Genomic DNA, 227,309 nt, shown 5'->3' with positions numbered 1-227,309 from the left:
GCGGAGATGGATCGAAGCGTTTCGCCACGGCTAGTCAGGTGGTCGTAGGTCGCAAGGTTAAGCAAATACTTAAATGTCGCGCAGCGGTCGTGCAGATCTTCAAGGGAAAACCACGTCAGTCCCTTCCTCGGTTTCAGATCGCTTGCATGTGCAGCTAGTGCTCCAACCCAAGATATGTTGGAGTATGCCTTGTTTTTTTCTTCTACTAGGTTTCTAAGGTGCTCTATGTTCTCAGGATTCCTAGGGTCCTCATTCGATAAGCCGTACAGTCTAGAGAGTGACGTTTCAAAGGTTATCTTTCGTAGTGTTCCAACGGAGCCGAAGGAACTCGCCCGAAGGTTTCCGATCGTTTGGCCGTCTACGTTGATGCCGGATCGGGCGATGGAGCCGAGCTTGCCGGCGACTTCCAGCAAGTTGGGGCTCGTCTCTTCCCAGATGAAATGGAACATGGCCTTGCGCACGTCCTGTAGTGCGTAATGCTCCCGTTGCATCATGGAGATGGGAAGGTTGAGCGTGAACAAGGATCTCAAGCAGGCGTCAGGGGTCTCTTTCAGATACCGAGCCAGGGACAAGGCAAAGCAGTGAAGAATGATGGCCTTGGCCGCATCGCTGGAAACGCCGAAGCGGACAAGCGATGTGGGGTTGTCTTGCTCCACCAGCCACCTGAACGTCATGCGAAGGGTATCGTCCAACTTGGCCTGTGCAAGCCGTTCAGGCTGGATGCCTGCGGTACGGAGACGTGCCTCGAAGACCGAGAAGATGCCACGATAGCCGGTGTTCGAGGCGGAGCTTCCAAGGGCGCGTAGGTAGCCAACGAGCAGGCGCAAGTGTTCGCTAGACATGAGTTTGAAGAAGGGGTGCTCTGATTTGCTTTCGCTCTCCAGCAGCTGCTCGCGGATTTTATTGCTGGCCCAAGGCAAAAGTGGCTCGCCTTTGTTATCGCCCAGCTGGGGCTGGCGCTCGCCTAACCGGGGCTGGCTCTCGCTCAAGGGTATGACCTTCACGTTATCGGGATCCTCGATCTGAAGGATCTCACTGAGGGAGAGCATGGGGATGCGGTTTTGCGGCGGCACGATCTTGAGCAGGTATTGCTCTTCAAGCTCCAGAACCGCCTCGGATAGCCCGGTCGTTGTCTTTCCGATCACGCTGGGGTCGTGCTTCAAAACGGCTTCGCCGAACGTATCATAGATGTTTCGGCGAACCAGTCGGCCGTAAAGCTCCAAGTCGCCGGATATCAATAGGATGATCTGTGGCGATGTAAGGTATTTTCGGATGGTTTCGAGAATAGTGTAGCCATGCTGGAAGTTGGTATCGACATCATCAAAGGCGAGAACAAAAGCGTCCTTCTTCAGGATTGTCAGTGCTTCGTTGATGAATTTGCTCAACTTGATCTCGAACGATCTCCCCTTGCGGGCTTTGCGCAATCCTCGGCTCATGATCCATTCTGGATCTTCCCACTCCTCTCCGTGGGCAGATGATTTGCCAATGCGATCAAGGAGCCCTAGCCCCTCCGCCATCTCCTCGCGAGCCTTGTCCACCTCTCTCATGTCCGGGTCTGGATTTGCTTGGTGGTTATCCAGGGCCTTGTCGATCAACGAAATGATGACAATTATGATGTGCTCCTTGGTCTCGATCAGTGTTGGATCGATCAGGGGAAGCACATGAAATGTCCCGGAAATATCTTTCGCCCAGTCCTGCTTTGGCTCTTGGATCTCACCCAAGGCATTCAGCAAGAACGTCGTTTTTCCGCTCCCTCGACCTCCTTCTATCAATATGCCGTTGTGTCTGCGGGGGTAGCTTAAATTATCCTCTTTGGGGAAGTGTTTCAGGTAGTCGTCGCGATAAGGCTTTTGTTCTTTAATAGCTTTCCCCAATTGGGTGAAAGCCTCGTTCTGAAGCACTTTGTTCGCATCCTCGAAGCGCTCCGCCCCGCTTCGATTGAGATCGATGATGCGCATGCCGTCCCCCCAAGAAGAAATCCGAATACTTGACTGGATCAAGACCTGCCCGATCTGTGAGACAGGTGGGGGTGCAAATCAAGTGGTTGCGACCATAAATTGAGCGGGAGCCCGCCTGTTCGGCTCTGCTATTCAGCGAATGGCTAACCGTCCCTAAACCAGCGTCCGGCCGCCGTTGACCGCGAATTTCTGGCCGGTGATGAAGTCGGCTTTGTCCGAGGCCAGGAACACGACCATGTGGGCGACGTCTTCCGGCTTGCCCAGGTGGCCGAGCGGCGTGCGATCGGCGTAACCGTCGATCGCCTCCTGTTGCACGCCGGCGTGGCGTTCGACGGGGATCCAGCCCGGCGCCACGAGGTTGACGGTGATGCCCTCCGGGCCCAGTTCGTTGGCCCAGGAACGGGTCATCGACAGCATCGCCCCCTTGGCGGCGGCATAGTTGCCGAACAGGGGATTGCCGAGTTCGGCGATTTCCGAACCGATGTTGATGACGCGGCCGGATTTCCGGGCGCGCCAGTCGGGCAGCACCGCCTGAAGCAGTTCGAGCGGCGCCTTCACGAAAAACTCCAACTGGTCGAGATAGGTCCGCCAGGATTGCTCCATCAGCGGCATTTCAGGCTGCGGGCCGGTGGCGTTGTTGACGATGAGGTCGACGGGGCCGAGGGCCTCGGCGATCTCGTCAAGGCCGGCCCGGATCTGGGCTTGATCGATGACGCTGAACCTGACGGCGGCGGCCTTGCCGCCGGCTGCCCGAATGTCGGCGGCCACGGCTTCGGCCCCGTGCGTGTCGTTGGCGTAGTTGACGGCGACGGCCCAACCGGCGCGCGCCAGTTCCCTGGCCATCACGGCGCCAAGACCGCGCGAGGCGCCGGTCACCAGTGCTACCTTCATCTTGTTTCCTTTGCAGAATGCGCCATGGTCGGTACGACGTGTTTGCTACTTAGGGGCGGTGGTGCGGCCGTTCAACCGGCGCTGGGCGGGCTTGGAGGAAGCCGGTCTCGTCGCGACAAAAGAAGCGTTGGGAGGATTTGACATGGCGGTTCGTTTCGGCCTCGTCGGCTGTGGTATCATGGGGGCCGATCACGCCCGCATCCTGCGGAGCGATATTGCCGGCGCGGAGCTGGTGGCGGTTCACGACAAGGATCGGGGCAGGGCGGAACGGGTGGCGGCCGATGGCTGCAAGATCCACGCCGACCCCGGCCAGCTGATTGCCGATCCGGCCGTCGACGCCGTCATCATCGCTTCGCCCGATGCGACGCATGCGCCGTTGACGCGGGCCGCCATCGCGCTTGGCAAGCCGGTCCTGTGCGAAAAGCCGATGGCGACCAGCCTCGACGAGGCCAGGGGCATCGTCGATGCCGAGGTGGCCGGCGGACGGCAACTGGTGCAGGTCGGTTTCATGCGCCGCTTCGACCCCGGCTATCGGGCGATGCGCGCCGCCGTGACGGCCGGCACGCTCGGCAACCCGCTGTTTCTCCATTGCATCCACCGCAACGCCGTCGGGCCGGACTATGTGACGTCCGATCTGGTGCTGGCCAACTCCTGCGTCCACGAGATCGACATTTCCCGCTTCGTGCTCGGCGAGGACCATGCGCGCGTCCGGGTGGTGCGGGCGCGCCCGTCGCGCAAGGCGCCGAACCGCCAGCCGCTGATGATGATCCTGGAGACGGCAAGCGGGGTGGTGGTATCGGTGGAGGCCTTCCTCGACGCCCAGTATGGCTACGACGTGCAGGGCGAGCTGGTGTGCGAGGAGGGCACGCTCAGCCTCGATCCTCACCCGCCGACACGGCGACGGCTGACCGGCCTTGATGGCCATGCGGTGGAGGGCGACTGGGTCGGCCGCTTCGCCGAGGCCTATCGCTGCCAGCTGCGCGACTTCGTGGTGGCGTTGAACGGCGGGCGCTTCCAGGGCTCCTCGGCCTGGGACGGCTATGTCGCCTCGCTGACCGCCGAAGCGGCGCTGAAGGCGCTGAAGAGCGGCGACACGGTGCCCGTCACCCCCGGCGACCGCCCCGCCTTCTACGACGCAGCTGGCTGAGGACATGAGGGAGCTGGAAGGCATCCGTTCCATGGTAGGATGTGTTCATGAAACGGTCCGCCGCCAAACCATCCTCCCGCATCGCCAGCAGCACAATCGTGCTGGGTCGGTCGGCGTTCAACAAGATCAGCGCGGTCGAGGGGATCAAACTTAGCCCCAGTTCCGAACGCATGTTCGCCGACTTCGATCAACAGGGGCTGACAGCCGAGCAAAGGCGTCTTGCCCTCTTGAAGAAGCACGCCAAGAAGGCCTGAGGAAAGCCTGCCTCCGCCCCCTCAATGCCCGCCGCCGCCACCGCCTTGCGCGGCGGGCTTCTTGACCATGGGCAGGGCGATCAGCAGCACGACGAACAGCACCGTCAGGATCAGGAAGATGTCGTTGAAGGCCATCACCGTGGACTGCTGTTGAGCGAGGCCGGTGAGGCGGGAGATGGCGGCGGTGTGGGCGTTGCTGCCCAGTTCCGACAGGCTGCGTTCCATGCCGGCAATCGTCGCCATGGCGGTGGAGCTGGTGATGTTCACCGCCTCGCGCAGCCGGTCGAAGTGCAGGTCGGTGCGGTTGGTCATGATCTGGTTGATCAGGGCCAGGCCGACGGCGCCGCCAAGGTTGCGGGTGAGGTTGAACAGGCCCGAGGCGTTCTTCATCTCGGCCGGCGGCAGGGTGCCGAGCGCGATGTTGTTGATGGGGATCATGCAGATCATCATGAACACGCCGCGGAACACCTGCGGCCAGAACAGCTCCCAGAAGTCCCAGTCGGCGGTGAAGCCGGTCGAGAGCCAGGTGGCGACGGCGATGCCGGCAAAGCCGATGCCCATCATGACGCGCGGGTCGAGCTTGGTGGAGAGACGGCCGGCGAAGGGGGCGGTCAAGAGCATGGCGACGCCGGAGACGAACATGGTCTCGCCGATCTGCAAGGCCGAGAAGCCGCGAATGCGCGCGAGGTACACCGGATAGAGGTAGGTGAGGCCATAAAGGCCGATGCCGAGGCAGAAGGAGAAGGCGCTGCCGAAGGCGAAGTTGCGGTTGGCGAAGGCCTTGAGGTCGACGATCGGGTTGGCGCGCGTCAGTGCGCGGAAGAAGAACACGATGCCGCCGATCACCATGACGCCGGTGAGGATGGCGATGCGCTCGTCGGCCAGCCAGTCCTTGCTGGGGCCTTCCTCCAGCACGTATTCCATCGAGCCGAGGAAGGCCGCCATGGCGGCAAGGCCCCACCAGTCGAACACCTTGAACAGGCTGAAGTCCGGCTCGTCGAAGTCGATCAGGAAGTAGCTGGTCACGGTGACGAAGACGCCGGGGATGATGTTGACCAGGAACAGCCAGTGCCAGGAGAAGATCTCGGTAAGGTAGCCGCCGGCCGTGGGCCCGATGGTCGGCGCCAGCGTGGCGACGAGACCGATGATCGGCGTCACCAGCCCCATCTTGCTGCGCGGGAAGATGGTGTAGGCCGAGGCGAACACGGTGGGGATCATGCCGCCGCCGATGAAGCCCTGCACGGCGCGCCACAGGATCATCTCGTTGATCGAGGAGGCGAAGGCGCACATCATCGAGGCGAAGGTGAAGCCGCCGGCGGCGATGACGAACATCCAGCGCGTCGAGATCATGCGCGACAGGTAGCCCGACAGCGGGATCATGATCACTTCGGCGATCAGATAGGAGGTCTGGACCCAGGAGATCTCGTCATTGGCGGCGCCAAGGCCGGCCTGGATCTCCGATAGCGACGCCGAGACGATCTGGATGTCCAGGATCGCCATGAACATGCCGAACACCATGCAGATGAAGGTGAACAGGCGGCGCGTCGTGAAGGTGGGGCCGGCATCGGCCGTGGCAATGGCGGACATGGACGTGACCGGTTAGGAGCAACTCCAGCAAAAGTGGATACCGGTTTTGCGTCCGGAGTTGCGTGAGAGCAGAAACGAGAGCAACTCCAGCAAAAGTGGATACCGGTTTTGCGTCTGGAGTTGCGTGAGAGCAGAAACGAGAGCAACTCCAGCAAAAGTGGATACCGGTTTTGCGTCCGGAGTTGCGTGAGACCGAAAGCTCTATCGGCCGAGGGCGCGGCGGGAAGCACCCGCGCGCAAGTCGGTCGGATCAGGGCGAGAGCGCGACCGATCCCCGGAGGACCGGTCGCGCGGGATATTAGTTGGCCGGAGCGACGGCGGCCGTCTGGGTGTCCGTCGGCGCGGTGCGCGGATCGGCGGCGACCACCACGGAGAGGCCGGGGCGGAGCTTGCCGCTCAGCGCCACGTCGTCGGGCACCGAGATGCGCACCGGCAGGCGCTGCACCACCTTGGTGAAGTTGCCGGTGGCGTTGTTGGCCGGCAGCAGGCTGAACACCGAGCCGGTGGCCGGCGACAGGCTCTCGACCTTGCCGAGGATGGTCTCCTCCTCGCCGAGGGCGTCGACGGTGATGCGCACGGTCTCGCCGGGAACCAGCTCGGCCAGCTGGGTTTCCTTGTAGTTGGCTTCGATGTGGGCGCTGCCGGTGGCGACCAGCGAGGCCAGCTGCTGGCCGGGCGTCACGTAGGTGCCGACCTCGAAGGCCTTGTTGCCGATGACGCCGTCGACGGGCGCGCGGATCTCGGTGAAGGACAGGTCGCGGTTGGCCTTGTCGAGGGCGGTCTGAAGGCTCTTGCCGGTGGCTTCCGCCTCGACCTTCTGGGCCTTCAGCACTTCGATGTTGGCCTCAGCGACGGCGACGGCTGCCTCGGCCGAGGCCAGCGAGGCGCGGGCGGCATCGCGGGCGGTGCGGGCGTCGTCGAGCTGCGACTGGGCCGACACCTTGTTGTTCACCAGCGTCGACTGGCGGGTGAAGTCGATGTCCTTGGATTCCAGCGTGGCTTCGGCGGAGGCGACGCCCGCCTTGGCCTGAGCGACCTGGGCCTCGCCGGCGGCGATCTGCTTGTCGATGCGGGCTATGGTGGCGCGGTTGCCGACGAGCGCGTTCTGGGCCTGGGCGACGGCCAGCGCGTAGTCGCCGCTGTCGACGCGGGCGAGAACGTCGCCCTTCTTCACCAGCTGATTGTCGGCCACCATCACCTCGGTCACGTAGCCGGAGGCCTTGGCGGCCAGGGTGGTGATGTCGGCGGCGACATAGGCGTCGTCGGTGGAAACCAGGAAGCGGCCATCGATCCACCAGGCATAGCCGGCCTTGCCGCCGAACCAGGCGGCGGCGCCGAGGAGGGCGACGAGGACGAGTCGGCCCGTCACGTTGCTCTTCTTCTTCGGCTCCGCGGTCTTCGGGGGCTGCGTCGCGGCGGCGTGGTGAGGCGCCTCGCCAACGGGCTTGTGCGCAGCCTCCGCGGCCGGGCGGATCTGAGTGACAGTGGCTTCCGAGCCGTCGCTCTCGTGAGCGGCGTTCGCTTCGCGCTTGGCCATTGAAATCTCCATCTGTCCGTTGTGCGGACGGCGCAGGATCAAAGTATCCTGCGACTAAAGTCTTAGGTGTTGTTCCTATACGTCGAAAGTGTTATCTCATGACCGAACCGTTCGGTCAATCGCAGTATTGGCGCTTGGTTGACGATTTGTCCCTTTCATGGGCAGTCTCAGCAAAATGTGATCGTGGCGCCGGATTTCCGTGAACGGCGATCGCCAAAAGGCAGGCTGGCCCTCGGGCGGCAAATGCCGACAATGAACAGCGCGGGCGGAATCAGCGCCGCGAGGGCAGGGGTGGATGAGCAAGGTAGCGGCGCAACCCGGCGGCTCGGTAGCCGGCGCGGAAGGGCACGACAGCGAGAAGCGGCGGCAGATCCTCGACGGGGCCCGCGAGGTGTTCCGCGCCAAGGGTTACGAGGGCGCCTCGATGGACGCCATCGCCAAGGCGGCCGGCGTGTCCAAGGGCACGCTCTACGTCTACTTCACCAACAAGGACGAGCTGTTCGAGCAGCTGATCGCCGACGAGAAGCAGGAACTGGCCGCCGCGCTCGACGCCTTCCAGCCGACGGCCGAAAGCTTCCGCGACAACCTCCGGGCCTTCGCCATCAGCTTCAACGAGCTGCTCACCGGCGAGACCCACATGTCGACCATCCGCATGGTGGTGGGCGCGGTGGAGAAGTTCCCCGCCGTCGGCGCCCTGTTCTTCCGGGCCGGCGCCGAGCGCGGCACGACGCGGCTGACCGAGGTGTTCGGCGAAGCCGTGGCCGATGGTCGCCTGAGGCCCTGCGACCCCACCGTCGCCGCCCATCACTTCATCGCCCTCTGCACCGCGGAGGTCATGAAGAAGTCGCTGTTCGGCGCGGAGCTCAGGCCGTCGCCCGAGGAGGCCATCCGCATCGTCGACAACGGGCTCGAGGTGTTCCTGAGCTACTACCTGGCCAAGGACTGAGCGCGCGGTTCTCGTTCCTGTCCGTTCCGGATCAGGCGCTTTCGTCGGCCTTTTCCAGCGGAAAGCCGGCGGCCCGCACCGCCGCTTCTCGCGAGCGGCTGACGGGCAGGCGGGTGCCGTCGTCGAGCTCCACCAGCAATGACCGGCTTTCGCTGCGCATGAGGCACCTGACGGCGCCGTTCGCCACCCAGTGCGAGCGGTGGATCTGAAGGCCATCGCCGCCTTCGAGCTCGGCGAGGGCGTCGGAAAAGCGGATCAGGATCAACTCGTGGCCGCGCCGGGTGTGCGCCTCGACATAGTGATCGTAGACGGAAACGCGGGTCAGATCGGTTCCCAGCCGGGGCGGCAGACGGCGCAGGAAGGCGCAGGTCTTCGCCGGTTCGGCGGCGGGCGTCTCCGTTGGTTGGCGTCTGTCGCCACGCGCCGCGAGGCCGGCCACGGTGGCGATCGCCGCGACGCTGACCAGCACGGTTATCGCGACGCGGCCGACATAGGTCGCGGTCGGGTCGGCCTGACGCAGTAACACCTCGATTGCGAGAACCACGATCAGCACCGCCGGCGAGGCGGCGATGCCGGCGAGCGCGTAGCGTGGACCGGTGTGGGCGATGAAGCTGAGGCGCGGCTCGACCAGCAGGATGAGAAGGGTCGCCAGCGCCGCGCTGGAGAAGGCTTCGACGCCGTTGATCGCCAGCGCGCCGAGCGTGTCGCGCCAGCTGTCGCCGCTGGAGATGCCGCTCGCCGTGGTGATCGCCGTGGCCGCGAGCACGATGGCCCGAAACATGGCGGATCCGACGATGGCGCGCCATCGGCGAAGCGCGAGTTGCACGTTGCTGCCGTCCACGAAGCCCCCGTCTCCGTTTGCGCAGGACCGCTGGCATCCCTGCCCGGGACGGCGGAAGACGCTTGTGCCGATCGGGTTGGCCGACGGCGTCTTCCTCAAGATGCGAAGGTCCTCAGATGACGATTTCTAGCATGGCGTCGGTGGTGATTGGAACGCCGGCATGGGTTTGGCTGCTGCTGGCCTTTCTCGTTTACCGGGGTGTTCTCGCGTCGCGGCCTCGCCGCGTCGGCTTGTGGAAGCCGGCGTTGCTGCCGGCCATCCTGATGGTGCTGTCGGTCGGCAGCGGATCGGTCGAAACCTCGCCGATCGTTGAGGCGGCCTGGCTGCCGGCGCTGGCGGTCGGACTCGGCGTTGGCGCCCTCATTGCCGCGCGCCGGCCCATTTCCGTCGAAGCCGGCCCGCCGGCCACTATCCTGCTGCTGGGCGGCTGGTCCTCGCTCGGCCTGATCCTGGCGATCTTCAGCGTCCGCTATGTCGAGGGCGTGATGACGGCGATCGATCCGGCGACGGCGGCGGCCATCGGAACGAAAGTGGTCTTCGCCCTTCTGCGCGGCCTGTTCTCGGGCATCTTCCTCGGGCAGGGGCTGATGCTGGTGGCGCGGGGCTGGTCGAAGCTGTGCGACCGGGAAGGGACGTCCGCAGAGACCGACAGCCGCGATCGGCGCCGGATCGCCGCTCGGTCCGACTGATGGGGATCGGCCGGCCGGATGCCTTGCAAGATGCCCTGCCGATGATGCAGAAGACAACCGCCGGGGGAGAATCGCAACCTCTCCTTGGCGTTGTCCGGCCCGTGCGGGGCGATTCCCGAGCGACAGCTTCGGAAAAGGTCGTTCTGAGAGATCGGGAGCCATCGGTCCGCGACGCGGAGACGGGCTCTCCGAGCGGGCCGATGCAAGGCAGGGCGGGTGCTCCAGGGCAGGCCGTGCTGTCGCCCCATTGACGAAGCGAAGCCGACGGTTCCCGCGCAGGGGCGTTCACGGGGCCAAGACCAAACCGTGCGGCATGTGCCCGGCCAGAGGTTCGGCGGGGCGCCCATTGGAGAAAGCAATGAGACTGATTTCCGCCTTTCTGATCGCCGTCAGCCTGTCTGGCCCCGCCTTCGCCGCCAGCGCCGAGCTCAAGGACCTGATCTGGTCGGGCGAAAACGACAAGGCCATCGCGGAGATGAAGCAGGACCCTGCCTCGATCAACGCCGTTCTCGAAGGCTTCACGCCGCTGCATCTGGTCTCGATGGTCGGCAATCTCGAACTCGCCAAGTTCCTTGTCGACAACGGCGCCGACGTCAACGCCCTGGACTTCGAGGGCTACTCGCCGCTGGTGCGCGCCAAGGCAAACCGCAACGAAGACATCGCCAAGCTGCTGATCTCCCACGGCGGCAAGGAGCTGCGGCCCTGATCGCGGGCGTCAAGTGAAAGCGCAGGCGGGCCGGGCGTGCGTCCGGCCCGCCACGGGGCGACGGGAGAGGATGGGGCTTGCCGTCCCGTTCGAAAAGCGGTCTATACACATAACTACACCGTCCGCTTGATTCCAACGCGGTGTGTGTATAAATACAGCGCGAGACAGGGGCGCATAATGGGCCGTAGCGAGCACAGCAATCGGCGCAGAGATGTCGAAAGGCGCCTCGCTCAGGATGGCTGGGTCGTTGTTCGCAAAGGCCCTGGCGATCATGTCCAGTACAAGCATCCGGCTCGACCTGGACGAGTGACGATCGACACCGGCACGCGGGACATACCGACCGGCACGCTGAAGTCGATCTACTCGCAAGCCGGCTGGGAATGGTGAGCTCACCCGTGAGGCAAGGAGCCTGATATGACCCATGTCGTTGCGCTCATTCATGAGGAAGACGGCGTTTTCGGCATTTCCTTTCCCGATTTCCCTGGCTGCGTTTCCACGGCGGACAGCCTTGACGACGCGATTGCGCGCGGCGCCATGGCGCTGGCCTTCCATGTCGAAGGCATGGTCGAGGATGGCGAGGCGCTTCCCGTGCTTCGTTCGGCCGAAGCCATCCGCCGGACGGAGGATGTCGACGGCGCGCTCCTCGCGGCTGTGCCGGTCGACCTGCCCGGACGATCGGTCAGGGTGCAAATCACCATGGACGAGCACCTGCTGGCCGCCCTCGATCGCTCGGTGAGGGCAAGCGGCGCTACCCGGTCGGGCAAGATCGCCGAGGCGGTGCGCGCCAGCCTCAGGGCCTGAGTTGACGATCTACGGGATTGGCATCCCACCTATCTCCCATGCTCATCGCGCAAGGGCTGACGAGATGAAATCGGCAAGCGTCACCTTGCCACGGCGGGGCGCTGCTTGTCGGTCGAAGTTGCCGTCCAGGATCGCTGCCGTCATTCTGGCGTAGCTGCGAGCTGCCTCGTCGGAGAAGCCGAAGCCCTTGAAGGCCGCTTCCCATTGGCCGTTTTCCGTCACGTCGAGCCCGATCTCCCGGCCGAGAGCGGCGCTGAAGGCATCGGCCACGTCCTGCGGCGTGTAGAGCTGCGGCCCTTCGACATAGACGACGCCAACGTCATCGAGAGGGCTGACCAGCCGGTCGGCGGCCGCCTCGCCAAGGTCGCGCGGCGACACCGTGGGGATGGGCGTGTCGGCCGGATACATGCTCGGCAGCCGGCCGGATTGGCGGACGATTTCGGCGAGGCCGGTCCAGTTGGTCATGTAGTAGCCGCCCCGGTTGATCGCCGCTGGAATGGACTGTCGGCGCAAGCCTTCCTCCAGCTCCCACAGCGTCGACAGGTCGCCGATGCCCTCGCCGGACTGGGCGCCATAGGTCGAGGCAGCGACGACCTTTTCCAGCCCCGAACCTTCGAGCGCCGCCAAAACGTTGGCGATCGTCCGGCGTTCCATGCGGTCGGTGTCTCCGGAGGGCGCGGCCGGCGGATTGAGCAGAAAGGCCCGCTTGCCGCTGGCAAAGGCTGCCTTCAGCGAGGCGGGGTCCTCGGCGTCCGCCTTGACGATCCGGGCGCCCCTGTCGCGCCAGATGGCTGCCCGCTCGGGCGCGCGGACCAACACGGTCACCGCCTCTCCCCTGGCCAGCAGCGCGTCGGCGACCGCGCCGCCAACATTCCCGGTTGCGCCCATGACGATATACATTTGCCTGTCTCCTGAAATTGCAGGAGAGGCGATAAACCTACATGCTGCCGAAATTTGGCAGTATTATTTCATTGGTGTCTGTTCCGAGCATGCGGTGACTGTGACCAGTTCTCCCATTTTATGGCCACTTTACCTGAGAAAGGTTCTCGGTCAGGCAGACGGCCCTGGGGTCTTTATTGTCATATGTGCTGTCATATGGAGGCATCAGCTTGGCGGGCCGTTCGCACAGTCTCGCGCGGCACTTCCCGTTTGTACTCGTTCCCTGCCTGTCGCAAAGCTGCTACGATTTTGACATGGCGAAAGGCGTTCTCAGGTTTTTCTTCGATTACGGCGCGGGGGGGGGGGGGGCTTTGGGCAGGTGACGCTGCCACGCGTGATCGGCTCGGCGTAGGGCCTGTCGATGCAGTGTGTCTTGATCTTGAAGGGCGAGTGAGCAGGCCTGGCGGCGTCGTGCTGTCCGAGAGGGCGCAGGATTTGCGCGATCAACTGGATTTCGAGCACTCTGGCTATCTCAACCCCCTGTATCCGCTCGATCCAAGCCTTTGGACACAGGCCCTCTGCGATCGGTTCAATGCGAGTATCGACAGGTTGCTAGCGCTTTTGCGCCGGGAGATTGGCGCGGATTACGACATCCTGGACGAGCAAGTTCGCTATGGGGAAGATGTTCGACTTGATGAGTATCTGGCGGCCCATCCCGGGCTTGCCAGAGTGAACGAAGTCCAGGTTTCGACCGTCCGCCAAGGCTGATGTTGCCGATCGCGAACCATCATCTTGTGCGCCAGAGGCGTCTCAAGAGGCTTATCCAGATCTGAGCGGGCTCTCGGCGCTGTCTTGTTCCTAAGGGCGGCTTGCCCAGTATTGGCAGGGCTTGACATATATCCATTGAAGATATAACTACAATGAATATTACAGGAGTTCGCCATGACCGCCCGCCCGCTCACCGACTATCCCCAGCCCGCCCTGGCGGTGGATCTTGCGATCCTTACCGTGGACGAGGGCGTGGTGAAGGTGCTTCTGGTGCGGCGGCCCGACGCGGCCGAGGTGGGCGGCGAGTGGGCGCTGCCGGGCGGCTTCGTCCATATCGACCAGACGCTTGAGGCCACCGTCGCCCGCGTGCTGCGCGACAAGGCCAGCGTCGAGAAGGCCCATTTCGAACAGCTCGCCACCTTCGGCGCCCTCGATCGCGATCCGCGCGGCCGGGTGGTCAGCGTCACCTATCTGGCGCTGGTGCCGGCAAAAGCCCTCGCCGCCCTGGCGCCTGCCCCCGAACGGCTGCTGGCGCGGGTGGAGATGCCGTCCGCCGGCGGTCCGCTCACCGTGTCGGGGCCGGACGGCGCCCTGTCGCTCGCGTTCGATCACGCCATCATCCTTGGCGAGGTGATCAAGCGGCTGCGCGGCAAGCTCGATTACACCGCCATCGGCTACGCGCTGCTGCCGGAGCGTTTCACCCTGCGCGAGGTGCAGGAAGTGCACGAGGCCATCCTCGGATGCCACCTCGCCAAGCCGGCTTTCCGCCGCAAGATTCTCGACCGGGGGCTGATCCGGCCCACCGGCCTTCACGAAACGGGCGGCGCCTTTCGCCCGGCCGAACTTTACGAACGCATTGCCGAACAGGAGTAATCGTCATGGCGCAGATCAAGAGCTACCCGATGGTCCGTCACCTCAGGGCCGACGCTTCGGCGCATATCCAGTATTTCAAGCGCGGCCAGCGCCACCTTTCCGGGCGCGGTCTTGCCTTCTGGTTCGCCCCCGATGGCGCTTCGATCACCGAGATCCCCATGGACGACCGCACCATGAACTTCATGGTGAAGGGCCAGTCCTCCGACTATCAGGACCTTGCGGTGCAGGGCACCATCAGCTGGCGCGTCAAGGAGCCGGAAAAGCTGGGCGAACGCGTCGATTTCACCATCGACCTGAAGACCGGGGCACTGCTGGCCAAGCCGGTGGACTCCATCGTCGGCTTCATCACCGGGCTGGCGCGCGAATATGCCGACGGCTACCTGAAGGCGTCCGGCGTGCGGGAGCTGCTGGAAAAGGGCCTGGCGCCGCTGCAGGCGGCGATCACCGCCGGCTTTGCCGCCGACCAGACCCTGCCGGAGATGGGGCTGTCCATCGTCTCGGTTCGCGTGGCGGCCCTGACGCCGTCGTCCGAGCTGGCCCGGGCGCTGCAGGTTCCCACCTTCGAAAGCCTGCAGCAGAAGGCCGACGAGGCCACCTTCGCCCGCCGCGCCCTGGCGGTGGAGAAGGAACGCGCCATCGCCGAGAACGAGCTGGCCAACAAGGTGGAGCTGGCGGCCCGCCGTCAGGAGCTGATCGCCCGCGAGGATGCCAACGCCCGCGCCGAAGCCGAGGCGAGGGCGGCGGCCGAGCGCATCGCCGCCACCAGCGCCGCCGAAGCGGTCCGTCTGGCCGCCGAGGCCGAGGCCGGCCGCATCCGCCTTGTCGAACAGGCGGCGGCGGAAATGGAGCGGATGCGCATGGGCGCCTACGCCGGGCTGTCCCCCGAGGTGCTGCTGGCGCTGGCCGCGCAGGAGTTCGCCGGCAAGCTCGACCACATCGACACGCTGAACGTGACGCCGGACATGCTGGCCAGCCTCACCCAGCAACTGCGTGGCTTGATGGGGCCGCGCGAGGTCCGGTCATGACCACCCTGGCGCCCCGCGTCGTGCTGGTCACCCGGCAAAGCGAGTATGAGGCGTTGCTGGCCGCCCACGCGACGCGCGGGCAGGCGGAGTTCTTCCTCTCCACCCGTGGCCAGCGGATCGTGGAGGTGGAGGCGCGGCACGTCCAGCAGGTGCGCGCCATCGCCGAGGCCAAGCGCAAGGTGCCGGCCGACTGGTCGCTTGCCGAGGTCCAGCGCGAGGATCTCGACCGGTTCCTGTTCACCGCCAACGACATCGTCGTGGCGCTGGGCCAGGACGGGCTGGTGGCCAACCTCGCCAAGTATCTCGCCGGGCAGCCGGTGATCGGCGTCGCGCTCGATCCGGCCCGCAGCGAGGGCATCCTGACCCGCCACACCCTCGACGGGCTCGACCGGCTGCTGGCGTCGGTCGAGGGCAACGATGCCCCCACCGAGGCGCGCACCATGGTCGAGGCGAAAAGCTCGGAGGGCACCCGCCTCACGGCGCTGAACGAGTTGTTTCTCGGCCATCGCTCGCACCAATCGGCCCGCTACGTTCTCGAGCATGGCGGCGAGGAGGAGTTCCAGTCGTCGTCGGGGGTCATCGTCTCCACCGGCACCGGGCTGTCGGGCTGGGCGCGCTCGATCCTGACGGCCACCGGCAGCGCGGCCACCATCGGCGCCACGGATCCGCGCGCCGTCTTCCTGTCGCGCGAGCCGTGGCCGAGCCGCACATCCGGCTGCAAGCTGCGCCAGGGCGAGATTGCCAGTGGCGCCGAGCTGAGGATCGTCTCGCGCATCGACACGGGCGGGGTGATCTTCGCCGATGGCATCGAGCAGGACTTTCTGGCCTTCGACTGGGGCGTGCGGGTGGACGTGCGGATCGCCGACCGGACGCTCAACATGGTTCTCGATCGGCCCAGGGGGCGGCGCTGAAAGCCCCCCTGATGGGAGCATGGGGGTGTGCCCCCATGCTCGCCGTGTCCTACCGCATCATGTGCGCGGCCAGATCGAGGCAGCGGCAGGAGTAGCCCCACTCGTTGTCGTACCAGGCGATCAGCTTGGTCAGGCCCTCGGAGGTCTGCATGCCGGCCTTGGCGTCGAAGATGGACGAGTGGGCGTTGCCCCTGAGGTCGGTGGAGACGACCGGTTCGTCGCAATACTCGAGGATGCCGCGATAGGCGCCGGCCGAGGCGCTGCGGATCGCTTCGCAGATCTCGGCGTAGGAGACCTTGGTGCCGAGGCGGCAGGTGAGGTCGACCATCGACACGTCGGCCACCGGCACGCGCACGGCCATGCCGTTGATCCGGCCGTTCAGCTTGGGAATGACCTTGCCGACCATGCGCGCCGCGCCGGTGGTGGCGGGGATGATGTTGTTGAGGATGCCGCGCCCGAAGCGCCAGTCCTTGCGGGCCACGCCGTCGACGGGGTTCTGACTGGCGGTGACCGCGTGGACAGTCAGCATCAGCGCTTCTTCGAGGCCGTAGAGGTCGTCCATCAGCTTGGCCAGCGGCGCCACGCAGTTGGTGGTGCAGGAGGCGTTGGAGACGATGGTCTCGCCGGCATAGGCGTCGGCGTTGACGCCCAGGACGAACACCGGCGTGTTGTCGGTGGGCGGGCCCGATATCACCACCTTCTTCGCGCCCGCCTTGAGGTGCCCCTCGGTGCTGTCGAGGGTGAGAAAGCGCCCGGTCGACTCGATCACCAGATCGACGCCGGCATCGGCCCAGGCGATGGCGGCGGGGTCCTTCTCCTCGAAGGCGGTGATCTCTCGGCCGTCAACCACGAGGGCGCCGGCCGCCGTCTCCACCTTGCCGGGGAAGGCGCCGTGCACGCTGTCGTATTTCAGGAGATAGGCGAGGTGGTCGATGGGCAAGAGGTCGTTGACGGCGACCACTTCCAGATCGCTCCGCTCCCTGGCAGCGCGGAAAACCATGCGGCCGATACGGCCGAAACCATTGATGCCAATTCTGATTTTGTCAGCCATTGTTGCTCTCCATTTTTCCTCTCACATTTTCATACTAGGTCGCATAAAATGGAGCGTCGATTAATTTTTTGCGAAGTGGTACAAAATGACAGCCAAACCCGCCCGTGGGCGTCCCCGCGCCTATGATCCCGAGGAAGCGCTGACGGCGGCGCTCGGCGAGTTCCAGCGGCGCGGCTACACCGCCACCTCGCTGGACCATCTGTCGGACGCCACGAAGATGGCGCGGCCGAGCCTCTACGCCGCCTTCGGCAACAAGCTGGAGATCTATCGCAAGGCGGTTCGCCAGTATGCCGACGAGTCGGCCGAGCGGCGGCGGCGCGCCCTGTTCGAGGAGCCGTCGCTCGACAAGGGTCTCGAAGCCTATTTCGAGGAGATCGTCGCCGCCTATGTGTCGAAGGAGGGCGAACCGCTCGGTTGCCCGGTGCTGAGCGTCATTTCCGGCGAGGCGGCCGCCGATCCGGAAATCGGGGCGGAGCTTTCGGCCGCCGTGGGCCGGACCGACGCCCAGTTCCTCAAGCGGATGACCATGGCGGCCGAGGCCGGCGAGATCGCCCCCGGCGCCGACGTCCGGGGCCTCGCGGCCATGCTGGCGGCGCTCCAGCACAGCCTTGCGCTGAGGGCGCGGGCCGGCACGCCCCGGCCGGAGCTCCAGGCCATCGCCCGCGCGCATGTGGCGCTGGTGCTGAGGGCGGCGGGGCGTTGGGGAAGGGAGACGGCAACCGAGAAGACAGCAGGGGATGCTTCGCAGTAATAAGTGATAACGCGTCTCATGTTAAGATTTCGTTTACCATCTTTTGCGACCGTCAGCCGTCTCGGGCCGATGCTTGGCGCACCGTGATCGGCCCGTGGCCCTCGGCTCGCGAGGGAGCCTTCATCGAATGGTTCCTCGTGCCGGACGCCTTCCCCTCGGGGGACACTCCCTTTCGTCGCAGCATCCGAGCCAGGAGGCTCATATGGCCTACGCCGTCGCGCTCATTCACGAAGAAGACAACCGCAGTTTTGGCGTGTCCTTCCCGGACTTTCCCGATTGCCATTCGGCGGCCACCAACCTCAACGATGCGATCGCCCGGGCTGCCGTGGCGCTGGCCGCCCATGTGAAGAACCTCGACGAGCACAAGATGCCGATCCTGCGCACGCTGGACGACATCCGCCGCACGCAGGAGCTTCACGAGGCGATCATCGCCGCCGTGCCGGTGGAGATGCCCGGCAAGCCGGTGCCGGTGCAGATCACGCTCAACGAGCATCTGCTCGCCGCGCTCGACCGCGCCGCAAGGGCGGCCGGCGTCACCCGTTCCGAGAAGATCGCCGAGGCTATCCGCGCCAGCTTGAAGGTCTGAGCGCCTTTCCCGTCATCGACGACCATTGAGGAGGCCACGACCATGCCACGCGACATGTCGCTGCATCCCGGGATCGCCCTCCGGGACGAGTTTCTCAAGCCGATGGGGCTCTCCATCCCCGCGCTGGCCGAGGCGATCGGCGTTTCCAGCAGTCTGATGGCCAAGATCTGCAATGGTCGGCAGGCCATGTCGGCCAGCATCGCGCTGAGGCTCGGCCGCTACCTTGCCTTCGATCCGCAGTGGTTCATGACCATGCAGTCGAAATACGATCTTTCGGCCGCCGCCGAGGACATGGCCGAGGCGCTCGACCGCATCCGGCCGTGCGAGGCGGCCTGATCAACCGGTCGCCGGCCCGCCCCGCGCCGGGGCAGGGACGGTTGCCAAATCATGGGCGGATGCGTTAGCGCATCCGCGACGGGCGCGGGGAAAAGCCCGCCCTCAGGAAAGGCTTGTTCGGTGAATTTGCGTTCGGTCGCGTTTGTTCTTCTCACCACGGCGGCCCTTTCGGGCTGCGCGCTGTTCGGCGACGACCTCAAGCGGTCGGAGCGGCCGATCCCTGGCAAGCTGGTGTCGGAGATGAACGCCAAGGGGCTGGGCGCCGCCTCGCCCATCCTGATCCGCGTGTTCAAGCAGGAGAGCGAGCTCGAACTGTGGAAGATGGATCGCACCGGCCGCTATGCGCTCCTGAAGACCTATCCCATCTGTCGCTGGTCGGGAAAGCTGGGGCCGAAGAAGGTGGAAGGCGATCGCCAGACGCCGGAAGGCTTCTACACCATCGCCCGGCGCCAGATGAACCCGGACAGCCGCTATTACCTCTCCTTCAACCTCGGCTTCCCCAACCGCCTCGAGGCGGCGCTCGGCTATGAGGGGAACTATCTGATGATCCACGGCGCCTGTTCGTCGCGCGGCTGCTACGCGATGACCGACGAGGCGGCCTTCGAGATCTACGCCGTGGCGCGCGAGGCCTTCCGGGGCGGCCAGCCGGCCTTCCAGGTGGAGGCTCTGCCTTTCCGCATGACGCCGGCCAATCTGGCGCTGCACCGCGACAACCCCAACATGCCCTTCTGGCGCAACCTCAAGGAAGGCAGCGACGTCTTCGAACTGACGCGCAAGGCGCCGCGCGTCGGCTATTGCGGCGGTCGCTACGTGTTCAACGCGGACAACGTCGACGCCTCGACCGATCCGCTCCTGCCCTGTCCGCCGCTTCAGGTGGACGCGGAGCTTGCGGCCGCCGTCGCCGCCAAGGCCGCCAAGGACGATGCCGCCGCCGCGGCCATCGCCGCCGCCAACCCGGCCATGCCGGCCATGAGCTATGTCGACGGCGGCATGCACCCGGCCTTCCGCGCCATCCTGCAGGACAAGGGCGCCAAGAAGCTCTCCAAGATGACCTCGGAAAAGACGCCGGTCAGCCAGCCCGACGCGGCGCTCGCCGACCCCTACACGCCGGACCTGCCGGCGCGACTGACGGTCGTTGGCGCCAGCGGACCGTCGTCCTGATCCTCATGAAAAAAGGGTCTTGCTCCTATAGTCGCTAGAGGTTGTAGCACTTCGATCATGAGAGTCGGAGTGAAGTCATGACCGAGGCAACCCAGCAGGACCGGTACCGCGTTGGCGGCATGGATTGCGCCTCCTGCGCGCAGAAGATCGACACGGCGGTGCGCCGCCTGCCGGGCGTCGCCGACGTTTCGGTGTCCGTCACCGCCGGCACGATGACCGTGCACCACAACGGCGACGAAGCGCTGGCGCCGGCCATCGCCAAGCGCGTCACCAGCCTCGGCTACCAGATCGCGCCACTGACGGCTGCCGCCAAGCCCGAGCCGGAAGAGAAGGCCTGCGGCTGCTGCCACCACGATGATGATCACGATCATGCCCACGATCACGGGGGGCACGAGCACCACAATCATCACGGCCATGATCATGCCCACCATGACCACGCCCACCATGACCACGGGGCGCACGACCACGGGAGCCATGCCCACGACGCCGCCGATGCGGTTCCCGGCCTGCACGGTCACGACCATGGCCCGATGACCGGGCCGTGGTGGAAATCGGCCAAGGGGCGGCTCACCATCATGGCAGGCCTCGCGCTGGCCGTCGCCTGGGGGCTCGGGCACCTGTTCCCGGTCTATGAGGAATGGATCTTCGCGGTGGCGATGCTGGTGGGGCTGGTGCCGATCGCCCGCCGCGCCATCATGGCGGCGCTGGTCGGCACGCCCTTTTCCATCGAGATGCTGATGACCATCGCCGCCGTCGGCGCGGTGATCATCGGCGCCGGCGAGGAGGCGGCGACGGTCGTCTTCCTGTTCCTGATCGGCGAACTCCTGGAAGGCGTCGCGGCCGGCAGAGCCAGGGCCAGCATCCAGTCGCTTTCCAGTCTGGTGCCGAAGACGGCGCTCATCGAAGAGGGCGGCAAGACCACCGAGGTGCCGGCCGAGAGCCTTGCCGTCGGCGCCGTCATCCTGGTTCGCCCCGGCGACCGCGTTCCCGCCGACGGCGAGATCGTCTCGGGCGAGAGCTCGATCGACGAGGCGCCGGTGACCGGCGAAAGCACGCCTGTGGTGAAGGGCATGGGCGCCAGCGTCTACGCCGGCACGGTCAACGGCGAGGCGGCGCTGCGCGTCAAGGTGACGGCGGCGGCGGCCGACAACACCATCGCCCGGGTGATCAAGCTGGTGGAAGAAGCGCAGGAATCCAAGGCGCCGACCGAACGCTTCATCGATCGCTTCTCGCGCTACTACACGCCCGGCGTCGTCGCCGTCGGCGCGCTGGTGGCCATCGTGCCGCCGCTGCTCATGGGCGGCGCCTGGGGCGAATGGATCTACAAGGGCCTCGCCATCCTGCTGATCGGCTGCCCCTGCGCGCTGGTCATCTCGACGCCGGCCGCCATCGCCGCCTCGCTGTCGTCGGGCGCCCGTCGCGGCCTGCTCTTGAAGGGCGGCGCCGTGCTGGAAGGCTTCGGCAAGGTGACCGCCGTCGCGCTCGACAAGACGGGCACGCTGACCGAAGGCAAGCCGGTGGTGACCGACGTCGTCGCCTATGGCCGGCCGGAGGCCGAGGTGATCCGTCTTGCCGCCGCGCTGGAGACCGGCTCCAGCCATCCGCTCGCCAAGGCGATCCTCGACCGCGCCGCCAAGGATGGCACGGATGTGCCGCCGGCCGACGGCGCCAAGGCGCTGGGCGGCAAGGGCGTGACCGGCATTGTCGACGGCGCGGAGATCCTGCTGGCCTCGGCCAAGGCGGCCGGCGAGCGGGTTGCACTCGACGACGAACAGTCGCAGCGCATCGCCGCCTTCAACGACGACGGCAAGACCGTGTCGGTGCTGGTGGCGGGCGGCGCGGTGGCCGGCATCCTCGCCATGCGCGACGAGCCGCGCGCCGACGCGGCGGCCGGCCTGAAGGCGCTGACCGACAACGGCATCCGCACGGTGATGCTGACCGGCGACAACCGCCGCACCGCCGAGGCCATCGGCCGGCAGCTGGGCATCGAGGTTCGGGCCGAACTGATGCCCGAGGACAAGCAGCGTATCGTCGGCGAACTGAAGGCGCAGGGCCTCAAGGTGGCCAAGGTGGGCGACGGCATCAACGACGCCCCGGCGCTGGCCGCCGCCGACGTCGGCATCGCCATGGGCGGCGGCACCGACGTGGCGCTGGAAACCGCCGACGCCGCCAGCCTGCACGGCCGCGTCGCCGACATCGCCGCCATGATCGCCCTTTCGAAGCGCACCATGGCCAACATCGGCCAGAACATCACCATCGCCATCGGCCTCAAGGCGGTGTTCCTTGTCACCACCATCGTCGGCATCACCGGCCTCTGGCCCGCCATCCTGGCCGACACCGGCGCGACGGTTCTGGTGACCATGAACGCGCTGAGGCTGCTCGCGCCGAGCAAGGGGTGAAGGCTGACTGGCCGGTCGCTGCGGCGGCCGGCCGAAAGCCCGTCAGCGCGCCGCCTTCTTGCGACGCCAGGGGGCGTCGGCGCTGTAGTCCCCGGCCATGATGGAGCCGTAGGGGATCACCTCGTCGACCACCTCGGCCAGACCAAAGCGCTCGATCTGGGCGCGGACGGCGTCGGCGTTCTTGTAGGCGCTCGGCAACTCGGAAATGTCCGGGGTGCCGCTGAAGAAGCGGATGTCGAGCCCGGCGGTCTCCTCGGCCATGATCTCGGCGGTGGTCCGCGCGCCCTGCATGCGCTTGTGCTGGGTGCGCGAGAAGTTGCGCCCGGCCCCATGCGGCGAGAAGCCGAGGCCATGGGCGGCATTGTTGCCGCGCACGATCAGCACCGGTTCCGCCATGTTGAGCGGGATCAGCGTCAGGTCGGTGGCATCGCCGGCAAAGCCCGAGAAGGCGGGCGTCGCGCCCTTGGCGTGGTAGAACAGGCCGTCGGACTTGCGGAAGACGAAGTTGTGTTCGTTCCAGAAACGGTCGGCGACCTTGGCCGCCAGGCGCTGCGCCGCCAGATCGTGGATGGCGAAGTGGTTGGCCTTCGTCCAGGCGCGGATCAGCTGCAACGCATCCCAGTAGGCGTCGCCCTCCGCCGTATCGGCCGGAATCCAGGCGCTCTGCGGCTGGGTTTCCGGCGACAGGGCCTCGCGCGTCCTCTCGGCGATCTTCATGCCCTTTCCGTAGAGCTTGGCCCCCGGCGCGCGCGACCCGTGATGGGTGACGAGCGCCGTCTCGCCAGTCGACTTCATCTGGCCGACGAAGGCGAAGTGGTTGCCGTCGCCCTGGGTGGCGAAATGCTCGATCGCCATGCTCTTCAGGTCGGTCAGCAGCGGATGGGCGTCGATGGCGGCCATCAGGTCGGCCGGCGGGCGAACTTGCGCTCCGCGCGCCCGGCCGCCGGGGCCGAAATGGGTCACGGCATAGACGGCATCGAGCAGATCCTTCGGCGCGACGTCGGCAAACACCGAGATCGCCATGGAGCAGCAGATATCGGCCGAGTGCATGCCCGGATGAATGGCCTCCGACGCTACCACGCCACCGACCGGGATGGTCCCCGGCGGTCCGGCGGGGCAGGCGTCGGGCATCACCGCGCCGGCCTTGACCACGGGGGTGCGCATCAACAGGGCCATGCTGTGTTCGACGGCGGCGACGTTGATTTCCTCATCGGCGCCGTCCGCCTCGATGTTCGTGAAAAAGGGCAGTTCTCCCGCCGGACGCAACGGCAAGATCGGCGGTGGCCGGTGAACAAGCGCGGCGGCCAGCGCTTCGGCTTCCGTTCCGCCGGCGTCCAGCACCCGGTTGGCATCGTCCAGCGCCGGGCGGAACCAGCGCCCCTGCGGCAGGCCGGCGTCGATCAGGTCCTGGCCACTCATTACGCGCGTCATGGTGTCCTCGTTTCGGGTCATCGCCCGTTTCTCGTCTTGGTCCCGGCGACGAGAGTGGCGAGACGGTGTTGCTGAGCTACCAAAGCCCTCGACAGGCTTCGGGGATGACTTGAACATCCGGCCTTCCGGCATCGCTGCCGGACGCTCTACCTGTAGTCCCGCCGGCATTCGCCAGGCATTTCAAAAAAGGGCTCCGGCGACGAAGGTGGATGAAACTCGGGATCCCCCGCTCGTGCCAGAGAGCGCCGCTAAGGCAGGGAGTCGAACCCATGCAGGGATGCCCTTGGGATGGCAGCTGTAGTTCCATCCGGCATTCGCCGGAGTTGTCGTCAGATATGGCCCCCGGCGACGAGGGTGGATGAAACCCGGGATCCCCGCTCGTGCCAGAGAGCGCCGTCAAGGCAGGGAGTCGAACCCTGCAGGATTTTCCGTCGGTGGAGACTGTAGTTCCATCCGGCATTCGCCGGGGGTGTCGCTTTCGGTCGCGGCGACGAGGGTAGAGTGAAACGGTCATGAAGTAGGTTGGAACATGTAGTTTCACCCGGCATTCGCCGCGTTGGTTGGTGTGTCTTGGGCCCGCCGGGCGGGGTCACAAGGCGACGAAGTTCGACGAAACGCCTGCTCTACCAGCTGAGCTACGGGCACATGGAGGACCCGGCGGGGCTCGAACCCGCGACCCGGAGATTACAAGTCTGTAGTTTCGTCTGCATTCGCCTTGTGGCCGCGCCCGGCCGGAACGTCCGGCAGTTGCCCGCCGGACATTTTCTCAGAGGTCGACCGCCTCGATCCGCTTGACGAACCGATCCGGTCCCGCGCCGCTGACGAACTCGGCGATCACCTCGAACACCCGGTCGGAGAACCCACCGATGTTCAGGATGTCCGCCCCGTCCGTCACCTGGCTGGTGCGGTAGGGCTGGATGTCGATGGCAACGAGCTTGGCCGACGGGTTGCGTCGCTTCAGCATCTGCCATTCCGCCATCATCGCCGTTCCCCGCGTGGCGCTCTGATCCACCCACGACTCGTTGTCCGAGACGAAGATGACCAGATCGACCGCCGCCTTCTCGCCGTTGAGCCGGGCGAGCGGCGCCGAGCAGTTGGTTCCGCCGCCGCCGATCGCCGCCAGCTTCGCCGCGTTGGTCAGCACCGTGTCGCGCGGGTTGAGCGCCACGTTGACGACAGTCTGCTCGAAGGGCAGCACCCGGGCACGCTGGTTCTTCCTCAGAACCGCCGCCGCCACCAGCGCCGCCACGTCGATGCAGCGCACCTTGGTGGTGGCGCCCTGACGGTAGCCCGTCACGGGCGAGGCCATCGATCCCGAGACGTCCGGGCAGACCACGACCCTCCCGGCGAAATCCGGCACGTTGCGAAGCGCGATCTCCATCGCGTCCTGCAACGCCTCGCGGATCTCGGCGGGCACTCCCTTGGCGAGCGCCGAGTAGGTCGCCATGATCTGGTAGGGGAAGACACGCGCCTTGCGGACAGCCTCTTCATCCCTGAGCCTGGACGCCAGCCACGTGGTGAACCCCTCGTCCGCGAAGAGGCGCTGCCTCTCGAAGGTGTTGAGGTTCTGCCGCAGCATCTGCCAACCGGACTGCCGCGCGATCTCCATCTGCTGGCGCGGCGACAGATCCAGCGAGGTCAGCATCTGGAACGGCACGTTGGGCACCGATCCGGACGGATCCCGCTTGAACGCCTCGAACTCGGCCGCCACCGCCGGCAAGGCCGCTACGTCGTAGGGCTTGCCGATGAGGTAGGCGTAGAGCGCGCGGCGGCTCTCGGTCGCCGGCTTCGGATGGACCATCCGGATCACGTCGGCGAGCGAGGGATCGTTGCCGACGCTCGACCGCATGATCGAGACGTCCGAAGCCGTCTCCAGCCAGGCTTCCACCAGGCGCTTCGGGCGCGAGCCCAGCGACTTGCGGCCGATGGCGCCGGAGCGCATCACCTGCACGAAGGTGCGCAGCATCTTGCCGTTCTTCACGATGGCCGGGAAGGCGCGGGAAAACGCGTCGCCCGGAAGCGTGGAGAGCAAGGCCAGCAAGGTGGCCGGCATGTCCTTCATGTAGCCGGACTCGGCGGCGTAAACCGCAACCTTGGCCAGATACTCCGGCTCGACCTCGGCGGCGAGCGCCAACACGTCGGTGAGCTGGGTCCGGGCATCGGCATAGAAGGTGCCGTTGAAGGTTCCCGTCACCGCCAACTGGGCCAGCGCCGCCTTGGGCGTCAGCTCATAGGCCGGCGCTCCCTCGTGGTTCCGGGCGTTGGTCGCCGGGACCAGCTTGCCGACGATGCTTGCAAACAGCGACTTGTTTGCCATGGGGGTGATCCTTCTTCTGCGTTACGTCTCTCCTATTTCAATCGGCGTGCCAAGTTGTCGAAACGCGGGCAAGGGATGCTCATATTTCTTATAATCATTTGATTTTGTTTGGTAAAATAATTGAACTGGCGGCGGGTTCTCGGTCGGGCCTCTCAATGAGGCTCGACGCGGAATGCCGCCTCGTGATAGACATGTATAAGATCTTATATGATAGGATAAGTCATGCGTCGGCGTATTGCCATCGGCTTTCTGGGAACGACGCTCGATATCGGCAAGAGGGAAGATCGTTGGCGGCGGTGGCGGCCGACCGTGGCGCTCTGCCAGCAGCCGGATCTGTTCATCGACCGGCTGGAGCTCATTCACGACCAGAGATCGCGATCGCTCGCCGAGCGGATTGCCGGCGACATCGGTCAGGTCTCGCCGGCCACCGAGGTACGGCACAACCTGATCGAGCTGCGCGACCCCTGGGACTTCGCCGAGGTCTATTCGGCGTTGCGCGACTTTGCCGACGGCTACGCCTTCGACCCCGACCACGAGGACTATCTGGTCAACATCACCACCGGCACGCACGTTGCCCAGATCTGCTGGTTCCTGCTGGCCGAGGCGCATTACGTGCCGGGCCGCCTGCTGCAACTGTCGCCGCCCAAGCGAGGGGGCGGGGATGAGGGCCATATCGGCTCGCACTCGATCATCGATCTCGATCTGTCGCGCTATGACGCCATTGCCACCCGCTTCGCCGCCGAGAAGGTGTCGGCGACGTCGTTCCTGAAGTCGGGCATCGCCACGCGCAACGCTGCCTTCAACCGCATGATCGACGAGATCGAGCAGGTGGCGATCCGCTCCACGGCGCCGGTTCTGCTCACCGGGCCGACCGGCGCCGGCAAGTCGCAGCTGGCGCGCCGCATCTTCGAGTTGAAGAAGGCGCAGCGGCAGGTGTCAGGCAGCTTCGTCGAGGTCAACTGCGCCACGCTGCGCGGCGATCAGGCCATGTCGACCCTGTTCGGCCACGTGCGCGGCGCGTTCACCGGCGCCCAGTCCGACCGGGCCGGGCTGATGAAGGCGGCCGACAAGGGCGTGCTGTTTCTCGACGAGATCGGCGAACTCGGGCTTGACGAGCAGGCGATGTGCCTGCGGGCCATCGAGGAAAAGCGCTTCCTGCCCGTCGGCTCGGATCGCGACGCCACGTCCGACTTCCAGTTGATCGCCGGCACCAATCGCGATCTTCAGCGCGAGGCGCGCAAGGGCCGGTTCCGCGAGGACCTTCTGGCCCGCCTCAACCTGTGGACCTTCGAGCTGCCGCCGCTCAGTGCCCGGCGCGAGGACATCGAACCCAACGTCGACTACGAACTCGCCCGGTTCGGCGAGCGCGAGGGCAACAAGGCCACCTTCAACGCCGAGGCGAGGGCGTCGTTTCTCGCCTTTGCGCTGTCGGAGGAGGCGACCTGGGCGGCCAACTTCCGCGACCTCTCGGCATCGGTCACGCGCATGGCGACGCTGGCGCCCAAGGCCCGCATCACCCAGGAGACCGTTGCCACCGAGGTGGGCAGGCTGCGGCAGCGATGGCAGACCGAGGCCGAGCCGGTGGACCGGCGATCGCTGTCCGACGCGGTGTTGGGCGATCGGGCCGGGGATTACGATCTGTTCGATCGCGAGCAGCTCGCCATTGTCATCGAGGTTTGTCGCCGCAGCGCATCGCTGAGCGCCGCCGGTCGTGCGCTGTTTGCCATCTCCCGCGAGAAGAAGGCCAGCAGCAACGATGCCGACCGTCTCAGGAAATACCTCGCCCGCTTCGAGCTGACGTTCGAAGATGTCAGGGCGTAGAGCAACTCCAGCAAAAGTGGATACCGGTTTTGCGTCCGGATCTGCGTGAAAGCAAAAAGATGGAGCATGTTGGCGAACCAGAGTTCGCCGGACGTGCTCTAAGCGTCGCCGACGGCCAGCTCGAAGCCTTCGTCGATCCAGCCGGTGAGGCCGCCGGCCATGATCTTGACGGGGCGGCCGAGGTCGGCGAGGCGGAGGGCGCCGCGGGCGGCGCCGTTGCAATGCGGGCCGGCGCAATAGGTGACGAACAGCGTCTCCTCCGGCCACTCGGTGAGCTTGGAGCGGATGATCTTGCCGTGCGGCAGGTTGATGGCGCCGGGCACGTGCCCCTTGGCGTAAAGGGCGGGGCCGCGCACGTCCAAGAGCACGAAGTCGGCGCCCTTCGACAGCGCCTCATGCACGTCATAGCAGTCCGTCTCGAAGGTGAATTCGGCGGCGAAATGCTCGCGGGCGAGGTCGCTGGGCGCGGCGGGAATGGCGGTGACGGCTGAAGGCATGGTCTCTCCATGGGGTTGGCAGGGAGAACGTGCCGCCGAAGCACCGGGCTTGCAATTGGCGCGGATGACATTGTACGTAAAGATCATGCCAAACGACATGTCCCGCCCGGCAACTCAAGGACCGCTCGCCGTCGCCTTGCTCTACGACGGGCTCTGCACCTTCGAGTTCGGCATCGTCGCCGAGGTGTTCGGCCTCTATCGGCCCGAGATGGGGCCGGGCTGGTATCGCTTCCGGAGCGCGGCCATCGAACCCGGCCCGCTCAGGGCGCACGGCGGCTTCACCATCGCGCCCGACGAGGGGCCGGAGGCGATCGATGCGGCCGACATCATCGTCGTGCCCGGCTGGAAGGGCGCGGACGTGCCGGTGCCGGAGGCGCTGTGCGCCCGGCTCAGGGCGGCGCATGGGCGCGGCGCGCGGCTCGTCTCCATCTGCTCGGGCGCCTTCGTGCTGGCGGCGACGGGGCTTCTCGACGGCGCCACCCTATCCACCCACTGGCGCTATGCCGAGGCGCTGCGGCGGCGCTTTCCGGCCGTGACCGTGGATGCCGCCTCGCTCTATCGCGAGCATGACGGCGTGTTCACCTCGGCCGGCAGCGCGGCGGGCATCGATCTCCTGATCGAGATCGTGCGGCGGGATTTCGGGGCGGAGGCCGCCAACTCGGTGGCGCGGCGGCTGGTGGTGCCGGCCCATCGCTCCGGCGGGCAGGCGCAGTTTCTGGAACGGCCGGTGCCCCAGCGCCCCACCGGTGACGTCGCGCCGCTGCTCGACCGCATGCGCGAGACCATCGCTGGCGACTGGACGACGGAGGCGATGGCGCGCCACTGCCGCATGAGTCTCCGCACCTTCCTGCGCCGCTTCCAGGACGCCACCGGCATGAGCCCCGGCGACTGGCTGGTCTCCGAGCGCGTCGAGGCGGCGAAAAACCTGCTGTCGTCGGGCGATCTCGCCATCGAGGCGGTGGCCGCCGCCGTCGGCTTCGGCAGCGCCCACGCGCTCCGCCATCACTTCCGCACCAAGATCGGCCTTACGCCCACCGAGTACCGCTCGCGGTTCGTGCGGGTGGAACGGCTCGTCTAGCCTAGTCTCAGGCGCGCCGCCTGGCCGAGACTTGGCGGGGGTTCGGCTTCCGATGTCACCGGCGCGGCGCCCGGAACTTCCGCGCCGAGGCGCAGCGCCACCAGTTCCTGAAGGCGCCAGAGGTTGCGGTCGTGGATGCCGAGTTGTTCGAGGTGGGCGACGGTGTTGTAGAGATACTCGGCGCCGGAGCCCACGTGGCCGCAGGCGCGCGACAGCGTGTCGGCCACCTGTTCCAGCGATTGCTTCTCGCCGACATAGCGCCCGGTCGGGCCGACCCAGAAGCACAGCGTCCGGACCTTCCGGCCGTGGATCACGCAGGTGATCCAGCGGGCGAAACGCAGGTTTTCAGGGGTGTTGACCTCGCGCCGCAGCAGTTCGGTCAGTGCGCTCAGCCGTTCCTCCTGCCGGATGCGGAAGGCGACGCCCTTGCAGTTGCCGCCGCGCTGCACGGCCATCATCAGGCCCGGTTGCGACGGGGTTCCGCGCCATCGCCGCAGCGGCATGCAGAAGGAGCGATGCCAGCCATGGGCTACGGCGAGCCGGGTCTCCTCGGGCTCGAAAACCGGCTTCCAGATCAGCGAGCCGTAGGCGAAGATCCAGAGTTCGTCGCCGGCTTCGGCGTTGAACCGCTCGGCTTCGGTGACGAACTCATCGTCGCCGAGAAGCACCTCGTCGGCGTCCGGTCCAGGGTCGACCTCGGGTCTCAGGGTTTTGGCGACCAGGTCCTCCGTGAGCATCATCTGGCGGGCAGGCGGCATGCGGCTTCCTTGTTGCGCGACGGGCCGGTGGCGGCGCCGTCGCTCAGCGCAGGGGGATCGATGTCCGCCGATCAGACCCGTTTGCGCGCCCGAGTGCAACGATGGATTTGCCTTTCGCCGCGGAAGGCGGCGGTGAGCGCCGCCTTTCGGGCTTTCCCTCCTCGTTGACTCGCTTAGCTGGCCGGATAGCCGGCGGCGGTGAGGGCGGCGCGCAGGGCGGCCTCGCTGGCCGGGCTTTCGACGCTGACCCGGTGGACGGCGGGATCGGTCTCGATCTTCGCGTCGGCATCGACGCCCTGAAGCGCCTTGGTGACCGAGCGGGCGCAGCCGCCGCAGGCCATGTTGGGAATGGTGAACTGGTACATCGTGGGGCCTCCTTGGGGTTGAATGATCGTGAGATAGGGCTTCCAAGCGTTGGAAGGTCAAGGGGCGCGGCTTGCCGTTGGCTTTTATCGGCCCCATGTGAAAAGGGGCTTGACCTTCCCATGGTTGGAAGCCCCATCTTCCGGGGATGAACAGTCAGGAACAGAAGGAAGCGGCCATGAATGCCCCCGCTCGCACCGCCTCGCCGTCGTCCAACCAGATATCGCTGCCCATCGAGGGCATGACCTGCGCCTCCTGCGTCGGCCGCGTCGAGCGCGTGCTCAAGGCGGTGCCGGGCGTCGAGACGGTGGCGGTCAACCTTGCGACGGAACGGGCGAGCATAACCACCAACGGCGCGGTCGAACGCGCCAAGCTGGTCGATGCCGTGGAGATGGCCGGCTACGGCGTGCCGGCGGCGCCCGTGGGGGAGGGGCGCGTCGAACTGGCCGTCGAGGGCATGACGTGCGCCTCTTGCGTCGGCCGGGTCGAGCGGGCGCTCAAGGCCGTGCCGGGGGTCGACGAGGCCGTCGTCAACCTGGCGACCGAGCGCGCCACCATTCGCGGTTCCGCCGAGGCGGCGGCGCTGATCGACGCCGTGGAGACGGCCGGCTACGACGCCCGGCTGATCGCGGCGGCGAGCGGCGCCGACAGCCTTGCCGAGGATGCCGAGCGGGCCGACCGGAAGGACGCCGAGCGGCGGGAGCTGGCGCGCGACCTGATCGTCGCGGCGGTGCTGACGGCGCCGGTGTTCGTCATGGAAATGGGCTCGCACCTATTCTCGGGCATGCACATGCTGATCGCCGACACCCTGGGCATGCAGGGCAGCTGGTATCTGCAGTTCGTGCTGACGACGCTGGTGATGTTCGGCCCCGGCCGGCGCTTCTACGCCAAGGGGCTGCCGGCGCTCTGGCGTCTGGCGCCCGACATGAACTCGCTGGTGGCGGTGGGTTCGCTCGCCGCCTACGGCTATTCGCTGGTGGCGACCTTCGCCCCCGGCCTGCTGCCGGCCGGCACGCTCAACGTCTACTATGAGGCGGCGGCGGTCATCGTCACGCTGATCCTGCTCGGCCGCCTGCTGGAGGCACGCGCCAAGGGCCGCACCTCCGAGGCGATCCGCCGCCTCGTCGGCCTTCAGGTGAAGACGGCGCACGTGCGCCGCGACGGCAAGGTGACCGATCTCCCCATCGCTTCGGTGGCGGCCGGTGACGTCGTCGAGGTGCGGCCGGGCGAAAGGGTGCCGGTGGACGGCGAGGTGATCGAAGGCGACAGCTTCGTCGACGAGTCGATGATCACCGGCGAGCCGATCCCGGTGGCCAAGACGGCCGGCGGCAAGGTGGTGGGCGGCACCGTCAACCAGACGGGCGCCTTCGCCTTCCGCGCCACGGCGGTGGGCGGCGACACCGTGCTGTCGCAGATCATCCGCATGGTCGAGGAAGCGCAGGGCTCCAAGCTGCCGATCCAGGCCATGGTCGACCGCATCACCATGTGGTTCGTGCCGGCGGTGTTCGCCGTGGCGGCGCTGACCTTCGCGGTCTGGCTGATGCTGGCGCCGTCGTCGCCCTTGACCTTCGCGCTGATCAACGCGGTGGCGGTGCTGATCATCGCCTGCCCCTGCGCCATGGGGCTGGCGACGCCGACGTCGATCATGGTCGGTACCGGCCGGGGCGCCGAACTCGGCGTGCTGTTCCGCCGGGGTGAGGCCTTGCAGCTTCTGAGGGACGCCAAGGTGGTGGCCGTCGACAAGACCGGCACGCTGACCGAGGGCAAGCCGGCGCTGACCGACCTGGAACTGGCCGAGGGCTTCGATCGCCCGGCGGTGCTGGCGCTGGTGGCGGCGGCCGAGAGCAAGTCCGAGCACCCGATCGCCCGCGCCATCGTCGCGGCGGCCGAGGCCGAGGGGCTGGAGCTGCCGGCGGTGAGCGAGTTCGGCTCGGTGACCGGGCTGGGCGTGACGGCGGTGGCCGGCGGCCAGCGGGTCGAACTGGGCGCCGACCGCTACATGGTTCAGTTGGGCTTGGACGTGTCGGGCTTTGCCGGCGTGGCCAAGCGGCTGGCCGGCGAGGGCAAGTCGCCGCTTTATGCCGCCGTCGACGGCAAGCTGGCGGCCATCGTCGCCGTGGCCGACCCGGTCAAGGCGTCGACCCCGGCCGCCATCGCCGCGCTGCACGAGCTTGGCCTCAAGGTGGCGATGATCACCGGCGACAACGCGCTGACGGCCAAGGCCATCGCCGCCCACCTCGGCATCGACGAGGTGGTGGCCGAGGTGCTGCCGGACGGCAAGGTGGAGGCGGTGCGCCGGCTCAAGGCCGCGCACGGCACGCTGGCCTTCGTCGGCGACGGCATCAACGACGCGCCGGCGCTGGCCGAGGCCGATGTCGGCCTTGCCATCGGCACGGGCACCGATGTCGCCATCGAGGCGGCCGACGTGGTGCTGATGTCGGGCAGCCTGCAAGGCGTGCCCAACGCCATCGCGCTCTCCAAGGCGACCATCGGCAACATCCGCCAGAACCTGTTCTGGGCCTTCGCCTACAACACGGCGCTGATCCCGCTGGCGGCCGGCGCGCTCTATCCCGCCTTCGGCATCCTGTTGTCGCCGGTGTTCGCGGCCGGCGCCATGGCGCTCTCCAGCGTGTTCGTGCTGGGCAACGCCTTGAGGCTTCGCCGCTTCGCCGTTTGAGAGCTGACAGGAGAGGGCAGATGAATATCGGACAGGCGGCCAAGGCCTCCGGCGTGTCGGCCAAGATGATCCGCTACTACGAGCAGACCGGGCTGATCCCCAAGGCCGACCGGCGGGAGTCGGGCTACCGCGACTATTCGGACACCGACGTACACATGCTGCGCTTTATCCGCCGGTCGCGCGACCTGGGCTTCTCCGTCGCCGAGATTGCCGAGCTGCTCGACCTCTGGCGCGACGAGGGGCGGGCCAGCGCCGAGGTGAAGCGGCTGGCCCAGAACCACATCGACGATCTCAAAAAGCGGATCGCCGCCTTGCAGGACATGACCCAAACGCTGTCCAAGCTGGTCTGCGCCTGCCACGGCGACGACCGGCCCAACTGCCCGATCCTCGATGGGTTGAGCGCCGACAGCGCCGACGAGGACCTGTCGATCCAGCCGCGCAGAGGGGCGGTGGCGGGGTAGTCCCTGGCAGGAAAAGGCCCCCGCCATGGCGGAGGGCGGGCTCCGTCATCAGGGCGCCAGTTCCTCCATGCGGACGCCCTCGGTCGCGTAGCGGGCGAGCAGGAAGTCGCGGATGTCCGCGACCTGCCCGTCTCGGAAGGTGAGGGCGACGAAATAGGCGGGTTGGTCGAGGGAGACGTCGCGGTCGTAGACCAGCATGGCCGGGCGTCCCTCGACGAGGCCGGGGGCGAAGGCCCACTGCCGGCTCTCGGCGTATCGGCCGTAGTAGTCCCCGACCTGGGACTTGCCGGTCCGGCTCAGCCTCGACACGAGGTCGAGCCGCACGTCCTCGGCCAGCATGGCGCGCACCGCATCGAAGTCGCCGGCTCGGAAGCCATCGACATAGGCGACGAGGCGCCGCCGGGTCTCGGCCGTCAGCGCGGGCGCCTCGGCATCCTCGGGCTCGTCGAGAAAGGCGCGCAGACTGGCGCGTCCGCGTTGCAGGGCCGATTTCGCGGCCGGCGGGCTGATGCCGTTGATCTCGGCGATCTCTTCGAGCGAGTGGCCGATCACGTCCTTCATGACGACCGCGCTGCGCTGGAGCGGCGGCAGGCGCAGAAAGGTTCGTATCGATGCGATGGCGGCGCCGGGATCGGGCGTCGGCGCGACGGCGCTCGTTTCCAGAACCTCCGGATCCTCCGCCATCGGCAGGCGCCTGCGGCGGCGCAGGAAATCGAGGGCGGTGTTGTGGGCGATGCGGAACAGCCAGCCGTCGGGGTTGGCGAGGTCCGCGCCGTCCCATGCCGCCACCGCCTTCAGGCAGGCGTCCTGCACGATGTCCTCGGCGTCGACGGTCGAGCCCACCATGCGCGCGCAATAGCGGTGAAGCTGGGGCCGCAGGACCGCCAGTCGTGTCTCGAGGTCCTGCGGGATCATTCGGCGTCCTCGCTAGAGCATGTCAGGCGGCGCGCTGGTAGGCGATGGCGCCCACGGTCGCGTCGAAGCGAGCCAGCGCTGCCAGCTTGGGGAAGTAGGCGACCATGCGCTCGTTGGTCTGCATCGCCTTGACGGCGGCGGCATCGCGCCATTGCGAGACGATGACCACCCGCGATCCGTCTGTGGCGGACACAAGGTTGGTGGCGATCCAGCCGTCCAGCGTCGAGATCACCGTCTCGATGTTATCGCGCAGGAGGGCCAGCAGCGCCTCCTGGTCGGTCGGCTCGCAGGTCAGGACGTTGACCAGCGTGGTGGCGTCGGGCTTCAGGGCGATGTCGTTCATCTCGGACACTCTCTTCGACGCCGGGGATCGGCGTCCTGCCCAATCCAGACGTTCGGCCCGAGCCAAACGGATCGCGGCCGCGAAAAGAATCTTTCCGTGTCGATGTGGGGGCGCCGGCCCGGCAGGGTCGGCCGCCCTTTTCTGGTTATTCGGCCTTGATTACTCGGCCGCGTCGAACAGCGGCACCTGGGTCATTTCCGGCACCAGCACCATGCCTTTGTCGGTGATGCGGATCTCCGGGATGACCGACAGCGGGATCAGGTTGAAGCCCATGTAGGGCAGGGTGCAGCCGGCCTTCTCCCACTCCACCTTCAGCGCCTCGACCTCGCCGGCGACGAGATGGACGCGCTTGTCGGACATCAAGCCGGCGACCGGCAGCGGCACCATGGCCGTCACCACGCCGTCGCGCACCACGCAGATGCCGCCGCGCTCGGCCTCGATGGCCTTGAGCGCCACGGCCATGTCGGCCTCGTTGGTGCCGGCGATGATGATGTTGTGGCTGTCGTGGCCGACCGAGGAGGCGACGGCGCCCTGTTTCAGGCCGAAGTTCTGCAGAAGGCCGCGCGCCACGTTGCCGTCCGACTTGCCGTGCCGCTCGACGACGGTGACGAAGGCGAGGTCGTGGCGGTCGAACAGCGTCTGCCAGTCGTTGGCCGGCTCGAGCGCGATCTTGACGTGCTTCAGCACGATGCCCGGCAGCTCGGCGCGGATGACGTTGGCCGTCACCGGCGCGGTCGGCAGCTCCGGCGTCAGCTTCAGCTCCTTGGGCAGGTGGATGGTGGCGTAGGCAGCGTCCGGGTAGCGGTAGCGCGTTTCCAGCGTCGATTCCAGCGTCGGAGTGATGGCGCGGCGGTCGACCATCAGCTCGCCGCCGTACCAGGTCGACTGCGGCACCAGATCGTCGTCGAGCAGCACCAGGTCGGCGCGCCGGCCGCCGCCGAGGCCGCCGATCTCGCCGTCCATGGCATAGCGGGTGGCGCCGGAAATCGAGCCCATCGCCCAGGCGGTGGTGCGCGGAATGCCGATGCGGTAGGCCTGCCGCACCACCCAGTCGAGGCCGAAGGCCAGGAGGTCCTCGGCGTCGCGGTCATCGGTGCAGACGGCGACGCGGCGCGGCGAGGCGCCGAGCTCGGTGATCGTCTTGATCGCTTCGGGCAGCGAGTGCCAGGGCGTGGTCGGCGGGCCGCCGCGCAGGAAGATCCAGACGCCGGCTTCGAGAAGGTCGTCGGCGATGTCGCGGTCGGTGGCCTCGTGGGTGTCGGTGACGCCGGCGGCGGCATAGGCGGCGACGAACTCGCGGCCGTAGACGTGGCCGGAGACGGGGCGGCCGCGCGACAGGGCTTCGGCGATGATGGCGTGGCTGCGCTCGTCGCCCATGGTCACCGGCACGAAGTCCATCTTTTCGCCCAGCGCCACGGCCTCGGGCCACTTGTCGAACAGCGCGCCGATCTTCTCCGGCGTCAGGTCGCCGCCGGCCGTTTCCAGCTCGGGCGAGGTGGCGGGCACGGTGGAGGCCAGCGTGTGGAAGATGGAGAGCGGCGCCTCGCGAGCGTCCTCCATCATCGCCTCGATGCCGGCGACGTCCATCACGTTGCCGATCTCGTGGCTGTCGCAGAAGATGGTGGTGGTGCCGTTGAGCAGCGCGGCCTCGGCATAGGCGCAGGCCGTCACCATCGAGCTTTCGATGTGGATGTGCGGGTCGACGAGGCCGGGCCCGATGATGCCGCCCTGGGCGTCATAGAGGGCGGCCGAGCCGCCGCGATAGCTGCCCGCTTCCTTGACGGCGGCGATGCGCCCGCCGGAAATCCAGATCTCGCGGTCGTTGAGGATGCGCTCGGAATAGGTGGAGAGGGCGCGGGCGCCGGTGATCACCAGGTCGGGATCGGCGCGGCCGGATGCGACGTCGGCAAGGTGGCGGGTCAGAAGGTGCAGGGGCTTGACGGAAAAACGCGTCGGCTTGGGGGTACTGGACATCCGGACCTCGGGCTCGATTCAACAAAGCCCCGTCGGTCGGCCCGAACGGGGCCAAGCCATGGTAAACGCCGGATGAGGCGATTCAAAGCCGAAAGTCGAGGGGGCAACTGTGTTGTTGTCATAGCCGGATAGGCTGATTGTGCCGGATCATCGCGTTGAGGATGACGAGCAGTTGGCGTCCCGCTGCGATGAGGATTGTCTTTGGTGCTTTACCTGCGGCTTTCATTCGTTGGCGCAGGGCGGTTAGGGCCGGGATGCGGCGCGTGGCGGTGAGAGCGGCGATTAAATAGATGTCAGTAAGAACTCAAACATCCACAGTTTGTTTCTAGAGTTTGAACTCCTCCTCTAAGTATCTTGCAGCCACGTGACCGAACCCTGGGAGCTGACCGTTAATGGGCGTTCGAGTTCTCGCGTGTTCGCTTGATGCTGAAATGCCCTTGGCTAGTGCTGCTTCTATTTCTTCAATAATTACTGATCTTTCATAATCTAGTGCCCTGTCGTTAAGGTTTAATTGTTTAATCATATTTAGAGCGGCTTTGTCGTCTGGGTTGCTGGGTTTAACTGCTCCTGTCTGGCCATAGACAAACCTTCTTTCACATCCAGGATCTGAGGGAAGAATGCTGTTATGTATGTCATACCAATCGCCTTTTGCTTCACCGCAGGTCGACGGTCTTCCTGTCGGGACGCCCCGTTGCCCTCTTGGTCCGCAGCTACGAAAGAAGTTATTATAGTCAAGCCTTCGGTCGTCGGCAGTAGTCCCGTTGAAGCGAGATTGAGGCCAAAAGTGATCGATGTGACCTTCACTGCCGTCCAGTGGCAGTCGGCGGCCGCAATAGCAGCATACGTAACCCTGCTCTTCCAATAGACTCTGCTGGACCGCCTGCATGGGAGGACCAGAAAGCTGACTATAGGTCGGCTTCCAGTCGTTATTTTCTTGCTCGAGCCAATCAACAAAAGCTTTGGGAGCAGGTCTTTTTGCGCTAAATTTCATCTCTCAGACGTCTTTATCCGGCGGGCTAATCTGGCCTCGGCAATATCGACTTGTGGGTCGCTACCTTCTACCTCAGAGCGGAGTTTGTATATTTCACGCTTTGCGTCTTCCAGACGATCTTCACTTATTGCTGAGTCAATGCTTTCTATGCGCCTCTTAACCATTGAAGCGCGCTCATCGGCTCCAAATGCCGCTGTGAGCAAGTAATTGCTATCACGTCCATAGGAGGCTTTTATCCGAGTAAGCCCAATATTGCCTTTATGAGAGGTTAAAACTCTAATGCTGTCGGCTCTGACATCTCCCAGGACCTGTGGAGAGTGTGTTGTTAAAATAAACTGACAGTTCTCAAAAGTAGAAGATAGCCACGTGACAATTTTCCTCTGCCACTCAGGGTGAAGATGAAGTTCGATTTCATCGATTAAGACTATCGCGCCCCCTTGCAATGGGTTTTTGAGGTTCTGATTTATTATTGCTAGGCGCCTAGAAAGGTCTGCGGCAAGGGCCATGTATATCTTCTCGCCCGTTGATAATTGACTTGCGTGAAGTTCAGTTTTCCCCTTGTGAAATGTGAGCCCTCTAGGGCTTTCGATTCGATAGAATGGGTCTCGCAAGCCTGTTGAGCTTGTTATAGCGGCTCTAACCGCGTTTAGTTGCATGTCCTTGTAGGATGCATCTCTGCGCTGTAAACGCAACTCTTCTGTTTCTCGTTCCTGAAACCAATAAGTCAGCTTTCTGAAATCAATTTTACCTTGGATTAGGCTTTCTGCGAATGCGTCGGATACGCTATGACTTACGTTTCCTCGCTTTCTTTGTGGAATATCAATTATAGATCTGCGCTGATCGTAGTATATGATTGGCGTCTCTCCAAGGAGATAACGGGTATCATCCAACTGCCGCTCGGCTATGCTCCTAACAAAGTCAGCTAGTGCCCGATAGTCGCCTGCTCTTGGTCTTAGCACTCGTTCTCGTTGGCCCTGCTTCACGACAGACCAACTGATTTTCGTGTCGCCATCCGTCGCTGCGACCTGAATTCTTGCTTCGGGAGCGCCAATTTTTACGTCGTCTTGGGATATGCGACGCGCGCTTCCGGCTGATTTCGTGAGGCGGGCGACGTAGTGGGAGAGGCCAATCGCTAGGGCATCTAGCAGCGACGTCTTGCCTGCTCCATTTTCGCCCACAAGTATGGTGAGGCGGGGGTGAAGGTCGAGCGATAGGTGGCTAATGCCTCTGAAATTGGAGAGTTCTAGGCGCTCTAGCTGCATCGTTTAATCCGCAAATGCATCACCATCCCATACAGTCCCAGTGTTTCCACCATTGCTCCCCTCCTCCGGAGGTCGCAACCGAAACGACACGGAGCGAAACGAGACGACTTCGCTCAACGCAAGCCTAACAGAGGCAAACCGTAAATGCGATAGAGGAGGCTTTGTCGGTAGAGGTGGTATGAGTTGTGAAACGCGAGATTGGTATTTTCACATCTGATCAAAGACTTAGGTGGTATTAGTAAATGGTAGCTGAAGTCAAAGAGTTGGCCATGTCAACATACCTACCGGAGGTGGCAGTTCAAGCCGGGCGGGGACGGTGTGATTGCGGATGACTGTTCGTGTTGGCAATGGAGGGGGCGGCGTTTCTGGTTTCGGACGACGACCTTCTTCGCCTTTGCCCTACGAGCCCAGGCCCCAGCCGCCACCCTTGACGACATAGGCGTCGCGATTGGCCGCCTCGGGAGGGACTTCGAGGCTCAGGGCTCCCAGCAGGGTTTTCGTGTTGGCGGCGATGAGGTCGGCCAGTTTCTTCAGGTTTGCCTTGTCGAGCGCCCCGAGGTGGCTGGCGAGTTGCCTTGCGATGTCCGGGACATGCGTGTCGCGCAGTCGCCTACGGGCGGCTCCCGTTGCGATGCCGAGTTGTTTCAGGAAGTCGTCGAACTCACCGGGGCCGATGTCCCCGATCCTGCTCGCGTTCCCGATCCTGTAGGCCAGTTCGTCGGTCAGGTTGGCGTCGAGGCGGGTCGGCATGACATCGTAGCGTGGGGACAGGCGGCTCGCGCCTCTCTGCCCGTAAAGGATGGCGAAGTTCTTGGCGTGGCCGTCCACGTTGCCGACCAGAAGGTCGAAGATGGTGGCCCTGATGAAGAACAGCCGCTCCTCGGCCGGGCTGGACGTCGAGTTCAGAACGCGCGCGATGCCCTCGACATCGAAGCGGCGCTCCGGTGCTCCTCGGCGTTCGTATTTCAGCGAGGAGGGCAGCCCGAGCGCCTGGGCGAAGTCTTCCTGATGGACGCGAAGGACACGGCCGTCTTCGTCCAGGGAGCGGTCGTAACGCGTCACCAGCAAGGCCTCGATGCTGGAGAAGGGGACGACCTCGATATCGGCTGTTGGAAACCTCATCGCCCGCGACAGGCGCATGGTCGTGGCTTCGTGGAGGGCGTCGTTGGGGTGGTCCGGGTCGGGCACCTTGAGGATGTGCGTCGTCGGGGCGCCTGAGCCTTGCATGGGTTCGGCAAAGCGCCCATCGGGGAGCATGGTCAGGGCGATCTTCGACTGCATTCCGGCCAGTGGGGAAGGGTCCTCCATGTCGCTGGGCAGCGTCCGACGGCGATGCAGGGACTCGACGATTTCCTCCATGCGGGCCTCGGAGAGGGGCGTGTAGTCGGTGTCGTAGTTGCCCGGCACCTTCACGGGAGGCGCGCCCTCGGGCAGCACCGAGAGTGCGCCGGCGCAATCCTTGCCCATGTGGAAGAGGAGCCCGACGATGTCGTCGCGGGAGATCTCGTAGCGCCCCATGATCGAGGTGAGCGCCTGGTCTCTTTCCTGAAGCAGGTTGTCGAAAAACGCCCTCGCCTGAACGTCCCCGTAAGGCTCATCCGTCAAAGGCAAGGCGAGAGACAGGGGGATGGCGTCGGGATTGCGCAGATAGTCGGGCGCGTAGGCGAAGTTGATGGCGCCGGATGACCGGCGTGAGAGCTTGCCGATGGGGTCAGTGAAACCATCGAGCCGTACGTCAAGGATAGTCATGATCTCAGGCCTTCCTTGCCGTGAGGATCAGACCGATGGACCGGGCGACCTCCAGGGCCTTGTCCATCTCTATGGTTGCTTTGCCGGTTTCGAGGTTGGAGACGAAACGGCGGCCAACACCTGCGAGGTCGGCAAACTCCTGTTGGGACAGCCCTTTGGATTTTCGGGCCTCGCGGACCAGCGCGCCGAGTTCCGCGGCCCGTCCGATCACCGTGCTTTCTCTGGAAGGTGAATGCGGCGTGTTGGCCTGGGGGGAGGACGGAAGCGTTCTCTCTCCATCATTGGTCTGGGGGCCGTTCGTCGCCAGCTTTGCCATCTCTGCCTCGATGCTGTTCCCGTACGGGAGCATACGCCGTTCCTCGGGATGGTTCAACGACACCTGTTCCCGTACGGGAGCATTCTTCGTCCATCTGCCTTGGCGGCTGGCACCTGTTCCCGAACGGGAGCGGGCTGAGCGACTTCTTTTCGGGGCAGGTTGCCGGCGGAGCAGAGCTCTGAAGCGACGGCGGCAGGTCTCACTCGGGCCAAAGCCCGTCAATCACGCCGATGTGAATGACGCGTGAGAAATGTTTGAGAGTAGCCTTGGAAAACGACATGCCCCGCTCCATCCGGCTGGGATGAAACGGGGCACGCGTATTTCCTCGATCCGACAATCGCGCCCCACTTCTTAGCAAGTGGGTGAGATTGCCAGTTTTCGTGCGACAAACAAGGTGCCGTCGCAACGAACTGTTAGGCAATTGTTCAGAACTGGAGGTCGCTCAAGGAAGCTATTGTCCAGCGAAGTCTTGCCTCGATCGAGGATCGATTGCTTAAGTTCACCGGTCACCTCCTTTCGTTTGTTGCGGACAAGGTGGAGCATGAACCCGATTTCCTAAGGCCGCAAGTCAAAAAACAAAGCTGACTACCGATATCCGTATTTGATCAGAGGTAGTTGGTCGTTGTTGGCAGATCACGCCGGAGAACCGACCGGTCAGTTTCGCTTTGCAGGCCGGCGGCGGCGAACGGCGGATAAACTGACGGTTTCGCAAGGTTTTAGCCAAAAAGTCATACCAATCAGGTGGCGAGACATGCCGCCGGTAACGACTGGTGAACGATACGGACCGGCTTGCATTGACGCGGATCGGACACAATTCTATGGGAGCGAACGTTCGTTCGCACCCTTTTGCGATCAAGAGGGGCGACTTTTGGATGAAGGCGCGGCGGGTGTCGCGCAGGGGCAGGGGAGCCTTCATGAACTTCAACGCGCCGCAGACCCTATCCGCGCAGCAGGACGAGCGGCGGTCGCACATTCTCGATGCGGCGCGCACCTGCTTCTCGCGCGCCGGCTTCCATCGCACCTCGATGCAGGAGATCTGCGCCGAGGCGAAGATGAGCCCCGGCGGGCTCTACCGCTATTTTGCCTCCAAGGACGCCATCATCGAGGCGATCGCCCAGGAGGAGCAGTGCGCCGGCCGGCGCATTCTGGAGCTGATGCTTCAGCCGGGCTCGCTGCACGACCGGTTGCTGCGCTGCGGCCTCGCCTACATCGACACCATGCGCGACCGGCGCTCGGTGCAGATGATGCTGGAGGTCTATGTCGAGAGCATGCGCAACTCGGCGGTGGCCGAGTTCTTCGCCAAGTGCGAGGCGGCGAACCGTGCGCTGATGTTCGAGGTATTCGACAGCGCCAAGGCGGCCGGCGAGATCGCCGCCGACGCCGACGTCGAGACGATCATGATGACGCTGGTCGCCTTCGCCGACGGCGTGATCCTGCGCATGGGGCTCAACCCCGACTACGACGTCGAACGGGCCGAAGAGATCCTGTCGCGGGTTGTCACGGCCGTCCTGGAAAGTGAGGCGCCCAAGGCGGCTCCCCCCTTGGAAAGCGCGGGGTGAGGCTCCATGTGTTCGCAGATTAACTTTTGTTCATGTTTCAAGGCCGGCAAGAACCGGCGGTGGGGAAATTTCGCAATGAAGTTCTGGGTCATGCCACTGGTGGGCGCGCTGCTGGCCAACACAGTCGTAACGTTGCCGGCGCTGGCGCAGGACAATGCGGCGGCGCCCGCCGCCGCGACGCAGGACGTCGTGCCGACGGTCAGCGTCGTCAAGGTCGGGCGGCAAACGCTCAGCCAGAAGGTGATCGTGACCGGCACGCTGGTGGCGCGCGAACAGGTGCTGGTGACGCCGGGCGTCGAAGGCCTGAAGATCGAGAGCATTTCCTACGACGCCGGCGACCGGGTCGAGGAAGGCGCCGTGCTGGCCCGTCTCGCCGTCGACACCATCGACGTTCTGCTCGCCCAGAACACCTCGCAGCTCGCCTCCACCGACGCGCAGATCGCCCAGGCTCGGGCCCAGGTCTCCTCGGCCGAGGCGCTGGCGACCCAGACGGCCCAGGCGCTGGAACGCGGGCGGGCGCTGGTGGGCAACAGTTCGATGTCGAAAGACGCTTTCGACCAGCGGCAGCTGGCCGCCGATCAGGCCAAGGCCCAGCTTCAGGTTGCCAAGGAAGCGCTCAGCGCCGCCGAGGCGCAACGCAAGCTGGTCGAGGCGCAACGGGCGGAAACCGAACTGCGCCGCTCCAAGACCGAGATCCGCGCGCCGCGCGCCGGCCTCATCCTCAGCCGCAACGCGGTGGTGGGGCAGGTGGCCTCGGCCAGCGGCAATCCGCTGTTCGTCATTGCCGAGGACGGCGACATCGAGCTCGATGCCGACGTGACCGAGACGCTGCTGCCGGAGCTGAAGGTCGGCCAGAAGGTGGCCGTTCGGCCGTCCGGCGTCGGCGAGGCGGTGGCCGGCGTGGTGCGCCTGGTGCTGCCGGAGATCAACGCCACCACCCGGCTCGGCAAGGCGCGCATCGCCCTGCCGGACGGAAAGGATCTGCGCGTCGGCGCCTTTGCGCGCGGCACCGTCGAGGTGGCCCGCAGCGAGGGGCTGGTGCTGCCGGTGACGGCGATCGCCGACGGCAGCGACGGCTCCATCGTGCAGGTGGTGAAGGATGGCGTGGTCGACACGCGCACGGTCAAGACCGGCCTCACCGATGCCGGCTTCGTCGAAGTGACGGAGGGCCTTGCGGGCGGCGAACTCGTGGTCTCGAAGGCCGGGACGTTTCTGAGGGATGGCGACAAGGTCAAGCCGCAAGTGGCGGAAAGCGCGGGGGTCAAGGGATGAACTGGAACTTCTCAGCCTGGGCGATCCGCAATCCGGTTCCCCCCATCCTGCTGTTCGTCTGCCTGATCGCGCTGGGGCTCTACTCGTTCTCCCGGCTGCCGATCACCATGATGCCGAACATCGACCTGCCGCTGATCTCGGTGACCATCACCGATGGCGGCTCGGCGCCCTCGGAGCTGGAAACGCAGGTGACCAAGCCGGTCGAGGATGCGGTGGCCGGCATTTCCGGCGTGCGCCACATCTATTCGACGGTGACCGACGGCGTGTCCTCCACCGTGGTCGAGTTCAACCTCGACGTCGCCACCGACCGGGCGCTCAACGACGTCAAGGACGCCGTGGCCGAGATCCGTGGCGACCTGCCCGGCACCATCGACGAGCCGGTGGCCCGGCGTATCGATATCGAGGGGCAGGCGATCATCACCTACGCGGCGGCCTCGCCGGCCATGACGCCGGAAGAGCTCAGCTGGTTCGTCGACGACAAGGTGATCCGCGACCTGCAGACGGTGAGCGGCGTCGGCCGCGTTGAGCGCATGGGCGGCGTCAAGCGCGAGATCCAGGTGCAGATCGACCCCGACCGCCTGATGGCGCTCGGCATCACCGCCGCCCAGGTCAACGCGGCCCTGCGGTCGGTCAACGCCGACCTTTCGGGCGGCAAGGGCGAGGTGGGCGGCCAGACGCAGGCCGTGCGCACGCTGGCCAGCGCCCACTCCATCGAAGATCTCGCGGCGACGCGGTTGCCGCTCGGCGACGGTCGCAACATCCGCCTGTCGGACGTCGGCAAGGTGGTGGACCACTGGGCCGAACCGAAGTCCTTCGCCCGGCTCGATGGCCGCCCGGCCGTGGCCTTCGCCATCTATCGCGCCAAGGGCGCCAGCGACGCCTCGGTGTCGGAGGGCGTCGGCAAGGTGGTGGATCGCCTCGCCAAGGAATATCCGGGCGTGTCGATGAAGCGCATCGACGATTCCACGGTGCAGACCTACAACAGCTTCGAAAACTCGATGAAGACGCTGATCGAGGGCGCGCTGCTCGCCGTCGTCGTCGTCCTCCTGTTCCTGCGCGACTTCCGGGCGACGATCATCTCGGCCATCGCGCTGCCGCTGTCGGCCATTCCCACCTTCTTCGCGTTGGACATGCTGGGCTTCTCGCTCAACATGGTCAGCCTCCTGGGCATCACGCTGGTCACCGGCATCCTGGTCGACGACGCCATCGTCGAGATCGAGAACATCGTCCGCCACATCCGCACCGGCAAGAAACCCTATCGCGCGGCGGTGGAGGCGGCCGACGAGATCGGCCTCGCGGTGATCGCCATCTCGACGACCATCATCGCCATCTTCTCGCCGGTCAGCTTCATGAGCGGCATTTCCGGCCAGTATTTCCGGCAGTTCGGCCTGACGGTGGCTCTCGCGGTGTTCTTCTCGCTGCTCACCGCCCGCCTGATCACGCCGATGCTGGCCGCCTATTTCATGAAGACGCCGTACACCGGCGACGGCGAGGACGGCCGGCCCATCTATCGCGGCTTCGTGCGCACGGCGCTGCGCCGCATCGTCTGGTTCGTTCCGCTGGGCGTGCTGGCCTACTTCGGCGTCAACTGGCTGAAGGACGTCGGGCCGCTGGGCGACAGGTCCGGCATCTTCGATGGCGTCGATGTCGCGGTGAACTTCCTCACCCGCTCCGGCGGCGAGATGACGGCGCTGTGGATGGCGGTGGGCGTGGTGTTCCTTGCGCTGTTCACGGCCTGGCTCACCCGGCCGCACCCCGAAGAGCACGAGGGCGGGCCCTTCGTGCGCGCCTACGCCGCCTTCCTGAAGGTGACGCTGTGGTCGCCGAAGGTTCGGGTGCGCGGCCATGTGCTGAGCGTGCCGGTGATGCCGGTGGTGACCATCATCGCCTGCCTTTCCACCTTCCTGTTCGCCATGAGTGAGGCCGCCAAGCTGCCGACCGAGCTGTTCGCCCCGGGCGATCAGGCGCGCATCGTCACCTCCATCGAACTGCCGCCGGGCTCGACGCTCGACGACACGCGAGATGTGACCGACACCATCTCCGACCGTCTGCATGCCTACAAGGAGGTGAAGAGCGTGTTCGTGATGGGCGGCACCTCGCCGACCGGCACGCTGGAGACGCGCCGCGCCGCCCTGATCGTCAATCTGGTGCCGCGCACCGAGCGCGTGCGGACGCAAAAACAGATGGAGTATCTGGTTCAGGACGTGATGCGCTCGGTGCCCGACATCCGCTTCTTCTTCGTCAACGAGCGTGGCGACCGCGAAGCGACCGTCGGCGTGCTCGGCAAGGACGGCGAGGCCGTGGCCAAGGCGGCGGCGGCGCTTGAAGAGGACATGCGCGGCAACCCGATGTTCTCCAACCCGTCGGCGCTGTCGTCCTTCGCCCGGCCGGAGATCCGCGTGACGCCGCGCCGCGACATCGCCTCCGACCTCGGCGTGTCGACGGATGCGCTGTCGCAGACGCTGCGCGTCGCCACCGTCGGCGACGTCGACGCCAACCTTGCCAAGTTCAACGACGGCGACCGGCAGATCCCGGTGCGCGTGCAGCTCGACACCGCCGCCCGCGGCAACATCGAGACGCTCGCCGCGCTGAGGATCCCCACCGCCTCGGGCACGGCGGTGCCGCTGTCGGTCGTCGCCGACATCGGCTTCGGGCAGGGGCCGTCGACCATCGACCGCTATGACCGGGCGCGCCTGGTCAAGGTGGGGACCGACATGATGCCGGGCTTCACCTCGGGCCAGGGGCTCGACGAGATCAACGCCCTGCCGGCGGTGAAGGCCTTCCCGGCCGGCGTCACCATCCAGAACACCGGTGACGCCGAGATCCAGGCCGAGATCTTCGAGGCCTTCGCGGTGGCGATGATCGCCGGCCTGACCATCGTGTTCATCGTGCTGATCCTGCTGTTCAACAGCGTGTTCCAGCCGATCACCATCCTGGGCTCCATTCCGCTGTCCATCGGCGGCGTGGTGGTGGCGCTGCTCGTCACCGGCTACGCGGTGTCGATGCCGGTGATCATCGGCATCCTCATGCTGATGGGCATCGTCACCAAGAACGCCATCATGCTGGTGGACTTCGCGGTGGAGCGGCAGAAGCACGGGCTCAGCGAGGCCGAGGCGATCATCGACGCCGGCCGCAAGCGCGCCCGCCCGATCGTCATGACGACCATCGCCATGGTGGCCGGCATGTACCCGGCGGCGCATGGCGGCGGCCAGGGCGCCGAGTTCATGGCGCCGATGGCCATCGCGGTGATCGGCGGCCTTCTGGTCTCCACGGTGCTGTCGCTGGTGTTCATCCCCTCGTTCTACCTGATGATCAACCGGCTCAACCGGGCCATCGGCTGGGTGTTCGGCAAGCTCGCCGATCCCAACGAGTCCGACGAGACGGAGAACGAGGCCGAGACCGGAGCCCCCCCGCCGGCGGCTCATTCACAGGTACCGGCCCGCCCGCATCTGGTCTCGACCACGCCGGCCGGGCCGAGGCCAACGCTCCTGGGGCCGGACGGCGCACCGCTCGCCGCCGAGTGAAGGCGGACAAGAGATGACAAAGCCGCGCTCTTCGCCATGCGAGGGGCGCGGCTTTCGTTTGGGCGGTCAGGCTCGGGTTGGGGTCACGCCGCGTCGGGGGCGATGTCGGCGATGCGGACCTGCGACATGGCCTGCCCGATCACTTCTCTGAGTGTGCCGTTGTCGGCATCCAGCCAGAAGGCGACGGCGGCGTGGATGGCGGCGACCACCGTTGCCGCCGCGAGGCGGGGTGCAAGGCACGTCGTGCCGTCGACGCCGGTTCGCCGGCCGATTTCCAGGGCGACGGCCTGTTCGATGGCGACATCCGCCTTGGCGGCTTCGGCGAACAGTGACGGCTCGGCGCGGATCAGCCTTGCACGGCTGATCCAGTCGCGGTCGGGTTCGTCCTCGAACAGCGTCATCAGGGCGGCGGTGAGCGCGTCGTGCAGCGATGTCCCGGCGGGTTGGGCGGCAAGGAGTTCGCACAGTCGTTCGGCCCGCATGGTGGCGCTGTCGATGATGGCCGCTTCCTTGCTCGGAAAGTAGTTGTTGAAGGTGCGCGGGGAGACGTCGGCCTCGGCCGCGATCTCTTCGATGCGCACCTGCGAGACGCCACGCTCCTGCGCATGGCGAAGGGCGATGGCGCTGAGGTTGGCGCGCACGGCGCGCTTCTTCCGTTCGCGCAGTCCGAGGGGGGAGCTATCCATGGTCATGCGGCCGATCTTACCTTCATTGGCGAAAAAGAACACTCGGTCAGGGGTTTGGGCGCGGGTTGAATTTGATGGGCGACGGGATGGCGGCGAGCGGCATGGGGTACTGCCCTCTTAATAATGCCTGTCGTGCAAAAATGCTTATACAGAAATATTGCGTGATACGCAAATTTATGCGACGGTCGGCTGGTGGAGACGTCAAGCGCCGAGGCCCGGCGACACGGTGGCGCGACCGGGCACACCCGGGTCTCTACGAATGGATGCCCACCTGCCAAAAGGAGCAGAGACGATGACCATCGAGTTCAGCCACTGGCCCGAGAACTACGGAAAGTCCTTCCAGGTGACCAAGATCCTGGGGGTCGCCTCCCTCGGCTTCGCCGACGTCACCGAGATCTTCGAGGCTTGCAAGCGGATCGACCCCAACGTCGACGAGACGTGGGTGAGGGAATGGCTGGCGACGGCCGAGGCCGTGGAGCGGCACGGCCGGCAGGCCGAGGCGCTGGGCAACTGGTACGCGGCGCGAGACGCCTATTCGCGTGCCTGCAACTACACCCGGACCGCCGAGTTCATGGTGAAGGACGACGAGGCCGAGAAGGTTCGGCTCATCCACAAGTCGATCGAGCTGTTCGAGCGGGCCGGGCAATATTTCGACGTCCGCCCCGAGAAGGTGCAGGTGCCCTATGAGGACGTCCTGCTGGACGGTTACTTCTTTTCGCCGCGCTGGGTCGACGGCCCGAGACCGACCCTCTTCGCACTCAACGGCGGCGAGGAGCACTCGACCGAGAACTATTTCAACCTCGGCCCGGCCTTCATCGAGAGTGGCTACAACTTCTTCGTCTACGATCAACCGGGCACCAGCCTGTCGCTCTACGAAAAGGGCAAGACGCGCCGCGCCGACAGCGAGGCGTTCCACTCCCGGGCGATCGACTTCCTCCTCACGCGGCCGGAAGTCGATCCGAACAAGATCATCGTGTTCGGCGAGAGCTTTGCCGGTTACGACTCCCTGCGCTTTGCCGCCTTCGACCAGCGCATCGCCGCGGTGATCTCCGACGGCGGCACGCACAAGTTCGACTGGGCGGCCATGCTCAAGTGGATGCCCCCCAGCCTCGCCGCGCACGGCCTGCGCATCCTCGGCGCCAAGACCCTCGACGAGTTCGCCAACGACCCGAAGTTCGCCTACGATCTCGAAGGCATCCTGCATCAGATCGAGTGCCCGCTGCTGATCGTCCATGGCGCCGAAGAGGCGCTGGTCCAGCCCAATCCGCTCTGGCAGGCGCTGACCAACTACGAGCAGGCCGGATCCAAATCCAAGACGTTCCTGCCGCTCGAGGAACGCCGCCTCGGCGGGCTGGAGCACTGCCAGGTCGACAACAAGCACGTGACGCGCGAGGTGGTGCTGAACTGGCTCTGCTCGATCGGCCTCGGCCCGTCAGCGCCGCGCTACGCCTGACGGGTTCGCGCCGGCTGCGGCCGGCGTGACGGCCCTCTTCTCCGCCGGTCAGGTCCTCTGGCCGGGGGAGGTCAGTCGAGGGGCGCTCCGCTCAGCATTCGCAGCCGACAGGATTCCGTCTTTTGCCGGGGGAGCGCCTTAACCCTGGCGGGCCTTCCAGCGCGCGGCGAGCAGCGGGTCCCACATGGCCGCGGTGGCCGACATGACGAGATCGGCGCCCATGGCGAGGCGGTGGTCGATGTCGCCTTCCGTCATCACGCCGCCGACGCTGACGACGGCGAAGGTCGCCTTCAGGCGATCGCGGATGGCGATGAGGCGGGCGGTCATCTCGCTGGCGACGCCGGCGATGGCGGCGCCGCAGACGCCGCTCTTCAGGCGGCCGTTGCCGGGAAGGGCCTGATGGCCGGCGGCATCGACGATGGACAGCGGCACGGTGTTGATGGCCGCGACGCCGTCGATGAAGGGCAGGCAGGCCTCGATCACGGCGGCGAGGTGGTCTTCCGGCAGCGCGCCGATCTTGATGATCAGCGGCGTGTCGCCGATCCGCTCCTTGATCTTCCGGACGATTGACGCGGAGGTGCGCGCGTCGCGGAACAGCTCGCCCTCGGCGCTGGCGACGTTGGGGCAGGAGAAGTTGGCCTCGATGACGCGGGCGCCCGCCGCCTTGGCCAGCGCCGCCGTGTGGGCGAAGTCGTCCTCAAGGCCGCGCCCGTCGGCGCCGGGCGTGCCGACGATGCTGACGATCATGAGCTGGCCGGGCCGCATCGCCTCGGCGGCGCGGCCAACGTCGGCCTGCCAATCGGCTGGCGCCATGCTGGGCATGCCGAAGGAGTTGGTGATTGTCAGGCCGTCGACCGACTGCGGCGCGGGGGCGACGGTGCGGGTGGTGTGGGCGTCGGCTTCCGCCAGCATGTCGGTGGCGATGAACAGGCAGTTGGGCACGGGGTGCGAGGCGCGGGCGATGCTGCGCACCGTCTTGTAGACGGGCACGTCCCAGCCGAGCCGGGCGTAAAGCTCCACATAGGCGGCGTTGAGCAGCGGGCCGGCCGGCACGCCGATCGGGGAGGAGAGCTTGAAGCCCAGGAAGGGCCAGGTCTTCCCGGTGGTCGGCATGGCGGGGATGACGCCGGCGTAGACCGGGCCGGCGCTGAGGTTCTCCTCGTAGGATTTGCCGATGTCGTAGGTCGGAGGAAGAAGCGTCATCGCGAGGAGTTCCTGGGTTGCCGTTGCCATGAGGCCGATACCACACCGGACGCGCCGATGAAACGATCGCGGCGCCGATGAGCCATGCGTTGTTTTCTTTTTGTTCACATCCGCAAGGCTACGGTTGCGCCCAAGGGTTGGATCGCATTCAATCCACACTTGGTTTCTCGTGCGGGTGGTTTTGTCATGACGCTGCGGTCTGTCTGGAACTGGCTCCTGCTCCCGGTTGTGCTTCTGGGGCTTCTCGGCTTTGGCTCTCTTGCGGAAGCCCGTGACGGCAAGTCGGGGCCAAAACTCTACGGTGAGAGTAGTGATTGGCGCGTGTACCTGGACGAGGAGCGAGCGTCTTGTTCACTTGCTCTGAGGTTTGAGGCGGTCTACTTCCTTTTCAATTCCGTTACTGTTGGTGGGATAACGAAATATCACGTTTCCTTTGGAAGTAATGATTTTAGTCCCGAGGATGTGCTCTATAGATATGAGATCAAGAACGAGAATTCGACTTTAATGTCCATGCAGGGGCGCGGGTTCAGGGCTCCTGCGGGCATTGGGTACGTCATGGTCGGACCGTTTGATGCGGATGTGCTCGGGGCGTTTGCCAACAGCAAGACTCTCCATGTGAAGACCGACGGTATCGGCGGCGGCGATTACCGGTTGGGTAGGTTCCGCAAGGGTTTTGCTCTGCTCTACGATTGCCTGAAGGATTTGAAAGGCGGGAAGCCCTCCGCGCCCGAGGCACGCCGGATGAACTGAGCGGCCGGGCGGCGTTCTTCCGGTGATGATGTTTTCTTCTTGTTCGCATCCGCAGGGCTACGGTTGCGCCCAAGGGTTGGATCGCATTCAACTCACACTTGGCTTCGGGATGGGGCGTTCTGATCATGCCAGCGGTGCTTCTTCGTCTGCGACTTGTCGTTTTTGTTTTGTTGTATCTGCCGTTCCACGGCCTGTCGTATGGCTACAGTGCGTTGAACGGAGACTATTACGTTCCCGACAAGGATTACGACGACAAGCCCGGTTGGTCCGTCGGTGTGAACATGCCGAGAAAATCGTGTTTGACCTTCACGTTCTTCGAGGGTGACGCGATGCTCATGTTGGGTGGCGATCACAGCCGGGGCGACCTGAACTTCTTCGCGATGATGTCGGGCAAGACCTGGAAGTATGTCGGCGACAAGAAGTACGCCGTCGAAGTCTACTATGACGGCGATCTGTCGTGGGAGGGGAAAGGGTTCGGCGTCGAGGTTTCAAGCTACAAGGGCGTAACGATCGAGAATCTGACGGCGGCCGATGTCGGACGTTTCGCCCGCGGGAACGGTCTGTCGCTTGTCGTCAATGGAAAGACGCAGGCGCGCTTTTCCCTGGATGGCTCGCAAGACGCCGTTCATCGCATGCTCGCCTGCGCCTTGGAGGTCGAGGCGGGACGAGTGCCGCTTGATCCGACCCCGTCCATCATTCCCTCGCTGGATGCGCGGAACCATCCGGAAACCGCCGTCGCGCAGGCGAGCAAGCCGCCAAAGCCGGACGCCGCGCCCACCAGGCCGGAGCCGAAGCGCGAGCCGGCGCCGCAAAGGCCCGAGGAAGGGCGCGACGCGTCGTCTCAGGCGGCACGTTACGATGAGGGCGACAGCTGGACTGTGGATATCAACAAGGGCGACCGCGTTTGCGTGATTGATGTTTCTCTCGGAGAGCAAAGTCTGCTTATTCACTTCTTCGCGTCATTACCCGGCGGTCCGACATATAGTGCGACTTTTGTGGACAAGTTTCCGTCTGAGAAAGAAAAGTATTTCTATGAAATAGGTGGACGTTGGGTTTTTTCCTCGGGTGAGGCGACGGCGTTCAACTACAAGGGGAAGGGTTACTATAGAATCGATGGTCTGGCTGCCAGCTTTGTAAAGGACGTCGCTCAGACCGACGACCTGTTGGTCAGATTTGACGCTACAAGGTATGGTGAGTTCGAGGTTAAGGGCTTTCGCCGGGGACTAGGCCGGTTCAGCGACTGCGTGCGAGAATTAGGCGTCGCCTCTGCGGAGGTCCGTGAGGAGCCCGACAGCTTCTATGATGGCGGGGACGATTGGACGGTAGCTGCCGACAGAGCAAAAAGAACGTGCTCCGTCGCCCTCGATTACGGTTCAAAAGGGATAATTCTGCTTTCAAGGCCACCCAGCACCAAAGCGACCTATTACATGGCGTTTGTTCGGGAACACTGGAGTCCGGCGAAAGATGAGTATGAGCTCGAAGTCGTAAACGAGACGCAGACCACCTTTCGGGTGACGGCCAAGACCTTCAAGGACAGCAAATCCGGATATGCCGTTCTTCATCAGTTGAACCAGGACTTCGTTGACTTCCTCACGCACAGCAAGATGCTGCGGACAAAGGCAAAAGGCATCCCGCCCGAGCGCTATGATCTGAGTGGCTTCGGCCATGCGTTCGAGCGATTTTCCGACTGCCTGAAAGAGGTGAGAGGCGAGGCGCCTCGTCCCAAGGTGCGCCGGATGAACTGACCGGACGGTGCGCCGCGCATCCTGTTAGGCCGTATACCCCTATAAGGTCACGTCTTTTACCCTGAGAACCGGGCGCTAAGGTCTCCGCATCACAACAGCGGAGACTTTGCGATGCGCGTATTTCTGACGGGTGCGACCGGCTTCATCGGCTCGCATGTCGTGCCGGAGCTTCTGGCGGCCGGGCACGAGGTTCTGGGCATGACGCGGTCCGACCGGGGTGCCGAGGCGCTGAGGGCGGCGGGCGCCGCCGTCCACCATGGCGAGCTCGAGGACCTTGCCAGCATTCGGGCCGGCGCGGCCGGGGCCGACGCGGTGATCCACACCGCCTTCGACCACGACTTCAGCCGGTTCGTCGAGAACTGCGAGAAGGATCGGCGGGTGATCGGGGCGCTCGGCGAGGTGCTCAAGGGCTCCGATCGGCCCCTGATCATCACCTCCGGCGTCGGCATGGGCGAACCGGGCGGCGGCAAGCCGGCCATCGAGACGGTGTTCAACCCCGCGCATGCCAACCCGCGTATCGCCTCCGAGGAGGCCGGCAACGCGGCGCTTCAGGCCGGCGTCGACGTGCGCGTCGTGCGGTTGCCGCAGGTGCACGATGCGGTGAAGCAGGGGCTCGTCAGTCCCTATATCGTCCAGTGCCGAGAGAAGGGCGTCGCCGGCTATGTCGGGGAGGGCGCCAACCGCTGGTCGGCCTGCCATGTCGGCGACGTCGCCCGGCTTTACGGGCTGGCGCTCGACAAGGGACGGAGCGGCGAACGCTACCACGCGGTGGCGGAGGAGGGCGTCAGCGCCCGCGAGATCGCCGAGACGGTCGCCGCCGGTCTCGGCCTGCCGGCCCGCTCGATCGCCGCCGAGGAGGCCGAGGCGCATTTCGGCTGGTTCGCCCTGTTCGCAAGCTTCGATCTCAGCGCCTCCAGTCAACTGACGCGCCAGCGCCTCGGCTGGACGCCGGTCGGCCCCGGCCTGATCGAAGATCTGAAGCGGATGGACTATTCGGCGAAGGCCTGATCCGCCCCGCACGATAACTGCCGCTCCGGTACGAAGCCGGGGCGGTTCATCCGGCGGTCGGATGTACTGCGAGACACGCTCTGTCGAAAGTGCTTAGGCATTTTGTATATTTCGACCGCTTCACTAGTGAAAATTATCAATGCCACATATATCTGTTTAAGTATCAAAGATCATTTGGTTGAAGTCTTCGTGTTTTGCTATTTTCCGGGGGAAATTTAGGTTGTCGGTAACCGGAGTCATGGGAATGATAACTAGTAATTTTTGGAGGGTCCCATGACGATTGGCCGATATGTTGCGCTTGGTCTTCTGATGTGCTCCACGCTGGGGGTAAACCAGGCCCTGGCGGAGGACGAATACATGATGGCTGCCCGCGCCTATGTGGAGCAGCATGTCATGCCGTTCCTGTCCGAGGCGGTGGTGGTTGACGCGGTCAACGCCCAGAACGCCAAGTTTGCCGGATTGCAGCAGGCTGATATCGACGCGCTCGATCAGAAGTGGCGGGCCGAGGTCGAAGCCAGCGACAAGCCGATGATCGACGAGGCGCTGTCGTCGCCGCTCTCGAAGTTCCTGGTGGAACAGCGGGAAGCGTCGGAAGGCGTGATCACCGAGCTGTTCGTCACCGACGACAAGGGGCTCAACGTCGGCCAGAGCGACCCGACGTCCGATTACTGGCAGGGCGACGAAGCCAAGTGGCAGAAGTCGTTCCAGGCCGGTCCGGGCGCGGTCTTCGTGGACGAGATCGAGAAGGACGAGTCGACGCAGCAGCTGCAGACGCAGGTGAGCGCCACCATCGTCGATCCGAAGACCGGCGCGGCCATCGGCGCCGTCACGGTCGGCATCAACGTCGACGGCCTCTGAGAGGTCCCACTGGATTCCGCTGGGGCGCAAGACCGGTTGCGACTTGCGTCCCGCCCCAGAGCATTCGCTGGAGCAGCCGCTTTTCGATCAGGTTGATTCAACCTGATCGGCGGGTGCTCTGGCGGGTTTCCCATCAAGCACCGACGGGCGGCTCCCTTTCAGTGTCCGCCCAGCCGAGGCTCGACTGCGAGAGTGGCCGTGCCCGATGGCGTGCCTCGTTTCAGATGCCCAAGCCCCCGTTCCCTGCCGCGGAGATGACCATGACGCAAGCGCTTCTCAACCTTTCTCTCAAGGCCAAGATCGCCGCCATTCTCACCGCCGTGATCCTTTTGGTGGTCGCCGTCACTGCAATGGTTTCGCTACGCAGCACGTCGACGATCGTCGGCGAGGAATACTCCGATGCCCGCGTGCAGATGACGCGCCTGATCGCGGCGGCGGCTGAAGGCGGCGTCAAGTGGAAGAAGAAGGACGTGGTCGCCGAGGCCTATGCCGAGTTCGTCAACGAGCCGACGCCACCCATTCTCAGGATGCGCGTGTTCGCCGCCGACGGCACGCTGATTTCCGACTTCGCGGCGGATAACGCCGATATCGCCTATTTCGACGCCCAGGCGGACGAGATGCTGGCGGCCAGCCCCGCCGCCGGAGTGTCGCGCTCGGTCGACGGCGCGGTGCTGATCGCGACGCCGGTTGGCGCGGACAAGGCGGGCAAGCCCCTTGGACATCTCGCCGTCGCCTGGCGGACCGACACCCTGTCGCACTACATCAATGCGCTGACCGGCCAGATTTTGGCGTCCCTCCTAGGCGGCGCCGTCGCCATGATCGTCATCGTCCTGATCTTCATCGGGCGGATCGTCACGCGGCCCCTGGGCTTGCTCAAGCAGTCCATCGCCGAGCTTGCGGATGGCCGCACCGATATCGACGTTCCCTATCGCGGCCGCGCCGACGAGATCGGCCAGATCGCCTCGGCGGTGGAGGTGCTGCGCGTCGGCGTCGAGGAACGGCTTCGCCTGGAAGACGAGCAACGCCAGAGCTACGAGCAGCAACGCAGCCGCGAACAGCGCCTCCGCGACCTGTCCGATGCCTTCCGAGATGCCGCCACGCGCATGCAGGGAACCGTCGACGAGCAGATGACCGCCCTCAAGGCGACGGCGGAGGGCTTGTCGACGACCTCCAGCGATACCCGGCGCCGGGCCGAGGCCATGCGCGACAAGTCGAACTCGGCGTCGTCGAACGTGCGGTCGGTCGCCGCGGCGGCGGAGGAGCTGTCCAGCTCGATCCAGGAGATCGGCGAGCAGATCCGCAAGTCGACCGAGGCCATCGCCGAAGTGGATGCCGATGCGGCGTCCTCGTCGGGGCAGATCGGTGCGCTGAGCGATGCCGCCGACCGTATCGGCGCAGTGGTCGACCTCATCAGGGGCATCGCCGCTCAGACCAACCTTCTGGCGCTGAACGCCACCATCGAGGCGGCGCGGGCCGGCGAGGCGGGCAAGGGCTTCGCGGTCGTGGCGTCGGAGGTGAAGGATCTCGCCGGGCAGACCGCCAAGGCGACCGACGACATCGCCTCGCAGGTGGAGCAGATCCAGGCCAGCACGCGAACGGCTGTCGATGCGATCCAGGGCATCACCCACAAGATCGCCTCGGTGAGGGCGCTTTCGGACGCCATCGACGCTGCGGTGACGCAGCAGTCGCAAGCCACCGACGAGATCAGCCGGAGCATTGCGACGGCGGCCGAGGGTACGACGATGGTGGCGGGCGAGGTCGAGACCGTGGAAGCGGCTTCGGCGGAAACCGTGACCGTCGCCAACGAGGTCAACGCCACGGCCCAGACGGTGGAACGGGGCATCCGGGACTTCGGCGACATCGTCGAGGAGTATCTGGCCAACTCCGCCGCCGCCTGATCACTCTAGCTGGCGGTTTGGGGCGCCTTGCGCACCACCGCCTCGGCCCAGGCGAAAACCTGGGCCTCGTCCGGCGGCAGGTCGGCCCCGAGGCCACCGTGGAAGGCCGCCCATGCGGCGGCGTGTTCGACACGCACGCCGGCAAGAAGCGGCGTATCGGCCAGCATCGCCCGGCCGAACAGCGATCGGAAGCCGCCGCCCTCGAGCTCGCGGATGCCGAAGCGGCTGAGAATGACGAGGTCGAGGCCGGCGTCGATCTGGCGTTCGAGGCTGCCGGTGATCTCCGCCATGACCGAGGTGTCGAGCTTGCACGAGGTGGAGAGCGGGCCGAGGTTCTGCGAGATCGGCCGGATGGCGCCGCTGGCGAGGTCGGTCAGCGCCAGGCCCCTGCCACCCTCCGCCTTTCCCTGAACCACCCCGCCGACCTTGCCGCCCGCGGCCGCCACCTTGCGGGCGATGCTGGCGAGCAGTCCGTCGATATCGGTTTCCGGCGGGTAGAGGATGGCGGCGAGGATGGCCATGTCGGTGTCTTTCTCGGTGTGGAAGCGCCTTTTGCGGCAGCGTAGATCGTCCCCTCCCGCCCTGTCAAAACCCGTTCCCGGTGACGCACGGCGCGTGTCTTCCGGAGAGAGGCTTGCTGGATTGGGTCAAAAGGTTAAGCGTGGGCGGTGGCAAGTTCAGGGATTATAAACCACTCGTATAGATAGTGTCCGGAGTTATGGATTCTTGGCTGTGGCGCTTCTTTGCTCCGGAGGACGGAATGACGGCTTGGGACGATTTCAGCGGGCATACGAAAGCCTACGCCATCGATGAAACGGCCTGCGGCGACATTCGCGCCTCATGGAAGATCCTCGATCCGCACATGGAGGACATCTTCGCCGCCTTTTACAGCCGCTGGGGGCAGGAGCCGAAGCTGGCCGCCCTGGTGCGCGGGCGGATCGACCATCTCAAGTCGGCGCAGTACGACCATTGGAAGCGGCTGTTCTCGGCGCGCTTCGATCAGGAGTATTTCGACAGCGTACGGCGCGTCGGCCTCGCCCACGTGCGCATCGGGCTGGAGCCTCACTGGTACATCGCCGGCTACAACAACGTGCTGCAGCAGGTGTCGATGATCATGGGCCGTCAGGCCCGCTTCTCCGGCGCCAGGGCGGCGCGCATGATCGCCGCCGTGACCAAGGCCGCTCTGCTCGACATGGACATCGCCGTCTCCGTCTATGGCGAGACGCTGATCCACCAGATTTCCGAGCGGGAAGAGCGCGTGCGCGTGGCCATCGGCGAGTTCGACGATACGATCAACTGCATGCTCGGCAAGCTCGACCGGATGACCGCCGACCTCGGCGTCAGTTCGGGTGAGCTCGAAACGCAGGCGGCTTCGGTGACCGCGCGTTGCGACCGCATTCGCAGCTCTCAGGAAAAGGCTGGCGCCGGGGTTGCCACCACGGCCGCCGCGACCGAGGAGCTCCATGCTTCGATCGGCGAGATCGGCCGGCAGGCAGAAGCCTCGCTTACCGTTTCGTCGAAGGCGGTGGATGGGGCGCGCCAGACCGCCGCCTCGGTCAAGGGGTTGTCGGACGCCGTCGACAAGATCGGCTCGGTGGTGGAGCTGATTTCCTCCATCGCCGCCCAGACCAACCTCCTGGCCCTGAACGCCACCATCGAGGCGGCGCGGGCGGGCGAGGCCGGCAAGGGCTTCGCCGTCGTGGCGCAGGAAGTGAAGTCGCTCGCTTCGCAGACCGCGAAGGCCACCGAGGAGATCACCGGCCAGATCTCCGCCATCCAGCAGGCGACGCAGCAGTCGGTGACCGATATCGCCGGCATCACCGAGACCATCGAGGAGGTGGCGCGCATCGGCACGGCCATCGCCGCCGCCGTCGAGGAACAATCGGCGGCGACCGCCGACATCGCCAGCTCGGCCATGGGCGTGTCGCACTCGTCCGAGGAAATCGCCATCGCCATCGGCGACGTTGTGGAGGAGGGGCGGAAGACCTCCGGCTCGGCCGGACGCGTCTCGTCGATCTCCGGCGAGCTGGTCGAGCAGGCCGGCGTCCTCAAGCAGTCCGTCGCCACGTTCACGGCGAAGGTGGCGCAGAAGTAGCGCCCATGTCGTAAGGTGGTCGGCTCTCAGGCAGTGAGGCGACCATTGGATACCGTTCGTTGACGTTACCGGGCGCTCGCATATTTACGTGCTGCCGGAGGATGGCGTATCAGCGGTTGCGGGCGGCGGCGAGTGTCGGTTGCCGTCCGCCTGCCCCAGGCGTCTGATCGCTTTCTCGACTGTCGGTTTGTTTTCTGCCGCCCTGATGTCTGGCGGCAACCACGCATTCGTCGGTGCTTTCGGGGATCGTCACTCGGACTGGCCTGCCAGACTTATGTGTGGGAAACAAATGAAGCTTTTTGGTTTTGTCGTCGCGGCGATCGCGACGTTTCTTCTCGGCGCGGCTCCCTCGCTGGCCGGCGCGCGCCTCAACGCGTTTCGCGACGCCAAGACTCTGGTCTTGCAGACGCCCAGCAACTATCTCAACCCGGAGGGATGGACCAGCTTCGCCAGGGAGCGTCTGATCTCGTCCATTGACGGAACCTGGATCGAGCTGCGGGATCTCGACCTCGACGGTGACGTCGACCTTGCCAAGGCTTGTCAGGAAAAGCCCATCCGCATGCGGAAGATCGACGACTACTCCTTCTCCATGGTGATCGACTACCAGTCGCCCAAAGGGAAAATGGATTACCGCGCCGAGTACATCAATCGTCGGGGTGCCTCATACGCCATCCGAAACGACTTCCGCGCCAGATCCAAGATGCTGGGCCCCGATGCGCCCGCGGCTCAGAAGGAAATCATGGAAGCGTCGGCGGCGATGTACGCCAATCAGGACGCCATCCTTCTGCCTCTCGGGCCGGATGTCCTGCTGGAGTTTCGCGGGCAAGACGGCTTTCCCGAACTCTACGGGCGCTGCGAGTAGACGCTGTCGTCCGGCGTCGCACCCCGCAAGGTGGGGTGAGTTGGCTGGCGGCCGGTCTTGAGCGCATTGTGTTCACGCAACTCCGGACGCCAGACCGGTTCCCACTTTTGCAGGAGCTACTATAGAGCGCTGTTCGATCTGATTGAATCAGATCGGCGCCCTAAACTCTTGTTTGCAAAGCATCATCTTGTCGGTCCTCGTTTCACTCCGGTCGGATGATGCTCCAGAGCACCCGCCGATCAGGTTGAATCAACCTGATCGAAAAGCGGCTGCTCCAGCAAATGAATCTGGAGCACTCGCTGGACGACCAAATGTTTCAATTTGGTCGGCGAATGCTCTAGATCTCGTAGCCGTACTTCTTGAGGATGTCGGCGACCGCGTCCTTGTTCACGAAGCCTCTGCGGATTTCTTCAAAGACGTCCTTCACACCGCTTTCCGTGCTCTTCATCTCGCTGTAACGCGCGTCGTCCGGCGTCAGCATGATGTAGGCGTTGTCGGTGTGGCTGTAGACGAGCTTGATGTCGTCGCCATATTGCGCCTTGAGCTTGCGCTCGGCATCGACCGTGTTCATCAGCCTTTCAAGGCGAAGACGGGCGTCGGCGTCCGCTTCGTCGGTGCCGGGCGTCTTGATGTCCTTGATCGGGTCGCCGTTGCTCCAGCCGCCTGCGATGTAGAAGAAGTCGTCGCTCATGTAGGCGGAATATGCCCCGTCCTTTCGTGGCCCCAAGGCGGTCACCGACGTTTCGGTCATGCCGACATCTGTGTCTTGCAACTGCGCCTCATATCCCGATCCGGGAATGACGGAGGCCTTGTCGCCTGACATGTCCTTGAGGCTCGCGATCTGATCGGAAAGGCTGTTTATCGTGTCTGTAGATTCGGTGTTGTAGGCCGTTCTGAGCAGAGACTGGCCTTCCTGTTCGTCGAGGCTATGGCCGGATGTGATGACCGAGAGGCCGTTGATGGACGTTCTTCCGCTCCCTGCTGTCGTCGAGCTGGACTGTTCTTGCAGTCCCGCCAGGGAAGCCTGCATCAGGTCCGAAAGAAGAGAACTGGGGCGGGAAACGTTGTTGTTCGCGCCTTTCAGGTCGCCGATTGCATTCGCCTTGGTGATCTCCTCGGCGATTCCATGGGCGCGTGATGAGGACGCGCCGGTGGCAAACAGGGAGGTCAGGAGCGGCTTGGCTGCCAAGGAGGAGATTTGCATCGTCCGGTTCGCCTTTCCTGATAGGGGTCTGCGTTCGTTCAAGCAGTAAGTGTGCCAGTGACTTGTCCGGGGCTTGCGCCGTTGGCTGGCGGGCAGGACGGCGGTGTCGCCTCTTGGTGGGGGGGTAGAATCTGCCTGGTGAGGGGCAAAGATTGCCGTGTCGGACGGGGCGGGCCTGGGGTCTATGGGTGGGCCCCAGGCGGCCACTTCGACTTAACCTGCTGATCTGTTTGACATATCCCGTCGCTCCGGAGGCGTGTCCGTGTCCGCCTAGACCGAGTAGCCGTACTTGTTCATGACTTCGTTGGCCACGTCCCTGTCCATGTAGCCCTTGCGGACATCGCTGATCACGTCCTGTATTCCGCTTTCGACACTCTGCATCTCATTGTATTTTGCATCGTCTGGCGTCAGCATGATGTAGGAATTATCGACTTGGCTGTAGACGAGCTTGACGTCGTCACCATATTTCGACTGGAGTTCCTTCTCGGCGCTGACCGAATTCATCAGTCTTTCAAGGCGTAAACGCTGGTCGGCCTCGATCGCGTCGTCCGAGTTGCTTTTCTTCATCGGGTCTCCGGTGCTCCAGTCGCCCTCGATGCGGAACCAGTCGTCGGTCGTGTAGGCAGAAGTTGCCCCGAACCCCAGTGCGCTGTTCGCCTTGGCCGACGTCTCCTTCATGCCTCCCTCGATCTGGATTTCGATCACCTCGATGCCGTCACCCGCCTTGGCCAGCGTCTGGTCGTTGTCGGCGTCGGTCTCCTTGGGCACGAAGGAGGTGAGGTTGTTGCGAAGCTGATCCATATCCGAGCTGGAGACCGTTCGCAGCAACGATACGCCTTGCCGCTGATCTATGCTGTGGCCGGATGTGATGACCGAAAGTCCATTGATGACAACCGTTTCCTTTTCGTTGTCCTTTTGACTTTCCTTTTCCTGCATCTCGACCATGGATGCCTGCATTTCATCTGCGATCAGCGACGTCGGGCTCGAGACTATGTTGTCGTTTGCGCTTTCCGTGCTTGGCGCGGTCTTTGCGGCAAAGCGGGTGGAGGTGTCATCGGCCTGCGACGCCGCGCTGCCGGTTGCCGGGATGGAGGTTACGGTCGGGATGGTACCCAGAACGGGGAGTTGCATCGAACTGTTCGCCTTTCCGGTTGGAGTTGTGGGACGGTTCCCGCAACAATTGTGCCAGCTGCGCTTGAGGCGGCTGCTCAGGGAGGGCGTGGTCTGGCGTGAGGGTCATCAGGAGAGCTTGATCGCACCCATATAGTACGCTATGCGTATCGTCATGACGGATCGCGCGAAAAGAGAAGCGGCCGCGCTGATCAAAGCGGTGCTGGCCTTCGGGCGCAGGCTGCGGGCGGAGCGCGCGTCCGGGCGCGTGACGTCATCGGCGTCGAGCATGCTGAACACGCTGCACGTGCATGGACCGATGTCGGCGAAACAGCTGGCGCGGGAAGAACGGCTTCAGCCCCAGTCGCTGACCAGGATCGTCAAGCGGCTGGAGGAGGATGGGCTGATCGCCCGGACACGAAGCGACGAGGATCAGCGCGAACTGATCATCGCGCTGACATCGCAAGGCGTCGGCGCGCTGGATGCCGATTTGCTGGAGCGCGGGCAGTGGCTGGTGCAGGTGGTCTCGGAGGCCCTGGGCGACCAGGACCGGGCCCTGCTGGCCGACGTGTCGCGCATACTGCTCAAGCTCGCCTTTCACAATGTGGAGTCACTCACGCAGGGAGCGCACATGCCGGATTGGGTTCAATACGCCATCTTCTGGCACATCTATCCGCTGGGGTTTGTCGGCGCTCCGAAAGCCGCCGATCCCTCGGGGCCGGTGGAGCACCGGCTGGGCAAGATCACGGATTGGCTCGACTACGCCGTGGAGCTTGGCGTCTCGGCGATTTTGTTGGGACCGATCTTCGCCTCGTCGACGCATGGCTATGACACGGTCGACCATTTCCGCATCGATCCGCGTCTTGGCGACGAGGCCGATTTCGACCGCCTGATCGCCGCCGCCAGCAGGCGCGGCCTGCGCGTCGTGCTCGACGGCGTGTTCAATCATGTGGGGCGCGCCTTCTCCCGGTTTGTCGAGGCCGAGGCGAACGGCCCCGGCTCCGAGGCGGCGCGCTGGTTCCGTCCGCTCGGCGATGGCGGCGACTACGCCACGTTCGAGGGGCACCGGAGGCTGGTCACGCTCAACCACGACAACGACGCCGTCGCCGATTACGTTGTCGACGTGATGGGGCACTGGATGGATCGCGGCGTGGCGGGCTGGCGGCTCGACGCGGCCTACGCCACCCCGCGCGCCTTCTGGACGAAGGTGCTGCCGCGCGTGCGCCACGCCCATCCCGACGCCTATGTCTTCGGCGAGGTGATCCACGGCGACTACGCGGGCTTCGTGCGGGAAACCGGCATGGACTCGGTGACGCAATACGAACTGTGGAAGGCCGTGTGGAGCGCCCTCAACGACGCCAACTTCTTCGAGCTCACCTGGGCGCTCGACCGCAACAACGGCTTCATGGACGCCTTCGTGCCGCTGACCTTCGTCGGTAATCATGACGTGACGCGGATCGCCAGCCAGCTGGCCGATGCGCGCCATCTGCCTCACGCGCTGGTGCTGCTGTTCATGGGCGGCGGCGTGCCTTGCGTCTACTACGGCGACGAGCAGGCCTTCCGGGCGGTCAAGGGCAGCGGGGCGGGCGGTGACGATGCTCTTCGTCCGGCCTTCCCGGAGGCGCCGGCCATGCTTTCGTCCGAGGGATTGCCGGTCTACCGGCTCCATCAGGACCTGATCGGATTGCGCCGCCGCAATCCCTGGCTGGTCCGGGCCAGAAGCGAAACCTTGCATCTCGACAACAAGCACATCGTGATCAAGGTGCATGCCGACGGCAATCGCCTGATCCTGGCGCTGAACGTGTCCGACGAAGCCGTTCGCCTGCCCGCCGGTGGCGCCGACAGCCTGCTTCTGGGCAATGGCGTGCTGGAGAGGAGCCCGGAGGCCGGCGTGATCGCCTTGCCGGGGCACGGCTGGGCCGTGCTGTCGGGGTGATGGGCTGACCAGGGGGCAGCGGCAGTAATCTTCACGCGGCAAGCGGGAGGGTTTGGGCGCAATGTCAAACCCACCCGCGAGTGCGGATGCTCTGGGGCAATCCAGCCTTGCGAGGGCGACCGAGGCGTAGAGCGCTATTCGATCTGATTGAATCAGATCGGCGCTCTATGCTCTTGTTTGCGAAGCATCATCCTTTCGATCCTCGTTTCGCTCCGGTCGGATGATGCGCTAGTTGCCGTTGAAGCGATAGGTGAGGCCGAGCATCAGCGAAAAGGTGCTCAAATCGGCCTTGCTGTACATGTCGCTGACGGTTGTTGGATGTGACGCGTGCGTCACATGCGTTTTTGTGCCGACGCTGCCGAAATCGCTGTACAGAAACTGCATGTCGAACGACCAGTTCTGATCGAGTGCGTACTCGACGCCCACGCCGGCCGCTATCCCGAGTTTGGTCTTGCTGGTCGTGCTTCGGCCATGTCCCCCTAAGGTGTCGTAGTCGTCGTCGTAGGTGGTCGTGACATTCATCTCGGTCAACGCCGGCCCGATGGTCGCGTAGACCTGCCATCTGTCCTGGGCCCAGCCCAACCGGGGCCGCAGGCTTGCCATCCAGTCCGCGTCGACTTCATGCCGAATCGAGGATGTGACCGCCGCGTTGCTTTGGACCGCGAAGCTGGCGGTTTTGTCGGGGTTCAGGAATAGCGCATCGGCGTTTGCATCGAGGCCAAGCACGATGTTGCCGAACTGTTGACTGAATCCGCCTTGCAGACGGATCGCGCTGCCCCAATCGGAAATATCAACCGAACCATCCCGGGGAAACTGCGCGAAATCAGTGCTGCCGAAATAGTTGGGGGTCACCGAGCTGACGGGAGCATTCGACGTTCCGAGCGCAGCACCGATCGATCCGCCGATATGAAAACCCGACCAGTCGATGGCAGGTGCTGATTGCGCCTGTGCGGTTCCAATGCTGGCCAGACACGCCGTCAGGCCCAAAATGCAGCGCCACATCTGCCGTTTTCCCCACCCCGAAGACTTGATCTTTTAGCTCGTTAACATCTTCAAAGGGGTGTCACAAGAGTGCGGCAAACGTTTTGGTTGCATATCCACGTCTCCTCCCGCCTGGGGCTCCCGACGGTGGCTCGTGACCAAGGCGCCCCAACGCCGGCGTCTGAACGGGCGGGCTGGGCGTGGCAGATCAACCGCGCTTGCACCTGTGTCGATGCCATGCGCCAAGGCGCTCACAGCAGATCACCTCACGGCAACAGCGGCTGAGCGCGATTTTCGGGGGGGGGAGGCAGCGCCATGCTGGCGAGTATCCTGGCAAGAAGGAAGGTGCACCGACTGTCTGCTCGCCAGCGCTGGGGCTTTCCGGGAGGATGGCGGTTTGCGCTCGGCCTCCCCGGAAAGTCTCTTGCCTTGGGCCGGTTACCCGGCCTTGCGGGCCTTGCGGGCGGCGTAGCGCCGGTCGCGTTCGGCCTTGCGGGCCGCTTCGTCTTCAAAGACGCGGGCGATGCGGGCCTTGTTGGCGGCTTCGCGCTCTTCGACTTCGGCGCGGGCGGCTGCCTCGATGGCGGCTTCACGCTCGGCGGCTTCGGCGGCGATGCGATTCTGTTCTTCCAGCTTCACCCGCTCGCGTTCGGCGCGACGTGCTTCGCGGGCCTCGGCGATGGCGATGCGTTCGGCCTGCCGGGCCTCGCGGTCGGGAGCCGCAGCCGCGAGGGCGGCGCGATAGGCTTGAAGCTGGGCTGCCTTGGCCTCGTTGGCGTTGCCACGGCGGTCGTTCAGGTCTTTGTTCTTGATAGTTTTCAAATGTCTGTTCCTGTGGGGCTGTTATCTGCCGGGCCGCTTATGCACCGGCTTTGCGGCCAAGGCGAGGCTATCCTCGGCCTCCTTGGCAAGGCGGGCCTCGCGCAGTCGCGCGGTCTTCTCGTTGCGGGCGGTGGTGATCGCGTCGAGTTCCTCTAGGGCCTGTCCGCGCGCGAAGAACTGCGATTGGGTCTTGCCGAAGGCGATTTCGGCCTGTTGGCGCGACTTGCTATGTTGCTCGGACATGGGAAACCTCGTGGCCGCAATAAAAAAGGCCAGGCAACATGCCTGACCTCGTTTGGTGTCTACTCTCGCAATGCCGGTACATCCGTGGTCAAGGGAGAGCAGATGTCCGATCAGGCAGCCTGGAGGTTGCCGGCCGACTGCTTGCCGGTGCGCTTGTCGGTTTCCAGGTCGTAGCTGAGCTTCTGGCCCTCGGCGAGATCGCGCATGCCGGCGCGCTCGACGGCGGAGATGTGGACGAAGGCGTCCGGACCGCCGTTGTCAGGCTGAATGAAACCGAAACCCTTGGTGGAGTTGAACCATTTTACAGTGCCAGTGTTCATGATGAACCCTTTCGCAGCATGATTGAAAATCGCGGCGCAAAAGCGTCGCGGAAGGTGATAACGATGCTTTAAAGGGAGGGTTCGTTCAAAACGCACTGCAAAGTACGTCGTAACCAAAGCTCGGCAAGAAAAGATCGATGGGCCATCGGATAAGGATTTCCGCTGAGATAGTCAACCTTTATTTTTGTGGTCGATGTTTTTCTCGTGATAACGGCCTTTTTACGATGGCCAAAACTTGCTTCTTTTCGGGATGATCGTCCTCTTTTCACGCGAATTCACGTTGGCTGGACTATGCCGCCGCCGTCCGCATTTTTGCTTTCCCTTCGGTGGGCGGATGCTCTAGAACACCGGCCAAACGCAAACCCGCCCACCGGAAGGTCGATACGCCATGGCGCGCGAGTTCATCTATTACATGCACGGCACCACCAAGTCTTACGGTGGTGGCAAGAAGGTTCTCGATAACATTCACTTGCAGTTCTACCCGGATGCCAAGATCGGCGTTCTCGGTCCCAACGGCTCGGGCAAGTCGACGCTTCTGAAGATCATGGCCGGGCTCGACAAGGAATTCACCGGCGAAGCCTGGCTCGCCAAGGGCGCCACCGTCGGTTACCTGTCGCAGGAGCCGCAGCTCGACCCGAGCCTCGACGTGTTCGGCAACGTCATGCTGGGCGTCGCCAAGGACAAGGCGCTGATCGACGAATACAATGCGCTGATGATGGACTACTCGGACGAGAATGCCGAGAAGGCCACCAAGATCCAGGACATCATCGACGCCAAGAACCTGTGGGATCTCGACAGCAAGGTCGAGATGGCCATGGACGCGCTGCGCTGCCCGCCGGGCGATGCCGACGTCACCACGCTGTCGGGCGGCGAGCGGCGCCGCGTGGCTCTCGCCAAGCTCCTGCTTGAGAACCACGACCTGCTGCTCCTTGATGAGCCGACCAACCATCTCGACGCCGAGTCGGTCGCCTGGCTGGAAAAGCATCTGCGCGAGTTCCCCGGCGCCGTCCTGATCGTCACCCACGATCGCTACTTCCTCGACAACGTCACCGGCTGGATTCTCGAGCTCGATCGCGGTCGCGGCATCCCCTACGAGGGCAACTATTCGGCCTATCTCACCGCCAAGGCCAAGCGCCTGGAGCAGGAGGGCCGCGAGGCCGCCGCCCAGCAGCGCGCGCTGGAGCGCGAGCGCGAGTGGATCGGCGCCAGCCCCAAGGCCCGCCAGGCCAAGTCGAAGGCGCGTATCAAGTCCTATGACGAGCTGCTGCGCCGCAACGAGGAGCGGCAGACGGTCACCAACGCCCAGATCGTCATTCCGCCCGGCCCGCGCCTCGGCGACAACGTCATCAAGGTCGAAGGCCTTTCCAAGGGCTATGGCGATCGCCTCCTGATCGAGGACCTGTCGTTCTCGCTGCCGCCGGGCGGCATCGTCGGCATCATCGGTCCCAACGGCGCCGGCAAGACGACGCTGTTCCGCATGATCACCGGCCAGGAGACTCCCGATACCGGTTCGATCACCGTCGGCGAGACGGTGAAGCTCGGCTATGTCGACCAGAGCCGCGACGCGCTCGACCCCAACAAGACCGTCTGGGAGGAAATCTCCGGCGGCGCCGACGTGATCTACCTCGGCAAGAAGGAAGTGAACTCGCGCGCCTACTGCTCGTCGTTCAACTTCAAGGGCGGCGACCAGCAGCAGAAGGTGGGCTCGCTCTCCGGCGGTCAGCGCAACCGCGTGCACATGGCCAAGATGATCAAGTCGGGCTCCAACGTGCTGCTGCTCGACGAACCGACCAACGATCTCGACACCGAAACCCTGGCCGCCCTTGAGGATGCGCTGGAGGATTTCGCCGGTTGCGCCGTCATCATCTCGCATGATCGCATGTTCCTCGACCGCCTCGCCACGCACATCCTGGCCTTCGAGGGCGACAGCCACGTGGAATGGTTCGAGGGCAACTTCGAGTCCTACGAGGAAGACAAGAAGCGCCGCCTCGGCGCCGACGCGGTCAACCCTCACCGTGTCAAGTACAAGCCGCTGACGCGGTGATGCGATCACGGGCCGCCGGCGATGTCGGCGGCCTGTTTTTCTAGGGACGGTTAGCCATGACCGACATTCTGCCCCCGGTGCATCTCGGCGAGATCCTTCGCGAGGAGTTCCTCGTGCCACTCAAGATGAGCGCGGGTGCCCTGGCAAAGAGGCTTGGTGTTCCCCGCACCCGCATCGAGCGGCTGGCCTGCGAGCAGACCGGCGTTACCCCCGACACGGCGCTGCGCCTCGGGAAGTTCTTCGACACGACGCCTGAGTTCTGGATGACCTTGCAGGCGAGCTATGACCTCAAGGTTCACGCCGCCTCACTCGTGACAGATCTTGCCGCTATCCGCAGGTATGAAGCGGCTTGACTGCGTTCGTGCTTGCGCTCGATCCGAGCAAGGAAGTTGCTCCCATGGCCGACTGGTCGCCTGAAACCTACCTGAAGTTCGAGGACGAGAGGACGCGGCCGGCGCGCGATCTCGTCAACGCCGTTCCACTCGCCAATCCGTCCTTCGTGGTCGACATCGGCTGCGGGCCGGGCAACTCCACCGAACTCCTGGTCGAATGCTTTCCGGCGGCGCGGCATCTTGGCATCGACACCTCGCCGGCCATGCTCGACAAGGCGCGGGCGCGCCTGCCGAACGTCGAGTTCAGGCTGGCCGACGCCGCCACCTTCAAGCCGGATGCGCCGCCCGATCTCATCTTTGCCAATGCCGTGTTCCAGTGGCTGCCCGGCCATCTCGGCCTGTTCGTCCATCTGATGGACGAGCTGGCGCCCGGCGGCGTGCTCGCGGTGCAGATGCCCGACAACATCGCCGAGCCCTCGCATGCGCTGATGCGCGAGGTGGCCGCTTCCGGTCGCTGGGCCGACAAGCTCAGGGACGCGGCCCGCGCGCCGCTGCCGCCGGTCCGGGCCTATTACGAGGCCTTGAGGCCGCACTGCCGCCGGCTCGACATCTGGCACAGCATCTACAACCACCCGCTGGCCGACGCGGCGGCGGTGGTGGAGTGGGTGCGCTCGACCGGCCTCAAGCCCTTCCTCGATCCGCTCGACGAGGGCGAGCGGGCCGATTTCCTCGCCGCCTACACCGAGAAGGTGGCCGAGGCCTATCCGCCGCTGAAGGATGGCGGCGTGCTTCTGAGATTTCCAAGACTGTTCATCGTTGCGACGAGGTAGACCATGGCCGACACCGTTACCCTCACCATCAGCCGGGACGAGGCCATCGTGCTGCACGAGTGGCTGGCCCGCGTCGTCGACGACGAGAATGCCGAGGGCATCCAGGAGACGCTGGAGGACGACGCCGAGGTGTGGTCGCTCGACGCCGTGCTGATCCTCCTGGAGCAGGCGCTCGACGAGCCGCTCAGCGAGAACTTCGAGAAAATCCTGAAGGGCGCCCGCAAGCGCCTGAAGGACGCCAACGGGCCGTGGCCGTGGGATGCGGGCGGCGAAGAACAGGCGCCGTAAGGAGCCGATGCTCAGGGCCAGGGGTAGCCGGCGGTGGCGATCCCCTGCTTGGCGAGCGAGGCGGAGAGGTCGCGGCGCAGGGCGACGATGTCCTCCACCGGAACGGCGCGCAGCCGGTCGACCTCCGCTTCGTCGAGGGGGCGGTAGTCGTCGGGCAGCGACGGCCCGCCGAAGGTCGTCATCACGTAGTTCATGACCTCGGCGATCTCGGCGTTGGTCAGGCTGGCGTTCACCACGCCGGGCACGTGCATCACATAGGTCCGGCCCGCTTCGTCGCGACTGAACGCCCCCACGTAGTTGCGGAAGTCCGGGATGCCGCCCTTCTCGCTGCCGGCCCCGTCCATGCCGTGACAGCCGACGCAGCGCAGGATGAAGTTGGTTCGCGGCTTGCGGTGCGGCGTCTCGGCGATGGCGACGGTGGCGGCGACGAGGCCGGCCACCAGCGCGACGCCGAGAAGGGGCAAAGCGGCGCGGGCGGTCATGGCGTTGCTCCCTTGCGCAGGGCGATCAGCGCCTTGTGTCCGAGCGGCGCGGCGCGGGCGGCGGCGATCATGTCGGGCGTGACGACGAGCTTGGAGCCGGCGAGATCCTGGAGCACGTGGTTGGCGGCTGCCAGCAGTTCCTCGTCGGACAGGTACTCCTGGCTCGGCATGGCGAGGCCATAGTAGCCCTGCCCGCCGGCGGTGATGGTGCCGCTGAGGCCGCCGATCATGACGTTCGCAACGTAATCCGGAGCCTTGTCGCCGAGCCGTTGCCACAGCGCCGGGTCGACCAGCGGCGGCGCCAGGCCGGGCGTTCCCGTGCCGCCGGACTGGTGGCAGGCCGCGCAGACGCTTTCGAACACCTCCGTCCCGTCGGCGGCCAGGGCAGGAGCTGCCACCGCGACAAACGCGGTGGCGATCAACGCGGAAGCGAGGCGCATCCTTGTCCTCATTCGGCCAGCCCCACCAGCACGGCGACGGTGCAGTGATAGCCCACCGACGCATTGGCCATGCACCAGTTGATGTCGTTGTGCAGGCCCATGCGGTAGCCCGGGCGCTCACCCTGGTTGGTGTTGCAGAAGGGCGCATTGTCGCATTCGGTGCGGCCGCAGCAGTCGTTGTAGGAGACGAGATAATCCTTGCCGTCGGCCGGGTTCTTGCAGGTGCCGACCCAGGACACCTTGGAGGCCTCAGACCCCGGCGGACACTGCGTCAGCGTGCCGCCGCAAGAGTTGCACAGGTTGCCGTCGAGGGCGCAGTAGCGCCAGTATTCGCAGGAGAACTCGTCCGCTTCGGCGGCGTTGGCCGGCACTATGCCGAAGGTGCGGTCGAAGGGCAGTACGGGTAGCATGGCGCCGCCGACGATCACGGCGCCCGTTCGGGCCAGAAAGGAGCGGCGACCGGTGCTGAGCGCCATTCGGCGGGCGCTGCCCTCGGTCATCTTGTCCATCCAGCCGGTCAGTTTGTCGATAAGGTTGAACACTTCGAGGCTCCTTTCGGGGTCATCCGCGAGCGGCGGCGGGCTGGTCGAGGTAGGACTGGATCGAGGACACGCCGAGCTCATGTGCGTTGAACAGGCTTTCCAGCTGTTCGCGGCTGTTGATCAGGCCCTTGGAGCGGATCACGCCGTCGGGGCCGATCAGGACGGCGAACGGCAGGCGGGATACGCGATAGGCGAGACCGAGTTCGGTGGAGTTGACGAAGGCGAAGTCCTTGAGGTCGGCGCTGTAGATGAAGCGGCGCAGCTTGGCTTCCTCGCTGTCGGAGGCCAGCACCACGTCGATGGTGGTTTCCGACTGGCGCACCGACTTGAGCATCGGCAGCAGCTTCTTGCAGATCGGGCAGGTCGACGACAGGAAGAAGACCAGCGTGGCCTTGCCCTGGCGCGGGCCGATGGACACCTGACCGCCGTTGAGGCTGGGTAGCTGGAACAGCGGCGAGGCCTGGCCGACCTGCGGGCCGGAGTCGTTGACGAGCGCGCCCATCGGGGCGATGCGTTCGAACAGGACGCCGACCTGACGGGCGAGGGCGAAGAGCGCGACGATCAGGGCGACGACAACCACCCAGAGAAGCGCGACGGCGAAAATGAGAGCGTTCATGCTGCTTCGTGTCCTTGTCAGTACTGGGGCCACTATCGGGATCAGTGCCGGGCCTTGAGGTAGGAAGCGTTGGCGATCATCTGCTCGGCCAGCAGGAAGCCGATGAACAGCGTGGCGCCGCCGGCAATCGCCGTGAAGGCTTCCGCCACGCCCAGTCCCTCGCCGGGGCCGACGAGGCCGAGAAGCGCCATCGCCGCGAGCGCCCCGTTGCGCATCAGGGTTGCCCCGTTGATGGGCTGAACCGGGCCGCCGCAGCCGCATTCCACGTAGGTGCGGCCACGACGGATGTTGATCGCCATGGCGCCGGCATAGAGCGCCAAGAGCGCGGCGCCGGCCAGAAGCCCGAAGGGGCGGGTGATCGGTGCGACCAGCGAGGCGGCAATGGCGGTTTCGACGAGTGCCAGCGCCAGGGCGATCGCCTTGGACCAGGCGCGAGGGGCAAGCTGGTAGTCCTCGACGAAGCCCGAGAAGGCCGTGAGATCGAACAGCTTGTGTACGCTGGCGCGGGCGTAGAGGATCGCCGTGAAGGCCGTGGCCATGCCAGCCACGAGGGAGGGCCAGGAGCTTTCCATCATTCCACCAGATCGAGGGTGAGGGGGAACCCGGTCAGGGCGGCTTCGCCGGCGGGCTTCAGGGCGTAGCCCGCGGCCGGATCGGTCTCGAAGCGGAGAAGCTTGCCCACTTCGGTGGAGCCGAAGACCACCGGTTTGTCGGATTTCGAGGCGACCAGCGAGGCGACGTCCTCGACCTCGGTGCGGGACAGCACCTTCTTGGCCTTGAGGTCGTAGGCCCAGATCTCCTTGGCCACGGACTTGTGGCTGCCGTCCTTGGCGTCCGGATGCATCTGGATGAACAGCACGCCGGCCTTGGGGGCGACGCTCATCAGCTGATAGCCGCCCGGCGCCCAGCCGCCTTCCACACCGGCGGTCAGGTCCGTCGTGTCGAGCTTGGCGACCGTGTCTCCGCTCGGGTCGAGCTTGTAGAGCATGCCTTTGTAGGAGACGAAGTAGAGGGCGCCGTCGTAGGTTTCGTCCTCGACGAAGATGGGGTCGGCGTCGGGGTCGAAGATCGGCTCCGAGGCTGCGGCCGAGGCGTTCTTGCCGTCATCGGAGATCGTCACGGTGGAGAAGGTGCCGTCGCCGCAGATGGTGGCGAAGCCGCTTTTGGCCGGCAGCGGATAGATCCCCCAGCAGCCCGGCGTCGGAACCTCCTGCAAGGTGGCGCCGGTGGCCGCGTCGGCGACCGTGACGGAGGAGGCCGGCGTGGCGTTCTGGACGAAGACCAGTTTGCCGTCGCTCGAAAGGCGCAGCAGGACCGAGTAGCCGAGGGCCATGGCCGCCTTGGGCGGCAGGATGGCCTCGCCCTTGATGGTCAGCGTGTCGACGTCGAAGGTTTGCAGCGCCTGCTCGTTCGGGCCGTAGACGATGCGCTTGAGATAGGATGATTGCGCCCAGGCCGTCTTGCCGTCGGGGGCGAGCAGCATCTGCCCCATGGAGCCGGTCGGCATCAGGCCCTTCAGCTTGAGGCTGTCCTGGGCGAAGACGGCGATCGACCCGGCCCCCTTCCATTCCCCCTGGTAGACGAAGACATTCGGGCCGGGGTCGATCGCCTCCTTCACGGTCACCTGTTCCGGCTTGAAGGCGTCTTCCGCGAAGGCGGCTGGCGTGGCGGCGAGGAGTGCGCCAAGAGTGACATGCGTCAGTTTCAACACGGCAGGTCTCCATAGTGGGTTTACCTGACCGTAAAACTGACTAGGCCGCGCAAGCTATCCAGTTTCGAAACAGCAACTGCCCAGAAAATGAACATGCCTTCCGATCGTTCACATGGCAGCTTTGGCCGTGTCCTTTCGCGGGGGGCAACATGGCAGGCGGGCGCCACGAACTCATCCAACGACAGTTTTCCGATGGCTCCGAACAGGAGGGCGCCCTCGACGGCTGGACGCAGCGCTATGCGCAGATGGGACCCGGCCGCTATCACGGCGAGGTCCGCCGGCTGAGCATCGGCAACGTCAAGGTGACACGCGAGACCATCAGCGTGGCGGTGGAGCAGCGCACCACGCCCCCGGCCGGGCGCTCCGTGTTCGTCCAGTCGCTGAGGCAGTCGGACGCGTGGCGAATGAACGCCGAGGCGATCACGCCGGAAAGCTCCTGCTTCCTCGCCGGCGGCGAGGAGTTTCACGCCGCCATGCCGGCCGGCTGCGACATCATCTTCGTCGAGTACGACGAGCCGCTGGGCGAGGCTGAGGGTTCGGGCGTCCGGCCAGCCAGCCAGATCTCGACGGGCCTTGAGACCTATGCCATCGCCAGCTGGCTTCTGTCGCTTCTGATGACGTTTCCCGAGGCCGGCGCCGGCATGAGCGAGATGGCGTCCTTCCTGCCGGCCATGATCACCGATCGGCTTTCCTACCTGCGCGGTCTCCGGCCGGGACGGCGGCAGGGCGCCTCTCCCTCGCAGACCGACTGGGCGGTGTTTCGTCTGGTCAGGGATCATTTCGACGCCGCGGGGCGCGATCCGTTGTCGGTGGCCGAGGTCTGCCGCCGGATCGACCTGCCCGAGCAGGTGGTTCGCCAGGCCTTCATCAACACGGTGGGGCGTGGGCCCGGCAGCTGGATGCGCGACCAGCGGCTCAACGGAGCACGACGCGACCTCCTCGATCGCGACAACCGGGCCTCGGTGTCCGAAGTCGCCGTGCGCTGGGGGTTCTGGCACCTCGGTCGCTTCTCGCACTACTACAACGACCTGTTCGGCGAGTTGCCGTCGCAGACCGCGATGCGCCTTGCTCCCGAGCGCATGCGGCGGCCCGGCATCGATGTTTAGCCGCGCGGCTCCGGTTCTCGTTCGCCTCACTCCAGCGCGTTCTCGGGCGAGTTTCTAAACCGCAGGTGGCGAAGGAGCGTTGCCGGGAATCCTCAGCCTCCGTTTCTCCACTATCGTAAAGCCCCGATAAGTCTTTCCACTCATGTGCGCGCTTTGACGGCTAGCCATAGTGCCGCCGCCCCGATCCGGCTGCGTTCCGGTCGTGGCCGCGCGGCGGAAACCCGGCCTTGGGGGGCTAGGACCTTTCGTCGGCTGGGTCTGGCTTGTTGCGTGGAGGGCACCATGACACCGACGGTCCTGATTACGGGGGCAAGCCGAGGCGTCGGCCTGGAGCTCGTCCGCCAGTATCTCCAGCGCGGGGCGCGCGTGCTCGCCATCCACCGGCCCGGCCCGGTTCCGGAGGCGCTGGCGTCGCTCTACGCCGACCATGCCGACCACATGCGGCTGATCTCCCTCGACGTTCGCGCGGCCAGCGCCGTGGTCAATCTGGCGGCGCGGCTGTCGGAGCGGATCGACATCCTCATCAACAACACCGGCATGCTGCTGGGAACGGGTGTCTCGCCCTCCGGCAACCTCGTCGGCGGTACATTTCGCGCCTCCTTGCAGGTCAACGCCACCGGGCCTCTGTTCGTGGCGCAGGCGGCGCTGTCCAACATGACGCGCGGTGGCAAGATCGCCACCATCCTGCCGATCGGCGACGTTCGCAGTCTCGACCTGCTCGACGCGGATGCCCGGCAGGCGGCCAAGGCGGCGGTGGTCAAGGTGATGCAGTCGCTCGCCCACGACCTCAAGCCGGCCGGCGTCTCGGTGGCGCTGATCCATCCCGGCGCGGTCGGCACGGGGCCGGACGGCGAGGAGGCCCAGGTCAGCCTTGCCGAAAGCGCGCGCGGCATCGTCGGCGTGATCGACGCGTTGACGCTGGAAACGACCGGCCAGTTCTTCGGTTTCGACGGCGGTTCGGCCGAGGACTGAGCGGTTTTTCGGCCCATCGCATTTCCGTAAAATTCTAGACATTTCGTGAAAGCGATATCCATTTGTAGGCGGTAGCTTGCACCACATGCTTTCTGTTGGTGGTGCCGGAATGCTCGAAACGAATTTGGTCGACTTCAAGAGTCTCGCGCTCGATCCATCTCCGGATCGCAAGAACGAATTGCTCAAGGGTGTCTCGTCGCTGTTCGCCTTTACGTCCGAACGCTGCACGCTCGAGCAGATCGAAATCTACGACGACGTCATTACCCGCCTGTCGGAAATGGTGGAGATCGAGGCGCGCATCTTCGCCGCCGAGAAGATCGCCCCGTTGCGCCGGGCGCCGGAACGAGCCGTCCGCACCTTTGCCAGGGACGACGAGGCCGCCGTGGCCTCGCCGGTTCTGAAGCAGTCGCCGGTGCTCAACGATCACGATCTCGTCGCCATCGCCGAGGAGAAGGGCCCCGATCACCTGAAGGCGATCGCCCAGCGCTCGGTCCTTAGCGAGCGGGTGGCCGACATCGTCGTCAGCCGTGGCGACGTCGAAGTCCGCCGCCTCGTTGCCGGCAACTATGGCGCCCGCCTCAGCGAAATCGCCCTTGCCTGCATCGTGCAGCAGGCGCTCTCCGACCCCCGCACCGCCGAAATCCTCGGGCGTCGCCCCGACACGCCGGACGCCATCATCTCGCAGGTGATCGGCAAGGCGGTCGATCAGGTGCGCTCGACGGTGATGGGCGAGCGCAACGACGACCTCGAAGCCAACCTTGCCGAAGCCGCGCGTCTTGCCGAGGCGCGGCTGTCCAACTCCTACTGGCTCGGCCTTTACGATTTCGAATCGGCCTGGGAGCGCATCCGCCAGCAGGGCGGCGAGCGCATCGTCTCCGAGGAGCTGCTCTGCCAGTATGCCGTCGAAGACCGCTTCGCCGACGTGGTCGCCACCTTCGCGCTGCTCACCGATCTCGACATCGAGGAAGCCAAGCACTGGCTGGTGCGCGTCGACACCGAACCCTTCGTGGTCATGGCGCGCGCCCTCGGCCTGCGCTTCGGCACCGTGCAGGAAATGCTGAAGTGCGGCCCGTGGAAGCACCGGCTCGACAACTGGCAGCGCAACGACGCGCTCACCCAGTTCCAGCAGATCGACCCACGCGTCGCCCGCGCGCGCATCACCGCCTCGCGCGGTATCCGCAGCATCGGCTGAGCCCGACACCGACACCCCAGCAGTTAGCCATCGCGGCGGTCCACCGGAAAACCGGTTGGGCCGCCGCTCTGTTTTAGGGCTCTGTTCGATCTGGCTTTTCCAGCTCAGGCGGGTTTCGACCTGACCGGACGACGTCCGGTCGGGCGCTTCCGCTCGGATGATGCTCCGGCCTTGCGCGGCGTCTTCGCGGGGCAGTATCCTTTCCGCTTTATTTCGATGGTTGTAGGAAGTGCCGTCGAAGTTGTACTGAAGTAACTTCGTATACATTACTGCCAACGTGGTCAATGCATGAAATGCACGTTAACTTTTGTTCTGTAGTGTCTTTACCAAGATAAGTTGAACTGCGACTGCGTGTGCTGGTTTTACACATGCTGTCTACTAAACGGGAAGGTGTTTTCGCATGTGGCCGTTTTCCGATCGTTCTTCTGCGGTTCTCGATTCGCTTGGGCGGTCCCAGGCGGTCATCGAGTTTGAGCCGAGCGGCAAGATCATCACCGCCAACGCTCACTTCCTGAAGGCGCTGGGTTACGATCTCGCCGAGATCGTCGGCCGGCATCATTCGATGTTCGTCGATCCCGCCGAGGCGAGGACGGATGCCTACGCGGCCTTCTGGAAGAGCCTCGCAGAGGGCCAGTATCGATCGGCCGAGTTCAAGCGGATCGCCAAGGGCGGGCGTGAAATCTGGATCCAGGCGACCTACAACCCGGTGCTCGACCGGTCGGGCAAGGTCGTGCGCGTCGTCAAGTTCGCCACCGACGTGACCGAGCGCAAGCTCGCCGACGCCGACGTGCACGGCCAGATCGCCGCCATCAACCGCGCCCAGGCGGTCATCTCCTTCGAGCCGGATGGAGCGGTGATCGATGCCAACGACAACTTCCTGAACACCCTCGGCTATCGGCGGGAAGAGATCGTCGGTCGGCACCACTCCATGTTCGTACCGGCCGAGGAGCGCGACACTCCCGCCTATCGGGCCTTCTGGGACGATCTCCGGGCCGGAAAGTTCAAGTCCGACGAGTTCCGCCGCATCGGCAAGAACGGCGAGGACGTCTACATCCAGGCGACCTACAATCCGATCTTCGATCAGGCCGGTCGCCTCATCAAGGTGACCAAGTTCGCCACCGACATCACCGAGGCGGTCAAGCGCCGAAAGGCCCGCCAGGCGGCGCAGGTCGACATCACCCGCGATCTCGACGAAGTGGCCGGCATGGTTGCGCGCTCCAACGTCGCGGCCGAAACCGCCAACGGCATCGCCGAAACCACCGCCTCCAACGTGCAGGCGGTCGCCGCCGGCGCCGAGGAACTGGCGGCGTCCGTCTCCGAGATCAGCCGGCAGCTGGGCGTCGCCCTGTCGGTGTCGGAAGAAGCGGTGAAGCAGGCGGAAACCGCCACCAAGGTGGTGTCCGGCCTAGCGTCGGCCGCCCAGAAGATCGACCAGGTGGTGGAGCTGATCAACACCATCGCCGGGCAGACCAACCTCCTGGCGCTGAACGCCACCATCGAGGCGGCGCGGGCCGGCGAAATGGGCAAGGGGTTCGCCGTCGTCGCCTCCGAGGTGAAGCAGCTCGCCGCCCAGACGTCGAAGGCCACCGACGAGATCGCGGCGGAGATCGCCGGCGTTCAGTCGATCACCTCGGAAGCGGTGTCGACCATCGCCGGGATATCCGCGACCATCACCCGCATCAACGGCGTGTCCTCGTCGATCGCCACGGCCGTCGAGCAGCAGGCCGCCGTCACGCAGGACATGTCGGGCAACATGCAGACGGCGGCGCGCGGCGTCGAAAGCATCGCCTCTTCGCTCGGCGAGATCTCCGGCTCGGTGCGGACGATCAACACCGCCACCGAAAACCTCCAGCGGGCGGCCCTGGCCATCGCCTGACGAGGGGGTATCTATCCGTCCTGTGAGATCAGGACGTCGGCCGGCACGCTGCCGCTCAGAACCGTGTCGGCGTTGGGAAGGTCGTTGGTCTCCGTCCTTGCAATGGCGTCTTTCGGCTGGAAACCGTGATCGAGCCACCGCGCGATCAGGCGCTCGCGCAGTGTTTCCTTGTTCGCGACGAGCATGATGGTGAGGTCGAAGAAGGGGCGGAGCCGCGACCAGGGCGGAGCGTCGAGCAGGAGATAGTTGCCCTCGACGATCAGGAACCGCGTATTCGAGACGATCAGCCGCGCCGACGCTCGTGAGAGTTCAAGTGCGCGGTCGAAAACCGGGATCGCGATGGCATCCTCAGTGTTCGATTGCAACCGCTCCATGAGGTTGGCCAGGCCGCCCACGTCGAAGGTGGCCGGCGAGCCCTTACGTGGCAGCAGGCCGCGAGCTGCCAGCACCTCGTTGTCGAAGTGAAAGCCATCCATGGGCACCACCGCCGCGCCGCCATGCCCTTCGAGGGCATCGGCGAGGCGCGTGGCCAGGGTCGACTTGCCCACGCCGGGAGGACCGGCGAGGGCGATGATGACACGCTTGCCTGGAAGCGCATTGGCACGAGCCACCATGTCGGCGACCCACGATTGACTTGAGGTCATGGACATCTCGCGGATCAATTGTCGGCATGCAGGAGGCTGTGTCCCGCCGCGGCGTCGAAGATGTGCATGGCCTCGGCCTCATAGGCGAACGACACCTTGTCGCCTTCTTTCGGGCGGTGGCGCGCCGGCAGAAAGGCGCTGATCCGCTCGGCTCCAAGTGGAAAGCTGACCAGCACCTGGTCGCCATGGAACTCGACCATATCGACCGTGCCCGAGAGTGCATGCGCCGTCGCGGCGTCGCTTGTCCGGCTGAGGTCGGCCGGTCGCAGGCCGAAGACGACCTTCTGCCCCTCGGCGAGCCGATAGCGGCCGGGCGTGACGGGCAGGCTGAAGCCCTGTCCATCGAGCCGGGTGCCGTTCTCCCCAACGGTGGCGGGCAGGAGGTTCATGGCCGGCGTGCCGATGAAGCCGGCGACGAACAGACTGGCGGGACGGGCGTAGATCTCTTCCGGCGTACCGACTTGCTCGATCCGTCCCGCGTTGAGAAGGACGATCCGGTCGGCGAGCGTCATCGCTTCCATCTGATCATGCGTCACGTAGACGGTGGTGGTCTTGAGATTCTTGTGCAGCCGGGCGATCTCCAGGCGCATCTGCGCCCTGAGCTTCGCATCTAGGTTGCTGAGCGGCTCGTCGAACAGGAAGACTTCCGGTGTCTTGATCATCGCGCGGGCGATGGCCACGCGCTGCTGCTGACCACCGGAAAGCTCCGACGGCTTGTTGCCGATCACCGGCTTCAGGCCGAGCATGTCCACCACTTCGCCGACGCGGCGGTCAATCTCCACGGCGGAGACGCCGAGCCGCCTGAGGCCGAAGGCGATGTTGTCGTAGATGGTCATGTGCGGGTAAAGCGCATAGTTCTGGAAGACCATGGCGATGCCGCGATCGCGCGGTTCAAGGTCGTTGACGATCTTGCCATTGATCGAGACCTCCCCGCCGGTGATCGCCTCGAGACCGGCAATCATCCTGAGGATCGTCGACTTTCCGCAGCCCGACGGGCCGAGGAAGACGATGAACTCGTGTTCGGCGACGCGAAGGTCGAAGTTCGGTATGACTTCGTGCGCGCCATACTTCTTGTTGACGCCGTGACAGACGATTTCAGCCATTGCTGTCTCCCTGGGCGACGACGATCTGCAGCTTGATGTCGGCTGGCAGCGCCTTGGCGGCCCGCTCGAAGGCGGCGACGCCTTCGCTGAAGGGGAAGGTGGCGGAGATGAGCGGCTTGAGGTCTACCTTGCCGGATGCGATTTGCGCCAGGGCGCGATCGTAGACGTTGGCGTAGCGAAACACCGTCTCGATCCGGACTTCGCGGGCGATGGCGTTGTTGACGTTGAAGGGTACGACGTCGGCGGGCAGGCCGACCAGCACGATGGCGCCGCCGGGGCGGACCACGCGCAGGATGTCGTCGTAGACGCGGGCATTGCCGCTCGCCTCGAAGACGACGTCGGCGCCCCAGTTGCCGGTGGCCTCGTTGACGGCGTCGGCGAGCGGCGTCTTGCTGACATCCACTGGGACGATGCCGGGATATTGCGCGGCGATCTTCAACTTCTCGCTGCTGATGTCGGACACCAGGACCTTGCTGCAGCCGCCGGCCAGGGCGGCCAGCGCGATCATGATGCCGATGGTGCCGCAGCCGGTAACGACGGCGACGTCGCCCGGCACGATGCCGGCGCGTTTGGCCGCCTGCATGCCGATGGCGAAGGGTTCCACCAGCGCCCCTTCGGCGAAGCTGACGTTGTCGGGCATGCGGTAGGTGAAGGCGGCGGGGTGGACGATGAGCGGCGTCAGGATGCCGTGCACCGGCGGCGTCGCCCAGAACACCACGGCGGGATCGACGTTGTAGATGCCGAGCTTGGAGGCGCGCGAGGTCAGGTCGGGTACGCCGGGCTCCATGCAGACGCGGTCGCCAACCTTGAGGTTGGTCACGGCGCTGCCGACCTCGACGACGGTGCCGGATCCTTCGTGGCCGAGCACCATCGGCTCACGGACGACGTAGTCGCCGATGCCGCCGTGGACGTAGTAGTGAACGTCGCTGCCGCAAACGCCGACGGTGTGGACGGCGATCTTGACGTCGTCGGGGCCGACGGTGAGAGGCAGGTCGATGTCGCGAAGGGCCAGCTTCCTTGTGTGCTCCAGAACGAGAGCCTGCATTTTCTTCTCCTAGCGATTTGGGTTTTTCGAGAACAGTGCGTTCAGGAAGCTGCTCAGAAGTCCCAGAAGCAGGACCGGCGGCAGCGACAGCAGGATCACCGCGGCGTTCAGGATGCCCCAGGGCACGTTCATGCCGAGCTGCGACATCTCCGAGGCGACGATAGGCATCGTCTTTGCCTCGCTCGTGGTCAGCATCAGAGCGATCAGGAACTCGTTCCAGATCAGCACGAAGCTGAAGGCAAGCGCGCCGATGAGGGCTCGTGAGGCCACCGGCAACGCGACGCGGAAGAACACCGCGTAGGCGCCGTAGCCATCCACCCGAGCCGCTTCCTCGATCTCCTTGGGCACGCGCTGGAACCCAGGAATGGCGAGCCAGATGGTGATGGAGATCGTCATCAGCGAGTAGGTGATGATGAGCGACAGCCGGCTGTCATAGAGGCCGAGGTTGAGCCAGATCACCATCAGCGGAATGGCGGTCGCCACCGGCGGCAGGAAGCGGAGGGACAGGACGAAGAACTGAATCTCCTCGGTCCAGCGGCTCGGATAGCGGGCGACGGCATAGGCCGCCGGCAGGCCGAGCACCAGTCCGATCACGACGGAGGCGCAGCTTACCACCACCGAGTTGATCAGCGCCTGCAGCACGCTCTGGCGGCTCAGGACGTAGATGATGTTGTCGAGCGTTGGGGCGAAGAACAGCCGCGGCACGGGGGTCAGCAGATCGACCGTCTGCTTGAAGGCGCCAAGTACCGTCCACAACAGCGGAAAGAGAACGAGCGCGGCCATCAGCCAGAGGACTGTCTTGGCGAGGATGCGGGAGAGCGTCATGACTTGAGCCTCTTCCAGACGACTGTGAAGATCACGACGGTCGCCACCATCATGATGACGGCCATGCTCGATGCGTAGGAAATCTTGCCAGCTTCAATGAAGCCTTGCGAGAAGGCGTACATGTCGAGCGTCTCGGTGCTGGTCCCCGGACCGCCACGGGTCATGACGTAGATGAGATCGAACGAGCGTAGAGACTCGATCATCTTGACGAACATCAGGCTGACGAGCGGCACGCGCAGCATCGGCAGCGTGATGTAGACGTGGATCTGCCAGGGCTTGGCGTAGTCTAGGCGGGCGGCCTCGAGCGGCTGCTGCGGCAGGATCTCGATCAGTTTCAGCACGATGACGGCGAAGAAGAAGCCCCACTGCCACAGGTCGACGAAGGCGACCGCGAACAGCGCCTGGGTTGGGCTCGACAGCATGTCGAGCGGCTGGCCGGTGATCAGCCGGTAGGGGTAGGTGATGATGCCGTAGAGCGGGTGGAAGGCGAACTTCCAGACGAAGGCGGCACAGACGCGCGGCAGCAGCACGGGGATCAGGAAAATCAGCGACAGCGCGTTCCTGAGCTTGGGGCCGGCCGCTTCGAACATCAGGACGCCGAGGCCGATCGCCGCGATCATCGTGGCGCTGACGGTGATCAGCTCCCACTTCACCGAGACCCACAGCGCGTTGACGAAGCGCGAGTCGCCAAACAGCAACAGGTAGTTCTTCAGGCCGACGAAGTGACTGTCGGGCGAACTCAGCGTCCGGTTTTCCAGTGAGACGCCAATGGCATAGAACATCGGAACGAAGGCGAGCACGACGAGGATCGCCATCGTCGGTACCAGGAAGACGTAGGGCAACGACTGCCTTTGTTGCATCTTGGTCTCCGAAAGGTTGTCGGAAGGGTGATCGCAACCCCGAGGGCGGGGCTGCGACCGTTCAGGCGGATGGCTTCGAGAGACGTCAGTCGCTGGCGAACTGCTTGGCGAACTCGTCGAGCTCGTCGAGGGCGCCCTTGACGTCGGTGCGCTGACCGGTGATCAGCTCCTCCAGAAGGATGCCCCACTTGTTTCCGAGCTCGGGCCAGTGCGCGTTCTGCCAGAAGTTGACCGCCGTCTTGGGGGCGGTGGCGGCCAGGGCCTCCGGCAGCGCCGTGCCGTACTTCTCGGAGAACAGCGCGCTCTCGACGATGCTCTTGCGGTTGACCTCGCCGACGTCGCCCGCCTCGAGGCGCTTCATCTCGACCTCCTTGGAGGTCGCCCAGGCCACGAACAGGCCGGCGCAGTCCCGCGCTTCCTTGTCGGGGTTGCCCTTGGCGCCGATGGCGAAGCCGTGGGCGAAGCCGCCGCCGGGCATCGGGGACGGAGGCGGCAGGAAGGCCACCTTGTCGGTCACGCTCGACTTGGCGGGGTCGATGGTTATCGCCGCGAGGGGCGCCGACTCGATGATGATGGCGACCTGCCCGGACAGGAAGGCGCCAGTGGCTTCGTCCCAGCTGCCGGTCTGCGTACCGGGCGAGGAATACTTGAACAGGTCGAGGTAGATGTTGGTGGCGTCGACGGCGGCCTGGCTGTCGAAGGCGGGCTTGCCGTTGTCGAACCACTGGCCGCCTTCGGCCTTGAAATAGGGCATCCAGCGCCAGACGTTGTCGCCGGAACCGCGCTTGCCGCGCAGCGCGATGCCGTAGACGCCCTTGGCCGGGTCGGTGAGCTTGGGCACGGCGGCGCGCAGTTCGTCGAGCGTCGTCGGCGGCTTGATGCCGGCCGCTTCGAGCAGATCCTTGCGGTAGACCATGATGTCGCCACCGCCCTGGATCGGCGCGAACCAGATCTTCCCGTCGTAGGTCGCCGTGGTCTTGCGGCCGTCGTCGAAGTCGTCGAAGTCGAATTCGGCCGGATAGTGGTCGAGCAGGGGAACGAGCCAGCCCGACGAGGCGAACAGCGCCAGATTGGCTTCGTCGACATAGTATACGTTGTAGCGGCCGGTGGTCGACGCGTCGGCTTGCGACTTGGCGCGACGGTCGCCTTCGTTGAGATAGTCGATCTCGAAATCGACGCCGGACAGGGTCTTGAAGTCGGCCTTCTGCTCTTCGAGCATCGTTAGCGCGTCGCGCGGCTGGGCCAGAATTCGAACGTCGGACTTGCAGACCGGGCCGGCGGTCGCGACGCTCGCCGACAGTGCGCCGAAGACGGTCGCCAGCGCGATCGTCCTGATACAGTTGTAGCTCATACCAAGCTCCTCCCTAACCACTGCACCGGGACCTCTTTCCCCCGGGGCATGGTGAAATCTGCCACCTTTCCAATGTGGCAACTAGGCGCCGGCATGCGCGTGATCTATACTATTTTGCGATGGGCCCGAGTGTAGGTGGGCGGAAATCCGCCATTAGTCGGATTGCCGAATCGGAGGCGCAATGACGACGCCGCAAGATAGTGCATACTTCGAGCATATTCAGATTTCGGAGGAACAAAGCTTCCTGTGGCGGCTGGACGATTATCCATGGCAACGCTGCGTGTGGAACTATCACCCGCAGGCGGAAATCCACCTGATCCGCTACTCATCCGGCCTGTGCTTCGTCGGTGACCATATTGGCGACTTCAATGCCGGACAACTGGTGCTGGTCGGCGGAAACTTGCCGCACAACTGGGTGTCGCCGGCGATCGGCGACCGCAAGCTGGTCGGCCGCGACATCGTCATCCAGTTCGATCACGCGCGGTTCGAAGGGGCGGCGGCGGTGCTGCCGGAGCTGAAAGAGGTGAGCGGGTTGTTCAAGCGCGCCGCCTACGGCGTGGAGTTTTTCGGCGAAACCGCAAGGCGCGGCGAGGCGCTAATCGAGGACATGGCGGATCTGTCGGCCGTCGGGCGACTCGGCATCTTCATCGAGCTTCTGTCGCTGATGGCCGAGTCGACCGAGTATCGCACCCTGGCGACGCCGGAGTTCCTCGGCCTGTTCCGCCCGGGCTCTATCGTCGAAATCGAGACGCTGGAGAAGGCGCTCGCTTTCATTCACGAGACCTATCTCGAGCGGTCGTCTCTGTCGGATGTCGCCGCGCTGGTCGGAATGTCCGACAGCGCGTTCTCCCGCTTCTTCAAGAAGCACACCGGCAACACCTATTCCAACCACGTCATTTCCCTGCGCCTTCTTATGGCGCGCAAGCTTCTGACGGAAACGGAGCGACCTATCACCGATATCTGCTACGAGACTGGGTTCAGCAACATATCCAACTTCAACAGGGCGTTTCTCCAGCGGATCGGCATGACGCCGTCGCGCTATCGCCGGGCGTCCCGGTCGCGAAGCCTCAAGGGGCACACGGGCGGGAGCTCGGCCGGCGCTCGCCTGGAAGAACGCGCGCCGTAGTTCTCTCTCATCACCAGATCCGGCCGCGCGCGACGACTTGCGCCGCGCGGGGCGTCGGCTCCTCGGCCGAATAGAGGTAGACCTCGTCGACCATGTTGGTCACCACGCAGGCGTGGTTGGGGACGATGCGCAGGCGGTCGCCGACCTTGAGGCCGGTCGGACCGGTGCTGACCATGCGGCCGTGCTCCTCCGACAGTTGGTCGATGGCGAGGTCGTCGCGGCCGAGCACGTGACCGTAGCCGGTGAGGCCGAACAGATCCGAGGTGAGCGTCTTCGAGCCGGCGTCGATGATGGCGCGGTCGTCGGCGGGCACCGAGACCACCGTGGCGAGCACGGTGAGGGCGCAGTCGTCCCAGCCGCAGGCGCCGCGCATGACCAGCGAGCGATCGTTATAGACATAGGTGCCGGGGCGATACTCGGTGACGACGGGCGCCTCGGCCGCGCGCATCATGGTCGGCGTGCCGCCGGAGGTGATCACCGGCACGGTGAGGCCGTCAGCCTCGATCAGCGCCTTGGCTTCGCTCATGAAAGCTTGCACGGCGGCTTCGCCGCCGGCTGGCGGGTAGGTCATCAGGCCACCGAAGACGAGGCCGGGCGCCGCCGCGATCTTCCTTGCCAGCGCCGCCGCGTCCTCTGGCGCGCCGACGCCGCAGCGGTTGGCGCCGGTGTCGCATTCGACGAGCGTCGCGAGCGGCGATGCCTCGCCCGCGAAGGCGGCCGACAGGCCATCCACCACATCGGCGCTGTCGGCGACGACCGACAGCCGAACCTTCCGGGCCAGCGCCACGAGGCGGGCGAGCTTCTTCGCACCGACGATGTTGTAGGTGATCAGCACGTCGGTGACGGCGGGGCTTCCGGCCACCATCGCTTCGGCCTCGGACACCTTCTGGCAGGTGATGCCGATGGCGCCGGCCGCGAGCTGCATGTCGGTGACGAGCGGCAGCTTGTGGGTCTTGATATGCGGCCGGACCTTGAAGCCGCTCGCGTCGGCATAGGCCTGGAAGCGCCGGATGTTGGCGCGGACGAGATCCATGTCGATCACGACGCTGGGCGTGTCGAGGCTTTCGGCAAAGGTTTCCATCTGGGGCGTTCCGATCCTGGCCGGGTGCGAGTTCGCTCAATGCGCTCCGGCCAGCTTACACGCAAGAGCCGGCGTGAAAACCCGCCAAGGCAGGCCTTCGTGCGCCGGCTCCCGCTCGGTTACGACCGGTAGATAACCTCGACCATGGCGACGCCGGTCACCTCCGGCACGGTGAAGCAGACGCGTCCATAGGCCTCCGTGAAGGGGAGGGGCGCGCCGTCGGGGACGAGGCGCACCGCTTCGACGGGGGCGTCGACCTTCAGCGACACGGCGATGTCCTTTAGCGTCACGAGATCCTGGATCGGCTGGATGTTGCTGTCCCAGAGATAGCCGCGCAGGGCCGGCGTCGCGTGCATGAGATAGATGACGTCGCGGTGGCGTTTGGGTTGCCGGCGCACGGTCGCCCGGCCGGCCCTTGGCAGACCGGTGGTGATCATCCGCTCGCCGCCGAGGGCGTCGACGATGGCGCGCTCGACCATTTCCAGCAGGCGCACGGCGCCGACCTCGGTGTAGACGCGGAACACCGGGTGGGCGAGGTAGGTGACGGCGCCCTTGCGGCTGCCGCCATCGTAGCCGCTGGGGTCGGGCCGGCGCGGCACGTTGATGTGGCCGGAGAAGTGCTTCGGCGTCCTGTCGAAATAGGGCTCGTAGACAGCGCCGAGCGATTCCCCATCGGTGACCTTGATGCGCTCGGACGGGGCGTACATGAAGTTCGGCTCGTCGATGCCGTCGGGCCGCCATTCGGGACTCGGCAGCAGGTAGTCGCCGCCGGCCATGGGCGAGGTGCCCTCCCAGCTGGCGCCGACGTCGAGCACGAAGCCTGTCGCGCCGAGACCGCTTCGCCCGGTGAGCAGCAGGCGGCCGCCGCCGGCGACATAACGCTCCAGCTTCGCCTTGAGGGTGGGGCCGACCGGCACGGCGTCCGGCAGGATGATCAGGCGATAGGGCGCGAGATCGCTTTCGAGATCGAGCACGTCGAAGGTGAGGCCCGCTTCCAAGAGGATGCGCGTCGCGCCGTCGTCGCTGGCGTGCTTCTGGGCCGGCGCCTCGATGCTGGTGGCGTCGAGCGTCGCCGCTTCCAGCGATATGAGGCCGATCTCGGCGCGGTTGACGCTGCCCTCGGCCCACGCTTCCCGCTTCTCCACCCAGTCGTAGGCGGCGCCGATGATCGACATGGTCGAGGGATCGACGAGGCCAGTCGGGTGCAGGTGGTCGCCGATCGAGCAGCGGGCGCCATGGGCCAGCATGGCCCCGCATTCGTAGACCAGCGCCTCCGGCCGCTTGTAGCCGCCGATCTCGCCCCAGGTGAAATGGAACTTGCCGGTCATGCCCAGGAAGGGGATGCCGAGCGGGTCGACATAGCGGGCGCTGACGGGGAAGTGGTCGTAGCCCCAACCGGCCGTCGGCAGCGATTCCAGTTCGAGGTGGCTGTAATACTTGGCGATGTGCTCGCGGTTGCCGCGCCGGATGTGGCCGGAGTTGAAGAACAGCGGCATGCCCGGCGCGCGGGCGCGCACGGTGTCCTTGACCTTGCGATAGAAGCCGTCGAGCGCCTCGGCGCCGAAGATGGTGCGGTCGCCGACCGACGTCCAGTCGAGGCCGCGCGCCTCCATCGCCGCCTTGGCGTAGGGCGAGATCGACGGCAGCTGGCTGCAGATGTCGATGAAGATGCCGTCGCCGTCGGGATAGTGCTCCAGCACCTCGTCGATCTGCGCGGCGAGATAGTCGAGATAGGGCGAGGCGAAGTCGAGGTAGGCCCAGCCGGTGGGATCGTTGCGCGATTGCGGCAGGTGGCCGTCGGGCGTGACGATGCGCCAGTCGGCGTGGGTGAAGGCGGCGTGCTCGTCCCAGGCGGCCGAGAGATAGATCGGGGCTGCGATGCCCTCGCCGTGCAGTGCGTCGAGCTCAGCGCGCAACAGGTCGAAGCCGAGGCCGGGGTGCATCCGGCCCACCTTGGTCGGGTGGTAGGACAGGCCGTGATGGCACTTGGAGAAGATCGTCACGGAATCGACGTGGGCCGCCTTGAAGGCGCGGGCGAAGTCGCGCGCGTCGAAGCGGGAGCCGATGCCCTCGATCAGGCCGGAGGTGTGGAAGTCGAGATGAACTTGGCGAAAGCGCATGATGGGGGCAGTCACTTGTGATGGATGGGGGAGGCGTCGTGCAGCGTGGCGCCGTCGGCGGCGAAGACCACGAAGGCCGAACGGTTGGCCCTCAGTTCGATGTGCTGGCCGAGCCGCTTGTCGGACTGGCTCGGAACGAGCTGGGCGAAGTAGCCGTCGAGGGACTCGGAGTCGGTGGTGCGCAGGGTGTGGGCGTCGGAATAGACCAGGGTCTCGCGGCCCAGCGCCTCGACCACGGTGACGTCGGCGTCGGCGATGTGAACTTCGCCCTCGTCGCCGAGCGCTTCCGGTCGGATGCCCAGGGTCACCGCGTCGCCGAGGCGCGGCAGCGTCTCGCCGGGCGCGAATTCCAGGTCGAGCGGCGGCCTTCCCTCGCCCAGCGTGAAGCCCACCGAGCGACCGGCCAGCCGGGCGACATGGGCGGTGATGAAGTTCATGCGCGGCGAGCCGATGAAGCCGGCCACGAAGCGCGTCGCCGGCCGGTTGTAGAGGTCGAGCGGCGAGCCGATCTGCTCGATGTTGCCGCCGTTCATGACGATGATCCGGTCGGCCATGGTCATGGCCTCGGTCTGGTCGTGGGTGACGTAGAGCATGGTGGCGCCGAGCTCGCGGTGCAGGCGGGAAAGCTCGATGCGCATCTGCGAGCGCAGGGCGGCGTCGAGGTTGGAAAGCGGCTCGTCGAACAGGAACACTTCCGGCGCGCGGGTGATGGCCCGGCCGATGGCGACGCGCTGCTTCTGGCCGCCCGACAGCGCCTTCGGATACTTGCCGAGGTGGTCGGTGATGCGCAGGATCTCGGCGGCGCGGGTGACGGCGGTTTCGATCTCGGCTTTCGGGCGGCGCGCCACCTTGAGGGCGAAGCCCATGTTCTGGGCCACCGTCATGTGCGGATAGAGCGCGTAGTTCTGGAACACCATGGCGACGCCGCGATCGGACGGCTCGGCGGTGGTGATGTCGCGGCCGGCGATGGAGACCGAGCCCGAGGAGATCTCCTCCAGCCCGGCGATGGAGCGCAGCAGCGTCGACTTGCCGCAGCCCGACGGGCCGACCATGACGACGAACTCGCCCTTCTCGGCGGAGAATGACACGCCCGACAGCACGGTCACCTTGCCGTAGCGTTTGACGACGTCGCGAACTTCGAGATGAGGCATGGCGGTATCTCTATTTGCCGAGGCCGGCGAGGCTGCGCACGAAATGGCGCTGGGCCAGCAGGAAGATGACGATGAGCGGAACGGTGGCGATGGCGAGGCCGGCCATCAGGGCGGGCCAGTCGGCGCTGTATTGGCCGGTCAGCCCGTAGATGCCGACGGGCAGGGTGCGCACGTCCGATTTGGTGAGCATCAGGAGGGCGAGGATGAACTCGTTCCAGTTGAACACCGCCTGGAAGATGGCGCCGCTGGCGATCGCCGGTCCGGAAAGCGGCAGCACGATGCGGAAGAACACCTCCAGGCGACCGCAGCCGTCGAGCCTTGCGGCCTCCTCCAGCTCGCGCGGGAACTCCAGGAAGAAGGTGTAGAACAGCATCGTCGTGAAGGGGATGCCGTAGGCGGCGTAGGGCAGGGCGATGGCAAGGCGCGAGTTGAGGAGGCCGGCGCTGGAGACCAGTTGGTAGAGCGGCACCATGACGCTTTGCAGCGGCACCGCGAAGCCGGCGACGATGGCGACGTAGACCCAGCGCATCACCGGCCGCTCGGAGCGGGCGAGGATGTAGGCGGCAAGGCTCGACGCGAAGATGATGATGAAGACCGACAGCGCGGTGACCAGGATCGAGTTGACGAGAAAGCCGCTGATGCCGATGCCCCAGGCCCGCTCGAAGGCGGCGAAGCTGAAGTGCTTGGGCAGGGCGAGCGGCCGGGTGAACAGCTCGGCCTGGCTCTTGAAGGCCGAGATGACCATCACGAACACGGGCAGCAGCACGAACAGCGTCCACAGCGAGACGACGGCGTGCAGGCCGATGGCGACGGTGCGGGATCGAAGCGTCATGTTCCTTGGCTCCCTAACCGCGCCGCGACAGGCGGACCTGCAGCCAGCCGAGCAGCGCCGCCGTGACCAGCAGCACGACGGCCATGGCGTTGGCGTAGCCCATGTTTCCGAAGGAGAAGGCCTGGGTGTAGGTGTAGGTGCCCAGAACCTGCGTGGCGTTGGCCGGCCCGCCGCCGGTGGTGACGAAGACGAGGTCGAACACCTTGAAACCGCCGATGACGGTGATCAGCGTCGCCAGCACCAGGACGTTGCGGATGCCGGGAAGCGTGATGTACCAGAAGGCCTTGAGGCCGCGCGCGCCGTCGAGCGAGGCCGCCTCGTAGTGCTCCTTGGGGATGGCCTGCAGGCCGGCGAGGATCAGCATCATCTGGAAGCCGACGTTCTGCCAGGCGGCGATGAGCAGCAGCATCCACAGCGAGATCGACGGATCGCCCAGCCAGCCGAGCTTGGGCGTCGGCAGGCCCAGCGCCTTGACCACCGCGTTGAGCGGCCCGACGTTGGGATCAAGGATCAGCATCCAGACGAAGGCGACGGCGATCGAGGAGATCACCACCGGCATGAAGATGATGGTGCGGTAGAAGACGCCGCCGCGCCGGATGCCCCGGTCGAGGATGGCGGCGAGGATGGCGCCGCCGCCGACCTGCGAGATCACCGATCCCACGACGATGAAGATGTTGTTGGAGATCGCCAGCCAGAACAGCGGATCGGTGGCCGCCCGGCGGTAGTTGGCGCCGCCGACATAGGTCCAGTTGGCGGACGTCATCGAGAAGTCGAAGAAGGAGCCGATCACGGCGACGATGGCCGGGATCAGGATGAAGACGCCGACGAGGATCAGCGCCGGGGCCATCATGGCCGTGGCGGAGACGGCGCCGGCCTTCATTGCCGGCCGTCTGCCGGCGGGCTTGGATGTCGGTGGAAAGGGCATGCTGCTACCTGGCGGCCGTCGCCGCCGGAGGGCGGCGGGAGGAGGGCAAGGAGGGAGAAGGACCGGGGAGACGCATCGCGTCCGCCCCGGTCGGGTGGCGCCGGTCCCGGGGGGAGGGACAGGCGCCGGAACGGCCTTGGCCGCTTACTTCTTGGCCTGCACGGCCAGCGCCGCCTCGCGCACCTTGCCGACGGCCGCTTCCGGCGTCAGCGTGCGGTTCAGCACCTCGACGGTGGCGTTCATGTAGGCGTCGGCCACGGTGGCCTCGAGCAGCGCGTCGAGCACGTTGACGCCCTCCTTGACGGTGGCGACTTCGCTCGCGATGTCCTTGAAGCTCTGGGGCACGCCCTCGGCCTTGTCGATGAGCCGGGTGTTGGAGGGCAGGAACTGCACCTTCTCGGCGAACTTCAGGGCCTGCTCGTCGGAGACGAGGAAGCTCAGCCACTCAACAGCCTCCTGGGGATGGGCGGTCTTGGCGGAGACCTGATAGCCCTCGGGGACCAGGAAGTTGGCGTCGGGGTTGCCCTTGCCGCCTTCCATCACCGGCAGGCGGAAGAAGCCGTAGTCGGTGAAGCCGGCCTGATCGAGCGCCGAGGTGCACCAGCTGCCGCAGTACTCCATCGGCGAGGCGCGGGTGATGAACATCGAGTCGGCGATGGCGTACTCGGTGGCGTTCGGCGCGTCCTCGAAGCAGCCTGCGTCCTGCAGGTCCACGAGCGCCTGGAAGGCCTTGGCATAGCCGGGGTCGGTGTAGAGCTGGTCGGCCGGCCGCGACAGGTCGTAGTCGGCGGCGGTGGCCGCGACGCCCATGGCGCGCTCGTTGAGCATGGTCATCCAGTGGATGGCCTTCCAGCGCGTCTTGTTGCCGAGCGGCATCGGAATGGTGTCGGGGTCGATCTGGCGGATCGCCTTGCAGAGGCCGCCGAGTTCGCCGAGCGTCTTGGGGATTTCGAGCTTGTGTTCGGCGAAATAGGCCTTGTCGTAGAAGACGTATTTGGTCACCGCGTCGGTGGCGACGCCGTAGAGGCGGCCGTCGTAGCGGAAGGAATCCAGAAGGCCCTGCGGCAGCACCTTGGCAAAACCGCCGGGCACGTCGCCGTAATCGGTGATGTCGAGCGCCAGCTTGTCCTTGACGAGCTGCGTGGCGCGATCGCCGGCCCAGTTGAAGAACACGTCCGGCCCGTCGGAGCCGACCAGCGCCACCTTCAGCGCCGTCTTGTATGGGTCGCCCGGAAAGATCTGATGCTCGATGCTGACGTTCGGGTGTGTCGCCTTGAAGCTCTCGGCGGCCTCTGAAATGAATTCCTTGTAGCCGTTATTGTCGAGCGTCCACATCTTGATGACGATGTCTTCGGCCAACGCCGGGGTGGTGAGAATTGTGGCGCCCAGAAGCGCGCTGGCAATGAAACGAACCTCTCCATTCAACCGGAATCGCATGGTAAACTCCCTGACCCTCTAGGATGAAACGGCGAACGAACTCCGTCTTGGTGCGGATGCTCATAGCGGCATTGATATCGAACCGTTTCGATAGGATCGTATAGTCGGTTTTTTGGCTTGACAAGTATCGAACTATCATCGAACAGCGATATGTGGACGAGTTGAACCTGCCTCCCCGCGATGCGGGTGTGGTTTCTCACCCGATCCGGTGTCGGTGCGCGCAAGCCGACGAGGTGATCATGAAAACGGTTCGATAGGCCGAAACAGGCGGAAAAGGGCGAGGCGATGGCGACGATCAGGGATGTGGCCCGTCACGCGGGCGTCTCGATTTCCACGGTGTCGCTGGCCCTCAACGGCACGGGGCCGGTGAGCGAGGAGACGCGGGCGCGCATCGACGCGGCGGTGGCCGCCGTGCGCTACACGCCGAACCTGATGGCGCAGAACCTCAAGCGCGGCCAGTCCAAGCTGATCGGCATGGTGCTGGGCGACGCCGCCAACCCGTTCTTCGGCCGGCTGTTCGGCACCATCGACAAGCACATCTCCGGCCACGAGCACATGCTGATCGTCGCCAACCTCGCCTCCGATCCGGGCCGCGAGCTGCGCACGCTGACCCTTCTCAAGCGGCACCGGGTGGCGGGCATCATCATGACGCCGCTGAGGAACGATCCCGAGTTCGCCGCCCATCTCAACGAGCTCGACGTGCCCGTGGTGCTGGTCGACCAGGACGTCGATGGCACCGCGCTCGACTTCGTCACCTCCGACCACCGGCGCGGCGCCGAGATGCTGACCGCGTATCTGGCGCGGCTCGGCCATCGCCGCATCGCCTATGTCGGCGGCCAGCGGAACATGTGGGCGGCGGAGCGCCGCCTGGAGGGGTTTCGCTCGGCCATGGCCGAGGGCGGACTGGCGGTGGAGCCGGAGTTCGAGATCGTCGCCGACTACAGCGCCGACCTCGCCTACGACAACGTCATCCGCCTGATGTCGTCGCCGTCGCGACCGACCGCCATCCTGGCCGCCAACAACTACATGGCCATCGGCGCCTTGCAGGCTGTCACCGACCTCGGCTTCCGCTGCCCCGACGACGTGTCGATCGCCGGCATCGACGTGGTGGCCTGGAGCAGCATCGTCATGCCCCGCATCACCACGGTGGAGCAGCCGATCGACGAACTCGCCCGCGTCGCCTCGCTGTGGATGATGGAGCACGTGCGCGGCGAGGCCGGAAGGGGTGGCGAGCGGCGTTGTCACGTCGCCGAGCCCAGGCTGGTCATCGGCCATTCCTGCGCGCCGCTGCCCAAATAGGCGAGGGCCGGGGAATGCCCCCGGCCGAGCGCCGTTTCGTCAGAGCGCGAAGCCGCCGTCGATGGTCAGGCTGGCGCCGGTGACGTAGCCGGCTTCGTCGCGGGCGATGTAGGAGACGAGGCCGGCGATTTCCTCCGGCTCGGCCATGCGCTTCAGCGGCACCATGCCCATCACCATGTCGATCCCCTCGTTGCCGAGCGCGCCGATCATGTCGGTCTTGGTCGGGCCGGGCTGGACGTTGTTGATGGTGATGCCGCGCGGCGCCAGATCGAGGGCGAGACCCTTGACCATGCCGGCCACCGCCGCCTTGGTCGTCTGGTAGACGCTGGCGCCGGGGAAGCCGCTGCGCTGGGCGATGTTGCTGCCGATGGTGACGATGCGTCCGCCGTCCTTCATGTGCGGCAGGGCCGCCTGGATGGCGAGGAACACGCCACGCACGTTGACGTCGAGCTGCAGGTCGAGATCCTCGACCGGCACCGTGTCGACGAGGCCCATGCGGGCGACGCCGGCATTGACCACCACCACGTCCAGCCGCCCGAAGCGGTCGATGGTGGCGCCGACGGCGGCGACGAGATCGTTCTTCTTGGCGCTGTCGGCCTTGATCGCCAGCGCCGTGCCGCCGGCCGCCCCGACCTTGCCGACCAGATCGTTGGCCGCGGTCTCGTTCGAAACATAGGTGAAGGGCACGGTGTAGCCATCGTCCGCCAGCCGCGACACGATGGCGGCGCCGATGCCGCGCGATCCGCCGAAGACCAGGGCAACTTTCCTGTTGTCGTCACTCATCGTCATTCTCCGTTTTTGACTGATCAGTCCATAATTGGACAAGCGAAGGGCGCTCTCCCGGCGTCTTGTTGTTATCTGGCTCTGAAACGCTCCACCGCGAAGGCGGCGAGGGCGTGAAGTTCCTGGGCTCCGGCGCCACCTCTGGCGGCAAGCTGGAGGCCGCTCATGGTGATTTCGATGAAGGACGCCGCCTGTTCGATGTCGATCTCCGGATCGATCTGGCCCAGCCGCTGTCCTTCCCTCAACCGTTCGATGACCTTCGCCCGGAAGCCGGCGATCATCCTCTCCCGCATCTCCATGAGTTCGGGGTCGGTGATACCGAACTCGCCGACCGAGCCGTTGCCCAGGCAGCCCCGGCAGCGCAACGCGTCGTCGTCGGGAATGAGCCCGACCAGCAGGTCGCGCAGGCCGTCGAGCGGCGAGGTCGGCGTGGTCAGGCGGCCGATGTGACAGCTCGTCGCGTTGCGCTGGTAGGCTTCCAGCGCTTCGAGATAGAGCCGGCGCTTGTCGCCGAAGGCGTTGTAGAAACTCTGGCGGCCAATACCCATCGCCTGGACAAGGTCTTCCGTCGACGTCGCCGCGAAGCCCTTGGACCAGAACACGTCGGTGGCCGCCTTCAGCGCGGCATCCCTGTCGAACTCCCGTGGTCTTGCCATGGGGAAGGGGTAACGGTTCTGGACTGATCGGTCAAGAATGGAGCGATCACGTTCGCGTGGGGGGCGACGGCGGGAAGATCGGGGAGGGTGATGGATGTCGCCTCAAGCAGGGCCATCGACCGCGAGGTGGCCGCCGGTCCTGCACATGATGCGCTGAAGGCCGTTGTTCCCACGCGATTGTCTTGGCAAGATGGAACAAGGCATCATGGCCTGGGATTGCCGCCCGGAGTCGCCCTTGAAAGCCATCGCCACGCCGCACTGGCGCCTGGAGCTGTTGCCCGCCTCGCCCTACTGCGTGAGCTACGTGGTGGCCGAGAACGAGATCGGCTTTGCCTATGATTGCCAGACCGGCGAGCATTCGATCGGCACCGACCGGCGATCGTCGTTCAAGGTGCGCGCCAACAGTCTGGCGGTGCGGGCCAAGGGCTGGGATGTCTATTCCAGCTCCCGCCGGGGCGGCGAGTATCTCAGACTCATCTGCACGGACTTCGAGGTCCGTCGCGGATGCCACGACGTCGTGGACGAGATGGCGGCTGGCATTGCCCGTCGTCTCAGGAGCCTGCTGATCACCCATGCCGACATGCTCGATTGCGAAACCCTGGTGCTGGCGCTCCGGGACCGTGTCGATGGTCTCCCGGAGACCGGCGCGGAGCCGAGTGCGGACTGGATCACGCCCCGGCGGCTGCGCCTTGTCGACGACCTGATCGACGCCAGGCTTTCGGAGACCCTTCTGGTCACCGACCTGTCGGCGGCGCTCGGCTTGTCGACGCGCTATTTCGCCCGCGCCTTTCACAGGGCGACGGGGCGATCGCCGCGCGAGTACATCATCGAATGCCGGCTGCGCCGGGCCCGTGCGCTGATCGAGACGACCGACCGTTCGCTGGCGGACATTGCGCTGGACTGCGGCTTTTCCTCGCACGCGCACATGACATCGCAGTTTGTGAGGAGGGTTGGTGTCGCACCGAGCGCCTTGAGGTCGGCGTAGCAACCGCTCGTCGGTTCATGTTCGCTTTTTGAAAGCCGGTGGTGGAGGCCTTCGCTAGCTTCGCGGCGAAGGAGCCTCACATGCAGTTCACCGAAGATGACATTGAAGACGCACTGAAAATCGTGCGCAAGGTCGTTCCGCCGACGCCCGCCTATGCCTGGCCGCTGCTGGCAAGGGAGAGCGGGGTCGAGGTGGTGGTCAAGCACGAGAACCACACGCCGACCGGCTCGTTCAAGGCGCGCGGTGGGCTGGTGTTCGTCGATGCGCTCAAGCGCGAAGGGCTGCCCAAGGGCATCATCACCGCCACGCGGGGCAACCACGGCCAGTCCATCGCCATCGGCGCCCGGCAGGCAGGCATACCCTCGGTGATCGTGGTGCCCGAGGGAAACTCGCGCGAGAAGAACGCGGCCATGGAAGCGTTCGGCGGCGAGCTGTTGATCGCCGGCCAGGATTTCGACGAGGCGCGTCGGGTCGCGGCCAGCGAAGCGACCAAGCGAGGGTTCCTCAGCGTTTCGTCGTTCAGTCGCCACATCGTTCGCGGCGTGGCGACCTACGGCTGGGAGCTGTTCTCGCAGCACCCCGATCTCGACGCGGTGTTCGTGCCGATCGGCATGGGCTCGGGCATCTGTTCGCTGATCGCCATGCGCAATCTCTTGAACAGGAAAACCGCCATCATCGGCGTTTGCGCCGAGCGGGCGCCGGCCTATGCGCAAACGTTCCAAGGCAAGCGCCGCGTGATCGGTACGGAGGCTGCGACCTTCGCCGACGGCATGGCCTGCAGGGAGCCGCCGGAAGAGGCGGTGGACATCGTGCTCTCCGGGGCGGCCGACGTGGTGACCGTCAGCGAGGACGAGATCGCCGAGGCGATCCGCTCGCTCTACAGCGCCACCCACAATGTCGCGGAAGGCGCCGGCGCGGCGGGCTATGCCGCCCTGATGCGGCACGGCCACAGGTTCCGGAACAAGAAGGTCGCCGTGATCCTGACCGGCGGCAACATCGACCGCGAGCTTATGGCCACGGTCCTCTCCGGGCACACGCCGCCGGCCTGATGCATCGGGTCTCGCGCGGCGGAAGGACGTGGCCGATGGCGAGCGAAGAACGTGTCGGCCCCCGGTTCCCGCCGGGAGTGTGGGCGGGAACCGGGGGCGCGATCAAGCCGCGGGCCTCGGGGGGACGAGGTCGGGGAGGCGGCTTGGAGCATCATCCGACCGGAGTGAAACGAGGGTCGACAAGATGATGTGTCAGGAAGAACCGAGAGCGCCGATCTGATTCATTCAGATCGAACGGCGCTCTTGGAGGACCAATCGCATCGTGACGCGAGTGGCTCGCCCGGCGGTGTGAGGGCGCCGGGCAAGTCGTGGGGGCGATTACGCCAGGACGCTACGCACCGCCTTGACGACGCCGTCGGTGGTGATGCCGAAGAACTCGTAGACCTCGGGCGCCGGACCGCACTCGCCGAAGCGGTCGATACCGACCACCGCGCCTTCGAGGCCGACATACTTGCGCCAGTAGTCGGTGACGCCGGCCTCGACAGCAACGCGGGGGATGCCGCGCGGCAGAACGTCGTTCTTGTAGGCGGCGTCCTGCTGCTCGAACACGAAGTGCGAGGGCAGCGAGACGACGCGGGTTGCCACGCCCTCGGTGGCGAGCTTCTGCTGCGCGTCCATGGCGAGGCCGACTTCCGAGCCGGTGGCGATGATCACCGCGTCGGGCTTGCCGGCGCAGTCGCTGAGCACGTAGCCGCCGCGCTTGATGGCCTCGATCCGGGCTGCGTCGCGGCTCTGGTGCGGCACGCGCTGGCGCGTCAGGACGAGGGCGGTCGGACAATCGCTGTGTTCGATGGCCGTCTGCCAGGCGACGAAGGTTTCCACGCTGTCGCAAGGGCGCCAGACGTCGAGGTTGGGCACGAGGCGCAGGGTGGCCGTCTGCTCGACCGCCTGATGGGTCGGGCCGTCCTCGCCCATGCCGATGGAGTCGTGGGTGAGCACGAACAGCGAGCGCACCTTCATCAGCGCCGCCATGCGGATGGCGTTGCGGGCATATTCGGAGAACACCAGGAAGGTGGCGCCGATGGGCAGGAAGCCGCCGTGCAGCGCCAGCCCGTTGACGATCGCCATCATGCCGAACTCGCGGATACCGTAGTCGAGGACGTTGCCGCCTTCCTCAAGGGCGTTGGCGCGCAGATGCTTGCAGCCGTTCCACTCGGTCATGGTGCAGGCGTGCAGGTCGGCCGAACCGGACAGGACCTCCGGCAGCAGCGGCGCCAGGGCGTTGAGAGCCCGCTGCGAGCCGTGGCGGGTGGCGACGCTCTTCGCCTCGGCGTCGATGGTCGCCAGGAGCTTGGCGGCTTCAGCGGCGAAGTTCTCCGGTAGGCGGCCGTTGATGCGGCGCTCGAACTCGGCGGCCTCCTTGGGGAAGGCGGCGCGGTAGGCGTCGAACAGGGCCTGCCACTTCTGCTGCCGCTGGATGCCGGCGTCGCGGCCGTTCCAGGCGGCGCGGACGTCGTCGGCGATCTCGAAGGGGCCGGAGGTGATGCCCAGCGCGGCGCGGGTGGCGGCGATCTCGGCCACGCTCAGCGGGTTGCCGTGGACGCCTGGGGTGTCCTGACAGTTGGGCGAGCCCTTGCCGATGATGGTGCGGCAGCAGATCAGGGTCGGCTTGTCGGTCTGGGCCTTGGCCTCTTGGATCGCCTTGTCCACCGCCTCGACGTCATGGCCGTCGACGCCGGTGATCACGTGCCAGCCATAGGCCTCGAAGCGCTTGGGCGTGTTGTCGCTGAACCAGTCGGAGACGCGGCCGTCGATGGAAATGCCGTTGTCGTCCCAGAAGGCGATCAGCTTGTTCAGCTTCCAGGTGCCGGCCAGCGAGCAGGCCTCGTGCGAGATGCCTTCCATGAGGCAGCCGTCACCCATGAAGGCGTAGGTGTAGTGGTCGACGATGGGGAAGCCGGGACGGTTGAACTCGATGCCCAGGAGCTTTTCGGCCAGCGCGAAGCCGACGGCGTTGGCAATGCCCTGGCCGATCGGGCCGGTGGTGGTCTCGACGCCGGGCGTGTGACCGTATTCGGGGTGGCCGGGCAGGCGACCGCCAAGCTTGCGGAAGTTCTTGATGTCGTCGAGCGACACGTCGTAGCCGGTCAGATGCAGCATCGAATAGATCAGCATCGACGCATGGCCGTTGGACAGGACGAAGCGGTCGCGGTTGACCCACTTGGGGTCGGCCGGGTTGTGGCTGAGGTGGCGGGTCCAAAGGGCGGTGCCCATTTCCGCCATGCCCATGGGGGCGCCCGGATGGCCGCAGCCGGCGGCATTGACCGCGTCGATGGTCAGGATGCGAATCGCATTGGCCAGCGCGGTTGTTGATGGAAATGGTGACAGCATGTGGTCTCTCCTCGCGTTCCCCCGGCCATTCCCCTCGCTCTTGGCGTAATGACCGAAAATTGCCCTAACATGCTATAGTTCGGTATAAAAAAAGTCAAAATAAATAACTGATCGGTCGTAAAAATACGCTTATGGCCGTCTATTGAGCATATGTTGGCGAAAATAGCGTGATTTTCGTTGAAATTCACTCGGTTCCGAAGGGGCTGCGCGTTCGTTCGTTTACCGCGTGACGGCGATCGGATATCATCTGCAACCGACCGGTATCATCGACCGGTCCGCCGGTTTCCTGGTCGGGACGAGAAGCGCCAAAAGCACGCCCGGCGGACCTTGGTTCGTCGAGACGCTCCATCAGTTTGCACGCACGTGATTCCGGACGCAAAAGCGGTTCCGACTTTTGCCGGACTTGCTCGAGAGCATTGAAAAAGGGATACGCCGTGGTGAGTGCGAGGGACGTTATCACTGATACGAGTGGTACCCATCTTTCCTTGGAAAGCCGGGATCTTTTCTCGCTGATCGCCAGGAACGGCGCCGTTTCGCGGTCCGAACTGGAAAAGCTGTCCGGAAGCTCGCGCACCACCGTCGTCCAGCGGCTGGGCGTGCTGTTCAACGCCAACCTGGTCCGCGAGACAGAGAAGGTGCTGCCGACCGGTGGGCGCCCCTCCAAGCTGCTCAGCCTCAACGAGGAGTTCGCGCTGATCGCCGCCGTCGACGTCGGCGAGAGCCAGACGCGGGTGGCGCTGACCGACCTGACGCCGAAGATCCTGGTCGAGGAGGTTTTCGCGACCGACCTCGATGACGAACCGACGGCGATTCTGGAGCAGATCGCCGCCTGCCTCGAACGCCTGCTGCCACGCGTCGGCCGTCCGATCGACGATGTGATTGGCGTCGGGCTCTGCCTTCCCTCGCGCATCGACTACAAGAACGCGCGGGTGTTCGGCCCGTCGGTCATGCACGGCTGGTACGACTTCGATATTCGCGGCTGGTTCCGGGATCGTTACGAGATCCAGGTTTTCGCCGACAACGACGTCAACCTGATGGCGCTGGCCGAGTACAAGACCTACTGGCCCGACGAAGACTGCTTCTTCTTCATCAAGGCCGGCACCGGCATCGGCGGCGGCTTCATCAGCTGCGGCGAAGTCTATCGCGGCGGGCGCGGGGCGGCGGCCGACATCGGCCACATTCAGCTCGACCTGCCCAACCCGCCGCTCTGCCGCTGCGGCAAGCTCGGCTGCCTCGAAGCCTATTCCGGCGGCTGGGCGATCGCGCGCGACCTGCGCGCCATGGGGATCGAGGCCCGGGATGCGCGCGACGTCATCACCATCGTCAAGCGCAGCGTGCCCGAGGCGATCCAGCTGATCCGCGCCGCCGGCAAGGGCTTCGGCGAGGTGACGGCCAATGTCGTCAGCGTCCTCAACCCGAACCTGGTGGTGGTCGGCGGCACCCTCGCGGAAGCCGGCGAGCACCTGATGGCCGGCATCCGCGAACTGGTCAACCAGCGCTGCCTGCCGCTGGCGACGCAGAGCCTGCAAATCGTCAAGGCGAAGAGCGGCGACCGCGCCGGCATCCTGGGCGCCGCCCATCTGGTGTTCGAGGAGCAACTGGTCGGCGTCGGAAGCCACTCCCGCGAGAGGGGCCACATGGCGCGGTGAGCGGCGCGGGGCGATCGATGGAATCGGTCTCTCGCTGACGGATGGCGGCTGCTCATGCCAGCTATCCTCTGTTCCGGGACAGAGGGCGCGGCCGGATCAACCGTGCGAAGAACGCATCCTCTCGTGGTTATCTGTCCTCCAACGAAAAAAGCCCGGGACGTGAAGTCCCGGGCGCCGGTCAGGATTGCGACTTGCCGAGGGGGCTCAGCGGGCCGCGTTCCAGCCCTTGTACTCGTTGACGTTGTCGCGGGTCACCAGCTTGGAGGGAAGCAGGGTCACCTGCTGCGCGGGCTTCTTGCCGTTGAGCAGATCGACGCCGATTTCCATGGCGAGCTGGGCCATGGCGTAGGGGTCCTGGCTGGCGGAGGCCTGAACCATCGGGCTGTCCGGGTCCTTGAGGACAGCTTCGATGTCAGGGGCGCCGTCGACCGAGGTGAAGATGATGTTGTCGCGGCCGGCCTGCTTGGCGGCGAGGTTCGAGCCGATCACCTGCGGGTCGTTGATGGCGAAGACCGCGTCGATCTTCTCGAAGCGGGTCAGCATGGCCTGCATGACGTTGAGGCCGCCGTCGCGCGAGCCGAGGGCGTTCTGGTCGTCCGAGAGCACGTTGATGCCGGGGTTGGCGTCGAACACCTTCTTGCAGCCGACGACGCGGTCGATGACGGCCGACACCTGGTTGCTGTTCTGGATGATGACGTCACCCTTTCCGTTCAGCTTGTCGACGATGTACTGGCAGGCGATCTCGCCGGCCTGGACGTTGTCGGTGGTCACGGTGGCATCGGCGCCGACGGCGGCGGTGTCGACGGCGACCATCGGGATGCCGGCGGCCTGGGCGCGGGCGATGGCGGGCGCAACGGCCTCGGAGTCGGCGGGCGTGAACAGGATCAGGTCGACGCCGGCGGCGATGAAGTTGTCGATCTGGGTGAACTGCTTGTTGAGGTCGTAGTCGTAGCCGAGGGCGATCACGTCGACATCGGGGTTGATCTCCTTGGCCTTCGCGGCCGCGCCGTTTGCGAGCGCCACGTAGAACGGATTGCCCATCGAACCGATGGAGATGCCGATCCTGTTGAGATCCTTGGCGGTGGCCGTGCCGACGAGGGCGAGGGCGACGGATGCGAAAAGCACGGAACGAAGCAACATGGTCTTACTCCTCCAGAGGATGCCGCTCCCCTTGTTTTGCCGGGGCGGCGGCGGCAATCCGGCGCGAAACCTCCTCGCGACGGCTTTTCCGAGAGCGCGTTTCTCCGTTCGCCGCCGGAATGGCGGCTGCGTGGCGCTCGGGAACTTGGTGAAGGCGAACGTGCCGGGAGTGTCGTGGGCGGCTGTGTCGTCCACGACGGTTCCGCCGGTTGTCAGGTCCTGGCGCCACCCTTGCTGCGCAGGCGGTCGAGCGCCACGGCGATGATGATGACGAGGCCCTTGATGATGTACTGCCAGATGTCGGAGACGCCGATCAGCACGAGGCCGTTGGACAGCACGGCGATGATCAGCGCGCCGATCAGCGTGCCCCAGATGGAGCCGACGCCGCCGGTGAACGACGTGCCGCCGAGGATGACCGCCGCGATGGCGTCGAGTTCGTAGGACTGGCCGAGCTGGGTGCCGTTGGCGGCGAACAGGCGGGCCGCGCTCATCACGCCGCCGAGGCCGGCCATCAGGCCCGAGAAGCCGTAGACGAACAGCAGGACGGCCCAGACCTTGATGCCCGAGAGGCGGGCGGCGCTCTCGTTGCCGCCGGTGGCGTAGATATGCACGCCGAGCACCGTGCGCCGCAGGATGGCCCAGGTGACGACCACCGACAGGAAGGCGATGATCACCAGCCAGGGGATGCCGAACAGATAGCCGTTGCCGATGAAGGCGAAGGGCAGGTGCGAGTTGAAGACGGTGGTGTCGTTGCCGAGCAGTCGGGCGACGCCGCGCACGGCGGTGAGAGAGCCGAGGGTCGAGATGAACGGCGGCAGACCGATGAAGGCGACCAGCGAGCCGTTGATGAGGCCGAACACCAGGCCGGCGAACAGCGCCAGCGGAATGCCGATCATGCCCATGTCGGGAATGAGCGAGCCAATCACCGCCACCATGGCCGACGCGGCGAGGATGGAGCCGACCGAGAGGTCGATGCCGCCAGTCAGGATCACCGCCGTCATGCCGCAGGCGAGCACGGTGTTGATCGACGCCTGCTGCATGACGATGGAGAGGTTCTGCGGTGAGATGAACCGGCCGGACATCAGCTGGAAGGCGATGCCGAGCAGGATCAGGATCGGCAGCATGCCGACCGTGCGGATGATCTGCTGGATGAGGAACTGCCGATTGGCGGCAGCCTTATCGCTGGTGAACGTTGCAGCCGACGTTTCCTGGGACATGGCGGTTCTCTTGTCTTGCTGGAACCTGTCGGGCGACAACCGGGCTCGCCGAACACGCTCCATCTTCTTGTTTAAGATGCCTTTCCGGATGCAAAGGCGGGCTCTGCCCCTGCCGGAACTGCCCTGGACAGGGCGTCAGGCGGCGGCGCTCGGTTGAGCGAGGCCGGCGGCCAGGGCGATGATGTTTTCCTGCGTGACCTCGACACCGGTGGTGCCGCCGACCTCGCCGACGATGTGACCCTCGCGCATCACCAGCACGCGATCGGCGATGCCGACCACTTCCGGCATCTCCGAGGAGATGACCAGCACGCCGACGCCTGCCTGCACGAGGTCGTCGATGATGCGGTAGATCTCGGACTTGGCGCCGATGTCGACGCCGCGTGTCGGCTCGTCGAGAATGAGCACGCGGGGCCGCGTCTCCAGGAGGCGGGAGAGCAGAACCTTCTGCTGGTTGCCGCCCGACAGCGATCCCACCTCGACGATCGGGCCGGCGACGCGGATCGACAGCGCCTTGATGGCGTTGACGGCCCTCTGCTTTGCCTTGCCGAGATCGAGAAGGCCGCCCTTGCCGGCGTCGCGCCCGACGACCTGCAGGTTGATGTTCTCCTGCACCGTCATGTCGAGGAACAGGCCCTGTCCCTTGCGATCCTCGGTGAGGTAGACGATGCCGGCATTGACGGCCTGGATCGGCCTGACGATGTCGAGCGGCTTGCCGTCAAGCTCGACGCTGCCGGCGATCCGCGCGTCGGCGCCGTAGATCAGGCGGGCAAGCTCGGTGCGGCCCGAACCGACAAGGCCGGCCAGCGCCAGCACTTCCCCCTGATGCAGATCGAAGGAACAATCGTTGACGCGCCGGCCGCCGTCGCTCATGCCGCGAACCTTGAGGATGACCTCGCCGCGGCTGCCCTTGGCGTCGTGATCCTTCTTGTAGAACTTGGAGAGGTCGCGACCGACCATCATCTTGACCAGCGCTTCGGCCTTGAGTTCGTCGCGCATCAGCGTGCCGACGTAGCTGCCGTCGCGCAGCACCGAGCAGCGGTCGGCCAGCTCGTAGACTTCGGCCATGCGGTGCGAGATGTAGATGATGGCGAGCCCGTCGGCGCGCAGCGTACGGATGAGGTCGAACAGCTTGTCCGTCTCGCGCGACGACAGGGCGGTGGTCGGCTCGTCCATGACGAGGATGCGGGCATTGGCGTGGATGGCGCGGGCGATCTCCACCATCTGCCGCTCGGCGATCGACAGCGTCGAGACGATGGTTGACGGACCGAAGGTGGCGCCGAGGCGGTCGAGCACGCCCTGGCAGTCGGCCAGCATGCGGGCCCGATCGACCTGGCCGCCCGATGACAGCTCGCGACCGAGGTAGATATTCTCGGCCACCGTCAGGTTCGGCGACAGGCTGAGCTCCTGGTAGATGACGGCGATGCCGAGCGTCTTGGCGCTGAGCGGACCGTCGATATGCACGGGCTGGCCTTCGATGCGGATCTCGCCGCCGGGATCGGCACGATAGGCGCCGGAGAGGATCTTCATCAGCGTCGACTTGCCGGCGCCGTTCTCACCCATCAGCGCATGCACTTCGCCGGGGTAGACGGCGAGATTGACGCCCGACAGTGCCTTGACGCCGGGGAAGGTCTTGGAAATGCCTGCCATTTCCAGAAGGGGCAGCCCGGTCTCGGCGCCCGCCTGTGGCGACGCAGTCGCATTCATCGCTTCCTCCCTCTCTTCCACTCTTGAGGCGAGCGTGTGTTCCGGTTCGCCATGGACGCGTCCGCCACGCGCCACGGGGCGCGGACCTGTCGATCCGGCCAAGGCGATAGAACCGCCGCCCTTTCCTCCTGATCCGGCACGCTTGCTCACGATTCCTCTAAACCCCGAGCAAAAGCCTTATCTGCTACAAAATTGCCGCACTATATGTGTGTTGTCAATCTTAAGTATCGAATCTTAGCGCAAAAATTTTACAGAATTACCTTGGTTATCGACGGTTGTTCACATTAGCCCGCATGCAATGCAGGGTTCATTCCGTCTGGCCGGTGGCGCGGCGCGTGGCGGCGTGGGGGGCTGGCCTTTGGCGGATGAAAGCCGCTGGGCGCGGGGGGGCGTTGTAAGGCCGGACCATGCTGGGGGAGGGCGAACGGAAAGCCATCTTCCAGCGTTGCCGCCCACCATGCCTCTTGCATCGTCTGGCCGCTCGACATAAAGATATCTTTATGTCTATCGTTCGTCTGACCGAAATGCCGGCGGCTTCCTTCGATGATGTGGTGTCGGTGCTCAGGAGCGCCGGCGAGCCGACGCGGCTGCGCCTTCTGGCGCTGTTGTCGCTTGGCGAGGCGACGGTGAAGGACCTCACCGAGGTGCTGGCGCAGAGCCAGCCGCGCGTGTCGCGCCACCTCAAGCTCCTCACCGAGGCCGGGCTGGTCGAGCGGCTGCCGGAAGGCGCCTGGGCCTACTACCGTCTCGTCGATGAGGGACCGGCCGCCGAACTGACGCGCACGCTCGTCGCCGCCATCGATCCGGCGGATCAGGCCGTCGAATCCGACCGTCGCCGTCTCGACGCCATCAAGGCGGCCCATGCCGACGAGGCCCAGCGCTATTTCGCCAAGAATGCCGCGAGCTGGGATCGCCTCAGGACGCTGCATGTCGCCGAGCACGACGTGGAGGCGGCGATCCGCGCCGCCGTCGGCGACCGGCCGGTGCAGAACATGCTCGATATCGGCACCGGTACCGGCCGCATGCTGACGCTGCTCGCCGACCGCTACGGCCGCGCCATCGGCATCGACATGAGCCACGACATGCTCTCCGTCGCCCGCGCCAATCTGGCCGCTGCCGGCATCGACAACGCCCATGTCCGCCAGGGCGACGTGACGGCGCTGTCGGTCGGGGCGGGTTTCGACCTGGTGGTCATCCACCAGGTGCTGCACTATCTCGACGATCCCGCGCGGGCGTTGCGCGAGGCGGCGGCGGCGCTGGCCCCCGGCGGGCGGCTGTTGATCGTCGACTTCGCGCCGCATGACCACGAGTTCCTGCGCTCGGGTCACGCCCACCGCCGGCTCGGCTTCAGCCACGAGCAGATGCGCGGCTGGATCGAGGCGGCCGGCCTTGCCTTCGACCGAGTCCACGACCTGCCGCCGGAGACGGCGGACGGCCTCACGGTGTCATTGTTCCTCGCCGCCGACCGGCGGATCGAGATGGCCGACCATTTGCAGCGCTTCGCCTGATACGACACGACTTTTCGGGAATATCACCATGCGGTTCAGTCACAATCTCGGCGCCCTCGACCTCGGCGTCTCCTTCGAGTTCTTCCCGCCCAAGACGGAGAAGATGGAAGAGACGCTGTGGGCGTCGATCACCCGTCTGGCACCGCTCGGGCCGCGCTTCGTGTCGGTGACCTATGGCGCCGGCGGCTCGACGCGCGAGCGGACGCACGCCACCGTTGCCCGCATCGTCCGCGAGACCAACCTGAAGCCGGCCGCCCATCTCACCTGCGTCGGCGCCAGCCGCGCCGAGATCGACGACGTGGTGCGCGGCTATCGCGACGTCGGCGTCCGCCACATCGTGGCGCTCCGGGGCGATCCCGTCGGCGGCGTCGGCACGCGCTACCAGCCTCACCCCGAGGGCTACGCCTCGACCACCGATCTCATCGCCGGCATCCGGGCGATCGGCGATTTCGAGATCTCCGTATCGGCCTATCCCGAGCAGCATCCCGAGAGCCCCGACATCGCCACCGACATCGCCATCCTCAAGCGCAAGGTGGAGGCCGGGGCGACCCGCGCCATCAGCCAGTTCTTCTTCGACAACGACAAGTTCGAGCGCTACGTCGACCGGGTGCGCGCCGCCGGCATCGACGTGCCGATCGTGCCGGGCATCGTGCCGGTGGTGAACTTCGAGCAGTCGGCCGCCTTCGCCAAGAAGGCCGGGGCGTCGGTGCCTGCCTGGCTCGCCCATCGCTTCGAGGGGCTGGAAAATGACCCCGCGACACGCCAACTGGTGGCCGCTGCGGTCTGCGCCGAGCAGGTGATGGACCTGATCGATCGCGGCTTCCGCAACTTCCACTTCTACACCATGAACCGCGCCGACCTCGTTTACGCGATCTGTCACATGATGGGATTGCGCGCCAAGACCGAGCCCGCCGTCGCCGTTCCCGCCTGACCGATCACCAAGGAGAAAACCGATGACCGAGATATCTCCGACCGAACGCCGCCTGCGCGAGCTGGCCGCCAAACGCATTCTGGTGATCGACGGCGCCATGGGCACCATGATCCAGCGCTTCAAGCTGACCGAGGCCGACTTTCGCGGCGAGCGCTTCAAGGACTGGCCGAAGGACCTGAAGGGCAACAACGACCTGTTGTCGATCACTCGACCCGACGTGATCTTCGACATTCATAGCCAGTATCTCGAAGCCGGCGCCGACATCCTGGAGACCAACACCTTCTCCTCGACCTTCGTCGCCCAGGCCGACTACGGCATGGAGGAACTGGCCTACGAGCTGAACCTCGAATCCGCCCGCATCGCCCGCCGGGCCGCTGACGTCTACACCGAGAAGACGCCGGACAAGCCGCGCTTTGTGGCCGGGGCGCTGGGGCCGACCAACCGCACGGCGTCGATCTCGCCCGACGTCAACAATCCCGGCTTCCGGGCCATCACCTTCGACGAACTGCGCCGCGCCTATGCCGAGGCTGTGCGCGGCCAGATCGACGGCGGCGCCGACATCATCATGATCGAGACGGTGTTCGACACGCTGAACGCCAAGGCGGCGCTGTTCGCCACCGAGGAGGTGTTCGAGGAGCGCGGCATCCGGCTGCCGATCTCGGTCTCCGGCACCATCACCGACCTCTCGGGGCGCACGCTGTCCGGCCAGACGGCAGAGGCCTTCTGGTATTCGGTGCGCCACGCCGGCCTCCTCTCCATCGGCCTCAACTGTGCGCTCGGCGCCCGCGAGATGCGCGCCCACATCGCCGACCTGTCGCGCGTGTCCGACACGCTGATCTGCGCCTATCCCAACGCCGGCCTGCCCAACGAGTTCGGCGAGTATGACGAGAGCCCCGAGGCGATGGCGCGTCTGGTCGGCGAGTTCGCCACCTCCGGCCTCGTCAACATCGTCGGCGGTTGCTGCGGCACCACGCCGCCGCACATCAAGGCGATCGCCGAGGCGGTTGAGGGCGTGTCGCCGCGCGTGCCGCCGACGATCGACCCGCGCATGCGCCTCTCCGGCCTGGAGCCCACTGTGATCGGGGCTTGATGGGGTTGTGTGGGGTTATTTAAGGGGTATATAGTGGGTATCGTTTCCTAAGGCGGAGGGTTGTGCCATGGCCCAGGTTCAAGTTCGCGATTTCGCTCTTTGGATCAAGCATATCCATGGTGATGAAGTCTTGGCTGCCAAGCTGGATCGGCTTCGCCCCGATGAAGTCGTGCGTCTCAAGGTGGATGGGCGGATTGGTACATGGCGCAAGATGAGTGCCTATAAATCGTCCGGTCGGCCCACGCCCGGTCTGGCGCCTCTTGGGGAGATGCGCGCCTATTGGAAGGAGCTCTTCAAGCAATCCAAAGGCGATGCTGTTGCCACGGTTGAGCTTGTTGCCGACGAAGCGGTGGCTGTTGCCGGTATCGATGCCGTGCCTGCCATTGAGTGGCCGGACGAAGCTAACCGCATAGCGGCACTTGCCGCGCTGAGAGACTTCAGGAACGCAGGGTACAAGTCGGACGGAGCGTCGTATGGCAAGCGTGATGACTGGTACACAGAGGACGGCAGATGAGCGTCACGCTTGATACGACCACGCTGATCTACGCTTTCGATTTTCGATATAAGGAAAAGAGAGAAAGCGCTTCTCGTATATTCGATCGTCTTGCGTCGATGCAGGCGCCCGTTGGTTTGCAGGTCTGTGGAGAGTTCTATCGCGTCGCTACCCACAAGCTGAAAGTGTCTTCTTGGGATGCCGCACAGCAATCGAGAAACCTGATATCTTCTTTCCCGATCTTTGCGGCGACACCCGCGACGACCTTGCGAGCGCTGGCCGAAGCTGCTGCCGGACGTTTGTCCTTCTGGGATGCAAATTTGCTCGCTGCCGCAGAAGCTGTTGGTTGCACACATATTCTATCCGAAGACATGGGAGACGGTTTCCGCCTCGGTCGTCTCGAAGTCGTCAATCCTTTTTCCGGCGAGGATATCAGCCCTCGTGCCTGCGCCCTTCTCGATCTCTGAAAAGGTCATTCGATGTCAGCCACAGCCTCATCCGCCAGCTTCGTCATGGTTGGCGAACGGACCAACGTCACGGGGTCGGCGCGCTTTCGCAAGCTGATCCGCGAGGGCGATTACGCGGCGGCGCTGGCCGTGGCGCGCGACCAGGTGGAAGGCGGGGCGACGGTCATCGACGTCAACATGGACGAGGGCCTCTTGGACAGCGAAGCGGCCATGGTCAACTTCCTGAACCTGATGGCGGCCGAGCCGGACATCGCCCGCGTGCCGGTGATGGTGGACTCGTCGAAGTGGACGGTGATCGAGGCCGGCCTCAAGTGCTTGCAGGGCAAGGGCATCGTCAACTCGATTTCGCTGAAGGAAGGCGAGGACGCCTTCATCCACCACGCCAAGCTGGTGCGCCGCTATGGCGCGGCCATGGTGGTGATGGCCTTCGACGAGACGGGGCAGGCCGACACCTATCAGCGCAAGATCGACATCTGCGCCCGCAGCTACAAGATCCTGACCGAGAAGGTCGGCGTGCTGCCCGAGGACATCATCTTCGATCCCAACATCTTCGCGGTGGCGACGGGCATCGACGAGCACAACAACTACGGCGTCGACTTCATCGAGGCGACGCGCTGGATTCGCCAGAATCTGAAGGGCGCCCACGTGTCGGGCGGCGTTTCCAACCTCAGCTTCTCGTTCCGGGGCAACGAGCCGGTGCGCGAGGCGATGCACACCGTGTTCCTCTATCACGCGATCGCCGCCGGCATGGACTTCGGCATCGTCAACGCCGGCCAGCTCGGCGTCTACGACCAGCTCGATCCGGAGCTGCGCGACCTTTGCGAGGACGTGGTGCTCAACCGCCGGCCGGACGCCACCGAGCGGCTGGTCGACGCAGCGCCGCGCTATGCCGGCACCGGCGCCAAGGAGCGGGTGGTCGATCTCGCCTGGCGCGAGCTGCCGGTCGAGAAGCGGCTGGAGCATGCGCTGGTCCATGGCATCACCGAGTTCATCGAAGTGGATACCGAGGAGGCGCGACTGTCCGTCGCCCGGCCGCTGCACGTCATCGAAGGGCCGCTGATGGCCGGCATGAACGTGGTCGGCGACCTGTTCGGCGCCGGCAAGATGTTCCTTCCGCAGGTGGTGAAGTCGGCCCGCGTCATGAAGCAGGCGGTGGCCTGGCTGATGCCCTTCATGGAGAAGGAAAAGGAAGAGCTGGGGATCACCGAGGATTCCTCGGCCGGCACCGTGCTGATGGCGACGGTGAAGGGCGACGTGCACGACATCGGCAAGAACATCGTCGGCGTCGTGCTCGCCTGCAACAACTTCAAGGTCGTCGATCTCGGCGTGATGGTGCCGGCGCAGAAAATCCTCGACGCGGCGCGCGAAGTGAAAGCCGACATCATCGGCCTCTCCGGCCTGATCACCCCGTCGCTCGACGAGATGTGCCACGTGGCCGCCGAGATGGAGCGGCAGGGCTTCGAGGTGCCGCTGATGATCGGTGGCGCAACGACGAGCCGCGTCCACACCGCCGTCAAGATCCATCCCAACTATGCGCGCGGGCAGGCGGTCTACGTCACCGACGCCAGCCGTGCCGTCGGCGTGGCGTCGTCGCTCTTGTCGGACCGCAAGGTGGTCTACATCGACGATATCAAGGCCGAATACGCCCGCATCGCCGAGGAGCATGCGCGCGGCCGCGAGGAGAAGCGGCGGCTCTCCATCGCTGATGCCCGCGCCAACCGCTTCGCGCCGGCGTGGGAGGGTTATACGCCGCCCAAGCCGAGCTTCCTCGGCACCAAGGTGTTCGAGAGCTACGATCTCGCCGATCTCGTGCCCTATATCGACTGGACGCCGTTCTTCTCTACCTGGGAGATGCGCGGTCGCTACCCGCAGATCCTCGACGACGCCACCTATGGCAAGGCGGCGCGGCCGCTCTTCGAAGACGCCCAGGCCATGCTGAAGCAGATGGTCGAGGAGAAGTGGCTGACGGCCCGCGCCGTCATCGGCTTCTGGCCGGCCAATTCCGTCGGCGACGACATCGAGCTCTATACTGACGACAGCCGCAGCGAGCGCCTTGCCGTCTTCCACGGTCTCCGCCAGCAGATGGCGCGCGGCACCGCGCGGGCCAACTTCTCGATCACCGATTTCGTGGCGCCGAAAGAGACCGGCCTTGCCGACTATGTCGGCGGCTTCGCCGTCAGCACCGGCTTCGGCGAGGAGGCGGTGGCCGAGCGCTTCGCCCGCGCCAACGACGACTATTCCAAGATCCTGTCGCAGTCGCTGGCCGACCGCCTCGCCGAGGCCTTCGCCGAGCGCATGCACGCCCTGGTGCGCCGCGATTTCTGGGGCTACGCGCCCGACGAGGCGCTGACGCCGGACGAAATCATCGCCGAGAAATACCGCGGCATCCGCCCGGCCCCCGGCTATCCCGCCCAGCCCGACCACACCGAAAAGGGCACGCTGTTCCGGCTGCTCGACGCCACCGAGAAGGCGGGGATACAGCTCACCGAGAGCTACGCCATGTGGCCCGGCGCCGCCGTCTCCGGCCTCTACTTCAGCCACCCCGACAGCCAGTATTTCGGCGTCGGCAAGATCGACGCCGACCAGGTCGCCGACTACGCCACCCGCAAGGGCTGGGACATCAAAACCGCCGAGAAGTGGCTGGCGCCGATCCTCAACTACGAGCCGAAGCGCGCGGCGGGGTGACCCGCCCTGTCCAGATCGGCGGCGAGATTTTTCGATGCGATCCCGTTATCCGGCTGCGATGTGATACTACGCGGCTTCGGCCGCTTCGAGCGTAATCGCGCTTGTCCAGGTTCTGGCGGCCGAAGGATGGAAACGGCGACAGCCAGGAAGACAAACATGCCCGTCTACGAGAGCCAGCTGACCGAGGGAAATCTCAAGAACTCCCACATCTACATCACGGCCGTTCTCGGGCGCCTGACCGAGCCGGTGGAAGGCGTGCCGGCCAAGCCGCCGCGGGCGATCCGCCTTGACTACAAGGGCCTGAAGGTCACAGCCGAGATCCCGAAATCGCAGCACGGCCGCCCGCGCAAGTTCATTCGCGAACGGGATTTCGTGAAAGCCTTCTTCGAGAGCACCGCCGCTGCCGTCGGCGACACGGTTCTGTTCGACGAGGTCGGTCCGGGGCATTTCCGCCTGGACCTCAGGAAAGCCGTCGCCGCGTAACCGGCGGCGCTCCAACCCTCACGCGAAGATCGCCGGCATTTCCGCGGCGAGTTCGTGGATGGTCTTCAGGACTTCCTTGAGGTGGTGGCGCATGGCGGCTTCGGCGCGGTCGGGGTCCTGGGTTTCGATGGCCTTGAAGATTTCGGCGTGCTGTTCGGTGAGCAGCAGCATGTGCGCCTTGTTGGGCAGGCTCAGGAAGCGGACGCGGTCCATCTGGCCCTTGACGCTCTGGATGAGACGCCAGGAGCGGGGCATGCCGGTGCCCTCGCTGATCGCCCGATGGAAGGCCTCGTCGAGCGGCATGTAGTCTTCCGGCCGGCCGGCGTTGGCGGCGTGGTGCTGGTCGTCGATCAGGCGGGAGAGGTCGCGGATCAGGGCGGCCGGGGGCTGTTCGGCGGCGCGGCGGGTGACGGCCGCTTCCAGCGCCTCGCGCAGGAACTGCGCCTCCATCACTTCGGCGACGCGAATGGGAGAGACGACGGTGCCGCGCTGGGGGAAGACGTCGACCAGCGTTTCGTCGGCAAGGCGGATCAAGGCCTCGCGCACCGGCGTGCGGCTGACGCCGAGGCGCAGGGCCAGTTCCTTCTCGCTCAAGGCCTCGTTGGGCTTGAAGACGAGGCCGATGATCATCCGCTTCAGAAGGCCGTAGACCTGAGCGCCGATGGGCAGCTTGGGGTCCAGCTCATAACCGGCGGCGGCAGTTGGCGGCACGTTCGTTTCTCCAGGTGAGATACTACCATGGCATATCCCCGCGCCGGCTGTCTAGCGATTTTCCGGTGAACACCGGCTGGCCTGGGTCGTTCTATCTCCTTGTTTTCGCGAAAGTCTTTTTGCAACGTTGCCATAGCCCGCCGCCGGTGGCGATTGTCGGTTGCAGGCGACGCTCGCGGGGCACCGGATGCCCGCGAGCGGCCCGGTCGCGCGGTGACCGACGGCGGTCGGTCAGCGGGAGGCGATGAAGCGGTCCAGCTTGCCCAGCGTCTGCAATCCGAGCTCGACGGCGCCGAAGCCCTTGGCCTCCTGGAACTCGGCGGGGGTGCTGAAGACCATGCCGAGCGTCACCTGCGTTCCACCGTTCATGTCCTCGAAGGCGGCCCAGGCGTCGGCATGCTTGGGGCCGTTCTCGCCCCAGAGCAGCGTGTAGCCGAAGCGCTCCTCGGGGCGGACGTCGTGATAGAGGTGGTGGTTGGGATAGACCGTGCCGTCCGGCCCGATCATGTCGAACACCCACTCGCCGCCCGAGCGGAGGTCGATCCGCTTGGTCCGGCAGGAGAAGCCGTCCGGCCCCCACCACTGCGGCAGCGCCTCCACGTTCATCCAGGCGCCCCAGACGACGCTGCGCGGCGCCATGATCTTGCGCTGAAGCACCATGGTGCGCTGGGCGACGCCGGTCAGATTGTCGAGACCGGCGCCGAAGCCCTGCCGGTAGCCCGCCTCCATGTCCTCGGCCAGCGAGGAGAGCTGCACGGTGACCCGCAGACGGCTGCTTTCGCTGGTGCCGGAGATGTTGGCCGTCACCAGCGCCGCCGACTGCGTCACGCCCTCGGACGAGATCACCTCGTAGTTGACGCTCCGCTCCGCCGGTTTCAGCTCCAGCCAGCCCGCCTCGCAGCGAATGTCCGGCTGGTCCGCCACCTTGCAGAGCGATATCTCGCGGCCGCCCACCCGTGTATCGGCCTCCAGGAACTCCACCGTCACGGTTGGCGTCGGGGCGGCCCAGACGGCCCGCGCCGCCGGGGCCGTCCAGGCCTGCCAGAGGGTGGATGGTGGGGCCGCCACCTCCCGCTCGAAGGTCAGCGTGGCAAAGCGGTCCGCGCCGTTGGGATCGATGCTCTTCGTCATTCTCCGCGCTCCTTCATCACGGTCATCACATAGGCGTTGAGCCGGTCGAGGCGGCCTTCCCAGATGGCACGCTGCTCGTCCATCCAGGTTCGCGCCGGCTCCATGGCCTCGGGCACGATGGCGCAGGTGCGGATGCGCCCGTCCTTGGACGTGGTGATCAGCCCGGCTTCCTCCAGCACGGCGAGGTGGCGCATCACCGTCGGCAGTCGGAGGCCGGTGGGCTCGGCGAGATCGGTGACGCGCGCCGGCGTTTCGGCGAGGCGGGTCAGGATCGACCGGCGGGTGGCGTCGGCCAGCGCATGGAAGAGCAGCGAGAGATCGGGATCATGCTTAGTCATGTTGCTAAGTATTGCCGAGTGTCGATGCTCGGGCAAGGGGAAACTTAGTCGATATGCTAAGTTTTTATCGCCGACGAGAAAGGGGCGGATGCCGGCGACGTCGCCGGGCATCCGCCCCATGATCGGCAAGGCTTGACGGAAGAGGGCCGCGTCAGGAGACGCGGCCGCTCCGGAAGGCTTCGATGGTCTTGATGGCGCCGCGCAGCTCGGCGAGGCCTTTCAGGCGACCGACGAAGGAATAGCCGGGGTTGGATTTCTGGCCGATGTCGTCGCCCATCAGGTGGCCATGGTCGGGCCGGAAGGGGATTTCGGCATCCGCCCGGCCGATGGACCGGCGGCGCTCCTCCTCGGTCAGGATGGCGGCGGCCACGCCGATCAGGTCGGTATCGCCGCCGAGATGGTCGGCCTCGTAGAACGAGCCGTCCGCTTCGTGAGCGACGTTGCGGAGGTGGACGAAGTGGATGCGTGGGCCGAACTCCCTGGCCATGGCCACGAGATCGTTCTTCGTGTTCGAGCCGAAGGAGCCGGTGCAAAGCGTCAGGCCGCAAGCTTCCTGAGGCACCGCCGCGAACATCTTGCGGACGTCGTCGGCCGTCGACATGACGCGCGGCAGGCCGAAGATCGGGAAGGAGGGGTCGTCGGCGTGGATGCAGAGGCGCGCGCCTTCCTCCTCGGCCACCGGCGTGATCTCATTGAGGAACTCGACGAGGTTGGCGCGCAGGTCGTCGGGGCTGATCTCCGAATAGAGCTGCAGCATGTCGCGGAAGCTGTCGCGGGTGTAGGCGAAGTCGCGGGCCGGCAGCCAGTCGATCAGGTTGCGCTCGAGCTCGGCAAGGTCTTCGGCGCTCTTGGCGGCAAGGCGCGCCTTGGCGGCGGCGATCTCGGCCTCGGTGTAGTCGGCATCCGCCCCCTTGCGCTTCAGGACGAACAGGTCGTAGGCGGCGAAATCAACCTTGTCGTAGCGCAGCGCGTATCCGCCGTTGGGCAGGCGGAACATCAGGTTGGTACGGCTCCAGTCGGTGATGACCATGAAGTTGTAGCAGATGGTCTTGACGCCGGAGCGGGCGACGTTGCGGATCGACTGCTTGTAGTTGTCGATCTTTTCCCGAAAGTTGCCGGTGCGGGTCTTGATCTCCTCGCCGACGCCGATGCTCTCGACCACCGACCAGGTGAGGCCGGCGGATTCGATCTCCGCCTTGCGCTTCTCGACCTCGTCCACCGTCCAGACCTGGCCCTGATTCATGTGGTGGAGGGCGGTGACGATGCCGGTGGCGCCGGCCTGCCGGGCCTTCTGAAGGCTGACGGGGTCATCGGGGCCAAACCAGCGCCAGGTCTCTTGCATGGTGGGATACTCCAGGGAATCGGTGAGCCGAAATCATCGGAACAGGAAGGCGGTGAGCGTGACGGCAAGGCCGCGGTCGAAGAGGCTCCTGAGGTGCTGGATCGTCGCCTTGCGGAACGGCGCGTCGCCGGAAATGGCGGGCGGGAAGATCTCGCCGATGGCGAACAGCGCATCGGCCAGCGCCTCCGGGTTGTTCTTGTGCTCCCTGGCGATGGCCGTCAGGCGGGCGGCCATCGGGTCGGCCACGAGCCAGGCGCGGCCTTGGTCGTCGCCCTGACGCAGGAAGGCCATCCAGGCGGCCACCGTCAGCGGCACCACCCTCGGCGCGTTCTTCACGGCGATGCGCTCGGCGGCGGGCGCAAGCAGGCGCGGGCCGAGCTTCTGCGAACCGTCGGAGGAGATTTGCAGGGTGAGATGGCGAATGCCCGGATTGCGGAAGCGCTCTTCGAGGTCGCGGGTGTAGGCGGCGACGTCGGTGCCCGGTACCGGCGGTATGGTGGGAATGATGTCGTCGTCCCAGAGCTGGCGGATCACCTTGGGCAGCAGCGGATCGGCCATGGCGTCGGCCACCGTCTCGATGCCGGCGAGCACCGAGAGATAGGCGAGCGTCGAATGGGCGCCGTTGAGGCAGCGGAGCTTCATCGTCTCGAAGGGGTGGACGTCATCGGTCAGGATGGCGCCGGCCGCCTCCCAGGCCGGTCGGCCGGTCGGAAAGCGATCCTCGATCACCCATTGGCGGAACGGTTCGGCCACCACCGGCCAGGCGTCTTCGAGGCCGAGGCCGGCATTGACGGTGGCCCGGTCGGCATCCTTGGTGGCCGGCGTGATGCGGTCGACCATGGACGAGGGGAAGGCGACGCCGTCGGCGACGTAGTGGCCGAGGTCGGCATCGCGAAGCTGGGCGAAGCGCGTGACCACGGCCCGCGTGATCCTGCCATTCTGTGGCAGGTTGTCGCAGGAAAGAACGGCGAAGGGCGGCACGCCGGCATCCCGTCGCAGGCGCAGCGCCTCGACGATCAGGCCCGGCAGGCTGCGGGGATGCATGGGGTCGGCAAGGTCGGCCGTCACCATCGGGTGCGCCTCGTTGAGGCGGCCGGTGGCGGGATCGTGGCAGTAGCCCTTTTCGGTGACGGTGATGGTGACGACGCGGATCTCGGGCCTCGCCATCGCCTCGAGCACGGCGTCGAGCTCGGTGGCGGCGTTCAGCACGTCGAGGAAGGAGCCGACCACCCGGAGCCTGTCGTCGCCGTTCTCGCGGCAGAGCAGGGTGTAGAGCCCGTCCTGCGGCTTGAGGGCGTCGACGACGTCGGGCGAGCGGACGTTGACGCCGATGATGCCCCAGTCATGGCTGCCGGCGGCCAGCACGTCGTCGGTGTAGACGCCGAGATGGGACCGGCTGAAGGCGCCGAGCCCCAGGTGGACGATGCCGGGCGTCACCTTGGCGCGGTCGTAGTCGGGGCGGGCGACGGCGGCGGGCAGCCTGGAGAGGCGTGCGGGGCCGAGGCGCTTGGCGGGTGTCGGGTCGGACATGTCGCTCATCTCCCCGGCTAGAGCCGATAGGCCTTTTTGGCGAGGCGATAGGCGAGGTCGTGCGCCACCTCATGGGCATCGTCGAGGCCGAGCCGATGCTCGGCGACGAGACGGGCGAGGAAGCCGCAGTCGACGCGGCGGGCGACATCGTGGCGGGCCGGGATCGACAGGAAGGCGCGGGTGTCGTCGTTGAAGCCGACGGTGTTGTAGAAGCCGGCCGTCTCCGTCATCTGCTCGCGGTAGCGGCGCATGCCCTCGGGGCTGTCGTGGAACCACCAGGCCGGGCCGAGCTTCAGCGCGGGGTAGTGGCCGGCGAGCGGCGCCAGTTCGCGCGAATAGACCGTCTCGTCGAGCGTGAACAGGATGATGGTGAGGTCGGCCCGGTTGCCGAAGCGGGCGAGCAGCGGCCTCAGCTCCTCGACATAGCCGGTGGGGCCGGGGATGTCTGCGCCCTTGTCCTTGCCGAAGGTGCGGAAGACCTCGGGGTTGTGGTCGCGACGGGCGCCGGGGTGGATCTGCATGACGAGGCCGTCGACGGTGGACATCTGGGCCATCTCGGTCAGCATCTGCGCCCGGAACAGCTCGGCGTCCTCGGCCGACGCGCCGCCGGTGCGAACGCGGGCATAGAGGGCGGCGGCATCCTCGGCCCTGAGGTCGGCGGTGCGGGCGGTCGGGTGGCCGTGGTCGGTCGAGGTGGCGCCGCCCACTTCGATGAAGTAGCGACGGCGGTCGGCGAGGGCGGCGAGATAGCCCTGGTAGGTCGCGGTGTCGTGGCCGGTGAGTCGACCGAGCACCTCGAGGTTGTCGGCAAAGCCGGGGAAGGCGGGGTCGACGACGGCGTCGGGCCGGAAGGCGGTGACGACGCGCCCTTTCCAGCCGCTTTCGCGGATCTTGCGATGGTGGCGCAGGTCGTCGAGCGGGCTCTCTGTGGTGGCGATCACCTCGATGTTGAAGCGCTCGAAGAGGGCGCGCGGCCGGAACTCCGGCTTTTTCAGCGCGGCGTCGATGGTGTCGTAGAGCCGGTCGGCGTTGTCCTTCGACGGCACTTCTGTGATGCCGAACACGGTCTCGAAGGCGTGGGTCAGCCAGATGAAGGAGGGCGTGCCGCGATAGAGGTGGAAGTTCTCGGCGAGGACGCGCCAGATCTTGCGCTTGTCGGTCTCAACCGGGCCGCCGTCGAGGCGGGGCACGCCCACTTGCTCGGGTCGGATACCCTGCGAATAGAGCATGCGGTGGACGTAGTGATCGGGGATGACGAACAGGCTGGCCGGATCGGCGAAGGGTTGGTCGTCGGCGAACCAGGTGGGGTCGGTGTGGCCGTGCGGGCTGATGATCGGCAGCTTGGCGATGCCGGCGTAGAGATCGCGGGCGATGGCGCGCGTCGTCGCATCGGCCGGAAACAGTCGGTCGGGGTGAAGGGTGAAATGGCCTGATGCCCTGAACATGTGTCGTCTCCCGTTCCGCCGCCGCCCGATTCAGGCGAGGCAGGCGCTTTCCTCTCCGGCAACAAATACGGTTTTGCCCGCGCCGCCCATTAACAAATGGACCGGTCGCGCGCTCCCTGCGCCGGACAGCGCTTCGGGATAGTCTCCCTCGCAGCCATTGTCCCTCCCTCGCCAGCCTTTTCCTCACCGTGTCGTCAGGGGCCGGCTGTCTGCCGGGGCGATCGTTCGAACGACGCACCAGCAGTTTTTGATTGCCGATGCCATTCTAGACGTCTACCATACTACTCGTCAACGAGCCGCGTGGAGGAGTGACGCGCTCGTCTTCTTGGGAGGAAGACATGGGATTTCTGTCTCGGGCCGCACTGACGGCTGCCTGCGGGGTGGCGCTGGCCATCTCGTCGCTCGGCGTTGCTTCGGCCGCCGACTATACGCTCAACATCAACACGGCGCTCACCACGACCGATCCGCTCTACAAGGGCCTTGAGGACCTCAAGAAAAACGTCGAGGCCCGTTCGGAAGGCAAGCTCGCCGTCCGCCTGTTCCCCGGTTCGCAGCTCGGCAAGGACGAGGACGTGCTGGAACAGGCGCGCGCCGGCGCCGGCAACGCGGTGGTGGTCGACGGTGGCCGTCTTGCGGTGTTCGTCAAGGACTTCGGCGTTCTCTCCGGCCCCTATCTCGCCTCCGGCTACGACGGCATCCGCAAGGTGGTGACCTCGCCGCTGCTCGACGGCATGGCCAAGGAGCTGCACGACAGCGCCCAGTTGCAGGTGTTGTCGTTCAACTGGTGGCAGGGGGAACGGCATCTGCTCACCAACAAGCCGATCAAGGTGCCGGCTGATCTTCAGGGCATCCGCATGCGCACGCCCGGCGCGCCCGTCTGGACCGAGACCGTCAAGGCGATGGGCGCCACCCCGGCGCCGATGGCCTGGGCCGACGTCTACTCGGCTCTGCAGACGCAGGTGATCGACGCCGTCGAGGCGCAGGATCCCGCCGCCTACGGCTCGCGCCTCTACGAGGTGACCAAGTATCTGACCAAGACCGGCCACTTCAATCTGATCACCGGTCTCGTCACGTCGGCCGCCTGGTTCGATGCGCTGCCGGCCGATCTGCAGACCATCCTCAAGGAAGAGTCGCTGAAGGCCGGCGACGTGGCCTCGCACGGCACCGAGGCGGCGCTGGTCGACCTGGAGGCCAAGATGGCCGCCGCCGGCATGACCATCAACGAGATCGACGTGACGCCGTTCAAGGAAGCGACGGCGGGCGTCTACGAGAAGCTCGGCTACACCGACCTGAAGAAGAAGGTCGACGCCATTCTCGCCGAGTAATGCCAGGATCGCCGCGTGTCCCGACGGAGCGCGGCGATCCCTTGTCTTGTTGCCGCATCGGACTTCCCAAAGCTCGTTTCAGGTCCGATGCCTGACCTTTCCGGAGCCTGCGTCATGTCCTCTCAGATCATGCGCGTGGAGTCCGTCGTGGCGCGAGTTCTGCTCGCCGTCATGGTCGGACTCGTCTTCATGGCCGGCGTCATGCGCTGGTTCGGATATCCGCTCGTATGGTCGATGGACGTGGCGCAGCTGCTCTTCGTCTGGGCGTCCTTCATCGGCGCCGACATGGCGATGCGAAAGCGCGGCCTGATCGCCGTCGACCTGTTCGTGCGCTGGATGCCGCCCCGCTACCGGGTCTATCTCGACATCGTCACGGGGGTGGTGATTCTCGTCTTCCTGCTGTCGCTCAGCTACCTCGGCTACAAGCTGGTGATGCTGAACCTGGAGCGGCAGTTCGGCGACAGCGGCATCAGCTATGCCTATGTCACCGCCGCCGTTCCCATCGGCTGCCTGCTGCTCGCCATCACGCTTGCCGGCCAGCTTGTCGAGGCGATTCGGACCGCCACCGGTCGACCCATTCTCGTGTTCACGCCCACCCGAACCAAGGAAGAGGCGCTGGCCGCCGCCGGGGAGAGCGAACTATGACCGGCGAAATGCTGCTTCTGGTCGGCCTGTTCTTCGGGCTTCTGATCGTCGGCGCGCCCGTGGCCTTCGCCATCGGCATCTCCGGCTTCTCCTTCTTCGCCATCTCCCAGGTGATGCCGGCGTCGATCGGCGTCCAGCAGGTGGCCTCCGCCTCGCAGAGCTTTCCGCTCTTGGCCGTGCCCTTCTTCGTGCTGGCCGGCCACATGATGAACAAGACCGGCATCACCTCGCGGCTGATCCGATGTTCGGAGGTGCTGGTGTCCTGGATGTCGGGCGGCATGGCGCAGGTGTGCATCGTGCTGTCGACGCTGATGGGCGGCGTCTCCGGCTCGGCCGTCGCCGATGCCGCCATGGAGGCGCGCATCCTCGGGCCGGATCTGGTGCGCAACGGTTACTCCAAGGGCTTCACCGCCGCCACCATCGCCGTTGGCTCGCTGATCACCGCCACCATCCCGCCGAGCCTCGGGCTGATCCTCTACGGCTTCGTCGGCAACGTCTCCATCGGCCGGCTGTTCCTCGCCGGTATCATTCCCGGCCTGATGATGATGACCGGCCTGATGCTGACGGTGTGGTTCGTCTCGCGCCGCCGGGGCTATAGGTCGGCGACCGTCAATCGCCCGAGCTGGAAGGCCGTCGGCAGCGCGGTTTGGCATGCCAAGTGGGCGCTCTTGTTCCCGGTGGCGCTACTCGTCTCCATCCGCAGCGGCGTGTTCACCCCGTCCGAGGTCGGCGCCTTCGCCGTGGTCTACGCGGTGGTGGTCGGCGTGCTCCTCCACCGCGAGCTCACCTGGCAGGGCGCCATGGAGGCGCTGCTGCACGGGGTGATCGACAACGGCCTCATCGTGCTGATCATCATGTTCTCGGGCATGGTGGGCTACGCGATCATCTTCGACCAGGCGCCGCAGGCCATCGCCCAGGGCATGCTGAGCCTGACGCAGAACCCGACGGTGATCCTGCTGCTGATCGTCATGTTCCTGCTGATCGCCGGCTGCTTCATCGAAGCGACGGTGCTGGTGCTGCTGCTCACGCCGATCTTCCTGCCGATCGTGCTGCAGCTCGGCGTCGACCCGGTGCATTTCGGCATCGTCATGATGACCATGGTCACCTTCGGCGGCATGACGCCGCCGGTCGGCGTCGCCATGTTCACCGTCTGCGGCCTGCTCGATTGCTCGATCGACGAGTATCTCGTCGAGGCGCTGCCGCACATCGCGACGATCCTGTTCCTCGTCGCGCTGTTGATCCTGTTCCCGCAGATCTCGTTGTTTCTTCCTAACTTATTGATGTAATTCGTCTAAATTAGCAGCGCGCAAGCCGGTTGGCGTCACCGCCAGCCGGCTTTGCGTATGATCAGGCGAAGAACAGCCAGGTCATCAGCAGGAACAGCGGCGCCAGGATGCCGAAGGACCAGGCGAGATAGCCGAAGAAGGAGGGCATGCGGACGCCCGCGCCCTCGGCGATCGACTTGACCATGAAGTTGGGCGCGTTGCCGATGTAGCTGTTGGCGCCCATGAACACGGCGCCGGCCGAGATCGCCACCAGCGTCGTCGACATCTCGCCCATCAGGTGCTGCGGGTCGCCGCCGGCCAGGTTGAAGAAGACGAGATAGGTCGGCGCGTTGTCGAGGAAGGACGACAGCAGGCCCGTCGCCCAGAAATACATGGCGTTGACCGGTGAGCCGTCGGCGGCGGTGACGAGGTTGACCAGCGGCGCAAAGGCGCCGTCGCGGGCGGCGCGCAGCATGGCCAGCACCGGAATGATCGTCACGAAGATACCGGCGAACAGCTTGGCGACCTCCAGGATCGGCCCCCACTCGAAGCCGTTGCGGACGCGCAGCGCCTTCGGCGTCAGCCAGAGCGAGGCGACGGCGGCGGCGATCAGGATCAGGTCGCGGGAGAGGTTCTGCAGCTCGACCTCGACGCCGAACACGTGGAAGCCGACGCCCGGCTTCCACGAGCCCGACAGGAGCACCGCCCCGACCACCACCGCGAGAAGCGCGATGTTGAGCCGGCCTTGGACGCCGACGCGGCCGGTGTCGGGCGTCGGGTCGAACTTGCCGCGGAAGTCGTCGTCGTTGTGGTAGAGGCGGTAGTCGATGGCGAAGAACAGCCCGAGCAGGATGACGGCGGCGAAGATGGTCTCCTTCAGCATGTGCAGCGTCGTCCAGAAGAAGCCGACGCCCCTGAGGTAGCCGAGGAACAGCGGCGGATCGCCCAGCGGGGTGAGCGAGCCGCCGATGTTGGACACCAGGAAAATGAAGAAGATGACGACGTGGACGTTGTGCCGGCGGCCGTCGTTGGCGCGCAAGAGCGGCCGGATCATCACCATGGAAGCGCCGGTGGTGCCGACCACCGAGGCGAGCAGCGTGCCGATGGCGAGCAGCGACAGGTTGGTCTTCGGCGAGCCGTGCAGGTTGCCGGTGACCAAGATGCCGCCGGCGATGGTGAACAGCGCCCCGAGCAGGATGACGAAGGGCAAATAGTCGAGCAGCACCGTCTCGGCCAGCGGCTCGATGACGGCTTCGCCGTGGAGAAGCGTGAAGGGGGCGATGAAGGCCAGCGCCCAGGCGGCGGCGATCTTGCCGAAATGGTGGTGCCAGACATGCGGCGCGAGCAGCGGGAACAGGGCGATCGACAGCAGGATGCCGATGAAGGGCACCGCCCAGATCACGCCGAGCGCTGCGCCGTCAAGGCCGTGGCCGCCGGTGGAGGCGAAAGCGGGGGAGGCGAGGGCGAGAGAGGCAAGGGCGAGGGAGATCGGCGCCAGAGCCGGGCGGAAGGCATTACCAAAACGACGCAACATCACGATCCAACTTCTCACGGCAGCGAAAAACATCCGGAAGTCCGCCGGAGAGTCGCCAACACATTTTCATCTGTTTTATGCGGCGTGGAACAAACCACGTCCCGGCGTCACAGGCAACGCCGAGCTGATCGGCAATCACACGAAAGCGGAGAGGGCGCCAAAGGCGCATGGCCATGACGAAGGATTTGGATCCTCTAGGAACCAGTTCCCCACATTTGGGTCCATTCATACCAGAACGAAGCCACGGTTATCAGAGCGCCGAATAGGAGAACCATGGTTCGCCAGACGAAGAACAGTATTTTCAACGGCAGGTTCGACGGCTCGATGAAATAGCCAGGCAGATTCCAAAACAGTTCAGGCAAGTCAGGGACTTTCATGGGACACCCATGCCGAATGATCTCTCATGGCATGTAGGGAGCCATCCCACTGGGGAACAGGCCTAATCGTCTGGGCATGAACCAAGCATCGGGAGGCTATCTAGGCTGGGCTACGGTGATCTCTCCTGCACGGCCGGTTTGTGTGCATCAAAATTTTTAATGTTGCACACTTGCGCTTGTGTGCAACAAAATTATAATTGATGCACACAGGGGCGCCAATGGCCATCATCTCTCATTCCCGAACCGCCCAAGTCGCTTACCAGGACTTGCTCAGGCTTCATCTCGACGAGTTCGCTTCGGAGTTGATCGGTAGCATCGAAGAGCGATCGCGCAACGGGCGGGTCTATCTTTACGACAAGTTCCGGATCGGCACAGAGATCAAGAGCCGCTATCTCGGGGAGGGGACGCCCGAGCTGCGTGCGCGCCTGAGCCGTGCCGTCGAGCTGAAGAGTGAGCGTGAGGAGCGCCGCAAGACAATGGCGCGGCTGGCCCGCGTGTTGCGCGCCGAAGGGTTCATGGCCACCGACCGTGACACCGGTTCCCTGCTTCTGGCTTTTGCCCGTGCCGGGGTCTTCCGGCTGGGCGGTACGCTCGTGGGCACCGCCGCCTATGCCCTCCTGCAAGGTGACCTGGGGGTTCGCTTCGATTCCGAAGAGCTGGCACAGACCGGCGATATCGACTTTGCAAGTTTCGAGCGGCTATCGGTGGCGCTGGGCGATCAGGTCGAAGAGAACCCGGGCGACATCTTGCAGGCGTTGAAGTTCGATCCGGTGCCGGGGGTGGTGGATCGGCAGGTGTGGAAATGGCGACAAAGTCGCGGCGCGGCGATGGTCGAGTTTCTGACGCCGGCCTTTGGTGACGAGAGGGTCAAGCCGCTGCCGGCTCTGGGCGTGAGCGCCCAGGCGCTCAACTATCTGAACTTTCTGATCGCCAAGCCCATCCCCGCGGTCGCGCTCTATCGATCGGGTGTGCTGGTGCAGATCCCGCGGCCCGAGCGCTTTGCGATCCACAAACTGATCGTCGCCGACCGACGCCAGGGCAGCCCCGATCAAGCCAAGTCCCGCAAGGACCGTGGTCAGGCGGCGTTCCTGATCGACGTGCTGGCTGAAGACAGGCCCGACGACCTGCGCGAAGCCTATGAAGATGCGCTTTCGCGTGGGGCCCGTTGGCGGGAACGGCTGGAGGCAAGCCTTGCTCGCATGCCGAGGGCGGCCGAGATCCTTCGCGCGCTGGGGTGACGCGGACTGTCGAAAACGTCCCGCAAATCCCTCGGGGGTGGCGATGGGCTGCCGCTCAGTCTTCCCCGTCCACTGGCTCGAGCGTCTTTGGGTCGAGCTTGACGCGGCGCTTCTCGCCCGTCTCGGTCCGGACCTTCACCTTGTAGCAGCCGTCGTCGGAGCGGACCGACAGGACGGTCCAGCCCCTCTCCTGAAGCGCGGCCTCGACGGCGGCGCGCGGCTGCCAGTCGCCGAGCGGCACGTCGCAGCGCGCGGGATGGTCGTCGTCGGCCCGCGCTATGCCGCCGGCAAGGGCGATGAGCAGGCTGCCCGCAAGTGTCGCGGCGAGACCAAGGCGGTGGAGCATCGACCAGTTTCCTCGTTCAATGGCAGGATTTACTTTTTCCGTCCTAGAGCGAGTCTGGCGAACTTTGGTTCGCCAACGTGCTCTATCTCTTTATTCTTGCGCAACTCCGGACGCAAAACCGGTTCCCACTTTTGCTGGAGTTGCTCTAGACTATCCCATGTTCATCTGACGGCAACCTGAACGGCGCGACGGCGCCCCATTCGTTTGGCGCCCGTGCGACAGGAAAGGTGGCGATGCGGATTTTGCTCGTTGAGGATGACGCCGTGCTTGGCATGGCGGTGCGCGACCAGATCATCGCCGACGGACACTCGGTCGACTGGGCGCAGCGCATCGCCGAGGCGGGGGACGCGGTGCTGGCTGCCGCCTACGAGCTGATCCTGCTCGACCTGATGCTGCCGGATGGGCGCGGCCTCGATTTCCTGAAGGCGCGCCGGGTGGCCGGCGACGTGACGCCGGTGATCATCCTGACGGCGCGCGACCAGATTTCCGACCGCATTGCCGGGCTCAACGCCGGCGCCGACGATTACCTCGTCAAGCCGTTCGACCTGTTCGAGCTGTCCGCCCGCATTCGCGCCGTCGGCCGGCGCTACGGCGGCAACCCCAACCCGCTGGTCCGGATCGGCGATCTCGACGTCGACCTTGCCGCCCGCACGCTGCGTCGCGCCGGCAAGCCGGTGCGGCTTACCGCCCGCGAATGGGCGCTGTTCGAGGCCTTCGTGCAGCGGCCGAACATGCTGCTCTCCAAGGCGCAGATCGAGGAGCATCTCTACTCCTTCTCGGACGAGATCGAGAGCAACACCATCGAGGTCTATGTCGGCCGGCTGCGCAAGAAGCTGGGGCCCGACGTCATCGAAACGGTGCGCGGCCTCGGCTATCGGCTGGGCGTGCCGGCGGGGGCGAACTGATGGGCAAGCGCATTCTGCCGAAGAGCCTAAGGGCGCGGCTTGCCATCGTCCTGTCCGTCAGCCTGACGCTTCTGTGGATCGGCGCGTCCTTCTTTGCCGGCCACGTGTTCCGCCACGAGACCGACGAGGTGTTCGACAGCACCTTGCGCGAGGTGGCCGAACGGGTCCTTCCGCTCGCCTACGAGCAGATGCTGGCCGACGAGGATGGCGGCGACGGCGGGCTGCGGCTGCCGCCGGTCGGCGGGCACGAGTTCATCTCCTATGTGGTGCGCGACGGCGAGGGCCGCGAGCTGCTGCGCTCGAGTGCCGCCGACGGCATGCACATTCCCTCGGGACTCGCGCCCGGCTTCCACACCACGGAGACGCTGCGCACCTACACCGAGACGGCGGTGCAGGGCACCATCGTGGTCACTACCGCCGAGTATCTCGATCACCGCCGTCACGTGTTCCGGGGCGCCCTGTGGGCGTTCATCTGGCCGATTGCCGCTCTGCCGCTGCTCACCGCGCTGGTGGTGTGGCTGGCCATTCTCCTGTCCTTCCGGCCGGTCATCGCCTTTCGCGACGCCATCGAGCAGCGCGGGCGCGGCAATCTGACGCCGGTGGACGGGGGCGGGCTGCCGAGCGAGCTGTCGCCGGTGGCTGCCTCGGTCAACGCGCTGCTCGCCCGTCTGCGCAATGCGCTGGAAGCCGAGCGCAGCTTCACCGCCAACAGTGCCCATGAGCTGCGGACGCCGATCGCCGCCGCCCTGGCCCAGACGCAACGCCTTATCGCCGAGATGCCGGATGCGAACCGTGAGCGCGCCCGCTCCATCGAAAGCGCGCTGCGCCGGCTGACGCGCCTTTCGGAAAAGCTGCTGCAACTCGCCAAGGCGGAGGGCGGCGGCCTTCTGGCCGAGCGGCCGTCCGACCTCTCGGCCGTGCTGGCGCTGGTGGTGGACGAGATCGCCCGGTCGAGCGAGGCGGACGACCGCATCGACCTGACGGTTCCCGACGACGGCGTGTCGTCCGACGTCGATCCCGACGCTTTCGCCGTGCTCGCCCGCAACCTGATCGAGAACGCCCTCAAGCATGGCGCGCCGAGCGACGCGGTGGAGGTGCTTCTGGATGCCGACAGCCTTACCGTCCGCAATCACGGGCCGGTGGTTGCGGCGAGCGAGGTGGACCGGCTGATGCGGCCCTTCGAGCGCGGCGCCAGCCGGTCGGACGGATCCGGCCTCGGCTTGGCGATCGTCGCCGCCGTCTGCCGGGGCGCGGGGCTGGAGTTCGGCATCGCCTCGCCGGTGGCGGGTTGGGCTGATGGGGTGTCGGCGCGCGTCACCGGGCTGGCGGGGAGCAACTGAAAGCCATTGCAACAACGCAGATGAAAACGTGTGTTTCGGAGGGGCGTCCGGGCCTGCGAGGCGTGGGCGTTTGAGCGTTCTCTGATATGTCTTGACGGAACTGGCGGCATCGAAATCATGGCCGCTTCCTGGATGGTGATCGAGGAGTCTGGGTGTTGGATCTGACCAGCCTGAGCCGAGTTGTCTCGCACGCGCTTCGCCATGAACCCTGGCTATACGAGCTGGAGCTGGACGAGGCCGGCTGGGTCCCCGTCGAGGCGCTGATTGCCGCTTTACGGACAGAATCCGACGCGTGGTCATCCGTGGAGCGCGCCGACCTCGCCGAGATGATCGACCGGTCGGAAAAGAAGCGTCACGAGTTGGACGGTGATCGCATCCGGGCGCTGTATGGCCATTCCACTCCGCACAGACTTCTCAAGGAGTCAGCGCCGCCACCCGCCGTGCTTTATCATGGCACTTCGCCTGAGGCGGCCGCTCTCATTCGAGAGCACGGCCTGATGCCCATGGGTCGGCAGTATGTCCATCTGTCGGTCGACACGAGGATGGCGGATCAGGTTGGCCGGCGGAAGACCAGGGCGCCGGTGATCTTGCGGATCAAAGCCGGCGAGGCTCATGCTGGCGGCGTGGTATTTTATCGCGGCAATGACATGGTATGGCTGGCCGACACAATCGCGCCGACGTTCATAGAGTAGGCGCTGTCCCAAGGTCGATCCCACCGCCTTCGCCGCGCTTGCCCGCAATCTGATCGAGAAAGCGCATCACCGGTCTTGCCGGGGCGAAGGCCACTTAACGAAGCTGACGGCAAGCTGAACAGCTTTCCGCATGGTTGTCAGGTGGCTGTCAGGTGGCCCAGCCATTGATCTCCTGTCGCAACAGTACAGGAGCTCGCCATGAAACCCTATTACGCCCTGCCGCTCGGGCTCGCCGCCGCCGTCGCGCTGCCGGCGCTGGCCATCGCCAAGCCCGTCACCGTCACGGCGCAGTTCGCCGACTACGGCGGCTACGGCGCCTATGCGGCGGTCTACGTCACCGATGCCCAGGGCAAGGTGGTGCAGACGCTGCATGTGGCGGGCAAGAAGGCGAAATACTACCGCCACCTCTCGGGCTGGGCGCGCGGCGCCAGCGGCTCGGTCGACGGCCTGACCGGCGCCAGCATCGGTTCGGGCGGCACGCTGACGGTGACCGCCGATATCGCCGACGCCATGCTCGACGCCGGCTATCAGGTGCGCGTCGACACCGCCGTCGAGGACGGCAACGACTATGTGGCCGATGGCGCCGTTCCGCTGGCCGCCGGGTCGGTCGGCAAGCCGGCGCCCGGCAACGGCTATCTCCAGTCGCTCACCGTTTCCTACTAAAATCGGGGCCTTCATCATGTTGCGCCGCTTCCACTCGCTGCCCGGTGTCGTCCTTGCCCTTTTCCTGATGGTGATCGCCGTGACCGGCGCCGTCCTGTCGGTCAATCCGGCGCTCGATCGGCTGGCCAATCCGGCCGTCACCTCCGGCGTCAGCGTCGCCGCCCTGGCCGAGGCGGTCGGCGCCCGCCATCAGGAGATCGACAAGATCGCCGTGCGGCCGAGCGGCGCGGTGACCGTGTCCTACGTGGACAATGGCGCGAGTGGCACCGAGCAGGTCGATCCGGCAACCGGAGCTTCGCTTGGCACGCAGCAAGGGCCGTCGGCCCTGGTGCGCTGGATGACCGAACTGCACCGCTCGCTGTTCCTGGGCGATGCCGGCAAGATCGGAACGGGCGTTGCCGCCTTGGCCATGCTGGCGCTCAGCCTGTCCGGCATCGTCCTGCTGATGCGCTCGCTGGGCGGCTGGCGCGGCTGTTTCGCGCCGGTGCGCGGCGACCTGCTGACACGCCTGCATGGCGAGGTCAGCCGTTTCGCCGTCGTCGGCCTGATGCTGTCGTCGCTCACCGGGCTTTACATGTCGGCCGACACCTTCGGCCTGTTGCCCGATCCGTCCGCCGATGCGATGCCGGCCATGGTGTCGGGCAGCGGTGGTCCGGTTGCGCCGGTCGGCAGCCTGTTCGGACTTCAGTCGGTCCCGGTCGCCGATCTGCGCGAGTTGACCTTCCCGGCCAAGGACGATCCGACGGACGTCTACACGGTGGTCACGACGCAGGGCGAATCCAGCGTCGACGCGTCGTCGGGCGCCGAACTGGCCTTCACACCAGCCAGCACATGGGACCGCCTGCGCGAAACCGTCATCATGCTGCACACCGGGCGCGGCGCCTGGGCGCTTGGCCTGCTGCTCGGCGCGGCGTCCGGTTCGGTGCCGCTTCTCGGCGTCACGGGCGTCCTGATGTGGTGGCGTCGGCGCTCCAGCCGCCCGGCGATCGCCGCCAACGTCGCCGCTCGCCTGGCCGACACCGTGATCCTGGTCGGCAGCGAGGGCAACACCACCTGGGGCTTTGCCGGCACGCTGCACGAGGCGCTGACCGCCTCGGGCCATCGCGTCCACACGGCGCCGATGAACGCGCTCTCGGCCGCCCATCTTTCCACCGAACGGATGCTGATCCTGACGGCGACCTACGGCGACGGCGGAGCGCCGGCCTCGGCCAACGCCTTCCTGTCGAAGCTTGACGCCCTCGACGGCTCGATGCCGGTGGCCGTGCTCGGCTTCGGCGACCGCAGCTTCCCGCAGTTCTGCCGCTTCGCGCAGGATGTGTCGGAGGCGGTCGAGGCCAAGGGCTGGCCCGTCATGATGGGCCTCAAGCGCGTCGACCGCCAGTCGGCGCAGGAGTTCGCCGCCTGGGGCCGCGATCTCGGCGATGTGCTGGGCCACGAGCTGACGCTCGCCCACCGCGCCCGCCTGCCCAAGACCGAGCCGCTGGCGCTGGTCGCGAGCGAGCTCTACGGCGAGGCGGTCGGCGCGCCGGTGGCGATCATGCGCTTTGCCCCGCAAGGGAAGCCGACCGAGTTCGAGGCCGGTGACATTCTCGGCGTACTGCCGCCGGGCGAGACCATGCCGCGCTTTTATTCGCTGGCCTCCTCGGCGCGTGACGGCTTCCTGGAAATCTGTGTGCGGCTCAGGGAGGGCGGCGTCTGTTCGTCCTACCTGCACGGGCTGACGCCGGGCGACACCATCGCCGCCTTCGTCCGCACCAATCCGCGCTTCCGTCCGGTCGAAGGGAAGGCGCCGCTGATCCTGATCGGCGCGGGCGCCGGCATCGGGCCGCTGACCGGCTTCGTGCGCGCCAACGACGGGCTTCGTCCGGTGCATCTCTACTGGGGCGGCCGCAGCCCGTCGTCGGACTTCCTCTACGAGCACGAGTTGGCCGAGCATCTGGCCGAAAAGCGCCTGACCTCGCTGACCACGGCCTTCTCGCGCAGTCCCGACGGCGGCTACATCCAGGACCGCCTCGCCGCCGACGCGCCCAAGCTGCGCGAGCTGATCCGCCACGGCGCGCAGGTGCTGGTGTGCGGCGGCCGCGACATGGCCGAGGCCGTCACCTCGGCGCTCGGCGGCGTCGTGCGACCGCTCGGGCTCGATCTCGCCACTCTCAAGTCGGACGGACGCTATGTCGAAGATGTCTACTGAAGCTCCGGTGAAAGTCGCCCTCAGCGGCCCGACCATGGGCGCGCGCTGGTCGGCGGTGTTCCACGGCGATCCGCTCGGCTGGCACGATGATCTCAGGCTCGCCCTGCAAACGGCGGTCGACGAGGTCGACCGGCAGATGTCGACCTACCGGCGAGACTCCGACCTCAGCCGCCTCAACGCGGCGCCTGTCGACACCTGGGTCGACCTGCCGGCCGAGACCGTGGCGGTGATCGAGGCGGCCCTGGCCATCGGCGAGGCGTCGGACGGCGCCTTCGACGTCGGCGTCGGCGAACTGGTGGCCGCCTGGGGGTTCGGCGCCGATGCGCGCGATGGCGCCGATGGCCGCGCGACGGCGCACAGCGTCGCTCTCAAAACCCTCGATCTCGACGTCGCCGGTCGGCGCGCCCGCAAGCGGACGCCGCTTCGGCTCGACCTATCCGGCATCGCCAAGGGCTACGGCGTCGATCGCCTCGGCGAGACCATGGACCGGTTCGGCATCGCCTCCTGGCTGGTCGGCATCGACGGCGAGATGCGCGCGCGCGGCCGCAAGCCGGACGGAACCGCCTGGGCCGTCGGTCACGAGCGGCCCGTCGTCGGCCGGCGCGACCTGATGGGCGTCCTGGAACTGGAAGACGTTGCGGTGGCGACCTCCGGCGGCTACCGGCACTGCCACGAGGTGGCCGGCCGCCTGGTATCGCACACCATGGACCCGCGCACCGGCGCGCCGCTCGACAACGGTCTTGCCGCCGTCACCGTGCTGGCGGAAAGCTGCATGGCGGCCGACGCCTGGGCGACGGCGCTGTTGGTGCGCGGTCTCGACGAAGGTGTGGCGCTGGCCCGGCGGTTGGGCATGTCGGCGCTGTTCGTCGACGGTCAGGACCGGGTGATCTCGACTCTTGCCGCGTGAATGGGGGCGGACCAAGGTGGCCAACGCCGGTGAACATCGCCGACGAGTGGAGTGACGAGTTGCCGAGTGCTGGAGTTATCTTCTGAATACCGTCAAATATACGTCTTTCTAGCTAGATGAATATAGTCTAGAGGCACGTTTCCTACACAAGGTTTTAGAGCTTTATATATACATTGCGAACTAAGTTGGCCCGGTAACAAACTGGGTCGGACTCCCATGTTCGGGCTGCTTAAGATCCGCATCGTCATCCTGGCCGCGGTTTTCGTCGGTCTCGTTCCCTTCGTGGCGAGCGAGATCGTGCGGACGCGCGCCGACATGGCGCAGCAGCTCGGGGAGATCAACCAGAGCATTTTGACCTCGCTGAGGCGCAATCAGAAGGCATTCATCGAGGTGCGGCTCGAGGTCGAGAGGCTGTCCGAGACCATCGCCCTGTCCAGGAATCTCCGAAGCATTTCGCCGGAGGAGTGCAACGAGAGCGTGGCGCACCTTCTTGCAATCCAGCAAAAGGTCGAGCGCATCTCCCTGTTGAGACCGGATGGTGTGGCCTTCTGCTCGACCGACCCCAGGGCCATCGGCGTCTACTTCGGCGACAGGGGCTACTTCTCCGCCGCCCTCGCATCGACGCAGGTCGTGTGGAGCGATTTCATCCTGAGCCGGATCACCGGCAAGAGAATCCTGCAATCGGCCAAGGCGATCCGCAGCGGCGACCGGGTCGACTTCGTGCTGACGATCGCTCTCAACTCGACCTATCTGCGGCAGCTGTCGATCGAGCAGTTCACGCTGCCGCTCACCTACGGCATGCTTCTCGACATCGACGGCAACGTGCTCGATGGCGGTGCGATGCCGGGTGTGGAAGACCGCCTGTCGGAAGAGACGACAAAGCGGATGGCCGAGATCGGCACAGGGCTGATCCTGCCGGGCACTTATGGGGCCGGCGACGAGGTGTTCGGCGTGGCGAGGCTGCCGGGCTCGGCCAACCTGATCGGCTACGGCGTGACGACCGAGGCGGTGCGGTCCGCCGCGACCCACGCGATGATCGAGCGGCTGGCCCTGGTCGGCCTGGTTGCGCTGGGTCTGGTGGCCGTGGTTCTCGGCCTCCTGGAGTGGCTGGTTCTGCGTGGGCTCAGGCAGGTGGTGCATGTGGCCGAGCGGGTCGCGGCCGGCGACTGGACGTCGCGCATCACCCAGACGCCGCTGTTGCCCGACCTCGCCCTGGTGGGCCGCTCCGTCAACATGATGCTCGACAGCCTGGAGGCCTCCGTCAACACCGATGCGCTGACGGGGCTTGCCAACCGGCGGGCCCTCGACCGGTTTCTGCTGGCGAGCCTCAACAGGCTGAAACGCCACAATATCGGCTTCACCGTCGTCATGATCGACATCGATGCCTTCAAGGCATTCAACGATCAGTATGGACACGGCACGGGTGACGACGTGTTGCAGGTCGTCGGGGCGACCATCCAGCGCTTTGCCCGACGGACCGATGAAATCGCTGCGCGCTATGGCGGCGAGGAGTTCACCCTGATCCTGACCGAAACCGATCCGGAGAAACTGAGGCAGCACCTGGAGGCGCTGCGGAGGGCCGTCGAGGCGGTCGCCATTCCGCATTACCATTCGCCGCACGCCGTCTGCACCGTCAGCATCGGCTATGCCGCCGCGGAGCCCGACGACAGCCCGCTCGCGGCGATCTCGCGCGCCGACGGCTGCATGTATCTGGCCAAGAACAAGGGACGCAACCGGGTCGAAGGCCTGCCCGAAGGGCGCCAGGATCGGGAGCTGTTCTCCCGCTTCATGACCGAAGTGGCGTGAGCCGGGTTTTGAACTTCGGCCCCGGTTGGACTAATGATCGGCGCATCCTCGGGCGCACGCCGCCCGTGCCCTCTGTTCCGGACAATCGACATGACAAGTGACGCCACCGGCGCCCATCAGCTCGGCAAGGCCAGCGTGACGCCCGCCTCGCCGGACGAGGCGGTGCTCGACCGTGTGCCCAACCCGCACCCGGACATCGACTACCTCGCCCGCTTCACCGCGCCCGAGTTCACCTCGCTCTGCCCGGTCACCGGCCAGCCGGACTTCGCGCACCTCGTCATCGACTATGTGCCCGCTGAGTGGCTGGTCGAATCCAAGTCGCTGAAGCTGTTCCTGACGTCCTTCCGCAATCACGGCTCGTTTCACGAGGACTGCACCATCACGATCGCCCGCCGGCTGGTGGATCGCCTCGCGCCGCGTTGGCTCAGGATCGGTGGCTACTGGTATCCGCGCGGGGGCATTCCCATCGACGTCTTCTGGCAGACTGGCGCGCCGCCCAAGGACCTCTGGCTGCCCGACCAGGGCGTGGCAAGCTATCGTGGGCGGGGATAGAGCGGCCCCTATTGCGGCGGGGTCCACACGGCCGGTTGGCGCGGGCCGTCCGGCTCGGCGCGGATCATCTCCATGCGCGTGCTGTCGAGGCCGCGATTCTGGGCGCGGGCGAGGCGGAAGTTGTGGCCGATGCGCTCGGCGGTGGCGATGACGCCGTTGGCGTCCTTCTCGTCGAACACCTGCCGCGCCGTCTCGGCGAACAGCGCCAGCCAACGCTCGAAATGCCTGTCCTCGATGTCGGCGATCATCATGTGCGGCCGCATCGGCCGGCCCTCGTAGCGGCCCGAGCGCAAGAGCACCGACGACCAGAAGGCGCACATCTTGTCGAGGTGGGCGGGCCACTGGTGCTTCTCGATCTCGCGGCCGAAGATGGCGGCGAGGTCCGGGTCGTCCATCACCTTGCCGTAAAAGCCGTGGACCAGCGCGTGGATGCTGTCCTCGTCGATCGATCCCATGGGAATGCCGCGTCGCGGCGCGTCGGTTGCGGTCATGGTCTCTCCGGCTGCCGAAGGCGGTGAAAGGTCTGTGAAGGCGCCGCAGATGTAGTCCTTTGCAGACGGTCAGACAACGGACGCCGCCTCGTCACGGTCTCCCGTAGATCTTCATGAAGGCGGCGACGGCGGTTTCGACCGCTTCGGCCTTGTCCCTGACACCGTCGAGACCGTAGAGGAGCGGCTCGGCGATGCCGGCTTCGAGGAGGCTCTTGAGGTAGAGGGCGCCAAGCTCGGGCGAGGGGAGGTCGATCTCTCCCTTTGCCGCCCGCTCGGCGAGAAAGTGGGTAATGGCGTCGATGCCGCGCTGCGGGCCGAGCTTGTAGACTTCGCGGCCAAGGGCGGTGTTCTGGCTCTCGCTGAGCACGGTGCGCTGGATCGCCAGAATTTCCTGTCGGGTGACGAGATCGAGGTAGAGGCGGCCGAAGCGGGTGAGGGCCGTGGCGATATCGTCGTCCGAGGCGAGCGAGGCCAGCATTTCCTCGCCAGTCTCATCCAGCGCCGATGTCACGACGGTGGCGAACAGTTGCTCCTTGGAGTGGAAGTAGCCGTAGAGCGTCGCCTTGGAGCCGCCGAGCCGCGACGAGATCATCGCCATGCTGGCGCCCCTGTAGCCCACCTCCTCGAACACGGCCGTTGCGGCGGCGATGATGGCGTTGCGCTTCTCGTCGGTCTTCGCGCGCATCAAGGTCTCCTATTTGTGATCGGCAGGGTAGGTTTCCGGCTTGACCGCCGCAAGTAGCTTTTATAACTAAACCGTACCGTACGGTTATAAAGGTGCCGCATGCGTTCCAGGCTCGTCAAAACAGGCTATTCCGCCAGCTTTCTTCTATTCATATCAGCGCTTTATGGCGGATGCGCCATGCTGCCCGAGAATGCCCCCCTGTCGTCGGTCAAGCCGATGGACGCCTATGCGTCCGACAGGAGCCTCGCGCCTGCCAAGGACGCGGCCTGGCCGGCGGACGACTGGTGGACGGCCTATGGCGATCCGCAGTTGGCAGCCCTGATCGGCGAGGGACTGACCGGCGCCTCCGACATGAGGATCGCCGAGGCGCGGGTTGCGCTGGCCCGGGCCGGCGTCGGCGCGTCGCAGGCCTCGCTGCTGCCGAGCGTCGGCGCCTCGGCCAAGGCCGACAGCGAGAAGCAGTCCTACAACTACCTGATCGGCAAGGACTTCGTACCCAAGAGCTGGAACGACGCCGGCATGGGCACGCTGTCGCTCGACTGGGAGATCGACTTCTGGGGCAAGAACCGGGCGAAACTGGCCGCCGCCAAGGGCAAGGTCGTCGCCGCCGAGGCGGAGGCTGCCGCCACGCGCCTCGCCTTGTCCACCGGCATTGCCGAGGCCTACGGCCGCCTCGCCGCGTTGCACGCGGACCGAAACAGCGTGGTCAGCGCCATCGGCGTGCGCAAGCAAACGCTGTCGCTGATGAGCGACCGCTACGGCAAGGGCCTCGAAAACGAAGGGGCGCTTGAGCGGTCCCGCGCGGCGGAGGCGGCGGCCGAGGCCGAACTGGCCCAGGTCGACGAGCAGATCGGACTCATCAAGAACCAGCTCGCCGCCCTCGTCGGCGCCGGACCGGATCGCGGCCTTGCCATCACCCGCCCCAAGGTGAAGGGCGGCCGCTTCACCGGCGTTCCCAAGAGCCTGCCGGCTGACCTTCTCGGTCGGCGCCCGGACATCGTGGCCGCCCGCGCCACCGCCGAAGCCGGGCTCAAGGACATCGACGCCGCCAAGGCCGCCTACTATCCCAACGTCAACCTCGCCGCGATGATCGGCAAGCAGGCGCTCGGCCTCAACATGCTCACCGACCCCGGCTCGACGCTCGGTTCGATCGGTCCGGCCATTTCGTTGCCGATCTTCGACGGTGGTCGCCTTCGCGCCGGCGAACGCAGCGCCGTGTCGCAATATGAAATCGCCGTCGCCAGCTACGACAGGACGCTGACGGAGGCCTTGCGCCAGGTGGCGGACGCCGTGGTGAGCAAGCGCCAGCTTGCCAGCCAGCTCTCCAACACCCGGCGCTCCGCTGCCGCCGCCGAGAAGGCGTGGCGCGTGGTCAGCGACCGCTACAACGGCGGCCTCGCCACCTATCTCGAAGTGCTGACGGCCGAAGACGCGCTGATCAGCGCCCGCCGCGCCACGGCCGCCCTGCAGGCCCGCGCCTTTACCCTGGATATCGCGATGGTCCGCGCCCTCGGCGGCGGGTTCCGCAGCACGGAGAAGCAGTCGTGAACGACATGAGCAAGATCGACGCCGACGTCGAAGACACCGCCCGCGCCGCCAAGGCCGCCGTCAACCCCGCCAAGCGCGGCCCGCTGTTTCTCGGCCTCCTCCTGGCCGTGGCAGCCTGCGGTGGCGGCTACTATGCCTATGACACGCTCTATGCGTCGAAACACGCCATCACCGACAACGCCTATGTCGGCGCCGACGTGGCCCAGATCACGCCGCTGGTGGCGGCGCCGGTGACCGAAGTACTGGTCAGCGACACGCAGGCGGTGAAGAAGGGCGACGTGCTCGTTCGCCTCGACGACACCGATGCCAAGCTGGCGCTCGCCATGGCCGAGGCGACCTATCAGAACGCCATCCGCCGGGTGACGGCGCTGGTCGCCAACGACAAGGCGCTGGCGGCCCAGATCGTCGGGCGCGAAGCCGATCAGGCGCAGGCCGCCGCCCAGCTTGCCTCCGCCGAGGCGGGATACGCCAAGGCGAAGATCGATCTCGACCGTCGCAAGACGCTGGCCGACAATGGCTCGGTGTCGGGGGACGAGATCACCGCCGTCGAGACCTTGCTGAAAACCGCCGAGGCCAATCTCTCGTCCGCCCGGGCGGGCGCGGCTGGCGCCGCTGCCGCCCATGACGCCGCCGTGGCCGCCAAGGAGGCCAACGCCGCCATGATCTCCGGCGTCGGCATCGACGACAATCCCGAGGTGCTGGCCGCCCGCTCGGCGCGCGATCAGGCCCAGGTCAACCTCGAACGCACCGTGATGCGGGCGCCGGTCGACGGCGTCATCTCCCGCCGCCAGGTTCAGGTGGGCCAGCGCGTCCAGCCGGGCATGACGCTGATGGTGGTGGTGCCGCTTCAGGCCGCCTACGTCGACGCCAATTACAAGGAAGTGCAGCTCGCCCACGTCAAGGCCGGCCAGAAGGTGACGCTGGTCTCCGACCTCTACGGCAGCGACGTGGAGTTCACCGGCACGGTGGTCGGCTTCTCCGGCGGCACCGGCGCCGCCTTCTCGGTGGTGCCGGCCCAGAACGCCACCGGCAACTGGATCAAGGTGGTGCAGCGCCTGCCGGTGCGCATCGCGCTCGATCCGGCGGAACTCGCCGCTCATCCGTTGCAGGTTGGCCTGTCGATGACCGCCGACATCGCGATCGCCGAGTGACGCCATGACCGCGCCCGCCCTGCAAACCGCCGCCCCGTTGACGGGCGTCCGGCTGATGGTCGCTGCCCTGGCCATCGGCACCGGCAACTTCCTGGTGGTGCTCGACAGCACCATCGCCAACGTGTCGGTGCCGACGATCGCCGGCTCGGTCGGCGTCTCCGTGTCGCAGGGCTCGTGGGTGATCACCTCCTACGCGGTGGCCGAGGCGATCACCGTGCCGCTCACCGGCTGGCTCAGCCGGCGCTTCGGGGCGATGCGCGTCTTCCTGACCTGCTACTTCGCCTTCGCCGCGATATCGCTTCTGTGCGGCCTGTCGCAGTCGCTCGGCATGCTGATCGGCGGGCGCGTGCTGCTCGGCCTGTTCGGCGGGCCGATCATGCCGCTGTCGCAGATGCTGCTGATGCGGATCTTCCCGCCAAAGCAGGCCACCATCGCCTCGGTGATCTGGGCGATGACCACGCTGATCGGCCCGATCGCCGGCCCCGTCCTCGGCGGCATCATCTGCGACGGCATCGGCTGGCAATGGATCTTCTTCATGAAGGTGCCGATCGCCATCGTCGGCGGCATCGTCGTGTTCTTCGCCACCATGGGGCAGCCCGATCCGACCGGCAAGGCGCGCATCGACGCCATCGGCCTCGCGCTTCTCGTGCTTTGGGTCGCCGCGCTTCAGGTCGTGCTCGACGAGGGGCGCAATCACGACTGGTTCGCCTCAACCGAAATCCGGGTGCTTGCCGCGGTCGCTGTGGTCGGCTTTCTCGCCTTCGTCATCTACGAGCTTACCGAGGCGCATCCGATCGTCGATCTCAGGATCTTCCGCCATCGCGGCTTCACGGCGGCGGCGGTCACCTTCGCCGGGGGATTCGCGGCCTTCTTCGCTTCGGTCGTCATCCTGCCGCTGTGGCTGCAGCAGAACATGGGCTACACGGCCACCTGGGCGGGCTATGCCACCGGCATCATGGGCCTTCTGGCCTTCGTGTCGGCGCCGATCGTCGGCAAGGCGACGGAGAGGTTCGATCCCCGCGCCATCCTGTCGATCGGCATCCTGGGGCTCGGGGCCATGACGGCCTGGCGCATGACCTTCAACTCGGACGTGACCTTCCTGCAGATGGCCTGGCCGACGCTGCTCACCGGGCCGTTCATGGTGATGTTCTTCGTGCCCGTCACAGGCCTTGCCATCGCCAGCGTCACGCCGGAGGAGCAGGCCAACGCCGCCGGCCTCTCCAACTTCATGCGCACGCTGGCCGGCGCCTTCGCCACATCGCTGGTGCAGACCGGTTGGGCGAACTCGGCGCGCGTCAACCAGACCGAGCTGGTCAGCGCCATGCAGAATGGCGAGCGGGTGGTCGCCGGCATGGTGGAGGGTGGCGCCTCGCACGAGGTCGCGGTCGCCAACCTCAGCCGTATCGTCGAGCAGCAGAGCGTGTTACTTGCCACGCTGGACATGTTCGCGGTCATCACCGTGGTCTTCGTCTTCGCCGCCATGCTGCCCTGGCTGGCGCCCAAGCCGAAGGGTCCGATCGACACCAGTGGAGCGCATTGATGGGACGGCTCACCAACGAGCGAAAATACCGCTACAAGCTGCATCTTACCGCCGAGCAGACCGACGTCGCGCGACCGAGCATTCTCATCAATCGTCTGAAACTCCTGGAGGCCGACTCGGCCACCTCGCCGGAGATCGCCGCGCTCGCCGATTTCTCCCGCGATCATGCGCAATTGAGCGAGAAGGATCGCTACGTCCTTGCCTTTGCCCTGGTAACGGCGCGCCAGCTTCTCGGTGGGGCCTCCAACGTGTCGCCGAGATTCGACGAACTCAGGGCTTGTCTCGACAGGATCGACCAGAAGGTGCTGGCCTGAGCCTTTCGCCGTGTCTTGGCGGTGAGATGATCCGATTGTCCGGCTCGTGCGTAAGCAGAGGTGGACAACGGAGGTCGTCATGCAAGCCATTGCCATTTACGCAGCCGGACTGATCAGCTTTCTCGTTCTCGACGCCATCTGGCTCGGCACCATGGTGCCGCGCCTCTACAAGCCGGCGATGGGCGATCTTGTCGCCGATCCCTTCCAGCCGCTGCCGGCGGCGATCTTCTACCTGATCTATGCCGGTGGCCTCGCCTATTTCGCCATCCAGCCGGCGTTGGCGTCGGGCAAGTGGCAGGCGGCGCTGGTCGCCGGGGCGGCGCTCGGCTTCATCGCCTATTCCACCTATGACCTGACCAATCAGGCGACGCTGCGGGGCTGGCCGATGGCTGTCACCGTCGTCGACATCGCCTGGGGCACCATCGCCAGCGGTCTTGCCGCCACCATCAGCTACCTGGCGCTGTCGCGCTGGCTGACGTCCTGATCGGACTTCGGCGGCCGGGGAAAGAAGGCGGAGACGCGTCTCTGATAGGCGCGAAACGCCTCGCCCCGGCTTTCCAGCATGTGCTTCTCCAGCGGCGGGATGCCGGAGACGTGGACGAGCAGCCAGTACATGGCCAATGGTGCGACGAGCGTCAGTGCGGTTTGCCCGTTGAAGCCGGAGAGGCCGAGCACGGCGATGCCCACCCAGAACAGCCACTCGAAGAAATAGTTGGGGTGGCGCGACCACCCCCAGAGGCTGCGATCGCAGACCTTTCCCGCGCTGTCGCGCCGGAAGGCGGCGAGCTGACGGTCGGACCACCATTCGCCGACCAGCGCTGCGACGACAATGGCAAGGGCAAGCCCATCCTGCCAGTCGAATGGGCCGGGGCGCGAGGCGGCAGCTCCAGCCGACAAGGCCAGCAGCCAGCCGGCGATCGCCTGCATTTGCAGGAACACGAAAAGCTGGCGCGGCGCGGCCTCGCCCCACTCGCGGCGAAGGGCGGCGTAGCGCGGGTCGTCGGCGCCGCCACCCTTGAGTGTGCGACCGACGAGATGACGGCCGAGCCGGACCGCCCAGACCGCGACCAGAACGGCGACCATCAGCGGCCGCTCGACGGGGGCGGAGAGGGTGAGGATGAGGGCCAGCGCGGCAGCGCCGGTCGACAGCGCCCAGATGCCGTCGATGAGGCCCGAGCGGCGTGTCCGCTCGGCGATCACCGCCGCCGCGCCCATCGCCACCACCAGGATCGCCAGGGAGAGAAGCGCGCCGGTCAACATGGCTACAGTCCTATCAGCGGGCTGACGAGGCGGCCGATCAGGCCGTGCGGCCGGAGCCGACCCTCGATGGAGGCGAGGCAGATGCAGGTTTCCTCGCCCGTGACGATGGGCGTGTGATGCGTGTCGTCGTCCTCCTCGGCGAGATCGCCGGCGCCGCAGCGCCCGTGCTCGTCCTCGAAGGCGCCCTGGAGCACCAGCGTCAGTTCCTCGCCGGAATGGCCGTGGGTGGGCATGCGCTTGCCCGCGCCGATCTTCAGAAGGACGAGGTTGGTCTTGGGATCTTCCGGAACGTCGAGGCGGGCGAAGGCCATGCCCGGTCCCATCCAGCGCCAGCCGGATGTCGCCCGTTCGGCAATCGGAGCGGGCAGGCGGATGCCGAGGTCGCGCGGTCGCCGGCGGGCCGGCGTCGGTTTGGCGGCGGCGGGGCGCTTCTCGTCGAGGCGGGCCAGCGTCCGCTCGAACAGGCCGGCGTCGAGTTCGGACGGCGACAGGCGTTCGAGGAGCGCGCCGGCCAGCGCCAGCGTTTCGCGATGGGCGGCCGAGCAGGCGTCGCAGAGCGCGAGGTGGCTTTCCACCACCAGCGCGGCGGCCGGCGACAGCGAGCCGGCGGCATAGCGGGCCAGAAGTTCGGAGCTTGGGTGGCGGTTCACGGTCATGACGGCTCGTCGAGGAGATGGCGCAGACGGTTCATGGCGAGGCGGACGCGCGACTTGACGGTGCCAAGCGGTATGCCGAGCGCTCTCGCGATTTCGGTCTGCGGCGATTGGGAGAAAAACGACAGGGTGATGACCTCGGCCTGTTCGGCCGGCAGGTGATCGAGGGCGCGGCGCACCCGCGTCTCCTCCTCGCGGGTGATGATCTCGCCCTCGGCCGACGGGCTGGGGTCGATGTCGCTGACCGGTTCGGCCTCGACGAGGCGCCGGGCCAGCCGGCGGCGGCGGTCGATGCCGAGATTGCGGCAGATGGTGAAGATCCAGGTGGAGACGGCGCCGGCCTCCGCGTCGAACCGTTCGGCCTTGCGCCAAACGGCGAGCATGGTGTCCTGGATCAGGTCGTCGCAGTCGCTGGCGCTGAAGCCCTGCCGGATCAGGAAGGTTCTGAGGCGGGGGGCATAGAAGGCGAACAGGCGCGCGAAAGCCTGTCGGTCGCCCTCGCGGGCGATGGCCGCGACAAGGCGCGCCGCCTCGGCGCCGTCGAACGGCTGCACCGCCGCGTCGGCCGGTCTCATGGAACTGACCGCCGGCTCGGACGTTGCCGCCAATGGGAAAGGGTTGGCCCGTTCACGTCTCATGCCTCTTCTACGTTTGTCACGGAACGGCGGATCACCGGCGGAGTGCTACGACCAAATTTGCATTCCCGCACAGTGATCCTTCGCGCCGGGACCATCGTAGAATGGAACGTACAGCAGTTTGGCCGGCAAGCGGAGGTCACATGAGCGAGGCGCGAAAGGATACCGACAGGCGGCAGGAGATCGCGGTGATCGGGTCGGGCATCTCCGGCCTGTCGGCGGCATGGTTGCTTTCGAGCCGCCATGACGTGACGCTCTACGAGATCGACCGGCGGCTCGGCGGCCACAGCAACACGGTGCTGGCGCCGACTGACGGCGCGTCGATCCCGGTCGATACCGGCTTCATCGTCTATAACGAGGTCACCTATCCGAACCTCACGGCCCTGTTCGCCCACCTCGGCGTTGAGACAGAGGCGACGGAGATGTCGTTCGCCGTGTCGATGGACGGTGGCCGCCTCGAATACGCCGGCTCCAACCTCGCCGGTCTGCTCGCCCAGCCGCTCAATCTCGTCCGCCCGCGCTTCTACGCCATGATGGCCGACCTCCTGCGCTTCTATCGGCGGGCGCCGGCCGATCTTGGCCGGCTCGACGGGGTGACGCTCGCCGACTATCTCGACACCAACGGCTACGGCCGCGCCTTCCGCGAGGATCATCTCTACCCGATGGCGGCGGCGATCTGGTCGACCCCGGCCACCGAGGTCGGCGCCTATCCGGCCGAGGCCTTCATCCGCTTCTGCGACAACCACGGCCTTCTGAAGCTCAGCGGCCGGCCGCAATGGCGCACCGTGACGGGTGGTAGCCGCGCCTATGTCGCCAAGCTGGCCGAGCCGCTCAACGGGCGGACGATGATCGGTCGCGACGTGAAGATCGTCGAGCGGTCGGCGGCCGGCGTGGTGATCGAGGATGGCGCGCGCCAGCGCCGCTTCGACAAGGTGCTGGTCGCCTGCCACGCCGATCAGGCGCTCGGCGTCATCAAGACGCCGAGCGATGCCGAGCGGCAGATCCTCGGCGCCTTCCGCTACAGCCAGAACTCCGCGGTGCTGCATGGCGACGAGCGGCTGATGCCGCGCCGGCGGGCGGCCTGGGCGGCCTGGAACTATCTGGCGACGAGCGACCGCTCCGCCGGTCCGTCGGTCACCTACTGGATGAACCGCCTTCAGCATATCGATCCGTCGGTGCCGCTGTTCGTGACGCTCAACCCGCTCGTCGAACCGCGTCTCGACCGCGTTTACAACCAGTTCACCTACGAGCATCCGCTGTTCGATCAGGCGGCCATCGAGGCCCAACGGCAGTTGTGGAGCCTTCAGGGCGCCGGAAACGTCTGGTTCGCCGGCGCCTATTTCGGCGCGGGATTCCACGAGGATGGCCTGCAGGCCGGGCTCGCCGCCGCCGAGGCGATGGGCGGACTGCGGCGGCCGTGGCTGGTCGAGAACGAGTCCGGCCGCATTCATCTCGGGCCCGACGTCTGGGGCGAGGCGGCGGCATGACCCCTTCGCTCTATGTCGGCGAGGTGATGCACCGTCGCCTCCGGCCCGCGTCGCACAGCCTGAAATACGGCGTCTACATGCTGCATGCCGATCTCGACCGGCTCGACGAACTCGACCGGACAAGCCGATTCCTGTCGGTGAACCGCTGGAACATCCTGTCGTTCCGCGAGACCGACCATGGGCCGGCGGGAGACGGGACGCTGGCTTCGCGCCTCCGGCGGCTGGCGGCGGAACGCGGCCTTGGCTGGGATGGCGCGCGGGTGACGCTGATCGCCATGCCGCGCCTCTTCGGTTTCGTCTTCAACCCGCTCAGCGTCTACTTCTGCCATGACGCCGACGGGCGTCTTTCCGCCATCGTGTACGAAGTGCGCAACACCTTCGGCGGCATGCACCACTATGCCGCCGACGTCGCACCGGAGACCTCCGGCACCATCCATCAGGCGGCGGAGAAAGGCTTCTACGTCTCGCCCTTCCTGCCGATGGAGATGCGCTACCGCTTCCACGTCAAGCCGCCGGCCGAGCGCTTCACCATCGCCATCGAAGACCACGACAGCGAGGGGCTGATGCTGACGGCGTCGATGTCGCTGGCGCGCGAGGCGCTCGGCGACCGCGCCGTTCTCCGCCTTCTCGGCCGATTCCCGCTGATGACGCTGAAGGTCATCGCGGCCATCCACTGGGAGGCGCTGAAGCTGTGGCTGAAGCGCGTTCCCTTCCATGCCCGCCCCGGCGGTGGGGCCAAGGGTTTCAATCCAACGGAAAGGTCTTCCGGATGACGTCATTGTCGAGCTCCATGATCATCCCCTCGATCGTCGGTTGGGCCTTGCCGATCCGGCTGCGCGTCGATCTGGTCCGCCGGTTGCTGAACCATGTCGAGCGGGGGCGGCTTTCCGTGACGCTGCCCGACGGCACGCAGTTGTCCGCCATGGGGCACGAGCCCGGCGCGGTGGCCGAACTCCGGATCCAGCGCTGGCGGGCGGTCAACCGGCTGCTGAGCGGCGGCGATGTCGGTTTTGCCGAGGCCTATGTCGACGGCGACTGGGACACGCCCGATCTCGTGGCCTTCCTGACCTTCTGCGCCGACAACCTCGACAGCCTGACCGAGGTGGCCAAGGCGTCGGTGCCGGTGCGGCTCATGCAGCGCCTGCTGATGCTGCTTCGCCGCAACTCCAGGGCCGGCAGCCGGCGCAACATCATGGCCCACTACGACCTCGGCAACGCCTTCTTCGCCGAGTGGCTGGACCGCGAGATGATCTACTCCTCGGCGCTCTACGAGGAGGGCGACGACCTTGAGGCCGCCCAGCGGCGCAAGGTCCAGCGCATCGCCGACATGCTCGGCCTCGACGGCGACCAATCGGTGCTGGAGATCGGCTGCGGCTGGGGCGGGCTCGCCGCCTATCTTGCCGATGCCGGGGCGCGGTCGGTGCGGGGCATCACCCTGTCGCCGGCCCAGCTTGCCGTGGGCCAGAAGAAGATACAGGCGAGGGGGCTCGACGGGCAGGTGTCGCTGGAGCTCCGCGACTATCGCGACGTCGAGGGGCAATATGATCGCGTCGTGTCGATCGAGATGTTCGAAGCGGTGGGCGAGGCCTACTGGCGCGGCTATTTCGACAAGGTGCGGCAGGCGCTGAAGCCCGGGGGACGGGCGGTGCTGCAGGTGATCACCATCGCCGACGACCGTTTCGAGCACTACCGCGCCCACCCCGACATGATCCAGACGCTGGTGTTCCCCGGCGGCATGCTGCCGAGCAAGGCCGTCTTCGCCAAGGTGGCCAAAGAGGCGGGCTTCGCGCTGACCGAAAGCCTCGACTTCGGCCTCTCCTACGCCAAGACCCTGGAAGACTGGCGGCAGCGCTTCGAAGCGGCCTGGCCCAGAATCTCCGACCTCGGCTACTCCGCCGCCTTCAAGCGCCTGTGGACCTACTACCTCGCCTATTGCGAGGCCGGCTTCCGCGCCGGGCGTATCGACGTCAGCCTCTACGCGCTGGAGCCCCGGTGAGGAGCTCCTAAACTTGTTGTACCGATGGCCGTATAGTGGACGCCCATGTAGAGGAGGGCGGACCAGTGCCGATCCATCGCGACGACGACCAGTCAATCCTCAAGCCGGTCAAGCGCAAGGATCTTCTGGAGGTTCTCGCCGAGCTTCAACCGCTCGCCGAGGAAGACCAGTTCCCGGAGATCGACGACATGCTCTTGCCGGAGAGACAAGGCCGTCAGCCAACTTTCCCAGTAGACACCAACAGATAGAGCGAGCCAACGTAGGCCGGCTGTTGGCGGAGAGCGCCGTATTTCTCGTCCCAGGCGCCGGACTTTAGGTCGGCGGCGAGGCGGGCCACGGCGGCATTGGCTTCGTCGGGCGTGATGAAGCTCCAGGCCGAGCAGGAGAGACGGGCCGCCGGTTCCAGCAGCATTTCCGGCCGGCCGAAATAGGCCTCGTTGAAGCCGTCGCGGCAGTCGAAGGGGATGGGGACGGCGATGCGGTCGATGGGCGTGCCGAGGCCTTCGGCCACCCGCTCGAACGACGGGTAGCGCTTGGCCTCGGTGGACAGCACCTTCGGCGCGTAGTCGCCGAGCCAGAAGGCCTCGACCTCCCGGGGATCGCAGGTGAGGATGACCACCGGCCCGCGCGTGACGCGGCGCACCTCCCGGAGGCCGGCTTCGAGATCGCCCCACTGGTGGATGGTGAAGCTCGCCATGGCCGCGTCGAAGCTGTCGTCGGCAAAGGGCAGGTGTTCGGCGGTGGCGTCGATGGCTGGGGCCAGATGCGAGGGACGCTGCGCCCGCATCGAGGCCGACGGCTCGACGGCGGTGACCTTGCGGTCGAGAGGCTCGTAGGAGCCGGCGCCCGCGCCGACGTTGAGCACCGTTTCGGCCGTTCCGAGCGCCTCGACGATCATGGCGGCAATGCGGGGATCGGGCTGGCGATAGCTGCTGTAGGATTGTCCGATCCGGCCGTAATCGGCATCGCCGGCACTACCGTCTTCGTGGCGCATGGCTTTCCCTCCTTGTCGTGTCGAGAACCACTCTACGACAAGCTGAGGTCAACGTTCAGGAAAAATGCAATCGAAGAGAGAAGTGGTAGCAGCGGGCGGAATCGAACCGCCGACCTACGGGTTATGAGTCCGTCGCTCTAACCAACTGAGCTACACTGCCACGACCCACCGGCTGGCCGGCGGAAAGTGCGCCGATATAAGGGCGGGGGAGGGGGGCTGTCAAGCGCCATTGGCCCCCGTAGTGACCCTTTGCCGGCAGGGTTCGGCAGGCCCCGAAAAGCCGGGCTCGCCGGGTGGCGTTCGTCAGGCTTGACCCCGGGTCGCCGGCACGATTCCATCCGGGGATGAAACGAATCGCACTCCTTCTCGCCGGTACGCTGGCTTTTGCCCCGAGCAGCGTCATGGCGGCCGACGCCGCCTTTTCCCACTGGCTGGACGGAAAGGTATGGCCGGCGGCCAAGGCCTCCGGCGTCAGTCGCGCCACCTTCCAGGCGGCGGTGGCCGGCCTCGAACCCGATCTCAGTCTGCCCGATCTCAAGCCGACCGGCGGCGACGACGCCTTTCAGGCCGAGTTCCGCAGTCCGGCGACCTACCTCGCCGACAGCAAGCTGGACGCGCTGGCCGCCGGGGCGCGCAAGCGATATGCCGCCAACCGAGCGGTTCTCGACAAGGTGGCGCGGGCGACCGGCGTGCCGGCGGGAATCGTGCTCGCCGTCTGGGGCAAGGAATCGGCCTTCGGCTCTGCCAGGATCGAGAAGGATGCCGTGCGCACGCTGGCGACGCAGGCCTACATGGGCTCGCGCCGCGCCCAGTTCTTCCCCGAACTGGTGGCCGCGCTGGTCATTCTCGAGCAGGAGCATATTTCGCGCGCGGCGATGAAAAGCTCGTGGGCCGGCGCGCTGGGCCAGCCGCAGTTCATGCCGTCGAAGTTCCTGTCCGACGCCGTCGACGGCAACGGCGATGGTCGCCGCGACATCTGGAACTCGACGCCCGACGTTCTCGCCTCCATCGGTCATTACCTGAAGTCGCGCGGCTGGAAGGCGGGGCGCCCCTGGGGCGTGGAGGTACGACTGCCGGCCTCCGTGCCGTGCAGCCTGGAGGGGCCGGATCAGGGGCAGCCGCTCGCCAACTGGATGCGGGCCGGCGTGACGCGCGTCGACGGGCGTCCGCTCGCCCTGGACGACGTCGGGCCGGACGGACACCTTCTGATGCCGGCCGGGCGGATGGGGCCTTCCTTCCTGGTGTCGGACAACTTCTATGTGCTTAAGGCCTATAACGAATCCGACGTCTACGCCCTGACCATCGGCATGGTGGGCGACCGGCTGAGCGGGCGACAATCGATCCGGGGCGACTGGGGAAGCGTGGCCGGCTTCAGCCGGGGCGACGTCAGGGCCGTTCAGAAGCGGCTTGAGAGCATGGGGCACGACGTGGGGACGGCCGACGGGCTCGTCGGCTTCCGGACCCGCGTCGCCATCGGCCGCTGGCAGGCCAAGAATGGGCTCCCCGTGACCTGCTATCCGGACAGGGCGGTCATCTCCGCCTTGAAATGACAGGGGGCGCCGAAGCGCCCCCCAACACTGGTGCCCGGAGCACCCGCCGTTCAGTGCAGGGCGGCCGGGCGGATGTCGATCCGCTTGGTCGTCTTGGGCTGGTCCGGCGAGCGCGGCACCGTCACCTTCAGCACGCCCTTGTCGAACTCGGCCGTGATCTTGTCGCGGTCAGGGGTGAAGGGCAGGGCGAAGGAGCGCATGTAGGTGCCGCTCGACCGCTCCGTCAGGCGATAGTGGCGCTTGTCGTCCTTCTCCTCGCGGTCGACCTTGCGCTCGGCCTTGAGGGTGAGCACGTCGTCATCGACTTCCAGGTCGATGTCTTTGGGATCGATGCCGGGAAGTTCGGCGGTCATCTCAAGGCCGGTTTCCGTTTCGGCGATATCGACGCGCGGGCTCAGGAAGCTCTCGCCATCACTGGCGAGCGTTGGTAGGCCCCAGCCGCGGGTGAAGCTGTCGAACAACTGGTCCATCTCGTGGCGCAGCGACAGGAACGGATCCTCGTGTGAGCGAGAGGGAGCCGAACCGCGCCCGAAGGGCATCAGGGATTTCTTGTCCATGGCTAACTCCTCGTGTCTCGCGGAGTCCTGCCGGACGAACGCCTCTTCGGTGTCCGCCAGAGGACCCCTTAACGTGGCCCTTTTTATATGGGGAGTCAGGGGCGCCAGTTGAAGCCCCGATGCGGTTCGAATGTAGTCCCATTGATCTCGGACAGTCTCCCGATCAACCGCTTCGAGTCGCCGATCATATTGGCTCTTTCCGCAGATTGTCGCGCTGTATGTCGTGGTCAATCGCGATGATCATTTCGTCGGCATATCTATCCAAAAAATCCCCATAACACGGGGGATATTGGCCTGATCGAGCGTTGATGTGCCTGCCTCTCGCTGCAGGATTATCCGGTCTTCCGGGGTTATTATCCAATACTGGCGCTTGCAGGGTTCCAATTTTCGCCACAATGTGCTACTTGGAGCAATATGACAGCTAAACTTAAAGTTGAAAGCGTATTCAAACTATTCAATGATGCGCGAAAAGAGGGGATGGCGCTGCTGAGAAAAGGCGCCACCAAGGATGAGATATTTCGCACCACGGGCGTGACCGTCGGCATCAACGACGTCAGCTTCGAGGTCAACGAAGGCGAGATCTTCGTCATCATGGGGCTCTCGGGTTCGGGCAAGTCGACCCTTGTCAGAACGCTGAATGGGCTCATCCGGCCATCGTCGGGCAAGATCTTCATCGCAGGGGAAGACGTCGCCAGTTGCGACATGAAGCGTCTGCGCGCCATACGCCGCCGGGAGATCACCATGGTCTTCCAGCATTTCGCACTGTTCCCGCACAAGACGGTGGGCGAGAACGTCGCCTATGGCCTGAAGGTGAAGGGGGTCGGCCCGGCCGAACGACGCAAGGTGGCGATCGAGGCTTTGGCGAAGGTTGGTCTCGAGGCCTATGCCGACAGCTTCCCGGGGCAGCTTTCCGGCGGCATGCAGCAACGCGTGGGTCTTGCCCGCGGCCTTGCCACGGATCCGGCGATCCTGTTGATGGACGAGCCGTTCGGCGCTCTCGATCCGCTGATCCGCCGCGAGATGCAGGACGAGCTGATCGCGCTGCAGAAGGAACTGAAGAAGACCATCATCTTCATCACTCACGATCTCAACGAGGCGCTGCTTCTTGGCAACCGCATCGCCATCATGAAGGATGGCGCCTTCGTGCAGGTCGGTACGGCGCAGGACATCGTCTCCAACCCGGCCGACGACTATGTGCGCGCCTTCGTGGCCGACATCGACCGGTCGCGCGTCTTCACCGCTTCCGACATCGCGCAGGATGCCGATCACATTCCGCTCAAGGAAAGCGTTCTCGGCGCGCTCGTCGTCATGGACAAGGCCGGCGTCGACGTGGCGCACGTGGTCGATCAGGATGGCGTATTGGCGGGCATGGTGACACGCGAAGCCCTGACGGCCGTGAAGCCGAACACGCCGGTGGCGCAGGTCATGGAGCCCGACGCGCCCAGCGTGGCGAGCGAATCCTACATCAACGAAATGTACGCCACGGCCCAGAACGGCGTTCTCATGGCCGTCACCGACAGCGACGGCAAGCTTGTTGGCGCCGTGGAGCCGACGGCGATCTTCGGGCATTTGACCCCAGACACCGACACCGAAAATGCGACCGACGTCGAGGACGACGGCAGGGAAGGCGCAGGCCCGCCATCCGATGAAACGGAGACCAAGCCCGCCGACATTGCCGATGCTCAGAAGGGGAACAACCTGTGAGCCCGTCCGATCTTCTCGTCATTCCCTTCGAAGGCTGGGTCAACGCGTTCGTTCGCGGATTCCTGGTTCCGAACTTCCGCCCTTTCTTTCGCGCCGTTCAGGTGCCGGTCAATCATGTCCTGCAGACGTTTGACGGGTTCCTCGCCTGGGTGCCGATGCTCGTGATCACCCTCGTCTTCGCGCTCGTCGCGTGGCGGGTCGTCGGGCGGACCATGGCGATCATCACGGTCGTCGGCTTCGTCTTCATCGACATGATCCAGCTTTGGCCCGAGACCATGACGACGCTGGCGATGATCCTGACATCGGTGCTGTTCTGCACCATCATCGGCATTCCCGCCGGCATTCTGGTGGCCAGTTCCAACTGGGCCTGGAAGATCGTCCGGCCGATCCTCGACATCATGCAGACGGTTCCGAGCTTCGTGTATCTGGTGCCGATCGTCATGCTGTTCGGCGTCGGCATGGCGCCAGGCATCATCGCGACGATCATCTTCGCGCTGCCGCCGATCATCCGCATGACCAATCTCGGCATTCGCAATGTCCGAGAGGATCTGATCGAAGCGTCGGAAGCCTTCGGCGCCACCTGGTCCCAGACGTTGATCGAGGTGCAGTTGCCGCTGGCCATGCGCACCATCATGGCCGGCCTGAACCAGACGCTGATGCTGGCCATGTCCATGGTGGTCATCGCCGCCCTGATCGGGGCCGGTGGACTGGGGCTGATCGTCAACACCGGCCTTGGCCGCCTCAACGTCGGACAGGCGACGGCCGGCGGTGTCGGCATCGTCATCCTGGCGATCGTGCTCGACCGGATCACGCAAGGTCTCGCCGAGCCCGGATCGGGCAGCAAGACGTCGCTGCTTGGCTCGTTCAAGTCGCTGTTCCGCAGCCAGGACATCGATGCCGCGGCATCGGACAAGACGGTCTGAGGACATCTAGGGCATGCCGGGCGAAGCCTGCTTCGCCAGCATGTTCTATCCCATTGTTTTTACGCAACTCCGGGCGCGAAACCGGCGCCCACTTCTGCTGGAGTTGCTTTGGTTGCCGCGCGCTCATGCGCCGGTTTGAACGGGGTGGTCGCGCTTGATTGCGCGGCCCCGAGAGACCCACCTTTAATCTGGAGATCAGAAATGACGAATGCATTCCGCAGTACGATGACCGCAGTGGCGCTCATCGCCGGCGCCGTCGGCCTTTCGGCAGGTTCTGTCAATGCCGAGGACATGCCGGGCAAGGGCACCACCATCAAGATGGCCCAGGCCACATGGGATACCGGCTGGTTCCAGGCCGCCATCTACAAGCAGATGTTCGAAGCGCTGGGCTACGCGGTCGAAGGCCCGACCACGCTCGACGCGCCGATCTTCTATCAGTCCGTGGCGCAGGGCGACGTCGATCTCTGGGTCAACGGCTGGTTCCCGCTGCACGATACCTACAAGGAGACGTTCGATGGCTCGGCCTCGATCGTCGGAGCCGTCGCCAAGGGTGGCGCCCTTCAGGGCTACCTGGTGGACAAGGCCGCCGTCGAGGAGTTCGGCATCAAGACGCTGGACGACTTCAAGCGTCCGGAGGTCATGAAGGCCTTCGATCGCAATGGCGACGGCAAGGCCGATCTGGTCGCCTGTCCGCCGGGCTGGGGCTGCGAGGTCACCATCACCGAGCACATGAAGAACTATGATCTCGGCGACGCCATCAACCCGATCAAGGCCGGCTACTCCGCCTCCATGGCCGATGCGATCGCCGCCTACAAGGGTGGCGAGCACATCCTGTTCTACACCTGGACGCCGAACTGGACCGTCAACGAGCTGAAGCTCGGCGAAGACGTGATGTGGATCGAGGTTCCCGAGAAGGACGGCGTCGAGACGCCCGCCGCCGCCGAGGGCATCAAGGCCTGCGTCGAGGATCCCTGCCGCATGGGCTTTGTCGCCAACGACATCGTGCCCGTCGTCAACAACGCCTTCCTCGAAAAGAATCCCGCCGTGGCGACCCTGCTCAAGGACGTGAAGATCCCGCTCGCCGACATCTTCGCTCAGAACGCGGCCATGAACGCCGGTGACGACAAGGTCGACGCGCAGGCTGCCGAATGGGTCAAGAAGAACCAGGCAGCTGTTGACGGCTGGCTGGCCGCCGCGCGCGCCGCGGCCAAGTAAAGCCCGGTTCGCCACCGCCTCGCCCTGGGGAGTTGGACCCAGGCGAGGCCGTTGAAAAAGCTTGGGGCGCCGATCCGGTTTGGTCCGGATCGGCGCCCCAACTGTTATGTCCGGACGATGCCGCTATTCGGCCTGATGTTGCCGGCCGATGGATGTTACTCCGCGCTTGCCGCCACGGCCGGGTGATAGTGCGGCTGGAACAGGCGGCCGCGCTCGGTCCAGAAGACGATGAGCAGCGTCAGGGCCGACAGGCCGAAGTAGCCGGCCGTCAGCGGCATGATGGTGCCGTCGAAGGCCTGTCCGATCAGCGCGCCGCCGACCGCGCCGATTAGCGTGGTGAAGGCGCCGATCAGCGAGGAGGCGGTGCCGGCCACTTCGCCCAGGGGGTCGAGGGCGAGCGCGTTGTAGTTGGACATGGCGATCGAGAAGAAGAACTGCATCGCCACCATCATGGCGATGAACACCCAGAGCGGCGGCAGTCCGTCCCACGCGTAGGCGGTGGCAAGGAAGATGGCCGCCAGTGCGAGGTGGATGACGTGGCCGCCGTGCGACAGGCGGCGCATGCCCCAGCTGCGCACAAGGCGGCTGTTGACGAAGGCGGCGATGCCGCCGGTGACCGCCACAGACGCGAAGGCCGCCGGGAACAGCGCACCGAGACGATAGCCGTCGGAACCGAGGATCTGCTCGGCGGAGCCGATGAAGCCCATCAGCGTGGCAAAGAGCAGGCCGATGGCCAGCGAGTAGCCGACCGCCTCGCGATTGGTGACGCAGATGCGCGCGGCCTCGACGATCGACCGCACCGACAGAGCGCGACGGAACTCGGGATGCAGCGTCTCGGGCATGCGGATGTAGAACCACAGGCCGACGGCGACCGACAGGGCGGCCATGGTGGCGAAGATGGAGCGCCAGCCGGCCAGCGCCAGCAGCAGGCCGCCGAAGGTGGGCGCCAGCACCGGGATGATCATGAACACCATCATGGTGAAGCTCATGACGCGGGCCATTTCGCGGCCCTCGTAGCGGTCGCGGACGATGGACACGGCGATGACGCGGGCGGAGGCTGCGCCGATGCCTTGCAGCACGCGGGCGACCAACAGGCCGGCGAAGCCCGTGGCCAGCGCCGATATGATGGCGCCGACGATCAGGATGACGAGGCCGGCGATGACCAGCGGACGACGTCCCCAGACGTCGGACAACGGCCCGTAGACGATCTGGGCGATGCCGAAACCGACCATGTAGGAGAAGACGACGAGCTGCAGCTCGTTGGCCTCGACAAGGCCGAAGCTGTCGCCGATCGCCGGCAACGCCGGCAGCATGGTGTCGATGGCAAGGGCCGTGAGGCCCATCAGGGCGGCGATGAGGGCGACGGTCTCGGCAAAGCCGGGACCCTGGCGAGCCGGCAAGCCGGTCGTGGTGGTCATGACGAAACCTAAAATGCTGGAAGCAGGGCCCGGAGAATGCCGGGACGCGCAAACAAAAAACCGTTGCGGCCTGCCTGGGTGTGTCTTGTAGCGTTTCAGAGACGATTTTTCCAGCCCGGACGGCGCGAGTCAGTAAAATGTGATCGGGGAAGTGCTTAGGGCGAGGGGATGCGCGACGGGTCCCCGGCGGTTGCGACCGAAGCGAAGCCGCCGCACCGATCAGTCGGCCAGCTTTGGGTAGAGTGGAGCGAACGTCTCATGGCTGGCATGATAGGCGGCCATCACGCTTGTTCGCGGCTTGCCGCCCTGAGGTTTCGCCACCAGATCTTCCAGCGCCTCGCGGACGAGTGCCCCAAGCCCGCGACCTTCGCGACTTGCAATCTCGCGGAGAGACTGCAAGGTCGTGGCATCGATCTGAACAGTCAGCTTCTCAGGGGAGGCCACGATGCGTCTCCATTCGTCGTAGAACTGTAGCGTGACGCAGGACGATGTTTCAAGGATCGGGAGGTTCGCGGTGTCTGTCACGGTTTCGGCGTCAGAGGTGGAGAGAAACTTCGAGCGCTATCATGATCGCGCCCTGTCCGAACCCATTCGGGTAACGAAGGACGGCAGGGAGACGGTCTACATCATCTCGGCGAGGGTCTACCGCGAAATGAAATGTGCGCAACGCGACTCTCTGGCATCGGCCGATCTGACTGACGACGAACTATTTTTAATCGACACGGCCGAGATACCCGCCGCACATCGCCACGAATGAATCTCGCTCAGTCGTCCGAGTAGGGGCCCGGGATTGAGCCGGTGATGTCGGTCGACGAGTAGCCCTGGAGGGGCTGGGCGCCGACGTTCCAGCCGATGTTGCCCGCGCCTGCCGGTGGCGGCACGTAGGTGCCCTGGCCCACCGGCGTGCAGATGTAGCCGGGCGGGCAGCCGGGCGGCTGGGCGGCGGGCACGTCCGCATAGACGGGCTGCGGCTGCTGATAGGCCGGTTGCGGCTGTTGATAGGAGGGCTGCTGATAGGTGGGTTGCTGGGCCACCGGATAGGCGCCGTTGCCGATCGGGGCCGGCGGCAGTGGCGCGTCGAAGGCGGAGTTGCCGGCCGTATAGGTCGGGTTGGCGGGCGTCGGCTGCGGCGCGGCGGGCCAGACCGGATCGGCCGGCAGGTTGCTCGCCATCGGCATGTTCGGGTCGGGTGTGAACATCGGCGCGCCGCGCGGCGGCACTTTCGGCTGCGGCTTGCAGTAGCGATAGGTGCCGGCGTTGTTGTGGTGGGCGAGGTCGAGGTGCAGGTGGTCGTCGTGCGACCGGTCGGCGCCCGGGCCGAGCACGGTGGTGAAGGCGCCGCAGGCGCCGCGCGTCACCTCGCGCAGGAAGGCGCGGTCGGTGGCGTTGCCGTACCAGCCCTTCTTGACGGTGACGGAGTAGCCGTTGGACAGCACGACGCCGGCAAAATCGAAGGCGTTGGCGAAGGCGTGCTCGGAGAGGCGGGCGCCGGCGATGTTGTTGCGCGAGCGGCAGTTGTAGGTGCCGAAGTTCTTGATCTCGACCACCGGCAGGCCGTAGCGGGCGAGCGCGGCCGGCATGACGACCTCGGCGACCCAGCGTTCGAGCGCCGCCGTCATCGGGCAGGAGAGCACCAGCGAGCGGGAACCGAGGCTGACGGTGCCGTCTTCCAGCGCCTTGACCTTCAGGGGGCGGTCAATGCCGCAAATGCCTCTGCCCTGGATCGCGCTGGCCCGCTGGATCAGCGGCGAAAGCTTGACCATGTTGCGGGCGTAGCACGCCGCTTCCGCCTGGGCGCGCCATGGCGCGCGCTCCTCGGATTCGAAGAAGCCGCAGCCCGCCAGGGCGGCGGACACGAACAGCGAGAGCAGACCGGACGCAATACGAGAGGGTCTCATGCGCACAGTTTAGAACCGATGCCTTAAGGGGCGGTTTACGTTAATCGGGGGAAAACCGGCCGGCATCGGCCCGAGCGGCCCCCGCGGCAAGGAGGAAAGCGTGGTTCAGGGGATCAGTCACATCACCTTCATCGTCGCCGATCTCGATCGGATGGAGGCGGTGCTCGTCGGCATCCTGGGCGCCCGCAAGGTCTACGACAGCGGCGACCGCACGTTCTCGCTCTCCAAGGAGCGGTTCTTCCTGATCGGCGACGAGCCGAACGCCATCTGGATCGCCACCATGGAAGGGGACGCTCTGCCAACGCGGACCTACAACCACGTGGCGTTCAAGATCGACGACGCCGATTACGAGGCTTGCCTCGGACGCATCCGGGACATGGGGCTCGACGTGCGCGAGGGGCGCTCACGCGTCTCCGGCGAGGGTCGGTCGATCTACTTCCACGACCACGACAACCACCTGTTCGAGCTGCACACCGGCACGCTGGGCGAGCGTCTGGCGCGCTACGCCGAGGAGGGATGAGGCCGCCGTGCGGGTGAGTTGGAGCTAGAGCTGACTTACCGTCTTCAGGCGGACCTTGGGGTGAACCTCGGCCTGGCTCATGACCGTGGTGTGGGCGCGGAAGCGTTCGACGATGGAGCGGACGAAGGGGCGGTTCATCGGGCTGGTCATCAACACCGGCAGTTCGCCCTTCTTGGCGGCTTCCTCGAACTGGTCGCGAACGGCGCCGACGAACTCCTGCAGCTTGCTCGGCGCCATGGCGAGGCGCCGGTCGTCGCCTTCGCCGACGATGCTCTCGATGAAGGCCTGCTCCCAGGCGGGCGACAGGCTGATCAGCGGCAGGTAGCCGCCCGGCGCCATGTTGGAGGCGCAGATCTGGCGGGCGAGGCGGGCGCGCACGTGCTCGGTGATGGTCTGCGTGGCGTGCGAGATGGACAGGCCCTCGGCGATGCCTTCCAGGATGGTGCCGAGGTCGCGGATCGAAACGCGCTCGGCGAGCAACAGTTGCAGAATGCGCTGAATGCCGGAGACGGTGATCTGGCTCGGCACGATCTCGTCGATCAGCTTGGCCTGGTCGGACGACACCTCGGACAGGAGCTTCTTGACGTCGGCGTAGGAGAGCAGTTCCGAGACGTTGGTCTTCAGCGTCTCGGAGAGATGGGTGGAGAGCACGGTGGCCGGGTCGACCACGGTGTAACCGCGGATCGCCGCCTCTTCGCGCAGGCGTCCGTCCACCCAGGTGGCCGGCAGGCCGAAGGTGGGTTCGGTGGTCTGGGTGCCGGGAATGGTCACCTTGCCGCCCATCGGGTCCATGACCATGTACTGGCCGGGGAACAGCGTGCCCTTGCCGGCGTCCACTTCCTTGATCTTGATGACATATTCGTTGGCGCCGAGCTGCACGTTGTCCAGGAGGCGCACCGGCGGCATGATGTAGCCGAGGTCGGATGCGATCTGCCGGCGCAGCGCCTTGATCTGGTCGGACAGCTTCTCGCCGCCCTTTCCGTTGTCGTTGATCAGTGGCAGGAGGCCGTAGCCGAGCTCGACGCGCAGATCGTCCATCTTGAGCGCGGTGGAGATCGGTTCCTCGGCCGGCGGCGGCGGGGGCGCCTCGGCCTGCGCCTGGGCAACGATGGCTTCGAGGTCGCGTCTGGCGTTCTGGCGTTTGGCCCAGAGGGCGAGACCGCCAGCGCCGGCGCCGAGGGTGGCAAACGGCAGGAACGGCAGGCCGGGCAAGAGCGCCAGCAGGCCCATGACGACGCCGGAGATGCCAAGGGCGGCCGGATAGCCGGTGAGCTGGCCGGAGAGCGCCTTGTCGGCCGAGCCGGACACGCCCGCCTTCGACACCAGCAGGCCGGCGGCGGTGGAGACGATCAGCGCCGGGATCTGGCTGACGAGGCCGTCGCCGACGGTGAGGATGGTGTAGGAGTGGCCGGCTTCCGACAGCGTGATGCCCATCTGCATCGTGCCGATGATGATGCCGCCGATGACGTTGATGAAGGTGATCAGAAGGCCGGCGATGGCGTCGCCGCGCACGAACTTCGAGGCACCGTCCATGGCGCCGAAGAAGGAGCTTTCCGCTTCCAGATCCTTGCGGCGCTTGCGCGCCTCGTCTTCCTTGATCAGGCCCGACGACAGGTCGGCGTCGATGGCCATCTGCTTGCCGGGCATGGCGTCGAGGGTGAAGCGGGCGGCCACTTCCGCGATGCGGCCCGAACCCTTGGTGATGACCACGAAGTTGACGATGATCAGGATGGCGAAGACGATGATGCCGATGACGAAGTTGCCACCCATCACGAAGCCGCCGAAGGCCTGGATGACGTGGCCGGCGGCGTCGGTTCCCTCGTGACCGTGGCTGAGGATGAGGCGCGTCGACGCAAGGTTGAGCGACAGGCGCAGCATCGTGGAAATCAGCAGAATCGTCGGAAAGGACGTGAATTCCAGCGGCGTCTGGATGAACAACGCCGTCATCATGATCAGAACGGCGAAGATGATCGACACCGCCAGCATCAGGTCGAGCAGCACCGCCGGCATCGGCAGGATCAGGATGACCATGATCAGCATGATGCCGACGGCAAGGCCGATGTCGCCGCGCAGGATCGTCGAGCGCAGATCCGAGCCCGTGGGCACGCTGAGACCGAAGGGAATCCTGGAAGGTGCCGTCTCTGGGGCTGTGGTGAGGTCGCTCAAGTCGATCGTTTCCGAATTGCCGGCTGCGACGCACACCGCGCCACCCGGCAGAATTTGCCGAGTGCATGGTTAACGGGTGGTTAACGGCGACGGCTGCATCCCCGACTGTTTGTCGTGGAGGGGAGTCGAGGCATCTCGAATGTGTCGGCGAAGTGGCGAATGGTTGGCGAAATTTTGAAGAAGAGCGAGCGATTAATATTTGAATCAATCAATGATTTTGAACTCAGACTCAACAATTTTTGATTGTTCATCCAGAAAAGCGGTCTATTTCCGAATGGGTTGGAGGCCTGACTAAACCGGAGTTCGTGGCGCAAGATAAAAAGGACTAACAGTGACCCGTTGCGATTAAAATATCGCCTGAATCAGTCTATTATTTTCATGAAGGCCATTTATGTGTGTTTAAATCGTATCAAAGTGCCGAACAAATCAATTTTACTTTGATGGATATACGTATTTTTGGAAGTAAATTTGCGGTTGCCTTGGGTGTACTTGACTATATACTGCCGGCGCGTGCTCGGTAGTGGCGAGCACGTCGACGGATGACTGAACGCCCAGTTCCGAAGGCATGGCGCCCCGCTATTTGGAGGTCCGGGGTCGTGGGCTGTCTCACCATTCGCAACGACCGAAACGCGAAGCCCGGAGACCAAGATGAAACAGCTTCTCGCGACCACGTTTTTCGTAGCGGCGTCGGCTTCCCTCGTTCCGGCGCTCGCGGCGGACAGTACCTGCGGACGCGTCACGATTGCGAACATGAACTGGCAGTCCGCCGAACTCATCGCCTGGGTCGACAAGGCCATCCTCGAAAACGGCTATGGCTGCGAGGTCGATCTCGTACCCGGCGACACCCAACCGACCTTTGCCTCCATGACCGAGAAGGGCGAGCCTGACATCGCGCCCGAGGGCTGGATCAACGCCATGCGCGAACCGCTCGACAAGGCGGTTGCCGAGGGCAAGCTGGTCTACGCGGTCGAGGCCCTGGGCGAGGGCGGCGTCGAGGGATGGTGGATCCCCGACTACATCGCCGAGGCCCATCCCGACATCAAGACGATCGACGATGCGCTCAACCATCCCGATCTGTTCCCCGACCCGGAGGATCCCTCACGGGGCGCCGTTTATAGCTGCCCGTCGGGCTGGAACTGCCAGGTAACCACCGGCAACTTCTTCAAGGCCTATGATGCGGAAAAGCGCGGCTTCAACCTGATCGACCCCGGTTCGGCAGCCGGCCTCGACGGATCGATCGCCAAGGCCTTCGAGCGCAAGCAGCCCTGGCTCGGCTACTACTGGGCGCCGACCTCCATTCTCGGCAAGTATCATCTGGTTCAGCTCGGCTTCGACGTCCCCTATGACGAGGCCGAATGGAAGTCCTGCACCACCGTGCCCGACTGCGACAAGCCCAAGAAGAACGCCTGGTCCAAGTCGGAAGTGTTCACCGTGGTGACCAAGTCCTTCGCCGACAACGCCGGCCCTGCCTACGACTACATCAAGACCCGCTCGTTCCCCACCAATGGTCCGGTGAACGAGATGCTGGCGTGGATGAGCGACAACCAGGCTACCGGCGAGGAGGCTGCGCGCTACTTCCTCAAGGAAAAGGCCGACATCTGGACCAAGTGGGTTCCGGCCGAGGTCGCCGAGAAGGTCAAGGCGGCGCTCTGACCCTTGCGAGTTGACTGTCGGCGTGCCCTGGGCGCGCCGGCACGAGCAGGCGGTGGCCGGCGGTCCGGCCCCGTTTCCCCCCTCAGGATAGTGCGAATCCCGGTGAGGGTATTGGCGTGGCTGTCGCCTCCGTGGCGACAGCGCCCATGCGCGCCGCCCCGTCCGTCTCCGGGGCGGCGCCACCTCGCCGAACATGGAGACCTTTGACGCATGATCTCACTTGACGGTTTTCCGGTGATGGATGCCGACACGCTCACAGCCCTCAAGAAAGCCATCGACGGTGGCTTCCGCGCTTTCACGCGCGAGTTTGGCGCCACCGTCGAGGACTTTTTCCTGCCGCTGCGGACGTTTCTGATCTTCGTCGAGCGCCTGTTGGTCACCACGCCCTGGCCACTGGTGCTCCTGGTGATCGGCGGTCTCGTCTATCTTGCCAGCCGCAGTTGGCGCCTCGTTGCGGGCGCTGTCGCAGCCCTTCTGATCATCGGCTACTTCGGCATGTGGGAAGACACCATGCGCACGCTCGCCATGATCGTGGTGGCGACGCTGCTGTCGGTGGCGGTGGGCATTCCGCTCGGCATCCTGATGGCCTGGTCCGGACGGGCGCGCGCCGTGATGCTGCCGGTGCTCGACGTGATGCAGACCATGCCGAGCTTCGTCTATCTCATTCCCGTGGTGATGCTGCTGGGCATCGGCAAGGTGCCCGGCCTGATCGCCGTGGTGATCTATGCCGCGCCGCCGATCATTCGCCTGACCAACCTCGGCATCCGCCTCGTCGACGCCGACGTGCTGGAAGCGGCCGACGCCTTCGGCGCTTCCACCTGGCAGAAGCTGCGCAAGGTGCAGCTGCCGCTGGCCCTTCCCAACATCATGGCCGGCATCAACCAGACGATCATGGCCGCCTTGTCCATGGTGGTGGTTGCCTCGATGATCGGCGTGCAGGGGCTCGGTCAGCCGGTGCTGAAGGCCATCGCCAACCAGTATTTCACGCTCGGCGTGTTCAACGGCTTCGCCATCGTCGGCATCGCCATCATCTTCGACCGCACCAGCCAGGCGTTCGGCCGCCGGCTCCAGAAGCATCGCGAGGCCGAACATGCTTGAGTCAAGCACCTCGATCGAGATCCGCAACGTCTACAAGATCTTCGGCCCGCATCCCGAGCGATACATCGAGGCGGTCCGCGACGGCGGCATGTGCAAGGCCGACCTTCTCGAAAAGCACAATCACGTGCTGGGGCTCAGCAACGTGTCGCTCGACATCGAGGCCGGGTACATACAGGTGATCATGGGCCTGTCCGGTTCGGGCAAGTCCACGCTGATCCGCCACATCAACCGGCTGATCGAGCCCACCGCCGGCGAGGTGATCGTCGAGGGCACCGACGTGCGGGCGCTGAAGCCCAAGGCGCTGCGCAACTTCCGCCGCGCCTCCACGGCCATGGTGTTCCAGAAGTTCGCCCTGCTGCCCCACCGCACGGTGCTCGGAAACGTGGTGTTCGGCCTGGAGATCCGTGGCGTTTCCCGCGCCGAGCAACTGGAAGAGGCCCATCACTGGATCAGTCGCGTCGGTCTTTGCGGCTTCGAGGACAAATATCCGAGCCAGCTCTCTGGCGGCATGCAGCAGCGGGTCGGGCTCGCCCGGGCGCTCTCGAACGACGCGCCGATCCTCCTGATGGACGAGGCCTTCTCGGCGCTCGATCCGCTGATCCGCGTCGACATGCAGACCATCCTGCTCGACCTGCAGGACGAGGTGAGGAAGACCATCGTCTTCATCACCCACGATCTCGACGAAGCGCTCCGGATCGGCGACCGCGTCGCCATCATGCAGGACGGCGAGCTGGTGCAGCAGGGCAGGCCCGAGGACATCGTGCTGTCGCCGGCCACGCCTTACGTCGAGGATTTCGTGCGGCAGGTCAATCGCGGCCGGGTCGTCAAGGTTGGTGCGCTGGCAAAATCCGTATCGGGGCCACCGGCCGCCCTTCGGGTCTCGGGATCGCTGTCGCTCGCCGACGCGGCGCTGCGCCTCGTCGAGGCAAGGCTGTCGTTTGCCGACGTTACCGACTCCAACGGCGCCGTCGTTGGGCGGGTCGGCCTCGAAGACGTGGTGAGAACGCTGGCCCGTTCGGCCGGCGAAACGGCCGCTCTCGAAGGCATGGCGAGCGAGGAACTGCCCGCCAGATTGGCCGGCTGAAGGCTCTCGTTTTGACAGAGGCGGCCGGCAGGCGTATTTTCCGGCCGTTTCACGGGACACGCTCCGCGCCACGGGTTCGCCGGGTGTGTTTCATTCTTTCGCTTTGACGCAACCGCCGGACCGAAGCCGCGACGCGCCTTCGTCCGAGTTGCCTCAAGGAGGCTGTATGCCCCGGTAAGGCGGGGAGGCCGATGGTCCTCCCCTCGCAAGTCCTGTCCACCTGATGCCGCCCGGCGGATGCTGCGGGCGCGTGGAGACTTGCGCTTTTCCCATTTGGACAGTGTTGCGCCGGGGCGGCTTGCCCACGGCCGATCAACTTGGAAAGCCTACCGCAATGGCACGGGACTATTCCCGCTTCATGCCGTCCCTCACGGGCGGTTCCCGCATACATGCGCCAACCGGCCAAGAGCACCCGTCGATCGGGTTGAATCAACCTGATCGAAAAGCGGCTGCTCCGGCAAAAGAATCTGGAGCATTCGCTTGGTCGGCGAATGCTCTGGGTCGGCTCGGCTGGAGCACTTTCTTCGCCCAGCAGGTGAGCATCGAGGACCTCGCGCGGACGCCGCCCGTCCGCGTCACCTCGGTGGAGCGGAGCGGCCTCGGCGTCGAGGGCGATGGCGTCAGGACGGCGTTGCCGCCGCGTGCCGACGCCACCGTCGGCGACTGGCTGCTGCACGACGCCGCTCGCCCCGGCGCCAGCCGGCTTCTCGCCCGCAAGAGCCTGTTTCGGCGGCGGGCGGCCGGCACCGGTCGCGAGGTGCAACTGATCGCCGCCAATGTCGACACGGTGTTCGTCGTCACCTCCTGCAACCGCGACTTCAACGTCGCGCGCCTCGAGCGCTATGTCGCCCTGGCCTTCGAGGCGGGTGTCGAACCGGTGATCGTGGCGACCAAGGCTGACCTCACCGACGATCCCCAGGGCTTCGCGGCGGCGGCGGCCGAGGTATCGGCGGCGACGCCGGTGCCCGTAGCCGTGGTGGTGCTCGACGCGCTCGGTTCCGAGCCGAAGGAGAAGCTCGCCCCGTGGTGCAAGGCGGGGCGCACCGTCGCCTTCCTCGGTTCGTCCGGCGTCGGCAAGTCGACGCTGGTCAACGCCCTGTCGGGGCAGGCGATGGTGGCGACCGGTGGTATCCGCGAGGACGACGACCGGGGGCGGCATACCACCACCGGCCGGCATCTCTACGTGCTGCCGGAAGGCTATGCCGTGCTCGACACGCCGGGCATGCGCGAGTTGCAGCTGACCGACGCCTCCGAGGGCATCGCCGAGGTGTTCGCCGACCTCGCCGACCTCTCGGCGCGCTGCCGCTTCAGCGACTGCCGCCACGAGGACGAGCCCGGCTGCGCCGTGCAGGCGGCGATCGCCTCGGGCGAGATCGACGAGGCGCGGCTCAGGCGTTGGCTGAAGCTCCAGCGCGAGGAAGCCTTCAACTCGGCCAGTCTCGCCGAACGGCGCGAACGCGACCGCGCCTTCGGAAGGATGGTTCGTTCGATCGTGAAGGAGAAGCCGTCCAAGCGATGACGGAGACCGTTCGCCTCGGCCGCAAGGCCGGGGCGGACTATTGGGCTGCCGCTCTTCGTCGCCGGAAGGCGATCGGCAGGGCCACGATGGCCCCTGCCGTCAAGACGATGCCCAGATAGACGATGGAGTAGGGCGCCAGCAGCCAGGCGTAGGTGGCGAACGGTATCATCACGAGGGCTATGGCGGTTCGCGCCAGGAGACTGACGATGGCGCGGATCGTCAGGCGGCGCGCCCTTCCGAAGGCATCCCGGATGACTGTCAGCAGGAGAAGGCAGAAGGCCGTCCACCACACCAGCGCGAAGGCGGTGGTCATCCAGGACGATGCAAGGCCGGCGGCTTCGAACTTGACGATTTCGGAGAGGGTTGCCTGCCTTGCGTCAAAGCCGTAGTCCGAGACGATATCCTCGGGGGAGCGCTGGGGTTCGCCGTCCTGTTCGACGAGGCCTTCGGCATGCCACTTGTCCGCTGCCGGCTCGTAGATCCTGAATGCGAGTTCGTCATAGACGAGGCAGCGATGCCGCTGGTGGTCGCATGAGAGCTGCAAGGCGGGGGACTGCGGCGAGGCCGCCAGCAACTCGCCATCCTGCCCGACGACGACCGCCCGGATGGGGTCGGCGAACAGCACGCCGTCGCCATGAAGGAGCTTGAGTTGGGCGTCGGGATATCCCTCGGCGGAGATGGGCTCGGGCTGGGTGAAGTAGGCACGGTTCGCGGCGGCCGGTCCGCAGAAGGCTCCGGCCAACACGATGGCGCCGATGAGTGTCTCCAACCGGGGTATGTCCATGGCGTTCCGGGCAGCCTCCACAACCGGAGCGATCTTGCTGCACGCTAACATGCATATGACGTCCGACCAACGCTCTTTTGCTTGGAGTTCCAAAGGTATGGCCCCAAGACCGCGCGGAGCGGCATGGGCGGATGACGTTTCTTTGAACGGCATTGGGGGAGAGCCGCGGATAAGGTTGCCGCCGGGGCGCTGGAAAGTGAACGAGGCCCGATTTGCAGATGTTTCGCCGCGCCCTTGTCGTGATCTGCCTGCTGCTGTCGGCCGGGCCGGCGCTGGCGGTGCCGAAGTGGCAGCGCGCACCGGCGCCGCCGCCCATGCCGCCGGCCGACGAAAGCGGCTTTGCCGAGGTCAATGGCATCAGCATGTTCTATTCGCTCTACGGCAAGGGCAATGGATCGCCGATCCTGTTGATCCATGGCGGCCTGTCGAGCGGCGAGGTCTGGAGCTTCGAGGTGCCGGCTCTTTCCTGGGATCACGAGGTGATCGTTGCCGACAGCCGGGGGCAGGGGCGCTCGACGCATGGTCTCGCGCGCCTCACCTATCACCGGATGGCCGAGGACTATGTGGCGCTGCTCGCCCGGCTGCAGGTCGACAAGGTGACGCTGGTCGGCTGGAGCGATGGCGCCATCATCGGCCTCGACATCGCCATCCATCATCCCGGGTTGCTCGCCCGCCTGTTCGCCCAGGCGCCCAACGCCACGCCCGACGGCCTGACGTCGATCCCGGAGATCGATCCGCCGCCGCTGTCCGACAGCCTGTCGCCTGACGGCGACGCGCCGGACCCGGAGGAGAAGGCGAAGCTCAAGGAGCGGGCGCGCGAGCGGGTTTTCCGGCGCCTCTGGGCAACGGAGCCCAACTTCTCCGATGCCGATCTCGCCAGGATCCGCGTGCCGACCGAGATCGTCATCGGCGACCACGACCCGGTGATCCGGCCCGAGCATGCCGCCCATATCGCCGCCGTCATTCCCGGCGCCAGGCTGGTGGTGCTGAAGGACGTCGGCCATCCCGCCCACTCGCAGGACCCCCAGCAGTATCTGAGGGCCATCGAGGATTTCATGGGCGGATAGCCGCCGTCAGTGCCCGGTCTCGTGTTCGGGCGCGCCCTGCACGAGCTGCACCTCCGGTGACCTCACCAGATGAAGGTAGCGCTCGAACTGCACCAGGATGTCGGCGATCAGCTGATCGCGCGACATGTTGGTGACGTTGTAGCCGCTGCCGCCGCTGGAGAAGTAGGTGCGCGCCTCGTATCGATACTCCGGCTTGCCGGTGTCGAGCGGCGAGAAGCTGGCCAGGCGCTTGGCGTGGAGGCTGACGCCATAGACGAAGTCGCGAACGCCATCGGCCGGCGAGCGCAAGGCGATGGCGCCGTTCTCCTCGTCGACCACCACCGTTTCGCGCCCTCGCTCCGACAGCTCATGGGCCACCTGGGTCAGCGCCTGCCTGACGTCGCTGGCCATGAAGCGGCGGACCTCCGTTTCGGTCGGCGCGTGCAGGATGAGGCCGAGGCGACGTTGCCAGGTGACGCCCGCAGCTGGCTGGGCGGTGGGGAAGGACACGCGGTGCGCCTGCTGGGCGAGATCGGCGCGCATGCCGACGAACAGCGACCAGACCAGCGCCAGCATGACGAAGGTGAACGGCAGGGCGCTGGCCACGGTGGCCGATTGCAGCGCGCCGAGTCCGCCCGCCATGAGCAGACTGGCGGCGACGATGCCTTCCATGGCGCACCAGAAGATGCGCTGGCCGATGGTGGTCTGCGTCTCGCCGCCGGCGGCGATCGAATCCACGACCAGCGAACCGGAGTCGGAGGAGGTGACGAAGAACACCGCGACGAGGAGGATGGCGAGCGTCGAGGTCAGGCCCGAGAACGGCAGATACTCGAAGAAGTGGAAGAGGCCGACCGAAACGTCGGCGGCGATCGCCCGGCCGAGATCGCCGGCGGCGACGCCGGTGTCGATGAAGATGCCGGTGTTGCCGAACACCGTCATCCAGAAGAAGGTGAAGCCGGCGGGGATGAACAGCACGGCGGTAACGAACTCGCGCACGGTGCGGCCGCGCGAGATGCGGGCGATGAACATGCCGACGAAGGGCGACCAGGAAATCCACCATGCCCAGTAGAACAGCGTCCAGGCATCGATCCAGGGTGTCGGCTCGTAGGCGTAGATGTTGAAGGTGCGCAGGACCAGCGTGTCGAGGTAGAGCCCGAGATTCTGCACGAAGTCGCGGAAGATCAGGTTGGTCGGCCCGACCGCCAGCACGAAGACCATCAAGAGCAGGGCGAGGACGAGGTTGGTCTCGGACAGGATGCGCACGCCCCTGTCGAGGCCGCTGACGACCGACAGCGTCGCCAGACCGGTGATGACGACGATCAGCGGCAGCTGGACGGCGAGGCCCACCTCGATGCCGAGCAGATAGTTGAGGCCGGCGTTGATCTGCGACACGCCGAGGCCGAGCGAGGTGGCGATGCCGAAGACGGTGCCGACGATGGCGAAGATGTCGACGGCGTGGCCGATCGGCCCGTTGATGCGCTCCTTCAAGAGCGGATAGAGGCCGGAGCGGATGGTCAGCGGCAGATTGTAGCGGTAGCCGAAGTAGGCCAGCGACAGCCCGACCACGGCGTAGATCGCCCAGGCATGGATGCCCCAGTGAAAGAAGGTGACGCTCATCGCCTCGCGCATGGCGGCGATGGAGCGCGGTTCGGCCGTCGGCGGCGCCATGAAATGCGTCATCGGCTCGCCGACGGCATAGAACATCAGGCCGATGCCCATGCCGGCGGCGAACAGCATGGCGATCCAGGAGACGAAGCGGAAGTCGGGCGTCGAGTTGTCGGGCCCGAGCTTCAGTCGCCCGTAGCGCCCCAGGCAGAGCAGCAGGACGGCGATCAGGAAGATGCCGACCGACAGCAGGTAGAGCCAGCCGAAGGCGCCGAGAATGCTCGCTTGCAGGCTGCTGAAGATCGCTCCCGAGCGGTTGGGAAAGATGACGCCGATCCCCAGAAATATGGCGATGATGATGACCGAGCCAAAGAAGACCGGTGGATTGATGATGAAGCGCTTGAACATTTCCGGCCCCGGTTTTTTTGTTTTGTCATCACGGACATGATGATTGCCCCATCGATCATTGTCCTAAAAAACCGGTGTGCATGGCAACCCGTCCGTTGGGCCGGGGCCTTGCTTGGGGAAAACCTGGGGCGTGCGCCGGGCGAGGCGCGGATCAACGCGCCTCGAGCTTGCGCAGATAGCGGTTGCGGTAGGTGTCGAGCACCACGGCCAGCACGATGACCGTGCCGATGACGATCGGCTTGACGTTGTCCTCGGCGCCGAGCAACTGCAGGCCGGTGGCCAGCACCTGAAGGATGCAGGCGCCGACCAGCGTGCCGATGATCGAGCCCTTGCCGCCCGACAGGGAGGTGCCGCCGATGATCACCGCCGCGATGGCGTTGAGCTCGTAGCCGATGCCGGCGATCGGGCTGCCGACGTTGAGGCGCAGGAGGAACACCATGGCGGCGATGCCGGCGGTCAGCCCACTGATGGTGAACACGGCGATCTTGAAGATGCGCGGATTGTGGCCCGACAGGCGCACCGCTTCCTCGTTGGTGCCGATGGCGAAGACGAAGCGGCCGAACACCGTGAAGCGAAGGATGAACCAGCCGATCAGGATGACGATGATGGCGATCAGGAAGATCGACGGCAGGACGCCGAAGTAGATCTGGTTGCCGAAATCGACGAAGGGCTGGGGCAGGCCGGTGATGGTGGAGTTGTCGGACACCACGCGGGCGAGACCGCTGGCGACGTTCAGCATGCCGAGCGTCACGATGAACGAGGGCAGCTTCCACTTCTCGCAAACCCAGCCGTTGATGGCCCCGCAGGCGGCGCCGGTGGCCATGCAGGCCAGAAGCGCCAGCGGGATCGACATCCACGGCGACAGGTCCTCGCGCACCATGATGGTGGCGCCGACCACGGTGCAGAGAGCCAGGACCGAGCCGACCGACAGGTCGATGCCGCCGGTCAGGATGACGAAGGTCATGCCGGCGGCCAGCACCGTGTTGATGGCGATCTGCACGAAGATCTTCAGGAAGTTCTCGGGCGTCGCGAAATAGGGCGCCGTCGCCGAGAAGAACAGCACGATGATCACCAGCGCGATGGCGACGCCTGCCTCGCGCATCGAGATGCGCAGGAAGTTGTCCCACACGGTTGCCGTCTTGCGCTCGCCGGCGCTTTCAGTTCCCTCGGGCACGTCCATACTCCTCATAGGCAAGCGAGAGAATGCGGTTCTGGTCGAACTCGGCGCGCGGCACTTCGCCGGCAAGGCGCCCGTTGGAGAAGACCAGGATGCGGTGGCAGATGGACATCAGTTCGGGCAGATCGGAGGACACCACGAGGATGCCCTTTCCCTCGGCCGCGAGCTGGCCCATCAGTTCGTAGATCTCCACCTTGGCGCCGACGTCGATGCCGCGCGTCGGCTCGTCGCAGATCAGCACGCTCGAACCGCGGTAAAGCCATTTGGCGATCACCACCTTCTGCTGGTTGCCGCCGGAGAAGGTGCCGACCTTCTGGAAGATGCTCGGCGTCTTGACGCGCAGACCGGCGACCAGCCGCTCCGACGCGGCGTTCTCCAGGGCGCGGTTGAGCAATCCCTTGCGCGACAGCCGCTTCAGGTCGGTGATGGTGATGTTCTCCGCGCAGCTCATTTCGAGCAGCAGGCCTTGCTGCTTGCGGTCCTCGGTCATCAGGCAGATGCCGGCGGCCACGGCCTCCTTTGGCGAGGTGATGCTGACGGGCTTGCCGTTCACACGGATGGTGCCGGCGGCCTTGGGATCGGCGCCGAAGATGGCGCGCACCGCCTCGGTGCGCCCGCTGCCGACCAGGCCGGCGATGCCGACGATCTCGCCGTTTTGCACAGAGAAGCTGATCGGCGGGCTCGTCGCGGTCAGGCGCAGGTCCTCGACGGCGAGCGCTTCGCCGGTGGGCTGGACATCCTCGCGGAACACGCCCTGATCGGCAACGGTGCGGCCAACCATCAGGCGCACGATGTCGGGAATGCCGAGACCCTGCAGGGGGCGCGTCGTCACATGCTGGCCGTCGCGCAGCACGGTGACGCGGTCGCCAACCTCGTAGATCTCCTGCAGGCGGTGCGAGATGTAGAGCGTGGTGACCTTGCGCTCCTTGAGGCGATGCAGGATCTCGAACAGGCGGTCGACCTCCTTGGAGGTCAGCGTCGCCGTCGGCTCGTCGAGCACCAGCAGCTTGCTTTCGTGGGCGAGCGCCTTGGCGATCTCGATCAGCTGCATCTGCGCGACGCCGAGCCGGCTCACCACGGTCGAGGGTGAAATGTCCAGGCCGACTTCGGCGAGGAGTTCGGCGGCGCGACGGTTCATCTCGCGGTAGTTCACGAGGCCGCGCCGGCTCGGCAGATGCTCGAACAGCAGGTTCTCGGCCACCGTCAGGTTGGAGAGGAGGTTGAGCTCCTGGTGGACGACGCGGATACCCTTGGAAAAGGCTTCCAGCGGCGACGCCGGCCTGTAAGGGGCGCCGTTGAACCAGATGCTTCCCTCGTCGGGCGAAAACAGACCGCCGAGCAGGTTGATCAGCGTCGACTTGCCGGCGCCGTTCTCGCCGAGCAGCACGTGTCCCTCGCCGCGCATGATGTCGAAACTGACGTTGCGCAGGGCGATGACGCCCGGGAAGCGCTTGCCGACGCCCTGAAGCTTCAGGATCGGGTCGGCGGAACTGTCGAGCCGCGCGGCGGCATCGGCTTCGAGGACCGGTGCCGCGTCCTTGATGTCTGTGGTCATGACGGGAACTACCCTGAATGCTTCGGCGCGGCAGGGAAGGGATCCGGCGCGGGTTGCCCCGTGCCGGATCGTGTCTTGGCTCGACCGATCAGAGATCGGCGGCGGTGATCAGCTTGATGTCGGTCTTGACCCAGCCGGTGAAGGTCTCGCCGGCCATCTGGCGCAGGCCGTACTCGATGCCCATGGCGGCCATCTGGGCGCCGTACTGCTCGACGGTCGCCAGCATCTTGCCGTCCTTGATCAGCGGTTGCACGGCCGGGATGTTGTCGAAGCCGACCACCTTGATCTTGCCCGAGAGACCAGCGCTGTCGAGCGCCTTGACGACGCCGAGGGCCATGGAGTCGTTGGCGGCCATGACGCCCTGGATGTCGTTGTACTTGGTGAGGAAGTTGGTCATCAGCGTGTTGGCTTCCTCGGTCTCCCAGTGGGCCGTCTTGCTGTCGAGCAACTGCAGCTTGCCGGCGGCGACGGCGTCGTCGAAGCCCTTCTTGCGCTGCTGGGCGTTGTCGGCCTCCGGATTGCCTTCCAGGATGACCACCTTGCCGCCTTCGCCGAGCTCCTTGGCCAGCGCATTGCCGGCGAGAAGAGCGCCTTCGCGGTTGTCCGGGCCGAAGAAGGCGAGGTCGATGCCGGCCTTCTTCTTGGCTTCCTGATCGAGCTCGACGTCGATGTTGATGACGGCGACGCCAGCCTTTACGGCCTTGGCGAGCGGGGTGACCATGGCCTTGGAGTCGGCCGGGGCGACGACGATGATGTCGTATTTCTGGGTGACGAAGTTCTCGACGGCGTCAACCTGGGCGGCGAAGTCGCGCTCGTCCTTCATGCCGACGGCCTTGAAGTCGAACTTGTCCTTGTTCTCTTCCGCGTATTTCTCGGCGCCAGCCTGCATCTGCTTGAAGAACTCGTTGGCGAGCGACTTCATGACCAGCCCGACCTTGGGCTTCTTGCCGGCGGCGAACACCGGGGCGATGCCGGACACCAGAACCAGCGAGCCAGCAGCGCCGGCGAGCAGCAACCGACGACGGCTTACGCCAGACAGACTCCGCCCGTCCGAAGAAAATGAAGTCATTTTACCCTCCCAAGCGAACGTTTTCTTTGAGCCGGACCCAATGTACCGGCCCGATGAAACGTTTCCAAATGACGCTACCAGTATAGGGCAACCGCATCAAGACGAGACAGGGCACTCCGACCAAAGTTGAGTGCTGGAAGAAAGCTTCGTATTTACAATGAAATACGCTGGGGTGCGCAGTGAGGTGAAGTGACGGCCGGTTTTAGCGCGGCGGAGCACAGGTTTCGCGCAGGGCCATCTCGCAAGGGAAGATGTGAGTCGTGGCGGCGTCGAGCGGCTCGCCACCGATCAGGAGGTCGATGGCGCAGTTGGCGATCGAGGAGACCGGCTGGACGGCCGTCGTCACGCGCGGAACCACCAGATCGGACACCAGGATGCCGTCGAAGCCGACGACCGAGAGATCGTCGGGAATGGCGATGCGGCGGTCGAAGGCGGCGCGCAATACGCCGATCGCCTGCTGGTCCGAGCAGGCGAACACCGCCGTCGGCGTCACGCCGTCCTCGGCGAGCAGCGCCTTGGCCGCCTCGCGCCCACCCTCGTAGTTGAACGGCGCCGAGACGATCCAGGCGGTGGGGTCGAGGCCGTCTTCGGCAAGGCGGGGCGCCATCACATCCATGAAGCCGGCGAGCCGCTCGCGGGCGACGAAGGAGTTCTCGGGGCCGGAGATGCAGGCGATGCGTCGGTGGCCGAGCGACACCAGGTATTCGGCCGCCATGCGCGCTCCGGCGCGATGATCGGCGGCGACGAAAGGATGGCCGGCAATATGGCGGTCGACGACGACAAGGCGCACGCCATCGGGATTGGCGATCGATCTGGCGCGGTTGCTGGGCACCACAACCACGCCCTCGACCTTGCTGCGGGCGAGGCTGGCGATCAGGTCGGCCTCGCTGTCCACCTGCTCGTCGGAGCTGGCGAAGAGCACGCTGTAACCGCGCTCCTTGGCGCGCAGCTCGATGTGCTGCATCAGATCGGCGAAGAAGGGGTTGCGCAGGTCGGGAATGACGACGCCGAGCGTGCGGTTGGTGCCGCGCCTCAGACTCTGCGCGGCAGCATCCGGCTGGAAGCCCAGCTCGGCGATGACCTCGTTGACGATGCGCTTCTTGGCCTCGGTGACCGACGGATGGCCGTTGACGACCCGTGACACCGTGCCGACGGACACGCCGGCCTTCCTGGCAACGTCACGGATGGTCGTGCGCGGTTTCACATCGGTCTCGGGGTTCGGTTTCGCCGCCTATGCATAACCGGACCGTGGTTGATTTCAACGTCGTTCTTGCGGATGCCAGCTCGCAGCCCGGGTGACTGCGCCTTCCCCGGCGGCCATCGGCCATCGGTAGATCACTTGGGTTGTGTTGTCGACCCAAAGCGGTAGTTTGACAATTCTGGGTAGAGGTGCGCGATGGATGGTTTAGCTTACAGGCTTCTGACGGCCGATGCGTTCGAGTTCGCCGCGATTTCCATCGTGGCCATGGTCGTGTTCGCGGGCGTTGCCGTGGGGCTCTACAGGCCGGCGTGGACCATGCCCCGCTCGGCCTATTTCTCGGCCTTGTGCGTTTGCGTGGCCGCCGGCCAACTGAGCTATCTGCTTCAGTATCTGTTTCTCGACGCCTTGAAGCAGCAGCAGGTCGGGCAACTTGCCTTTGCCTATGTTCTCATCTGGCTTGGCATCGGCGCCATAACCGGCGTCATTTCTGCCGGCCGGTCGCGGGACGCGTTCGGGACGATGTGGTGGTGGCCGTTGGCCTTCGTGCCGTTCGCCAACCTGACCTTGATATTCTATCCGTCACGGCAGGCTCGATCCAAAGGGACGGGCCGGCGGATCGCCAACATCGTGCTGGTGGTCTGCGGACTTGCTCTGGTGGGGCTGACCGCGAGCCTCCCCGCGCCCGGTCAGGACTACATCGATAGCGTCAGCGCCAGGGTTGAGACGGACACCGATCTTCGCGACAACGCCATGGTCTATGCCGTCGAGCACGACGGTCTGGAAGCGACGCTGAAGCGCATGATGGAAGGCGTGCCATTGTTCGACAACGAGCTTTCCAGAATGCTCAGCATCGAAGTTCATGGCGACGTCATCGTTGCCACGAGCGAAGTCAAGGACGAGACCTTCGATTTCGACGACGTGTGGCGAGACCAGAGTACCGAGAGGCTGTGTCTTTCCAAAAATCAGGCGATGCTCTTGAAGATGGGGGCCACGTTGCGAAACGTCTACCAGTCTTCGAGCGGAGAGACGCTGTCGGAACTGATCATCAACACCGAGACCTGCGACGCCTGGCGCGCAAGGAGGGAAAAGGCGTTCGTTGACGACATTCTGTCGATGAAACTGCCCAAGAAGGTCAGCGAGACGGTGGCCATCGTCGGCGCGACCTACGAGGACAGGACGATGACCCTTCGTTACGAGCTGACTGAGGTTCCTCCAGGTGACGCCTGGATGGCGAAGATCAAGGACAACATGTGCACCGAGGACAACTTCGGGGTCATGGTGCAGCTGGGCATGACGATCAGATCCCAGTTCGCGGAAGCCAAGGCGAATGGCAGCGTCCCGATTGGTGAGATCGTGGTGGATGCCAAGTCCTGCCCGGCCGATCTGCCTTGATGCGCTGATGCCCGGCGGCCACCAGATTCAAACACGGCGCCGCCGGCCTGCATTCACTTCCAACGAGCCTATCGGCTGGCCCTTCCTCAGGCCGTCGCGATGCGGCTCGTCCCCGGATCGGGCACGTCGATGCCCTCGGCCTCGTATTCGTTGAGCTTGTTCCTGAGCGTGCGGATGGAGATGCCGAGGATCTTGGCGGCGTGGGTGCGGTTGCCGAGGCAGTGGTCGAGCGTGTCGAGGATGAGGTCGCGCTCCACTTCGGCGACGGTGCGGCCGACCAGCGCCCGCGTCACCGCTTCCGCCGTCTGGGCGGCGCGAGCCGCCGGGTCGGCCGAACGCGGCACGCTCACCGCGCCTTCCATGCGGGCGCCGTCGGGCGAGCGGATGGCCTCGACGCCGATCTCGACGCCGCTGGCGAGCAGCACGGCCCGGTGGATGGTGTTCTCGAGCTCGCGGACGTTGCCCGGCCAGCGGGCGGCGATCAGCTCGCGCTTGGCGTCGGCGGCCAGAGGCCGCTCCGGCATGCCGTTGATCTCGGCATACTTGCGGCCGAAGTGCTCGGCCAGCGCCAGGATGTCGGCGGGGCGGTCGCGCAGCGCGGGGATCTTCAGGTTGACGACGTTGAGGCGGTAGAGAAGGTCCTCGCGGAAGCGGCCTTCCTTGACGGCGTCGGAAAGGTTTCGGTTGCTCGTGGCGATGATGCGGATGTCCACCGGCACAGGCTTGCCGCCGCCGACGCGGTCGATGACACGCTCCTGGATGGCGCGCAGGAGCTTGGCCTGCAAGCGGACGTCCATCTCGGAGATTTCGTCAAGCAGCAGCGTGCCGCCGGAGGCTTCCTCGAACTTGCCGACGCGCCGGGCGACGGCGCCGGTAAACGCGCCCTTCTCGTGGCCGAAGAGTTCCGATTCCAGCAGGTTCTCGGGAATGGCGGCGCAGTTGACGGACACGAATGGCTTGTCGACGCGGGTCGACTTGCGGTGGACGTAACGGGCCAGCACTTCCTTGCCGGTGCCGCTTTCGCCGGTGATCAGGATCGACGCCTCGCTGCCGGCCACCTGATCGGCGAGCTTCAGCACCGCCTGCATCGCCTCGTCGCGCACCACGAGGTCGCGGCTGTCGGCGGTGACGGCGGACAGCACGGCGGCGATCAGCTCGGCGTCGGGCGGCAGGGGGATGTATTCCTTGGCGCCGGCCCGGATGGCGGCGACGGCCGCCTTGGCGTCGGTGGCGATGCCGCAGGCGACCACGGGAACGTGGATGCGTTCTTCTTCCAGCGAGGTGATCAGCCGCTGGATGGGCAGGGACACGTCGATCATCACCAGATCGGCGCCGCGCCCCGAGCGCAGCGTCCGAAGCGCGGTGTCGATGGTGTCGGCCTGCAGCACCGAGGCACCCTTGTCCATGGCGATGCGGGTGGCGGCGGTGAGCTGCCCGTTGAGTGAGCCGACGATAAGAAGGCGCATGAGACTGTCTCCGATCAGCGGTCGGACTTGACGATTTCGGTCATCGTCACGCCGAGCTTGTCTTCGACCAGCACCACTTCGCCACGGGCGACAAGGCGGTCGTTGACGTAAATATCGATAGCTTCGCCCACCTTGCGGTCGAGTTCCAGCACGGAGCCGGGGGCGAGTTGCAAAAGGTCGCTGATGCCGAGGCGGGCGCGACCGAGAATGGCCGAAACGCGCACGGGGACGTCGAACACCGCCTCCAGCTCGGCGGCGGAGCGGGTGATCGCCTGATCGTCGGCGTCGTCACCCTGTCGGCGCTCGGCGACGTGAGATTCGAGGTCGATGCCCGAAGGTTCGTCGGCGGGGGTCATGTGGCGTCTCCGCTCGTGGAAGTGTGGTCGGCCGGCCCCTCGACCGGCAGGTGGCGGGCGATCGCCGCCTCGATGTCGGCGACGATGGCGGCGTGGTCGAGCACGATGCCGCCGTCAGCCCATTCGATACGGCAGTCGCCGCGCGCCATGCCGGGCTCGCCCATCACCACGAGGCGGCCTTCGAAGCCGCGATCGGAGACGAGGCGCTTCAGCTCGTTCTGGATCGGTTCGGCGTCGACGTCGGACAGGCGGATGACCAGGTGCGGCGCGGCCCGCAGCGGGGCGAAGCACTCTTCGAGCAGGGCGAGGATGCGCTCGCGCGGCTGCCGCTCGACGAGCGATCCGGCGATCTTGATCGCCACGGTCTCGGCGAGGCGCATGGCGTCGGCTTCGATGCGCACCCGCTCGGTGTCGAGCACGGCGAGGATGGACTGGGCGGCGCTGGCGAGGCGCTGCGCCTCGTCGGACAGGCGCGTGGCCTCGCGGGCGGTGCGATCGGCCGCCTGCGCCTCGGCGGTCTCCCGGCCGGCGGAAAGACCGCGTTCGTAGGCGGCGGCCTCCGCCTCGGCGAGCCGCTGAAGATGCTCCGGCTCGGGAATCATCACGGTCGCCGGCACGGCCTCGGCGCGCCCGGAGGGGGCCGAGAAGTCGTTGTCGAACAGGAAGCGGGCCGGTGCCGCCATAGGCGTAAACTCCTGAGCGCGAGACGAGGGTCACATGACCAGTTCGTCTTCGCCCTTGTTCTTGGAAATCATGATCTCGCCCTTGGCGGCGAGATCCTTGGCGAGATTGATGAGGGCTGCCTGGGCGTCGTCGACGTCGCGCAGACGCACGGCGCCCATGGCATCCATGTCTTCCTTCAGCATGGCGGAGGCGCGGGCCGACATGTTGGCGAAGAAGAAGTCGCGCACGCCCTCCTTGGCGCCCTTCAGCGCCATGGCGAGCTTGTCCTTCTCCACCTGGCGGAGCAGCGTCTGGATGGCGCCGGCGTCGAGCTTGCCGAGGTCGTCGAAGGTGAACATCAGCGCCTTGATGCGGTCGGCGGCGTCGCGGTTGTGCTCCTCGAGGGCGGCGATGAACTTCGCCTCGGTGTTGCGGTCGAAGGAGTTGAAGATCTCGGCCATCAGCTCGTGGGCGTCGCGGCGCTGGGTGTTGGTCAGGTTGGACATGAACTCGACGCGCAGCGTCTGCTCGACCTTTTCGAGGATGTCCTTCTGCACCGACTCCATCTTCAGCATGCGGTCGACGACTTCGAGGGCGAACTCGTCGGGCAGCTTGGCCAAGACGCGCGCCGCGTGATCGGAGTTGATCTTGGAGAGGACGACGGCGACGGTCTGCGGATACTCGTTCTTCAGATAGTTGGCGAGCACGTTCTCCTGAACGTTGGAGAGCTTCTCCCACATGTTGCGGCCGGCAGGGCCGCGGATCTCGTCCATGATGGCGTTGACCTTGTCCTGCGGCAGCACCGCGAGCAGCAGGCGCTCGGTGGTGTCGTAGTTGCCGAGAAGGGCGCCGGAGGACGAGACGCGGGTGACGAACTCGATCATCAGGTCGTCGAGCATGCTTGGGGTGATCGGCCCGAGCTTGGACATGGCGACGGACAGCTGCTTGATCTCGATCTCGTCGAGTAGCTTCCAGATGGGGCCGCCGTAGCGATCGCCGAGGGCCAGCATCATGACGGCGGCCTTTTCGGCGCCGTTCATCGCGCGGTGTTCGCCCTCGGAAGAGATGGTGAGCGTGTTGCCTTTGGCAACGAGCGCGGTCGGGGACAGAGCCATTTACGCGGGAACCTCCGACAGCCAGTTGCGAATGATGATCGCCGCCTCGTTGGGATTGTCGGCGACGAGATCGCCCACCTTGCGCACCTGATCGAGCTGCTGGGCGCCCTGCGCCTTGGCATCCTCGATGCGGGTGTCGGAGGGCGGGGCGGGTAGCTCGGCCGTTTCGGCGGGGGTCTCGAGCCCATCGGGGCCGAGAACCACCGGCTTGCCGTCCGGGTTGAGCACCACCGTCACCGCGCCGCGGCCGGCGGCGGCGGCTTCGCTCAGGGCCGAGGTGATGGCCGGCAGCGTTTCGGCGTCGATGTCCGAGCCGAGGATGCGGCGGATCAGCGGACGGACGGCGAAGAGAAGCACCAGGAGCGTCACCAGGATCAGCACGCCCATCTCGGCGAAGCGCATGATGTCTTCGCGCGAGAAGTCGAACATCGAGGCGGGCGTCGTGGCGAAGTCGGCCGGGGTGGGCGGGCTGTCGGCGAACTGCAAGTTGACCACCTGCAACTGGTCGCCGCGCTTGTCGTCGAAGCCCATGGCGGTGCGCACCAGCGCGGTGATCTGGTCGAGCTCGGGCTGCGCACGCGGCGCGTAGACCATGACGCCGTTGGCGTCGGGCGTGTAGCGACCGTCCACCAGCACGGCGACGGACAGGCGTTTGACGCCGCCGACTTCGGTCACCTGGGTCCGCGTGACCTTGGAAATCTCGTAGTTGACCGTCTCTTCGGTGGTCTGGGCATTGTCGGAGGTCTGCGAGGTGCCCTGGGCGTTCTGGCCCTGGTTGGCATTGGGAATCTGGTTGCCGGCCGTGACGGGCGGGTTGCCCTGATTGTCCTGGCTCAGCGACTTTTCCTCGCGCGTCTGGGTGGAGCGGACGACCTGACCGTTGGGGTCGTAGGTGTCCTGCGTTTCCTGGATGCGGTTGAAGTCGAGCTCGGCGGCGACGCGGACGCGGGCGCGGCCGGCGCCGACCACGCTCTCGACGATGTCGCGGACGCGATTTTCCACCTGGGTCTGGTAGGCGGCGGTGCGCTCGTCGGCGCTGGTGGCAAGGAAGGCGGCACTGCCCTCGTCGCCGCTGCCCTGGGCCAGCAGGCGACCGGTCTCGTCGACCACCGAAATGCGCGAGGGGTCGAGGCCGGGAACGGCGGAACCGACGAGGTGCTGGATGGCGCGGATCTGGCCGGGGTCGAGTGTGCCGCGCGTCTTTAGGACGATGGAGGCCGTGGGCTTCTGCTCGTCCTTCTTGAACAGCTGCTTTTCCGGCAGCACGAGATGGACGCGGGCCTGATCGACCTGCCGGATGGTGCGGATGGTGCGCGACAGCTCGCCCTCGAGAGCGCGCAGCGCGTTGACCGACTGCACGAAGGAGGTGGTGCCGAGCGCATCGGTCTTGTCGAAGATCTCGTAGCCCACGCTGTCGCCGGCCGGCAGGCCCTGCTGGGCGAGCGTCATGCGCGTCTCGTCGAGCTTGGTTTCGTCGACCAGGATGGTGGTGCCGTTGTCCTTCATCGTGAAGGCGGTGCCGGCCGAGGTGAGCTGCTGGGCGATGGCCGCCGAGTCGCCCATGCTGAGGCCGGTGTAGAGCGGCACCTGCTGGATGGCCGAGAAGCGGAGCACGATGAAGACGAAGAAGCCGATGAGGCCGAGCGCGACGGCACCCATCGCCGCCAGCCGGCTTGGCCCCAAGGTCTTCAAGAATTCTCCAAATCCACCCACACCGATTCCCCATTGTTCGACACGGCATGAATCGTCATCGCCGCCGTGGACCAACGCGGCAATTATTTCCACACGCTTATGGTAAACAAGTTATTAACGCTCGGCGGGCGATCTGGCGGGATTGGCGGAAATCCGCCGGAACCGGTTTATGAAGATTTGCATTATTCACGGCATTTTTTGCCGGGTGTGGTCAAAAAGTGTCGCAAAAGGCAAGGGCGGCCGATCCGTCCGGACCGGCCGCCCCTCGAAAGTGACGTTCTGAAGTCCCGCTCAGGGACGATATTGCTGAACGCGCGTGGCCCTGAGGCCGGCGAGCCCATGCTTGTCGATGGACTGCTGCCAGGACAGGAATTCCTCGACGGTTAGGGTATAGCGCTTGCAGGCTTCTTCCAGCGATAGGAGTCCACCGCGAACGGCGGCGACGACCTCTGCCTTTCGGCGGATCACCCAACGCTGAGTACCCTCAGGCGGCAAATCGGCAATCGTCAACGGACTCCCATCGGGGCCTATGACGTATTTTACGCGCGGACGCATCTGCTCGGTCATTCTACTCTCACACAAATCTGACCTTCAGGAGAGCATCCTAAATCAAGCCGTTTAAAAAACGCCTAATTCAATCGCAAGAATTCAGTAAGATTTTGAACGACTTGGAGAAAGCCCGATGTTTCCTGCGCTTTAGGAATTGGGCCGTTCGGTGGCGGAAAAGACCTGCGTTGCCCGTCGAATGATTAACGGACGCATCTTCTTTGCCATGTTCGCCGTATTTCCGCCCGAGGGGCGGTGGCATCATGCAACGAAGTCTGCTGACTGGGAAAACCACTTACTCGGCATGGCGGCGGACCTGGATCGTGGGTGGAGTGTTTCAGTCGCGGGGGACCCATGGACAACTGGTCGGTGCACTGGCTCGAAGCGTCGGGCGATCTGGAGCGCCATCGCGCGGCCATCCTGGATGGCTTCGAGGCGGCCTACCGGTCCCTCGCCGGCTTCGTCGCCCCTCCACGCCTCGACATTCTCGTTGAGCGGCTGGCGGGTGGGACGATCCCCGAATTGGGCATGGTGGGCCATGCCTATCGCGACACCCTGTTCGCGATGACCCTCGATCCCGACAATCCCAACTTCGAGCGCAGCCTTCGTGATGGAGCGCTTCGGCGCCAGATCCTTCACGAGGTCCAACACTGCATGCGCATGGCGGGGCCAGGGTACGGCTGGACGCTGGGTGAAGCCCTGGTCAGCGAAGGGCTGGCTGGACGGTTTGTCGTCAGGCTGCTCGGTAGCGATCCGGAGCCCTGGGAACGGGCGGTGTCGGGAGACGACTTGCGCAGCGCTCCCGTCGCATCGAGCCGGCTGGAGGAGGACGACTACGACCACGCCGCCTGGTTCCATGGACGGGGACCTTACCCGCGCTGGCTCGGCTACAGCCTGGGCTACGACATGGTCGGCGCATGGCTGGCCGAGGTCGGCGACGCCGATGCCGCGACATGGATCGACGTTCCTGCCTCCACCGTCATCGAGGCGGCTCGACGAAGCGGTCTGGTCTCATGAGTTGCGTCGCGGCGAGAGACAACGAAGCCGCCGTCGACGTCGATCGCCCACGGCGGCTTCTAAGGGATCGGAGTGCGTCCTGGATCACTCGCTCACTTCGGTCAGAGCCGACAGCGGGAGCAGGCGACCGTTGACCTTGATGTAGGGCTGGGCCGAGGAGGTGTCGACCGCCTGCACCTTGCCGGTGACCTCGGTGGTGATGCTGATCTTCTTGCCACTGTCGTCGACGCCGGAGACGGAAATCGAGAAGGGGCTGGTCGAGGCGCTGTAGTCGCCGGAGGGCGTGCCCTTGCCATCCCAGGTAAAAGTGTTCTGGCCAATCTCAAGATCGGTGGTGCCCTGGTAGACGACGGCGCCGTTCTCGTCGGTGATGGTGACGTTGGCTTCCTTGGCGGCGGCCGAGGAGTTGATGGTCCAGTTGGCCTCGCCACCGTTCATCTTGGTCGTGTCGGAATAGGCGGTCACCGACTTGCCGACGTAGTTGACGAGCTGGAGCGCGGCGCTGGAGGTCAGCGTGTCCATCATCGCCTGAAGGTTGGCGTTGGTCTGCATCTGCTGCTCGACCGCCGAATACTGGACGAGCTGCTGGGTGAAGTTGTTGACGTCCATCGGGGACAGCGGGCTCTGCGTCTTGAGCTGCGTGGTGAGCAGCGTCAGGAACGTGGTGTAGTTGGACGTCAGCGAGTTGGTCGCCGCCGAGGCGCTACTGCCGCTACCAGAGGAGGAACTGACACCAGAAACGCTCATGATGGTCTCCTGATACTCGATACTCAGACGCGGATATCAATGCGGCCGTCGCCCTGCGGGCGGTAGGCGCCGGGAACGATCGTCGCCCTGGCGTCGTCCTCGGCCCTGGTCCGGGCCTGGTTGTCCGCCTGGGCCTGACGGGCCTGCTGCTGTTGTTGCTGCTGCTGTTGCTGGTCCTGGCGCGCGAAGGCGGCGCGGTCCTGCTGGTTGCCGTCCTGGCGCATCGACAGGGACACCGAACCGTCCTTTACCTCGAAGCCGGCATCGCGCAGCGTCTGCTCGATGTGGCGCGTGTCGCGATGCAGCGCCTCGAAGGTGTCGCGGCGCTCGACGACGAGATGGGCCTTGGCGCTGCCATCGGCGGAGAAGTCGACCTTCACGTCGACCTTGCCCAGCTCGGCCGGGTCGAGGCGGACGGAGAAGCTGGTCTCGCCGGCCTTGACGTGGCGAACGATGGTCGTTCCGACGTCGTGGAGCTTGACCGCGGCTGCCGTGGCCGTCGCGGCGGCGGTGTGGGTCGTGGCGGCGACGGTGCTCGTCTGGGCGGCCGGCAGCGTGGCGGTCTGGGTGGTGCTGTCGGATTGGGTGGCGCCGGAGCTGACGTCGCGCATGCGATCGGCAAAGGCGCGGGCCGCGTTGGAGACGCCGCCCACCGTCTTGGCCTTGGCCAACCCGTTGTCGGCAGCCTGATTGGGGGCTGCTCCCTTGTCGCTGGCCGTGGTGCGCTCGCCGGAGGTTTCCGTCGGCTCGGTCTGCTTGTCGGCACCGGTGCTGGCGGCCGTGGGCTTGACCCCGGCGGCTGCGACGACATTGGCCGTGGCGGCGACTTCATCAATGGCGACATCGGCAGTCGCAGCGCCGGTGGCGGCGCTGGCCGCGACGGTCGGGGCATTTGACGGCAGCGTCGTCGGGGCGCGCGTCGTCGGGGTCTGCTGGACGCCATCATCGGCGGGAGCGGCATCGACATCGGCGCTGGCGGCCTGGGGCGCCGCGGGCTTGTCGGCGACTGCGGTCGGCTTGGCGGCGGCGGGCGCGTCGGTGCGCGGCGCGGCATCGACGACCGACGGCTTGGAGGTGTCGGCGACGTCGCCATCGACCGGCTGCGGTGCGGGAGCAGCCTTCGGCGCCTCGACGACCGGAGCGGCGGTCTTGGTCGCGGACGGCTGCGGGGCGGTGTCGACGGCGGGCGACGCCTTGGCGGTCTCGGTCGCCGGCTTCTGCGTCGATGTCATGTCGACGGTCGGCTTGGGCTGGTCGGTCGCCGGCTTTGCCGCGTCGGCATCGGCGGCCTGGGGCGGTACCGGCGCCGACTGTTCGGGCATCTTGGCCGTGGTCGTCACCACGGGTGCGTCGGCGACGGTCGTGATCGCGTCGTCGGCGGCGATGACGGCCGGACCGGTTGCGGCCGGTGCGACAGGGGCGGGTGCCGTAACGGCTGGGGCCGTGGCGGTCTGCGGCGCCGTGGCGGCGGCCGTTGCCTTGTCCATGGCGGCGGCCATGGCCTTGGCGGCTTCGCTCATCGGCTTGGCGGGCGTGTCGGCCTTGGTGGCGGAGGGAACGGCGTCGGAAGCGGCCGCTTTCGCGTCCGTCTTGTCACCGTCTTCCTTGGGCGCCGTGTTCGGCAGTTCCACCGTTTCCGTCTCGCTCGTGGCGTCCTTGATGGCGTCGGCGAGGGCCTGCTTGAACTCTTCGCCGGCGGTTGAGGCGGCGGGCGCTTCACTGGCCGGCTTGGCGGCGGCGGTCGCCGAGGCGATGGCGGCAGCGGCTTCGCCTTCGGCCTGCGGAGCGGCGTCGTCCGAGAAGAAGGTGGGCGCTTCGACCGGCACGGCGGTCGGCACGGCCTGCGCGACAGCGGCAGTCGTATCGGTCGCGGTGTCCTTGCTCTGGTCGGTGTCGACATCCTTGCTGGCGGTATTGGTTGTCTTGCGGACGGGCGCGGCGGCTTCACCACGATTGGCGCGCCGACCGGGCGCGGCGTCGGTTCGCTGCTCTGAGGAATTGTTCTTGCGATCCGCACGGTCGTCGCGATCGCTTCGGCGACTGGGCGTCGTGTCGGCGCGACGGCTCCCTTCGGTGCGATCGGTACGCTCTGCCCGGTCCGTGCGCTCGATCCGCTCGGGCCGTTGCGACGCGCTGGTGTCGCGGGCGGGCGGGGTCGAGGGTTCGCGGTCGGTCGCCTCGGCCACCATGTCGCGGAAGTCGTTGTCGACGCCCCGCGTGACGGCTGTGGCCGCCGTGGTCGACGGCGCCGGCGGGGCGGGCTGGGGAAGCGTCTGGACGGGAGCGACAGTGGCCATGGATGGATCCGTTACACGCAAGACAACTCGATCTGCCGTTATGTGTGCAAGCGGAGGGCCAAGTAGCCTGACGGCGAGGCGAGCCGTAACCTGTTGTAATAAAGCATATTTCTTCGCTATCCGCATATGGGCTCGCTGGGGGTGGAGTCCGTTTGGTCGGCAAGCTTTGCCGCTACTCGGCAGAATTGACCCAGCCATGCCGGCGCACCTCTGGAGCTTCACGAGCAAAGCGGCTATTAGGAACGAGTTGTGAGCGGAGCGGGCCGGAAGCGCCGGACCCAGCCATTCCGCCGGAAAGACGCCATGCTGAACTCTCTCGATCTCGAAGGCCGCCCTGAGGACACCCGTGTCGTCGTCGCCATGTCCGGCGGCGTCGATTCATCCGTCGTTGCCGGTGTTCTGAAACGCGAGGGCTACGACGTCGTCGGCGTGACGCTGCAACTCTACGATCATGGCGAGGCGATCCACCGCAAGGGCGCCTGCTGCGCCGGCCAGGACATTCACGACGCCCGCGACGTGGCGGCGCGGCTCGGCATTCCTCATTATGTGCTCGACTACGAGAGCCGGTTCCGCGAGGCGGTGATCGATCGCTTCGCCGAGAGCTATATCGCCGGCGAGACGCCGGTGCCCTGCGTCGCCTGCAACCAGACGGTCAAGTTCTCCGACCTCCTGGATACGGCGCGCAATCTCGGCGCCCAGGCGCTGGCCACCGGCCACTACGTGCGCTCGCGCCTCGTGGACGGGCATCGCGCCATGTATCGGCCGGTCGACCTCGATCGCGACCAGAGCTACTTCCTGTTCGCCACCACGCAGGAGCAGCTCGACTTCCTGCGCTTCCCGCTCGGCGGCCTGACCAAGCCCGAGACGCGGGCGATCGCGCGCGAGCTCGGCCTGGAGATCGCCGACAAGCACGACAGCCAGGACATCTGCTTCGTGCCGCAGGGGCGGTACGCCGACGTGATCGAGAAGCTGAAGCCGGAAGCGGCGGCGGCCGGCGATATCGTGCATGTGGACGGTCGGGTGCTCGGCCAGCACGCCGGCATCATTCATTTCACCGTCGGCCAGAGGAAGGGCCTGGGCGTCGCCACCGGCGAGCCGCTGTTCGTCATCCGCCTCGATGCCGCCAGTCGGCGGGTTGTGGTGGGCCCGCGCGAGGCGCTGATCACCCATCGCCTGACGCTGCGCGATCTCAACTGGATCGGCGGCACATCGCTCGATGCCGAGGCCGACAGCGGCCGCACGGTGTTCGCCAAGGTTCGCTCGTCGCGGCCGCCGCAGGCGGCGATGCTGGTCCGCCAGGATGGCCGGGTCGGCGTGGAACTGCTGGATGGCGAGCAGGGCATAGCCCCTGGCCAGGCCTGCGTCCTCTACGATGCCCCTGGCGACGAAGCGCGTGTTCTTGGCGGCGGCTTCATCGAGGCCACCGCGTCGCTGCACAGGTCGCTCGCGGCGGAGTAGGGGAGGGGCTCTGCAGCCCCATCCCCTTGTCAGGCGGTCTTGCGAACGCTGTCGATGAAGCCGGCCACGGTTGCCCTGAGATCCTGGGTGTGATCGGACAGGCTGACGGCCACCTGCTGCACCTTGCGGGCGGTTCCGCCGGTCGCCGTCGCCGAGCTGGCGACTCCCGAGACGTTCTGCGACACTTCGCGCGTACCGGCCGACGCCTCGTGGATGTTGGTGGCGATCTCGCGCGTCGCGCTGCCTTGCTGCTCGACCGAGGTCTGGATGCTGCGCGAGATGCGGTTCATTTCCTGAATGGTGGTGGAGATCGCCTGGATCGCTTCGACCGTGGAGGCGGTCACCGACTGCACCGACTGGATCTGGACGGCGATCTCGCCGGTGGCCCGGGCGGTCTGGTCGGCGAGCTGCTTCACCTCGGCGGCGACGACCGCGAAGCCCTTGCCCGCCTCGCCGGCGCGCGCAGCCTCGATGGTGGCGTTGAGGGCCAGGAGATTGGTCTGCTCGGCGATGGCATTGATCAGCTGGACCACCTCGCTGATGCGCTGGGCGGCGCCCGCGAGGGCGTCGACGCGGCTGTTGGCGTCGGTTGCCTGACCAACGGCCTGCGAGGCGATCTCGGCCGACTGCATGATCTGGCGGCCGATCTCGTCGACCGAGGTGTTCAGCTCTTCGGCGGCCGAGGCGACGGCGCCGACATTGGCCGAGGCCTGCTCTGAGGCGGAAGCCACCGCCGCGCTCTTCATGCTGGTGTCGTCGGCGCCCTGGGTCAGCACGTCGGAGGCCTTGTTCAGCTCTTCCACGAGGCCGAGGACGCGGTCGGTCAGGCTGGTCACGTCGAGATCGAAGCGCTGGGAGGCGCTGCGAATGGTTTCTGCGCGTTCGATCTGTTCGCGTTGCAGGACGGCCTGCTGTTCGGCCAGCGTCTCGGCTTGCTGCGCCTTGTCCCGGAACACTTCGAGGGCCTTGTTGATGGCGCCGATCTCGTCGTTGCGGTTGGTGTCGGGGATGGCGACGTCATAGCGACGCTCGATCAGCGCGTTGACGCTGCCCAGCGTCTGGACGAGCGGACGCCTCACCACATAGCGTGTCGAGAACAGGATCGCCGCCATCGCCGCGGCCAGCACCAGCACGCCGCTGAGCATGGTTTCGAACACGCTGGCGTAGACCGGATCGACGAACACGGCGCGCGGCACCTCGACAACGGCGGCCCAGGTGGTGTTCATGCCCGGCGCGGAGAAGGGATAGACGATGCGTGTGGACCCGTCGTCGAAGCCGGATATGGTGTGCATCTTGCCGTCGGCTAGCGCGGCCTTGATGTCGGCCTCGCCGATTCCGGCGTAAGGCTTCATCAGGGAATCGGCGTCCGGCGGAACCAGCCAGTTGCCGGCGTTGGAGATGAGCATCACCCGCCCCCCTTCGAAGGGACGCATGGCGCTGAGGCTCGAGGCGAGATTGTCGAGCTTGATGTCGACGCCGGCCAGCGCAACGATCTTGCCGTCGAGACGCATCGGAACGGTGATCGAGGTGATCAGGTCCTTCTGCTCGGACTGATAGGGCTCGGAGATCAGACTCTTGCCGGCGGCGAGCGGGGCGGCGTACCAGCCGGCCTTCGGATCGACCGTGAAGGTCGTGAACGACAGCTCGCCAGAGGCCGACTTGGTCCAGTAGGGCGTGAAGAGGCCGGCGTCGTTGGCGCCATCGGTTCCCTTGAAGAGCTCGCCCGCCGGACGGTCGGCGAGATCGCACATCCAGGCGCCGAAGACGTTGGGGAAGGCCGCCGGCACCGCCTTGATCATTTCGATGACGTCGGCGCTCTGGGTATTGCGCTTGACGGCGAGGCCGGACAGCGAAGCCGTCAGGGTCGCACCCGCCGAAACGGCCTCGGTGATCTGGTTTTCCGCGCTGCGGGCGATGCTGGCCGCCTTCTCCGTGGCCAGCATCATGATGTCGGCCTCGGTCCGGTGCGCCGCGTTCCAGGCCGTCACTGCGACGGATAGCACGATGCTAAGGCCGACCGTGGCTCCCGTGGTCAAGAGGAGGCGGGTGGAAAGACTGCCCTGGGTTCGCATCGCGGATCTCCAATTGGAAGTGATGCGATTTTAGGTTTTTCTAGGTTGAGTATTCGTAAACAAAGAAAACTATGAATATTGGATGACACGCGTGTAGGTGGTGAGCGAACTATTCCTGAAACCTATATTTTAGATGAATCTAGTCTTCCGGATTTTCCGTCGGCGGCCTGCCTTGTCAATAAAGCAAGGTCGACCGTAAAGGCCGGAGGGGGCTTTTACGGTCGCAAACAACGCTCGGACTGCCTGCGTTCAGCGCGAGGGCCCCTGCCGTTCGGCCGAGGCGGCCCAGATGTTGACGTTGAGGTCGGGAGCTCTGGCGTCGATCTCCCTAAGCTCCGCGTCTGAAAACTCGAGGTTTTTCAAGGCGCCGACGCAATCGACGACCTGCTCGGGCCGGCTGGCGCCGATCAGTGCCGACGTGACGCGGCCACCGCGCAGCACCCAGGCGATTGCCATCTGTGCCAGCGTCTGGCCACGCGCCGCGGCGATATCGTTGAGGGCGCGGATACGGGCAAGGTTGTCTTCATTGAGGAAGGCCGGCTTCAACGGCCCCTTGCGGGCGCCCCGGCTGCCTTCGGGCACTTCGCCCTTCAAATACTTATCGGTGAGCATGCCCTGGGCGAGCGGCGAGAAGGCGATGGAGCCGACGCCGAGCTCGTCGAGGGTGTCGAGCAAGCCGTCCTCCTCCACCCAGCGATTGATCATCGAGTAGCTGGGCTGGTGGATGAGGCAGGGCGTGCCGAGCGACTTGAGGATGGCGACGGCTTCGCGCGTGCGCTTGGAATTGTAGGAGGAGATGCCGACGTAGAGTGCGCGTCCGGAGCGGACGATATGGTCGAGCGCGCCCATGGTTTCCTCGAGCGGCGTCTCGGGGTCGAAGCGGTGCGAATAGAAGATGTCGACATAGTCGAGACCCATCCGCTTCAGGCTCTGGTCGAGCGAGGCGATCAGGTACTTGCGGCTGCCCCACTCGCCATAGGGGCCGGGCCACATGCCGTAGCCGGCCTTGGTGGAGACGATCATCTGGTCGCGATAGGGCCGGAAGTCGCTGGCGATGAGTTTGCCGAAAGCCTCCTCGGCGGTGCCGGGCGGCGGGCCGTAGTTGTTGGCAAGGTCGAAGTGGGTGATGCCGAGGTCGAAGGCCGTGCGGCAAATGGCGCGGCCCCGCTCGATGGGGGCATTCTCGCCGAAATTCTGCCAGAGACCGAGCGAAATGGCTGGCAGCTTAAGGCCGGACCGCCCGACGCGGCGATAGATCATGTCGTCGTAACGGGTTGCCGCTGCTTCATAGGCCATCGTGTCGCTCCCTCGCTTGCTACGCGGTTATAGAACCGCGAGCAAGCGAGGGGCAACAGAAGGCTTAGCGGCCGTCGCGCTGGCCGCGACCCTCGGGACGGCGCTTCAGGCCTTCGCGGCCGCCGGCGAGGAAGCCGACGCGGCCAAGGGTTTCCTCGGCCGCTCCGGTATCCCGGTGGATGGGACGCTGCGAGGGCTTCGACTGGCCAGGTTTGCCATGGGCGGCGTGCGAGGGCTTGGCGGCGCCGGGCTGACGGGCCTTGGCGGCGGGCATGGCGTCGCGCCGCTGCTGCTCGGCCGAAACGGAGGGCGGGGCGGGGCGGCGGTTGTTGCGGTTGCCGGAGCGACCGCCCGGTTGCGGACGCTTGCCCGACGGACGCTCGGCACGCTCGGAACTGTCGCGCTCGGGCATCGCGATGGTGCCGCGACGATCCTCGGCCGGGATCTTCTGGCGGGTGACCTTCTCGATGTCCTTGAGATAGGGCCGCTCGTCATCCGAACAGAAGGAGATGGCGACGCCGGAGGCGCCGGCGCGCGCGGTGCGGCCGATGCGGTGGACGTAGCTTTCCGGGATGTTCGGCAGGTCGAAGTTGATGACGTGGCTGACGCCGGAGACGTCGATGCCGCGAGCTGCGATGTCGGTGGCGACGAGGATCTGCGTCGAACCGGCCTTGAAGGCGGCGAGCGCCTTTTCGCGCTGGGCCTGGCTCTTGTTGCCATGGATCGCGGCGGCGTCGACGCCGTCCTGGCCGAGCTGGCGGACCACGCGGTCGGCGCCGTGCTTGGTGCGGGTGAAGATCAGGGCGCGCTCGGGCTTTTCGGCCACGATCACGTCAAGCAGCAGCCGGCGTTTGGCGGCGGTCTCGACGTGAATCACCCGCTGCTCGACGCGCTCGACGGTGGTGGCGGCCGGGGCGACGGAAACGGTGATCGGGTTGAACAGCAACTCGCCGGCCAGCTGGCCGATTTCCTTCGGCATGGTGGCCGAGAAGAACAGGCTCTGCCGCGCCTTGGGCAGGTGCTTGACGATGCGACGCACCGGCTGGACGAAGCCCATGTCCAGCATCTGGTCGGCCTCGTCGAGCACGAAGATCTCGGTCGTCTCAAGCGAGACCATGCCGGCGGCCATGTGGTCCATCAGGCGGCCGGGGGTGGCGACGAGAATGTCGACGCCGCGCTTCAGGCGATCTTCCTGCGGGCGATGGCCGACGCCGCCGAACACCACGGCGATCGACATGTGGTTCATGTAGCGCGAATAGAGCTTGAAGCTCTCGGCGATCTGGGTCGCCAGTTCGCGGGTCGGCGACAGGATCAGGGCGCGGACGCGGCGCGGGGCGGCCGGCTTGCCCGGCGCAAGGCGCTGCAGGATCGGCAGGGCGAAGGCAGCGGTCTTGCCGGTGCCGGTCTGGGCGATGCCGAGAAGATCGCGACCCTTCAGAAGGTCGGGGATCGCCTGGGTCTGGATGGGGGTCGGGGTCTCATAACCTGCGTCGACGAGGGCGCGGTTCAGCGTGTCGGCAAGGCCGAAGTCGGAAAAGGACGTCAAAGGGAAATCTGCTTTCAAAACCATGCGTGGCCGCCGGCGGGAGGAGCCGGTGGCGTTCGCGGGGAGCAACCGGCCCCGCGTGATCGGGCCAATTATCGGTAGGAGGAACGGCCAAGGATCGAAACCGATCCGCTCACGCGGCCGAGATAAGGGGCAGCTTGCCACCCGTTGCCTTCCACATGAGGCCTGAGGGCAGAGAAGTCAAGGCGAGGCGGAACATGCGAGCCATGCACGTATCGCTCGCAGGAGGTCTTGCTTGCTGCTCAGGAGGGCGCATTGGGGTGTTGGTAGCGGGATTTGTGACCGAACTTGGTCATAGCCGATTGCTTAACTGCAATTGCTACTTAAAAACAATACAATTGTCTGTGATGCGAATCAGCCGACGGAATTTCGGTGTTTTTGTGTCGCCATTCCGCTGGGGAAGAAAAATGGAAATTGTCGTGAACGAGAAGCAGAGGCTGTTTCGCAGCGTTCCCACCTCGGAACGCGGGCTCACGACGAGCCGAACTGTCGGCAAGGTTCGCCCCTGGGTCACGACGGGCCGGGCGCTTCTCGCGTCGTCGTCGCTGACGCTGGCGGCCGTGCAGGCCGCGCAGGCTGCAAATACTGTTTTCGATAGTGGTTCGACGACGATTACCAGCCCCGACGCAATTACCGGCACCGACAGTTACGTTATCGGCGATACGGGGACGGCGACGGTTTCCGTCGTCAACCCAGGATCTTTGTCCTCCGATTATGATCTCATTCTGGGTAATCAAGCCACCGGTGTCGGGACATTGACCACCAGCGGCGTCGTCAACCTGACCGCCAACCGGATCTACATCGGTCTTGGCGGCGAGGGCACTCTCACGGTGACCGACGGGGGCACCATTACGGCCAGCGGCGCGAACCGAAGGGTTATTCTCGGCTGGCACGTGGGCTCCAAGGCAACAGTCAATCTTTCCGGCGCTTCGACAACCCTGACGGCCTACGACCTCGTTGTTTCCAACAGCGGAAAAGTCAAGATGACCGTCTCGGACGGCGCAAAGGTGACGACCGAGGATACCGTCTATGTCGCGTTCAACCCCTATAGCTCTGGTGTCCTGACGGTTACTGGAACTGGGTCGGAAGTGAACGCCAAGAAATTTAACATTGGAAACGAAGGTGACGGCACCGTCAACGTCAGCGATGGTGCCAAGGTCACGGTGACGACGGATGTCTCGATTGCCGAGCTCTATAGAGGCACCGGCACCATGACGATCAGCGGCACCGGGTCGTCCGTCACGTCCGACCGTCTCTATGTCGGCGGGACCGGCGAGGGCACCCTGAACGTTCTGGATGGCGGGAGCTACACCGTGACTGGCACCGGCAAGATGTATGTCGGTTATGTCGATGGGGGCACCGGAACCGTCAAGGTCGACGGCCCGGGTTCGTCAATCTCCGCTATCCAACTGGCTGTCGGCTGGAATGGTGCGGCGACGATGACCCTGTCGAACGCCGCCACCACGACGATCACGGGCGACGTCTTCATCGGTGAGTATGCGCCGAGCACCGGTACGCTGAATGTGACCGGCAGCGGTTCCAAACTGACTGCAGATCGCATCTACGTCGGCGACATCGGCACCGGCTATCTCAACGTTCTGAACGGTGGCATCGTCGCCACCACGGGCACCAGCAAGATTTATTTCGGCAACACTTCGGCGGGTGATGGGCACGGCACCGTCAGCGGCACCGGGTCGACGCTGTCGGCCGGCGAGATCAACATCGGCTGGAACGACGTCGGCACCCTGACCGTCTCGGATGGTGGTGCGGTCAGCTCGAACGCGGCAATCTCGGTGGGCTACAACTCCGGCGGCAAGGGCTCGTTGACGGCGGCCAGCGGCGGCACCGTGACGGTGGGCGGCGGTGCGGGCGTCATTCAGATCGCCCAGTTGGCCGGGTCTACCGGCGCGGTCAATATTGGCGCGGCGGCCGGAGAGGCGGCGGCGTCGGCGGGTACGCTGAACGTCGGGAGCATTTCCTTTGGCGCCGGCGACGGTACGCTGTTGTTCAATCATACCGACAGCAACTACAGCTTCGGCGTCGACGTGACCGGTTCCGGTACGATCCGATCGCTGGCGGGCGTGACCGGGCTGACGGGCGACTACAGCGGCTTCACCGGCGGGGTGACCGTCGATGGTGGCCTTTTGTCGGTGGATACGTCGAGCTTCACGAAGAACGCCTTCACGGTCAACAACGGCACGCTCAGGGTGACGAGTTCGGTGACGAGCACCGCCGATACGGTGACCATGAAAGGCGGATCGCTGTTCAATACCGGCTCGATCGACGGTACCCAGTATGGCGTCGTGTTCGCCAATGGCTACACAAGCTCCGTCACGACCTCCGGCACGATCGACGGCGACGTGGCGTCGATCCATTACGCCGGTGATGGCAACCGCCTGAACATCCTGGCCGGCGCCAGCTTCACCACCGTCGTCGACTATGCCGGAACGAGCGACAACACGACGGGCTTCTCCGAAGGCAGCTTCGTCGTGCCGATCGCCAACTATCTGGTTGGCAGCAACACCGTCGCGCTCGACAACAATCGCCAGACGATCCTCTACTCCACTCCCAACACCGCGTCGGGCACCATGACTGTGGTCGATACCGGTGCCTCCGCATCGGTTTTCAACACCATGCAGACGGTTAGCTCCACGATCGGCGCGACGGCGACCGACGTCTTGTCGATCGACGTCGATCGCAGCGTTTCCTCGCGCGTGGCCCTGGCCTATGACGACGCCGAGCAGAAGAGCGAGAGCCAAAAAGCCATTTCGACCATGGTCGGCGACGGGCTGGCGGTGGACCCGTATGGTAACCTGTTCTGGATGCGCGCTTTCGGCGGGGCCAGCTTCGACGACTACTCCGATACGTCGGCGAAACACTATGGGCTGGCGCTCGGCGTCGATCATGTCTTCGATCGGACGCGTATCGGCTTCATGGCTGGCATCGGGCAGCTGAAGAGCTGGACCGATAGCGGTACCTCCGAGGTCGATGGCAACACGGCCTTCGCCGGTTTCTATCTGCGTCAGCCTCTGTCGGGCTACATGCTCGATGCCTCTGTGATCGCCGGCGGCATCTTTTCCGACACGACGCGCGAGGTGAACTCGGGTACCGAGACTGCCCGTGGCAGTTATGATGGCTGGTTCGTCTCGCCGGAGATAGCCCTGTCGCGCGCCTATGTTCTGTCGGAAGGCTGGACGCTGACGCCACGCGGATCGGTCCGCTACACCTATGGCTCTTTCGAGGGCTACAGCGAAACCGGCTCGACGATGAACCTTACCTACGACGATCGGTCGGCGCAGGCCCTCCAGGGCGTGTTCGAGCTCAAGCTCAGCAAGGAGCACCGGTTCGATAACGGCAAGAGCGCCACGGTATCCTTCTCGGCTGCTGCGCTCGACACCTACAACCTCGGGGACGCCAACCTCAACGCGTCTATGTCGGGAACCGACTTCTCTGTCTCGACGATGGGCGATCGCAATCAGGTCGGCGGCCGGCTCGGCCTGGATGCCGAGTTCCATCTCGACGAGCAGACGTCGATGATGGTCGGTTTCAACGCCAGCCGCTATACCGACGACAGTTGGGCCTATGCGGCCAACGCCGGCTTCAAGCTGAAGTTCTGACGGCGACGGTTGCCGATGCGCGCCGGCGGCAAGCGAACGCCGGTTCGTTTTCGCGATGATGTGATGTGGGCGGGGGAGGGGAGCCTCCCTCGCGATCGGCGCGCCTTATGTCTCCGGCTCGCCGACGGCGCAGCCGGTCTCGCCCAGGCGGTCGCGGAGCGCCAGCAGGCGTTCGCGCAGGTTGGCGATTTCGCCCAACTCCGCGCCCATGGCGCACCCGAGTTCGACGGGTATGCCGGCCGCCTTGTCCGATAGTGCCCGTCCTTCCTCCGTGAGGTGGACGATCACCTGCCGCTCGTCCGCCTTGCCGCGACGGCGCGTCACGTAGCCGATCGTTTCGAGGCGCTTCAGAAGCGGCGTCAGCGTGCCGGAATCGAGCTTCAGTCGCTCGCCGATTTCCTTCACCGTCTGGCCGTCAGCTTCCCACAAGACCAGCATGACAAGATACTGCGGGTAGGTGAGGCCGAGCGGCTCCAGGAGCGGCCGGTAGGCCCTGTTGAGGGCGTGCGTGAAGGAATAGGCGGCAAAGCAGAGCTGATCGGAGAGCTTTGGGGCGCTGGTCATGGCGATCCGGAGTTGGAACCTTTTTCGGTCGTCGGCGTTCTCTTGCGAAAGCGAGGACCAATATACGTTGCAAGTCGCATTTCCCCAGTGGAAATCGGTTGTGATCACGAGAATGTGAATTGCTCAAAATCAAATTGCGCGCAATTGATATGGGCATCGGAACACAAACAGGCGAGGAAGCCATGAACGTTCTCTACACCGCCCATGCCCACACGACCGGCGGCCGCACCGGCCATTCGGAGACCGACGACGGTCGCCTGAAGATCGACCTGTCGACCCCGAAGGAGCTGGGTGGCGACAGCGGTCAGGGCACCAATCCCGAGCAGTTGTTCGCGGCCGGCTATTCGGCCTGCTTCATGGGCGCGCTGAAGTTCGTGGCTTCCAAGGAAAAGGTCTCCATTCCCGCCGACGCGTCGATCGACGCCCACATCGGCATCGGTCCGCGTGAGGATGGCGGCGGCTTCGGCATCACCGCCAAGCTTGAGATCAAGGTGCCCGGCGTCGATCGCGCCGTGGTCGAGGATCTGGTCGCCAAGGCCGACATCGTCTGCCCCTACAGCCACGCGACGCGCGGCAACATCGAGAAAACGCTGGTCGTGCTCTAAGGCGGGTTGCCCCTCCCCCGTCCCGCTCTAGCCGACCATCGACGCGCCGGGCTCCCCCCACCCGGCGCGTCGCCGTTTTTCGCGATTGTTCAGCAGTTTCGATCCGTCAGGTTGCGAGCTTGATCGCTGCCGGGGCTCAGAATAGGTTCGACCGTTCTTTGGGGGGGGGGAGAAGATGATGGCGGCACGCTTTGCCAGCATAGGCGAGTGCATGGTCGAACTGGCGCCGCAGGCGGGCGGCCTTTATCAGCGCGGTTTCGCAGGCGATACGCTCAACACCGCCTGGTATCTGAGGGCGCTGCTGGATCGCGGGAAGTCTCTGGTCAAATACGTGACCGGCGTCGGGTCCGACGCCCTCTCGGACGAGATGGTCGACTTCATCGCCAGCGCCGGCATCGACACCTCGGCCATCGACCGGGTCGCCGGCCGCACCGTCGGCCTCTACCTCATCACGCTGAATGGCGCGGAACGCTCGTTCACCTACTGGCGCAACGAGTCCGCCGCCAAGCTGCTCGCTTCGGTGAGCACGCGTCTCGACGCGGCGCTGGCCGATGTCGACGTCGCCTACTTCTCCGGCATCACGCTGGCCATCCTGTCATCAGAGCATCGACGCGCGCTTTTCGCCGCGCTCGCCAAGGTGCGTGCGCGCGGCGGCGAGGTGGTGTTCGATCCCAATCTTCGCCCGCGTCTCTGGCCCGACCCATCGACCATGGCGGCTGCGATCATCGAGGGCTACCGAGCCGCAACCATCGCGCTGCCGACCTCGCCCGATGATGCCGAGCTTTACGGCGACGCCGACGCCATTGGCACGGCCGACCGCATCGCTGCGCTGGGCGTGCGGGAGGTCGTCGTCAAGGCTGGCGCAGAGCCGACGCTGGTTCGGGCCGGCGGGCTCGACGCCTGGGTGGCGGCCGAACGCGTCGATCGTCCGGTGGATACCACCGGCGCCGGTGACAGCTTCAACGCCGGCTATCTCGCCGCCCGCCTTGCTGGTGGTCGTTCGCCGGCGGAAGCGGTGCGGCATGGCCACGCGGTGGCGGCGCGGGTGATCCAGGCGCGCGGCGCATTGATCGACATGAACCTTGTGGCCGATCTCGGCGTCGGCGCTGGCTGACCGATAGGCAGATGCCCATGAAATAGGCGCTTACCGACCGGGGCGACCGCTCTCCGGTGGGGTGTTGGCTGGCTTGGGGCTGGCACGCATCCTGCTTTGTAGAAACGCGAGTGGGCCGAGAACGGCGCACCTTCCAAGGGAACCGGTCCGCAACAGGGCCAAGCGCAGCATCGTCGTCGGTATCGCCGCCTTTCCTTCCGGGCGTCGGTGCCGGCGACGAAGTGTTTCGGGCCGGACGCGATCGCTTGTCAGAGAAAAAGCTGACTGTCCTTGCCAGTATTCGGATAATGAAAATCCGGCTATGGACGGAGTTTGGCACGCCGGTTCTTCTGCCGGGGCGCCGCCTTTGAGATACTGGCGCCGAACCCAGACCCTGACCCTTGAACAGGATGCCCGAGATGACCGAGCGCGACGCGCGCGCCCCGCTTCGCACCTTTCCCGCCCGCATGCAGCCGCTTGCCCGGCTGCCATTGTTCGTCGACCTCACGGGGCGTCGGGTGGTGGTGGCGGGCGCATCGGAGGCGGCGGCCTGGAAGGCGGAACTGTTCTCGGCGGCCGGAGGCGACGTTCACGTGTTCGCCGAGACGCCGGATGTGGAACTCGTGGCGGTGATCGAACGTGGTACGCCGCCGGGCAACCTTACCCTCCATCGCCGCACCTGGACCGAGGCCGATCTCGTCGGCGCGGCGCTGGCCGTGCTCGACAGCGACGCGCCCGAGGAGATCGCGGCATTCCAGGCGGCCGGTCATGCCGCGAGGGCGCTGGTCAACGTCATCGACAAGCCCGATGCCTGCGACGTGCTGTTCGGCTCCATCGTCAATCGTTCGCCGGTGGTGATCGGCATCTCAACCGACGGCGCGGCGCCGGTGCTGGGGCAGGCGATCCGTCGCCGCATCGAAGCGCTGTTGCCGCCGGCTCTGTCCGCCTGGGGCGCGCTGGCCGGACGCATCCGCGACGCCGTCACATCGGCGCTTGCGCCCGGCGCGCCGCGCCGTGGCTTCTGGGAGCGCTTCGCCGAACGCGCCTTTGGCGCCGCCCCCGAAGAGGGGGAGGCGGCGCGCCTCGTCGCCGAAGCCGAGGGCGCCGCCCATGCGGATGAACCGCCCGGTCGGGTCATTCTGGTTGGCGCCGGTCCCGGCGAGCCAGAGCTCCTGACGCTGAAGGCGGTGCGGGCGCTGCAGTCGGCCGACGTGGTGCTCTACGACGATCTCGTCTCCGCGGACGTGCTGGAGCTGGCCCGCCGCGAGGCGCGGCGCGTCGTTGTTGGCAAGCGCGGCGGCAAGGCCTCCTGCAAGCAGGAAGACATCAATGACCTGATGGTCGAGCTGGCGCGGGCCGGCGAGCGGGTCGTGCGCCTGAAGGCGGGCGACCCTATGGTGTTCGGCCGGGCCGGCGAGGAGATCGACCGGCTCAGGGCCGAGGGCGTCCCCGTGGACGTGGTGCCAGGCATTTCGGCTGGCATCGCGCTGGCCGCCGCGCTCGGCGCCACGTTGACCCACCGCGACGCCGCCCATTCGCTGCGCTTCGTCACCGGCCACGCCAAGAGCGGCGAGCTCGACGAGGGGCTGGACTGGCGAGGCCTCGCCGATCCCGACACGACGCTGATCGTCTACATGGGCGGCCGCACCGCCGGCCGGGTGGCCGAGCGGCTGGTCGCCGAGGGCCTCCCCGGCGAGACGCCGGTGGTGTTCGGCTTCGGCGTCGGCCAGCGCGGGCAGAAGCTTGAGCGTCACCGCCTCGCCGATCTCCTCACGCTCGGCTCGGTGCCCACCGACCAGCCACTGGTGATCGGCATCGGCAAGGTGTTCGAGGCGGGAACGCCGGCCACGGTCTCGGCCCTGACCGCTGTGGCGCTTTGAGCCGTTGTTTTTCATGGCCTTGCCACCGTCCGGAGTGCTAGGAAGCATTCGCATTTTCTACGGACGGACGGTATGGACAAGACGCTTCTGACCATTCCCGGCGACATGCCGGGTCTCAGCTACTCCCTGACGGCGCTGCGCTTTGCCGGCACAGACCCCAAGGCGCCCAAGGCCTATCTGCAGGCGGCGCTGCACGGCAACGAACTGCCGGGCGTCGCGGCGCTGCACGTCCTCATTCCGAAGCTCAAGGCGGCGGAGGCCGAGGGGCGGCTGAAGGGCTCGATCACTGTCGTCCCGTTCGCCAATCCGATCGGTCTCAACCAGTTCCAGTGGGACGACCATCAGGGCCGCTTTTTCTACGGCAGCCGCACCAACTTCAACCGCGCCTTCGCGCTGATCGACCGGCCCGACCCGGCGCTTCTCTCGCTGCCGGACACGGTGTCCTGCGATCGCCGACTGAAGGCGGCGTTGCAGGCGCTGGCCCTCGACGCCGATCTGGTGCTCGACCTCCACTGCGACAACGAGGGGCCGAACTACCTCTACATGCCGGCCGAGCTCTGGCCGCACAGCGCCGACCTTGCCGCCGCGCTCGACTGCGGCGCCGTGCTGACCTTCGAGGGCGGCACCGACGCGTCCTTCGACGAGGCGGCCTTCCGGCCGCATCTCGCCGCCGGCAACTTCGAGCGGCGTGTCGTGGCGACGGTGGAGCTGAAGGGCATTCACGACGTCGGGCCGGAAACGGCCGAGAGAGACGGCGATGGGCTCTATCGCTTCCTGGTCGGGCGTGGGGTGATCGCCGACGCGTCGGCGGCGCCGGTGGGGCCGTTCAAGGGTAAAGGCGTGCCGCAGTCCTATGTCGAGATGGTGCGCGCGCCGGTCGGCGGCATGGCCTTCTTCCACGTCAAGCCGGGCGATGTCGTCAACGCCGGCCAGCTCGTCGCCGAGATGATCCCGGTTCCGGGCGAGCCGTCCGTGCCGGTGCACGCCATGGCGGCGGGCCTCGTGCTGACGCGGGTGCTCGCCCGCGCCATACGCATAGGCGACGATCTCGTGAAGATCGTCGGCGACACGCGGTCGGTGACGGCCAAGGATGGCGGGGCGCTGGAGAGCTGAGGGGGCCTGATATCGGCCGCACGCCTCTTTCTGCCTGAGGTCCTGCGTCTTCGCGCAGGATGACGATCTATGTATATGTTTTAAATATATAATTCCGTCATCCTGCGCGAAGGCGCAGGACCTCAGGACAAGAACGCAAGGGGCGGATATAGGGTGCTCGATGCCGCGATGCCCCTTGCAGGCAGATCCCTTGGGCGACCCTCATTCCGCCACCTTACTCGATTGATCCCTTCGTGCCGCTTGCAATCGCCGGGCTTATCTGGTTAGGCCCGGTCTTCAGCCACGAGGGGACACCGCCATGGTCGCACAGATTATCGATGGCTTTGCCATCGCCGCCGAGCTCCGTCAGGACATCGCCGTTCGCGCCGCCGAGATGAAAGCCAAGCATGGCGTCGTTCCCGGTCTCGCGGTGGTGCTGGTCGGCGACGATCCGGCGAGCGGCGTCTACGTGCGCAACAAGTTGAAGGCGACCGCCGAGTGCGGCCTCAAGAGCTTCGAACACATCCTGCCGGCCGACACCTCGGAGGCCGACCTGCTCGACCTCGTCGGCAAGCTCAACGCCGATCCGGCGGTGCATGGCATCCTGGTGCAGCTGCCGCTGCCCAAGCAGATCGACGCCGACAAGGTGCTCGGTCTGATCGACCCCGACAAGGATGTCGACGGCTTCCACCCGGTCAATGCCGGCCGTCTCTCCATCGGCCTGCCGGGCTTCGTGCCCTGCACGCCGCGTGGCTCGCAGATCCTGATCGACCGCATTCTGCCCAACCTCGCCGGCAAGCATGCCGTGGTGATCGGCCGCTCCAACATCGTCGGCAAGCCGATGGCTCAACTGCTCCTTCAGAAGAACGCCACGGTGACCATCGCCCACTCCAAGACCGCCGACCTGCCGGCTCTCTGCCGCACCGCCGACGTGCTGGTGGCCGCCGTCGGTCGCCCGCTGATGGTGAAGGGCGACTGGGTGAAGCCGGGCGCGGTGGTGATCGACGTCGGCATCAACCGCATCGAGGTGGACGGCAAGGGCAAGCTGGTCGGCGACGTCGATTTTGCCTCGGCCGCCGAGGTTGCCGGCCACATCACGCCGGTGCCCAAGGGCGTCGGCCCGATGACCATCGCCTGCCTGATGCTGAACACGCTGGATTCGGCGGCGCGGCGGATCGCCGGCTAAGCGCTTTCGAGCCAGTTGAGAACGCCGCTGGCCGCCGCGCGGCCGGTGGCGAAACAGCCGGTGAGGAGGTAGCCACCGGTCGGCGCTTCCCAGTCGAGCATTTCGCCGGCGACGAAGATGCCCGGCCGCGCCTTCAGCATGAAGCGGTCGTCGATGTCGGAAAAGCGGATGCCGCCGGCCGAGGAGATCGCCTCTTCGATCGGCCGGATGCGGACGAGCGGGATGGGCAACGCCTTGAGGCGCGCGGCCAGCCGGTCCGGATCGCGGCGTTCCTCCTCCGACGAGAACAGCCGGGCCAGCGCCGCCTTGACGCCGTCGAGCCCGGCGCCCTTCCTCAGACGATTGCTGAACGATGCCTTGGCGTCCTGCCGGGCAAGGTCGCGGGCGAGGCGCTCGGCGGCGCGGCCCGGCGCCAGATCGACCACCAGATCGGCCTTGCCGTCGCGGGCGAGGCGGTCGCGCAGGGCGGCGGAATGAGCGTAGACGAGGCTGCCCTCGACGCCATGGCGTGAGATGACGAACTCGCCCGGCGTCGTGCCGGCGTCCGAGGTGACCGTCACCGACTTGACCGGGCTGCCTGCAAAGCGCTCGACGAACAGTGCGTCCCACGCGACATCGAAGCCGGCGTTGGCCGGTCTGAGGTCGGCGACCTCGATGCCGATGCTCCGGAAGGGGGCGACCCAGGCGGCATCCGAGCCGAGGCGCGGCCAGGATGCGCCGCCGAGCGCGAACAACACTGCATTGGCCTGGATCTCGGCCGGCCCATCCGGCGTGTCGAAGGTCAGTCCGCCGTTGGCAAAGCCGGTCCAGCGATGACGCGTCTTCACCATGGCGCCCTGGTCGGCGAGCCGCCTGAGCCAGGCGCGCAGGAGTGGCGATGCTTTCATCGCCTTGGGGAACACCCGGCCGGACGAGCCGACGAAGCAATCGGCGCCAAGGGCGTTGGCCCAGGCGACGAGGGTGTCGGGGCGAAAGGCATCGAGCGCGGCGAGGAGCGCCGGCGCGGCTGGACTGTAGCGGGTGATGAAGCGGTCCCAGGGCTCGGCATGGGTGAGGTTGAGGCCGCTCTTGCCGGCCAGCAGCAGCTTGCGCGCCAGGCTCGGCATGCCGTCGTAGATGGTGACGCGGCAGCCCTTGCTTGCCAGCACCTCCGCCGCCATCAGCCCGGCCGGTCCACCACCGACGATCGCCACGTCCGCCATTTTCTCATCCATCCGGGAGCTTATCTTCCTGTCAGTCGGTCTGGCGCCTTATGTCAGCCCGGTTTCAAAAGTCAAATCCGGTGCCGCGCTTGTTTTCGCACGACGTGGGGCGCCTCGGAGCAAGTGAGCGTCAGGAGACTTGGCGCAAGTATGATCAACCGTGCAACAGACATACTTCGCAAGACGAGATGGACGCTTTGAAAAATGTGACTGATCGAATATAATACAAAAGTATCATCGCCATGTCGTCTGACGGGGGAGCGATGGGATTTCCAGAGGCACGAGGCGTCTATATCGAAGGGGCGAGCGCGCTCTATCGAAACACCGGCCTCCTCAACAAGGCAGTGAACACCTTGCCGCGTCACGCCATTTTCGGCTGCGCGTTGCACATTCACGCCTGCCGCGTCTTCGATCCCGCCGCGCCAACGCCAACGCTCACGTGCCTGCAGAAGCTGTCGGCGGACTATCGCAACCTCAGTCCCGGCCGGGTCGCGGCGCAGGCGCTGCTTCTGCGCAAGCTCGGCTTCCTTGAGGCGCTGCCTGGCAGCGACCGCCGCCAGCGTCTCCTCCAGCCGACCGAGAAGATGGTGCGCGAGGATCACCGCTGGCTGATGGCGCAACTCGAGCCACTGGGGCCGCTCGGGCTGTTCCACCTCACCGGGGAGGAGCGGGAGACGCCCGAGTTCGTGCTGGCCTTTCGTTACCATTGGGCGCTGGCGCCGACCGAAGAACTGGATTTCCTGGCGCGCCATCCGACCGTCGCCTTCTTCGTCATGCGCGACGGCGGGTTTTCGATGTTGCTGGAGCTCTTGCTCCAGTGGTGGGCAACCGGGTCGATGCAGGTTGCCTTCGACGTCAAGGAGACCGCATCGGCCTTCTGTGTGTCGAAAAGCCAGATCTGGAACTTGCTGCACGCGGCGGAGGCGCAAGGTTTGCTGGCAGCCGAGGCGCAAGCCTGGCGGCGGGTCAGTTTGTCCAGCCGACTGCTCGCCGACTTCGATGCCTGGTTTACCGAGGTGACGATGGAGTTTGCCGCTGCCGCCACGCGGGCGCGCCTTTTCTGGATCGATCACCGGTTGAATTAGCCCAAGCATTCTTCTGCCGCTCGAGCGTCTGGTCCGTTTTGTGTTCTATATAGAAAAAGTAAAAGCCGGAACGCAATTGTTCCGGCTTTTCTTAAAGTATAGCCTTTAATATAACTGCTCGCTCGGGGCGTTTAGCCTTACGTTATAAAAATCGAACTTACGTATCGTTCTTTTTCTGTTTCGCTCGGCCTAGGACGCTTCCAGGGCAGTTTCTATTTATAGAGCCAGAGCATTCTGCGCTCAGAAATTCATCATGCCTTAAACTTAGCAAAAAATGCCGCCGGACACAAAAGGAATCGCGACCTCGGCTGTTATTTTTTGGATGTTTTCACTATTGGTGATTGCACGTATAAGCCGCCTTGGCCGATGAAATGGCGGATGTCTGGCGCTCCCGTCGGCTTGTCCGATTGCGCGACGTCGTCTCCGGGCGCTCGCTTCAAGCGTTTCCTCTCCGGGGCAAATCTGTTAACGGCAGGGCCATGATGGAAGCCGCGAAGTCGATCTTTTCCTACCGCAAGCACTGGGCCGCCCGTTTTGGCACCGCGCCGTTCCTGCCGCGCAGCCGCGCCGAGATGGATGTGCTGGGCTGGGACAGCTGCGACGTGATCGTCGTCACGGGCGACGCCTATGTCGATCATCCCTCGTTCGGAATGGCGGTCATCGGCCGCCTTCTTGAGGCGCAGGGGTTCCGGGTCGGCATCATCGACCAGCCCGACTGGAGGAGCGCCGAGGCGTTCAAGGTGCTCGGCAAGCCGAACCTGTTCTGGGGGGTGACCTCCGGCAACATGGATTCGATGGTCAACCGCTACACCTCCGACCGCCGCATCCGCCACAACGACAGCTACACGCCGGGCGGGGAGGGCGACAAGCGCCCGGACCGTGCCGTGATCGTCTACTCGCAGCGCTGCCGCGAGGCCTACAAGGACGTGCCGATCGTGCTCGGCGGCATCGAATCCTCGCTCCGCCGCATCGCCCATTACGACTACTGGTCGGACAAGGTGCGCCGGTCGATCCTGGTGGATTCCAAGGCCGACATCCTGCTCTACGGCAATGCCGAGCGCGCCATCGTCGAGGTGGCGCACCGCATCGCCAAGGGAGGCGACCCCACTACCTTCGATGACGTGCGCGGCGTGGCGTTGATGAAATCCGCCGTGCCCGAGGGGTGGACGGAGGCGCATGCCGACGACATCGAGAGCGCCGACGAGGGCGCTCGCCAGCTCGGCGCCGGCACGGTGCTGCGCCTGCCGGCCTTCGAGCAGGTGGAGGCGGACGCGGAGACCTACGCCCGCGCCAGCCGCGTGCTGCATCGCGAGAGCAACCCCGGCAATGCCCGGCCACTGGTTCAGCGCCACGGAGATCGCGAGTTGTGGGTGACGCCGCCGCCGATCCCGCTGACCACCGAGGAGATGGACAGCGTCTACGAGCTGCCCTATGCGCGTGGTCCGCACCCGTCCTATGGCGAGGCCAAGATTCCCGCCTGGGAGATGATCCGTTTCTCGGTCACCATCATGCGCGGCTGTTTTGGCGGATGCTCCTTCTGCTCGATCACCGAGCACGAGGGCAGGGTGATCCAGAACCGGTCGGAGGGCTCGATCCTCAAGGAAATCGAGCATATCCGCGATCGCACCGAGGGCTTCACCGGCATCATCTCCGACATCGGCGGCCCCACCGCCAACATGTACCGGATTGCCTGCAAGGACCCGAAGATCGAGAGCGCCTGCCGCAAGCCGTCCTGCGTCTATCCCGACATCTGTCCCAACCTCAACACCAGCCACGAGGCGCTGATCCAGCTCTACCGCAAGGTCAGGGCGGTGCCGGGCGTCAAGAAGGTGATGGTGGCCTCGGGCGTGCGCTACGATCTCGCGGTCAAGAGCCCGACCTACATCAAGGAACTGGTGCGCCACCACGTTGGCGGCTACCTGAAGATCGCGCCCGAGCATACCGAAGAGGGCCCGCTTTCGAAGATGATGAAGCCGGGCATCGGCGCCTACGACCGCTTCAAGCAGTTGTTCGACGCGGCGGCGGCCGAGGCGGGCAAGAAGTATTTCCTGATCCCCTACTTCATCGCCGCCCATCCCGGCACGTCGGACGAGGACATGATGAACCTCGCCATCTGGCTGAAGAAGAACGGTTATCGCGCCGATCAGGTGCAGACCTTCCTTCCCTCGCCGATGGCGCTGTCCACCGCCATGTACCATTCCGGCGTCAACCCGCTGAAGGCGGTCAGGCGCGGCGGGTCGGAACGGGTGGAGACGGTGAAGGGCCTGAAGCAGCGCCGCCTGCACAAGGCCTTCCTGCGCTACCACGATCCGGAGAACTGGCCGCTGTTGCGCGACGCGCTGAAGTCGATGGGCCGCGCCGACCTGATCGGCAACGGGAAGCACCACCTGATCCCCAACTTCCAGCCGGCCGGCACGGGCCTTGGCGGTGGCGAGGGGCGGCGCACCGGCGCCAAGCACGGCTCGCAGAAGTTCCTCACCAAGGGGACGTTTGGCAAGCCGGTGGGCGGCGGACCGGCGAGGAAGCCGAGGGGTCGGTAGGGTGGCTGGAGCCTGATATGTGCCGGGTGTTCCATTCTGCCTGAGGTCCTGCGTCTGCGCGCAGGATGACAAATTTATATAAATATCATATACATAGATTGTCATCCTGCGCGCAGGCCACTGCTGTCCGGTTTAAATCGCCAACCCAGGGAGAAGCATCTGCCTTGGATCGCTTACGGGCGGTTTGGGTGGTGTTTTGAGATGGCAAATGCTCCTGCTCGTGTCCAGAACGCGGCTAAACGTCTGAAGACGAGTAGAATCAATGCCATGCACCCTGTCCAGTGATTTAAACCGGACAGCAGTGGCGCAGGCGCAGGACCTCAGGCAGGAAACGGCGAGCGGCCGATATAGATCTCCGGCCGTAGCCGATGCGTTTCCCTCTATCCCCTCACGCCGCCCGGGCATCCCTTGAGAAGGACTCGATCAGCCCGCGCATGCGGACGATTTCGGCCTGGATGGTGCCGGCGGTGGCCGTGACGTCGCCGGCCACCGAGCGGGTGTGGTCGGCAGCGCCGGCAAGCTCCTGAGTTCCCACGGCCATGTCGTCGGTGGAGGCGGCGGCCATGGCGGCGCTGCCGGAGATCTCCGACGTCGCGTCGCCCTGGCCGATCACCGATTCCGACAGGGCGCCGGCGGCGGCGTCGATGTCGGCCATCGAGGCGGCGATGTCGCGGATCAACTCCACGGCCGAGCGGGTGGCGTTGCCGATGCCGTCGATCAGCTTGCGGATGTCGTCGGTGGCGCGCGTGGTCTGGTTGGCAAGGCTCTTCACCTCGCCGGCCACCACCGCGAAGCCCTTGCCCATTTCGCCGGCTCGCGCCGCTTCGATGGTGGCGTTGAGCGCCAGCAGGTTGGTCTGGGCGGCGATGGAACCGATCAGGTCCACCACCTCGCCGACACGCGCGGTCGAGTCCGACAGGCCGGCGATGACGCCGCTCGCCGTGCGGGCATGGGCGGCGCCGGTGCCGGCGACGGTGACGGCGGCGTTGGCCTGGTCTTTGGCCACGGTTTGCGAGCGGGCGAGCTCGCTGGCCGCCGAGGCCATGGTGCGGACGCTCTCGGCAGCACTGCCGGCGGCGAGCGAAGTGCGCCCTGCGAGTTCGGAGGCATGGGTGGCGGCGTCGGAGAGGTCGGCGGTGCCGCGCCCGAGCTGGCCGGCAAGGTCCTCGACGGTTGCGATCACCTCGGCGGCAGCGCCGTCGAAGGCGGTAATGGCTCCCTCGAGCGCCGCCCGGCGCGCCTCGCGCTGGGCGTGGTCGCGCTCGGCCGCCTGGCGCAACTCTTCTCGCTCGCGACCGCTGGCTTGGAACACCAGGAGCGCCTCGCCCATGGCGGCGATCTCGTCGCCTCCCTTGCGGACGGGGACGGTGACGTCGAGGTTGCCGTGGGCGAGCGCGTGCATCACCTGCGTCAGGGCGCGCAGTGGCCGGGCGATGCGGCGGTTGAGGAGAGCGGTAACCAGGATGGCGACGCCGACGATTCCGGCGATCACCGCGAGCACCGCGAAGCTGACGCCGTCTCGGTCGGCCCGCGCGTCGTCGGCGACGGCGTCGGCGGTTTCGTGCAGGGCGTCGGCAGCGGCGGCCGACAGGCGCATCGTGTCGGCGCGGGCCGACTGCAGCGCTTCGGTGGCCCGGCGCAGGCCGCTCGTCGCCTTGCGATAGTCGGCAAAGGGAAGCGCCACTTCCTTGGCCGCGTCCGGTCCGAGCGCGGTGATGGCGGCGCCGGCCCGGTCGAGGGCGGCGTCGATGGCCTTGCCGTGGGCGAGGTCGGGGTGCAGCCGGTAGCCCTCGGTGGCAAGCAGCAACTCGTAGGCGGCGGTACGGAAGTCCCGGACCGCGGTGCCGAAGGCGGCGGCCCGATCGCGGCGGATCGACAGGCCGGCCGTCCGGTTGAAGGCCTTGTCGGCGCTTTCGCGCGCCTTGGCGTTCACCGCGTCGATGCGCTGGTCGACGGTGGCAAGGCGCGGCGACAGGCGCGGCCACTCGCTGGCGAGGTCGATGAACTGGCTGTTGTCGCTCTTGCGGGCGACCGTCTGGTAGAGGCCGGCGGTGAGGGTGGAGATGGCGCCGAGGTCCTCGGCGAAGGCGTCGTCCTCGTTCGTGACGCGGGTGTCCTCAGCAAGACGTGCGGCGATGGACAGCGCGTTCTGGCCGGCCGTCAGTTGGCTGAACTCGCCGGTGCGAAGAAAGGCTTCGAAGGCGGCTCGGCCTCGGACGAGGCGCAACTCGGTGTCGGTCAGGCCCGAGACGGTCGCCCGCGTGCCATCCAGCGCGGCGCTGACCGCCTCAAGGTCGGTTTCAGATTTGTCGAGGTCCGCGACGGCGTTCGCCTCGAGCTTGGCGGCGACCGCTGCGAGGGCCGAGAAGGCGCGGTCGATGTCGCGGGTCGCCGTATCGATGTCCCGCCAGCCGTCGGAAAGAGCGTTCACCGCGTCGGCGAGGCCGGCCGTGACGCCGCTCAGGGCGGGCATCGAGGCAACTCCGTCATCGACGGCGGCGATGCCGGCGAGCGCCGCCTCTGCGTCCTCGCTTCGGCCGGAGGCATAAAGCGACTGGATGGCGGCCGCGGCGGTGTTGATGTTGGTGAGCGCGGTCGATACGCCGGTCACCGTGTCGATGGCGCTGCCCGTGCGCATCAGGCCGAAGAAGCCGGCGCCTCCCGCCGCGCCCGCGAGCAGGACCAGGAGGAGCGTGAAGAGGAAAAGTTGCGCGGTAATGCTCTGGCCTGTTCGCATCGTATATTTCCCGGTTCATGCGGTTTTCACGATGAATAAGCCGAGCGTCGCTTAATGAGCTCTAAATTCGATCAAGTAATCATATGAATTTTATATGACAGACAAAGAGAATCGTTCTTGTCAGCATTTGCTATGCAAGGTGTTTGTTACGACAAGTTGACTTGCAAATAATTATCAGAAGCACTCTTCTTCGAGTCGGCGAAGCGCGGTAATGGCGTCCGTGTCGTCGTTGTCCTCGAACAGTTCGGCCATGTAGTAGACGTGGGCGTGCATCAACAGAAGACGATCGGCCACCGGGCGCTCCGCCTCGGCGGCCGTGGCAAGGCGCTCTCGGAAGCGATCCCAGAACGGGTTGGCGAAAGTGGGGTCGTCGATGTAGCGGCGGAGGTGGACGAGCACAGCCTCCATGTTCCCCTCGAAATCGATGCCCTCGAAGGTGACGTATCTGTCGTTCTGGGGGTGGCCGGCGGTCGGCAAGATCGTACTCCCGTTGCGTGTCGAGTTGCCGTCGGCAGTTGCAATCACCTTGCCAAGTCGTGAAGAGAGCTGGATATCCGGGGTTTTCCTGAAGAAACAAGCTCCAATGGCTGGAGAAATCCGGCCAGATCGATGTCGCATTTGTGACAATGATTGCCAACTACATCGATATAGTAGTCGTTCACCCCTCGATTTACGCGTTTAAGCTCCTGAGGGCAAAGACGACGTCGTGTTTCTACGGAAGATTTCCTGACGCAAAAGAGGCAGTAAGTGGCCCGAAAAGCGGGGGGAGGCGACCGCGCCGACCCCAGGGTGTTCCGCCAGATGGCGGGCCCGGTTCGATAGAGAAGGATGGAGCATCATATGACTGACGTGACCCTCAAGGACGCCCCTGTCAAGGCGATCCCCACGAGCCAGGCCCTCATCGAAGATCCGTTGCTGAACAAGGGCACGGCCTTCACCCAGGCCGAGCGCGACGCGTTCAAGCTCAACGGCTATTTCGGCGACGCCGTCGAGACGCTCGACACGCAGGTTGCCCGCAGCCTCGAGACCATCCGCGCGCTGCCGACCAACCTCGACCGTTACGTTTACCTGCGCGACCTGCAGGACGCCAACGAGACGCTTTACTTCGCGGTGATCACCCGCAACCTCGACGAACTGCTGCCGATGATCTACACGCCGACCGTCGGCGCCGGCTGCCAGCAGTATCACCACATCATCCGTCGTCCGCGTGGCCTGTTCATCTCCTATCCGAACCGCGCCAAGATGGACGAGATCCTCGCCAACCCGCGCTATGACAATGTCGAGTGCATCGTCGTCACCGACGGCGAGCGCATCCTCGGCCTGGGCGACCAGGGCGTCGGCGGCATGGGCATCCCGGTCGGCAAGCTGGCCATCTACACCGGTTGCGGCGGCATCGCTCCCGACACCGTCCTGCCGATCACCCTCGACACCGGCACCAACAACGCCGAGCGCATCGCCGATCCGCTCTACTTCGGCTGGAAGCACGAGCGCGTCCGGGGCGAAGAATACGACAGCTTCATCGACCAGTTCGTCGAAGCCGTGAAGAAGCGTTGGCCGAACGTCCTGCTGCAGTGGGAAGACTTCCACAAGAACAACGCCAACCGCCTGCTGGACAAGTATCGTGACGCGCTCTGCACGTTCAACGACGACATCCAGGGCACCGCTTCGGTTGCCACGGGCACGCTGCTGTCGGCCATCCAGATCACCGGCAAGTCCCTCAAGGACCAGCGCGTCGCCATCCTCGGCGGTGGTTCGGCCGGCGTCGGCATCGCCGACCTGATCCGCATGGCCATGGTGTCCGAAGGCCTCTCGGACGAGGAAGCCCGCAAGCGCTTCTTCATCGTCGGCCGCTACGGCCTGGTCACCGAGAAGACCCCGAACCTCGACACCTTCCAGCTCGGCTTCCGTCAGGACAGCAAGATCATCGACGGCTGGGACGTCGCCGAGGCCGGCAAGGCTTCGCTCTATGAAGTGATCAAGAACGCCCAGCCGACCGTTCTCGTCGGCGTCGCCGGCCAGCCGGGCATGTTCACGGAAGAAATCATCCGTGAGATGGGCAAGCACACCGAGCGTCCGATCGTCTTCCCGCTGTCGAACCCGACGTCCTGCGTCGAGGCTCAGCCGTCGGACATCATCAAGTGGACCGAGGGACGCGCCATCATCGGCACGGGCTCGCCGTTCCTGCCCTTCGACTACGAGGGCAAGACCTACCACTTCGCCCAGACCAACAACTCCTACATCTTCCCGGGCGTCGGCCTGGGCACGCTGGCGGTCGGCGCCACGCGCGTGACGGACGCCATGTTCTTGGCCGCTGCCCGCGCTCTCGCCGAGCTGTCGCCTGCCAAGACCAACCCGGGCGACCGTCTGCTGCCGACGCTGGACCGCATGCGTGAGGTTTCCTCGCACATCGCCGTCGCCGTCGCCAAGCAGGCAATGTCCGAGGGCCTGGCCCCGAAGATGGACGACGCCGCCATCAAGGCCGCCATCAAGGCCAAGACCTGGGAGCCGGTCTACAAGTCGCTGGTGTGAACCGCGACATTGACTGAATGAATGAACCGGGCGGCCGTGAGGTCGCCCGGTTTCGTTTTGGGGATCGAGTTGGAAGAGACGAGCTCCATATCGGCGTTGCACCCCTTGCGGCCTGAGGTCCTCGCCTGCGCAAGGGTGACAATCTATATATTTGTTCTCATTATATAATTCTGTCATTCCCGCCTAGGCGGGGACCTCAGGCCGAAAGGGGCGAGCGGTTCATATAGGGCTCGTTTCCGAAATCGGGTGGCTTCGGTCGTTGGGTGGCAGCAGGGTAGGGCGAACCTACTGGAGCCCCAAATGTCCGCTCTCATGTCGCCCGAATTCCTGCTCACTTCGCTGATCGTCGTCGCCTCGCCCGGCACCGGCGTCATCTACACCCTCGGCGCCGGCCTCGGCCGGGGCGCCCGCGCCGCGACGATCGCCGCTTTCGGCTGCACGCTGGGCATCCTGCCGCATCTCGCCGCCGCCGTGCTCGGCCTCTCCGCCATGATGCAGACGAGCGTTCTCGCCTTCGAGATCCTGCGGGTGGCCGGTGTCGCCTACCTCCTCTACATGGCCTGGATGACGCTGAAGGAGACCGGGGCGCTGGCCGTGGCGCCGGACGGTCGGGACGCATCGCCGCTCGAGATCACCTTCCGCGCGATCCTTCTCAACCTCCTCAATCCCAAGCTCACGGTGTTCTTCCTCGCCTTCCTGCCGCAGTTCATCGGCCATGGCGAGGCGCAACCGACGCTGCGCTTCGTGGAGCTCGGCGGCGTGTTCATGGCGATGACCTTCGTCGTGTTCGTCGTCTACGGCGTTGCCGCCTCCACTGTGCGCGATCAGGTGCTGTCGCGGCCAGTGGTGCTCGCCATGATGCGCCGCCTGTTCGCCGGCGCCTTCGTGCTGCTGGGAGTCCGACTGGCGCTGACGGAACAGCAATAAGGCTCATCGGAAATCGACCGCCATCAGCAGGCAGAGCGCCAGAAGGCAGCCGAGGGAGCCCAGGAAGATGCGCTTCGCCCAGCTGCGTTCGGTGGTGGCGGTCGGGCTGGTGGCGGCGAGATGCAGCCAATAGCCGCCGCAGGCCACCGTCGTGCAGAGATAGGCAATGCCGGTGAAGCCGGCGAAGGGGAGAGCCACCGAGGTGGCGGTGAAGGCGCCGATCGAGACGAGGATCCGCTGTCTCGTGGCGGCGATACCGTGACGGAACGGATAGGTCGGCACGCCGGCGGCGGCATAGTCGTGGCGGCGCAGAACGGCGATGGCGTCGGAATGCGGGACCTGCCAGAGCGCGAACATCACGAACAGGATGACGGCGGCCGCGTCGAGGCGACCGGTCACGGCGCAATAGCCGATCACCGGCGGCGTGGCGCCGGCAAGGCTGCCCACCAGCACACTGACCGGCGAGCGCCGCTTGAACCACAGGCTGTAGGGGCCGACGTAGACGACGAGGCCGAAGGCGGCGACGGTTGCCGCCAGCGGGCCGGCGATCAGCGCCAGCAACAGCAACCCGCCGGCGGCCAGCACGCCGCCATAGGCAGAGGCCGTGGGAACGCCGACCGCGCCGGTGACCATTGGGCGGCCGGCTGTGCGGGCCATCCGGCCGTCGATGTCTCGGTCGATGACGTTGTTGATGACGCAGCCACCGGCCACCACCAGCGCGACGCCGACAAGCGTGGCGATCAACAGCCGAGCGTCCACCGCGCCACGCGCCGCCAGAAGGAAGCCGCCGGCGGTCGAGATCAGATTGCCCCCGACGATGCCGGGCTTCACGAGGCGCACATAGGGGTTGCGGCTGAGCGTCGTCATTTCAGAAGCTCTCTGGCGGCATGGTCATGGCCGGCATGTCCGGTCTCATCCGCTCGTGGGCGCTGAACATGATCCAGATGCTGCCGCCGACGAGGATGCCGACCACCAGCAGCGCGAACAGCGTGGCGAAGAGGTTCCAGCGCTGCTCGAGCGACGTGTCGACATGCAGGAAATCGGCGATGTGAACCACCACCTGCACCGCCGCCAGGACGAAGATCACGAAGATCGTGGCCTCGCGCGGCAATGCGTGGGTCATCACCAGGGCGAAGGCGGCGCCGGTCAGGATCACCGACAGGAGGAAGCCGCGTGCGTAATGCCTTAGCGAGGCGGCGGCGCCGGGCAGGTGCTGTGTTCGGCGATCGGCCATGTCAGAGGACTCCGGTCAGGTAGACATGGGTGAAGACGACGATCCAGATGACGTCGAGGAAGTGCCAGAACAGGCCGAGCAGGCCGAGGCGCCGATGGACCGTGGCGGTGAGACCGTCGCGAGCGAGGTGGAAGGCCGTGACCGCCATCCACACAAGGCCGGTCAGGACGTGCAGACCGTGCGTGCCGACCAGGGCGAAGTAGGAGGACAGGAAGGCGCTGCGGCTCGGGCCGGCGCCCTCCGCCACGAGGTGATGGAACTCGTAGGCCTCCATCGCGATGAAGAGGGCGCCGAGCGCGAAGGTCGCGCCGAGCCAGCGCAAGGTTGCCTGCCGGCGATCCTCGTGGGCGGCGATGGTGACGAAGCCGAAGGCGACGGAGCTCAGGAGCAGCACGGCGGTTTCGGCCAGCACGAACCAGAGGTCGAACAGCTCCCGTCCGGTTGGCCCGCCGGCATAGCTGCGGCCGACCACGGCGTAGACGGCGAACAGCGCGGCGAACAGCACCACGTCGCTCATCAGGTAGAGCCAGAAGCCGAAGACGGTCTTCTCGGTGAGTTCGGCGTCGTCGACGGCGGCGGGCGGATGCTGCGGGGCGTGAACCGAATGGGCTTCGGGAAGGTCGAACGGCATGGTCATGACTGGCCGCTCTCCTCAAGACGCCGCATCTCGATGTCCTTCACCTCGGCGGCCGGGATGACGTAGGCGATATCCTCCTGGAACAGGCGGTAGAGGAGGGCGGCGAGCATAGCGACGGCGCTGACGGCGACCATCCACCAGATGTACCAGACGAGACCGAAGCCAAGGCCGATGCTGAAGATGCCGATCAGGAAGCCGGCTGCCGTGTTCCGGGGCATGTGGATGTCGTAATAGGGCGTCGACCGCACGAACATGCCACCGCCTTCGGCCTTCATGCTGGCCCAGGCGTCGATCTCGGTGACGCGCGGCGTTTCGGCGAAGTTGTAGACCGGCGGCGGTGACGAGGTGGCCCATTCGAGGGTGCGGCCGTCCCACGGATCCCCGGTGAGATCGCGCAACTCGTCGCGTTTCCAGAAGCTGTAGACGATCTGCAGGATCGAGCAGGCAATGCCCACCGCGATGATCGCCGCGCCGAAGGCGGCCAGCACCAGCCAGGGCTGCCAATCTGGGTTGTCGTAGCTGTTGAGCCGGCGCGTCATACCCATGAAGCCCAGCACGTAGAGCGGCATGAAGGCGATGTAAAAGCCGATCAGCCAGCACCAGAAGGAGGCCTTGCCGAGCGGTTCGGACAGGCGGAAGCCCATGGCCTTGGGGAACCAGTAGTTGAGGCCGGCGAACATGCCAAACACCACGCCGCCGATGATGGTGTTGTGGAAGTGGGCGACCAGGAACAGGCTGTTGTGCAGCACGAAGTCGGCGCCGGGCATGGCCAGGAGCACGCCCGTCATGCCGCCGATGGTGAAGGTGACGAGGAAGCCGATGGTCCACAGCATCGGCACCGAGAAGCGCACGCGACCGCCGAGCATCGTGAACAGCCAGTTGAACATCTTCACGCCGGTGGGCACGGCGATGATCATGGTGGCGATGCCGAAGAAGGCGTTGACGCTGGCGCCTGCGCCCATCGTGAAGAAATGGTGCAGCCAGACGACGAAGGAAAAGAAGGTGATGGCAATGGTCGCCCAGACCAGCGACTTGTAACCGAACAGCGGCTTGCCGGAGAAGGTGGCGACGACTTCGGAGAACACGCCGAAGGCGGGCAGAACCAGGATGTAGACTTCAGGATGGCCCCAGGCCCAGAACAGATTGACGTACATCATCTGCTCGCCGCCACCGTCGTTGGTGAAGAAATGCGTGCCGACGTAGCGGTCGAGGCCGAGCAAGGCCAGCGTGGCGGTGAGGATCGGGAAGGCGGCGACGATCAGTACGTTGGTGCAGAAGGTCGTCCAGGTGAAGATGGGCATGCGCATCATCTTCATGCCGGGCGCCCGCATGCGCAGGATGGTCGTGAGAAAGTTGACGCCGGTGAGCAAGGTGCCGACGCCGGCGATCTGCAGGCTCCAGATGTAGTAGTCGACGCCGACATCGGGACTGAACGCCAGTTCCGACAGGGGCGGATAGGCGGCCCAGCCCGTCTTGGCGAACTCGCCGAACACCAGCGAGGCATTGACCAGCATGGCTCCGGAGAAGGTGAGCCAGAAGCTGAGGGAGTTCAGGAAGGGAAAGGCGACGTCGCGCGCGCCGATCTGCAAGGGCACGACGATGTTCATCAAGCCCACCACCAGCGGCATCGTCGCGAAGAAGATCATGATGACGCCGTGGGCCGAGAAGATCTGGTCGTAGTGGTGTGGCGGCAGATACCCGGGGTTTGGGGCGAGGCTCATCGACTGCTGAAGGCGCATCATGGCGGCGTCGGCAAAGCCGCGCAGCAGCATGACGAGGCCGAGCACGATGTACATGATGCCGATCTTCTTGTGGTCGACGGAGGTGAGATACTCCGACCACAGCCAGCGCCAGCGACCGTAGTAGGTGATCGCTGCCGCCACCCCCAGGGCGCCCAGCAGTGCGACCCCCACGGCGCCCATGGTGACGATCTGGTCGTAGGGGATGTCCTCTAGGGTGAGCTTTCCGAAAATGGGGTTCACGTCTCGCTCTCCTGGGCTGCCGCCATGACACGGACGGACACGTTCAATGCTCCGCTGGTCCCGTCTCCTTCGGCGGCGGCGTGTGGCGATATTTGTCGATGAGGCTCTGCAGCAGGTTCGGGTTGCCCGGCGCGTAATGGATGACCGGCGCGTTGGCCTTTTCGTCGGCGAGCTTGTCGAAGGCGGCCGCGTCGAGCGGGCGTCCGCTTGATGCGACTTCGCGCGTCCAGGCCTCGAACTCGTCCGGCGAGGTGGCGACCGCCTTGAAGCGCATGCCGGAGAAGCCGGCGCCGCTGTAGTTGGCCGACATGCCACCGAAGGTTCCGGGCTTGCTGGCGATCAGACTCAGCTCGGTGCGCATGCCGGCCATGGCGTAGATCTGGCCGGCGAGGCCGGGGATGAAGAAGGAGTTCATCACCGTGTCGGAGGTGATGTTGAAGTGCACGGGCGTGTCGACGGGAAAGACCACCTCGTTAACGCTGGCGATGTTCTGCTTGGGGTAGATGAACAGCCATTTCCAGTCGAGCGCGACGACGTCGACCTCCAGCGTCTCGCCGTCATGTTCCAGCGCGCGATAAGGATCGAGCGCGTGGGTGCTCGTCCACGCCAGCGACCCCAGCGCGATGACGATGAGCAGCGGCACGATCCAGACGACGGCTTCGATGGCGTTGGAGTGCGCCCAGTTGGGCATCGAGCGGGGATGCTTGTTCGAGGCGCGATAAAGGTAGGCGAAGAGCAGCGCCATCACGATGACCGGCACAACCACCAGAAGCATCAGCGCGGTGGAGATCAGGATGAGCTGCTTCTCGCGCGCGGCGACCGGGCCGCTCGGATCCAGAACGGGGAAGCGGCATCCGGCGGCGAGAAGGGCGAGGCAAAGGACCATCGATGCCGAGCCCACGCGGGTCAGAAGGCTGCGAGCGCGCCTCAGGCTTTCGATGACGGACAAGGCAACATCTCCGATGCGATCACCCGGAGCGGCCGCGGCCACTCCCTCGACTCGCGGAGCCCTTGCCGGAGAAAGGCCCCTTGGCCAAACGCTTGACTGCGCCATGGGTTCCCCGCGATCCGTCTTTTGTCGGCGTTTGGGCGCGCAGAGCCATTGTTCCTTTTTTGTTTCAATTGGTTAGCTACTCTCGTCCTTTGCCGGCGTGTCGGTGACGCGACGAATGACCCGTTCCAGCGTCAGGCCCTGGACGATTGCCGAGAACAGGATGACCGCGTAAGTCGCCGCCAGGATCAGCTCGCGCTCGGTGCCGGAGGGCAGGGACAGGGCGAGGGCGGCCGAGATGGCGCCCCGGACGGCCGCCCAGACGAGGATGGCGCCGGCGCCTCGCTCGAAGTTCAGCCACCGGCCCAGCATGGCGAGCGCGGCGGTGACGGTGACGGTGCGGGCGATCAGTACCACCGGGACCGCGACCAAACCGAACAGGAAGGGTGTCGCCTGGAAGTGGAGCACCAGCACCTCGAGCCCCAGCAGCACGAACAGGCCGGCGTTGAGGAGATCGTCGATGAGACGCCAGAAGCCGTAGAAATAGGCGCGAGTGCGCTCGCTCATGGCGCGGGTGGCGCCGACGTTGCCGACCAGGACGCCCGAAGCGACCACGGTGATCGGCCCGCTGACGGCCACGGCCTCGGCCAGCGCATAGCCGCCCATGGCGACGGCCAGCGAGATGAGCACCTCGACCGAATAGTCGTCGATCTGCCGGAAGGCGTGCAGGGCGGCGAAGCCGATGGCGGCGCCGAGCAGCAGGGCGCCGGCGATTTCGGCCAGCATTTCCAGCGTGGCGAGGCCGACGCCGGTGTCGCCGCTGCCGGTGGCCATCGACAGCGCCAGGGAGAACAACACCACGCCGACACCGTCGTTGAACAGCGACTCGCCCTTGACGTCCACGCGCAACTGGTCGGGCAGCGTAACGTGCTGGAGCACCGCCGACACGGCGATCGGATCGGTGGGGGCGATGAGGGCGCCGAACACGAAACACCAGGCGAAGGAGAGCGACAGCCCGAAGATCTGGGCGGCCACGAACAGCATGGCCGCGACCAGAAGGGCCGAGAAGACGACCCCGACGGTGGCGAGCAGCGCGATGGCAAGACTGCGTCGCTTGAGTTCCTGCCAGTCGACGGTGATGGCGGCCGCGAACAGCAGGAAGGCGAGAATGCCGTCCATCAGCGTCGACTCGAGATCGATGCGTCGCAGCATCGACTCGACCGCGCTGACTGGCCACAGCGACGGAATCAACCGTTCCGCCACCAACAGCACGATCGCTGCCCCAAGGCCCATCAGCAGCAACGCGATGTGCTCCGGCAATCGAATGAAGCGCCGGTTGAGCCAACTGAAGCCGGCGGTCACGAAGACCAGCAGCGCGAAGACTTGGAAAATGGTCAGTTTGGCCTCCGCGCGCTTGTCGTCGGGAAGGGAAGCCCCCGGCCGATCATGCGGCCGGCCGGGGTTCGTGCCGGATCAGGGCAGGGCATAGGCGATCAGCTCGTCGCTGATCGGCGTTTCCATGAAGTGATGGCCGCCGGCCATGATCACCACGTACTGTTTGCGGTCGACTTCGTAGGTCATCGGCGTCGCCTGACCGCCGCCGGGCAGCGTATCGCTCCACAGCATCTTGCCGGTGCGAAGGTCGATGGCCCGGATGAGGTTGTCCGTGGCGGCGGCGATGAACACCACGCCGCCGGCCGTCACCACCGCGCCGCCGTTGTTGGGCGTGCCGATGTCGATGGGCAGCATGGAGGGAATGCCGAACGGTCCGTTGGTCCGGGCGGTGCCGAAGGGCCGATCCCACAGGGTCATGCCGCTCTTGAGGTCGATCGCCCGAATGCCGCCATAGGGCGGCTCCTTGCAGAGGAGCCCGGTGAACGGCAGGCGCCAGCCGGCGTTGACGTTGATGGCGAAGGGCGTTCCTGCCTGCGGATCGCCGGCGCCCTCGGCGCCGCCCATCTCGCCGCGCGCCTGACTGCGTGGCGCCCAGCCCAGCTTGTCCGCCTTGTCGCGCGGAACGAGGCGCAGGTAGTTGGGCATGTCGTTGTAGTTGGCCACGATGATGCCGCGCCCTGGGTCGACGGCGATGCCGCCCCAGTCCGACCCGCCGTTGTAGCCGGGATACTCGATGCTGGGCGTCGAGGTGGTCGGCGGCGTGTAGAAGCCCTGGTAGCTGGCGGTGCGGAACTGGATGCGGCAGACCATCTGATCGATGGGCGACATGCCCCACATGTCCTTTTCCGTCAGGTCGGGCTTGCGCAGCGTGTGGTAGAGCGAGTGCGGTTGGGCGGGCGAGCGCTGTTCGGGTTCGACGCCGCCGCCCGGCGCCGGACGCTCTTCCACCTTGGTCAGCGGCTCGCCGGTGCGGCGGTCGAGGACGTAGATGTCGCCCTGCTTGGAGGGAAGAAGAAGCGCCGGCACGCTGCCGCCCTCGGTCGGGAAGTCGATGAGGCTCGCCTGCGAGCCGAGGTCGTAGTCCCAGACGTCCTTGTGAACGGTCTGGAAGTGCCAGACGGGACGGCCGGTGCCGACGTCGAGCGCCACGAGCGAGGTGGCATATTCGTTTTCCACATCGCTGCGCTGGCTGCTCCAGTAATCGACCGCCGAGTTGCCGAGCGGGAGATAGACGAGGCCGAGTTTCTCGTCGCCGCTTGCCGCCGTCCACATGTTGGGCGTGCCGCGCGCGTAGCTGCCGCCGTCCGGCGGCGGGCCGGTCAGGTCCGGCTGTTTCATGTCCCAGACCCAGCGCAGGGCGCCGGTGACGGCGTCGAAGCCCTGGATGGCGCCTGAGGGCGCGCTGCGCTTCTGACCATCGAGCACCTGATGGCCAACGACGATGATGCCGCGGACGATGGTTGGCGCGGCGGTGATCGACAGCATGCCGGGCTCGACCTCGCCCATGCCGACCTTGGTATCGACAATGCCGTTGTCGCCGAAATTCTCGCAAGGGGCGCCGCTGTTGGCGTCGACGGCGATCAGCCGGGCGTCGAGCGTGCCCTCGATGATGCGGCTGGCGCACAGCTCGGTTGGGGCGACGCCGGGCAGGTCGTAGTAGGTCACGCCGCGACAGGCGGCTGTATAGGGAATCCAGTCGTCGCTGACCCTGGGATCATAGCGCCAGCGCTCCTTGCCGGTCGCCGCGTCGAGCGAGATCAGGATGTTCTTCGGCGTGCAGAGGTAGAGCGCGCTGCCCACCTTGAGCGGCGTCGTCTCGGCGCCGTACTTGCCCTCGGCGAACTTCGATTGGGGCAGGTCGCCGGTGTGGATGCTCCAGACCCGCTTGAGCTTGCCGGCGTTGTCCGGGGTGATCTGGTCGAGCGGCGAGTAGCGGCGGGCGCTGTTGCTGCCGCCATAGGCGGGCCAGTCGGCGCCAGCTTTCCATAGCGACGGATCGGACATGGCGTTGGCCTGGCCGGCTGGCGGCAGGGCGCCGGAGTAGGTGACGACGTGCGGGTTGGGCAGGATCAGGGAGAAGGCGGCAAGAAGAACGACGATGACCGTGTTGGCGACAAGCGCCGAGCGCCAGTTGCCGATCCTCGGCATCAACACCGGAATGGCGGCGATGATGAACAGCAGCAGCACCGTCGGTGCGATGACGCGCGGTACAAGGGCCCAGCCGTCGAAACCGGTCTCCCAAAGCGCCCAGACCAGCGTGGCGGCATAGACGACCGCATAGACCCACAGAGCGATAATGCTGCCGCGCCACAGGAGGCTGGCGGTCGCCAGAAGACCGAGACCGGCGAGCGCATAGTAAGGCGAGCCGCCGACATAGATGAGATACCCGCCCCCAAAGAGCAGGACGAGGCCGATGAGGCCGATTACGAGCGCGAGAAGAAGAACTGGCCAGGGAGACCGGTATTTTGCGGGCATGATACTCATGAGGCACCTCCGTCTGGTGGCTTTCAAACGTGCCTCGCGTGGTGCGGGACGGCGAGAACGGAACGGAGAGCATATTTCCGACTTCGAGATTTCAGAGGAAATCCCAGTAAACTCCGTAAGCTTGGCGGAAACGTCGGGAAGGACCGATGGTTCCAACATTGTGATGAATGCCGATTCCCTCGGTTCCGCCCGAAAGGGCGAAACCTCACGGAAGCGCCCGACCGGGCGGGCCGGATGGACGTGGTCTTCATCAACCCCGGACGAGGCCCGCAACCGCGCCGAAGCCACAGGGCCTGCGCAAAACGCGCGAGGCGACGCCGCCCCCCTTGACGCCGGTCGTATGAATCGAATCAATAGCTGGACCGCCTCGGGGGGAGGACGGCAGTTTTCTTGAGGGGCCGTCGTTTTCCATGTCCACCGCCATTCTGACGTCCGGGACCATCGGGCGCGCCGAGCAGTTCTCGACCCGCGTCGCCTTCTTCATCGCCGGTTTCGGCGGCGCCGTCTGGGCCGGGCTGGTGCCTTTCGCCAAGACGAGGACGGGGCTTGAGGCTGGCGGTCTCGGCCTGCTGCTGCTCGCCTTCGGCATCGGCTCCATCGTCGCCATGCCGCTCGCAGGCGCCTTGGCCGGCAAATATGGCTGCCGCCGCGTGCTGATCGCCTCGTCGCTGATGGTCTGTCTCGCCCTGCCGGCGCTGGCCATCGTGTCGAGCGCGCCGCTGCTCGCCGTCGCGCTGTTCATTCTGGGCGCCGGCGTCGGCTCGGTCGATTGCGTGGTCAACATCCAGGCGGTGATCGTCGAACGGGCGGCCGGCAAGGCGCTGATGAGCGGCTTTCATGGTCTCTTCAGCGTCGGCGGCATCGTCGGGGCTGGCGGTTGCGCCCTCATTCTCAGCCTCGATGCCTCGCCGCTCACCGTGTCGTTGATAGCCATCGTCTTCACGGCCGGCCTTCTGGTCTGGGCGGCGCCGCATTTCCTCGGCTTCGGTGGCGGCACCTCCGGCCCGGCCTTCGCGCTGCCGCGCGGCGTGGTGCTGTTCATCGGCATTCTCTGCTTCATCGTCTTCCTGACCGAGGGATCCGTTCTCGACTGGAGCGCGGTGTTCATCACCTCCGTGCGTGGCGGCGATCCGAACCACGCCGGTTTCGGCTACGCGGCCTTCGCCACCACCATGACCATCGGTCGCCTGTCGGGCGACGCCATCGTGCGCCGGATCAGCCGGACGACGATCATTCTGGTCGGCGGGCTTCTGGCCGCGTCGGGCCTGCTGGTCGCAACGCTGGTGCCATCGGTGCCGGCGGCGATGATCGGCTTTGCGATGATCGGTGCGGGCTGCTCGAACATCGTGCCGGTGCTCTACAGCGCCATCGGCAAGCAGACGCTGATGCCTGAAAGCGTGGCCGTGCCGGCAGTGACGACGCTGGGCTACGCCGGCATCCTGATGGGGCCGGCCGCCATCGGCTTCGTCGCCCATGTCGCCTCGCTGCCGACCGCTTTCCTGATCGTCTCGGTGTTCCTCATCGGCGTGGCGGCGAGCGGACGCTTCCTGAAAGTGTAACGAGGGGTTTGCGGCGGCGGACGCCGCCCACTATTCTTGCGCCATGATCTACGTCGCCGACCGCCTCTATATCGACGAGAAGGACCTTTCCTTCTCCTACGTCCAGGCGTCAGGGCCGGGCGGGCAGAACGTCAACAAGGTTGCGACGGCGGTTGCACTGCGCTACGACCTTTACAACGCCTCGGGCATTCCCTGGGAAACCAAGGTGCGCGCCTCGCGCATCGCCGGCCCCTCGCGGCTGACGCAGGCCGGCGAGATCGTCATCCAGGCCCAGCGCTTCCGCTCGCAGGAGCGCAACCGCGAGGACGCTCTCGATCGCCTCAAGGCCATTCTCGCCGAAGCGGCCATCCCGCCCAAACCGCGCGTCGCCACCCGTCCGACGCGAGCGAGCCAGGTGCGCCGCGTCGACGCCAAGACCAAGCGTGGGGCGATCAAGCGCGACCGGCGCGCGCCGGTCGGCGAGGACTGACCATGGCGCTCCTCACTGGCGGTTGCCTGTGCGGCAGGGTCCGCTACGAGGTGGAGCGCGACGGCGCCATCGTCGATTACTGTCATTGCGACAGCTGCCGGCGCTCCACTGGCGGCGCCACGGTGGCCTGGATGCAGGTGTCGCCGGCACACTTCCGCATCACGGTTGGCGCGGCGGCGGCCTATCGTTCGTCGCCCCGCTCCATCCGGCATTTCTGCCCGGCCTGCGGCAGCCAGCTCTACATGACCGATGACGCGGGGCGCTCGGTCGGCGTCACGCTGGGCACGCTCGACGACAAGGAGGCGGTGGCGCCGGCCGCCCATGGCTGGGATGGCGACCGGCCGAGCTGGCTTTGCCTTGCCGACGATCTGCCGCGCTTTGTCGGCGATCCCGATTACGACAGCTGATCTTCCGGCGCGGGCAGGGCGCCGGTGTCCTCGTCGGTCTCGGCGGCGTCCAGCAGGTTCGTGTCGAGCTTCTTGTTGGTCTTGAGCCCGAGAGAGCGCAGCATCTCGGCCTGCCGGATGACGTTGCCGCGACCGGTGGCGAACTTGCCGTAGGCGCGGTCGTAGGCCCCCTGGGCGTCCTTCAGTCCCTTGCCGACCTTTTCGAGGTCTTCGACGAAGCCGACGAACTTGTCGTAGAGCTCGGCGCCGCGCTTGGCGATGTCCTGGGCATTCTTGGTCTGCTGTTCCCGCTGCCAGAGCTGGGCGACGATGCGCACGACGAACAGGAGCGACGACGGGCTGACCAGCAGGATGTTCTTCTCCCAGGCCTGATGCCACAGTTCGGCGTCGCGGGTGATGGCGACCAGGAAAGCCGGCTCGATTGGCACGAACAGGATGACGAAGTCGAGCGCGGCGATGCCGTGGATCTCCTGGTAGTTCTTGGCCGACAGGTCCTTGATGTGGCCGCGGATGCTGTCGAGATGGCGGCGCAGCGCCGCCTCGCGGGCGGCATCGTCCTCGGCGGTGGAGAACAGCTCGTAGGCGTTGAGCGACACCTTGCTGTCGATCACCATGAAGCGCTGCCCCGGCAGGTTCAGCACCACGTCGGGCTGGATGCGGCTGCCGTCCTCGCGCGAGTGGCTCTCCTGCGGTACGAAGTGCACGCCCTTGACGAGACCGGCCGCCTCGAGCACCCGCTCGAGGATCATTTCGCCCCAGTTGCCCTGGCTCTTGTTCTGGCCGCGCAGCGCCGAGGTGAGGTTGTTGGCGTCGCGCGAGAGCTGCTGGTTGAGGCTGAACAGCTGCCGTACCTGCTCGCCGAGCGCCGAACGCTCCTTGGCCTCGTTGATGTAGACCTCCTCGACCTTGCCCTTGAAGTCGGCAAGCTGCACCTTGAGCGGATCGATCAGCGTGCCGAGCGAGGCGCGGTTGGCTTCCGAGAAGGACTTGGACTTCTCCTCCAGGATGTCGGCGGCCAGTGCCTTGAACTGGTCGGAGAGCTGTGTCCGCGCCTCCTGCAGCAACGCCAGCTTCTCGTTCGACGCCTTGCGCTCTTCCTCGGCGCGCGAGCGCATGTCGGTGAGGGCGACGCGCGCCTCGCCGAGAAGTCGCTGGGCTTCCTCGCGTTGCTCGCGGGCGCGCAGAAGCTCCGCCTTCAGCGTCTCGGCCTCTTCCGTCTTGGCGCGGAGGTCGGCGTTGGTGGCGCTGAGCTTGGACTGGACGGTGCCGAGCGCCTCGCGCAGGTCCGCCTCGTCTTCCTCGTTCCTGCTCTTGATGTCGGCAAGCGCTGTGCGCGCCCCTTCAAGCTCGCGTACGAGGCGGCGCGTCTCGTTGTCGCGCTCTTCCAGCGTGGCGCGGGTGCGGGCGAGTTCGGTGTTGAGAGCGGCATGCTGCTCCTTGAGCCGAGCAAGCTGGCTGTCGGCATCGGCAAGGCGCAAGGCCCGTTCCTCGAGACGGGCCAGCTCCAGGCGCCCGGCCGCTTCGCTGTCGGCGAGGCGGCGGCGGGCGGAGGCATTCGTCAAGGCAAGAACGATGAGGCCCGCCACCAGGATCGCGGCGAGGATGATGACGGGCATCGCCTCGGCGAGGGTGGTGGTCGTGAAATAGTCCGGCACGGCGACTCCTTGTCGTTTCCGTTTTGTTTACCATATCCACATCGTGTCGCTGAGGAAACCGCAGGCTATCGGCGAAGCCTTTCCTGGCGCTGGCGGGAAAAGCCCGGAAAAGTCGGGAGCCGGTCTGTGGACGCCCCGGGATGTGGATATTTGGTGATCGAGAAAAGCCCAGAAATCCGCCTGATTTCGAGCGATTTGCCTGTGTGACGGTTTTTTGAAGAAAAGCCGTTGACAGGTCCGGGGAGGGCCCCTATAAACCGCTCCAACGACGGCGGCGCTGCGGCGACGTGGTGCCGGCGGATGGTTCGTCGCCTAGTGCGACGGTCTCGGAAGGGAGATGGAGCGGCGGTTTCGCTGGGTCATCAGTGATCTTCCCGAACGGACGTTAAAAACATGTCCGGGGCGTTTTGGTCGGTCGAGGTCGTCATGTTGACGGGTTTGGCAGATCTAGCTCTGACGCGCTTTTGGGGTCTGTGTTTTTGAAGGGCTGGTTCCCTTCGGTTCTTTGACAAGTGAATAGGAAGAAAGAGAAACGTGGCCGGCGCTTAGGGCATTCGGCACGTGACTGACCTGAGAGGGTTGGTCGGG

The 227,309-nt window shown here is 65.7% G+C and carries 199 protein-coding genes, 1 tRNA gene and 2 pseudogenes (1 of these 202 running past the window's edge); 99 read left to right on the top strand and 103 right to left on the bottom strand.

Annotated elements, in window-relative coordinates; genetic code table 11:
• On the bottom strand, positions 1 to 1,958 hold the 5' portion of the coding sequence (locus M4J40_RS06395; protein ID WP_251752992.1) for a hypothetical protein. It extends 847 nt beyond the left edge of the window; 1,958 of the gene's 2,805 nt are visible here — the first part of the coding sequence; the start codon lies at positions 1,956 to 1,958; its stop codon lies beyond the left edge, outside the window.
• A 153-nt stretch (positions 1,959 to 2,111) separates the two neighbouring features.
• Positions 2,112 to 2,849 (bottom strand): SDR family oxidoreductase, encoded by a 738-nt coding sequence (locus M4J40_RS06390; protein WP_251752990.1) that lies wholly within the window; start codon positions 2,847 to 2,849, stop codon positions 2,112 to 2,114.
• 142 nt (positions 2,850 to 2,991) lie between these two features.
• On the opposite strand from M4J40_RS06390, the gene M4J40_RS06385 reads away from it, so the two are divergent.
• Positions 2,992 to 3,996: a Gfo/Idh/MocA family protein gene (locus M4J40_RS06385; RefSeq protein ID WP_251752989.1), complete on the top strand. Its 1,005-nt coding sequence runs from the start codon at positions 2,992 to 2,994 to the stop codon at positions 3,994 to 3,996.
• A gap of 47 nt (positions 3,997 to 4,043) precedes the next feature.
• Positions 4,044 to 4,250 carry a hypothetical protein gene (locus M4J40_RS06380; RefSeq protein WP_251752987.1) on the top strand — a complete coding sequence of 69 codons (207 nt, stop codon included), beginning with the start codon at positions 4,044 to 4,046 and terminating at the stop codon, positions 4,248 to 4,250.
• Positions 4,251 to 4,271: 21 nt separating this feature from the next.
• Here M4J40_RS06380 and M4J40_RS06375 read toward each other — a convergent pair whose 3' ends face one another.
• Complete coding sequence (locus M4J40_RS06375; RefSeq protein ID WP_251752985.1) at positions 4,272 to 5,837, bottom strand: DHA2 family efflux MFS transporter permease subunit; 1,566 nt, start codon at positions 5,835 to 5,837, stop codon at positions 4,272 to 4,274.
• 298 nt (positions 5,838 to 6,135) lie between these two features.
• Positions 6,136 to 7,374, bottom strand: coding sequence for an HlyD family secretion protein (locus tag M4J40_RS06370; protein WP_251752983.1), 1,239 nt, complete (start codon positions 7,372 to 7,374; stop codon positions 6,136 to 6,138).
• A 295-nt stretch (positions 7,375 to 7,669) separates the two neighbouring features.
• Here M4J40_RS06370 and M4J40_RS06365 point away from each other — a divergent pair, with 295 nt between their 5' ends.
• Positions 7,670 to 8,320 carry a TetR/AcrR family transcriptional regulator gene (locus M4J40_RS06365; RefSeq protein ID WP_251752981.1) on the top strand — a complete coding sequence of 217 codons (651 nt, stop codon included), beginning with the start codon at positions 7,670 to 7,672 and terminating at the stop codon, positions 8,318 to 8,320.
• A 31-nt stretch (positions 8,321 to 8,351) separates the two neighbouring features.
• Here the strand turns inward: M4J40_RS06365 and M4J40_RS06360 are convergent, their stop codons facing one another.
• The gene (locus tag M4J40_RS06360) at positions 8,352 to 9,161 is read right to left on the bottom strand and encodes a LytTR family DNA-binding domain-containing protein (protein WP_251752979.1); all 810 of its coding nucleotides are present in this window, start codon (positions 9,159 to 9,161) and stop codon (positions 8,352 to 8,354) included.
• Positions 9,162 to 9,277: 116 nt separating this feature from the next.
• On the opposite strand from M4J40_RS06360, the gene M4J40_RS06355 reads away from it, so the two are divergent.
• The 4 genes from M4J40_RS06355 (at position 9,278) to M4J40_RS06340 (ending at position 11,357) form a co-directional block, all read left to right on the top strand.
• Positions 9,278 to 9,850, top strand: a complete 573-nt coding sequence (locus tag M4J40_RS06355) for a DUF6622 family protein (protein ID WP_251752977.1) — start codon at positions 9,278 to 9,280, stop codon at positions 9,848 to 9,850.
• A 358-nt stretch (positions 9,851 to 10,208) separates the two neighbouring features.
• Positions 10,209 to 10,556: an ankyrin repeat domain-containing protein gene (locus tag M4J40_RS06350; protein ID WP_251752976.1), complete on the top strand. Its 348-nt coding sequence runs from the start codon at positions 10,209 to 10,211 to the stop codon at positions 10,554 to 10,556.
• 177 nt (positions 10,557 to 10,733) lie between these two features.
• Entirely contained in the window at positions 10,734 to 10,943 is a 210-nt protein-coding gene (locus M4J40_RS06345) for a type II toxin-antitoxin system HicA family toxin (protein ID WP_251752975.1), read from the top strand.
• 27 nt (positions 10,944 to 10,970) lie between these two features.
• Positions 10,971 to 11,357 carry a type II toxin-antitoxin system HicB family antitoxin gene (locus M4J40_RS06340; protein ID WP_251752974.1) on the top strand — a complete coding sequence of 129 codons (387 nt, stop codon included), beginning with the start codon at positions 10,971 to 10,973 and terminating at the stop codon, positions 11,355 to 11,357.
• A 42-nt stretch (positions 11,358 to 11,399) separates the two neighbouring features.
• On the opposite strand, the gene M4J40_RS06335 is transcribed toward M4J40_RS06340, so the two are convergent.
• A complete protein-coding gene (locus M4J40_RS06335; RefSeq protein WP_251752973.1) occupies positions 11,400 to 12,257 on the bottom strand; it encodes an NmrA family NAD(P)-binding protein in 858 nt (285 codons plus the stop codon).
• Positions 12,258 to 12,686: 429 nt separating this feature from the next.
• Here M4J40_RS06335 and M4J40_RS06330 point away from each other — a divergent pair, with 429 nt between their 5' ends.
• The 4 genes from M4J40_RS06330 to M4J40_RS06315 all read left to right on the top strand — a co-directional run bounded on the left by M4J40_RS06330 (position 12,687) and on the right by M4J40_RS06315 (position 15,813).
• Positions 12,687 to 13,004 carry a hypothetical protein gene (locus M4J40_RS06330; RefSeq protein ID WP_251752972.1) on the top strand — a complete coding sequence of 106 codons (318 nt, stop codon included), beginning with the start codon at positions 12,687 to 12,689 and terminating at the stop codon, positions 13,002 to 13,004.
• A gap of 174 nt (positions 13,005 to 13,178) precedes the next feature.
• Positions 13,179 to 13,877 (top strand): NrtR DNA-binding winged helix domain-containing protein, encoded by a 699-nt coding sequence (locus M4J40_RS06325; RefSeq protein ID WP_251752971.1) that lies wholly within the window; start codon positions 13,179 to 13,181, stop codon positions 13,875 to 13,877.
• A gap of 5 nt (positions 13,878 to 13,882) precedes the next feature.
• Positions 13,883 to 14,902: an SPFH domain-containing protein gene (locus M4J40_RS06320; protein ID WP_251752970.1), complete on the top strand. Its 1,020-nt coding sequence runs from the start codon at positions 13,883 to 13,885 to the stop codon at positions 14,900 to 14,902.
• Entirely contained in the window at positions 14,899 to 15,813 is a 915-nt protein-coding gene (locus M4J40_RS06315; RefSeq protein ID WP_251752968.1) for a hypothetical protein, read from the top strand. The genes M4J40_RS06320 and M4J40_RS06315 overlap by 4 nt, the downstream gene beginning before the upstream one ends.
• Before the next feature lie 49 nt (positions 15,814 to 15,862).
• On the opposite strand, the gene gap is transcribed toward M4J40_RS06315, so the two are convergent.
• Positions 15,863 to 16,864: a type I glyceraldehyde-3-phosphate dehydrogenase gene (gene gap, locus M4J40_RS06310; RefSeq protein WP_251752967.1), complete on the bottom strand. Its 1,002-nt coding sequence runs from the start codon at positions 16,862 to 16,864 to the stop codon at positions 15,863 to 15,865.
• An 85-nt stretch (positions 16,865 to 16,949) separates the two neighbouring features.
• Here gap and M4J40_RS06305 point away from each other — a divergent pair, with 85 nt between their 5' ends.
• The 5 genes from M4J40_RS06305 (at position 16,950) to M4J40_RS06285 (ending at position 22,097) form a co-directional block, all read left to right on the top strand.
• The gene (locus tag M4J40_RS06305; protein WP_251752965.1) at positions 16,950 to 17,615 is read left to right on the top strand and encodes a TetR/AcrR family transcriptional regulator; all 666 of its coding nucleotides are present in this window, start codon (positions 16,950 to 16,952) and stop codon (positions 17,613 to 17,615) included.
• A 202-nt stretch (positions 17,616 to 17,817) separates the two neighbouring features.
• The gene (locus tag M4J40_RS06300) at positions 17,818 to 18,201 is read left to right on the top strand and encodes a type II toxin-antitoxin system HicB family antitoxin (RefSeq protein WP_251752963.1); all 384 of its coding nucleotides are present in this window, start codon (positions 17,818 to 17,820) and stop codon (positions 18,199 to 18,201) included.
• 42 nt (positions 18,202 to 18,243) lie between these two features.
• Complete coding sequence (locus tag M4J40_RS06295) at positions 18,244 to 18,537, top strand: HigA family addiction module antitoxin (protein ID WP_251752961.1); 294 nt, start codon at positions 18,244 to 18,246, stop codon at positions 18,535 to 18,537.
• 120 nt (positions 18,538 to 18,657) lie between these two features.
• A complete protein-coding gene (locus tag M4J40_RS06290) occupies positions 18,658 to 19,698 on the top strand; it encodes a L,D-transpeptidase family protein (protein ID WP_251752960.1) in 1,041 nt (346 codons plus the stop codon).
• A gap of 77 nt (positions 19,699 to 19,775) precedes the next feature.
• Positions 19,776 to 22,097 (top strand): heavy metal translocating P-type ATPase, encoded by a 2,322-nt coding sequence (locus tag M4J40_RS06285; protein ID WP_251752958.1) that lies wholly within the window; start codon positions 19,776 to 19,778, stop codon positions 22,095 to 22,097.
• A 42-nt stretch (positions 22,098 to 22,139) separates the two neighbouring features.
• Here the strand turns inward: M4J40_RS06285 and M4J40_RS06280 are convergent, their stop codons facing one another.
• Both M4J40_RS06280 and M4J40_RS06275 read right to left on the bottom strand, forming a co-directional pair.
• A complete protein-coding gene (locus tag M4J40_RS06280) occupies positions 22,140 to 23,516 on the bottom strand; it encodes an RtcB family protein (RefSeq protein WP_251753193.1) in 1,377 nt (458 codons plus the stop codon).
• Positions 23,517 to 24,294: 778 nt separating this feature from the next.
• Positions 24,295 to 25,845: an RNA-binding protein gene (locus tag M4J40_RS06275; protein ID WP_251752956.1), complete on the bottom strand. Its 1,551-nt coding sequence runs from the start codon at positions 25,843 to 25,845 to the stop codon at positions 24,295 to 24,297.
• 222 nt (positions 25,846 to 26,067) lie between these two features.
• On the opposite strand from M4J40_RS06275, the gene rtcR reads away from it, so the two are divergent.
• Positions 26,068 to 27,666: an RNA repair transcriptional activator RtcR gene (gene rtcR / locus M4J40_RS06270; RefSeq protein ID WP_251752954.1), complete on the top strand. Its 1,599-nt coding sequence runs from the start codon at positions 26,068 to 26,070 to the stop codon at positions 27,664 to 27,666.
• Between the two features lie 98 nt (positions 27,667 to 27,764).
• On the opposite strand, the gene M4J40_RS06265 is transcribed toward rtcR, so the two are convergent.
• A complete protein-coding gene (locus M4J40_RS06265) occupies positions 27,765 to 28,163 on the bottom strand; it encodes a rhodanese-like domain-containing protein (protein WP_251752953.1) in 399 nt (132 codons plus the stop codon).
• A gap of 64 nt (positions 28,164 to 28,227) precedes the next feature.
• Between M4J40_RS06265 and ftrA the strand changes: the two genes are divergently transcribed.
• Positions 28,228 to 29,241: a transcriptional regulator FtrA gene (gene ftrA / locus M4J40_RS06260; RefSeq protein WP_251752951.1), complete on the top strand. Its 1,014-nt coding sequence runs from the start codon at positions 28,228 to 28,230 to the stop codon at positions 29,239 to 29,241.
• On the opposite strand, the gene M4J40_RS06255 is transcribed toward ftrA, so the two are convergent.
• Positions 29,238 to 29,999 (bottom strand): gamma-glutamylcyclotransferase, encoded by a 762-nt coding sequence (locus tag M4J40_RS06255; protein ID WP_251752949.1) that lies wholly within the window; start codon positions 29,997 to 29,999, stop codon positions 29,238 to 29,240. The two genes, ftrA and M4J40_RS06255, sit on opposite strands and share 4 nt — an antisense overlap.
• A 173-nt stretch (positions 30,000 to 30,172) precedes the next feature.
• Positions 30,173 to 30,364: a heavy-metal-associated domain-containing protein gene (locus tag M4J40_RS06250; protein WP_251752948.1), complete on the bottom strand. Its 192-nt coding sequence runs from the start codon at positions 30,362 to 30,364 to the stop codon at positions 30,173 to 30,175.
• A gap of 176 nt (positions 30,365 to 30,540) precedes the next feature.
• Between M4J40_RS06250 and M4J40_RS06245 the strand changes: the two genes are divergently transcribed.
• Positions 30,541 to 33,039, top strand: a complete 2,499-nt coding sequence (locus M4J40_RS06245) for a heavy metal translocating P-type ATPase (protein WP_251752946.1) — start codon at positions 30,541 to 30,543, stop codon at positions 33,037 to 33,039.
• A gap of 20 nt (positions 33,040 to 33,059) precedes the next feature.
• On the top strand, positions 33,060 to 33,500 hold the full coding sequence (gene cueR, locus M4J40_RS06240; RefSeq protein ID WP_251752944.1) for a Cu(I)-responsive transcriptional regulator: 441 nt from the start codon (positions 33,060 to 33,062) through the stop codon (positions 33,498 to 33,500).
• Positions 33,501 to 33,548: 48 nt separating this feature from the next.
• On the opposite strand, the gene M4J40_RS06235 is transcribed toward cueR, so the two are convergent.
• The 8 genes from M4J40_RS06235 to M4J40_RS06200 all read right to left on the bottom strand — a co-directional run bounded on the left by M4J40_RS06235 (position 33,549) and on the right by M4J40_RS06200 (position 41,966).
• Positions 33,549 to 34,415: a sigma-70 family RNA polymerase sigma factor gene (locus M4J40_RS06235; protein ID WP_251752943.1), complete on the bottom strand. Its 867-nt coding sequence runs from the start codon at positions 34,413 to 34,415 to the stop codon at positions 33,549 to 33,551.
• 22 nt (positions 34,416 to 34,437) lie between these two features.
• Entirely contained in the window at positions 34,438 to 34,758 is a 321-nt protein-coding gene (locus M4J40_RS06230; protein ID WP_251752941.1) for a putative quinol monooxygenase, read from the bottom strand.
• A gap of 159 nt (positions 34,759 to 34,917) precedes the next feature.
• On the bottom strand, positions 34,918 to 36,732 hold the full coding sequence (locus M4J40_RS06225) for an adenine deaminase C-terminal domain-containing protein (protein ID WP_251752939.1): 1,815 nt from the start codon (positions 36,730 to 36,732) through the stop codon (positions 34,918 to 34,920).
• A gap of 325 nt (positions 36,733 to 37,057) precedes the next feature.
• Positions 37,058 to 37,723, bottom strand: coding sequence for a retron system putative HNH endonuclease (locus M4J40_RS06220; RefSeq protein ID WP_251752938.1), 666 nt, complete (start codon positions 37,721 to 37,723; stop codon positions 37,058 to 37,060).
• Positions 37,720 to 38,985 carry an AAA family ATPase gene (locus M4J40_RS06215; protein WP_251752936.1) on the bottom strand — a complete coding sequence of 422 codons (1,266 nt, stop codon included), beginning with the start codon at positions 38,983 to 38,985 and terminating at the stop codon, positions 37,720 to 37,722. The genes M4J40_RS06220 and M4J40_RS06215 overlap by 4 nt, the downstream gene beginning before the upstream one ends.
• Before the next feature lie 399 nt (positions 38,986 to 39,384).
• Positions 39,385 to 40,734 (bottom strand): type II toxin-antitoxin system HipA family toxin, encoded by a 1,350-nt coding sequence (locus M4J40_RS06210; protein ID WP_251752934.1) that lies wholly within the window; start codon positions 40,732 to 40,734, stop codon positions 39,385 to 39,387.
• Between the two features lie 4 nt (positions 40,735 to 40,738).
• Positions 40,739 to 41,050 carry a helix-turn-helix transcriptional regulator gene (locus M4J40_RS06205; RefSeq protein WP_251752932.1) on the bottom strand — a complete coding sequence of 104 codons (312 nt, stop codon included), beginning with the start codon at positions 41,048 to 41,050 and terminating at the stop codon, positions 40,739 to 40,741.
• Between the two features lie 568 nt (positions 41,051 to 41,618).
• Positions 41,619 to 41,966, bottom strand: a complete 348-nt coding sequence (locus M4J40_RS06200) for a hypothetical protein (RefSeq protein WP_251752931.1) — start codon at positions 41,964 to 41,966, stop codon at positions 41,619 to 41,621.
• On the opposite strand from M4J40_RS06200, the gene M4J40_RS06195 reads away from it, so the two are divergent.
• From M4J40_RS06195 to M4J40_RS06185, 3 genes are all read left to right on the top strand, one after another.
• Positions 41,965 to 42,609: a TetR/AcrR family transcriptional regulator gene (locus M4J40_RS06195; protein WP_251752930.1), complete on the top strand. Its 645-nt coding sequence runs from the start codon at positions 41,965 to 41,967 to the stop codon at positions 42,607 to 42,609. The genes M4J40_RS06200 and M4J40_RS06195 overlap by 2 nt on opposite strands.
• Before the next feature lie 75 nt (positions 42,610 to 42,684).
• On the top strand, positions 42,685 to 43,881 hold the full coding sequence (locus tag M4J40_RS06190) for an efflux RND transporter periplasmic adaptor subunit (RefSeq protein WP_251752929.1): 1,197 nt from the start codon (positions 42,685 to 42,687) through the stop codon (positions 43,879 to 43,881).
• Positions 43,878 to 47,405 carry an efflux RND transporter permease subunit gene (locus tag M4J40_RS06185; RefSeq protein ID WP_251752928.1) on the top strand — a complete coding sequence of 1,176 codons (3,528 nt, stop codon included), beginning with the start codon at positions 43,878 to 43,880 and terminating at the stop codon, positions 47,403 to 47,405. Before M4J40_RS06190 ends, M4J40_RS06185 begins: the two co-directional genes overlap by 4 nt.
• Before the next feature lie 83 nt (positions 47,406 to 47,488).
• Here the strand turns inward: M4J40_RS06185 and M4J40_RS06180 are convergent, their stop codons facing one another.
• A complete protein-coding gene (locus M4J40_RS06180) occupies positions 47,489 to 48,097 on the bottom strand; it encodes a TetR family transcriptional regulator (protein WP_251752927.1) in 609 nt (202 codons plus the stop codon).
• A gap of 286 nt (positions 48,098 to 48,383) precedes the next feature.
• Between M4J40_RS06180 and M4J40_RS06175 the strand changes: the two genes are divergently transcribed.
• Positions 48,384 to 49,544, top strand: coding sequence for a S9 family peptidase (locus M4J40_RS06175; RefSeq protein ID WP_251752926.1), 1,161 nt, complete (start codon positions 48,384 to 48,386; stop codon positions 49,542 to 49,544).
• Positions 49,545 to 49,682: 138 nt separating this feature from the next.
• Here M4J40_RS06175 and M4J40_RS06170 read toward each other — a convergent pair whose 3' ends face one another.
• A complete protein-coding gene (locus M4J40_RS06170; RefSeq protein WP_251752924.1) occupies positions 49,683 to 50,747 on the bottom strand; it encodes a hypothetical protein in 1,065 nt (354 codons plus the stop codon).
• Between the two features lie 84 nt (positions 50,748 to 50,831).
• Here M4J40_RS06170 and M4J40_RS06165 point away from each other — a divergent pair, with 84 nt between their 5' ends.
• The 5 genes from M4J40_RS06165 (at position 50,832) to M4J40_RS06145 (ending at position 57,006) form a co-directional block, all read left to right on the top strand.
• Complete coding sequence (locus tag M4J40_RS06165) at positions 50,832 to 51,497, top strand: hypothetical protein (protein ID WP_251752923.1); 666 nt, start codon at positions 50,832 to 50,834, stop codon at positions 51,495 to 51,497.
• Between the two features lie 125 nt (positions 51,498 to 51,622).
• Positions 51,623 to 53,242 carry a hypothetical protein gene (locus M4J40_RS06160; RefSeq protein WP_251752921.1) on the top strand — a complete coding sequence of 540 codons (1,620 nt, stop codon included), beginning with the start codon at positions 51,623 to 51,625 and terminating at the stop codon, positions 53,240 to 53,242.
• A gap of 111 nt (positions 53,243 to 53,353) precedes the next feature.
• The gene (locus tag M4J40_RS06155) at positions 53,354 to 54,250 is read left to right on the top strand and encodes an SDR family oxidoreductase (protein ID WP_251752920.1); all 897 of its coding nucleotides are present in this window, start codon (positions 53,354 to 53,356) and stop codon (positions 54,248 to 54,250) included.
• A gap of 273 nt (positions 54,251 to 54,523) precedes the next feature.
• Positions 54,524 to 55,108: a hypothetical protein gene (locus tag M4J40_RS06150; protein ID WP_251752918.1), complete on the top strand. Its 585-nt coding sequence runs from the start codon at positions 54,524 to 54,526 to the stop codon at positions 55,106 to 55,108.
• 260 nt (positions 55,109 to 55,368) lie between these two features.
• The gene (locus tag M4J40_RS06145; protein WP_251752917.1) at positions 55,369 to 57,006 is read left to right on the top strand and encodes a methyl-accepting chemotaxis protein; all 1,638 of its coding nucleotides are present in this window, start codon (positions 55,369 to 55,371) and stop codon (positions 57,004 to 57,006) included.
• Between the two features lie 5 nt (positions 57,007 to 57,011).
• Here M4J40_RS06145 and M4J40_RS06140 read toward each other — a convergent pair whose 3' ends face one another.
• Complete coding sequence (locus M4J40_RS06140) at positions 57,012 to 57,527, bottom strand: DUF2478 domain-containing protein (RefSeq protein ID WP_251752915.1); 516 nt, start codon at positions 57,525 to 57,527, stop codon at positions 57,012 to 57,014.
• A gap of 239 nt (positions 57,528 to 57,766) precedes the next feature.
• Between M4J40_RS06140 and M4J40_RS22490 the strand changes: the two genes are divergently transcribed.
• Together M4J40_RS22490 and M4J40_RS06125 are read left to right on the top strand one after the other, a co-directional pair.
• Positions 57,767 to 59,101: a globin-coupled sensor protein gene (locus M4J40_RS22490; protein WP_311134075.1), complete on the top strand. Its 1,335-nt coding sequence runs from the start codon at positions 57,767 to 57,769 to the stop codon at positions 59,099 to 59,101.
• 289 nt (positions 59,102 to 59,390) lie between these two features.
• Positions 59,391 to 59,963, top strand: coding sequence for a hypothetical protein (locus tag M4J40_RS06125; RefSeq protein ID WP_251752914.1), 573 nt, complete (start codon positions 59,391 to 59,393; stop codon positions 59,961 to 59,963).
• 337 nt (positions 59,964 to 60,300) lie between these two features.
• On the opposite strand, the gene M4J40_RS06120 is transcribed toward M4J40_RS06125, so the two are convergent.
• From M4J40_RS06120 to M4J40_RS06110, 3 genes are all read right to left on the bottom strand, one after another.
• Entirely contained in the window at positions 60,301 to 61,374 is a 1,074-nt protein-coding gene (locus M4J40_RS06120) for a hypothetical protein (protein WP_251752913.1), read from the bottom strand.
• Between the two features lie 63 nt (positions 61,375 to 61,437).
• Entirely contained in the window at positions 61,438 to 62,298 is an 861-nt protein-coding gene (locus tag M4J40_RS06115) for a hypothetical protein (RefSeq protein ID WP_251752912.1), read from the bottom strand.
• A 108-nt stretch (positions 62,299 to 62,406) separates the two neighbouring features.
• A complete protein-coding gene (locus tag M4J40_RS06110) occupies positions 62,407 to 62,568 on the bottom strand; it encodes a hypothetical protein (RefSeq protein WP_251752911.1) in 162 nt (53 codons plus the stop codon).
• Here M4J40_RS06110 and M4J40_RS06105 point away from each other — a divergent pair.
• Positions 62,567 to 64,213: an alpha-amylase family glycosyl hydrolase gene (locus M4J40_RS06105; protein ID WP_251752910.1), complete on the top strand. Its 1,647-nt coding sequence runs from the start codon at positions 62,567 to 62,569 to the stop codon at positions 64,211 to 64,213. The genes M4J40_RS06110 and M4J40_RS06105 overlap by 2 nt on opposite strands.
• Positions 64,214 to 64,441: 228 nt before the next feature.
• Here M4J40_RS06105 and M4J40_RS06100 read toward each other — a convergent pair whose 3' ends face one another.
• From M4J40_RS06100 to M4J40_RS06085, 4 genes are all read right to left on the bottom strand, one after another.
• Positions 64,442 to 65,215: an outer membrane protein gene (locus M4J40_RS06100; protein WP_251752909.1), complete on the bottom strand. Its 774-nt coding sequence runs from the start codon at positions 65,213 to 65,215 to the stop codon at positions 64,442 to 64,444.
• A gap of 417 nt (positions 65,216 to 65,632) precedes the next feature.
• Positions 65,633 to 66,016, bottom strand: coding sequence for a DUF6481 family protein (locus tag M4J40_RS06095; RefSeq protein ID WP_251752907.1), 384 nt, complete (start codon positions 66,014 to 66,016; stop codon positions 65,633 to 65,635).
• A gap of 21 nt (positions 66,017 to 66,037) precedes the next feature.
• Positions 66,038 to 66,259 (bottom strand): hypothetical protein, encoded by a 222-nt coding sequence (locus M4J40_RS06090; protein WP_251752906.1) that lies wholly within the window; start codon positions 66,257 to 66,259, stop codon positions 66,038 to 66,040.
• Positions 66,260 to 66,369: 110 nt separating this feature from the next.
• Entirely contained in the window at positions 66,370 to 66,579 is a 210-nt protein-coding gene (locus M4J40_RS06085; protein WP_251728107.1) for a cold-shock protein, read from the bottom strand.
• Positions 66,580 to 66,967: 388 nt separating this feature from the next.
• Here M4J40_RS06085 and ettA point away from each other — a divergent pair, with 388 nt between their 5' ends.
• Genes ettA through M4J40_RS06065 form a run of 4 tightly spaced genes read left to right on the top strand, consistent with a single transcriptional unit; the run spans position 66,968 to position 70,073 of the window.
• Complete coding sequence (ettA, locus tag M4J40_RS06080) at positions 66,968 to 68,623, top strand: energy-dependent translational throttle protein EttA (protein ID WP_251752905.1); 1,656 nt, start codon at positions 66,968 to 66,970, stop codon at positions 68,621 to 68,623.
• A gap of 56 nt (positions 68,624 to 68,679) precedes the next feature.
• Entirely contained in the window at positions 68,680 to 68,976 is a 297-nt protein-coding gene (locus tag M4J40_RS06075) for a HigA family addiction module antitoxin (protein WP_251752903.1), read from the top strand.
• Between the two features lie 44 nt (positions 68,977 to 69,020).
• A complete protein-coding gene (gene tam, locus M4J40_RS06070) occupies positions 69,021 to 69,785 on the top strand; it encodes a trans-aconitate 2-methyltransferase (protein ID WP_251753190.1) in 765 nt (254 codons plus the stop codon).
• A gap of 3 nt (positions 69,786 to 69,788) precedes the next feature.
• Positions 69,789 to 70,073, top strand: a complete 285-nt coding sequence (locus tag M4J40_RS06065; RefSeq protein ID WP_251752901.1) for a hypothetical protein — start codon at positions 69,789 to 69,791, stop codon at positions 70,071 to 70,073.
• Between the two features lie 11 nt (positions 70,074 to 70,084).
• On the opposite strand, the gene M4J40_RS06060 is transcribed toward M4J40_RS06065, so the two are convergent.
• Genes M4J40_RS06060 through M4J40_RS06035 form a run of 6 tightly spaced genes read right to left on the bottom strand, consistent with a single transcriptional unit; the run spans position 70,085 to position 73,864 of the window.
• A complete protein-coding gene (locus M4J40_RS06060) occupies positions 70,085 to 70,555 on the bottom strand; it encodes a cytochrome c (RefSeq protein WP_251752900.1) in 471 nt (156 codons plus the stop codon).
• Positions 70,552 to 70,995: a cytochrome c gene (locus M4J40_RS06055; protein ID WP_251752898.1), complete on the bottom strand. Its 444-nt coding sequence runs from the start codon at positions 70,993 to 70,995 to the stop codon at positions 70,552 to 70,554. The genes M4J40_RS06060 and M4J40_RS06055 overlap by 4 nt, the downstream gene beginning before the upstream one ends.
• 8 nt (positions 70,996 to 71,003) lie before the next feature.
• A complete protein-coding gene (locus M4J40_RS06050; RefSeq protein WP_251752896.1) occupies positions 71,004 to 71,537 on the bottom strand; it encodes a methylamine dehydrogenase light chain in 534 nt (177 codons plus the stop codon).
• 19 nt (positions 71,538 to 71,556) lie between these two features.
• Entirely contained in the window at positions 71,557 to 72,153 is a 597-nt protein-coding gene (gene mauD, locus M4J40_RS06045; protein WP_251752894.1) for a methylamine dehydrogenase accessory protein MauD, read from the bottom strand.
• Between the two features lie 41 nt (positions 72,154 to 72,194).
• The gene (locus tag M4J40_RS06040; protein WP_251752893.1) at positions 72,195 to 72,692 is read right to left on the bottom strand and encodes a MauE/DoxX family redox-associated membrane protein; all 498 of its coding nucleotides are present in this window, start codon (positions 72,690 to 72,692) and stop codon (positions 72,195 to 72,197) included.
• 32 nt (positions 72,693 to 72,724) lie between these two features.
• Entirely contained in the window at positions 72,725 to 73,864 is a 1,140-nt protein-coding gene (locus M4J40_RS06035) for an amine dehydrogenase large subunit (protein ID WP_251752891.1), read from the bottom strand.
• 149 nt (positions 73,865 to 74,013) lie between these two features.
• On the opposite strand from M4J40_RS06035, the gene M4J40_RS22485 reads away from it, so the two are divergent.
• The 4 genes from M4J40_RS22485 (at position 74,014) to M4J40_RS06015 (ending at position 79,010) form a co-directional block, all read left to right on the top strand.
• On the top strand, positions 74,014 to 74,970 hold the full coding sequence (locus M4J40_RS22485) for a helix-turn-helix domain-containing protein (protein ID WP_311134074.1): 957 nt from the start codon (positions 74,014 to 74,016) through the stop codon (positions 74,968 to 74,970).
• Between the two features lie 282 nt (positions 74,971 to 75,252).
• Positions 75,253 to 75,942, top strand: coding sequence for an SDR family NAD(P)-dependent oxidoreductase (locus M4J40_RS06025; RefSeq protein WP_251752889.1), 690 nt, complete (start codon positions 75,253 to 75,255; stop codon positions 75,940 to 75,942).
• Positions 75,943 to 76,051: 109 nt separating this feature from the next.
• Entirely contained in the window at positions 76,052 to 77,134 is a 1,083-nt protein-coding gene (locus M4J40_RS06020; protein ID WP_251752888.1) for a DUF2336 domain-containing protein, read from the top strand.
• Between the two features lie 400 nt (positions 77,135 to 77,534).
• Entirely contained in the window at positions 77,535 to 79,010 is a 1,476-nt protein-coding gene (locus M4J40_RS06015) for a PAS domain-containing methyl-accepting chemotaxis protein (protein ID WP_251752886.1), read from the top strand.
• Positions 79,011 to 79,021: 11 nt separating this feature from the next.
• Here M4J40_RS06015 and M4J40_RS06010 read toward each other — a convergent pair whose 3' ends face one another.
• From M4J40_RS06010 to M4J40_RS05985, 6 genes are all read right to left on the bottom strand, one after another.
• Positions 79,022 to 79,654: a nucleoside triphosphate hydrolase gene (locus M4J40_RS06010; protein ID WP_251752884.1), complete on the bottom strand. Its 633-nt coding sequence runs from the start codon at positions 79,652 to 79,654 to the stop codon at positions 79,022 to 79,024.
• A 14-nt stretch (positions 79,655 to 79,668) separates the two neighbouring features.
• On the bottom strand, positions 79,669 to 80,757 hold the full coding sequence (locus tag M4J40_RS06005) for an ABC transporter ATP-binding protein (RefSeq protein WP_251752882.1): 1,089 nt from the start codon (positions 80,755 to 80,757) through the stop codon (positions 79,669 to 79,671).
• Positions 80,750 to 81,802 carry an NAD(P)-dependent alcohol dehydrogenase gene (locus tag M4J40_RS06000; RefSeq protein WP_251752880.1) on the bottom strand — a complete coding sequence of 351 codons (1,053 nt, stop codon included), beginning with the start codon at positions 81,800 to 81,802 and terminating at the stop codon, positions 80,750 to 80,752. Before M4J40_RS06000 ends, M4J40_RS06005 begins: the two co-directional genes overlap by 8 nt.
• A 9-nt stretch (positions 81,803 to 81,811) precedes the next feature.
• Positions 81,812 to 82,627 (bottom strand): carbohydrate ABC transporter permease, encoded by an 816-nt coding sequence (locus M4J40_RS05995; protein ID WP_251752879.1) that lies wholly within the window; start codon positions 82,625 to 82,627, stop codon positions 81,812 to 81,814.
• On the bottom strand, positions 82,624 to 83,487 hold the full coding sequence (locus tag M4J40_RS05990) for a carbohydrate ABC transporter permease (protein WP_251752876.1): 864 nt from the start codon (positions 83,485 to 83,487) through the stop codon (positions 82,624 to 82,626). The genes M4J40_RS05995 and M4J40_RS05990 overlap by 4 nt, the downstream gene beginning before the upstream one ends.
• 85 nt (positions 83,488 to 83,572) lie before the next feature.
• Positions 83,573 to 84,838, bottom strand: coding sequence for a sugar ABC transporter substrate-binding protein (locus M4J40_RS05985; RefSeq protein ID WP_251752874.1), 1,266 nt, complete (start codon positions 84,836 to 84,838; stop codon positions 83,573 to 83,575).
• A gap of 181 nt (positions 84,839 to 85,019) precedes the next feature.
• On the opposite strand from M4J40_RS05985, the gene M4J40_RS05980 reads away from it, so the two are divergent.
• Positions 85,020 to 85,964: an AraC family transcriptional regulator gene (locus M4J40_RS05980; protein WP_251752873.1), complete on the top strand. Its 945-nt coding sequence runs from the start codon at positions 85,020 to 85,022 to the stop codon at positions 85,962 to 85,964.
• 10 nt (positions 85,965 to 85,974) lie between these two features.
• Here the strand turns inward: M4J40_RS05980 and M4J40_RS05975 are convergent, their stop codons facing one another.
• The 6 genes from M4J40_RS05975 to M4J40_RS05950 all read right to left on the bottom strand — a co-directional run bounded on the left by M4J40_RS05975 (position 85,975) and on the right by M4J40_RS05950 (position 93,510).
• Positions 85,975 to 87,045 (bottom strand): D-TA family PLP-dependent enzyme, encoded by a 1,071-nt coding sequence (locus tag M4J40_RS05975; RefSeq protein WP_251752871.1) that lies wholly within the window; start codon positions 87,043 to 87,045, stop codon positions 85,975 to 85,977.
• Between the two features lie 119 nt (positions 87,046 to 87,164).
• The gene (locus M4J40_RS05970) at positions 87,165 to 89,165 is read right to left on the bottom strand and encodes an alpha-amylase family protein (RefSeq protein ID WP_251752869.1); all 2,001 of its coding nucleotides are present in this window, start codon (positions 89,163 to 89,165) and stop codon (positions 87,165 to 87,167) included.
• An 11-nt stretch (positions 89,166 to 89,176) separates the two neighbouring features.
• A complete protein-coding gene (locus M4J40_RS05965; protein WP_251752867.1) occupies positions 89,177 to 90,316 on the bottom strand; it encodes an ABC transporter ATP-binding protein in 1,140 nt (379 codons plus the stop codon).
• Positions 90,317 to 90,326: 10 nt separating this feature from the next.
• On the bottom strand, positions 90,327 to 91,148 hold the full coding sequence (locus M4J40_RS05960) for a carbohydrate ABC transporter permease (RefSeq protein ID WP_251752865.1): 822 nt from the start codon (positions 91,146 to 91,148) through the stop codon (positions 90,327 to 90,329).
• Positions 91,149 to 91,161: 13 nt separating this feature from the next.
• Positions 91,162 to 92,073, bottom strand: coding sequence for a carbohydrate ABC transporter permease (locus M4J40_RS05955; RefSeq protein ID WP_251752863.1), 912 nt, complete (start codon positions 92,071 to 92,073; stop codon positions 91,162 to 91,164).
• 144 nt (positions 92,074 to 92,217) lie between these two features.
• Entirely contained in the window at positions 92,218 to 93,510 is a 1,293-nt protein-coding gene (locus tag M4J40_RS05950) for an ABC transporter substrate-binding protein (RefSeq protein ID WP_251752862.1), read from the bottom strand.
• Positions 93,511 to 93,795: 285 nt separating this feature from the next.
• On the opposite strand from M4J40_RS05950, the gene M4J40_RS05945 reads away from it, so the two are divergent.
• Positions 93,796 to 94,809 carry a LacI family DNA-binding transcriptional regulator gene (locus tag M4J40_RS05945; protein ID WP_251752860.1) on the top strand — a complete coding sequence of 338 codons (1,014 nt, stop codon included), beginning with the start codon at positions 93,796 to 93,798 and terminating at the stop codon, positions 94,807 to 94,809.
• A gap of 39 nt (positions 94,810 to 94,848) precedes the next feature.
• Here M4J40_RS05945 and M4J40_RS05940 read toward each other — a convergent pair whose 3' ends face one another.
• Positions 94,849 to 95,592, bottom strand: coding sequence for a 3-oxoacyl-ACP reductase family protein (locus M4J40_RS05940; protein WP_251752858.1), 744 nt, complete (start codon positions 95,590 to 95,592; stop codon positions 94,849 to 94,851).
• Between the two features lie 71 nt (positions 95,593 to 95,663).
• Positions 95,664 to 96,248, bottom strand: coding sequence for a TetR/AcrR family transcriptional regulator (locus M4J40_RS05935; protein ID WP_251752855.1), 585 nt, complete (start codon positions 96,246 to 96,248; stop codon positions 95,664 to 95,666).
• Positions 96,249 to 96,483: 235 nt separating this feature from the next.
• Here M4J40_RS05935 and M4J40_RS05930 point away from each other — a divergent pair, with 235 nt between their 5' ends.
• Both M4J40_RS05930 and M4J40_RS05925 read left to right on the top strand, forming a co-directional pair.
• Entirely contained in the window at positions 96,484 to 97,233 is a 750-nt protein-coding gene (locus tag M4J40_RS05930; RefSeq protein ID WP_251752853.1) for a helix-turn-helix domain-containing protein, read from the top strand.
• A gap of 80 nt (positions 97,234 to 97,313) precedes the next feature.
• Complete coding sequence (locus M4J40_RS05925; protein ID WP_251752851.1) at positions 97,314 to 98,282, top strand: threonine dehydratase; 969 nt, start codon at positions 97,314 to 97,316, stop codon at positions 98,280 to 98,282.
• Positions 98,283 to 98,600: 318 nt separating this feature from the next.
• Here M4J40_RS05925 and tkt read toward each other — a convergent pair whose 3' ends face one another.
• The gene (gene tkt, locus M4J40_RS05920) at positions 98,601 to 100,613 is read right to left on the bottom strand and encodes a transketolase (RefSeq protein ID WP_251752850.1); all 2,013 of its coding nucleotides are present in this window, start codon (positions 100,611 to 100,613) and stop codon (positions 98,601 to 98,603) included.
• 437 nt (positions 100,614 to 101,050) lie between these two features.
• Between tkt and M4J40_RS05915 the strand changes: the two genes are divergently transcribed.
• Complete coding sequence (locus M4J40_RS05915; protein ID WP_251752848.1) at positions 101,051 to 102,262, top strand: ROK family protein; 1,212 nt, start codon at positions 101,051 to 101,053, stop codon at positions 102,260 to 102,262.
• 204 nt (positions 102,263 to 102,466) lie between these two features.
• Here M4J40_RS05915 and M4J40_RS05910 read toward each other — a convergent pair whose 3' ends face one another.
• The 3 genes from M4J40_RS05910 to M4J40_RS05900 form a co-directional block, all read right to left on the bottom strand.
• Positions 102,467 to 103,399 carry an ABC transporter substrate-binding protein gene (locus M4J40_RS05910; RefSeq protein WP_251753186.1) on the bottom strand — a complete coding sequence of 311 codons (933 nt, stop codon included), beginning with the start codon at positions 103,397 to 103,399 and terminating at the stop codon, positions 102,467 to 102,469.
• Positions 103,400 to 103,614: 215 nt separating this feature from the next.
• Complete coding sequence (locus tag M4J40_RS05905; RefSeq protein WP_251752847.1) at positions 103,615 to 104,619, bottom strand: ABC transporter permease subunit; 1,005 nt, start codon at positions 104,617 to 104,619, stop codon at positions 103,615 to 103,617.
• 135 nt (positions 104,620 to 104,754) lie between these two features.
• Positions 104,755 to 106,323, bottom strand: coding sequence for a sugar ABC transporter ATP-binding protein (locus M4J40_RS05900; RefSeq protein WP_251752846.1), 1,569 nt, complete (start codon positions 106,321 to 106,323; stop codon positions 104,755 to 104,757).
• Between the two features lie 500 nt (positions 106,324 to 106,823).
• Here M4J40_RS05900 and M4J40_RS05895 point away from each other — a divergent pair, with 500 nt between their 5' ends.
• From M4J40_RS05895 to M4J40_RS05865, 7 genes and pseudogenes are all read left to right on the top strand, one after another.
• Complete coding sequence (locus M4J40_RS05895) at positions 106,824 to 107,831, top strand: metalloregulator ArsR/SmtB family transcription factor (RefSeq protein ID WP_251752845.1); 1,008 nt, start codon at positions 106,824 to 106,826, stop codon at positions 107,829 to 107,831.
• A 28-nt stretch (positions 107,832 to 107,859) separates the two neighbouring features.
• Positions 107,860 to 108,762 (top strand): methylenetetrahydrofolate reductase [NAD(P)H], encoded by a 903-nt coding sequence (gene metF, locus M4J40_RS05890; RefSeq protein WP_251752844.1) that lies wholly within the window; start codon positions 107,860 to 107,862, stop codon positions 108,760 to 108,762.
• A 22-nt stretch (positions 108,763 to 108,784) separates the two neighbouring features.
• A pseudogene (locus M4J40_RS05885) lies at positions 108,785 to 109,834 on the top strand (homocysteine S-methyltransferase family protein); the annotation flags it as partial.
• A gap of 85 nt (positions 109,835 to 109,919) precedes the next feature.
• A complete protein-coding gene (locus M4J40_RS05880) occupies positions 109,920 to 110,366 on the top strand; it encodes a hypothetical protein (protein WP_251752843.1) in 447 nt (148 codons plus the stop codon).
• On the top strand, positions 110,363 to 110,812 hold the full coding sequence (locus M4J40_RS05875) for a PIN domain-containing protein (RefSeq protein WP_251752842.1): 450 nt from the start codon (positions 110,363 to 110,365) through the stop codon (positions 110,810 to 110,812). Before M4J40_RS05880 ends, M4J40_RS05875 begins: the two co-directional genes overlap by 4 nt.
• Positions 110,813 to 110,851: 39 nt before the next feature.
• Positions 110,852 to 113,497: pseudogene (gene metH / locus M4J40_RS05870) on the top strand (methionine synthase); the annotation flags it as partial.
• Positions 113,498 to 113,653: 156 nt separating this feature from the next.
• Positions 113,654 to 113,980, top strand: coding sequence for a hypothetical protein (locus M4J40_RS05865; RefSeq protein WP_251752841.1), 327 nt, complete (start codon positions 113,654 to 113,656; stop codon positions 113,978 to 113,980).
• Between the two features lie 18 nt (positions 113,981 to 113,998).
• On the opposite strand, the gene M4J40_RS05860 is transcribed toward M4J40_RS05865, so the two are convergent.
• The 6 genes from M4J40_RS05860 to uxaC all read right to left on the bottom strand — a co-directional run bounded on the left by M4J40_RS05860 (position 113,999) and on the right by uxaC (position 120,477).
• On the bottom strand, positions 113,999 to 114,691 hold the full coding sequence (locus M4J40_RS05860) for an FCD domain-containing protein (protein WP_251752840.1): 693 nt from the start codon (positions 114,689 to 114,691) through the stop codon (positions 113,999 to 114,001).
• Between the two features lie 231 nt (positions 114,692 to 114,922).
• Positions 114,923 to 115,822, bottom strand: coding sequence for an SRPBCC family protein (locus tag M4J40_RS05855; RefSeq protein ID WP_251752837.1), 900 nt, complete (start codon positions 115,820 to 115,822; stop codon positions 114,923 to 114,925).
• Positions 115,819 to 116,160: a helix-turn-helix transcriptional regulator gene (locus M4J40_RS05850; protein ID WP_251752835.1), complete on the bottom strand. Its 342-nt coding sequence runs from the start codon at positions 116,158 to 116,160 to the stop codon at positions 115,819 to 115,821. Before M4J40_RS05850 ends, M4J40_RS05855 begins: the two co-directional genes overlap by 4 nt.
• Before the next feature lie 151 nt (positions 116,161 to 116,311).
• The gene (uxuA, locus tag M4J40_RS05845) at positions 116,312 to 117,502 is read right to left on the bottom strand and encodes a mannonate dehydratase (protein WP_251752833.1); all 1,191 of its coding nucleotides are present in this window, start codon (positions 117,500 to 117,502) and stop codon (positions 116,312 to 116,314) included.
• Between the two features lie 33 nt (positions 117,503 to 117,535).
• On the bottom strand, positions 117,536 to 119,032 hold the full coding sequence (locus M4J40_RS05840; protein WP_251752831.1) for a mannitol dehydrogenase family protein: 1,497 nt from the start codon (positions 119,030 to 119,032) through the stop codon (positions 117,536 to 117,538).
• A 17-nt stretch (positions 119,033 to 119,049) separates the two neighbouring features.
• Positions 119,050 to 120,477 carry a glucuronate isomerase gene (gene uxaC / locus M4J40_RS05835; protein WP_251752829.1) on the bottom strand — a complete coding sequence of 476 codons (1,428 nt, stop codon included), beginning with the start codon at positions 120,475 to 120,477 and terminating at the stop codon, positions 119,050 to 119,052.
• 338 nt (positions 120,478 to 120,815) lie between these two features.
• Between uxaC and M4J40_RS05830 the strand changes: the two genes are divergently transcribed.
• From M4J40_RS05830 to M4J40_RS05820, 3 genes are all read left to right on the top strand, one after another.
• Complete coding sequence (locus M4J40_RS05830) at positions 120,816 to 121,802, top strand: C4-dicarboxylate TRAP transporter substrate-binding protein (protein ID WP_251752827.1); 987 nt, start codon at positions 120,816 to 120,818, stop codon at positions 121,800 to 121,802.
• Between the two features lie 114 nt (positions 121,803 to 121,916).
• Positions 121,917 to 122,447, top strand: coding sequence for a TRAP transporter small permease (locus tag M4J40_RS05825; RefSeq protein ID WP_251752825.1), 531 nt, complete (start codon positions 121,917 to 121,919; stop codon positions 122,445 to 122,447).
• The gene (locus tag M4J40_RS05820) at positions 122,444 to 123,733 is read left to right on the top strand and encodes a TRAP transporter large permease (RefSeq protein WP_251752823.1); all 1,290 of its coding nucleotides are present in this window, start codon (positions 122,444 to 122,446) and stop codon (positions 123,731 to 123,733) included. The genes M4J40_RS05825 and M4J40_RS05820 overlap by 4 nt, the downstream gene beginning before the upstream one ends.
• A 61-nt stretch (positions 123,734 to 123,794) precedes the next feature.
• Here the strand turns inward: M4J40_RS05820 and M4J40_RS05815 are convergent, their stop codons facing one another.
• Positions 123,795 to 125,246, bottom strand: a complete 1,452-nt coding sequence (locus tag M4J40_RS05815; protein WP_251752821.1) for a sodium:proton antiporter — start codon at positions 125,244 to 125,246, stop codon at positions 123,795 to 123,797.
• 595 nt (positions 125,247 to 125,841) lie between these two features.
• Between M4J40_RS05815 and M4J40_RS05810 the strand changes: the two genes are divergently transcribed.
• Positions 125,842 to 126,861 (top strand): GSU2403 family nucleotidyltransferase fold protein, encoded by a 1,020-nt coding sequence (locus tag M4J40_RS05810; protein ID WP_251752819.1) that lies wholly within the window; start codon positions 125,842 to 125,844, stop codon positions 126,859 to 126,861.
• Positions 126,862 to 126,916: 55 nt separating this feature from the next.
• Here the strand turns inward: M4J40_RS05810 and M4J40_RS05805 are convergent, their stop codons facing one another.
• The gene (locus M4J40_RS05805) at positions 126,917 to 127,207 is read right to left on the bottom strand and encodes a PepSY domain-containing protein (protein WP_251752818.1); all 291 of its coding nucleotides are present in this window, start codon (positions 127,205 to 127,207) and stop codon (positions 126,917 to 126,919) included.
• A 233-nt stretch (positions 127,208 to 127,440) separates the two neighbouring features.
• On the opposite strand from M4J40_RS05805, the gene M4J40_RS05800 reads away from it, so the two are divergent.
• From M4J40_RS05800 to queF, 8 genes are all read left to right on the top strand, one after another.
• Positions 127,441 to 128,112: a response regulator transcription factor gene (locus tag M4J40_RS05800; RefSeq protein WP_251752816.1), complete on the top strand. Its 672-nt coding sequence runs from the start codon at positions 127,441 to 127,443 to the stop codon at positions 128,110 to 128,112.
• Positions 128,112 to 129,452, top strand: coding sequence for an ATP-binding protein (locus M4J40_RS05795; RefSeq protein WP_251752815.1), 1,341 nt, complete (start codon positions 128,112 to 128,114; stop codon positions 129,450 to 129,452). The genes M4J40_RS05800 and M4J40_RS05795 overlap by 1 nt, the downstream gene beginning before the upstream one ends.
• Positions 129,453 to 129,607: 155 nt before the next feature.
• Complete coding sequence (locus M4J40_RS05790; protein WP_251752814.1) at positions 129,608 to 130,144, top strand: RNA 2'-phosphotransferase; 537 nt, start codon at positions 129,608 to 129,610, stop codon at positions 130,142 to 130,144.
• A 198-nt stretch (positions 130,145 to 130,342) separates the two neighbouring features.
• Positions 130,343 to 130,807, top strand: a complete 465-nt coding sequence (locus M4J40_RS05785) for a DUF2271 domain-containing protein (RefSeq protein ID WP_251752813.1) — start codon at positions 130,343 to 130,345, stop codon at positions 130,805 to 130,807.
• 16 nt (positions 130,808 to 130,823) lie between these two features.
• Entirely contained in the window at positions 130,824 to 132,998 is a 2,175-nt protein-coding gene (locus M4J40_RS05780; protein WP_251752812.1) for a PepSY domain-containing protein, read from the top strand.
• A complete protein-coding gene (locus M4J40_RS05775) occupies positions 132,979 to 133,905 on the top strand; it encodes an FAD:protein FMN transferase (protein ID WP_251752811.1) in 927 nt (308 codons plus the stop codon). Before M4J40_RS05780 ends, M4J40_RS05775 begins: the two co-directional genes overlap by 20 nt.
• A gap of 216 nt (positions 133,906 to 134,121) precedes the next feature.
• Positions 134,122 to 135,711: a diguanylate cyclase domain-containing protein gene (locus M4J40_RS05770; protein WP_251752810.1), complete on the top strand. Its 1,590-nt coding sequence runs from the start codon at positions 134,122 to 134,124 to the stop codon at positions 135,709 to 135,711.
• Between the two features lie 90 nt (positions 135,712 to 135,801).
• Positions 135,802 to 136,263, top strand: coding sequence for a preQ(1) synthase (queF, locus tag M4J40_RS05765; protein ID WP_251752808.1), 462 nt, complete (start codon positions 135,802 to 135,804; stop codon positions 136,261 to 136,263).
• A gap of 8 nt (positions 136,264 to 136,271) precedes the next feature.
• On the opposite strand, the gene M4J40_RS05760 is transcribed toward queF, so the two are convergent.
• Both M4J40_RS05760 and M4J40_RS05755 read right to left on the bottom strand, forming a co-directional pair.
• Positions 136,272 to 136,754 (bottom strand): group III truncated hemoglobin, encoded by a 483-nt coding sequence (locus M4J40_RS05760; RefSeq protein ID WP_251752806.1) that lies wholly within the window; start codon positions 136,752 to 136,754, stop codon positions 136,272 to 136,274.
• Between the two features lie 91 nt (positions 136,755 to 136,845).
• Positions 136,846 to 137,439, bottom strand: a complete 594-nt coding sequence (locus M4J40_RS05755; protein ID WP_251752804.1) for a TetR/AcrR family transcriptional regulator — start codon at positions 137,437 to 137,439, stop codon at positions 136,846 to 136,848.
• A 99-nt stretch (positions 137,440 to 137,538) separates the two neighbouring features.
• Between M4J40_RS05755 and M4J40_RS05750 the strand changes: the two genes are divergently transcribed.
• The 5 genes from M4J40_RS05750 to M4J40_RS05730 all read left to right on the top strand — a co-directional run bounded on the left by M4J40_RS05750 (position 137,539) and on the right by M4J40_RS05730 (position 142,476).
• Entirely contained in the window at positions 137,539 to 138,987 is a 1,449-nt protein-coding gene (locus M4J40_RS05750) for an efflux transporter outer membrane subunit (RefSeq protein WP_257235118.1), read from the top strand.
• Between the two features lie 5 nt (positions 138,988 to 138,992).
• Positions 138,993 to 140,138, top strand: coding sequence for an HlyD family efflux transporter periplasmic adaptor subunit (locus tag M4J40_RS05745; RefSeq protein WP_251753185.1), 1,146 nt, complete (start codon positions 138,993 to 138,995; stop codon positions 140,136 to 140,138).
• Between the two features lie 4 nt (positions 140,139 to 140,142).
• Positions 140,143 to 141,678, top strand: coding sequence for a DHA2 family efflux MFS transporter permease subunit (locus M4J40_RS05740; protein ID WP_251752802.1), 1,536 nt, complete (start codon positions 140,143 to 140,145; stop codon positions 141,676 to 141,678).
• On the top strand, positions 141,678 to 141,992 hold the full coding sequence (locus tag M4J40_RS05735; protein ID WP_251752800.1) for a hypothetical protein: 315 nt from the start codon (positions 141,678 to 141,680) through the stop codon (positions 141,990 to 141,992). The genes M4J40_RS05740 and M4J40_RS05735 overlap by 1 nt, the downstream gene beginning before the upstream one ends.
• 79 nt (positions 141,993 to 142,071) lie before the next feature.
• Positions 142,072 to 142,476 (top strand): DUF2177 family protein, encoded by a 405-nt coding sequence (locus tag M4J40_RS05730; protein ID WP_251752798.1) that lies wholly within the window; start codon positions 142,072 to 142,074, stop codon positions 142,474 to 142,476.
• Here M4J40_RS05730 and M4J40_RS05725 read toward each other — a convergent pair.
• The 3 genes from M4J40_RS05725 to M4J40_RS05715 are packed head-to-tail and all read right to left on the bottom strand — an operon-like array spanning position 142,443 to position 144,480.
• Positions 142,443 to 143,252: a DUF1295 domain-containing protein gene (locus tag M4J40_RS05725; RefSeq protein ID WP_251752796.1), complete on the bottom strand. Its 810-nt coding sequence runs from the start codon at positions 143,250 to 143,252 to the stop codon at positions 142,443 to 142,445. The two genes, M4J40_RS05730 and M4J40_RS05725, sit on opposite strands and share 34 nt — an antisense overlap.
• Positions 143,253 to 143,254: 2 nt before the next feature.
• Positions 143,255 to 143,908, bottom strand: a complete 654-nt coding sequence (locus M4J40_RS05720) for a ChrR family anti-sigma-E factor (RefSeq protein ID WP_251752794.1) — start codon at positions 143,906 to 143,908, stop codon at positions 143,255 to 143,257.
• On the bottom strand, positions 143,905 to 144,480 hold the full coding sequence (locus M4J40_RS05715) for a sigma-70 family RNA polymerase sigma factor (RefSeq protein WP_251752793.1): 576 nt from the start codon (positions 144,478 to 144,480) through the stop codon (positions 143,905 to 143,907). Before M4J40_RS05715 ends, M4J40_RS05720 begins: the two co-directional genes overlap by 4 nt.
• A 203-nt stretch (positions 144,481 to 144,683) precedes the next feature.
• Here M4J40_RS05715 and M4J40_RS05710 point away from each other — a divergent pair, with 203 nt between their 5' ends.
• From M4J40_RS05710 to M4J40_RS05700, 3 genes are read left to right on the top strand one after another with little or no spacing between them, the layout of a single operon-like run.
• On the top strand, positions 144,684 to 146,027 hold the full coding sequence (locus M4J40_RS05710) for an NAD(P)/FAD-dependent oxidoreductase (RefSeq protein ID WP_251752791.1): 1,344 nt from the start codon (positions 144,684 to 144,686) through the stop codon (positions 146,025 to 146,027).
• Positions 146,024 to 146,800: a DUF1365 domain-containing protein gene (locus M4J40_RS05705; RefSeq protein ID WP_251752789.1), complete on the top strand. Its 777-nt coding sequence runs from the start codon at positions 146,024 to 146,026 to the stop codon at positions 146,798 to 146,800. The genes M4J40_RS05710 and M4J40_RS05705 overlap by 4 nt, the downstream gene beginning before the upstream one ends.
• Entirely contained in the window at positions 146,797 to 148,023 is a 1,227-nt protein-coding gene (locus M4J40_RS05700) for a cyclopropane-fatty-acyl-phospholipid synthase family protein (protein ID WP_251752787.1), read from the top strand. The genes M4J40_RS05705 and M4J40_RS05700 overlap by 4 nt, the downstream gene beginning before the upstream one ends.
• A gap of 214 nt (positions 148,024 to 148,237) precedes the next feature.
• Here the strand turns inward: M4J40_RS05700 and M4J40_RS05695 are convergent, their stop codons facing one another.
• Positions 148,238 to 149,017, bottom strand: coding sequence for a class I SAM-dependent methyltransferase (locus tag M4J40_RS05695; protein WP_251752784.1), 780 nt, complete (start codon positions 149,015 to 149,017; stop codon positions 148,238 to 148,240).
• A gap of 83 nt (positions 149,018 to 149,100) precedes the next feature.
• Positions 149,101 to 149,177, bottom strand: a tRNA-Met gene (locus M4J40_RS05690).
• Positions 149,178 to 149,361: 184 nt separating this feature from the next.
• Between M4J40_RS05690 and M4J40_RS05685 the strand changes: the two genes are divergently transcribed.
• Positions 149,362 to 150,567, top strand: coding sequence for a lytic murein transglycosylase (locus M4J40_RS05685; protein ID WP_251752783.1), 1,206 nt, complete (start codon positions 149,362 to 149,364; stop codon positions 150,565 to 150,567).
• Between the two features lie 50 nt (positions 150,568 to 150,617).
• Here the strand turns inward: M4J40_RS05685 and M4J40_RS05680 are convergent, their stop codons facing one another.
• On the bottom strand, positions 150,618 to 151,124 hold the full coding sequence (locus M4J40_RS05680; protein ID WP_251752782.1) for an Hsp20/alpha crystallin family protein: 507 nt from the start codon (positions 151,122 to 151,124) through the stop codon (positions 150,618 to 150,620).
• A 477-nt stretch (positions 151,125 to 151,601) separates the two neighbouring features.
• Between M4J40_RS05680 and M4J40_RS05675 the strand changes: the two genes are divergently transcribed.
• The 3 genes from M4J40_RS05675 to proX all read left to right on the top strand — a co-directional run bounded on the left by M4J40_RS05675 (position 151,602) and on the right by proX (position 154,966).
• Positions 151,602 to 152,828, top strand: a complete 1,227-nt coding sequence (locus M4J40_RS05675; protein WP_251752781.1) for a glycine betaine/L-proline ABC transporter ATP-binding protein — start codon at positions 151,602 to 151,604, stop codon at positions 152,826 to 152,828.
• Positions 152,825 to 153,751 carry an ABC transporter permease subunit gene (locus tag M4J40_RS05670; RefSeq protein WP_251752780.1) on the top strand — a complete coding sequence of 309 codons (927 nt, stop codon included), beginning with the start codon at positions 152,825 to 152,827 and terminating at the stop codon, positions 153,749 to 153,751. The genes M4J40_RS05675 and M4J40_RS05670 overlap by 4 nt, the downstream gene beginning before the upstream one ends.
• Positions 153,752 to 153,952: 201 nt before the next feature.
• Positions 153,953 to 154,966, top strand: coding sequence for a glycine betaine/L-proline ABC transporter substrate-binding protein ProX (proX, locus tag M4J40_RS05665; protein ID WP_251752779.1), 1,014 nt, complete (start codon positions 153,953 to 153,955; stop codon positions 154,964 to 154,966).
• A gap of 155 nt (positions 154,967 to 155,121) precedes the next feature.
• Here proX and M4J40_RS05660 read toward each other — a convergent pair whose 3' ends face one another.
• Together M4J40_RS05660 and M4J40_RS05655 are read right to left on the bottom strand one after the other, a co-directional pair.
• The gene (locus tag M4J40_RS05660) at positions 155,122 to 156,384 is read right to left on the bottom strand and encodes a multidrug effflux MFS transporter (protein WP_251752778.1); all 1,263 of its coding nucleotides are present in this window, start codon (positions 156,382 to 156,384) and stop codon (positions 155,122 to 155,124) included.
• A gap of 219 nt (positions 156,385 to 156,603) precedes the next feature.
• Positions 156,604 to 156,828 (bottom strand): ribbon-helix-helix protein, CopG family, encoded by a 225-nt coding sequence (locus M4J40_RS05655; RefSeq protein WP_251752777.1) that lies wholly within the window; start codon positions 156,826 to 156,828, stop codon positions 156,604 to 156,606.
• 70 nt (positions 156,829 to 156,898) lie between these two features.
• Between M4J40_RS05655 and M4J40_RS05650 the strand changes: the two genes are divergently transcribed.
• Positions 156,899 to 157,141: a type II toxin-antitoxin system prevent-host-death family antitoxin gene (locus M4J40_RS05650; RefSeq protein WP_251752776.1), complete on the top strand. Its 243-nt coding sequence runs from the start codon at positions 156,899 to 156,901 to the stop codon at positions 157,139 to 157,141.
• A gap of 7 nt (positions 157,142 to 157,148) precedes the next feature.
• Here the strand turns inward: M4J40_RS05650 and M4J40_RS05645 are convergent, their stop codons facing one another.
• Complete coding sequence (locus M4J40_RS05645; RefSeq protein WP_251752775.1) at positions 157,149 to 158,282, bottom strand: extensin family protein; 1,134 nt, start codon at positions 158,280 to 158,282, stop codon at positions 157,149 to 157,151.
• A 100-nt stretch (positions 158,283 to 158,382) separates the two neighbouring features.
• Here M4J40_RS05645 and fosX point away from each other — a divergent pair, with 100 nt between their 5' ends.
• Positions 158,383 to 158,802, top strand: coding sequence for a FosX/FosE/FosI family fosfomycin resistance hydrolase (gene fosX, locus M4J40_RS05640; protein ID WP_251752773.1), 420 nt, complete (start codon positions 158,383 to 158,385; stop codon positions 158,800 to 158,802).
• Positions 158,803 to 158,826: 24 nt separating this feature from the next.
• Here fosX and flhA read toward each other — a convergent pair whose 3' ends face one another.
• The gene (gene flhA / locus M4J40_RS05635) at positions 158,827 to 160,842 is read right to left on the bottom strand and encodes a flagellar biosynthesis protein FlhA (protein ID WP_251753184.1); all 2,016 of its coding nucleotides are present in this window, start codon (positions 160,840 to 160,842) and stop codon (positions 158,827 to 158,829) included.
• A 774-nt stretch (positions 160,843 to 161,616) separates the two neighbouring features.
• Between flhA and M4J40_RS05630 the strand changes: the two genes are divergently transcribed.
• From M4J40_RS05630 to rsgA, 4 genes are all read left to right on the top strand, one after another.
• Entirely contained in the window at positions 161,617 to 162,621 is a 1,005-nt protein-coding gene (locus tag M4J40_RS05630) for an ABC transporter substrate-binding protein (protein ID WP_251752771.1), read from the top strand.
• A gap of 210 nt (positions 162,622 to 162,831) precedes the next feature.
• The gene (locus M4J40_RS05625) at positions 162,832 to 163,719 is read left to right on the top strand and encodes a proline/glycine betaine ABC transporter permease (protein ID WP_251752769.1); all 888 of its coding nucleotides are present in this window, start codon (positions 162,832 to 162,834) and stop codon (positions 163,717 to 163,719) included.
• The gene (locus M4J40_RS05620) at positions 163,712 to 164,803 is read left to right on the top strand and encodes a glycine betaine/L-proline ABC transporter ATP-binding protein (RefSeq protein ID WP_251752767.1); all 1,092 of its coding nucleotides are present in this window, start codon (positions 163,712 to 163,714) and stop codon (positions 164,801 to 164,803) included. The genes M4J40_RS05625 and M4J40_RS05620 overlap by 8 nt, the downstream gene beginning before the upstream one ends.
• A 535-nt stretch (positions 164,804 to 165,338) precedes the next feature.
• On the top strand, positions 165,339 to 166,322 hold the full coding sequence (gene rsgA, locus M4J40_RS05615) for a ribosome small subunit-dependent GTPase A (protein WP_251752765.1): 984 nt from the start codon (positions 165,339 to 165,341) through the stop codon (positions 166,320 to 166,322).
• Positions 166,323 to 166,359: 37 nt separating this feature from the next.
• Here rsgA and M4J40_RS05610 read toward each other — a convergent pair whose 3' ends face one another.
• On the bottom strand, positions 166,360 to 167,157 hold the full coding sequence (locus tag M4J40_RS05610; RefSeq protein ID WP_251752763.1) for a hypothetical protein: 798 nt from the start codon (positions 167,155 to 167,157) through the stop codon (positions 166,360 to 166,362).
• Between the two features lie 167 nt (positions 167,158 to 167,324).
• Here M4J40_RS05610 and M4J40_RS05605 point away from each other — a divergent pair, with 167 nt between their 5' ends.
• Positions 167,325 to 168,173 (top strand): alpha/beta fold hydrolase, encoded by an 849-nt coding sequence (locus M4J40_RS05605; protein WP_251752761.1) that lies wholly within the window; start codon positions 167,325 to 167,327, stop codon positions 168,171 to 168,173.
• A gap of 6 nt (positions 168,174 to 168,179) precedes the next feature.
• On the opposite strand, the gene M4J40_RS05600 is transcribed toward M4J40_RS05605, so the two are convergent.
• The 5 genes from M4J40_RS05600 to M4J40_RS05580 all read right to left on the bottom strand — a co-directional run bounded on the left by M4J40_RS05600 (position 168,180) and on the right by M4J40_RS05580 (position 175,170).
• Positions 168,180 to 170,165, bottom strand: coding sequence for a BCCT family transporter (locus tag M4J40_RS05600; protein WP_251752760.1), 1,986 nt, complete (start codon positions 170,163 to 170,165; stop codon positions 168,180 to 168,182).
• Between the two features lie 151 nt (positions 170,166 to 170,316).
• Positions 170,317 to 171,345 carry an ABC transporter permease gene (locus M4J40_RS05595; RefSeq protein ID WP_405030719.1) on the bottom strand — a complete coding sequence of 343 codons (1,029 nt, stop codon included), beginning with the start codon at positions 171,343 to 171,345 and terminating at the stop codon, positions 170,317 to 170,319.
• Positions 171,323 to 172,897: a sugar ABC transporter ATP-binding protein gene (locus M4J40_RS05590; RefSeq protein ID WP_251752758.1), complete on the bottom strand. Its 1,575-nt coding sequence runs from the start codon at positions 172,895 to 172,897 to the stop codon at positions 171,323 to 171,325. The genes M4J40_RS05595 and M4J40_RS05590 overlap by 23 nt, the downstream gene beginning before the upstream one ends.
• Positions 172,898 to 172,985: 88 nt before the next feature.
• On the bottom strand, positions 172,986 to 173,966 hold the full coding sequence (locus M4J40_RS05585) for a sugar ABC transporter substrate-binding protein (protein WP_251752757.1): 981 nt from the start codon (positions 173,964 to 173,966) through the stop codon (positions 172,986 to 172,988).
• Between the two features lie 202 nt (positions 173,967 to 174,168).
• A complete protein-coding gene (locus M4J40_RS05580) occupies positions 174,169 to 175,170 on the bottom strand; it encodes a substrate-binding domain-containing protein (protein WP_251752755.1) in 1,002 nt (333 codons plus the stop codon).
• 192 nt (positions 175,171 to 175,362) lie between these two features.
• Here M4J40_RS05580 and M4J40_RS05575 point away from each other — a divergent pair, with 192 nt between their 5' ends.
• Complete coding sequence (locus tag M4J40_RS05575) at positions 175,363 to 176,559, top strand: hypothetical protein (protein WP_251752753.1); 1,197 nt, start codon at positions 175,363 to 175,365, stop codon at positions 176,557 to 176,559.
• A gap of 86 nt (positions 176,560 to 176,645) precedes the next feature.
• Here the strand turns inward: M4J40_RS05575 and M4J40_RS05570 are convergent, their stop codons facing one another.
• The 6 genes from M4J40_RS05570 to M4J40_RS05545 form a co-directional block, all read right to left on the bottom strand.
• Entirely contained in the window at positions 176,646 to 178,025 is a 1,380-nt protein-coding gene (locus M4J40_RS05570) for a sigma-54-dependent Fis family transcriptional regulator (protein WP_251752752.1), read from the bottom strand.
• Between the two features lie 14 nt (positions 178,026 to 178,039).
• Positions 178,040 to 178,381 carry a flagellar motor switch protein FliN gene (fliN, locus tag M4J40_RS05565; protein ID WP_251752750.1) on the bottom strand — a complete coding sequence of 114 codons (342 nt, stop codon included), beginning with the start codon at positions 178,379 to 178,381 and terminating at the stop codon, positions 178,040 to 178,042.
• A complete protein-coding gene (locus M4J40_RS05560) occupies positions 178,378 to 179,064 on the bottom strand; it encodes a FliH/SctL family protein (RefSeq protein WP_251752748.1) in 687 nt (228 codons plus the stop codon). Before M4J40_RS05560 ends, fliN begins: the two co-directional genes overlap by 4 nt.
• Before the next feature lie 30 nt (positions 179,065 to 179,094).
• Positions 179,095 to 180,084, bottom strand: coding sequence for a flagellar motor switch protein FliG (gene fliG / locus M4J40_RS05555; RefSeq protein WP_251753181.1), 990 nt, complete (start codon positions 180,082 to 180,084; stop codon positions 179,095 to 179,097).
• 75 nt (positions 180,085 to 180,159) lie between these two features.
• Positions 180,160 to 181,851 (bottom strand): flagellar basal-body MS-ring/collar protein FliF, encoded by a 1,692-nt coding sequence (gene fliF / locus M4J40_RS05550; RefSeq protein WP_311134073.1) that lies wholly within the window; start codon positions 181,849 to 181,851, stop codon positions 180,160 to 180,162.
• A 291-nt stretch (positions 181,852 to 182,142) separates the two neighbouring features.
• Positions 182,143 to 182,418: a DUF1153 domain-containing protein gene (locus tag M4J40_RS05545; RefSeq protein ID WP_026784035.1), complete on the bottom strand. Its 276-nt coding sequence runs from the start codon at positions 182,416 to 182,418 to the stop codon at positions 182,143 to 182,145.
• A gap of 333 nt (positions 182,419 to 182,751) precedes the next feature.
• On the opposite strand from M4J40_RS05545, the gene M4J40_RS05540 reads away from it, so the two are divergent.
• A complete protein-coding gene (locus M4J40_RS05540) occupies positions 182,752 to 183,414 on the top strand; it encodes a DUF2268 domain-containing putative Zn-dependent protease (RefSeq protein ID WP_251752745.1) in 663 nt (220 codons plus the stop codon).
• Positions 183,415 to 183,498: 84 nt separating this feature from the next.
• On the opposite strand, the gene M4J40_RS05535 is transcribed toward M4J40_RS05540, so the two are convergent.
• Both M4J40_RS05535 and M4J40_RS05530 read right to left on the bottom strand, forming a co-directional pair.
• Positions 183,499 to 184,161 carry a flagellar hook assembly protein FlgD gene (locus M4J40_RS05535; protein ID WP_251752744.1) on the bottom strand — a complete coding sequence of 221 codons (663 nt, stop codon included), beginning with the start codon at positions 184,159 to 184,161 and terminating at the stop codon, positions 183,499 to 183,501.
• Positions 184,162 to 184,184: 23 nt separating this feature from the next.
• Positions 184,185 to 186,458: a flagellar hook-length control protein FliK gene (locus tag M4J40_RS05530; RefSeq protein WP_251752742.1), complete on the bottom strand. Its 2,274-nt coding sequence runs from the start codon at positions 186,456 to 186,458 to the stop codon at positions 184,185 to 184,187.
• 303 nt (positions 186,459 to 186,761) lie between these two features.
• Here M4J40_RS05530 and mnmA point away from each other — a divergent pair, with 303 nt between their 5' ends.
• Entirely contained in the window at positions 186,762 to 187,916 is a 1,155-nt protein-coding gene (mnmA, locus tag M4J40_RS05525) for a tRNA 2-thiouridine(34) synthase MnmA (RefSeq protein ID WP_251752740.1), read from the top strand.
• Between the two features lie 29 nt (positions 187,917 to 187,945).
• On the opposite strand, the gene M4J40_RS05520 is transcribed toward mnmA, so the two are convergent.
• The 3 genes from M4J40_RS05520 to M4J40_RS05510 all read right to left on the bottom strand — a co-directional run bounded on the left by M4J40_RS05520 (position 187,946) and on the right by M4J40_RS05510 (position 192,830).
• Positions 187,946 to 189,988, bottom strand: a complete 2,043-nt coding sequence (locus tag M4J40_RS05520; protein ID WP_251752739.1) for a methyl-accepting chemotaxis protein — start codon at positions 189,986 to 189,988, stop codon at positions 187,946 to 187,948.
• 249 nt (positions 189,989 to 190,237) lie between these two features.
• Entirely contained in the window at positions 190,238 to 191,284 is a 1,047-nt protein-coding gene (gene mgrA / locus M4J40_RS05515) for an L-glyceraldehyde 3-phosphate reductase (protein ID WP_251752738.1), read from the bottom strand.
• Positions 191,285 to 191,348: 64 nt separating this feature from the next.
• Entirely contained in the window at positions 191,349 to 192,830 is a 1,482-nt protein-coding gene (locus M4J40_RS05510) for a DEAD/DEAH box helicase (protein WP_251752737.1), read from the bottom strand.
• Between the two features lie 428 nt (positions 192,831 to 193,258).
• On the opposite strand from M4J40_RS05510, the gene M4J40_RS05505 reads away from it, so the two are divergent.
• The gene (locus M4J40_RS05505; RefSeq protein ID WP_251752736.1) at positions 193,259 to 196,468 is read left to right on the top strand and encodes an autotransporter domain-containing protein; all 3,210 of its coding nucleotides are present in this window, start codon (positions 193,259 to 193,261) and stop codon (positions 196,466 to 196,468) included.
• Between the two features lie 105 nt (positions 196,469 to 196,573).
• Here the strand turns inward: M4J40_RS05505 and M4J40_RS05500 are convergent, their stop codons facing one another.
• The gene (locus M4J40_RS05500; RefSeq protein WP_251752735.1) at positions 196,574 to 197,032 is read right to left on the bottom strand and encodes a MarR family winged helix-turn-helix transcriptional regulator; all 459 of its coding nucleotides are present in this window, start codon (positions 197,030 to 197,032) and stop codon (positions 196,574 to 196,576) included.
• Positions 197,033 to 197,214: 182 nt separating this feature from the next.
• On the opposite strand from M4J40_RS05500, the gene M4J40_RS05495 reads away from it, so the two are divergent.
• The 5 genes from M4J40_RS05495 (at position 197,215) to folD (ending at position 202,888) form a co-directional block, all read left to right on the top strand.
• Positions 197,215 to 197,637 carry an organic hydroperoxide resistance protein gene (locus M4J40_RS05495; protein ID WP_251752734.1) on the top strand — a complete coding sequence of 141 codons (423 nt, stop codon included), beginning with the start codon at positions 197,215 to 197,217 and terminating at the stop codon, positions 197,635 to 197,637.
• A 178-nt stretch (positions 197,638 to 197,815) separates the two neighbouring features.
• The gene (locus M4J40_RS05490) at positions 197,816 to 198,751 is read left to right on the top strand and encodes a sugar kinase (protein ID WP_251752731.1); all 936 of its coding nucleotides are present in this window, start codon (positions 197,816 to 197,818) and stop codon (positions 198,749 to 198,751) included.
• Between the two features lie 398 nt (positions 198,752 to 199,149).
• Positions 199,150 to 200,610 (top strand): siroheme synthase CysG, encoded by a 1,461-nt coding sequence (cysG, locus tag M4J40_RS05485; protein WP_251752730.1) that lies wholly within the window; start codon positions 199,150 to 199,152, stop codon positions 200,608 to 200,610.
• Positions 200,611 to 200,682: 72 nt separating this feature from the next.
• Positions 200,683 to 201,723, top strand: coding sequence for a succinylglutamate desuccinylase/aspartoacylase family protein (locus tag M4J40_RS05480; protein ID WP_251752728.1), 1,041 nt, complete (start codon positions 200,683 to 200,685; stop codon positions 201,721 to 201,723).
• A 298-nt stretch (positions 201,724 to 202,021) separates the two neighbouring features.
• Complete coding sequence (gene folD, locus M4J40_RS05475) at positions 202,022 to 202,888, top strand: bifunctional methylenetetrahydrofolate dehydrogenase/methenyltetrahydrofolate cyclohydrolase FolD (protein WP_251752727.1); 867 nt, start codon at positions 202,022 to 202,024, stop codon at positions 202,886 to 202,888.
• Here folD and M4J40_RS05470 read toward each other — a convergent pair.
• Complete coding sequence (locus tag M4J40_RS05470; RefSeq protein ID WP_405030718.1) at positions 202,885 to 204,090, bottom strand: TIGR03862 family flavoprotein; 1,206 nt, start codon at positions 204,088 to 204,090, stop codon at positions 202,885 to 202,887. The genes folD and M4J40_RS05470 overlap by 4 nt on opposite strands.
• Positions 204,091 to 204,353: 263 nt before the next feature.
• Between M4J40_RS05470 and M4J40_RS05465 the strand changes: the two genes are divergently transcribed.
• Positions 204,354 to 205,175, top strand: a complete 822-nt coding sequence (locus M4J40_RS05465) for a hypothetical protein (protein ID WP_251752723.1) — start codon at positions 204,354 to 204,356, stop codon at positions 205,173 to 205,175.
• A 482-nt stretch (positions 205,176 to 205,657) separates the two neighbouring features.
• On the top strand, positions 205,658 to 207,715 hold the full coding sequence (locus M4J40_RS05460) for a YgiQ family radical SAM protein (RefSeq protein WP_251753176.1): 2,058 nt from the start codon (positions 205,658 to 205,660) through the stop codon (positions 207,713 to 207,715).
• Positions 207,716 to 208,103: 388 nt separating this feature from the next.
• Here M4J40_RS05460 and M4J40_RS05455 read toward each other — a convergent pair whose 3' ends face one another.
• Both M4J40_RS05455 and cowN read right to left on the bottom strand, forming a co-directional pair.
• A complete protein-coding gene (locus M4J40_RS05455) occupies positions 208,104 to 210,452 on the bottom strand; it encodes a methyl-accepting chemotaxis protein (protein ID WP_251752722.1) in 2,349 nt (782 codons plus the stop codon).
• Positions 210,453 to 210,626: 174 nt separating this feature from the next.
• The gene (gene cowN, locus M4J40_RS05450; RefSeq protein WP_251752721.1) at positions 210,627 to 210,929 is read right to left on the bottom strand and encodes a N(2)-fixation sustaining protein CowN; all 303 of its coding nucleotides are present in this window, start codon (positions 210,927 to 210,929) and stop codon (positions 210,627 to 210,629) included.
• A gap of 363 nt (positions 210,930 to 211,292) precedes the next feature.
• On the opposite strand from cowN, the gene M4J40_RS05445 reads away from it, so the two are divergent.
• Both M4J40_RS05445 and M4J40_RS05440 read left to right on the top strand, forming a co-directional pair.
• Positions 211,293 to 212,981 carry an NAD-dependent malic enzyme gene (locus M4J40_RS05445; RefSeq protein WP_251752720.1) on the top strand — a complete coding sequence of 563 codons (1,689 nt, stop codon included), beginning with the start codon at positions 211,293 to 211,295 and terminating at the stop codon, positions 212,979 to 212,981.
• 312 nt (positions 212,982 to 213,293) lie between these two features.
• Positions 213,294 to 213,908 carry a LysE family translocator gene (locus M4J40_RS05440; RefSeq protein ID WP_251753173.1) on the top strand — a complete coding sequence of 205 codons (615 nt, stop codon included), beginning with the start codon at positions 213,294 to 213,296 and terminating at the stop codon, positions 213,906 to 213,908.
• Between the two features lie 3 nt (positions 213,909 to 213,911).
• Here M4J40_RS05440 and cyoE read toward each other — a convergent pair whose 3' ends face one another.
• The 7 genes from cyoE to M4J40_RS05405 all read right to left on the bottom strand — a co-directional run bounded on the left by cyoE (position 213,912) and on the right by M4J40_RS05405 (position 222,631).
• The gene (gene cyoE / locus M4J40_RS05435) at positions 213,912 to 214,775 is read right to left on the bottom strand and encodes a heme o synthase (RefSeq protein ID WP_251752719.1); all 864 of its coding nucleotides are present in this window, start codon (positions 214,773 to 214,775) and stop codon (positions 213,912 to 213,914) included.
• A gap of 1 nt (position 214,776) precedes the next feature.
• Entirely contained in the window at positions 214,777 to 215,142 is a 366-nt protein-coding gene (gene cyoD / locus M4J40_RS05430) for a cytochrome o ubiquinol oxidase subunit IV (protein WP_251752717.1), read from the bottom strand.
• Position 215,143: 1 nt separating this feature from the next.
• Positions 215,144 to 215,773 carry a cytochrome o ubiquinol oxidase subunit III gene (cyoC, locus tag M4J40_RS05425; RefSeq protein WP_405030721.1) on the bottom strand — a complete coding sequence of 210 codons (630 nt, stop codon included), beginning with the start codon at positions 215,771 to 215,773 and terminating at the stop codon, positions 215,144 to 215,146.
• A gap of 2 nt (positions 215,774 to 215,775) precedes the next feature.
• Positions 215,776 to 217,752, bottom strand: a complete 1,977-nt coding sequence (gene cyoB, locus M4J40_RS05420) for a cytochrome o ubiquinol oxidase subunit I (protein WP_251753172.1) — start codon at positions 217,750 to 217,752, stop codon at positions 215,776 to 215,778.
• Between the two features lie 52 nt (positions 217,753 to 217,804).
• Entirely contained in the window at positions 217,805 to 218,710 is a 906-nt protein-coding gene (cyoA, locus tag M4J40_RS05415; RefSeq protein ID WP_251752716.1) for a ubiquinol oxidase subunit II, read from the bottom strand.
• 177 nt (positions 218,711 to 218,887) lie between these two features.
• Entirely contained in the window at positions 218,888 to 220,114 is a 1,227-nt protein-coding gene (locus M4J40_RS05410) for a sodium:proton antiporter (RefSeq protein ID WP_251752714.1), read from the bottom strand.
• A 111-nt stretch (positions 220,115 to 220,225) separates the two neighbouring features.
• Positions 220,226 to 222,631, bottom strand: a complete 2,406-nt coding sequence (locus M4J40_RS05405; protein ID WP_251752712.1) for a membrane-bound PQQ-dependent dehydrogenase, glucose/quinate/shikimate family — start codon at positions 222,629 to 222,631, stop codon at positions 220,226 to 220,228.
• A gap of 410 nt (positions 222,632 to 223,041) precedes the next feature.
• Here M4J40_RS05405 and M4J40_RS05400 point away from each other — a divergent pair, with 410 nt between their 5' ends.
• Genes M4J40_RS05400 through M4J40_RS05390 form a run of 3 tightly spaced genes read left to right on the top strand, consistent with a single transcriptional unit; the run spans position 223,042 to position 225,066 of the window.
• Positions 223,042 to 224,190, top strand: a complete 1,149-nt coding sequence (locus tag M4J40_RS05400) for an MFS transporter (protein ID WP_251752710.1) — start codon at positions 223,042 to 223,044, stop codon at positions 224,188 to 224,190.
• 43 nt (positions 224,191 to 224,233) lie between these two features.
• The gene (gene arfB, locus M4J40_RS05395) at positions 224,234 to 224,659 is read left to right on the top strand and encodes an alternative ribosome rescue aminoacyl-tRNA hydrolase ArfB (RefSeq protein WP_251752708.1); all 426 of its coding nucleotides are present in this window, start codon (positions 224,234 to 224,236) and stop codon (positions 224,657 to 224,659) included.
• Between the two features lie 2 nt (positions 224,660 to 224,661).
• On the top strand, positions 224,662 to 225,066 hold the full coding sequence (locus tag M4J40_RS05390) for a GFA family protein (RefSeq protein ID WP_251752706.1): 405 nt from the start codon (positions 224,662 to 224,664) through the stop codon (positions 225,064 to 225,066).
• On the opposite strand, the gene rmuC is transcribed toward M4J40_RS05390, so the two are convergent.
• Entirely contained in the window at positions 225,054 to 226,721 is a 1,668-nt protein-coding gene (rmuC, locus tag M4J40_RS05385; protein WP_251752704.1) for a DNA recombination protein RmuC, read from the bottom strand. The two genes, M4J40_RS05390 and rmuC, sit on opposite strands and share 13 nt — an antisense overlap.
• Positions 226,722 to 227,309: the final 588 nt, after the last annotated feature.

The sequence above is a fragment of the Pleomorphomonas sp. JP5 genome (assembly GCF_023721815.1).
Lineage (GTDB): Bacteria > Pseudomonadota > Alphaproteobacteria > Rhizobiales > Pleomorphomonadaceae > Pleomorphomonas.
This window is presented reverse-complemented; position numbering and strand designations above follow the sequence as displayed.

Bases quoted from the DNA above. Each gene is read 5' to 3' on its own strand.
- M4J40_RS05970 (WP_251752869.1), bottom strand. From the start codon at position 89,165: ATGCGCTTTCGCCAAGTTCATCTCGACTTCCACACCTCCGGCCTGATC.
- M4J40_RS06215 (WP_251752936.1), bottom strand. From the start codon at position 38,985: ATGCAGCTAGAGCGCCTAGAACTCTCCAATTTCAGAGGCATTAGCCAC.
- ftrA (WP_251752951.1), top strand. From the start codon at position 28,228: ATGACATTGTACGTAAAGATCATGCCAAACGACATGTCCCGCCCGGCA.
- M4J40_RS05470 (WP_405030718.1), bottom strand. From the start codon at position 204,090: ATGGCGGACGTGGCGATCGTCGGTGGTGGACCGGCCGGGCTGATGGCG.
- M4J40_RS05975 (WP_251752871.1), bottom strand. From the start codon at position 87,045: ATGGAAACCTTTGCCGAAAGCCTCGACACGCCCAGCGTCGTGATCGAC.
- uxuA (WP_251752833.1), bottom strand. From the start codon at position 117,502: ATGCAAGAGACCTGGCGCTGGTTTGGCCCCGATGACCCCGTCAGCCTT.
- M4J40_RS05495 (WP_251752734.1), top strand. From the start codon at position 197,215: ATGAACGTTCTCTACACCGCCCATGCCCACACGACCGGCGGCCGCACC.
- M4J40_RS05810 (WP_251752819.1), top strand. From the start codon at position 125,842: ATGGCCATCATCTCTCATTCCCGAACCGCCCAAGTCGCTTACCAGGAC.
- M4J40_RS05700 (WP_251752787.1), top strand. From the start codon at position 146,797: ATGACGTCATTGTCGAGCTCCATGATCATCCCCTCGATCGTCGGTTGG.
- M4J40_RS06375 (WP_251752985.1), bottom strand. From the start codon at position 5,837: ATGTCCGCCATTGCCACGGCCGATGCCGGCCCCACCTTCACGACGCGC.
- M4J40_RS05695 (WP_251752784.1), bottom strand. From the start codon at position 149,017: ATGCGCCACGAAGACGGTAGTGCCGGCGATGCCGATTACGGCCGGATC.
- M4J40_RS05740 (WP_251752802.1), top strand. From the start codon at position 140,143: ATGACCGCGCCCGCCCTGCAAACCGCCGCCCCGTTGACGGGCGTCCGG.
- M4J40_RS05715 (WP_251752793.1), bottom strand. From the start codon at position 144,480: ATGAGACCGGCCGACGCGGCGGTGCAGCCGTTCGACGGCGCCGAGGCG.
- mnmA (WP_251752740.1), top strand. From the start codon at position 186,762: ATGCTGAACTCTCTCGATCTCGAAGGCCGCCCTGAGGACACCCGTGTC.
- tkt (WP_251752850.1), bottom strand. From the start codon at position 100,613: ATGCTGTCACCATTTCCATCAACAACCGCGCTGGCCAATGCGATTCGC.
- mgrA (WP_251752738.1), bottom strand. From the start codon at position 191,284: ATGGCCTATGAAGCAGCGGCAACCCGTTACGACGACATGATCTATCGC.
- M4J40_RS05875 (WP_251752842.1), top strand. From the start codon at position 110,363: ATGAGCGTCACGCTTGATACGACCACGCTGATCTACGCTTTCGATTTT.
- M4J40_RS06225 (WP_251752939.1), bottom strand. From the start codon at position 36,732: ATGTCCAGTACCCCCAAGCCGACGCGTTTTTCCGTCAAGCCCCTGCAC.
- M4J40_RS05855 (WP_251752837.1), bottom strand. From the start codon at position 115,822: ATGACGAAGAGCATCGATCCCAACGGCGCGGACCGCTTTGCCACGCTG.
- M4J40_RS06190 (WP_251752929.1), top strand. From the start codon at position 42,685: ATGAAGTTCTGGGTCATGCCACTGGTGGGCGCGCTGCTGGCCAACACA.
- cueR (WP_251752944.1), top strand. From the start codon at position 33,060: ATGAATATCGGACAGGCGGCCAAGGCCTCCGGCGTGTCGGCCAAGATG.
- M4J40_RS05725 (WP_251752796.1), bottom strand. From the start codon at position 143,252: ATGTTGACCGGCGCGCTTCTCTCCCTGGCGATCCTGGTGGTGGCGATG.
- cyoC (WP_405030721.1), bottom strand. From the start codon at position 215,773: ATGCCGTTCGACCTTCCCGAAGCCCATTCGGTTCACGCCCCGCAGCAT.
- M4J40_RS06105 (WP_251752910.1), top strand. From the start codon at position 62,567: ATGCTGAACACGCTGCACGTGCATGGACCGATGTCGGCGAAACAGCTG.
- M4J40_RS06275 (WP_251752956.1), bottom strand. From the start codon at position 25,845: ATGGCAAACAAGTCGCTGTTTGCAAGCATCGTCGGCAAGCTGGTCCCG.
- fliN (WP_251752750.1), bottom strand. From the start codon at position 178,381: ATGACCCCCGCCGACGAACCTTCGGGCATCGACCTCGAATCTCACGTC.
- tam (WP_251753190.1), top strand. From the start codon at position 69,021: ATGGCCGACTGGTCGCCTGAAACCTACCTGAAGTTCGAGGACGAGAGG.
- M4J40_RS05685 (WP_251752783.1), top strand. From the start codon at position 149,362: ATGAAACGAATCGCACTCCTTCTCGCCGGTACGCTGGCTTTTGCCCCG.
- M4J40_RS06160 (WP_251752921.1), top strand. From the start codon at position 51,623: ATGCCAGCGGTGCTTCTTCGTCTGCGACTTGTCGTTTTTGTTTTGTTG.
- M4J40_RS05995 (WP_251752879.1), bottom strand. From the start codon at position 82,627: ATGACGCTCTCCCGCATCCTCGCCAAGACAGTCCTCTGGCTGATGGCC.
- M4J40_RS05980 (WP_251752873.1), top strand. From the start codon at position 85,020: ATGACGACGCCGCAAGATAGTGCATACTTCGAGCATATTCAGATTTCG.
- M4J40_RS06185 (WP_251752928.1), top strand. From the start codon at position 43,878: ATGAACTGGAACTTCTCAGCCTGGGCGATCCGCAATCCGGTTCCCCCC.
- M4J40_RS06280 (WP_251753193.1), bottom strand. From the start codon at position 23,516: ATGAGTGGCCAGGACCTGATCGACGCCGGCCTGCCGCAGGGGCGCTGG.
- M4J40_RS05940 (WP_251752858.1), bottom strand. From the start codon at position 95,592: ATGAGTGACGACAACAGGAAAGTTGCCCTGGTCTTCGGCGGATCGCGC.
- M4J40_RS06010 (WP_251752884.1), bottom strand. From the start codon at position 79,654: ATGACCTCAAGTCAATCGTGGGTCGCCGACATGGTGGCTCGTGCCAAT.
- metF (WP_251752844.1), top strand. From the start codon at position 107,860: ATGCGGTTCAGTCACAATCTCGGCGCCCTCGACCTCGGCGTCTCCTTC.
- M4J40_RS06200 (WP_251752931.1), bottom strand. From the start codon at position 41,966: ATGAAGGCTCCCCTGCCCCTGCGCGACACCCGCCGCGCCTTCATCCAA.
- M4J40_RS06085 (WP_251728107.1), bottom strand. From the start codon at position 66,579: ATGAACACTGGCACTGTAAAATGGTTCAACTCCACCAAGGGTTTCGGT.
- M4J40_RS06075 (WP_251752903.1), top strand. From the start codon at position 68,680: ATGACCGACATTCTGCCCCCGGTGCATCTCGGCGAGATCCTTCGCGAG.
- M4J40_RS05645 (WP_251752775.1), bottom strand. From the start codon at position 158,282: ATGAGACCCTCTCGTATTGCGTCCGGTCTGCTCTCGCTGTTCGTGTCC.
- M4J40_RS05505 (WP_251752736.1), top strand. From the start codon at position 193,259: ATGGAAATTGTCGTGAACGAGAAGCAGAGGCTGTTTCGCAGCGTTCCC.
- M4J40_RS05490 (WP_251752731.1), top strand. From the start codon at position 197,816: ATGGCGGCACGCTTTGCCAGCATAGGCGAGTGCATGGTCGAACTGGCG.
- M4J40_RS06110 (WP_251752911.1), bottom strand. From the start codon at position 62,568: ATGCTCGACGCCGATGACGTCACGCGCCCGGACGCGCGCTCCGCCCGC.
- M4J40_RS06055 (WP_251752898.1), bottom strand. From the start codon at position 70,995: ATGCGCCTCGCTTCCGCGTTGATCGCCACCGCGTTTGTCGCGGTGGCA.
- cysG (WP_251752730.1), top strand. From the start codon at position 199,150: ATGACCGAGCGCGACGCGCGCGCCCCGCTTCGCACCTTTCCCGCCCGC.
- M4J40_RS05750 (WP_257235118.1), top strand. From the start codon at position 137,539: ATGCGTTCCAGGCTCGTCAAAACAGGCTATTCCGCCAGCTTTCTTCTA.
- M4J40_RS05825 (WP_251752825.1), top strand. From the start codon at position 121,917: ATGTCCTCTCAGATCATGCGCGTGGAGTCCGTCGTGGCGCGAGTTCTG.
- M4J40_RS05620 (WP_251752767.1), top strand. From the start codon at position 163,712: ATGCTTGAGTCAAGCACCTCGATCGAGATCCGCAACGTCTACAAGATC.
- M4J40_RS06165 (WP_251752923.1), top strand. From the start codon at position 50,832: ATGCGTTGTTTTCTTTTTGTTCACATCCGCAAGGCTACGGTTGCGCCC.
- M4J40_RS06195 (WP_251752930.1), top strand. From the start codon at position 41,965: ATGAACTTCAACGCGCCGCAGACCCTATCCGCGCAGCAGGACGAGCGG.
- M4J40_RS05850 (WP_251752835.1), bottom strand. From the start codon at position 116,160: ATGACTAAGCATGATCCCGATCTCTCGCTGCTCTTCCATGCGCTGGCC.
- M4J40_RS05545 (WP_026784035.1), bottom strand. From the start codon at position 182,418: ATGACCGAGCAGATGCGTCCGCGCGTAAAATACGTCATAGGCCCCGAT.
- M4J40_RS06115 (WP_251752912.1), bottom strand. From the start codon at position 62,298: ATGCAACTCCCCGTTCTGGGTACCATCCCGACCGTAACCTCCATCCCG.
- M4J40_RS06250 (WP_251752948.1), bottom strand. From the start codon at position 30,364: ATGTACCAGTTCACCATTCCCAACATGGCCTGCGGCGGCTGCGCCCGC.
- M4J40_RS06210 (WP_251752934.1), bottom strand. From the start codon at position 40,734: ATGACTATCCTTGACGTACGGCTCGATGGTTTCACTGACCCCATCGGC.
- M4J40_RS06340 (WP_251752974.1), top strand. From the start codon at position 10,971: ATGACCCATGTCGTTGCGCTCATTCATGAGGAAGACGGCGTTTTCGGC.
- M4J40_RS05460 (WP_251753176.1), top strand. From the start codon at position 205,658: ATGGAAGCCGCGAAGTCGATCTTTTCCTACCGCAAGCACTGGGCCGCC.
- folD (WP_251752727.1), top strand. From the start codon at position 202,022: ATGGTCGCACAGATTATCGATGGCTTTGCCATCGCCGCCGAGCTCCGT.
- M4J40_RS05840 (WP_251752831.1), bottom strand. From the start codon at position 119,032: ATGTCCGACCCGACACCCGCCAAGCGCCTCGGCCCCGCACGCCTCTCC.
- M4J40_RS05880 (WP_251752843.1), top strand. From the start codon at position 109,920: ATGGCCCAGGTTCAAGTTCGCGATTTCGCTCTTTGGATCAAGCATATC.
- M4J40_RS05925 (WP_251752851.1), top strand. From the start codon at position 97,314: ATGCAGTTCACCGAAGATGACATTGAAGACGCACTGAAAATCGTGCGC.
- M4J40_RS05610 (WP_251752763.1), bottom strand. From the start codon at position 167,157: ATGTTAGCGTGCAGCAAGATCGCTCCGGTTGTGGAGGCTGCCCGGAAC.
- M4J40_RS06300 (WP_251752963.1), top strand. From the start codon at position 17,818: ATGGCCTACGCCGTCGCGCTCATTCACGAAGAAGACAACCGCAGTTTT.
- M4J40_RS05895 (WP_251752845.1), top strand. From the start codon at position 106,824: ATGTCTATCGTTCGTCTGACCGAAATGCCGGCGGCTTCCTTCGATGAT.
- M4J40_RS06175 (WP_251752926.1), top strand. From the start codon at position 48,384: ATGACCATCGAGTTCAGCCACTGGCCCGAGAACTACGGAAAGTCCTTC.
- M4J40_RS06265 (WP_251752953.1), bottom strand. From the start codon at position 28,163: ATGCCTTCAGCCGTCACCGCCATTCCCGCCGCGCCCAGCGACCTCGCC.
- M4J40_RS06370 (WP_251752983.1), bottom strand. From the start codon at position 7,374: ATGGCCAAGCGCGAAGCGAACGCCGCTCACGAGAGCGACGGCTCGGAA.
- mauD (WP_251752894.1), bottom strand. From the start codon at position 72,153: ATGAACGCTCTCATTTTCGCCGTCGCGCTTCTCTGGGTGGTTGTCGTC.
- M4J40_RS06305 (WP_251752965.1), top strand. From the start codon at position 16,950: ATGACAGCCAAACCCGCCCGTGGGCGTCCCCGCGCCTATGATCCCGAG.
- M4J40_RS05775 (WP_251752811.1), top strand. From the start codon at position 132,979: ATGTCGAAGATGTCTACTGAAGCTCCGGTGAAAGTCGCCCTCAGCGGC.
- M4J40_RS06285 (WP_251752958.1), top strand. From the start codon at position 19,776: ATGACCGAGGCAACCCAGCAGGACCGGTACCGCGTTGGCGGCATGGAT.
- M4J40_RS05520 (WP_251752739.1), bottom strand. From the start codon at position 189,988: ATGCGAACCCAGGGCAGTCTTTCCACCCGCCTCCTCTTGACCACGGGA.
- M4J40_RS05950 (WP_251752862.1), bottom strand. From the start codon at position 93,510: ATGCGATTCCGGTTGAATGGAGAGGTTCGTTTCATTGCCAGCGCGCTT.
- M4J40_RS06345 (WP_251752975.1), top strand. From the start codon at position 10,734: ATGGGCCGTAGCGAGCACAGCAATCGGCGCAGAGATGTCGAAAGGCGC.
- M4J40_RS05625 (WP_251752769.1), top strand. From the start codon at position 162,832: ATGATCTCACTTGACGGTTTTCCGGTGATGGATGCCGACACGCTCACA.
- M4J40_RS06140 (WP_251752915.1), bottom strand. From the start codon at position 57,527: ATGGCCATCCTCGCCGCCATCCTCTACCCGCCGGAAACCGATATCGAC.
- M4J40_RS06230 (WP_251752941.1), bottom strand. From the start codon at position 34,758: ATGAACGACATCGCCCTGAAGCCCGACGCCACCACGCTGGTCAACGTC.
- M4J40_RS05500 (WP_251752735.1), bottom strand. From the start codon at position 197,032: ATGACCAGCGCCCCAAAGCTCTCCGATCAGCTCTGCTTTGCCGCCTAT.
- M4J40_RS06155 (WP_251752920.1), top strand. From the start codon at position 53,354: ATGCGCGTATTTCTGACGGGTGCGACCGGCTTCATCGGCTCGCATGTC.
- M4J40_RS06385 (WP_251752989.1), top strand. From the start codon at position 2,992: ATGGCGGTTCGTTTCGGCCTCGTCGGCTGTGGTATCATGGGGGCCGAT.
- M4J40_RS05630 (WP_251752771.1), top strand. From the start codon at position 161,617: ATGAAACAGCTTCTCGCGACCACGTTTTTCGTAGCGGCGTCGGCTTCC.
- M4J40_RS06320 (WP_251752970.1), top strand. From the start codon at position 13,883: ATGGCGCAGATCAAGAGCTACCCGATGGTCCGTCACCTCAGGGCCGAC.
- M4J40_RS06015 (WP_251752886.1), top strand. From the start codon at position 77,535: ATGTGGCCGTTTTCCGATCGTTCTTCTGCGGTTCTCGATTCGCTTGGG.
- M4J40_RS05400 (WP_251752710.1), top strand. From the start codon at position 223,042: ATGTCCACCGCCATTCTGACGTCCGGGACCATCGGGCGCGCCGAGCAG.
- M4J40_RS06150 (WP_251752918.1), top strand. From the start codon at position 54,524: ATGACGATTGGCCGATATGTTGCGCTTGGTCTTCTGATGTGCTCCACG.
- arfB (WP_251752708.1), top strand. From the start codon at position 224,234: ATGATCTACGTCGCCGACCGCCTCTATATCGACGAGAAGGACCTTTCC.
- M4J40_RS05785 (WP_251752813.1), top strand. From the start codon at position 130,343: ATGAAACCCTATTACGCCCTGCCGCTCGGGCTCGCCGCCGCCGTCGCG.
- M4J40_RS06065 (WP_251752901.1), top strand. From the start codon at position 69,789: ATGGCCGACACCGTTACCCTCACCATCAGCCGGGACGAGGCCATCGTG.
- M4J40_RS06325 (WP_251752971.1), top strand. From the start codon at position 13,179: ATGACCGCCCGCCCGCTCACCGACTATCCCCAGCCCGCCCTGGCGGTG.
- M4J40_RS05605 (WP_251752761.1), top strand. From the start codon at position 167,325: ATGTTTCGCCGCGCCCTTGTCGTGATCTGCCTGCTGCTGTCGGCCGGG.
- M4J40_RS05990 (WP_251752876.1), bottom strand. From the start codon at position 83,487: ATGCAACAAAGGCAGTCGTTGCCCTACGTCTTCCTGGTACCGACGATG.
- M4J40_RS06100 (WP_251752909.1), bottom strand. From the start codon at position 65,215: ATGTGGCGCTGCATTTTGGGCCTGACGGCGTGTCTGGCCAGCATTGGA.
- queF (WP_251752808.1), top strand. From the start codon at position 135,802: ATGACAAGTGACGCCACCGGCGCCCATCAGCTCGGCAAGGCCAGCGTG.
- M4J40_RS05900 (WP_251752846.1), bottom strand. From the start codon at position 106,323: ATGAATGCGACTGCGTCGCCACAGGCGGGCGCCGAGACCGGGCTGCCC.
- M4J40_RS06180 (WP_251752927.1), bottom strand. From the start codon at position 48,097: ATGACCATGGATAGCTCCCCCCTCGGACTGCGCGAACGGAAGAAGCGC.
- M4J40_RS05745 (WP_251753185.1), top strand. From the start codon at position 138,993: ATGAGCAAGATCGACGCCGACGTCGAAGACACCGCCCGCGCCGCCAAG.
- M4J40_RS05405 (WP_251752712.1), bottom strand. From the start codon at position 222,631: ATGAGTATCATGCCCGCAAAATACCGGTCTCCCTGGCCAGTTCTTCTT.
- M4J40_RS06295 (WP_251752961.1), top strand. From the start codon at position 18,244: ATGCCACGCGACATGTCGCTGCATCCCGGGATCGCCCTCCGGGACGAG.
- M4J40_RS06125 (WP_251752914.1), top strand. From the start codon at position 59,391: ATGAAGCTTTTTGGTTTTGTCGTCGCGGCGATCGCGACGTTTCTTCTC.
- M4J40_RS22485 (WP_311134074.1), top strand. From the start codon at position 74,014: ATGGCAGGCGGGCGCCACGAACTCATCCAACGACAGTTTTCCGATGGC.
- M4J40_RS05575 (WP_251752753.1), top strand. From the start codon at position 175,363: ATGGATGGTTTAGCTTACAGGCTTCTGACGGCCGATGCGTTCGAGTTC.
- M4J40_RS06365 (WP_251752981.1), top strand. From the start codon at position 7,670: ATGAGCAAGGTAGCGGCGCAACCCGGCGGCTCGGTAGCCGGCGCGGAA.
- M4J40_RS05705 (WP_251752789.1), top strand. From the start codon at position 146,024: ATGACCCCTTCGCTCTATGTCGGCGAGGTGATGCACCGTCGCCTCCGG.
- M4J40_RS05595 (WP_405030719.1), bottom strand. From the start codon at position 171,345: ATGGACGTGCCCGAGGGAACTGAAAGCGCCGGCGAGCGCAAGACGGCA.
- M4J40_RS06355 (WP_251752977.1), top strand. From the start codon at position 9,278: ATGACGATTTCTAGCATGGCGTCGGTGGTGATTGGAACGCCGGCATGG.
- M4J40_RS05795 (WP_251752815.1), top strand. From the start codon at position 128,112: ATGGGCAAGCGCATTCTGCCGAAGAGCCTAAGGGCGCGGCTTGCCATC.
- M4J40_RS05680 (WP_251752782.1), bottom strand. From the start codon at position 151,124: ATGGACAAGAAATCCCTGATGCCCTTCGGGCGCGGTTCGGCTCCCTCT.
- M4J40_RS05445 (WP_251752720.1), top strand. From the start codon at position 211,293: ATGACTGACGTGACCCTCAAGGACGCCCCTGTCAAGGCGATCCCCACG.
- M4J40_RS06005 (WP_251752882.1), bottom strand. From the start codon at position 80,757: ATGGCTGAAATCGTCTGTCACGGCGTCAACAAGAAGTATGGCGCGCAC.
- M4J40_RS05830 (WP_251752827.1), top strand. From the start codon at position 120,816: ATGGGATTTCTGTCTCGGGCCGCACTGACGGCTGCCTGCGGGGTGGCG.
- M4J40_RS05945 (WP_251752860.1), top strand. From the start codon at position 93,796: ATGGCGACGATCAGGGATGTGGCCCGTCACGCGGGCGTCTCGATTTCC.
- M4J40_RS05800 (WP_251752816.1), top strand. From the start codon at position 127,441: ATGCGGATTTTGCTCGTTGAGGATGACGCCGTGCTTGGCATGGCGGTG.
- M4J40_RS06060 (WP_251752900.1), bottom strand. From the start codon at position 70,555: ATGACCGCCCGCGCCGCTTTGCCCCTTCTCGGCGTCGCGCTGGTGGCC.
- M4J40_RS06220 (WP_251752938.1), bottom strand. From the start codon at position 37,723: ATGAAATTTAGCGCAAAAAGACCTGCTCCCAAAGCTTTTGTTGATTGG.
- M4J40_RS05540 (WP_251752745.1), top strand. From the start codon at position 182,752: ATGGACAACTGGTCGGTGCACTGGCTCGAAGCGTCGGGCGATCTGGAG.
- M4J40_RS05465 (WP_251752723.1), top strand. From the start codon at position 204,354: ATGGGATTTCCAGAGGCACGAGGCGTCTATATCGAAGGGGCGAGCGCG.
- cyoE (WP_251752719.1), bottom strand. From the start codon at position 214,775: ATGACGACGCTCAGCCGCAACCCCTATGTGCGCCTCGTGAAGCCCGGC.
- fliG (WP_251753181.1), bottom strand. From the start codon at position 180,084: ATGAACGGCGCCGAAAAGGCCGCCGTCATGATGCTGGCCCTCGGCGAT.
- M4J40_RS06315 (WP_251752968.1), top strand. From the start codon at position 14,899: ATGACCACCCTGGCGCCCCGCGTCGTGCTGGTCACCCGGCAAAGCGAG.
- M4J40_RS05720 (WP_251752794.1), bottom strand. From the start codon at position 143,908: ATGACCGTGAACCGCCACCCAAGCTCCGAACTTCTGGCCCGCTATGCC.
- M4J40_RS06145 (WP_251752917.1), top strand. From the start codon at position 55,369: ATGACGCAAGCGCTTCTCAACCTTTCTCTCAAGGCCAAGATCGCCGCC.
- M4J40_RS05965 (WP_251752867.1), bottom strand. From the start codon at position 90,316: ATGCCTCATCTCGAAGTTCGCGACGTCGTCAAACGCTACGGCAAGGTG.
- M4J40_RS05660 (WP_251752778.1), bottom strand. From the start codon at position 156,384: ATGACCACCACGACCGGCTTGCCGGCTCGCCAGGGTCCCGGCTTTGCC.
- M4J40_RS05730 (WP_251752798.1), top strand. From the start codon at position 142,072: ATGCAAGCCATTGCCATTTACGCAGCCGGACTGATCAGCTTTCTCGTT.
- M4J40_RS06025 (WP_251752889.1), top strand. From the start codon at position 75,253: ATGACACCGACGGTCCTGATTACGGGGGCAAGCCGAGGCGTCGGCCTG.
- gap (WP_251752967.1), bottom strand. From the start codon at position 16,864: ATGGCTGACAAAATCAGAATTGGCATCAATGGTTTCGGCCGTATCGGC.
- M4J40_RS06235 (WP_251752943.1), bottom strand. From the start codon at position 34,415: ATGATCCCGCAGGACCTCGAGACACGACTGGCGGTCCTGCGGCCCCAG.
- M4J40_RS05815 (WP_251752821.1), bottom strand. From the start codon at position 125,246: ATGTTGCGTCGTTTTGGTAATGCCTTCCGCCCGGCTCTGGCGCCGATC.
- M4J40_RS06255 (WP_251752949.1), bottom strand. From the start codon at position 29,999: ATGCCGCCTGCCCGCCAGATGATGCTCACGGAGGACCTGGTCGCCAAA.
- proX (WP_251752779.1), top strand. From the start codon at position 153,953: ATGACGAATGCATTCCGCAGTACGATGACCGCAGTGGCGCTCATCGCC.
- M4J40_RS06380 (WP_251752987.1), top strand. From the start codon at position 4,044: ATGAAACGGTCCGCCGCCAAACCATCCTCCCGCATCGCCAGCAGCACA.
- M4J40_RS05760 (WP_251752806.1), bottom strand. From the start codon at position 136,754: ATGACCGCAACCGACGCGCCGCGACGCGGCATTCCCATGGGATCGATC.
- M4J40_RS05905 (WP_251752847.1), bottom strand. From the start codon at position 104,619: ATGTCCCAGGAAACGTCGGCTGCAACGTTCACCAGCGATAAGGCTGCC.
- M4J40_RS05780 (WP_251752812.1), top strand. From the start codon at position 130,824: ATGTTGCGCCGCTTCCACTCGCTGCCCGGTGTCGTCCTTGCCCTTTTC.
- M4J40_RS05390 (WP_251752706.1), top strand. From the start codon at position 224,662: ATGGCGCTCCTCACTGGCGGTTGCCTGTGCGGCAGGGTCCGCTACGAG.
- cyoD (WP_251752717.1), bottom strand. From the start codon at position 215,142: ATGGCCGATCGCCGAACACAGCACCTGCCCGGCGCCGCCGCCTCGCTA.
- M4J40_RS05805 (WP_251752818.1), bottom strand. From the start codon at position 127,207: ATGCTCCACCGCCTTGGTCTCGCCGCGACACTTGCGGGCAGCCTGCTC.
- M4J40_RS05960 (WP_251752865.1), bottom strand. From the start codon at position 91,148: ATGACGCTTCGATCCCGCACCGTCGCCATCGGCCTGCACGCCGTCGTC.
- M4J40_RS06170 (WP_251752924.1), bottom strand. From the start codon at position 50,747: ATGACGCTTCTTCCTCCGACCTACGACATCGGCAAATCCTACGAGGAG.
- M4J40_RS06390 (WP_251752990.1), bottom strand. From the start codon at position 2,849: ATGAAGGTAGCACTGGTGACCGGCGCCTCGCGCGGTCTTGGCGCCGTG.
- flhA (WP_251753184.1), bottom strand. From the start codon at position 160,842: ATGCTGATCATGGTCATCCTGATCCTGCCGATGCCGGCGGTGCTGCTC.
- M4J40_RS06335 (WP_251752973.1), bottom strand. From the start codon at position 12,257: ATGTATATCGTCATGGGCGCAACCGGGAATGTTGGCGGCGCGGTCGCC.
- M4J40_RS05735 (WP_251752800.1), top strand. From the start codon at position 141,678: ATGGGACGGCTCACCAACGAGCGAAAATACCGCTACAAGCTGCATCTT.
- M4J40_RS05600 (WP_251752760.1), bottom strand. From the start codon at position 170,165: ATGTTCAAGCGCTTCATCATCAATCCACCGGTCTTCTTTGGCTCGGTC.
- M4J40_RS05675 (WP_251752781.1), top strand. From the start codon at position 151,602: ATGGCGCTGCTGAGAAAAGGCGCCACCAAGGATGAGATATTTCGCACC.
- M4J40_RS05440 (WP_251753173.1), top strand. From the start codon at position 213,294: ATGTCGCCCGAATTCCTGCTCACTTCGCTGATCGTCGTCGCCTCGCCC.
- uxaC (WP_251752829.1), bottom strand. From the start codon at position 120,477: ATGTTCAGGGCATCAGGCCATTTCACCCTTCACCCCGACCGACTGTTT.
- M4J40_RS05455 (WP_251752722.1), bottom strand. From the start codon at position 210,452: ATGCGAACAGGCCAGAGCATTACCGCGCAACTTTTCCTCTTCACGCTC.
- M4J40_RS05770 (WP_251752810.1), top strand. From the start codon at position 134,122: ATGTTCGGGCTGCTTAAGATCCGCATCGTCATCCTGGCCGCGGTTTTC.
- M4J40_RS06245 (WP_251752946.1), top strand. From the start codon at position 30,541: ATGAATGCCCCCGCTCGCACCGCCTCGCCGTCGTCCAACCAGATATCG.
- M4J40_RS05755 (WP_251752804.1), bottom strand. From the start codon at position 137,439: ATGCGCGCGAAGACCGACGAGAAGCGCAACGCCATCATCGCCGCCGCA.
- M4J40_RS06205 (WP_251752932.1), bottom strand. From the start codon at position 41,050: ATGGCAAAGCTGGCGACGAACGGCCCCCAGACCAATGATGGAGAGAGA.
- M4J40_RS22490 (WP_311134075.1), top strand. From the start codon at position 57,767: ATGACGGCTTGGGACGATTTCAGCGGGCATACGAAAGCCTACGCCATC.
- M4J40_RS06000 (WP_251752880.1), bottom strand. From the start codon at position 81,802: ATGCAGGCTCTCGTTCTGGAGCACACAAGGAAGCTGGCCCTTCGCGAC.
- M4J40_RS05710 (WP_251752791.1), top strand. From the start codon at position 144,684: ATGAGCGAGGCGCGAAAGGATACCGACAGGCGGCAGGAGATCGCGGTG.
- M4J40_RS05820 (WP_251752823.1), top strand. From the start codon at position 122,444: ATGACCGGCGAAATGCTGCTTCTGGTCGGCCTGTTCTTCGGGCTTCTG.
- M4J40_RS05480 (WP_251752728.1), top strand. From the start codon at position 200,683: ATGGACAAGACGCTTCTGACCATTCCCGGCGACATGCCGGGTCTCAGC.
- M4J40_RS05955 (WP_251752863.1), bottom strand. From the start codon at position 92,073: ATGCCCTTTCCACCGACATCCAAGCCCGCCGGCAGACGGCCGGCAATG.
- M4J40_RS06040 (WP_251752893.1), bottom strand. From the start codon at position 72,692: ATGGCCACGGCCTTCACGGCGATCCTCTACGCCCGCGCCAGCGTACAC.
- M4J40_RS05570 (WP_251752752.1), bottom strand. From the start codon at position 178,025: ATGCGCCTTCTTATCGTCGGCTCACTCAACGGGCAGCTCACCGCCGCC.
- M4J40_RS05585 (WP_251752757.1), bottom strand. From the start codon at position 173,966: ATGACTTCATTTTCTTCGGACGGGCGGAGTCTGTCTGGCGTAAGCCGT.
- M4J40_RS05560 (WP_251752748.1), bottom strand. From the start codon at position 179,064: ATGGCGGCACCGGCCCGCTTCCTGTTCGACAACGACTTCTCGGCCCCC.
- M4J40_RS05590 (WP_251752758.1), bottom strand. From the start codon at position 172,897: ATGACCACAGACATCAAGGACGCGGCACCGGTCCTCGAAGCCGATGCC.
- ettA (WP_251752905.1), top strand. From the start codon at position 66,968: ATGGCGCGCGAGTTCATCTATTACATGCACGGCACCACCAAGTCTTAC.
- M4J40_RS05530 (WP_251752742.1), bottom strand. From the start codon at position 186,458: ATGGCCACTGTCGCTCCCGTCCAGACGCTTCCCCAGCCCGCCCCGCCG.
- M4J40_RS05985 (WP_251752874.1), bottom strand. From the start codon at position 84,838: ATGAGCTACAACTGTATCAGGACGATCGCGCTGGCGACCGTCTTCGGC.
- M4J40_RS05535 (WP_251752744.1), bottom strand. From the start codon at position 184,161: ATGAGCGTTTCTGGTGTCAGTTCCTCCTCTGGTAGCGGCAGTAGCGCC.
- M4J40_RS06020 (WP_251752888.1), top strand. From the start codon at position 76,052: ATGCTCGAAACGAATTTGGTCGACTTCAAGAGTCTCGCGCTCGATCCA.
- rtcR (WP_251752954.1), top strand. From the start codon at position 26,068: ATGCGTCGGCGTATTGCCATCGGCTTTCTGGGAACGACGCTCGATATC.
- M4J40_RS06350 (WP_251752976.1), top strand. From the start codon at position 10,209: ATGAGACTGATTTCCGCCTTTCTGATCGCCGTCAGCCTGTCTGGCCCC.
- M4J40_RS06090 (WP_251752906.1), bottom strand. From the start codon at position 66,259: ATGTCCGAGCAACATAGCAAGTCGCGCCAACAGGCCGAAATCGCCTTC.
- M4J40_RS05865 (WP_251752841.1), top strand. From the start codon at position 113,654: ATGCCCGTCTACGAGAGCCAGCTGACCGAGGGAAATCTCAAGAACTCC.
- M4J40_RS05935 (WP_251752855.1), bottom strand. From the start codon at position 96,248: ATGGCAAGACCACGGGAGTTCGACAGGGATGCCGCGCTGAAGGCGGCC.